216 protein-coding genes and 5 tRNA genes (2 of these 221 only partly in view) are annotated in these 223,746 nt (G+C 58.1%); 122 read left to right on the top strand and 99 right to left on the bottom strand.

The window, feature by feature from the left end; all coding sequences use genetic code 11:
- Together A8C75_RS23695 and A8C75_RS18625 are read left to right on the top strand one after the other, a co-directional pair.
- Nucleotides 1-202: the 3' portion of a hypothetical protein gene (locus A8C75_RS23695; protein WP_157890329.1), read on the top strand. 125 nt of this gene lie to the left of the window's left edge; 202 of the gene's 327 nt are visible here — the last part of the coding sequence; its start codon lies beyond the left edge, outside the window; its stop codon occupies nt 200-202.
- Nucleotides 203-655: 453 nt separating this feature from the next.
- Complete coding sequence (locus A8C75_RS18625) at nt 656-1,123, top strand: hypothetical protein (RefSeq protein ID WP_067385764.1); 468 nt, start codon at nt 656-658, stop codon at nt 1,121-1,123.
- Between the two features lie 33 nt (nt 1,124-1,156).
- Here the strand turns inward: A8C75_RS18625 and A8C75_RS18620 are convergent, their stop codons facing one another.
- The 3 genes from A8C75_RS18620 to A8C75_RS18610 all read right to left on the bottom strand — a co-directional run bounded on the left by A8C75_RS18620 (nt 1,157) and on the right by A8C75_RS18610 (nt 5,537).
- Complete coding sequence (locus A8C75_RS18620) at nt 1,157-2,191, bottom strand: IS630 family transposase (RefSeq protein WP_067378204.1); 1,035 nt, start codon at nt 2,189-2,191, stop codon at nt 1,157-1,159.
- Between the two features lie 106 nt (nt 2,192-2,297).
- Nucleotides 2,298-3,425, bottom strand: a complete 1,128-nt coding sequence (locus A8C75_RS18615; protein WP_067385762.1) for an ISAs1 family transposase — start codon at nt 3,423-3,425, stop codon at nt 2,298-2,300.
- An 804-nt stretch (nt 3,426-4,229) separates the two neighbouring features.
- On the bottom strand, nt 4,230-5,537 hold the full coding sequence (locus A8C75_RS18610) for a DEAD/DEAH box helicase (RefSeq protein ID WP_067385760.1): 1,308 nt from the start codon (nt 5,535-5,537) through the stop codon (nt 4,230-4,232).
- Nucleotides 5,538-5,808: 271 nt separating this feature from the next.
- Between A8C75_RS18610 and A8C75_RS18605 the strand changes: the two genes are divergently transcribed.
- From A8C75_RS18605 to A8C75_RS18585, 5 genes are all read left to right on the top strand, one after another.
- Complete coding sequence (locus A8C75_RS18605) at nt 5,809-6,114, top strand: hypothetical protein (RefSeq protein ID WP_067385758.1); 306 nt, start codon at nt 5,809-5,811, stop codon at nt 6,112-6,114.
- Nucleotides 6,115-6,182: 68 nt separating this feature from the next.
- On the top strand, nt 6,183-6,770 hold the full coding sequence (locus A8C75_RS18600; protein WP_067385756.1) for a CBS domain-containing protein: 588 nt from the start codon (nt 6,183-6,185) through the stop codon (nt 6,768-6,770).
- A 76-nt stretch (nt 6,771-6,846) separates the two neighbouring features.
- A complete protein-coding gene (locus tag A8C75_RS18595; protein WP_067385754.1) occupies nt 6,847-8,352 on the top strand; it encodes a glutamate-cysteine ligase family protein in 1,506 nt (501 codons plus the stop codon).
- A complete protein-coding gene (locus A8C75_RS18590; protein WP_067385752.1) occupies nt 8,352-9,422 on the top strand; it encodes a M14 family metallopeptidase in 1,071 nt (356 codons plus the stop codon). The genes A8C75_RS18595 and A8C75_RS18590 overlap by 1 nt, the downstream gene beginning before the upstream one ends.
- Nucleotides 9,423-9,512: 90 nt before the next feature.
- On the top strand, nt 9,513-9,968 hold the full coding sequence (locus tag A8C75_RS18585; protein ID WP_157890328.1) for a hypothetical protein: 456 nt from the start codon (nt 9,513-9,515) through the stop codon (nt 9,966-9,968).
- 24 nt (nt 9,969-9,992) lie between these two features.
- Here the strand turns inward: A8C75_RS18585 and A8C75_RS18580 are convergent, their stop codons facing one another.
- From A8C75_RS18580 to A8C75_RS18570, 3 genes are all read right to left on the bottom strand, one after another.
- Nucleotides 9,993-10,841 carry a metallophosphoesterase family protein gene (locus A8C75_RS18580; RefSeq protein ID WP_067385748.1) on the bottom strand — a complete coding sequence of 283 codons (849 nt, stop codon included), beginning with the start codon at nt 10,839-10,841 and terminating at the stop codon, nt 9,993-9,995.
- The gene (locus A8C75_RS18575) at nt 10,838-12,226 is read right to left on the bottom strand and encodes a sodium:solute symporter family transporter (RefSeq protein WP_067385746.1); all 1,389 of its coding nucleotides are present in this window, start codon (nt 12,224-12,226) and stop codon (nt 10,838-10,840) included. Before A8C75_RS18575 ends, A8C75_RS18580 begins: the two co-directional genes overlap by 4 nt.
- A gap of 137 nt (nt 12,227-12,363) precedes the next feature.
- Nucleotides 12,364-12,846 (bottom strand): MgtC/SapB family protein, encoded by a 483-nt coding sequence (locus tag A8C75_RS18570; RefSeq protein ID WP_227819964.1) that lies wholly within the window; start codon nt 12,844-12,846, stop codon nt 12,364-12,366.
- A 293-nt stretch (nt 12,847-13,139) separates the two neighbouring features.
- Here A8C75_RS18570 and A8C75_RS18565 point away from each other — a divergent pair, with 293 nt between their 5' ends.
- From A8C75_RS18565 to metA, 3 genes are all read left to right on the top strand, one after another.
- A complete protein-coding gene (locus A8C75_RS18565; protein ID WP_067385744.1) occupies nt 13,140-13,877 on the top strand; it encodes a glutathione peroxidase in 738 nt (245 codons plus the stop codon).
- Between the two features lie 192 nt (nt 13,878-14,069).
- Nucleotides 14,070-14,504, top strand: a complete 435-nt coding sequence (locus tag A8C75_RS18560) for a PACE efflux transporter (protein WP_067385742.1) — start codon at nt 14,070-14,072, stop codon at nt 14,502-14,504.
- A 599-nt stretch (nt 14,505-15,103) separates the two neighbouring features.
- On the top strand, nt 15,104-16,036 hold the full coding sequence (gene metA / locus A8C75_RS18555) for a homoserine O-acetyltransferase MetA (RefSeq protein ID WP_067385740.1): 933 nt from the start codon (nt 15,104-15,106) through the stop codon (nt 16,034-16,036).
- Nucleotides 16,037-16,131: 95 nt separating this feature from the next.
- Here metA and A8C75_RS18550 read toward each other — a convergent pair whose 3' ends face one another.
- The 5 genes from A8C75_RS18550 to A8C75_RS18530 form a co-directional block, all read right to left on the bottom strand.
- Nucleotides 16,132-16,971, bottom strand: a complete 840-nt coding sequence (locus A8C75_RS18550) for a CvfB family protein (RefSeq protein ID WP_067385738.1) — start codon at nt 16,969-16,971, stop codon at nt 16,132-16,134.
- 40 nt (nt 16,972-17,011) lie between these two features.
- A complete protein-coding gene (gene luxS, locus A8C75_RS18545; protein WP_067385736.1) occupies nt 17,012-17,524 on the bottom strand; it encodes an S-ribosylhomocysteine lyase in 513 nt (170 codons plus the stop codon).
- Between the two features lie 128 nt (nt 17,525-17,652).
- Nucleotides 17,653-18,468, bottom strand: coding sequence for a spermine/spermidine synthase domain-containing protein (locus tag A8C75_RS18540; protein ID WP_084784154.1), 816 nt, complete (start codon nt 18,466-18,468; stop codon nt 17,653-17,655).
- Between the two features lie 425 nt (nt 18,469-18,893).
- Nucleotides 18,894-20,249, bottom strand: coding sequence for a DUF1329 domain-containing protein (locus A8C75_RS18535; protein WP_067385734.1), 1,356 nt, complete (start codon nt 20,247-20,249; stop codon nt 18,894-18,896).
- Nucleotides 20,250-20,275: 26 nt separating this feature from the next.
- Nucleotides 20,276-22,084: a DUF1302 domain-containing protein gene (locus tag A8C75_RS18530; RefSeq protein ID WP_084784153.1), complete on the bottom strand. Its 1,809-nt coding sequence runs from the start codon at nt 22,082-22,084 to the stop codon at nt 20,276-20,278.
- Between the two features lie 272 nt (nt 22,085-22,356).
- On the opposite strand from A8C75_RS18530, the gene A8C75_RS18525 reads away from it, so the two are divergent.
- The 9 genes from A8C75_RS18525 to A8C75_RS23220 all read left to right on the top strand — a co-directional run bounded on the left by A8C75_RS18525 (nt 22,357) and on the right by A8C75_RS23220 (nt 26,265).
- On the top strand, nt 22,357-23,415 hold the full coding sequence (locus A8C75_RS18525) for an AraC family transcriptional regulator (RefSeq protein WP_067385730.1): 1,059 nt from the start codon (nt 22,357-22,359) through the stop codon (nt 23,413-23,415).
- Nucleotides 23,416-23,480: 65 nt separating this feature from the next.
- Complete coding sequence (bfr, locus tag A8C75_RS18520; protein ID WP_067385729.1) at nt 23,481-23,945, top strand: bacterioferritin; 465 nt, start codon at nt 23,481-23,483, stop codon at nt 23,943-23,945.
- Nucleotides 23,946-23,958: 13 nt separating this feature from the next.
- Nucleotides 23,959-24,426, top strand: coding sequence for a bacterioferritin (bfr, locus tag A8C75_RS18515; RefSeq protein WP_067385727.1), 468 nt, complete (start codon nt 23,959-23,961; stop codon nt 24,424-24,426).
- Nucleotides 24,427-24,574: 148 nt separating this feature from the next.
- Nucleotides 24,575-24,662, top strand: a tRNA-Ser gene (locus A8C75_RS18510).
- A gap of 21 nt (nt 24,663-24,683) precedes the next feature.
- Nucleotides 24,684-24,759, top strand: a tRNA-Asn gene (locus A8C75_RS18505).
- A gap of 5 nt (nt 24,760-24,764) precedes the next feature.
- Nucleotides 24,765-24,840 (top strand) — tRNA-Lys (locus A8C75_RS18500).
- A gap of 30 nt (nt 24,841-24,870) precedes the next feature.
- Nucleotides 24,871-24,946: transfer RNA gene (locus A8C75_RS18495), tRNA-Lys, on the top strand.
- Between the two features lie 14 nt (nt 24,947-24,960).
- A tRNA-Lys gene (locus A8C75_RS18490) sits at nt 24,961-25,036 on the top strand.
- 203 nt (nt 25,037-25,239) lie between these two features.
- Complete coding sequence (locus A8C75_RS23220) at nt 25,240-26,265, top strand: YbaY family lipoprotein (protein WP_162272106.1); 1,026 nt, start codon at nt 25,240-25,242, stop codon at nt 26,263-26,265.
- Between the two features lie 25 nt (nt 26,266-26,290).
- Here the strand turns inward: A8C75_RS23220 and greB are convergent, their stop codons facing one another.
- The 5 genes from greB to A8C75_RS18460 all read right to left on the bottom strand — a co-directional run bounded on the left by greB (nt 26,291) and on the right by A8C75_RS18460 (nt 30,104).
- Entirely contained in the window at nt 26,291-26,809 is a 519-nt protein-coding gene (gene greB / locus A8C75_RS18480) for a transcription elongation factor GreB (RefSeq protein ID WP_067385725.1), read from the bottom strand.
- Nucleotides 26,810-26,986: 177 nt separating this feature from the next.
- On the bottom strand, nt 26,987-27,301 hold the full coding sequence (sorU, locus tag A8C75_RS18475; RefSeq protein ID WP_067385724.1) for a SorU family sulfite dehydrogenase c-type cytochrome subunit: 315 nt from the start codon (nt 27,299-27,301) through the stop codon (nt 26,987-26,989).
- 68 nt (nt 27,302-27,369) lie between these two features.
- Nucleotides 27,370-28,596, bottom strand: a complete 1,227-nt coding sequence (gene sorT, locus A8C75_RS18470; RefSeq protein WP_067385722.1) for a SorT family sulfite dehydrogenase catalytic subunit — start codon at nt 28,594-28,596, stop codon at nt 27,370-27,372.
- Between the two features lie 103 nt (nt 28,597-28,699).
- Nucleotides 28,700-29,524, bottom strand: a complete 825-nt coding sequence (locus tag A8C75_RS18465; RefSeq protein ID WP_067385719.1) for an anti-sigma factor family protein — start codon at nt 29,522-29,524, stop codon at nt 28,700-28,702.
- Nucleotides 29,511-30,104, bottom strand: coding sequence for an RNA polymerase sigma factor (locus A8C75_RS18460; protein WP_067385717.1), 594 nt, complete (start codon nt 30,102-30,104; stop codon nt 29,511-29,513). The genes A8C75_RS18465 and A8C75_RS18460 overlap by 14 nt, the downstream gene beginning before the upstream one ends.
- Before the next feature lie 242 nt (nt 30,105-30,346).
- Here A8C75_RS18460 and A8C75_RS18455 point away from each other — a divergent pair, with 242 nt between their 5' ends.
- The 3 genes from A8C75_RS18455 (at nt 30,347) to A8C75_RS23830 (ending at nt 32,966) form a co-directional block, all read left to right on the top strand.
- A complete protein-coding gene (locus tag A8C75_RS18455) occupies nt 30,347-30,763 on the top strand; it encodes a hypothetical protein (RefSeq protein ID WP_067385716.1) in 417 nt (138 codons plus the stop codon).
- A 94-nt stretch (nt 30,764-30,857) separates the two neighbouring features.
- A complete protein-coding gene (locus A8C75_RS18450) occupies nt 30,858-31,739 on the top strand; it encodes a DMT family transporter (protein ID WP_067385715.1) in 882 nt (293 codons plus the stop codon).
- A 288-nt stretch (nt 31,740-32,027) separates the two neighbouring features.
- Entirely contained in the window at nt 32,028-32,966 is a 939-nt protein-coding gene (locus A8C75_RS23830; protein ID WP_067385714.1) for a hypothetical protein, read from the top strand.
- A gap of 133 nt (nt 32,967-33,099) precedes the next feature.
- Here A8C75_RS23830 and A8C75_RS18440 read toward each other — a convergent pair whose 3' ends face one another.
- Together A8C75_RS18440 and A8C75_RS18435 are read right to left on the bottom strand one after the other, a co-directional pair.
- Nucleotides 33,100-33,942 carry an SEL1-like repeat protein gene (locus A8C75_RS18440; protein WP_067385712.1) on the bottom strand — a complete coding sequence of 281 codons (843 nt, stop codon included), beginning with the start codon at nt 33,940-33,942 and terminating at the stop codon, nt 33,100-33,102.
- On the bottom strand, nt 33,927-34,313 hold the full coding sequence (locus A8C75_RS18435; RefSeq protein ID WP_067385710.1) for a hypothetical protein: 387 nt from the start codon (nt 34,311-34,313) through the stop codon (nt 33,927-33,929). Before A8C75_RS18435 ends, A8C75_RS18440 begins: the two co-directional genes overlap by 16 nt.
- On the opposite strand from A8C75_RS18435, the gene A8C75_RS23690 reads away from it, so the two are divergent.
- Nucleotides 34,312-34,515: a hypothetical protein gene (locus A8C75_RS23690; RefSeq protein WP_157890327.1), complete on the top strand. Its 204-nt coding sequence runs from the start codon at nt 34,312-34,314 to the stop codon at nt 34,513-34,515. The two genes, A8C75_RS18435 and A8C75_RS23690, sit on opposite strands and share 2 nt — an antisense overlap.
- Nucleotides 34,516-34,580: 65 nt before the next feature.
- Here the strand turns inward: A8C75_RS23690 and A8C75_RS18425 are convergent, their stop codons facing one another.
- From A8C75_RS18425 to A8C75_RS18400, 6 genes are all read right to left on the bottom strand, one after another.
- A complete protein-coding gene (locus A8C75_RS18425) occupies nt 34,581-35,417 on the bottom strand; it encodes a putative RNA methyltransferase (RefSeq protein ID WP_067385705.1) in 837 nt (278 codons plus the stop codon).
- A complete protein-coding gene (gene dapE / locus A8C75_RS18420; protein WP_067385703.1) occupies nt 35,414-36,553 on the bottom strand; it encodes a succinyl-diaminopimelate desuccinylase in 1,140 nt (379 codons plus the stop codon). The genes A8C75_RS18425 and dapE overlap by 4 nt, the downstream gene beginning before the upstream one ends.
- A 105-nt stretch (nt 36,554-36,658) precedes the next feature.
- Entirely contained in the window at nt 36,659-37,690 is a 1,032-nt protein-coding gene (gene dapD, locus A8C75_RS18415; RefSeq protein WP_067385702.1) for a 2,3,4,5-tetrahydropyridine-2,6-dicarboxylate N-succinyltransferase, read from the bottom strand.
- A 44-nt stretch (nt 37,691-37,734) separates the two neighbouring features.
- Nucleotides 37,735-38,082: an ArsC family reductase gene (locus A8C75_RS18410; RefSeq protein ID WP_067385699.1), complete on the bottom strand. Its 348-nt coding sequence runs from the start codon at nt 38,080-38,082 to the stop codon at nt 37,735-37,737.
- Nucleotides 38,083-38,107: 25 nt separating this feature from the next.
- Entirely contained in the window at nt 38,108-39,310 is a 1,203-nt protein-coding gene (gene dapC / locus A8C75_RS18405; RefSeq protein ID WP_067385697.1) for a succinyldiaminopimelate transaminase, read from the bottom strand.
- A 531-nt stretch (nt 39,311-39,841) separates the two neighbouring features.
- Nucleotides 39,842-41,230: a class II fumarate hydratase gene (locus A8C75_RS18400; RefSeq protein WP_067385695.1), complete on the bottom strand. Its 1,389-nt coding sequence runs from the start codon at nt 41,228-41,230 to the stop codon at nt 39,842-39,844.
- A 178-nt stretch (nt 41,231-41,408) separates the two neighbouring features.
- Between A8C75_RS18400 and A8C75_RS18395 the strand changes: the two genes are divergently transcribed.
- The 3 genes from A8C75_RS18395 to A8C75_RS18385 all read left to right on the top strand — a co-directional run bounded on the left by A8C75_RS18395 (nt 41,409) and on the right by A8C75_RS18385 (nt 43,795).
- Nucleotides 41,409-41,768: a PilZ domain-containing protein gene (locus A8C75_RS18395; protein WP_067385693.1), complete on the top strand. Its 360-nt coding sequence runs from the start codon at nt 41,409-41,411 to the stop codon at nt 41,766-41,768.
- Between the two features lie 117 nt (nt 41,769-41,885).
- Nucleotides 41,886-42,737 carry an alpha/beta fold hydrolase gene (locus A8C75_RS18390; RefSeq protein WP_067385691.1) on the top strand — a complete coding sequence of 284 codons (852 nt, stop codon included), beginning with the start codon at nt 41,886-41,888 and terminating at the stop codon, nt 42,735-42,737.
- A 50-nt stretch (nt 42,738-42,787) separates the two neighbouring features.
- Nucleotides 42,788-43,795, top strand: a complete 1,008-nt coding sequence (locus tag A8C75_RS18385) for a hypothetical protein (RefSeq protein WP_067385688.1) — start codon at nt 42,788-42,790, stop codon at nt 43,793-43,795.
- Nucleotides 43,796-43,844: 49 nt separating this feature from the next.
- Here the strand turns inward: A8C75_RS18385 and A8C75_RS18380 are convergent, their stop codons facing one another.
- Genes A8C75_RS18380 through A8C75_RS18370 form a run of 3 tightly spaced genes read right to left on the bottom strand, consistent with a single transcriptional unit; the run spans nt 43,845 to nt 48,652 of the window.
- A complete protein-coding gene (locus tag A8C75_RS18380; RefSeq protein WP_067385686.1) occupies nt 43,845-44,543 on the bottom strand; it encodes a hypothetical protein in 699 nt (232 codons plus the stop codon).
- Between the two features lie 7 nt (nt 44,544-44,550).
- Complete coding sequence (locus A8C75_RS18375; RefSeq protein ID WP_067385684.1) at nt 44,551-47,310, bottom strand: PqiB family protein; 2,760 nt, start codon at nt 47,308-47,310, stop codon at nt 44,551-44,553.
- Nucleotides 47,311-47,365: 55 nt separating this feature from the next.
- On the bottom strand, nt 47,366-48,652 hold the full coding sequence (locus tag A8C75_RS18370; protein ID WP_067385682.1) for a PqiA/YebS family transporter subunit: 1,287 nt from the start codon (nt 48,650-48,652) through the stop codon (nt 47,366-47,368).
- Nucleotides 48,653-48,932: 280 nt separating this feature from the next.
- Between A8C75_RS18370 and pdxH the strand changes: the two genes are divergently transcribed.
- From pdxH to A8C75_RS18350, 4 genes are read left to right on the top strand one after another with little or no spacing between them, the layout of a single operon-like run.
- Nucleotides 48,933-49,583, top strand: coding sequence for a pyridoxamine 5'-phosphate oxidase (pdxH, locus tag A8C75_RS18365; protein ID WP_067385680.1), 651 nt, complete (start codon nt 48,933-48,935; stop codon nt 49,581-49,583).
- Between the two features lie 9 nt (nt 49,584-49,592).
- Nucleotides 49,593-50,270 (top strand): alpha/beta hydrolase, encoded by a 678-nt coding sequence (locus A8C75_RS18360; RefSeq protein ID WP_067385678.1) that lies wholly within the window; start codon nt 49,593-49,595, stop codon nt 50,268-50,270.
- Nucleotides 50,271-50,274: 4 nt separating this feature from the next.
- Entirely contained in the window at nt 50,275-50,751 is a 477-nt protein-coding gene (locus A8C75_RS18355) for an FKBP-type peptidyl-prolyl cis-trans isomerase (RefSeq protein ID WP_067385676.1), read from the top strand.
- Nucleotides 50,748-51,404, top strand: coding sequence for a GDSL-type esterase/lipase family protein (locus tag A8C75_RS18350; protein ID WP_084784148.1), 657 nt, complete (start codon nt 50,748-50,750; stop codon nt 51,402-51,404). Before A8C75_RS18355 ends, A8C75_RS18350 begins: the two co-directional genes overlap by 4 nt.
- A 96-nt stretch (nt 51,405-51,500) precedes the next feature.
- On the opposite strand, the gene A8C75_RS18345 is transcribed toward A8C75_RS18350, so the two are convergent.
- From A8C75_RS18345 to A8C75_RS18335, 3 genes are all read right to left on the bottom strand, one after another.
- On the bottom strand, nt 51,501-51,758 hold the full coding sequence (locus A8C75_RS18345) for a hypothetical protein (protein WP_067298141.1): 258 nt from the start codon (nt 51,756-51,758) through the stop codon (nt 51,501-51,503).
- Between the two features lie 540 nt (nt 51,759-52,298).
- The gene (locus A8C75_RS18340; protein WP_067385674.1) at nt 52,299-52,913 is read right to left on the bottom strand and encodes a transglycosylase SLT domain-containing protein; all 615 of its coding nucleotides are present in this window, start codon (nt 52,911-52,913) and stop codon (nt 52,299-52,301) included.
- 69 nt (nt 52,914-52,982) lie between these two features.
- Nucleotides 52,983-53,312, bottom strand: a complete 330-nt coding sequence (locus tag A8C75_RS18335; RefSeq protein WP_067385671.1) for a DMT family transporter — start codon at nt 53,310-53,312, stop codon at nt 52,983-52,985.
- Between the two features lie 462 nt (nt 53,313-53,774).
- Here A8C75_RS18335 and A8C75_RS18330 point away from each other — a divergent pair, with 462 nt between their 5' ends.
- The 3 genes from A8C75_RS18330 (at nt 53,775) to A8C75_RS18320 (ending at nt 56,810) form a co-directional block, all read left to right on the top strand.
- A complete protein-coding gene (locus A8C75_RS18330; protein WP_067385669.1) occupies nt 53,775-54,812 on the top strand; it encodes a TRAP transporter substrate-binding protein in 1,038 nt (345 codons plus the stop codon).
- A gap of 82 nt (nt 54,813-54,894) precedes the next feature.
- Entirely contained in the window at nt 54,895-55,521 is a 627-nt protein-coding gene (locus tag A8C75_RS18325) for a TRAP transporter small permease subunit (RefSeq protein WP_067385666.1), read from the top strand.
- Entirely contained in the window at nt 55,518-56,810 is a 1,293-nt protein-coding gene (locus tag A8C75_RS18320; RefSeq protein ID WP_067385664.1) for a TRAP transporter large permease, read from the top strand. The genes A8C75_RS18325 and A8C75_RS18320 overlap by 4 nt, the downstream gene beginning before the upstream one ends.
- 12 nt (nt 56,811-56,822) lie before the next feature.
- Here the strand turns inward: A8C75_RS18320 and A8C75_RS18315 are convergent, their stop codons facing one another.
- Complete coding sequence (locus tag A8C75_RS18315) at nt 56,823-57,266, bottom strand: DUF1499 domain-containing protein (protein WP_067385662.1); 444 nt, start codon at nt 57,264-57,266, stop codon at nt 56,823-56,825.
- A gap of 125 nt (nt 57,267-57,391) precedes the next feature.
- On the opposite strand from A8C75_RS18315, the gene A8C75_RS18310 reads away from it, so the two are divergent.
- The 4 genes from A8C75_RS18310 (at nt 57,392) to A8C75_RS18295 (ending at nt 61,541) form a co-directional block, all read left to right on the top strand.
- Nucleotides 57,392-58,324, top strand: coding sequence for a pirin family protein (locus tag A8C75_RS18310; protein WP_084784147.1), 933 nt, complete (start codon nt 57,392-57,394; stop codon nt 58,322-58,324).
- Between the two features lie 62 nt (nt 58,325-58,386).
- The gene (locus A8C75_RS18305; protein WP_067385659.1) at nt 58,387-59,862 is read left to right on the top strand and encodes an AAA family ATPase; all 1,476 of its coding nucleotides are present in this window, start codon (nt 58,387-58,389) and stop codon (nt 59,860-59,862) included.
- 88 nt (nt 59,863-59,950) lie between these two features.
- Nucleotides 59,951-60,361: a GFA family protein gene (locus tag A8C75_RS18300; protein WP_067385657.1), complete on the top strand. Its 411-nt coding sequence runs from the start codon at nt 59,951-59,953 to the stop codon at nt 60,359-60,361.
- Between the two features lie 145 nt (nt 60,362-60,506).
- Entirely contained in the window at nt 60,507-61,541 is a 1,035-nt protein-coding gene (locus tag A8C75_RS18295; protein WP_067385655.1) for an acyltransferase family protein, read from the top strand.
- A gap of 24 nt (nt 61,542-61,565) precedes the next feature.
- On the opposite strand, the gene A8C75_RS18290 is transcribed toward A8C75_RS18295, so the two are convergent.
- Nucleotides 61,566-61,997: a DUF4399 domain-containing protein gene (locus A8C75_RS18290; RefSeq protein ID WP_067385653.1), complete on the bottom strand. Its 432-nt coding sequence runs from the start codon at nt 61,995-61,997 to the stop codon at nt 61,566-61,568.
- A 263-nt stretch (nt 61,998-62,260) separates the two neighbouring features.
- On the opposite strand from A8C75_RS18290, the gene A8C75_RS18285 reads away from it, so the two are divergent.
- Nucleotides 62,261-62,695: a hypothetical protein gene (locus tag A8C75_RS18285; RefSeq protein WP_067385651.1), complete on the top strand. Its 435-nt coding sequence runs from the start codon at nt 62,261-62,263 to the stop codon at nt 62,693-62,695.
- An 81-nt stretch (nt 62,696-62,776) separates the two neighbouring features.
- Here A8C75_RS18285 and dacB read toward each other — a convergent pair whose 3' ends face one another.
- The 3 genes from dacB to A8C75_RS18270 all read right to left on the bottom strand — a co-directional run bounded on the left by dacB (nt 62,777) and on the right by A8C75_RS18270 (nt 65,606).
- A complete protein-coding gene (gene dacB / locus A8C75_RS18280; protein WP_067385649.1) occupies nt 62,777-64,237 on the bottom strand; it encodes a D-alanyl-D-alanine carboxypeptidase/D-alanyl-D-alanine endopeptidase in 1,461 nt (486 codons plus the stop codon).
- Between the two features lie 188 nt (nt 64,238-64,425).
- Nucleotides 64,426-64,578, bottom strand: a complete 153-nt coding sequence (locus A8C75_RS18275; protein WP_227819963.1) for a hypothetical protein — start codon at nt 64,576-64,578, stop codon at nt 64,426-64,428.
- Complete coding sequence (locus A8C75_RS18270; RefSeq protein WP_084784144.1) at nt 64,575-65,606, bottom strand: EamA family transporter; 1,032 nt, start codon at nt 65,604-65,606, stop codon at nt 64,575-64,577. The genes A8C75_RS18275 and A8C75_RS18270 overlap by 4 nt, the downstream gene beginning before the upstream one ends.
- 211 nt (nt 65,607-65,817) lie before the next feature.
- Here A8C75_RS18270 and A8C75_RS18265 point away from each other — a divergent pair, with 211 nt between their 5' ends.
- On the top strand, nt 65,818-66,645 hold the full coding sequence (locus tag A8C75_RS18265; RefSeq protein WP_157890326.1) for a DUF2726 domain-containing protein: 828 nt from the start codon (nt 65,818-65,820) through the stop codon (nt 66,643-66,645).
- 331 nt (nt 66,646-66,976) lie between these two features.
- On the top strand, nt 66,977-68,434 hold the full coding sequence (locus A8C75_RS18260) for a two-component system sensor histidine kinase NtrB (protein WP_067385642.1): 1,458 nt from the start codon (nt 66,977-66,979) through the stop codon (nt 68,432-68,434).
- Between the two features lie 31 nt (nt 68,435-68,465).
- On the opposite strand, the gene A8C75_RS18255 is transcribed toward A8C75_RS18260, so the two are convergent.
- Nucleotides 68,466-69,215 (bottom strand): DeoR/GlpR family DNA-binding transcription regulator, encoded by a 750-nt coding sequence (locus tag A8C75_RS18255; RefSeq protein WP_067385640.1) that lies wholly within the window; start codon nt 69,213-69,215, stop codon nt 68,466-68,468.
- A 141-nt stretch (nt 69,216-69,356) separates the two neighbouring features.
- On the opposite strand from A8C75_RS18255, the gene A8C75_RS18250 reads away from it, so the two are divergent.
- From A8C75_RS18250 to A8C75_RS18225, 6 genes are read left to right on the top strand one after another with little or no spacing between them, the layout of a single operon-like run.
- Nucleotides 69,357-70,337, top strand: a complete 981-nt coding sequence (locus A8C75_RS18250) for an ABC transporter substrate-binding protein (RefSeq protein ID WP_067385638.1) — start codon at nt 69,357-69,359, stop codon at nt 70,335-70,337.
- A gap of 5 nt (nt 70,338-70,342) precedes the next feature.
- Nucleotides 70,343-72,040, top strand: a complete 1,698-nt coding sequence (locus tag A8C75_RS18245) for an ABC transporter permease (RefSeq protein ID WP_067385636.1) — start codon at nt 70,343-70,345, stop codon at nt 72,038-72,040.
- Nucleotides 72,028-73,083 carry an ABC transporter ATP-binding protein gene (locus A8C75_RS18240; RefSeq protein ID WP_067385634.1) on the top strand — a complete coding sequence of 352 codons (1,056 nt, stop codon included), beginning with the start codon at nt 72,028-72,030 and terminating at the stop codon, nt 73,081-73,083. Before A8C75_RS18245 ends, A8C75_RS18240 begins: the two co-directional genes overlap by 13 nt.
- Nucleotides 73,080-74,147 carry an MBL fold metallo-hydrolase gene (locus A8C75_RS18235; protein WP_067385633.1) on the top strand — a complete coding sequence of 356 codons (1,068 nt, stop codon included), beginning with the start codon at nt 73,080-73,082 and terminating at the stop codon, nt 74,145-74,147. Before A8C75_RS18240 ends, A8C75_RS18235 begins: the two co-directional genes overlap by 4 nt.
- A 13-nt stretch (nt 74,148-74,160) precedes the next feature.
- Nucleotides 74,161-74,718 carry a histidine phosphatase family protein gene (locus tag A8C75_RS18230; protein ID WP_067385631.1) on the top strand — a complete coding sequence of 186 codons (558 nt, stop codon included), beginning with the start codon at nt 74,161-74,163 and terminating at the stop codon, nt 74,716-74,718.
- Complete coding sequence (locus tag A8C75_RS18225) at nt 74,711-75,160, top strand: phosphatase domain-containing protein (RefSeq protein ID WP_067385629.1); 450 nt, start codon at nt 74,711-74,713, stop codon at nt 75,158-75,160. Before A8C75_RS18230 ends, A8C75_RS18225 begins: the two co-directional genes overlap by 8 nt.
- 55 nt (nt 75,161-75,215) lie before the next feature.
- On the opposite strand, the gene A8C75_RS18220 is transcribed toward A8C75_RS18225, so the two are convergent.
- Nucleotides 75,216-75,614, bottom strand: coding sequence for a TonB-dependent receptor (locus A8C75_RS18220; RefSeq protein WP_067385627.1), 399 nt, complete (start codon nt 75,612-75,614; stop codon nt 75,216-75,218).
- 111 nt (nt 75,615-75,725) lie between these two features.
- Nucleotides 75,726-76,178, bottom strand: coding sequence for an Hg(II)-responsive transcriptional regulator (merR, locus tag A8C75_RS18215; RefSeq protein WP_472387575.1), 453 nt, complete (start codon nt 76,176-76,178; stop codon nt 75,726-75,728).
- A gap of 136 nt (nt 76,179-76,314) precedes the next feature.
- Between merR and merF the strand changes: the two genes are divergently transcribed.
- Together merF and merA are read left to right on the top strand one after the other, a co-directional pair.
- The gene (gene merF, locus A8C75_RS18210; protein ID WP_067385624.1) at nt 76,315-76,557 is read left to right on the top strand and encodes a mercury resistance system transport protein MerF; all 243 of its coding nucleotides are present in this window, start codon (nt 76,315-76,317) and stop codon (nt 76,555-76,557) included.
- Between the two features lie 5 nt (nt 76,558-76,562).
- Nucleotides 76,563-77,990, top strand: a complete 1,428-nt coding sequence (merA, locus tag A8C75_RS18205; protein WP_084784143.1) for a mercury(II) reductase — start codon at nt 76,563-76,565, stop codon at nt 77,988-77,990.
- Between the two features lie 101 nt (nt 77,991-78,091).
- On the opposite strand, the gene ansA is transcribed toward merA, so the two are convergent.
- The 3 genes from ansA to A8C75_RS18190 form a co-directional block, all read right to left on the bottom strand.
- Nucleotides 78,092-79,108 (bottom strand): asparaginase, encoded by a 1,017-nt coding sequence (gene ansA / locus A8C75_RS18200; RefSeq protein ID WP_067385621.1) that lies wholly within the window; start codon nt 79,106-79,108, stop codon nt 78,092-78,094.
- The gene (gene aspA / locus A8C75_RS18195; protein ID WP_067385619.1) at nt 79,105-80,508 is read right to left on the bottom strand and encodes an aspartate ammonia-lyase; all 1,404 of its coding nucleotides are present in this window, start codon (nt 80,506-80,508) and stop codon (nt 79,105-79,107) included. Before aspA ends, ansA begins: the two co-directional genes overlap by 4 nt.
- 127 nt (nt 80,509-80,635) lie before the next feature.
- Nucleotides 80,636-82,111 carry an alanine/glycine:cation symporter family protein gene (locus tag A8C75_RS18190; RefSeq protein WP_067385617.1) on the bottom strand — a complete coding sequence of 492 codons (1,476 nt, stop codon included), beginning with the start codon at nt 82,109-82,111 and terminating at the stop codon, nt 80,636-80,638.
- Nucleotides 82,112-82,289: 178 nt separating this feature from the next.
- Here A8C75_RS18190 and A8C75_RS18185 point away from each other — a divergent pair, with 178 nt between their 5' ends.
- The gene (locus A8C75_RS18185) at nt 82,290-83,105 is read left to right on the top strand and encodes a helix-turn-helix domain-containing protein (protein ID WP_067385616.1); all 816 of its coding nucleotides are present in this window, start codon (nt 82,290-82,292) and stop codon (nt 83,103-83,105) included.
- Between the two features lie 46 nt (nt 83,106-83,151).
- On the opposite strand, the gene A8C75_RS18180 is transcribed toward A8C75_RS18185, so the two are convergent.
- Nucleotides 83,152-83,502, bottom strand: coding sequence for a ribbon-helix-helix domain-containing protein (locus tag A8C75_RS18180; protein ID WP_067385614.1), 351 nt, complete (start codon nt 83,500-83,502; stop codon nt 83,152-83,154).
- An 80-nt stretch (nt 83,503-83,582) separates the two neighbouring features.
- On the bottom strand, nt 83,583-84,152 hold the full coding sequence (locus A8C75_RS18175) for a DJ-1/PfpI family protein (RefSeq protein ID WP_067385612.1): 570 nt from the start codon (nt 84,150-84,152) through the stop codon (nt 83,583-83,585).
- A 624-nt stretch (nt 84,153-84,776) separates the two neighbouring features.
- On the opposite strand from A8C75_RS18175, the gene A8C75_RS18165 reads away from it, so the two are divergent.
- From A8C75_RS18165 to A8C75_RS18155, 3 genes are all read left to right on the top strand, one after another.
- Nucleotides 84,777-86,363, top strand: a complete 1,587-nt coding sequence (locus A8C75_RS18165; RefSeq protein WP_067385609.1) for an ABC-F family ATPase — start codon at nt 84,777-84,779, stop codon at nt 86,361-86,363.
- A 234-nt stretch (nt 86,364-86,597) separates the two neighbouring features.
- The gene (locus A8C75_RS18160) at nt 86,598-87,464 is read left to right on the top strand and encodes a bifunctional methionine sulfoxide reductase B/A protein (protein ID WP_067385607.1); all 867 of its coding nucleotides are present in this window, start codon (nt 86,598-86,600) and stop codon (nt 87,462-87,464) included.
- 306 nt (nt 87,465-87,770) lie between these two features.
- Complete coding sequence (locus tag A8C75_RS18155) at nt 87,771-87,977, top strand: cold-shock protein (protein ID WP_020683157.1); 207 nt, start codon at nt 87,771-87,773, stop codon at nt 87,975-87,977.
- Nucleotides 87,978-88,416: 439 nt separating this feature from the next.
- Here A8C75_RS18155 and A8C75_RS18150 read toward each other — a convergent pair whose 3' ends face one another.
- Nucleotides 88,417-89,790, bottom strand: coding sequence for a uracil-xanthine permease family protein (locus tag A8C75_RS18150; protein WP_067385604.1), 1,374 nt, complete (start codon nt 89,788-89,790; stop codon nt 88,417-88,419).
- Nucleotides 89,791-90,301: 511 nt separating this feature from the next.
- Between A8C75_RS18150 and A8C75_RS18145 the strand changes: the two genes are divergently transcribed.
- The 9 genes from A8C75_RS18145 to A8C75_RS18100 all read left to right on the top strand — a co-directional run bounded on the left by A8C75_RS18145 (nt 90,302) and on the right by A8C75_RS18100 (nt 98,440).
- Entirely contained in the window at nt 90,302-90,820 is a 519-nt protein-coding gene (locus tag A8C75_RS18145; protein WP_067387496.1) for an RNA methyltransferase, read from the top strand.
- A gap of 666 nt (nt 90,821-91,486) precedes the next feature.
- Nucleotides 91,487-93,091 carry an NAD(P)/FAD-dependent oxidoreductase gene (locus A8C75_RS18135; protein ID WP_067385600.1) on the top strand — a complete coding sequence of 535 codons (1,605 nt, stop codon included), beginning with the start codon at nt 91,487-91,489 and terminating at the stop codon, nt 93,089-93,091.
- A gap of 5 nt (nt 93,092-93,096) precedes the next feature.
- Entirely contained in the window at nt 93,097-93,825 is a 729-nt protein-coding gene (locus tag A8C75_RS18130; RefSeq protein WP_067385598.1) for a pseudouridine synthase, read from the top strand.
- A gap of 200 nt (nt 93,826-94,025) precedes the next feature.
- Entirely contained in the window at nt 94,026-94,988 is a 963-nt protein-coding gene (locus tag A8C75_RS18125; protein WP_067385596.1) for a hypothetical protein, read from the top strand.
- 118 nt (nt 94,989-95,106) lie between these two features.
- The gene (locus A8C75_RS18120) at nt 95,107-95,742 is read left to right on the top strand and encodes an esterase/lipase family protein (RefSeq protein ID WP_067385594.1); all 636 of its coding nucleotides are present in this window, start codon (nt 95,107-95,109) and stop codon (nt 95,740-95,742) included.
- Between the two features lie 100 nt (nt 95,743-95,842).
- Nucleotides 95,843-96,022 (top strand): hypothetical protein, encoded by a 180-nt coding sequence (locus A8C75_RS18115; protein WP_227819962.1) that lies wholly within the window; start codon nt 95,843-95,845, stop codon nt 96,020-96,022.
- A 275-nt stretch (nt 96,023-96,297) separates the two neighbouring features.
- Nucleotides 96,298-96,528 (top strand): GNAT family N-acetyltransferase, encoded by a 231-nt coding sequence (locus A8C75_RS18110; protein ID WP_227819961.1) that lies wholly within the window; start codon nt 96,298-96,300, stop codon nt 96,526-96,528.
- Nucleotides 96,529-97,215: 687 nt separating this feature from the next.
- Complete coding sequence (locus A8C75_RS18105; protein ID WP_067385592.1) at nt 97,216-97,803, top strand: DUF2726 domain-containing protein; 588 nt, start codon at nt 97,216-97,218, stop codon at nt 97,801-97,803.
- 94 nt (nt 97,804-97,897) lie between these two features.
- The gene (locus tag A8C75_RS18100) at nt 97,898-98,440 is read left to right on the top strand and encodes a DinB family protein (RefSeq protein WP_067385590.1); all 543 of its coding nucleotides are present in this window, start codon (nt 97,898-97,900) and stop codon (nt 98,438-98,440) included.
- A gap of 272 nt (nt 98,441-98,712) precedes the next feature.
- Here A8C75_RS18100 and A8C75_RS18095 read toward each other — a convergent pair whose 3' ends face one another.
- Nucleotides 98,713-99,753 (bottom strand): IS5 family transposase, encoded by a 1,041-nt coding sequence (locus A8C75_RS18095; RefSeq protein ID WP_067385588.1) that lies wholly within the window; start codon nt 99,751-99,753, stop codon nt 98,713-98,715.
- Between the two features lie 937 nt (nt 99,754-100,690).
- Here A8C75_RS18095 and A8C75_RS18085 point away from each other — a divergent pair.
- The 4 genes from A8C75_RS18085 to A8C75_RS23685 all read left to right on the top strand — a co-directional run bounded on the left by A8C75_RS18085 (nt 100,691) and on the right by A8C75_RS23685 (nt 104,633).
- Nucleotides 100,691-101,725 carry an IS630 family transposase gene (locus A8C75_RS18085; RefSeq protein ID WP_067378797.1) on the top strand — a complete coding sequence of 345 codons (1,035 nt, stop codon included), beginning with the start codon at nt 100,691-100,693 and terminating at the stop codon, nt 101,723-101,725.
- A gap of 129 nt (nt 101,726-101,854) precedes the next feature.
- Nucleotides 101,855-102,847, top strand: a complete 993-nt coding sequence (locus A8C75_RS23205; protein WP_084784141.1) for a PD-(D/E)XK nuclease domain-containing protein — start codon at nt 101,855-101,857, stop codon at nt 102,845-102,847.
- Nucleotides 102,844-103,935: a hypothetical protein gene (locus tag A8C75_RS18080; protein WP_067385584.1), complete on the top strand. Its 1,092-nt coding sequence runs from the start codon at nt 102,844-102,846 to the stop codon at nt 103,933-103,935. The genes A8C75_RS23205 and A8C75_RS18080 overlap by 4 nt, the downstream gene beginning before the upstream one ends.
- An 11-nt stretch (nt 103,936-103,946) precedes the next feature.
- Nucleotides 103,947-104,633, top strand: a complete 687-nt coding sequence (locus tag A8C75_RS23685) for a hypothetical protein (protein WP_157890325.1) — start codon at nt 103,947-103,949, stop codon at nt 104,631-104,633.
- 358 nt (nt 104,634-104,991) lie between these two features.
- On the opposite strand, the gene A8C75_RS18075 is transcribed toward A8C75_RS23685, so the two are convergent.
- On the bottom strand, nt 104,992-105,321 hold the full coding sequence (locus A8C75_RS18075; RefSeq protein ID WP_067385582.1) for a hypothetical protein: 330 nt from the start codon (nt 105,319-105,321) through the stop codon (nt 104,992-104,994).
- Between the two features lie 249 nt (nt 105,322-105,570).
- Between A8C75_RS18075 and A8C75_RS18070 the strand changes: the two genes are divergently transcribed.
- A complete protein-coding gene (locus tag A8C75_RS18070) occupies nt 105,571-107,184 on the top strand; it encodes a BCCT family transporter (protein WP_067385580.1) in 1,614 nt (537 codons plus the stop codon).
- 236 nt (nt 107,185-107,420) lie between these two features.
- Here the strand turns inward: A8C75_RS18070 and A8C75_RS18065 are convergent, their stop codons facing one another.
- Nucleotides 107,421-108,140 carry a TraX family protein gene (locus A8C75_RS18065; RefSeq protein ID WP_084784140.1) on the bottom strand — a complete coding sequence of 240 codons (720 nt, stop codon included), beginning with the start codon at nt 108,138-108,140 and terminating at the stop codon, nt 107,421-107,423.
- A gap of 311 nt (nt 108,141-108,451) precedes the next feature.
- On the opposite strand from A8C75_RS18065, the gene A8C75_RS23825 reads away from it, so the two are divergent.
- The gene (locus A8C75_RS23825; protein WP_067385578.1) at nt 108,452-108,649 is read left to right on the top strand and encodes a hypothetical protein; all 198 of its coding nucleotides are present in this window, start codon (nt 108,452-108,454) and stop codon (nt 108,647-108,649) included.
- Nucleotides 108,650-108,688: 39 nt separating this feature from the next.
- Entirely contained in the window at nt 108,689-109,411 is a 723-nt protein-coding gene (locus A8C75_RS18055; RefSeq protein WP_067385576.1) for an NAD(P)-dependent oxidoreductase, read from the top strand.
- A gap of 74 nt (nt 109,412-109,485) precedes the next feature.
- Here the strand turns inward: A8C75_RS18055 and A8C75_RS18050 are convergent, their stop codons facing one another.
- Entirely contained in the window at nt 109,486-109,845 is a 360-nt protein-coding gene (locus A8C75_RS18050) for a rhodanese-like domain-containing protein (RefSeq protein WP_227819960.1), read from the bottom strand.
- Between the two features lie 118 nt (nt 109,846-109,963).
- On the opposite strand from A8C75_RS18050, the gene A8C75_RS18045 reads away from it, so the two are divergent.
- From A8C75_RS18045 to rarD, 4 genes are all read left to right on the top strand, one after another.
- On the top strand, nt 109,964-110,398 hold the full coding sequence (locus A8C75_RS18045; protein ID WP_067385574.1) for a MarR family winged helix-turn-helix transcriptional regulator: 435 nt from the start codon (nt 109,964-109,966) through the stop codon (nt 110,396-110,398).
- Between the two features lie 142 nt (nt 110,399-110,540).
- Entirely contained in the window at nt 110,541-112,115 is a 1,575-nt protein-coding gene (locus A8C75_RS18040) for a C13 family peptidase (RefSeq protein WP_067385571.1), read from the top strand.
- A gap of 117 nt (nt 112,116-112,232) precedes the next feature.
- Nucleotides 112,233-113,759 carry an alkaline phosphatase D family protein gene (locus A8C75_RS18035; RefSeq protein WP_067385569.1) on the top strand — a complete coding sequence of 509 codons (1,527 nt, stop codon included), beginning with the start codon at nt 112,233-112,235 and terminating at the stop codon, nt 113,757-113,759.
- 228 nt (nt 113,760-113,987) lie between these two features.
- Complete coding sequence (gene rarD, locus A8C75_RS18030; protein WP_067385567.1) at nt 113,988-114,884, top strand: EamA family transporter RarD; 897 nt, start codon at nt 113,988-113,990, stop codon at nt 114,882-114,884.
- 183 nt (nt 114,885-115,067) lie between these two features.
- Here rarD and A8C75_RS18025 read toward each other — a convergent pair whose 3' ends face one another.
- Entirely contained in the window at nt 115,068-115,772 is a 705-nt protein-coding gene (locus tag A8C75_RS18025) for a winged helix-turn-helix transcriptional regulator (protein WP_067385565.1), read from the bottom strand.
- A 146-nt stretch (nt 115,773-115,918) separates the two neighbouring features.
- On the opposite strand from A8C75_RS18025, the gene A8C75_RS18020 reads away from it, so the two are divergent.
- From A8C75_RS18020 to A8C75_RS18000, 5 genes are all read left to right on the top strand, one after another.
- Nucleotides 115,919-116,278 (top strand): group I truncated hemoglobin, encoded by a 360-nt coding sequence (locus A8C75_RS18020; protein ID WP_067385563.1) that lies wholly within the window; start codon nt 115,919-115,921, stop codon nt 116,276-116,278.
- Between the two features lie 358 nt (nt 116,279-116,636).
- Nucleotides 116,637-117,980, top strand: coding sequence for a lyase family protein (locus A8C75_RS18015; RefSeq protein ID WP_067385561.1), 1,344 nt, complete (start codon nt 116,637-116,639; stop codon nt 117,978-117,980).
- Nucleotides 117,981-118,214: 234 nt separating this feature from the next.
- On the top strand, nt 118,215-119,720 hold the full coding sequence (locus A8C75_RS18010; protein ID WP_067385559.1) for an aldehyde dehydrogenase family protein: 1,506 nt from the start codon (nt 118,215-118,217) through the stop codon (nt 119,718-119,720).
- 294 nt (nt 119,721-120,014) lie between these two features.
- The gene (locus A8C75_RS18005; protein ID WP_067385557.1) at nt 120,015-121,607 is read left to right on the top strand and encodes a BCCT family transporter; all 1,593 of its coding nucleotides are present in this window, start codon (nt 120,015-120,017) and stop codon (nt 121,605-121,607) included.
- 110 nt (nt 121,608-121,717) lie between these two features.
- Nucleotides 121,718-122,737, top strand: coding sequence for an aldo/keto reductase (locus tag A8C75_RS18000; protein WP_067385555.1), 1,020 nt, complete (start codon nt 121,718-121,720; stop codon nt 122,735-122,737).
- A 135-nt stretch (nt 122,738-122,872) separates the two neighbouring features.
- Here the strand turns inward: A8C75_RS18000 and A8C75_RS17995 are convergent, their stop codons facing one another.
- The 8 genes from A8C75_RS17995 to A8C75_RS17955 form a co-directional block, all read right to left on the bottom strand.
- On the bottom strand, nt 122,873-123,763 hold the full coding sequence (locus A8C75_RS17995; RefSeq protein WP_067385553.1) for a LysR substrate-binding domain-containing protein: 891 nt from the start codon (nt 123,761-123,763) through the stop codon (nt 122,873-122,875).
- A gap of 249 nt (nt 123,764-124,012) precedes the next feature.
- Entirely contained in the window at nt 124,013-126,868 is a 2,856-nt protein-coding gene (locus tag A8C75_RS17990; RefSeq protein ID WP_067385551.1) for a valine--tRNA ligase, read from the bottom strand.
- Between the two features lie 162 nt (nt 126,869-127,030).
- Complete coding sequence (locus tag A8C75_RS17985) at nt 127,031-128,224, bottom strand: ABC transporter permease (protein ID WP_067385549.1); 1,194 nt, start codon at nt 128,222-128,224, stop codon at nt 127,031-127,033.
- On the bottom strand, nt 128,224-129,435 hold the full coding sequence (locus A8C75_RS17980; RefSeq protein ID WP_067385547.1) for an ABC transporter permease: 1,212 nt from the start codon (nt 129,433-129,435) through the stop codon (nt 128,224-128,226). Before A8C75_RS17980 ends, A8C75_RS17985 begins: the two co-directional genes overlap by 1 nt.
- Entirely contained in the window at nt 129,422-130,132 is a 711-nt protein-coding gene (locus tag A8C75_RS17975) for an ABC transporter ATP-binding protein (protein WP_067385545.1), read from the bottom strand. The genes A8C75_RS17980 and A8C75_RS17975 overlap by 14 nt, the downstream gene beginning before the upstream one ends.
- Before the next feature lie 109 nt (nt 130,133-130,241).
- A complete protein-coding gene (locus tag A8C75_RS17970; RefSeq protein WP_067385543.1) occupies nt 130,242-131,378 on the bottom strand; it encodes an efflux RND transporter periplasmic adaptor subunit in 1,137 nt (378 codons plus the stop codon).
- 193 nt (nt 131,379-131,571) lie between these two features.
- A complete protein-coding gene (locus A8C75_RS17960) occupies nt 131,572-132,006 on the bottom strand; it encodes a DNA polymerase III subunit chi (RefSeq protein ID WP_067385539.1) in 435 nt (144 codons plus the stop codon).
- Complete coding sequence (locus A8C75_RS17955) at nt 131,996-133,504, bottom strand: leucyl aminopeptidase (RefSeq protein WP_067385537.1); 1,509 nt, start codon at nt 133,502-133,504, stop codon at nt 131,996-131,998. The genes A8C75_RS17960 and A8C75_RS17955 overlap by 11 nt, the downstream gene beginning before the upstream one ends.
- A 241-nt stretch (nt 133,505-133,745) precedes the next feature.
- Here A8C75_RS17955 and lptF point away from each other — a divergent pair, with 241 nt between their 5' ends.
- Together lptF and lptG are read left to right on the top strand one after the other, a co-directional pair.
- Nucleotides 133,746-134,855: an LPS export ABC transporter permease LptF gene (gene lptF / locus A8C75_RS17950; protein ID WP_067385535.1), complete on the top strand. Its 1,110-nt coding sequence runs from the start codon at nt 133,746-133,748 to the stop codon at nt 134,853-134,855.
- Entirely contained in the window at nt 134,852-135,913 is a 1,062-nt protein-coding gene (gene lptG, locus A8C75_RS17945; protein WP_067385533.1) for an LPS export ABC transporter permease LptG, read from the top strand. The genes lptF and lptG overlap by 4 nt, the downstream gene beginning before the upstream one ends.
- Nucleotides 135,914-136,002: 89 nt before the next feature.
- Here lptG and A8C75_RS17940 read toward each other — a convergent pair whose 3' ends face one another.
- The 3 genes from A8C75_RS17940 to gloA form a co-directional block, all read right to left on the bottom strand.
- Nucleotides 136,003-136,452 (bottom strand): RDD family protein, encoded by a 450-nt coding sequence (locus tag A8C75_RS17940; RefSeq protein WP_067385531.1) that lies wholly within the window; start codon nt 136,450-136,452, stop codon nt 136,003-136,005.
- 86 nt (nt 136,453-136,538) lie between these two features.
- Nucleotides 136,539-137,345, bottom strand: a complete 807-nt coding sequence (locus A8C75_RS17935; protein ID WP_067385529.1) for a tetratricopeptide repeat protein — start codon at nt 137,343-137,345, stop codon at nt 136,539-136,541.
- A 206-nt stretch (nt 137,346-137,551) separates the two neighbouring features.
- A complete protein-coding gene (gene gloA / locus A8C75_RS17930; RefSeq protein WP_067385527.1) occupies nt 137,552-137,944 on the bottom strand; it encodes a lactoylglutathione lyase in 393 nt (130 codons plus the stop codon).
- Between the two features lie 174 nt (nt 137,945-138,118).
- Between gloA and A8C75_RS17925 the strand changes: the two genes are divergently transcribed.
- Both A8C75_RS17925 and A8C75_RS17920 read left to right on the top strand, forming a co-directional pair.
- Nucleotides 138,119-138,445, top strand: a complete 327-nt coding sequence (locus tag A8C75_RS17925; protein ID WP_067385525.1) for a phasin family protein — start codon at nt 138,119-138,121, stop codon at nt 138,443-138,445.
- Nucleotides 138,446-138,571: 126 nt separating this feature from the next.
- Entirely contained in the window at nt 138,572-139,099 is a 528-nt protein-coding gene (locus A8C75_RS17920; RefSeq protein WP_067385523.1) for a flavodoxin, read from the top strand.
- Here the strand turns inward: A8C75_RS17920 and A8C75_RS17915 are convergent.
- Nucleotides 139,066-140,298, bottom strand: a complete 1,233-nt coding sequence (locus A8C75_RS17915; RefSeq protein WP_067385521.1) for an MFS transporter — start codon at nt 140,296-140,298, stop codon at nt 139,066-139,068. The genes A8C75_RS17920 and A8C75_RS17915 overlap by 34 nt on opposite strands.
- Nucleotides 140,298-141,830, bottom strand: a complete 1,533-nt coding sequence (nhaD, locus tag A8C75_RS17910) for a sodium:proton antiporter NhaD (protein WP_418287455.1) — start codon at nt 141,828-141,830, stop codon at nt 140,298-140,300. The genes A8C75_RS17915 and nhaD overlap by 1 nt, the downstream gene beginning before the upstream one ends.
- Nucleotides 141,831-142,229: 399 nt before the next feature.
- Here nhaD and prfB point away from each other — a divergent pair, with 399 nt between their 5' ends.
- The 5 genes from prfB to A8C75_RS17885 all read left to right on the top strand — a co-directional run bounded on the left by prfB (nt 142,230) and on the right by A8C75_RS17885 (nt 147,017).
- Nucleotides 142,230-143,324: a peptide chain release factor 2 gene (prfB, locus tag A8C75_RS17905; protein ID WP_067385517.1), complete on the top strand. Its 1,095-nt coding sequence runs from the start codon at nt 142,230-142,232 to the stop codon at nt 143,322-143,324.
- Nucleotides 143,325-143,390: 66 nt separating this feature from the next.
- Nucleotides 143,391-144,908, top strand: coding sequence for a lysine--tRNA ligase (lysS, locus tag A8C75_RS17900; protein ID WP_067385515.1), 1,518 nt, complete (start codon nt 143,391-143,393; stop codon nt 144,906-144,908).
- Nucleotides 144,909-144,936: 28 nt separating this feature from the next.
- On the top strand, nt 144,937-145,398 hold the full coding sequence (locus tag A8C75_RS17895) for a hypothetical protein (RefSeq protein ID WP_067385513.1): 462 nt from the start codon (nt 144,937-144,939) through the stop codon (nt 145,396-145,398).
- Nucleotides 145,399-145,433: 35 nt separating this feature from the next.
- A complete protein-coding gene (gene ung / locus A8C75_RS17890; protein ID WP_067387490.1) occupies nt 145,434-146,144 on the top strand; it encodes a uracil-DNA glycosylase in 711 nt (236 codons plus the stop codon).
- Between the two features lie 159 nt (nt 146,145-146,303).
- Entirely contained in the window at nt 146,304-147,017 is a 714-nt protein-coding gene (locus A8C75_RS17885; RefSeq protein WP_067385511.1) for a GntR family transcriptional regulator, read from the top strand.
- Nucleotides 147,018-147,130: 113 nt separating this feature from the next.
- Here A8C75_RS17885 and A8C75_RS17880 read toward each other — a convergent pair whose 3' ends face one another.
- From A8C75_RS17880 to A8C75_RS17855, 6 genes are all read right to left on the bottom strand, one after another.
- Nucleotides 147,131-148,420, bottom strand: a complete 1,290-nt coding sequence (locus A8C75_RS17880; protein WP_067385509.1) for a TRAP transporter large permease — start codon at nt 148,418-148,420, stop codon at nt 147,131-147,133.
- Nucleotides 148,417-148,917, bottom strand: a complete 501-nt coding sequence (locus tag A8C75_RS17875; protein WP_067385508.1) for a TRAP transporter small permease — start codon at nt 148,915-148,917, stop codon at nt 148,417-148,419. The genes A8C75_RS17880 and A8C75_RS17875 overlap by 4 nt, the downstream gene beginning before the upstream one ends.
- A gap of 113 nt (nt 148,918-149,030) precedes the next feature.
- Nucleotides 149,031-150,053, bottom strand: a complete 1,023-nt coding sequence (locus A8C75_RS17870; protein ID WP_120785262.1) for a TRAP transporter substrate-binding protein — start codon at nt 150,051-150,053, stop codon at nt 149,031-149,033.
- A gap of 429 nt (nt 150,054-150,482) precedes the next feature.
- On the bottom strand, nt 150,483-151,787 hold the full coding sequence (locus tag A8C75_RS17865) for a TRAP transporter large permease (protein WP_067385504.1): 1,305 nt from the start codon (nt 151,785-151,787) through the stop codon (nt 150,483-150,485).
- A complete protein-coding gene (locus A8C75_RS17860) occupies nt 151,787-152,296 on the bottom strand; it encodes a TRAP transporter small permease subunit (RefSeq protein ID WP_067385502.1) in 510 nt (169 codons plus the stop codon). Before A8C75_RS17860 ends, A8C75_RS17865 begins: the two co-directional genes overlap by 1 nt.
- Nucleotides 152,293-153,288, bottom strand: a complete 996-nt coding sequence (locus A8C75_RS17855; protein ID WP_067387488.1) for a TRAP transporter substrate-binding protein — start codon at nt 153,286-153,288, stop codon at nt 152,293-152,295. Before A8C75_RS17855 ends, A8C75_RS17860 begins: the two co-directional genes overlap by 4 nt.
- Nucleotides 153,289-154,398: 1,110 nt before the next feature.
- Between A8C75_RS17855 and A8C75_RS17850 the strand changes: the two genes are divergently transcribed.
- The 5 genes from A8C75_RS17850 to A8C75_RS17830 all read left to right on the top strand — a co-directional run bounded on the left by A8C75_RS17850 (nt 154,399) and on the right by A8C75_RS17830 (nt 159,780).
- The gene (locus tag A8C75_RS17850; protein ID WP_067385500.1) at nt 154,399-155,145 is read left to right on the top strand and encodes an aspartate/glutamate racemase family protein; all 747 of its coding nucleotides are present in this window, start codon (nt 154,399-154,401) and stop codon (nt 155,143-155,145) included.
- Nucleotides 155,145-156,578 (top strand): amidase, encoded by a 1,434-nt coding sequence (locus tag A8C75_RS17845; protein WP_067385498.1) that lies wholly within the window; start codon nt 155,145-155,147, stop codon nt 156,576-156,578. The genes A8C75_RS17850 and A8C75_RS17845 overlap by 1 nt, the downstream gene beginning before the upstream one ends.
- Nucleotides 156,579-156,643: 65 nt before the next feature.
- On the top strand, nt 156,644-157,681 hold the full coding sequence (locus A8C75_RS17840; RefSeq protein ID WP_067385496.1) for a TRAP transporter substrate-binding protein: 1,038 nt from the start codon (nt 156,644-156,646) through the stop codon (nt 157,679-157,681).
- A 141-nt stretch (nt 157,682-157,822) separates the two neighbouring features.
- Entirely contained in the window at nt 157,823-158,335 is a 513-nt protein-coding gene (locus tag A8C75_RS17835; protein WP_084784137.1) for a TRAP transporter small permease, read from the top strand.
- 146 nt (nt 158,336-158,481) lie between these two features.
- Entirely contained in the window at nt 158,482-159,780 is a 1,299-nt protein-coding gene (locus A8C75_RS17830; RefSeq protein ID WP_067385494.1) for a TRAP transporter large permease, read from the top strand.
- 135 nt (nt 159,781-159,915) lie between these two features.
- On the opposite strand, the gene A8C75_RS17825 is transcribed toward A8C75_RS17830, so the two are convergent.
- Entirely contained in the window at nt 159,916-160,917 is a 1,002-nt protein-coding gene (locus tag A8C75_RS17825; protein WP_067385493.1) for a GntR family transcriptional regulator, read from the bottom strand.
- A 549-nt stretch (nt 160,918-161,466) separates the two neighbouring features.
- Here A8C75_RS17825 and A8C75_RS17820 point away from each other — a divergent pair.
- The 6 genes from A8C75_RS17820 (at nt 161,467) to A8C75_RS17795 (ending at nt 168,003) form a co-directional block, all read left to right on the top strand.
- The gene (locus A8C75_RS17820; protein WP_067385492.1) at nt 161,467-162,984 is read left to right on the top strand and encodes an NCS1 family transporter; all 1,518 of its coding nucleotides are present in this window, start codon (nt 161,467-161,469) and stop codon (nt 162,982-162,984) included.
- A 94-nt stretch (nt 162,985-163,078) separates the two neighbouring features.
- Entirely contained in the window at nt 163,079-164,470 is a 1,392-nt protein-coding gene (locus tag A8C75_RS17815) for an amidase family protein (RefSeq protein ID WP_067385490.1), read from the top strand.
- Nucleotide 164,471: 1 nt separating this feature from the next.
- Nucleotides 164,472-165,353 (top strand): polysaccharide deacetylase family protein, encoded by an 882-nt coding sequence (locus A8C75_RS17810; RefSeq protein WP_067385489.1) that lies wholly within the window; start codon nt 164,472-164,474, stop codon nt 165,351-165,353.
- Between the two features lie 84 nt (nt 165,354-165,437).
- Nucleotides 165,438-165,755: a hypothetical protein gene (locus A8C75_RS17805; protein ID WP_067385487.1), complete on the top strand. Its 318-nt coding sequence runs from the start codon at nt 165,438-165,440 to the stop codon at nt 165,753-165,755.
- Entirely contained in the window at nt 165,752-166,762 is a 1,011-nt protein-coding gene (locus tag A8C75_RS17800; protein WP_067385485.1) for a CobW family GTP-binding protein, read from the top strand. The genes A8C75_RS17805 and A8C75_RS17800 overlap by 4 nt, the downstream gene beginning before the upstream one ends.
- A gap of 11 nt (nt 166,763-166,773) precedes the next feature.
- The gene (locus A8C75_RS17795; RefSeq protein WP_227819959.1) at nt 166,774-168,003 is read left to right on the top strand and encodes an ABC transporter substrate-binding protein; all 1,230 of its coding nucleotides are present in this window, start codon (nt 166,774-166,776) and stop codon (nt 168,001-168,003) included.
- A gap of 20 nt (nt 168,004-168,023) precedes the next feature.
- Here the strand turns inward: A8C75_RS17795 and A8C75_RS17790 are convergent, their stop codons facing one another.
- Nucleotides 168,024-168,614, bottom strand: coding sequence for a substrate binding domain-containing protein (locus A8C75_RS17790; protein ID WP_157890324.1), 591 nt, complete (start codon nt 168,612-168,614; stop codon nt 168,024-168,026).
- Nucleotides 168,615-168,641: 27 nt separating this feature from the next.
- Here A8C75_RS17790 and A8C75_RS17785 point away from each other — a divergent pair, with 27 nt between their 5' ends.
- Entirely contained in the window at nt 168,642-169,493 is an 852-nt protein-coding gene (locus tag A8C75_RS17785; protein ID WP_067385479.1) for an oxidoreductase, read from the top strand.
- Nucleotides 169,494-169,780: 287 nt separating this feature from the next.
- On the opposite strand, the gene A8C75_RS17780 is transcribed toward A8C75_RS17785, so the two are convergent.
- The gene (locus A8C75_RS17780) at nt 169,781-170,470 is read right to left on the bottom strand and encodes a GntR family transcriptional regulator (RefSeq protein ID WP_067385477.1); all 690 of its coding nucleotides are present in this window, start codon (nt 170,468-170,470) and stop codon (nt 169,781-169,783) included.
- Nucleotides 170,471-171,507: 1,037 nt separating this feature from the next.
- Between A8C75_RS17780 and A8C75_RS17775 the strand changes: the two genes are divergently transcribed.
- The 13 genes from A8C75_RS17775 to A8C75_RS17715 all read left to right on the top strand — a co-directional run bounded on the left by A8C75_RS17775 (nt 171,508) and on the right by A8C75_RS17715 (nt 186,029).
- Nucleotides 171,508-172,542, top strand: coding sequence for a TRAP transporter substrate-binding protein (locus A8C75_RS17775; RefSeq protein ID WP_227819958.1), 1,035 nt, complete (start codon nt 171,508-171,510; stop codon nt 172,540-172,542).
- Nucleotides 172,542-173,087 carry a TRAP transporter small permease gene (locus A8C75_RS17770; RefSeq protein WP_067385475.1) on the top strand — a complete coding sequence of 182 codons (546 nt, stop codon included), beginning with the start codon at nt 172,542-172,544 and terminating at the stop codon, nt 173,085-173,087. Before A8C75_RS17775 ends, A8C75_RS17770 begins: the two co-directional genes overlap by 1 nt.
- Nucleotides 173,087-174,367, top strand: coding sequence for a TRAP transporter large permease (locus A8C75_RS17765; protein ID WP_067385473.1), 1,281 nt, complete (start codon nt 173,087-173,089; stop codon nt 174,365-174,367). The genes A8C75_RS17770 and A8C75_RS17765 overlap by 1 nt, the downstream gene beginning before the upstream one ends.
- Before the next feature lie 82 nt (nt 174,368-174,449).
- Nucleotides 174,450-175,181 (top strand): maleate cis-trans isomerase family protein, encoded by a 732-nt coding sequence (locus A8C75_RS17760; RefSeq protein ID WP_067385471.1) that lies wholly within the window; start codon nt 174,450-174,452, stop codon nt 175,179-175,181.
- Between the two features lie 376 nt (nt 175,182-175,557).
- Nucleotides 175,558-176,466 (top strand): bile acid:sodium symporter, encoded by a 909-nt coding sequence (locus A8C75_RS17755; RefSeq protein ID WP_067385469.1) that lies wholly within the window; start codon nt 175,558-175,560, stop codon nt 176,464-176,466.
- Between the two features lie 425 nt (nt 176,467-176,891).
- On the top strand, nt 176,892-178,352 hold the full coding sequence (gene hydA, locus A8C75_RS17750; protein ID WP_067385467.1) for a dihydropyrimidinase: 1,461 nt from the start codon (nt 176,892-176,894) through the stop codon (nt 178,350-178,352).
- A gap of 92 nt (nt 178,353-178,444) precedes the next feature.
- Complete coding sequence (locus tag A8C75_RS17745) at nt 178,445-179,650, top strand: pyridoxal-phosphate-dependent aminotransferase family protein (RefSeq protein ID WP_067385465.1); 1,206 nt, start codon at nt 178,445-178,447, stop codon at nt 179,648-179,650.
- Between the two features lie 133 nt (nt 179,651-179,783).
- Nucleotides 179,784-180,821: a TRAP transporter substrate-binding protein gene (locus A8C75_RS17740; protein ID WP_067385462.1), complete on the top strand. Its 1,038-nt coding sequence runs from the start codon at nt 179,784-179,786 to the stop codon at nt 180,819-180,821.
- A 121-nt stretch (nt 180,822-180,942) separates the two neighbouring features.
- Complete coding sequence (locus A8C75_RS17735) at nt 180,943-181,587, top strand: TRAP transporter small permease (RefSeq protein ID WP_084784134.1); 645 nt, start codon at nt 180,943-180,945, stop codon at nt 181,585-181,587.
- Complete coding sequence (locus A8C75_RS17730) at nt 181,584-182,885, top strand: TRAP transporter large permease (protein WP_067385461.1); 1,302 nt, start codon at nt 181,584-181,586, stop codon at nt 182,883-182,885. The genes A8C75_RS17735 and A8C75_RS17730 overlap by 4 nt, the downstream gene beginning before the upstream one ends.
- 178 nt (nt 182,886-183,063) lie before the next feature.
- Nucleotides 183,064-183,837, top strand: a complete 774-nt coding sequence (locus A8C75_RS17725) for a 2-keto-4-pentenoate hydratase (RefSeq protein WP_067385458.1) — start codon at nt 183,064-183,066, stop codon at nt 183,835-183,837.
- A gap of 209 nt (nt 183,838-184,046) precedes the next feature.
- Nucleotides 184,047-185,459 (top strand): amidase, encoded by a 1,413-nt coding sequence (locus tag A8C75_RS17720; protein ID WP_067385457.1) that lies wholly within the window; start codon nt 184,047-184,049, stop codon nt 185,457-185,459.
- A 174-nt stretch (nt 185,460-185,633) separates the two neighbouring features.
- The gene (locus tag A8C75_RS17715; RefSeq protein WP_157890323.1) at nt 185,634-186,029 is read left to right on the top strand and encodes a hypothetical protein; all 396 of its coding nucleotides are present in this window, start codon (nt 185,634-185,636) and stop codon (nt 186,027-186,029) included.
- Nucleotides 186,030-186,087: 58 nt separating this feature from the next.
- Here A8C75_RS17715 and A8C75_RS23200 read toward each other — a convergent pair.
- The 9 genes from A8C75_RS23200 to A8C75_RS17675 all read right to left on the bottom strand — a co-directional run bounded on the left by A8C75_RS23200 (nt 186,088) and on the right by A8C75_RS17675 (nt 194,487).
- Nucleotides 186,088-187,640 (bottom strand): IS3 family transposase gene (locus tag A8C75_RS23200; RefSeq protein WP_120785161.1). Its coding sequence is split into 2 segments (ribosomal slippage): nt 186,088-187,178 and nt 187,178-187,640, totalling 1,554 coding nucleotides; the frame shifts between segments, so codons are not numbered across the junction.
- A gap of 1,266 nt (nt 187,641-188,906) precedes the next feature.
- The gene (locus A8C75_RS23195) at nt 188,907-189,296 is read right to left on the bottom strand and encodes a GFA family protein (RefSeq protein ID WP_084784133.1); all 390 of its coding nucleotides are present in this window, start codon (nt 189,294-189,296) and stop codon (nt 188,907-188,909) included.
- 105 nt (nt 189,297-189,401) lie between these two features.
- Nucleotides 189,402-189,587 (bottom strand): hypothetical protein, encoded by a 186-nt coding sequence (locus A8C75_RS23680; protein WP_157890322.1) that lies wholly within the window; start codon nt 189,585-189,587, stop codon nt 189,402-189,404.
- A gap of 289 nt (nt 189,588-189,876) precedes the next feature.
- Nucleotides 189,877-190,734 carry a DUF2806 domain-containing protein gene (locus tag A8C75_RS17695; RefSeq protein ID WP_067385451.1) on the bottom strand — a complete coding sequence of 286 codons (858 nt, stop codon included), beginning with the start codon at nt 190,732-190,734 and terminating at the stop codon, nt 189,877-189,879.
- Between the two features lie 98 nt (nt 190,735-190,832).
- Nucleotides 190,833-192,314, bottom strand: a complete 1,482-nt coding sequence (locus tag A8C75_RS23190) for a P-loop ATPase, Sll1717 family (protein WP_162272092.1) — start codon at nt 192,312-192,314, stop codon at nt 190,833-190,835.
- A gap of 115 nt (nt 192,315-192,429) precedes the next feature.
- Nucleotides 192,430-192,780, bottom strand: coding sequence for a hypothetical protein (locus tag A8C75_RS17685; protein ID WP_067385447.1), 351 nt, complete (start codon nt 192,778-192,780; stop codon nt 192,430-192,432).
- Nucleotides 192,781-192,851: 71 nt separating this feature from the next.
- Nucleotides 192,852-193,535 carry a hypothetical protein gene (locus A8C75_RS17680; protein ID WP_067387484.1) on the bottom strand — a complete coding sequence of 228 codons (684 nt, stop codon included), beginning with the start codon at nt 193,533-193,535 and terminating at the stop codon, nt 192,852-192,854.
- 92 nt (nt 193,536-193,627) lie between these two features.
- Nucleotides 193,628-193,939 carry an Imm27 family immunity protein gene (locus A8C75_RS23185; RefSeq protein ID WP_084784131.1) on the bottom strand — a complete coding sequence of 104 codons (312 nt, stop codon included), beginning with the start codon at nt 193,937-193,939 and terminating at the stop codon, nt 193,628-193,630.
- A gap of 95 nt (nt 193,940-194,034) precedes the next feature.
- A complete protein-coding gene (locus A8C75_RS17675; RefSeq protein ID WP_157890321.1) occupies nt 194,035-194,487 on the bottom strand; it encodes a hypothetical protein in 453 nt (150 codons plus the stop codon).
- A gap of 2,293 nt (nt 194,488-196,780) precedes the next feature.
- Here A8C75_RS17675 and A8C75_RS17670 point away from each other — a divergent pair.
- Nucleotides 196,781-197,815: an IS630 family transposase gene (locus tag A8C75_RS17670; RefSeq protein WP_067378797.1), complete on the top strand. Its 1,035-nt coding sequence runs from the start codon at nt 196,781-196,783 to the stop codon at nt 197,813-197,815.
- A 90-nt stretch (nt 197,816-197,905) separates the two neighbouring features.
- On the opposite strand, the gene A8C75_RS17665 is transcribed toward A8C75_RS17670, so the two are convergent.
- Entirely contained in the window at nt 197,906-198,406 is a 501-nt protein-coding gene (locus A8C75_RS17665) for a lactoylglutathione lyase family protein (RefSeq protein ID WP_067385443.1), read from the bottom strand.
- Between the two features lie 92 nt (nt 198,407-198,498).
- On the opposite strand from A8C75_RS17665, the gene A8C75_RS17660 reads away from it, so the two are divergent.
- Nucleotides 198,499-199,368: a LysR family transcriptional regulator gene (locus A8C75_RS17660; RefSeq protein WP_067385441.1), complete on the top strand. Its 870-nt coding sequence runs from the start codon at nt 198,499-198,501 to the stop codon at nt 199,366-199,368.
- A 99-nt stretch (nt 199,369-199,467) separates the two neighbouring features.
- Here A8C75_RS17660 and A8C75_RS17655 read toward each other — a convergent pair whose 3' ends face one another.
- The 7 genes from A8C75_RS17655 to A8C75_RS17625 all read right to left on the bottom strand — a co-directional run bounded on the left by A8C75_RS17655 (nt 199,468) and on the right by A8C75_RS17625 (nt 204,105).
- The gene (locus tag A8C75_RS17655; protein ID WP_067385439.1) at nt 199,468-200,040 is read right to left on the bottom strand and encodes an elongation factor P; all 573 of its coding nucleotides are present in this window, start codon (nt 200,038-200,040) and stop codon (nt 199,468-199,470) included.
- A 46-nt stretch (nt 200,041-200,086) separates the two neighbouring features.
- Nucleotides 200,087-201,250, bottom strand: coding sequence for an elongation factor P maturation arginine rhamnosyltransferase EarP (gene earP / locus A8C75_RS17650; protein WP_067385437.1), 1,164 nt, complete (start codon nt 201,248-201,250; stop codon nt 200,087-200,089).
- A gap of 64 nt (nt 201,251-201,314) precedes the next feature.
- Nucleotides 201,315-202,181, bottom strand: a complete 867-nt coding sequence (locus A8C75_RS17645) for an MBL fold metallo-hydrolase (RefSeq protein WP_067385434.1) — start codon at nt 202,179-202,181, stop codon at nt 201,315-201,317.
- 70 nt (nt 202,182-202,251) lie between these two features.
- Nucleotides 202,252-202,662, bottom strand: coding sequence for a DUF6691 family protein (locus tag A8C75_RS17640; RefSeq protein ID WP_067385432.1), 411 nt, complete (start codon nt 202,660-202,662; stop codon nt 202,252-202,254).
- A 3-nt stretch (nt 202,663-202,665) separates the two neighbouring features.
- The gene (locus A8C75_RS17635) at nt 202,666-203,085 is read right to left on the bottom strand and encodes a YeeE/YedE family protein (RefSeq protein WP_067385430.1); all 420 of its coding nucleotides are present in this window, start codon (nt 203,083-203,085) and stop codon (nt 202,666-202,668) included.
- A gap of 3 nt (nt 203,086-203,088) precedes the next feature.
- Entirely contained in the window at nt 203,089-203,382 is a 294-nt protein-coding gene (locus A8C75_RS17630) for an ArsR/SmtB family transcription factor (RefSeq protein ID WP_067385428.1), read from the bottom strand.
- A 192-nt stretch (nt 203,383-203,574) separates the two neighbouring features.
- Nucleotides 203,575-204,105, bottom strand: a complete 531-nt coding sequence (locus A8C75_RS17625) for a hypothetical protein (protein ID WP_067385426.1) — start codon at nt 204,103-204,105, stop codon at nt 203,575-203,577.
- Between the two features lie 212 nt (nt 204,106-204,317).
- Between A8C75_RS17625 and A8C75_RS17620 the strand changes: the two genes are divergently transcribed.
- On the top strand, nt 204,318-204,554 hold the full coding sequence (locus tag A8C75_RS17620; RefSeq protein WP_067385424.1) for a DUF2986 domain-containing protein: 237 nt from the start codon (nt 204,318-204,320) through the stop codon (nt 204,552-204,554).
- A 98-nt stretch (nt 204,555-204,652) separates the two neighbouring features.
- On the opposite strand, the gene A8C75_RS17615 is transcribed toward A8C75_RS17620, so the two are convergent.
- The 4 genes from A8C75_RS17615 to A8C75_RS17600 form a co-directional block, all read right to left on the bottom strand.
- Nucleotides 204,653-205,342, bottom strand: coding sequence for a GntR family transcriptional regulator (locus A8C75_RS17615; protein ID WP_067385422.1), 690 nt, complete (start codon nt 205,340-205,342; stop codon nt 204,653-204,655).
- Between the two features lie 289 nt (nt 205,343-205,631).
- On the bottom strand, nt 205,632-205,811 hold the full coding sequence (locus tag A8C75_RS17610) for a hypothetical protein (RefSeq protein ID WP_067385419.1): 180 nt from the start codon (nt 205,809-205,811) through the stop codon (nt 205,632-205,634).
- 124 nt (nt 205,812-205,935) lie between these two features.
- The gene (gene cydB / locus A8C75_RS17605) at nt 205,936-206,931 is read right to left on the bottom strand and encodes a cytochrome d ubiquinol oxidase subunit II (RefSeq protein ID WP_067385417.1); all 996 of its coding nucleotides are present in this window, start codon (nt 206,929-206,931) and stop codon (nt 205,936-205,938) included.
- Nucleotides 206,931-208,337, bottom strand: coding sequence for a cytochrome ubiquinol oxidase subunit I (locus A8C75_RS17600; protein ID WP_067385416.1), 1,407 nt, complete (start codon nt 208,335-208,337; stop codon nt 206,931-206,933). The genes cydB and A8C75_RS17600 overlap by 1 nt, the downstream gene beginning before the upstream one ends.
- Before the next feature lie 295 nt (nt 208,338-208,632).
- Between A8C75_RS17600 and A8C75_RS17595 the strand changes: the two genes are divergently transcribed.
- The 7 genes from A8C75_RS17595 to A8C75_RS17565 all read left to right on the top strand — a co-directional run bounded on the left by A8C75_RS17595 (nt 208,633) and on the right by A8C75_RS17565 (nt 215,544).
- Entirely contained in the window at nt 208,633-210,522 is a 1,890-nt protein-coding gene (locus tag A8C75_RS17595) for a sensor histidine kinase (RefSeq protein ID WP_067385414.1), read from the top strand.
- Nucleotides 210,519-211,880 carry a sigma-54-dependent transcriptional regulator gene (locus tag A8C75_RS17590; protein ID WP_067385412.1) on the top strand — a complete coding sequence of 454 codons (1,362 nt, stop codon included), beginning with the start codon at nt 210,519-210,521 and terminating at the stop codon, nt 211,878-211,880. Before A8C75_RS17595 ends, A8C75_RS17590 begins: the two co-directional genes overlap by 4 nt.
- 155 nt (nt 211,881-212,035) lie before the next feature.
- Entirely contained in the window at nt 212,036-212,455 is a 420-nt protein-coding gene (locus A8C75_RS17585) for an NINE protein (RefSeq protein WP_257737050.1), read from the top strand.
- Nucleotides 212,456-212,731: 276 nt separating this feature from the next.
- The gene (locus tag A8C75_RS17580; RefSeq protein ID WP_067287168.1) at nt 212,732-213,106 is read left to right on the top strand and encodes a PH domain-containing protein; all 375 of its coding nucleotides are present in this window, start codon (nt 212,732-212,734) and stop codon (nt 213,104-213,106) included.
- 5 nt (nt 213,107-213,111) lie between these two features.
- The gene (locus tag A8C75_RS17575; RefSeq protein ID WP_067385410.1) at nt 213,112-213,426 is read left to right on the top strand and encodes a hypothetical protein; all 315 of its coding nucleotides are present in this window, start codon (nt 213,112-213,114) and stop codon (nt 213,424-213,426) included.
- A 243-nt stretch (nt 213,427-213,669) separates the two neighbouring features.
- Nucleotides 213,670-214,662, top strand: a complete 993-nt coding sequence (locus A8C75_RS17570; protein WP_067385408.1) for a squalene/phytoene synthase family protein — start codon at nt 213,670-213,672, stop codon at nt 214,660-214,662.
- 57 nt (nt 214,663-214,719) lie between these two features.
- Nucleotides 214,720-215,544, top strand: a complete 825-nt coding sequence (locus A8C75_RS17565) for an amidohydrolase family protein (RefSeq protein ID WP_067385406.1) — start codon at nt 214,720-214,722, stop codon at nt 215,542-215,544.
- Between the two features lie 72 nt (nt 215,545-215,616).
- On the opposite strand, the gene A8C75_RS17560 is transcribed toward A8C75_RS17565, so the two are convergent.
- The 6 genes from A8C75_RS17560 to rsgA all read right to left on the bottom strand — a co-directional run bounded on the left by A8C75_RS17560 (nt 215,617) and on the right by rsgA (nt 221,847).
- Complete coding sequence (locus A8C75_RS17560) at nt 215,617-215,829, bottom strand: hypothetical protein (RefSeq protein WP_067385404.1); 213 nt, start codon at nt 215,827-215,829, stop codon at nt 215,617-215,619.
- A gap of 437 nt (nt 215,830-216,266) precedes the next feature.
- Entirely contained in the window at nt 216,267-217,298 is a 1,032-nt protein-coding gene (gene ygfZ, locus A8C75_RS17555) for a CAF17-like 4Fe-4S cluster assembly/insertion protein YgfZ (protein WP_084784130.1), read from the bottom strand.
- Entirely contained in the window at nt 217,291-218,181 is an 891-nt protein-coding gene (gene asd, locus A8C75_RS17550) for an archaetidylserine decarboxylase (protein ID WP_067385402.1), read from the bottom strand. The genes ygfZ and asd overlap by 8 nt, the downstream gene beginning before the upstream one ends.
- A 29-nt stretch (nt 218,182-218,210) precedes the next feature.
- Nucleotides 218,211-219,026 (bottom strand): sulfurtransferase, encoded by an 816-nt coding sequence (locus A8C75_RS17545; RefSeq protein WP_067385400.1) that lies wholly within the window; start codon nt 219,024-219,026, stop codon nt 218,211-218,213.
- A gap of 112 nt (nt 219,027-219,138) precedes the next feature.
- On the bottom strand, nt 219,139-220,797 hold the full coding sequence (locus A8C75_RS17540) for an HDOD domain-containing protein (RefSeq protein ID WP_067385398.1): 1,659 nt from the start codon (nt 220,795-220,797) through the stop codon (nt 219,139-219,141).
- Nucleotides 220,798-220,812: 15 nt separating this feature from the next.
- Nucleotides 220,813-221,847 carry a small ribosomal subunit biogenesis GTPase RsgA gene (rsgA, locus tag A8C75_RS17535; protein ID WP_067385396.1) on the bottom strand — a complete coding sequence of 345 codons (1,035 nt, stop codon included), beginning with the start codon at nt 221,845-221,847 and terminating at the stop codon, nt 220,813-220,815.
- A gap of 139 nt (nt 221,848-221,986) precedes the next feature.
- Here rsgA and orn point away from each other — a divergent pair, with 139 nt between their 5' ends.
- Nucleotides 221,987-222,571: an oligoribonuclease gene (orn, locus tag A8C75_RS17530; protein WP_067385394.1), complete on the top strand. Its 585-nt coding sequence runs from the start codon at nt 221,987-221,989 to the stop codon at nt 222,569-222,571.
- Nucleotides 222,572-222,597: 26 nt separating this feature from the next.
- Here orn and queG read toward each other — a convergent pair whose 3' ends face one another.
- Nucleotides 222,598-223,746, bottom strand: partial view of a tRNA epoxyqueuosine(34) reductase QueG gene (gene queG / locus A8C75_RS17525; protein WP_067385392.1) — the 3' portion only. 12 nt of this gene lie beyond the right edge of the window; 1,149 of the gene's 1,161 nt are visible here — the last part of the coding sequence; its start codon lies beyond the right edge, outside the window; its stop codon occupies nt 222,598-222,600.

Here is a 223,746-nt window from a genome sequence, read left to right as displayed (position 1 = left end):
GTTGGCGTATGCTACTGGTGATGGATTCTTAGTAAGAAATATATTGTTAGCTAAAGGTTTTGTTTTTATTTTATGTGGCAGTTTATTTATGTCGGATGTTACAGAGGTATTTGATTTTTACGTTATGAATAGAAGTAATATTAATATTCACAAAGGGCGTGCGAAAAATGGTAATTCGAGATTCACTTTCTTTCTGAAATAATTAAAAATTATAAGCTCTTTTTTACGTGGGTTTTATTGTCGTTATTCTAATTGGTTTTTTTAGCTTAAAGGTGAAGTATAGATGGGGTAGTTCCAATTATATATTTTTTTTGTGCTTGGCTTATTTTATGTATTTTGTTTTGTTGGTTTATTATCTTTGGCTTTTGTTTAGATCTAATATTAATGTAGGTTGTGCCGAGGTCGCTCGCAAAATTTTAAAAATAAATATGTTTTTAGTGAATGTTGTTTTATTTGTTTTTATCGTTTCAAAAGAGACTATTATCGGCTACGGTTTTCTTATGTATATTGTGATAATGCTTTTTTCTATTGTTTTGTTTGTGTTCTTTTTTCAGAAAAAATTTATTATATTTAGTAGTGCTATACGCAATGGATACCGTAAATGAAAATCAAGTTTTGAGCCCTCGGGATTAATACAGGGCCCCGTTAGGATAGTATGGATATAGTCCAACTCTCTTTTGTGGTTAAAATTCAGGTCGATTATATGAGAATTATTTTTAAAGGCGCATGGTCACTTGGGTTTATGTTAATAGTTTTCTTTGTGGTTATCGGTGAATTTGCAATATATTTCCATGATTATGTTTATTATAGAATGGGATTTGATCGTGATTTAGTATTGACCATTTTATGGTTTTTACCCTTTCTTGCTTCATTCATAACTTCATATTTGGCTGTGTCTTATAAATTTTTATTAGGTATGTCGCATGCTATAATATTACCTTTCGTGGGTTCAATTGCGCATTTTATAAATGGTCAGCTTGGAGGTTTGATTGATTTTAATGGTATGCTTGGCGCGATCGTGGTCTTTAAAGTGTATTTTGTGGGAGGCGTTGTTTCAGCAATCGCAGGAGTAACGATAGGAATTCTTCTATCGAGAAAAATGGGTGATGGAGCCTGTGATTGAGCCGTATGGTATTAACCCGGCGGGCAAATACCTCTAGGAGGCGTAGTTGATCGCCGGATGCTCAAAGTATTTCGCAACTCGCTCTGGCATCTTTTGCAGCATCCGCATGTGACTCAGCACCTTACCCGCCAAATCCGCTTGATTTCTAGCGGGTGCCGCACTGCGGATCCCGGCTTTCAAGTCAGCATTCAAGTACTCATCCGGATTCAGGTCCGGCGAGTACGCAGGCAAATAGAAAACCTCTATTTCGTCTGCATGCCGAACCAGCCACGCCTTCACCAGCTTCGCATGATGAACTCGAAGATTGTCCAAAACGAGAAAGACCTTTCGCTCAGCGTCCTTAATCAGCCGTTTCATAAACCGAAGCAGCACTTTTGCGGTCATGTTCTCTCCATACATCATGAAGCGGACGGTGCCTCGGTTATTGACCGCTGAGATCATGTTCGTCGAAAACCGCTTGGCGTTGATTTCGACGACCGGGGTTTCCCCTTTCGGGGCGTACCCACGACTGTGTTGGCAGTCGTTACGGATACCTGTTTCATCGCCCCAATAGATCTCTGCACCTTCTACAGATGCGCGTTTTTTAATCCCCGGGTAGGTGCTATCCAACCAGTCTTTTACCGCCTTCGGATTACGCTCATAAGCCCGTTTTGCGGGCTTCTGGGGCGTGAACCCCCAGCGTTTTAGGTAGTCCCCGATGGTGCGGATTGCAATACGAACATTCCACATTTGCTTGACTACCGCCTGTATCGCTTTGCGATTCCAGAGCGCAAAAGGCAGTTTCATTTGGTCCGGGTTTTTGTCGCAAATCAGCTTCTTCAAAATAGACTCTTGAGCACCGGTTAGACGCCGCTGCTCTTCGGGCCTCCGGCCTCTTTGTCCAAGCTTTATCGCCTGCTCACCGCCCAGCTTCCAGGCCCTGATCCAGCTGCAGGCAACGGTATAGTGGACACCTATAATCTCCGCGATTTCTGCCCTTTTGTGACCTTGCTGAAACAGCCGGATAGCCAAGTCGCGGTTGTGTTGCTGAAGCTCAGAAGAGACTTTCCGTGTGTCTAATTTTTTCATGCACGGATTATACTCTATCTATGCCTATTTGTCCGCCGGGTTAATAGCCCCCGCAGGGGGGCTAAATTTAACAGGTAGGAGGCGCGCCAGGGCAAACGCATGAACACTATTTGATCAGCCCGAGAATGTGAAACAGGTAACGGTCACTCCAGCCGCACCCCTTGCGCTTGTTCTTGATCCCGACTTTGACAGTGGTGTCCTGCTTCAGCAGATTCAGTGCAATCTGTCGTAACGTGGCCAGATTCTCAGCGGCATAGCCCTGCCGCGCACGCGATTGATCCTCACCGAAGGCCACGTCCAGCACCCAGTGAAGGCCATTCTCCACTTGCCAGTGCTGACGCGTTGCCTGAAGTACATCATTGGCATCCATGGTCCTGCTGGAGACAAAATAGCGCACTAGGCTGGTCGATGTTCCGGCACTGCTACGATCCAGCTGGACGGCTGCGATCGTGCGGGCGTTCCAGGATGTGGCAACCGGACAGCTCTCCAGATCATGTAGCACCCAGCAGCGCCGCAGCTCCTGACGCCCATGCGTGTTACTGTGAACCTCTGCAAACGAGAGACCGGGCACATCATCCGGGTGCTCGGACCAGTAACGATCGAACCAGGTATCCGCCTCAGCATGGAGCTTGCGTTGATTGCGCTTGATCGCCAGCAGGTAGTCCGCTTCAGCCGAGAGAATCTTGTTGGCAATCTTCTTCTGGCATCCCATTGCATCCAACGTCACCAGGCAACCGCGCAGCATCAGAATATCCAGCAACTCGGGAATAGCTTTGATTTCATTAGACTTTTTATCAACCTTGTATTGCCCGAGCGAGACACCCAGCTCCGTCGACCAAGCGTTGACCATATGGATCGCACCCTGGTTGCCCGACCGGGATCCGCGCACGGTTTTACCGTCGATGGCAACCACGCCCGAGAGAGGCGTGTCGATCAGGACATCCTGCACCCAACGGGTGAACAGCTCTCGGAACTGAGCTGGATCAAGCAGTGAGAACAGGCGGTTGAAGGTATCATGTGAGGGTATGCCACCCGGCAGTTTCAGGTACTGCCTGAACCATTCCTCGCGTACTTCAGCGAAGAGTGCGATGGCGTTCCAGTCGTCGGCACCACAGAGCAACCCGCATGTTGCCATGAAGACGACCCCGCCGAGGTCGTGGGTGCATTTGGCGGCCTGACGGGGATCTTCCAGTGCCATCATACGGTCGAGCAGTGTTGGGCTGTTCTGAATCATGGTGAGAAATGGGCAAGTTTCATGGTGATCACATCAAAAATCAACCAGAAGTGATTCGTTTGTTCAAAAAACGTTCATGCCTTTGCCCTGCCTAAGGCCCCACCAGTACCTTCAGCGGAAGAGGTGTTGCTAACGGAGATACGCGATTTATTGAAGGCTAAATCGTAATAGAGCGCTCCGGGGCGGGGCTCCAGGGTCATCGATCATTTGCGCTTGTTTCTCAGCTGAGGGAAAAAGGCAAGACCTGGCCCCGTGAACGCAGAAATTCTTAGGTCCCCTGATCTGTCTAATGGATTATAGATCTGAACTCAACATCACCGCCCCGCCAATATAGCAGAACGGCCATTTTCCCCTTGTGAAGCCGGCGAGCACTGGGCCTATTTTTCGATCAGGCCCGGCAGGGGCAAGGCATGGACGCCGAGCCGCCGATGCGGCACAGGGACGTGACGTCAGCGATGCCCGGAAAATCGGACCAGCGCGCAGCGAAAAGACTTCATTGGGGCGTGCTTTCTTTTGCTTACTTTTATTTGCACGAGCAAAGAAAAGTGAGTCGCCGAGAGGCGAAATCGGGATTATCCGATAGCGATAACACTTACTGAATTTGGCAATCTTAGAGTAGTGCAGGTATTGGGTTTCGGTCCTTCAGGTGCTCACCTACCCGGTAATAAATATGCCGGTTACGGCAGGTGCTAAACCAATCCTGCAGTGTTCGCTTCGTGTCGTATACAACCCGTAAGCGACCATCATGGTCGCGACGGCCAGACGTCGAGTAGCCCGGCTGCTAGCTGATCAGGTTTCTCAGTATTACTTCTTGCGCTTTTTGGACGCTGACAGCAAGGACGGCCGCACCGCGCGGGTGTTGGTGTCGTCGACTTCGGGCATGGGTGCCGGGGCTGCTTTAACCGGTACCGGTTTCATCTTGGCGCGCAGGCGTGAGTTTTTCGAGGCGCGAAGGCTGTGGTTATCGTCGGCGGCATTGCTGCCCTGATAGGGCACAGGCTTGATCGACAGCGGGCGACCGATCAGGGCTTCGATGGCGACCAGGTAGCGCTTTTCATCCGGGGATACCAGAGATATCGCCTGGCCCTTGCCACCGGCACGTCCGGTGCGGCCGATACGATGAACATAGGCTTCGGGGACATTGGGCAGGTCGTAATTGACGACCCGTGGCAGTGAGTCGATATCCAGGCCGCGGGCGGCCACGTCTGTGGCGACCAGAATGCGGACCTTGCCCTGGCTGAAGTCGCGCAGTACGCCGACGCGCTCGCGCTGTGGCTTGTCGCCATGCAGTGCGCGGGCATCAATACCCTCGGCCTGCAGATAGTCGGCCACCATGTCGGCGCGCTTCTTGGTGCGGGTGAACACCAGTACCTGGGCCCATTTTCCACCCTGAATCAGATAGCTGAGCACGTCGCATTTGTCGGACTGATCCACCGCATAGGCGAACTGCAGCACGGTTTTGGCGGTGGAGTTGCGCTTGGTGACCCGCACCCAGGTAGGCTTTTGCAGAAATTCGGGCACCAGCTCTTCGATGGCCTCGGACAGGGTGGCCGAGAACAGCAGGGTCTGACAGTGGCGCGGCATTTTTTTGCGCAGCTGGCGAATATCTTCAATAAAGCCCAGATCCAGCATGCGGTCGGCTTCGTCCAGCACCAGCATCTGCAGCTGGCGCAGATCGAAGATGCCCTGGTGCATCAGATCCAGCAGGCGACCCGGCGTTGCCACCAGTATATCGGCGCCGCGCTTCAGCCGGTCGATCTGGCTTTCCACCCGGCTGCCGCCATAGAGTGCGATGGTGCGCAGGCTCAGGTAACGGCCGTAGGCGTCCATGCTTTCGGCAACCTGCAGCGCCAGTTCCCTGGTGGGGACCAGCACCAGGGCGCGTATCGGACGAATCTCATCAGAGGCGGGCTCGGCACTCAGGTGCTGCAGTATTGGCAGGGCGAAGGCGGCGGTTTTACCGGTACCGGTCTGGGCTTCGGCCACCAGGTCGGCACCGCTCAGAATGGCGGGAATTGCCTGGGTCTGCACGGCGGTGGGGCTGCGGTATTCGAGCTCCGCCAGTGCCTGCTGCAGGGGATCAATAAGGCCGAGGGCGTTAAACGTACTCATAGTTACCTGTGAGCCGCCAGCGCGACCCGGTTCGAATTGCAAAAAAGATGCGTAGCTTAACCGAATCGGCCGCTAACAGCGACTATCGTGCAGTCCAGGCAGGCGTGGTCGCCTGACCTCAGGTGACTGTTTTTGTTACCGCAAACATTGACCGGAACTCGTGGCAGGGATAGTGTCGAAGTCTGTACTTGTTGCCGTTTTGGATTCTGACTCACTGATGCACACCTGCTTGCCAGATCGACCGTCAACCGACAGTCGCCGCTGTACCACCTTGCTTCACCTGACTTTCCTGTTGCTGCTCGCAGGTTTTGTGGTGCTGTGGCCAAAATTGCCGGAACCAGAGGCGGTCTCGGTCGCCAGCTTGCAGACACTGGAAATCGCGGACAGCCGTGCAGACACCGACGGCTCCCGGCTGGACAGAGCCAATGATCTCAGTGGCGATGATCCGGGCCCTGCGGTATCCTCCTCAACGCAGGCGACAACCGCGTTACTGTATTCCCCCGTTGGCCCGATTCTGGGCTGGCAACCTGCTCCCTGTACCTTCAAGCATGCCCGAGCACCGCCTGCCGTAGCCTGATCCCTGAACCTGAGTATTTTTACTTTCCGTTTAATGATTATTCCTCGTATTTGAGGGAGGCTATTGCCATGCGTACTTACCGTGAACTTAAAACCCTGTCCCTGAGTGACTACAGCCGTTTGTCGACACCTGAGGGCGAAACGCTAAGCCTGGACAGCCCTGCGAGCAGTATTATGACCAGCTTTGAATTGACGCGCCCGCTGGCGCTGGAGCTGGATGTGGGGATCAACGACGCGCTGCTGATGATGAAAAAAGCCCACGTGCGCTCGGTCATAGTGATGGATGGCAGCGAGAAATTTCGCGGCATTATCAGTCTGATGGATCTGGAGAGCCGCAAGGTGCTGAGTATCGCCCAGAGCCAGGGGCTGCGGCGGGACGAGCTGAGTATTGCCGATGTAATGACGCCCAGTGCAAAGCTGGCCGGGTTGTCGATTCAGCAAATCAGCAACTGCTGCATTGGTGACGTGCTAAAGACTCTGCAGGATGTCGGGTCCCAGCACATGCTGGTCGTGCGGCCCGAAGATCAACAGATCTGCGGCATCATTTCGGCCAGCGATATTGCCCGCAAGCTGCATATACCCGTGGACATCACCGAGCGAGCTACCAGCTTTAGGGAAATCGTCGACGTCATCTATGGCAACCGCGGCGCGGCCTGAGGTACAGAGCGCCCAGACTGGAGTCTGAGCGCTTCGCTGTCTACGCTTTAGGGATGCCTTAAAGTGCAGGACGGTAATGGGACTCGAAATCGACAAGTCCAGTTTTACGCCGCAGGAGTTCAGCGGCTTCTACCAGCGCCTGGGGAGCAATCTGCAGGCGCTGAAGGCGTTGCTGCAAAGGCCCGGTTTTGGCGAAGGCCCAGGATCTCTGGGTGCGGAACTTGAACTCTGCATTGTCGATCGCAATGGACATCCCTTACTGGTTAACAGTGCGATTCAGGATGCCAGGGCAGATCCTCAGCTGACGCTGGAACTCAACCGCTATAACCTGGAATACAACCTCACACCGGTGCCCATTCAGGGCACCCCTTTTTCCCGCATCGAAGCCGAAATACGCGCCGCCGTGGCGGCACTGGAGCAGTCCGCGCTGGTCCACGGAGGCCATATTCTGGCGATCGGCATTCTGCCGACGCTGCGCCGTCGTGATTTCGGTCCCCATGTCATGACCGATCAGTGCCGCTATCAGGCTCTGACGGATGGGCTGAGTCGTATTCGCGGTGAACGCATCCAGGTGCGTATCAATGGTGACGAACCTATCTCGCTGCGGGCCCGCGATGTGACGCTCGAAGGCGCCAATACCTCGCTGCAGCTGCACTACCGCGTGCGGCCCGCTGACTTTGCCGATACCTACAATGCCATGCAGCTGGTAACGCCTGTCGTGCTGGCGCTCGCCGGAAACTCTCCCTTCCTGCTGGGGCATCGACTCTGGCATGAAACGCGGATTCCACTGTTCAAGCATGCCATCGATGGCGCCGGCAGCAATGGGCCCGGCGGTAACGGGCACAGCAGCCGCAGGGCCTCTCGGGTAAACCTGGGGACCGGTTGGGTGCGCGAGGGTGCCTACGAGCTGTTTGCCGAATCGGCGCTGCTGCATGACGCGCTCTTGCCGGTGTGTCAGGAGGGCGAGGATGATATGGAAATGGTGCAAAACGGTGGCCTGCCGAAACTGCATGAGTTACGTCTGCATCAGGGTACAATCTGGCCCTGGAACAGGGTTATTTATGACGATAGCTGCGGTGGCCATTTGCGGATCGAGATGCGTGCCTTGCCTGCAGGCCCCACGGCCTGCGACATGATGGCCAACGCCGCCTTTCTGATCGGGCTGGCAGAGGGGCTGCGGGGGGATATTGCCGAGCTGATGCCGGCGTTGCCCTTTGCCATGCTGGAGCACAATTTTTACCGTAGCGCAGAGGTAGGCATCAAGGCCCAGCTGTTGTGGCCGTCGTCCTGTAACCGCCGGCTGGAGGAAGTACCGCTTGCCAGGCTGGCGCATGAGCTTCTGCCGGTGGCGGCACAGGGGTTGAAACGCATCGGCATAGGCGCGGCGGAAAGCGGGCACTATCTTGGGATTATCGAACAGCGGCTTGAGCGCAGCTGTACGGGGGCGACCTGGCAGCTTGGCCAGGTGGGGCGCCTGAACCGCCGCCTCAGCCGGCACCGCGCGTTGAAGACCATGCTCGAAGGCTACCGTGTGCGTGCCGATCTTAACCAGCCTGTTGCAGAGTGGACGGATATGCACTGATGCCGGACGACAGTATTACAATTCTGCGCGATCCCGCCCCTGCGGACATTGCCCGTACGCCGCAGGAGTTTCTGCGCCAGCTGGACGGGCCTACCCTGATTATCGTGCAGGGGCGGGACCCGAGCCGCTGCCGGGCACTGAGTACGCTGCTGCACGGCAATGAGCTTTCGGGACTGAAGGCAGTTCACGGCTGGCTGCGCAATGGTGAGCAGCCCGCTATCACTTTGCTGTGCTTTATTCTGTCGGTTTCGGCGGCACTGGAGCCGCCGCTGTTTTCGTGGCGTCAGTTGCCCGGCGAGCGCGATCTGAACCGCTGTTTCCGCCCGCCCTTCGATGGCAAGCCAGGCCGGCTTGCCGAACAGACCCTGACGCTGCTGGATAAATACAGGCCCGAGTGCCTGATTGATATTCACAACACCTCTGGCATGAACCCGCCTTTTGGCGTGGTGACCCACGAGGATCCGGCCCATGAAGCCCTGGTGGCGCTATTTACCCGTCGTCTGATCATTACCGATATCCGCCTTGGCGCCCTGATGGAAATCAGCCGCCTCGATTTTCCGGTGGCAACCATCGAGTGCGGCGGTAATCGGGATCCGGCGGCGGACCGGCTGGCAGTGGAGGGTGTCTGGCGTTTTTTGCAGGCCGAGCAGGTGCTGCAGCTGCCGCCCGCAGGCCTGCATATGGATCTGTACCACCATCCGGTGCGGCTGGAGCTGGCGCCGGAAACCAAACTGACCTTTGCCGATGAACCAGATCCTGCGGCGGACATTACAGTGCCGCGCCACCTGGAGCGCTATAACTTCGGTCTGGTCGACAGTGGCACCTTCCTGTTCTGGCTCGGGCCGCGGGCGCGTAGCCGGATGTGTCTGCGCGATGCTGCGGGGGCAGATGTGCTGCCACAGTTTTTCGATGTACAGGGGCAGCGACTTTATGCCGCCCAGCCGCTGAAGCTGTTTATGGTGACCGACAATCCGCTGATTGCCTGCAGTGACTGCCTGCTCTACGCCGCGCCCGAAACGGGGCACAGTGTTATCAATGGTCCGGGACCCAGCGAGCTACCCGATAACTGAATCAGGCCTTAAGGTTGGCTGAAAATTGATCGCGCAACTCGCATTGCTGGCAGGGGTCTTAGAGGTAAGTGAGAATATGGGAGTTGTGTCATGAAGGTCAGATTATTAAGTGCAGGGGTGTTGGCATTGAGTCTGATCGCCAGTCCGTCCCAGGCGGATGTGGATGTCGGCATCTTCTTTAGTGGCGCCGCCATTCACGGTAACGGCTTTAGTCTGTACCTCGGCGGGCCCTACAGCTATGCGCCCTATGGCTACCTATCGGGTCGTTCGCGCCATTATCATTCCCGAGGCTATTCCGCGCCGCGCCGGCATTATTCTGCGCCAAGACACCACTACCGCCCACGCCACTACGACCGCTCGCCGAGTTACCGGCATGATTATTCGAGGCCCGGCTATAAAGGGCATAGTGACGGGCGGCGTCGGTTTGATGGCGATCGTTCATATCGCCGCAGCGGCGGGGGAGACTACCGTTATACCCGCTCAGGCAGTGGCAGGCACGACGGCCACCGGCAGTTTTTCCGCTCGGGCGACGGCCGTCGTCATTGAGTTCAGGGCGTTAAGCTTCTTGGGTTAAATCAGCAGTGGGGCCAGTTGCAAGGGCTGGCCCCGTTGGCTTTGTTCCGCCGCGGGCAGAATATCAATATTGGGCCAGAGTCCGCTGAGCAGTGCATCCTGATACCCCGTGGGCAGACCGGCAAAACGCATGGCGTCTACCGCCTCTGTCGCGGCATAGTTGAGCCGGTGCCAGCTCACCTTGAGACGTTCAGCGTCCGGTATCAGCAGCATGTACCAGCCGTTCCTGGTGCCATCATTCGCTGGCATACCAATCACACCCGCATTGAGCCAGGCTCCCGAGCCCCAGGCCTGACCGAAGGGCAGGCCACAGTGGCCGCCGATCAGCACGTCGGCCTGAGCAAGATCCAGCTGACGTTGTTTTTCGTCCTGGGGTGTGGATTCAAACACGAAGCGGTTGATCTGATCCGCAGCCCCATGCACCACCTGGATACGCCGCCCGTTAAGGCTAAAGCGTAGCTGCGCAGGCAGTGTACGCAGCCAGGCCCGGCTGTCATCACTGATGGTTCTGTCGGCGTAGCTATACCAGCTGTCGGACAGAATCGCGCAGCTGCTGCCCTCCTCAAAGCCACAGCCACAATCATCTATGCGATTGCCCAGCGACGCCTCACAATTGCCCTGAATCCAGTGGACGCCGGCATCGCGCAGCAGCCGGACGGTGGCCTCGGTATCGGCGCAATAGGCCACGGCATCGCCGGTACAGATGAGCTGGCTGGCAGAGAGTCCCAGTCTGTTGGCGGTCTGCAGCAGTGCCCGGGTGGCCTGCAGGTTGCTGTAGGGACCGCCAAAGATCATCACAGGTCCGGTCAGGACACCGAGGTCTTTTACGTCTGTCTGTGCGCTCATCCGACCTGTTCTGCCTGCTTGAACTTGGGAGTGCCGGCACTGAGGCAGCCAAGCCAGAACAGCAGCAGGCCGCTGGTCAGCAGGGTGGCCGAGATCCACAGCAACTTGGTGTATTTATGGACATCGCCCAGCAGGGCGCTGTAACCGGATGATTCGGTGAAATAGAGCACGGCACCGCTTATAGCGAGAACGAAACTGGCCAGATAGCTCCACAGCGGGACATCGGTGCGCCCGCCCCAGAGGGAAATCAGCACCACGGGCGCAAGGTACATGGAAGCGGTGCCGCTGACGGCGACCGCACTGAATAGATCCTTGTTGCCGAGGAAGACGCAGCACAGTCCCAGCAGCATAAAGACAACCATCACCAGGCGGCCGTTCTGCACCGTCGTTGGTACCGCTTTCATATCCAGCGCCACCAGCTTGGCGGAGCTCGACAGGGTGCTGTCCAGGGTGGACATGGCGGAGATCACCAGGGCGGCGTTAAACAGCAGTAGCGGGATCTCGCCCAGTATCCGCGCCAGCACTGTATTCATGGCCTCGCCAGCGGATGCCTGGGCGCCGGCGAGTACGCCCAGGCTACCAAAGGCGGTGATGCAGGCAATGCTGATCCAGCCGGCGTGGAAAAAGCTGCGGCGGGTGGTTTCACGGTCGGCCAGAAAGCCACGGTCCATCATGACCGGGTCATGCATGGGATAGCTCCACACCTGCAGCAATGCCACCAGCAGCAGGATGGGACCGGGCTGATCTAGCTCGAACGGCTTGAACAGCAGCATATCGAGATTCACGTCTGGGGCTCCGAACGCCACGAACACCAGCACCACCAGTACCAGCAGAAACAGCATCATCTGGAACAGGTCGGTGCGCAGGGATGCATGCAGACCGCCGAGCAGCGAATACGCCAGCGTAATGCCGGAAAACGCGATTATGGCCAGGGTATAGGCATTGCTGCCGGTGGTGCCGAACAAAATGCCGATGACCAGCAGGTTGGCAAAAACTTCACTGATCAGCCGGATGCCGATGACCAGGTTGTAACAGCGGGTGCCCCAGTTGCCAAAGCGGTTTTGCAGAAATGCCTGCACGCTGTCAAAACCCTGCTCAAAGCGCAACTTGTCGATGATGCGCCCACCAATCCAGAACGAAAGGTAATAGGCGGCGTAGGCAAGAGTCCCCCAGATTCCATAGAAAAAGCCGAGGATGGCCGCATTCATCAGGGAGCGGGCAAAAATCCAGGTCGTAACCTGGGAGAAGGTCAGCGTTAAGAGCCCGGGCGGTTCGGCGTTCTCGGACTGGCCGCGGAAAAAGGCATTGACCGAACGCGCAGGGCGGGACAGTCCCAGGGAGATCAGTGCCAGTGCGGCGACCAGAATCGAAAGGCTGTAGTCCATGGGGGCTCCGGATCTAACGGCTAATGGTAAGGGCGGGAAACAGGCTCCTGTTATTCGGGCGAGCCTACGCCAGGCAACTGAATCAAGACTGAAAGCAAGGCCTGCCGCGCTCTGGGCGGCGGGCCTGTCCGCCGCCGTTATTTGCGTCTCAGGCGCCCAAACTGGGCATGTACGCCGCGGCGCATGGCGGAGAAACTGTGTTCCAGCAGATCCACACCGACCAGCACGAGCACCACCAGCACCGCCAGTTTTACGCCCGTCAGGTGATGGCCCTCGCCAATGATGGCGCCGATGGCCGCCAGTGACCAGATGGCCGCCGCCGAGGTGACACCCAGAACGATACCGTCCTTGGCCAGAATCACGCCGGCCCCCAGAAAGCCGATCCCCGTGACTATCTGTCCCAGCACCCGGGAGCCATCGCCACCATCATAATGTGCTCCGGCGAGGGCGATAAACAGGTAGGTGCCCAGCACAATCAGGGAGCTGGTTCTTATACCGCAGGGTTTGCCCAGCAGCTGGCGTTCGGTGCCGACAATGCTGCCCGCCAGCACGCTGGCAAGAATGCCGGACCATTCAAAGGGAGCTATATCCAGTAGCAGTGTCAGGGTAGTGGTGTCCAAGGTGTTCAATAACCTGTGCAGGGGGCGCGATGGCCTCATCAAGACGAGGGATCTTTATCGCACTCTTTGGATATAAATAGAAACACTATTCAGTCGGCATGCTGACCTGGTACCGGTGTGTTCCTGGCCGAGCGAGTTCAGGCCTGGATAAGCGGCGAATGACTATATGCAAAATTTATCGAAGGTATTGTGTTAGTTAATTTCATTGTCAGTCAGTCCTTGAGTATTCTAGTTTCATTCCTCAAGCAGCCCAGGCTGCACGTCATCAGAATTCAGCAACAGGAGCTATATCAATGCAGCACAAAGAAGGACAGCGCGTACCTCAGGTTACCTTTCGTACTCGCGTGGGCAATGACTGGCAGGACCTGACCAGTGACGAGATCTTTGCCGGCAAGAATGTGATCCTGTTTGCCCTGCCAGGCGCTTTCACGCCAACCTGCTCCACTACTCACCTGCCGCGCTACAACGAGCTGGCGCCGGTGTTTCAGGCCAACGGTGTCGACAGCATTATCTGTCTGTCGGTTAACGATGCTTTTGTCATGAATGCCTGGGCGGAAGATCAGAAACTGGCGCACATTCAGGTATTGCCCGATGGCAATGGCGAGTTCAGCGACGGTATGGGCATGCTGGTGGACAAGGCGGACCTCGGCTTTGGCAAGCGCAGCTGGCGCTATTCCATGCTGGTGAAAGACGGTGTGATCGACAAGATGTTTATCGAACCTGACCTGCCGGGCGACCCGTTTGAAGTGTCCGATGCCGATACTATGCTGAACTACATTAACCCGCAGGCCCAGCAGCCCAAGCGCGTGACTATTATCACCAAGCCCGGCTGCCCGCACTGTACCCGTGCCAAGAAGGTCCTGAGTGAGCATGAGTTCCGCTATGAAGAGATCGTACTGGGGCAGGGAGGCGTCAGCTACTCCAGCCTGACGGCGATCTCCGGTCGCGGCACAACGCCACAGGTTTACATCGATGGCCTGCATGTGGGTACGGCAGACGAGCTGGAGCAGTGGTTGGCGGCCAACGCCTGATTGACCCGGTAAAGTCAGTTGCTTCAAGAACCCCCGGACGCCCTGCGTCGCGGGGGTTTTGTTTTTGGCCAGGTAGCTGCTGCATCTATCTTTTATCTATCGCTTTTATAGATAGTAACTGACTTACTTGTCTCGCTTTATGCCGATACTATGGCGCCATTGAGACAGATGACAGGCATGGAGCGGGGAACGATGAGAAACACGGCAGATCGGATTCGTCATACGGTGGGGTTTGAGCTGATTGGGTTGGTGTTGCTGACAGGCCTTGGCAGCTGGCTGCTGGATCTGGACATGCAGCATTTCGGCGCGCTGGCGGTGCTGTTCTCGTTACTGGCCATGCTGTGGAACTACTACTACAACCGCCTGTTTGACCAGTGGCTGTTGCGCCGCCGCGGTACCAGTATCAAGCGCCAGCGGGACAGGGTTGTGCATGCGCTGCTGTTCGAGGGCGGCCTGCTGCTGGTCACCCTGCCGGTTATTGCCTGGTGGCTGCAGGTCAGCCTGTGGCAGGCGCTGGCGATGGATGTCGGAATGGTGCTCTTCTACCTGGTGTTTGCTTACCTCTATAACCTGGCATATGACCGCGTCTTCCCCGTGGTCGAGGGGGCAGTACTGCCGCAGAGTTAAAGCGGCTGTTTAACGTGCCCATGATTGCCCTGATAAAAGCCCGCGCCTGCGGGCTTTTTCGTGTTTGGCGGTCTATTGAATCTGCTCTGTGCATAAGTGAACGCTGGCTGGGTTCCATTATTTGACATTTTTGTTGCAGCTGCGTGCTGTCAATATTGACAGCGCAGTTATTCCCAATCTTTTTCTGGCCCCTGATAGGGGTCAAGCCCACGTATTTCGGGCTCTTACCCTGTATGTCAAACACTATATTTTTTCTGTGCAGGCGGGCTGGACGAAGATTCACCAGTCAGGCACAGGCCCCGTCTTTACTGGGCTGAGAGCGGTGTATCGGAGGTTGTGTATATCTTTTCCATAGAGTTATCCACAGATTCCGTGGAAAAGAACGGGCTTGACGGCGTGCCACCCAGGCGTTCCGTTGAGGCTTTCATCGCGTTTCTGGCGAGAGGTCTGGATGGTGGCCATGGCAGTACCGCAGGCCGGGTATTGAAGAGAGTGTGCCAGCATCGTATTGCATTTGCGTAATCATTGTTTAGCGCCAGGCATCTCGCTATTCTGTTCCGGTAACAATTATTGTCGTGATACGAGGAGAGCCCCCAGCGATGCCCATCAAGATTCCTGACCAGTTGCCAGCCGCCGATTTGTTGCGAAGCGAGAATATCTTCGTGATGAGCGAAAGCCGTGCGATGCATCAGGATGTGCGCCCGCTCAAAGTGCTGATTCTCAATCTGATGCCCAAGAAGATCGAGACCGAAAATCAGCTGGTGCGGTTGCTGTCCAATACGCCCCTGCAGGTAGGGATCGAATTCCTGCGGGTGGATAACCGTGAAAGCCGGCATACGCCCGCCGAGCATCTGGACAGCTTTTACCGCAGTTTCGATGAAGTGCGTGGGAACAACTACGATGGTCTGATCATTACCGGTGCGCCCCTGGGGTTGGTGTCTTTCGAGGACGTGCTCTACTGGGATCAGGTGGAGGAAATCATTCACTGGTCGCGCCAGCATGTCAGCTCGACGCTGTTTCTGTGCTGGGCCGCGCAGGCGGGCCTGAAAGTGCTGTACGACCTGCCAAAGCGTACCCGCGATGAGAAGCTTTCAGGCGTCTATGAGCACCGTACACTGTTGGCCAGTGATCCGCTGGTACGCGGTTTCGATGACGCTTTCTGGGCGCCGCATTCGCGCAATGCCGACTTCCCGGTGGACTTTATAAGCGAACATACCGACCTGCGCATTCTGGCCAGCTCCGAGACGGCCGGCAGTTACCTGATGGCCAGCCCTGACCGGCGTCAGGTGTATCTGACCGGTCATCCGGAATACGACGCCCTGACGCTGGCCCAGGAGTATCAGCGTGATCTGTTGGCAGGGCTGAATCCGGCAGCGCCGCAGAACTATTTTCCCGGAGACGATGCCGAGCAGGCGCCACAGAACCGGTGGCGCAGCCACGGTAATCTGGTGTTTGCCAACTGGCTGAATTATTACGTCTACCAGATCACGCCATTCGATCTGAGCGTGATGGCGACCAAAATAGACGAGTAACAAGGTACAGGGTCGTGCGGCGTAAAGAGAGCATGCCTCTGGCCTGTGTTTCCAGGTCAGAGGCATGGCAAGGTGGGGCAGAGAGGCTGGTGTGATCAGTCGCCGTCGATCAGGCGTATGCCGTCCGGGCTGATGTCGATCAGGCGCTGCTTGTAGAGCGTGCCTATGGCCATCTTGAAGGCCTTTTTGCTGCTGCCGAACAGGCGGGTGATGACCTGCGGATCGGTCTTGTCGTTCACAGCCATATAGCCGCCTTCAGCCTTGAGGCGCTCCAGCACTTGGCCTGCCAGACCACTGACCTTGCCGTAGCCCGGTTTGTCGAGGCACAGATCGAGCTTACCGTCGGGGCGAATCTGCTTGATGTAACCCTGCAGGTTCTGCCCGAAATGCAGCCGGCGAAACAGGTCAGACTGGTGAATCAGACCCCAGTGGGTGCCGTTTACCACGGCTTTGATACCCAGGTCAGTGCGGTTGGCGATGGTCAGCTCGACGGCTTCGCCTTCCTTGTACTCGGCCGGGGTCCTGTCCAGAAAACGGTCCAGCTTGGTGGTGGCGACAATGCGGTTGGTGATGTTATCCAGGTAAATGTACACCAGATAGCTCTTGTCCTTCTGCATCCGCACGGGCTGCTCGGAGAAGGGTACCAGCAGCTGCTTGGGCAGCCCCCAGTCGAGGAAGGCACCGACGGGTGTTACATCGGCACAACGCAGCAGTACAAAGTCCCCCACCTGTGCCAGCGGCTTGTCGGTCGTGGCGATCAGGAAATCTTCTGAGTCCAGGTAGACGAAAACCTCCAGCGTATCGCCGACCTTGCAGTCGTCGGGCACATGGCGTGCCGGCAGCAGAATTTCGCCGAGGTTTTCGCCATCAAGGTAAACACCGAATTCTTTCTGCTTGATGACGCTGAGGGTGTTGTAACGGCCGATTGCGACCATGGGGCTGTCCTTTCATTGATGAGGCGGGGAGTGCGCTCGCTCAGGAGTGCTTGGCCAGAAACTCTTCGTCCAGCTTGAGCTGCTGGTTGCTGTTGACACCCACGCCGCGGCTGCGAATGTTTTCAGCGATCTGCTTGGCCTCATCCAGCGAGTGCATCGCGTAGGTACCGCACTGGTATACGTTCAGCTCGGGGATCTTGTTCTGATCCTGTACGGCGAGCACATCGTCCATGGCGGCAAGCCAGGCGGCGCCAACACGGGCTTCATCGGGCTGGCCGATCAGACTCATGTAGAAACCGGTGCGACAGCCCATGGGAGAGATATCGATGATCTCGACGCCCTGGCCATTGAGGTGATCACGCATGAAGCCTGCAAACAGATGCTCCAGGGTGTGAATGCCGCGTTCGCTGAGGATTTCCTCGTTGGGCACGCAAAAGCGCAGATCGAATACGGTAATGGTATCGCCGCCAGGCGTAGTCATGGTCTTGGCGACACGCACTGCCGGTGCTGCCATGCGGGTGTGGTCTACGGTAAAGCTGTCGAGCAGTGGCATCTTGTGTCCTCTGAAAACGTGTCGATGGAGTACCGAATACGCCTATTATCCCAGCCCTGCGCAGGCAATACCACCGCGGCGCAGCCTGTCTGCGGCATGTGCAGCGGGTAAGATGGGGAAGCTACAGCTTAGATTGGCTTCAATTGGTTGAGCAGGCGCTGCAGCGGGATACCCAGAGTCTTGCCCAGCTGCTTGGCCTGCTGCTGCAAGCGCCTTGGATTGTTCTGCGGCAGGCCGCCCTTGAAGGCGAGCACGATGAGGTTGCCACCATTGACCGGGCACAGCAGGCACTGGCCGTCGAACAGATCCTTCATGCGGGTCAGTGCCGAGCGGTTGCGGGCCTGGCCCTGATCCCACAGGTTCAGTACCAGCATGCCCTGATCGTTCAGCAGGCTGTAGCAGTCGGACTGAAAATCCTGCTCCAGTTGAATCAGCTGCATGCCATCATCCAGGTAAAGGTCGCTGAAGATGATATCGGTCTTGGTTGTACCACGGGCGGCGAAGGCTTCGGCATCGTCGATCAGCAGCTCAAAGCGGTCGGTTTCGGTCAGGGAAAGCCAGTTGCGGGCGATATCCACTACCTGCTGGCGCAGCTCTACAACGGTTAGCTGCATTTGTGTATCGTAGGCCTGCAGGCAGTTGCTGAGGTTGCCGCCGCCCAGGCCAAACAGCGATACATGGGCCGGATTCGGCATATAGAGCAGGGCCAGCAACATGGCCTGGACGTATTCAAACACCGGCAGGGCCGGGTCTGTCATGTCGATACAGCTCTGTTCGCCGCCATCGCCAAAGGACAGGTAGCGCCGCGGGCCGTCTTCCAGCACGCAGACCGGGCCCCACTCGTCGTAAGCACGGTACAGTTCCTGGCCCGGCAGGGAGTTGCGTATGGCCCGATGCGATTCGTCCGAATCGGTGGCGGCAAAGTATTCGAGCATCGAGGACATGGGTTTTCCTGACGAGGTGAAATTTTCAGCGGCCAATTGTACCTTGCCTGTGGTGACAGGGAAGCCTTGTCTGCACGCTGGGAATACAGCTGTGATTAAAAAATCCGAACAATTGTTTAATTTTTTCGCAATTGTCGGGAACCATCCGCCAGAACGCTGGGTCTTAACCCATGCAAGCGAGAAGTTCTCCAGCAGAGTTTCCAAGTTTCAGCGGCCCCAGTGGCCGCTTTTTTTGTCCCGATGAAAGTCCGCGGGCTGCAAGGCTCGGCAATGTCTGCCTTCTGTGCTGTTGGTGAGCGGGCAATTCTGGGTGGACAGCAAGGGCACAATAAAAAAGGGCATCGCGGCGCTTGTGGCGCCGCGATGCCCTGTGTTCCGCAGAACGTACGGTAGGGGGCTATTGAGTCGATCTGGCTAGCAGACTGCTAGCGTTTACCCATGCGACGTACCGCCTGGGGCGTAAAATCGCTGTGGCTAAAGCGCTGGCTGAAGTCGAAGCCAATGCCTTCCTCGTTGGTCAGGCTGCCCACCAGGTAGCGGCCGGACTGCAGGTCGTAGAGGGCTTCGGCCACCAGCCAGGGTACCTGTACGTCGCGGTACTGGAACTGGTGTGCTTCGGCGACGCGCCAGAGTTCGCCGCGACCGTCGTAGTGATCCACCACGCTGGCCTGCCAGCTGTCCTCATCTATATAAAACACCCGCTTGGCATAGATATGGCGCTCACCGCTTTTGAGAGTCGCCTCGACCTTCCATACGCGGTGCAGTTCGTAGCGGGTCAGGTCGGGGTTGATATGACCCGGCTGCAGGATTTGTTCGTATTTAAGGGCGCGGTCGGCCAGCTTGAAGCTGTTGTAGGGAATGTAGAGTTCCTGCTTGCCGATCAGCTTCCAGTCGTAACGATCCGGGGCGCCATTGAACAGGTCGAGGTTGTCGGTGGTGCGCTGTCCGTCGGTGGCGGTGCCCGGTGCGTCATAGGCCACTTCCGGGGCGCGGCGCACCCGGCGCTGGCCGGCGTTGTAGGTCCAGGCCTGGCGTGGCTGGCTGACCTGATCCAGAGTTTCATGCACCAGCAGGATGTTGCCGGTCAGGCGCGCCGGTGCCTGCACTTCCTGGACGAAATAGAACAGAATATTGTCATCCTTGGTCTTGTCGGCGCCGCCTTCCAGATAGGTCGGCCAGGTCATTTTCTCGTTGATTTTCACCGGCGTGAAGCTGCCATTGCTCTGTACTGGCACCTGCACGAAGGTGCGTTCCAGTGCACCGCCACGGTAGCGGGTCATGTGATTCCAGATCACTTGCAGACCATTTTCCGGCACCGGGAAGGCGCTGCCTTCCTGCAGGTTGCGCACACCGTAGCCGTTGTCCGTCAGGGTCGCCGAGGCTGCGTTCTGGCGGATCGCAGCATAGACCGAATCCGGGTAGGCCGCCGTGCGGTGAGTGGGGTACACGTTCATTTTGAAGCTGTCGGGATAGCGTTTGAACATCGCCAGTTGTCCCGGCGACAGCTGGTCGGCATAGCTGCCAACATTGGCTGCGCTGATGGTGAACAGCGGCGCCTCGCCGGCGTAGGGGTTGCTGTAGCGATCGCCACTGGAGGCGGGCAGGCCGCCGTCCCAGGCCGGAATGGTGCCGGCAGCATTACCGGCTTTCTCGGCGCCGACCGGGGTTAGCTCGGTGCCGAGGCGGGTCAACTGCTGCTCCGAGACGGCGGCGTAAACGCCGGCGCTCAGGAGGCTGCTCAGGGCCGTGGCCGCCAGAAGGGGAATCATTTTTATCGTCATGTCGTAGCTCCGCTTGCAGTCAGGATTCAGAACGCCACCGAGGCACTGAGCGATACAAAATCCCGGTCTTCCAGTTCGTTGTAGTCGCCGCCAAAGAAGTTGGTGTAGGCAAGCTGTACCGAGTACTGATTCAGGTATTCGCCGGTGAGGCTCAGGCTGAGTGCTTTCTGGTCCTCACTGAATGCGGCGCCAGGCTGAGGCCCGTAGCCTTTTACGCCGTGTTTGAAGCTGACTTCGGGTGTCAGGCTGATACCGGCGAAGGCGTTGGGGTATTCCAGCGAGCCCCGGGCCACATAGCCAAAGGAGTCGGCCGTTACAAAGCCGTCGTTGTCGCCCGGCGTATAGCCAAAGGCACCGTTGCGGCCATACTTGAGGGCGTCGGCGCTTTCGTCAAAGTTATGAATGTGCGTCCAGGCCAGTTCGCCCACCAGGGTAAGGCGGCTGGCTCCCAGTACACGGTCATACAGCTTTACGAAGGTTGTTTGCACCTGGGTCACATCAAATGCTGTGTAACCGTCGATTTCCGAGCCAAAGGGCACCGAGGCGCCGGTGTGCTGGTCGATGCCGCTGTTGCCGGTGCCACCGTTGGTGAGTATGCCGGCAACCAGCAGCGGGCCGTTGATCTGGATCGGCAGATCGCGTTTGTGGCTGATTTCGCCGGACCAGGCCAGGTCGCCCAGACTGGTATTGAAGCTCAGGCCCAGCAGGCGAATATCTTCCGGGTACTCGACGAAATACTCTGAGGCCAGGGTTGCTGGCAGGCCGAAGCCGGTGAGTGCGGGATTGAATTTCTTCACGCCGCTGCTGATCGGCAGACGGCTGTGGTACTGGGCTGCGTAGAGACCAAATTCGGTGCTGTTGAGCTCCTCGGCGAAGTAACGCAGGGCAAAACCGAACTGACCGTCATCGTCGGCGTCACGGTGGCCGTCGGCATTGCGTTTTACCACCAGCGGCAGAGCGGAATTGAAGTAGGCTTCGTCATCGAGGAAATTCAGCGCGCCGCTGTTGATCCGGATACCATCGCAACCTTCGGCACCAAAGTCGTTGGTGGAGAAGTAGGTGCCGCAGCCATCAATAGAGGTGGCTTCCCACTTGAACTGATAGAAGCCTTCAAGGCTGAGATTGTCGGTCAGGCCGATGGAGCCGAACGCCATATTGACCGGCAGCAGGCCTTCCTTCACTTCGGCACCGGCCCGGCGGAAGGCGCTAACGTCGAAGGGGTTGATGACATTGATGCCGCCCTGGATGAAACTGCTTTCGCCCCAGTTGACGACCTGACGGCCGAGCCTCAGGTCGACGGGCTTGCCGTCGATGTCATACTCACCGTACCAGTAGGCGTCGAGCAGCTCGATGCCGGAAAACTTGGCGAAGTCATTGAAGTTGGAGTCGTTTAGCCCGGCACCCGGTGCATAGCCGTTGGGGGCGTGGCCGTGGTCTCGGCTGCCGTTTTCCAGCTCCGCATCGAACCAGTACTTGCCCCTGGCAAAGAAACCCATATCACCGTAGCGCAGCTCCAGATCGTGTATGCCCTTGACGATCCTGGAGAAGGTTTCGCCCTGCTGGAAGTTTTGATTGCCATCATCGTAGCTGCCGGAGCCTTTGCTGGTACCACCGTTGGGCTCGGAGATCAGGCTCTGCTTGGCATCATTCAGACGCCAGCTGGCACCTACCGAAATCTGCGAATCAATGCGGCCTTCAATTTCACCAAGCTGAAATTCAACCGCAGCGGCCGGTGCCGCAGCGCCGGCCAGCAGTAGGGCACAGACGAGGGGGTGGAGCATGAATGCCGGGGCTTTCAAATTCACCACTGTACTAACCCCATTATTTATTGCCATTTCGTTCACCTTGGCTTCTTATTGTTGTTCGGTAACAGTGCTTGTCAAAGCCACAGTTTCTGTTCTTTCTATAAAAACGGTTACTTATAACCTGGCAGCTAAACTGTAGCTGTTGAATAGAGTACTTAGTTTTGACGAATTTGGTGTCGTTGAACAATGACATTAAACATCAGATTAACTGACAAATGAACGCGGCCTCTCGCTCCTTCGGGGCCTGTGCCGGCTGCATGCGACTGTAATTAATAAATAAGTTGCATTTTAGAGGTGTATTTATGGATCGCAAGGTCACCGTTCCCGCCGGCTACGCCCGTCATCTTTTGGCGCAGGCGCGGGCCCAGGGGCTGGATGTGGCGGGATTGCTGCAGCAGGTTGGCATTGGTGCGGAGGAAGTAGAGCAGGACGGGGGGCTTTCAGCCGTCAAATTCGGTGCTCTGTATCAGCACTTCATGTGGAGTGCCCAGGATGAGTTCTTTGGCATGCTCAGCTCCGGCAAGGTACCCAATGGCACCTTTCGTCTGATGTGTCATTGCATCATTCACTGTCGGTCGCTGGAGCGTGCCATCTGGCGCTGTGGCGACTTTCTGGATATTTGCCGTGGCACCCTGGCCAAGCCGGTGCTGGTGCGCAAGGGGCGCTATGCCAAGTTGTCGCTGTCGCCGGTTGATCATGTCGACCTGGAAAGTTTCAATGGCCTGCTGCAGGAGCAGCCGGCGGAGAAAGTGCGTACCTCGCTGTCGATGTGGCACCACTTTATCAGTTGGCTGATCGGCAACCGGCTGGAGCTGAAAGCCGCCTACTTCATGTTTGACGAGCCAGAGGGCGTGGATCACTACCGCACCCTGTTTCAGTCGGAGGTGAAGTTCAGTCAGCATGAGAACGCCATTATTTTTCCACAGCGCTTTCTGGATTACCCGGTGGTGCAGACGGAGGAAACCCTGCGGGGCTTTCTGAAAACGGCGCCCTATCAGCTGATTGTCATGGTGGATGATGACCAGAGTCTCAAAGCGCAAGTGGTGGCCATGATAGGCAAGGATTTCAGCCGCGAGCTGCCGGGGTCGGAGGAAGTCGCCAAGGCAGTGAACATGTCGGTGTCGACCCTGCGCCGGCGTCTGCTTGACGAAGGCACGTCCTATCAGAAGATAAAGGATGATTGTCGCAAGGCCGCTGCCATGAACTACATGAACTCGCCGCAGCTGGCCATCAACGATGTGGCGGCGCTGATGGGGTTTGACGAGCCGTCGGCCTTTTTTCGTTCTTTCAAGAAGTGGACCGGCATGACGCCGGGTGAATACCGCAAAAGCGACGCTTTTCGTGGCTTGTACGAGAAATAGTGACGGCCGCAAGGAGGGCCTGTTAGGCTACGTGGCCGTACGAAGCGGCACAGCTGGAGATTGCCATGAACGGCGACAAAAAGGTTATCAACTATCTCAATCAGGTTCTGACGACGGAGCTGACATCCATCAATCAGTACTTCCTTCACGCCAGGATCTGCAAAAACTGGGGATTCGGGGCGCTGAACGATGTTCTCTACCGCAAATCGATCCTGGATATGAAACAGGCCGACAAGCTGATCGAGCGGGTGCTTTTCCTTGAGGGACTGCCCAACCTGCAGAAGCTGGCTTCCCTGCGCATCGGGGAAAATGTCGAAGAAATCCTGCAATGCGATATGGCGCTGGAGTCCGAACAGCTGGAACTGCTGCGCCAGGCCATCGCTTGCTGCGAGCAACAGGCCGACTATGTCAGCCGGGAGTTGCTGGAAGATATCCTCGGACAGGAAGAAGACCACCTCGACTGGATCGAAACCCAGCAAACGCTTGTCAGCCAGACCGGCATCCAGAATTATCTGCAATCCATGATGTAAGGATATCCCGCGCATGAAAGGTGACGTCAAGGTCATTGAGAGTCTCAACCGTTTGCTGGCCAGTGAGCTGACGGCGATGGATCAGTATTTTATTCATTCGCGCATGTATCAGGACTGGGGCTTTAACAAGCTCTACGAGCGCATAGATCATGAGTTCGATGATGAGAAGGGGCATGCGGCCGCGCTGATCGAGCGGATCCTGTTCCTGGAGGGGAGGCCGGACATGTCCACGCGCGATGGGCTGCGCGTCGGCAAGGATGTTCCCGAGATGCTGGAAAACGACCTCAAGGTAGAATACGAAGTCGGTCAGTTGCTCAAGGATGCGATTGCACTCTGTGAGCAGAAACGGGACTACCAGACCCGGGAGATTCTTGAAAAGTTGCTGGCAGATACCGAAGAAGATCATGCCTACTGGCTTGAGCAGCAGTTGCGGCTGATCGGATTGCTGGGGCTGCAGAACTACCTGCAATCTCAGACCTGAGTCTGGGAGCAGGCGCTGGGCACTTGAATACATGCCGGCGTGGCCGGCAATTTCGCCTAATTTTAAGAAAAGCTAAATATTTATAAGAAACAGCCTCTTAGGCTGTTGACAGTGAAATTCATTCGGGTAATATACGCGCCACTCCTTCGGAGGGATGGCTGAGTGGCCGAAAGCACCGGTCTTGAAAACCGGCGAGTCGAGAGGCTCCCTGGGTTCGAATCCCAGTCCCTCCGCCATTGAAGGAGTATTGCTGTCGTTCCCTGATAGCTCAGTTGGTAGAGCAGTAGACTGTTAATCTATTGGTCGCTGGTTCGAGTCCAGCTCGGGGAGCCATAAGTGGGTCGTTAGCTCAGTTGGTAGAGCAGTTGGCTTTTAACCAATTGGTCATAGGTTCGAATCCTATACGACCCACCAGTTTTATCGTGTTATAGTTTTACCGCTTTTGGGTCGTTAGCTCAGTTGGTAGAGCAGTTGGCTTTTAACCAATTGGTCATAGGTTCGAATCCTATACGACCCACCAGTTTTGCCCTTTATGGGTCGTTAGCTCAGTTGGTAGAGCAGTTGACTCTTAATCAATTGGTCATAGGTTCGAGCCCTATACGACCCACCACTTTTCCTCTTTCTGAGGGAAGGTTCGCAGATTCTGTATTATCCTGTCTTGATGCTTTGTAGTGACGACTCTTAATTGAGTCTTTTCTGCGTTGTGTCCGTTTTTTATTTTTTGCTTACTGCTGCTTGTCTGGGCTGGAACCTGGCCGTCTGGCACGGGTCAGACTTTATCAAATCAGTGGATCATGGGTTAAGGAGATGACCTTGCGAAGGGGAAGCTTTGTGCGTGTTTTGGGGTTACTGCTGTTCACCTGGCTGCTGCAGGGCTGTGGTCAGTGGATTAAAGATGGGAGTGCGTCGCAGATCAGTGGTGAAGTGACCTATCGTGAGCGCATGGCGTTGCCGCCGGGCAGTCGGGCTCGGGTCTGGCTGGAGGATGTGAGCAAGGCCGATACGGCGGCGGTGTTGTTGGCCGAGCAAAGCATCGAGTCCGCCATGACCGTGCCTATCCCGTTCCGGCTGAGTTATGATCCTGCGGTCATTGAGCCCCGACATCGCTACGCGCTGCGGGCGGAGATCCGTGCTGCGGATGGGCGTCTGCTCTGGGTCACCACCGGCTTTCACGGCATTCTGGGCAGCAATCAGCCCAGGCAAGGGCTGACGCTGGTGTTGCAGTCGGCGGCGCGAGGGGCGGCAGAGCAAGCGCCGGTTGAGGCTAGGGTTGAGGCGGCGCGAACCTATGTCTATGAGTGTGGCGAGCTTGATGCTGTCGTGCATACCGAGCCTGGCAAGCTGACATTACTGGCTCAAGGGTTGGAAAGCGTACTTGAGCAGGTAGCCAGTGCCTCCGGTGTGCGTTATGAGGGCGAGGGGCGGCTGTTCTGGACCCGGGGCGAAACGGCGTTGCTGGAAATTGATGGGCAGCGGTATGAGGAGTGTCGCAGCAATGCGGCCAAGGCGCCCTGGGCGGATGCGGCTTATCGCGGGGTCGATTTTCGGGCGCTGGGCAATGAGCCCGGCTGGTTGCTGGAAGTGGACGAGGGCAGGGATATTCGCCTGGTGACTGATTACGGCGAGCGCAGTCTTTATCTGCCGGCGCCGGCGCCACGCTTTGAGGGCGGCATAGTGCGCTATTCGGTTACGACAAAGGCGCATGAGGTGCAGCTGGATATCGAGCCCAGGGTCTGCCGGGATAGCATGAGCGGTGCGGCATTCGAGGCCCGGGTGCGACTGCAGCTTGATGGGCAGGAATATCTTGGCTGTGGTCGCTATCTGTCGACTGCGCACTAGCAAGTGCCTCTTGCCAGGGACGGCCTCAGAGGCCGGTTTCGTAGGCCTGGTATTCCACTTTAATCACTTCGTACCAAACTTCACTGCCGTCCGGTTTCTGCAGTGATACTTCGTCACCGACAGATTTTTTCAGCAGCAGGCGCGCCAGCGGCGAGTCAACGCTGATGTAGCCCTGGGCGCCGTCAATCTCGTCGGCACCGACGATACGATAGCGATGGGGCTGGTCGTCTTCATCGGCCAGGGTCACCCAGGCACCGAAGAAAATGCAGTTCTGGTCCTCAGGAATGCGGTCGACCACGGTCATGTCATCCAGGCGCTTGGACAGATAACGCACGCGGCGGTCAATTTCGCGCAGCTGCTTCTTGCCGTAGATATATTCGGCGTTCTCGGAGCGGTCGCCCTGGGCGGCGGCTTCGCGTACCGATTCGGTAATGGCCGGTCGCTTGACGCGCCACAGGTATTTCAGCTCTTCGTTGAGCTTCTGGTAGCCTTCGGCGGTGATGTACGAGGCGCTGCGGGGCTGGGCGGGGCGCCATCGGCTCATGCTGGCGTTCCTGGTATTTTCACGACTGATCCTCAGGTGCAAGGTGGCGGATGAGTCACGAATTGTAGCCTGATGCGAGTCGAAAAGAGACTGTCTTGACTGACGTAGCCAGCAGGAGGCTCCGGCTGCCAAGCCTGAAAAACGGAGCCTGGCCGCCGGTGTAGCAGATTACAGCGGCTACTGGCGGCTGGCGGTGGAAACGTAGTGCGCGACGGCCTTGATTTGTTCGGCCGACAGCGTCTCTTCAAACGCAGGCATGATGCCCACGCCCCCGGTCACTGCATTGGCGACCTGCTCTGCTGTGGGTTTCAGGTCGTCCAGTTTGGGGCCGATCTCGCCGCTGGAGCCGGCATCATTCAGGGTGTGGCAAATGCTGCAGGATGGCTGCGCCAGCTGCTGAAAGACGTCCTTGCCCTGGTTGAACAGCTCATCCGCCAGGATGGGGCCGGACATCAGGCCTGCACAGGCCGCGAGGGTGAATATCATGCGCATGCTTGGGGTACTCGTGTTGCTGTTTGAAGGGGCCGCAGTGCTCCAGGGGAGCTCTGCGGCTGTGGTTTTCAGCTGACGGTCAGGCTTAGGCCATGATCGCTCCAGCTGGCATTGCCGTAGCCACGCTCGTTCTCGGTCCGCTCCTGTGGCTGGGCGTTGCCCTCAGAATCACTGGCGCGGCTGACGATGCGGTATTCACCCGGCGCCAGGTCAATGGCAAGCACGAAGGGGCGCCATGCGAAGCGGCCCATGTCCGGCCCGAGCAGGCGTGCTTCGAGCCAGTTGCTGCCACCATCAATGGATACTTCAACCTTGTCGAGCGGGTTGTTGCCGCCAAAGGCTACGCCGTGGATCATGTTGCGGCCGCTGCCTGCTTTTTCCAGCGGTGTGGTCACCCAGGATTTAACCGGCATTTCCCACATGGACGGCTGATCCGGTGCGCCTTTTACACCAACATCGCGGATACGGTAACCCGATGCCTGAATCTTGGCGTCTGTCTGGCTCTCGGTAAAGGCGACCTGCTTGACGTATTTGACGTTATTGACGCCGTAGTAACCCGGTATCACCAGGCGCAGCGGGCCGCCGTGGGTTAGGGGCAGAGCTTCGTCGTTGAGTTCCCAGGCCAGAATGGCCTGGTCCAGTGCACGGGTCGGAATGGAGCGCTCAACCATGATGGTCTTGGGATCAAGGCCTGCGGGCAGGGTTTCGCCGCCGGTACCGGTGATGTATTCCATGCCATCCTTGACGCCGCCGAGTTTCGCCACGACATCACGCAGCGGTACGCCGGTCCAGACCACGCAGCCAGCCGCGCCTACACCCCACTGGGTGCCGCCCGGGCCGTGGGTGAAGAACTGCCGACCGTTGCCGGAACACTGCAGTACTGCAGTCACGGACTCGATGCCGATTTTTTTCAGTTCGGCAAGCGTCAGGGTGGCCGGGGTGTTAACTCCTTCGATACGCAGTTCCCAGGCATCAGGGTCGGCTACGATCTCGTTGCCAGGCGCGGGCAGGTTGTTGCGCACATAAAGATGATTGCTGGGTGTTACCACGCCGCTGCCAATGGCGTCGCGGCGGGTTTCCAGGGTGTTTGCGCTGTGCACAATAACGGCGTTTTCGTCTTTCCAGCTGGCGTAATCCGGCAGCGCGGATTTGGGTTCTTCAGCGGCGATGGACAGCGGAGCAAGGCCCATCAGGCCCACCGAGGCGATGGCGCCGGTGCTGCCGACCAGCAGGTTACGGCGGCTCAGGCTGACGGCCGCTGCAGCGCTGTTGGCGTTTTTCTTGAATGTCGACATGGCATATTCCTTTGTTGTTGGTCTTACTGTCAAAACAGATATCACGGCGGATGTCCGTATCAAGCGTTGTATTCGATTAGCAGGTTAGCAGCCGGGAGCAGCTCTAGAGGATAAACTCGCGCCGGTGCGGCATGGCGCCGGCGGGTCCGACGACCAGCAGGCCGGCCCCCTTGAGCGGCAATGCCAGTACCTCCAGTTGCTGCTCGCGGATGCGGAAATCGCCGTAGTCCGTAATTGCCTGGCGTACATCCGGGTTGCGGTAGAAGACGTTTTCGGTGATGCGGTACTCGATAATCAGATGGTTACCCCGCTGCAGGGCGAAGGCTTCGGCGGGCTCGCCACCGACGCGGGTTTGCCAGCGGGCGACCAGTTTGCAGCCGGCGAGTCGGGCCGGCAGCTCTGTGCTGGCAGGGGGCGTTTCCTTGCGTGCCAGTTCGGTACGGGACAGGTTCTGGTACTCCTGCAGTACGTCACTCATCATGGGAATCTGGCCTGATGTCATGTTGGGGGGCAACAGCTGCACCACCATAAGCAGCAAGGCCACCGCCCAGCCAGCGGCGCCTATAAAGCCTCCCAGCGCTGCGGGTCGGCGCAGGTGTCTTGCCCAGGCGAGCCTGCGCAGCCAGGGGCGTGCGGCAGCATTTTGTACAGCGGAGTCTGGAGCTTCATCAAGCATCTTGTCGAGCCGCTGGTGTAATCCGGGTGACATGCGGTTGACGGATAGCTGTTGCAAGCGGCGGCTCAGGGTCTGCTGGCGCGCTATCTCGGCGCGGCACTCGCCACAGCCCGCCAGGTGTGCCTCGAACATGAGTGTTTGCTGGGCATCGAGTTCACCATCGACGTAGCCTGACAGCCAGTCCTGCAGCTGCAGATGCAGCTCGGACAGATGTGCGCTCATGTTATCGTGGCAACCGTCAGGCTTTTTCATCGCTACACTCCCGGCTTCCAGTGGCGCTTGTAGTTGGTGCCTCGGCGGCGCCAGTCTTTATCAGCAGGCCGGCAAGCAGGCGCCGGCCTCGGGACAATCGGCTCATTACAGTACCGCTTGGCAGGTCCAGTGCCAGACTCAGATCCTGATAGCTCAATCCTTCTATATCTCTGAGCATGATCACCTGGCGGAAATTTTCCGGCAGTGCCTGGATCGCGGCGATCACCTGCTCATCGCTGCGACTCTGCATAATCTGTTCGAAGGGCCCAGGGGCTGCGCAGGGATGATCGTGCAGAAAGTCGTCGCCGGTGATCATCAGCATGGGGGCCAGGCGATGCCGGCGCGCCTCGCGTCGGCTGTCATCGGTGATGACGCGGTTGAGAATGCGCAGCAGCCAGGCGTAGAGCGCCATGCTATCTGTGAGCTGCTCGAAGTCGCGCCAGGCGCGCAGCAGGGTTTCCTGGGTCCAGTCTTCGGCGATCTCCAGGCTGCGGGTCTGGCGACGGGCGACGCTGAACAGCCGATCGCGCCAGGGGCGCGTCAGGGACTGAAACTGCTGTTTTTGGCGGGCGTGATCCATGTGCTTTCCTGAGCCTGGCCATATATCTGTAACGCGTTCTGTCTTAGGGCGTCACCAGGCGCTGGTTTATTCCCGGTAAACCAAATTTTTCTATTTCGGAATTAGAAGTCTCACTTTGTACGTCAGCGCGCGGTTGGCTGGAAGGCCCAGCTGACTACTTTGCTTGGTGCCACTGTGACTTGCTGCTAAAGCATTCGGTGTTGTGGCCGATACAGGGGTTACCAGCAGCCGTTTGATGCCTCATGTATACCGACCCGATTCAGAGCCGTATTGAAACCTACACCTGCGGTCTTACGCCGGCGGTGCAGGCGGGTAATGGCGCCGAGTTCTCGTTGCTGCTGAGCCTGATTTCGGTCAATCAGCTGCAGTACCCTGCGTTACCGGCCCAGCCGCTGCTCGAGGCATCTGTGCCGGCGCGGCCAGGTTTCCCTGATCCCAATGATTTTTATACAGCTGAGCTCACCGGGCAGCTGAACCAGGCGGTCAGCGAGCACCAGACCGGCGAGTTTGCGATGTTGTGCAGTTATCTGGATACAGCCGCCCGCACGCCGGGCCAGGCACGCCAGGCGCAGGATCAGTTTGAGCAGGTGGCGCTGATGTCCAGTGGTCGCCTGATGCTGGATCAGATCGCCGGAGCCCGGGTGCAGTTATCCGCCTGAACCCTGTCCGGCGTCTGTTGAATTTGCTTCTGTGCTGATCCCGTTTAGACTGCCGGCCCTGGCGCAGAGTCTGAATCAAGGGAGTGAGGCACGCATGAGTACAAAGTCACAGGGACGGGCGCTGGTATTGGGGCTTGGCGCTGTCCTGTTGTGGTCCACGGTGGCCACGGCCTTTAAACTGGCGCTGGCGCACCTCACGCCTTTGCAGCTGCTGGCGGTCGCCTCGATGGTGTCGACCCTGGTGCTGATCGTCGCGGTCAGTATTCAGCGGCGCTGGAGCGAACTGGCACTTGCCTGGCGGAACAACCGCTGGCGTTATCTGGGCCTGGGGTTTCTGAATCCGTTCTTCTACTACCTGGTGTTGTTCAAGGCGTATGACCTTTTGCCTGCACAGCAGGCGCAACCGCTTAACTATACATGGGCGCTGACCCTGTCGCTGCTGGCGGTGCCACTGCTGGGGCAGCGTCTGTATGGACGTGATTTTCTAGCCATGCTGCTGGGCTATGTCGGGGTGCTGGTGATAGCCACCCGCGGGGATATTCTGTCGCTGCAGTTCGACAGTCCGCTGGGTGTGTCTCTGGCGCTGGGTAGCACCGTGCTCTGGGCGCTGTACTGGATCTATAACGCGCGCAGCGACGATGCGCCAGTGGTGGGCCTGCTGCTGTGCTTTCTGACGGGGCTGCCCTGGGTGCTGGTCACCGCCTGGTTTAACGATGGCGTGCCGGCAGGTTGGAGCGGTGTGGGAGCGGCGGTCTATGTGGGTCTGTTTGAGATGGGCATTACCTTTATGCTCTGGCTCTCGGCGCTAAAGACGGCAACCCATGCCAGTCGCATTGGTAATCTGATTTTCCTGTCGCCGTTTCTGTCACTGATATTTATTGCCCAGGTGCTGGGCGAGTCGATTCATCCATCGGTTTATCCCGGATTGGGGCTGATTATTGGTGGTGTGATCTTGCAGCAGTTCCGGCGCCGTTGAGGCGTCGTATTGGCTGGAGTTGTCGTAATATGGACACAGGGTCGTGCCCGTTTTGTTGAATATTTGCTAATTAAGGCTACAGTTTGGTGTGCAATGCAGGCTGCAGGCGTGGATGTTTTTTCGCTGTGGTCCACGGCTGGCAAGGACGTAGCAGTAGTCACCAGTTGTAGCTGGAGTAACTCGGGGCCCGAAAGGGCCACTGCGCGGCCTTTGCCGCTGATTTGAGACACTGGTTTAAGCCCGGAAAAGCTGTTTCACTGGGCCTCAGTGAAAAGGAGAAGCATAATAATGAAAATGAACAAGACTATTTTGAGCCTCAATGGCGTTGCACTGGCAGCGGCCCTGCTGGTTATGCCACCGATGCTGGATTCGGTGACAGGCCTTGGCAGCGGTTCCAGCGCCTTCGCCAAAAATGGTGAAGGTGGCGGTAATGGTGGCGGCAACGGCGGCGGTAACGGTGGTGGCAATGGCGGAGGCAATGGCGGAGGCAACGGCGGCGGTAACAGTAGCAGCGCCGACAGCAGTAGCTCCGGCAGCAGTGGCGGCAATAACGGTGGCAATAGCCAAGCTTCATCCCGCTCGGATAAATCCGACAAGGCTGACAGGAGCTCAAAAAATGAGCACAAGTCCCTGGGTAACAACCATGGTGCCATCGCCAGTGCCCTGGGTAGCCTGAATGCGGCCCACGCATCGGCCAATGCGCGTCTTAATGCCAACCCCAACTCCCGTGTCGGCCTGATCGCGCAGTATGAGCAGGCGGTACTGGCGGGGCGCGAGCTGAGCGCAGAAATTGCGGATCTAGATATCCAGCTGGCGGATTTGCAGGCCGAGCTGGATGGGCTGGAGCAAACCGATACTGCTGCTCTGGAAGCCGATATTGCGGCTTTGACCGCGGAGATCGAATCGCTGGATCCCGTCGCAGATGAGCAGGAAATAGCTGATAAAACGGTAACGCTGGGCGAATTGACCGCTGATCTGGAAGCGATCAATACCGCGAATGCCGAGGTCGAGGCTCAGGCCATGGCGCTTGAAGGTGAAATCGCGACACTGGACGCAGAGAAAATGGCTGCTGAGGCCGAGCTTGAAGCGGCGGCGGTGACCGAAGCTGAATCACTGGCGGCGGCGGCCAACAAGTATGACAGCGTGGAAGATATCCCCGATGAAGTTATCGCCGAGCTGCAATCACTGCTGGGCATCGCACAAGAGCAGGTTGCGGTACAGCCTTAGGCGGCTTGATTACCGGAACACAGCAGTCGGAAATAACGGCTGTAAAAAACAGTCGTAAAAACAGCGCCCTCGGGCGCTGTTTTTCGTTATGGAACACTATTGTCAGACCAGGTTAGTTGTCAGAAGCCGCCGCTCAGTTGGAAAGGGCGCGCAGGCGCAGCATATCGGCATTGTCGGGTACACCGCCTGCGGGCAGGGAGTGGGCATTGCGAAATGCATCCAGCGCCCGGCTGCTGGCGGGTCCCCAGAGGCCATCGGCCGGGCCCGGGTTATAGCCCTGCTGTTTCAGCTGCAACTGGGTGTAGGTTGTACCGGCCAGGCCCAGGGGGCGTTTTTGGGCGGAGGTCGCACGGGAGCTGGCGTTTTGGCGCTGGGCCGGGCTGCTGTCCCGATAGAGCCTTGCCGTAACGGTTTGTATCAGCGGGTTGCTGTCATTGCGCCCGGCCTGGTCGGCCCAGTACCAGGCAAGACCCGCATCCGCCGGCACACCAATGCCGGCGCGATAGCAGACGGCCAGCTCCAGCATGGCCTGGGAATGCCCGTTTACGGCGGCCAGCCCCAGTAGCAGGGCGCCCCAGGCTCTGTCCTGGTCGACCCCCTTGCCATTGAGATACAACTTGCCCAGCTGGAAGGTCGCCGGCGTGTGGCCGCCGCGGTTGGCAATTTCGAGCCAGCGGGCGGCGCTGGCATCATCCGCTGCCACACCTCTGCCGGTCAGGTAGCCCATGCCCGCCATATAGGCGGCATCGGCCGAACCCAGGCGTGCAGCCTGCTTGAAAGCCTGCATGCCGCGGGCGTAATCCTGACTGACGCCAACGCCCTGGGTGTAGCTCAGGCCTTCGCGGTACTGTTGCTCGGCCCGCACCGGGTCTGCCGGCAGGGTGCCGACAGGCAGGGGCAGGACGGAGCAGCCCGCCAGTGTCAGCAGGGCTGCACAGAGCAGGGTTCGGGTGCTGGGTGCTACTCGGTACGCCATTGAATTTTCTCGGGTTGACCGGTGGTTATTTCCCACCATTCATCGGGATCCTGACCATTACTCCAGCCGGCGGCGATGCAGCGAACCTCGGTTTCAAGCGCGGCGAATGCATCCAGTGCACAGTCCAGATCTTTGCTCCAGGGTGTGCGGTCGGACTTGAACCAGACGCTGGTCCAGGCCTTGCCGACCACCTTCTGGTGGATCATCACTTCAACCGGGGCGGAGTCCATGGTGCAGCCGTACTCATAGATCAGGCCCTGATTGAAGCGCCTTTCGAGGCCGGAACTGTGGGATTTAATCCAGTTTTCCAGTTGCTCGAGGGAGCAGTTTTTGACGTAGATCTCGATATCGGGGTGGCGTGGATCAGTCATGGTTTCGGTCGTCGTTGAGGAATCGGTAAAGGCGCAGCAGGCTCAGGCTGATATAGCCAATGGCTGCCAGTATGCTGCCCGCAACACTGAGGATCAACCCGAGCAGCGCCAGCAGTTCCTGTTGCCAGGATGCGGCGAGCAGGAATTCGGCCATTACAATCAGGCCAATGCCGGGGGCGAAAAGGCCGAACCCGAGCAGTAAAAGTAGCAGGTTTTGTTGCGGCCTGTCTGCGCGGCGCAGTAGCCAGCGTTTTATGGCAGAGGCTGTCACAGGCGCTTGAGTACCGCGAGATTGACATCCAGCGTCAGCTCCAACTGTGCCAGTGCTGCCAGATCCGCCCGCGCCTGCGCCGCCAGACGCTGGCTGTGGGGCGTCATGCCGAGCAGTGTCTGGATGCTGTCGCTGTCGCTCAGGGTGAAGCGATACTGCACTGCCTGTTGCTGCTCCAGACTGAAATACTCGCTCAGCTGGCTTAGCGGGTCGTAGTCCGAGGGGCGGATGTCGGCATAGATATGCCGGCGCAGCTCAATCAGGTGTTGCTCGCCGGGCCAGGCCAGAAACAGCAGGCCGCCGGGCTTGAGCGCCTTTGCCATGGGTTCGGGCATCAGGCGGCTGAACAGCAACGTGATGGCGTCCAGCGAGGCTGGCGGCAGCGGCATGTCGGCGCCGGATGCCACCAGCCAGCGTGCCGTGCGGCTGCGCTGACAGGCGGCACGTACCGCATGTTTGGAGATATCCAGCCCGGTCAGGGCGATATCAATCCCGGCGGATTGCAGTGCCTGCTCCATGCGGGCGCTGTAGTAGCCTTCGCCACAGCCCAGATCCAGCAGCTCGACAGCCGTGCTCTGCCCGGCAAGGGCCTGGCTCAGCAGGCCGTTAATCTGGTCGGACAGCGGCGCATAGTGGCCCTGGTCCAGAAAGGCGCGTCTGGCCTGCACCATGGCGGTATTGTCACCGGGGTCCAGCGAGCGCTTGCGCTGGACCAGCAGCAGGTTCCAGTAGCCCTGGCGGGCCTGGTCGTAGCTGTGGCCATTGCTGCAGCGCAGCTGAGGTGGCTGCTCGTCGAGCGGCTGGCGGCACAGCGGGCAGGCGAGTTGCATCATTGGGCCAGCAATCGTGCCAGGATGTTTTCGTACAGGTCCGACAGCGTATCCAGGTCCTTGGCGCTGACACGTTCGTTCAGCTTGTGGATGGTGGCGTTACAGGGGCCCAGTTCCACTACCTGAGCGCCTGTGGGGGCGATAAAGCGGCCATCGGAGGTGCCGCCGGATGTCGACAGCTCTGTTTCCAGCCCGGTGATGGCCTGGATGGCCTGCTGGCAGGCTTCCACCAGATCGCCGGCGGCGGTCAGAAAGGGATTGCCGGACAGAATCCAGTCGATATCCCACTCAAGCTGGTGCTTGTCGAGGATATCCCGCACCCGTGCCTTGAGCTCGTCGCTGGTGACTTCGGTGGAGAAGCGGAAATTGAAGGCCACGTCCATATGCCCGGGGACCACGTTGGTGGCACCGGTGCCGGCGTTGATATTGGAAATCTGAAAGCTGGTGGGCGGGAAAAATTCATTGCCCTGATCCCAGACTTCAGCCGCCAGCTCCGCCAGTGCAGGGGCTGCCAGGTGGATCGGATTTTTCACCAGGTGCGGGTAGGCCACATGGCCCTGCACGCCCTGAACTTTCAGGCTGCCGCTGAGGGAGCCGCGACGGCCATTCTTGATCACATCGCCGACCTTGTGGGTGCTGGAGGGTTCGCCAACGATGCACCAGGTAATTTTTTCATTACGGGCTTCCAGGTGGTCGATTACCCGGGTGGTGCCGTTAATGAAGGGGCCTTCCTCGTCGCTGGTGATCAGCAGGGCGATGGAGCCCTTGTGATCCGGGTGGTTGTGGACAAAGCGCTCCAGTGCGGTGACAAAGGCGGCCAGGCTGCCTTTCATGTCTGCCGCACCGCGTCCGCACAGCATGCCTTCACTGATCTGCGGCTCAAACGGCGGGAACTGCCACTGTTCCACCGGGCCTGTGGGTACCACATCGGTATGGCCGGCAAAGCAGAGCAGGGGGCCCGTGTCGCCACGGCGCGCCCAGAAATTCAGGGTATCTTCGAAATGCAGGCGCTCGATTTTGAACCCAATGGCTTCAAGACGGGCAATCATCAGCTCCTGACAGCCCGCGTCCTCGGGGGTCACGGAGGCGCGGCTGATCAGGTCGCTGGCGAGCTGGAGGGTCGGTGACAGTTGGGTCATGGCAGTCTGGGTCCGGAATCGAAGGAGGATTGCATCAGGTCTGGCGCCGATGCACAGCCCCGGTGGTTAGAGTCTGACCACCGGGGCTGGCGTGCAAGGCGGGCCTTAGTTGTGCTTGTGCAGCTCGGCGTTGAGTTCGATGGCGCTCTTGTTGGTCTTGGCTTCGATGCGGCCGGTCAGTGAGTTGCGACGGAACAGCATGTCCGGCTTGCCGGCCAGTTCCGAGGCCTTGAGTACGGCGACTTCGTTGTTCTGGTCGTCCAGCAGGGCAACCTTGGAGCTGCCGGTCAGGTACAGGCCCGCTTCGATGGTGCAGCGGTCGCCCAGCGGCAGGCCGAGGCCGGCATTGGCGCCCAGCAGGCAGTTTTCGCCCACGGAAATCACCACGTTGTTACCGCCGGAGAGTGTACCCATGGTGGAGCAGCCGCCCCCCAGATCCGAACCATTACCGACCACGACGCCAGCCGAAATGCGGCCTTCAACCATGGAGACACCCAGGGTGCCGGCGTTGAAATTGATGAAGCCTTCGTGCATCACGGTAGTGCCTTCGCCCACATGGGCACCCAGGCGGATGCGCGCGGCATCACCCACGCGGATACCGGCCGGCACCACGTAGTTGGTCATCTTGGGGAATTTGTCGACGCAGTGCACATCCAGCACACGACCCTGAGCGCGGGCGGCCAGCTGGCGCTTGGGCAGCTCATCCAGGGCAATGGCGCCTTCGGTGGTCCAGGCGACGTTGGGCAGCTTACCGAACATGCCGGCCAGGTTGAGACCGTGGGGCTTGACCAGACGGTGGGACAGCAGGCTGAGCTTGAGGTACACCTCGGCGGTGGTGGCGGGCTCTGCGTCGGTTTCCAGAATGCAGAGGACCAGCGGCTGGCGCGAGCCTTCGAGAACTTCGACAATCTCGGCCTGGTCTTCGGCGTCCACCGACAGGAAGGCCGCTTCCAGGGCCTTGAGCTGGGACTGCTCGACTTCCAGCGTCTGGTTGCCGCCGGTGTAGCCCACGGCGCTGGCAACGGCCTTGATCAGCTCGGCCGAGGCGTTAAGCAGCGGGGCGTTGTAGTACACCTCCAGCCATTCACCGCTGGCGGATTTGGTGCCAATACCCAGGCCGAATGCAAAATTTGTCATGCTGTTACTCCGTAATCGTTTAAAAAATAATTTGGGGTGCGGGATCAGCCCTGCAGCCAGGTCGCGTAATCGGCGTCTTTGAAACCCAGATGCCGTGCCGTGCCGGTATCCAGCAACGGCCGCTTGATCATGGCCGGCTGCTGCAGCATCAGGCTGATGGCGCTGGCTTCATCGATACTGTTCTTGACGCTGTCCGGCTGGGTACGCCAGGTGGTGCCGCGCTTGTTCAGCAGCGCCTCCCAGCCCAGCTCCGCGGCCCAGCTTTCCAGCTGGGCGCGCTCCAGGCCATCGCTGCGGTAGTCGTGAAAGCGGTAGTCGATGCCGTTGCTTTCAAGCCACTTGCGGGCCTTCTTGATGGTGTCGCAGTTCTTGATTCCGTACAGGCTGATCATGCGGGCTCCGGTTTTCTTCAGGCGTTCAGGCGTTCAGGCTTTGGACGTAGGCACGGATACGCTGCGCCGCTTCAACACATTCCTCAACCGTGGCGACCAGTGCCATGCGCACAAAACCTGCGCCCGGCAGGCGGCCATCGGCTTCGCGGGACAGGTAGCGTCCCGGCAGCACGGTAACGTTCTGCTGCTCGAACAGGCCCTGGGCGAAACGGTCGTCTTCGATGGGCGTAGGCGCCCAGAGGTAGAAGCCGGCATCCGGCATGCGCACGTCCATCACCGGGGCGAGGATTTCGATGACCTTGCTGAACTTTTCGCGGTACTTGTCGCGGTTTTCCAGCACATGGGCTTCGTCCTTCCAGGCGGCGATGGAGGCCAGCTGATGCTGCACCGGCATGGAGCTGCCGTGGTAAGTGCGGTAGCTGAGGAAGGGCATCATCAGGGCGACATCACCGGCAATAAAGCCCGAGCGCAGGCCCGGCAGGTTGGAGCGCTTGGACAGACTGTGGAACACCACGCAGTTGCGGTAGTCGTCCCGGCCAAGCTCGGCACAGACCTGCAGCAGACCCACCGGTGGCTCGGCTTCGTCGAAGTAGATCTCGGAGTAGCACTCGTCCGAGGCGATGATGAAGTCGTACTCGTCCGACAGCGCAATCAGCTTGGTCAGCACGTCGCGACCGATCACGGTGCCGGTGGGGTTGCCCGGCGAGCACAGGAACAGCAGCTGGCAGCGCTGCCAGACGTCGGCGGAGATGGCGTCGAAGTCCGGAATGAAGTTGCGCTCGGCATCGCAGTTAAGAAACAGCGGCTCGGCGCCGGCCAGGTAGGCTGCACCCTCGTAGATCTGGTAGAAGGGGTTGGGCGACAGCACCAGGGCATCGGCCTTGCGTTCAACGGCAGCCTGGGTAAAGGCGAAGATGGCTTCGCGGGTGCCGTTCACCGGGATCACATTGCGCTCGGCGCTCAGGCTGCCGGCGGCAAGCTTGAAGCGGCGGCTGCACCAGTCGGCAATGGTCTGGCGCAGTTCCGGCAACCCGGCGGTGGTCGGGTAATTCGCCAGGTAGCCGATGTTGTCGGTCAGCGCCTTGGCCACGAAGGCCGGCGACGGGTGCTTGGGCTCGCCGATGGACAGGGCGATATGGGCCTTGTCGGCGGGCGGCGTGACCTGCGCCTTCAGGGTGGCCAGCTTTTCGAACGGGTAGGGCTGAAGCTTGTCGAGATCCCGATTCATGGCAAATAATGTCCCTGCTGCTGTTGCGGCTTTGGAGTGGGCCGGGCAATGGATTAAAAAATGGTACGGGATTATAGCGAATCTGGCCCCGGCGATTAAGCCCTGTATCGCCGGAAGTGGATTTCATCCTACGAGCTCCCCACCATTACCACCTATATATCAGAACGGCTCCGATCCCCCTTATGAAGCCGGCGAGCACTGAGGTCATTCGGCGATCAGGTCTGAAGGGGCGCAACAGGGACTGATGCGCCTGCGATGAGGTACATGGATGTACCGTCAGCGCAGCCCGCCGAATGATCTCAGAGCACAGCGAATAGGCTTCATCGGGGCGTGCTTTCTTTGCATACTTTCTTTGCACGGGCAAAGAAAGTATGTCGCCGAAAGGCGAAATGCAGGCTCGAAAAAATCAGCAGAGCTTCCGCCTACAAGCGCGATCCAGGACGCAGGACTCTAGCTTTTTTTCACTATTGCGGATCCCTGCGAAGGATGCTCCTCCTGTCCCGATTTGCCCTTGAACATCAGCACGCAATTTTAGCTTGAGCCCTGAATGCCCCCCTGGGTCAGGCGTGCGGGATCCAGCAGCTGCGCCAATTCATCGTGGCTCATGCCGGTGACCTCTGCCGCCACATCAACCACGGGGCGGCCCTGGGCGTAGGCCTGCTTGGCGATGGCGGCGGCCTTCTGGTAGCCGATGATGGGGTTCAGGGCCGTTACCAGGATAGGGTTACGCGCCAGCGCTGCACTGATGTTGCTCTCGTTGACCCTGAAGGTCGCAATCGCCTTGTCGGCCAGCTGGCGGGCGGCACTGGCCAGCAGCGTCTCGCTTTGCAGCAGGTTGTGGGCAATGAGGGGCAGCATGACGTTGAGCTCGAAGTTGCCGTGTTGCCCCCCCACAGTGATGGCGGCATCGTTGCCGATAACCTGGGCGGCGACCATCATCACGGCTTCCGGAATCACCGGGTTGACCTTGCCGGGCATGATAGATGAACCGGGTTGTAGCGCCTGCAACTCAATCTCGCCCAGACCCGCCAGCGGGCCCGAGTTCATCCAGCGCAGGTCATTGGCGATTTTCAGCAGCGCACAGGCCAGCGCCTTGAGCTGGCCGGACACTTCCACCGCCGTGTCCTGGCAGGCAAGGGCGCAGAAGAGGTTGTCGGCCGGTTGCAGCGTCAGGCCGGAGAGCGCGCTGATATTTTGCGCAAAACGGGCGCTGAAGTCCGGGTGCACGTTAATGCCGGTGCCCACGGCCGAGCCGCCCTGGGCGAGCTGGTGCAGGCGTGGACGGCTGGCCTCCAGCCTTCGAATCGCCAGCTGTATCTGCCCCGACCAGCCCGACATCGACTGCGACAGTTGCACCGGCATGGCGTCCATCAGATGGGTGCGTCCGGTCTTGATCAGGCCTTCCAGGCTGTGCGCCTTGCTGTCGATGCTGACCTGCAGGTGGTGCAGGGCCGGCAGCAGGGATTCATCCAGCACCATAGCGGCGCTCAGGTGAATGGCGGTAGGAATCACGTCATTGGAGCTTTGCCCCATGTTGACATGATCGTTGGGGTCCACGGGCTGTGCGCAGTAGCCACTCGCAAGATGGGCGATGACTTCATTGGCATTCATGTTGGAGCTGGTGCCTGAGCCGGTCTGGAATACATCCACCGGGAACTGCTGCAGATGCTTGCCGGTGGCAATTTCCATGGCGGCCTGGCGTATGGCGGAGCCGATTTCGGCGTTCAGCAGCCTCAGCTCGACGTTGCTCTGGGCGGCGGCGGCCTTGATCAGCCCGAGGGCGCGAATAAAGGGCTCGGGCAGGGTCAGGCCGCTGATCGGAAAGTTATCCACAGCGCGCTGGGTCTGGGCGCCGTAGAGGGCGTCGGCCGGCACCTGCAGTGTGCCCATGCTGTCTTGCTCAGAACGGAACTGGCTCATGGAAGGTCTCCTTGCTGATGTACCGGATGCTGATGATACCGGGTGGGTCGATCATGTGCTGCGGCAGGCGCTGCTGCTATACCTAACTATAGTGCGCGCTCTGGTTCGCGTTATAGTTCGTGGGCCAAGCGTCCGCTGAGATGAGGGCGCGGGATTGAAGACCACAGAGGATAGCACCATGAATGTTGATATGCGGCTGCACCCCAGGGTGGAGGTGGATTTGCCAGCGGAGCTGGAACCTTTTCGCGGCGACTGTCTGGATGTGCGGGTGATTCACCTGAGTCTCAGCGGGGTGCTGGTCGAAGGCAATGCCGAACTGGAGGCCCTGCTGGGCGCCCGTCCAGGTGTAGCAGCCGGTGCACCGCTGGAGCTGAACCTGCATTTCGGACTGGAACAGGAGTCCGTGCACTGCCATTGCCGAATGATCCACAGCCGGCGCCTGGCGCAGGACAGGTTTCAGGTCGGCATGAAAATTCTCAGTATCCCTAACGCGAGTCAGGGCCTTCTGAGTCGCTACATCGCGGCGCAGATGAACTGAGATGTTGCTGTCATTGGGATCATGCTAACGTAATCCGACGTCGATCTTTGCGATCATGCACAGTGACCATGGAGGCCCTGTACGCACAGGCCCTGGTCGGCACGGGAGAAACAGGCAATGCGGACAGGATCAATCAAGGCGCTGAGTGGCACAGGTTTTCATCGGCTGGTGTATCACGAGTGGGGCAGTGCCGAAAACGACCGTGTGGTGGTCTGTGTTCATGGCCTGGCCCGCAACAGCCGTGATTTTGACGACCTGGCACAGGCGCTGGCGCGGGACTATCGCGTGGTGTGCCCCGATATCGCAGGACGAGGCCACAGTGACTGGCTGAATCCGCCGGCGGCCTATCAGATTCCACAGTACATGAACGACATGGTGACCCTGCTGGCACGGCTGGATGTCGACAAGGTCGACTGGGTCGGCACCTCCATGGGTGGCCTGATCGGTATCTGCCTGGCGGCATTGCCCAACAGCCCCATTCGCTCGCTGCTGCTGAATGACATAGGCCCCTTTGTCCCCAGCGCGGCCCTGCAGCGCATCGCCGCCTATCTGGAAGATCGCCGTTTCGACAGCATCGAAGCCTGTGAGGCCTGGCTGCGCCAAACCTATCCGGCGCTGGGTCACCTCAGTGCCAGCCAGTGGCGTCGCCTGGCACAGACCGGCAGCCGGGTACTGGCGGATGGCTCCCTGGCACTGCACTATGATCCTGCCATCGCCGAGAACCTGCGCCTGAACAGCGACGAGGATGTGGACTTGTGGGTGCTGTGGCAGCAGATCGCCTGTCCGCAGATGCTCATCTGGGGCGAGGAGTCGGATGTGCTGCTGGCCGATACGGTGGCGCGCATGGGGGCGGTGAATCCTGCCATGCAGCTGCTCAGTCTGCCGGGCATTGGTCATGCGCCGTCGCTGATGGACAGCCAGCAGATCGAGGCCGTGGTGGCCTGGCTGCGCACCCATCAGCATCTGTGAAGCCCAGGTTCAAGCCGTTACCCTGTCCCCCTGTTGCAAGTGGAGTCTGAATGAGTGTGCTCACCCGCTGGCCCGAGGATCAGCTGTGCCTGAGTGCGGTGCAGCGCCAGCATGCGGTGCAGGCGTTGCAACGTGCCTTTGCCGCCACCCTGGCATCGCTCAAGGTGGATATCGGCCTGGTGGAGATGTTTGAGGCCATCTATGTGCCGCTGGCCGCCTGGATTCTGTGTCATCACCGGCGCCAGGGCGCGCCGCTGGTGGTCGGGCTCAACGGTGCCCAGGGCGCGGGCAAGTCCACCCTCTCTACCTTGCTGGATATCACCTTGAGCGAAGGTTTTGGCCTGCGCGTGGCGAGTTTTTCCATTGACGACCTGTATAAAACCAGGGCTGAGCGCGAGCAGTTGGGCGCCGAGGTTCATCCCTTGCTGCAAACCCGGGGTGTGCCCGGCAGCCATGACGTGCAGCTGGGCATCGAGTTGCTGCAGGCACTCAAGCGCGGGGAGCACAATGCCGCGACCCGCATACCGGTGTTCGACAAATCCACCGATGACCGCTGTCCGGTGTCCGTCTGGCGCGAGTGGTCGGGCGGTGCCGATGTGGTGCTGCTGGAGGGCTGGTGCGTCGGCGCCCGGGCCCAGCACGATGCGGCCCTGCAGCAACCAATCAACGCGCTGGAACGGCTGGAAGATCCGCAGGGCACCTGGCGCCGTTACGTCAATGAGCAACTCAAGGGGCCCTACGCCGAGCTGTTTGCGCTGGTGGACGTACTGCTGATGCTCAAGGTGCCAAGCATGGAGGCGGTGTACGAATGGCGCTCGCTACAGGAGAAAAAACTGGCCGAACGCATGCAGTTTCTGCGCGAGGCCGGCGAGTCACAGGGGCATCTGCGGATTATGGGCGACGCCGAAATTCAGCGCTTTATCCAGCATTACGAGCGCCTCACAAGGGCCATGCTGGATGAGATGCCGGCGCGCGCCGATGTCACGCTACACCTGAACGACAACCACAAAATCTGCGATATCAGCATTAACCGCCCGTTGGTCGACTGCGGCGATTGAATCCGCCGGCGGCCTGCCATCTATCATGGCTGTCAAGGACGCCGCCGTGTCAGATGGGTAGCAGTACCGTAGACGTCATGCCGTGCAGCACCTTGTTGATGGTGCGGTTCTGGGTATCGGCGACGATGCGCGCCATCATGTCCTGTAAGGCAATCAGCTTGCCAAAGGTGCGGGCAAAGCTCAGGTTGCCCACACCCACCTCGCTTAAACCGTTGCTGTACAGAAAGGGCTCGCTATTGGCCTGGCGGGCGCTATTCAGTTGCCAGGCTATTTTCTCGAGGTTGCGGGCGCTGTTGTAGAGTTTCTGCTGGTCGATTTCATCCAGCAGGAAAAACTCGTCCTGGCCGTTATAGGCGCTGTGGATCATGCCGCTGATGCCCACCATCAGGGCCAGTACGCGGTCGCCCTCAAAGGCGGGATCAAAGGCCAGCGGCACGGCATGGATGCCGTAGCGGTTGTTCAGTTCGTTGAAACGGGTCTTGCGGGGAGATTCGAACAGCTGGTACATGCGCTGGGCGATCGTGGTGCCGGGGGGCGCCTTGGCGAGTTCGCGGGGATTGCGCCGGTAGAGTTTTAGCATCAGCTCGCGACTGAGGCGATTGACCTCGGCGATATGGGCATCGGTGACCATGTCGATATCCGACTTGGCCAGATTGCGCATCTGGAACGGGCGCTCCTGCTGTGGTGTGGCACAGGCACTGAGTAGCAGTGCCAGCAGCAGCGTCAGTAGAATGGGCGATCGCTTCATGGTGTCATTATCCGTTTTCCAGCTCGAGTTTAGTCAGATCGCCGGAGGCCGGCAAATGCGGCTGTGCCGCGGACGTCTCCGGCGCTGCTGCGTGGGGCGGCGCTGTCTCGTTGTCCCGGTGCTGTTTGGTTGCGTCGGGCTTTTGTTTCAGTAGCCTGTAACGGCTGCCGTTGAGGGCTCGCTCGCCCTCAGGCGGAGACTGGAAGGCGATACCCCCGCCCACCAGACTTTCCAGCGAGTCGCCGTCGATCTTGAATCCCCGGGTGAAACTGAATTCGGCGCTGAAGCCGCTGATATTCCAGAACTGGCTGCCCTGGCGCACCAGGTGAGCATGTTCGGCCTTGATATGGGCGAAGATATCCACCGACTGGCCATCGCCGGTGAGTCTGAAGCCGGTGACTTCCCCTACGGGTACCTGGCGGTAAAACACCCGACTGCCTTTTTCCAGGGTACCGAGCTGATCGGCATTAAGCACCAGGTTGAGACCGTAGCCCCGGGCGCCTTCGGGGGCGCTGGCGGAGGCGACAAAATACTGGCTCGGGTCTGCATCGGCGGGGCCGGCGCTGACTTCAACATGGTTGCCGAAGAGGATATCCGCCGGGTTGCTGATGGCGGAGAGCCGCACTTCGGGCTGCTCTATCCAGAAGCGACTGCCCTTGCGGGCCAGAAAGTGACCTTCGCTGAACAGCACGGCGGTGGCGTCTATGGTGCCCTGGGCATCGTACAGCCTGACCTGTTCGATGCGCCCCACAGTGAGGCCGCGGTAACGAATGAAGGCGCCGGCTGAAAGCGCGCGGTCGGGCGGGAACAGAATGCGTATCTCCAGCCCCTGCTCGACACTGCGCGCCTGGTCTGAATACAACTGAAAGCGCTGTGTGGCGCCGATGGCGACGCCGCCGTCGGGGGTATCAAAGGCAATGCCGCCGGTGACCAGGCTGGCGAGAGAGTCGGTTTTTACCTTCAGGCCCTGCTGCAGGTTAAAGTCCGCTGACACGCCGCTGGCGTTCCAGAAGCGCGAGGCGGTGGTAATCAGGTCGCGGTAGGGCTTGTCGATGAGCAGTTCAATTTCAACACTGTCTGCTGCAGGCAGCAGGCGATAGTGACTGACACGCCCGACGTTCAGCTGCCGGTACAACACTGGGGATCCCACGGCGATGGAGCCCAGGCTCTCGGCCTCCAGCTTTACCGTCAGCTTGTCGGCGCGCTGGGCATAGAGCAGCTTGCCCTGGCCGGAGGCCGTATCGAAATCGCTGTACAGCGTGAAGCGCTGGCCGGGCTTGGCGGCGCGGGCTTCACGCACATCGGGTGTGAAGAAGCTGATACCGCCATTGACCAGGGTATGCAGGGACTCGGTTTGCACTTTCACGCCCTCCAGACCCGCGGCAAAGCGAATGCCGCTGCTATTCCAGAAACGGCTGTGGCTCGCCACCAGGTCACGGTACTGCTCGCGGATCACGCCGTGGATCAGTACCTGCTGGCCCTTGTCGATCAGCTCATAGCCCACCACTTCCCCTACCGGCAGCTGGCGAAACAGTATGGGTGAGCCGCGGGAAATGGAGCCCAGCTGGTCGCTGGTCAACTCCACCGCCAGGCCTCCCTGCACCGTTGCCCGCAGAGGGGCTGAATCCAGCGCGGTAAAGCTGAATTGCTCGTTGCCGGTACCGGGCTCCAGATTGATATAGCTGCCTTTCACCAGTTTGCGCCAGTCGCCCAGGCTATCCAGTGTCAGTTCGGGGCGTTCGAGCCAGAAGCGGGTGCCGCTGCGCAGCAGGTTGCGGGCGCGGGGATCGATCAGCAACTGTACGCGCAGCTGGCTGAAATCGTCGCTCAGCTGCAGGCTGCGGATACGGCCGATGCGAATGCCCTGGCTCATGACGTCGGTGTTTTCGCTGATGGCCGTGGTGCCGGGAAACAGCAGTTCCACTTCTATGCCATTCTCCGCCGCCTCAAAGTCGGAATAGAGCTTGAACTGATCGCCGCTGCTGGCCTGGGGGGATTCGTAGTCGGCGTTGCTAAAGTGAATACCGCCGGCAATGATGGCTGCCAGCGAGCCGATGCGAATATCCACCTTGGGCAGATCCGCCTTCACCTGGATGCCGCTGGCGTTCCAGAAGCGGGAGTTCTTTTTCACCAGATAGGTGTAGCGCGGCTCTATATAGACATCGAGCTGGACGTCATCGGCCTCACCGGACAACCGGTAGTCCACCACCTCGCCGACATTGATGTGGCGGTAGTAGATGCGCGAGCCGCGGTTGATGGATTCGGCGCTGTCGGCGAACAGGGTGATATAGAGGCCATCGTCGTTCTTGTCCGGTGGCGGCAGATCGTTGCGGGCACGGAAAAAGCGCGCCGGTATGCCTTCGCCGGGCTTGATGCCGATGTAGTAACCCGACAGCAGGGTTTCGAGGCCGCGTACACCGGACAGCGACACCTGGGGTTTGACCAGCCAGAACTCGGTGCCCTCGCGCAGCAGCTGCTCAGCCTCGGGTGCGACCTCGATAATGGCGGTGACGGTCTTGAGGTCTTCGTTCAGACGCAGGGATTTCAGGGTGCCGCCGGGCAGGCCCTTGTACAGCAGCTTGGTCTTGTTGATTTCGAGCCCTTCGGCCGAGTCGAACACCACCTCGATCTGGATGCCGGCCTCGCGGTAGCTCTTGTATACCAGCCAGCCGGCGATCAGCGCCGCCAGCAATGGCAGTATCCACACGGCCGAGGGGCCGCGGTGGCGGCGAACGACGGCGGGCGTGGCGGGTGTAGCGTCGGTCATTGTACAGCCTCAATAGGGGTGTCGGTGCCAGGCTTAGTGTCGTGTCGGCTTTGTATCATGATCGCGGTGGCTCGCAAACGTCAGTTGTGGGCGGACTTTGGTCGCCGGTTGCATTTTCCAGGTGACGATCCCAGATCAGTCTTGTATCAAATTTCTGCGCCGCCATCATGGTGCAGATGACCACCGCGGCAAAGGCCGTGGCGCCGTGGTTGCCGATGATATGGGTCAGATTGCCCAGCTGCACCAGCGCCACCAGGATGCCGACGACAAAGATGTCCAGCATGGACCAGCGTCCGACCCACTCGACAAAACGGAACATGAGCATTTTCTGGCGCAGGTTGGTGGTCCAGCCAAGCTGCACGCTGAGTAGCAGAATGAGCATGCCGATCAATTTGCCGACGGGAATAACCACGCTGGCGACCAGTACCACCAGGGCGATCCAGAACAGGCCGTGCTGGGTCAGTTCGATCACGCCCTCGATAATGGTGCTCGGGTCGCCGCGGCCCAGGGTGCGAATGGTCATGATCGGCAGCAGGTTGGCCGGTAGCAGCAGAAACAGGGCAGAGGCCAGCAGCGCCCAGGTCCAGTTCAGGGAGTTGGGGGTGCGGGCATGCAGTTTGGCGTGGCAGCGCGGGCAGGGCGTGCCTTCCAGCGCCGGCGGACACAGCAGACTGCAGTCGTGACAGCAGATGGGGGCGGCAGCGGTTGCGTCATGCTGGCTGTAGTCGGGTTGCGGGTGCGACTGGCGTTCGCCAATCAGCTGCCAGAACAGATCCTTGTTGAGCAGGGTGGAGCTGAGCAGGGTCACCAGAATCAGCGCTACCAGGCTGTAGAGGCCAAGGCCGGGTTGAATGGCGGCAACATCAACCAGCTTGACCACCGACACCGCAATGCCGAGCAGATAGACTTCCAGCATGCCCCACTCGTCCAGGTGCTGGTAGCTGCGCAGCGCCAGCGCCGTACCGCGCCAGAATTGGCGCCCGTGCAGTGAGGCACTGACGTAGAGCAGCAGCAGCAGCTTGACCAGCGGCACCAGGATAACAAACAGCAGAATCAGCAGCGCCACCAGCCAGAGACCATCTTTGTACAGCGACATGGCGCTGGAAAACATCGTCTGGTTCTGGCGAATGCCGACGGCTTCCAGTGTCAGCAGCGGATACAGATTGGCTGGCACGAACAGAATCAGCCCGGCGATAGCCAGGGCCAGGGTGCGCTCGATGCTGTTAACGCTGCGAGCTATCAGGGTAGAGCCGCAGCGTGGGCACTGCGCCACGCTGCCAGGCGGCACCTCGGGCCGGGTCAGCAGCAGATCGCAGTCGTGACAGGCGATCATGTTTTCCATGGTATGAGTCTGTGTCTCCGTGAGATCGCTGTGTGTTGTCGCGCATCAGAGGCCCGGCAACAGCAAAGGTTCCAGTATGCCAGATTCCCTCCCGCTGCCCAGCGCCCGTTCTCTACAGGATGGCACTAAATTGTGGCAGCTATCATCTTTGCCTTGGCGCAAACCTTCGCCTATAGGCCCGTTTGAGCCCTTGTGCCTTGAGCCTGATCCGCTATAGTGCTGCGCTTGTGATTATCAGGCCTGCGCCTGCCGGCACGCGGGCGCGACACAGGGGATTTGCATGACCGACAATACAGGTGACTACAAGGCGCTGCGGCGGGAATATCAGGCCCAGGCGCTGGAGAGGGCGGATCTTGCGGCCGATCCGGTGGAGCAGTTTGGGCGCTGGCTGAGTGAAATCCGCGTGCTGATGCCCACGGATGCGACCTCCATGACCCTGGCGACGGCTGATGCCACCGGCATGCCGTCGGCGCGTATAGTGCTGCTAAAGCATTTCGATGCCGAGGGTTTCTGCTGGTACAGCGACTACCGCAGCCACAAGGGACAGGATCTGGTCGAGAACCCGCAGGCCGAGCTGATGTTCTACTGGCCGCTGCTGGAGCGTCAGGTGCGCATCTGTGGCGTGGTTGAGCGCCTGCCGGACGCCTCGGCCCAGAGTTATTTTGCCGCGCGCCCGCTGGGCAGTCGCCTCAGTGCCGCAGCGTCGCAGCAGAGTGCGGTGGTCGATAGCCGCGCGACGCTGGAGCAGCGGGTCGAGGCCTTGCGTGCTCAGCACCCCGATGGGCAGGTGCCCAAGCCCGCACAGTGGGGCGGTTATCGTCTTCAGCCCCTGGCCTTTGAGTTCTGGCAGGGCCGCGAAAGCCGGCTGCACGACCGCATGCGGTACCGCTTGCAGGACGCTGCCTGGATCATCGAACGACTTCAGCCCTGAGGATTGACCATGACGACCTATCTGCCCTGCCAAAGCCGCGAACCCGAAGGCCCGGTGCGTGCCAGCGTGATCTGGCTGCACGGCCTGGGTGCCGATGGCGGTGACTTTGTGCCCGTGGTGCCCTATCTCGAATTGCCCGCCGATGCCGGCGTACGCTTCGTGTTTCCCAATGCGCCGGTGCGTCCGGTGACGGTTAACGGTGGCATGCGCATGCCGGCCTGGTACGACATTCTGGAAATGAATATCGACCGCAAGATCGATCAGGCCTCGCTGGATGTTTCGGCGCAGCAGATCGGGGACCTGATCGAGCGGGAAATCGCCTGCGGTGTACCGAGTGAGCGCATCTTTCTGTTCGGCTTTTCCCAGGGCGGCGCCGTGGCCTACCACACAGCACTGCGCTATCCGAAAAAGCTCGGCGGTGTGGCGGCACTGTCGACCTACCTGGCCACGGCCGATCGCATGGCCGCCGAGATGGATGCCGTTAACGCCGAGCTGCCGATTCTGATCTGCCATGGCAGCCAGGACGACGTGGTGCCGCTGCAGCTCGGGCAGCGCGCCCGTGAAGCGTTGCAGGGCCTTGGTCTGGCACCGCAATGGCACGACTACCCCATGGCCCACGAAGTCTGCCTGCCCGAGCTGCAGCAGCTGGGCACCTGGTTGACACAGCATTTGTCTGAAGAGGAATAAACCCATGAAAGTGGCCGAAAATACCGTTGTCAGTTTTCATTACCGCCTGTTCGATGACGACGGCGTGCTGGAAGTGGATACCCGTGACGGCGATGCCCTGCCATACCTGCACGGGCACGCCAATATTATTGCCGGGCTGGAGCAGGCCATGGCGGGACATGAGGCCGGTGAGACCCTGCGGTTGAAAGTTGCGCCGCAGCTGGGCTACGGCCTCTATGACGATGACAAGGTGCGCACTCTGGAGCCTTCCTTCTTCGCGGGCCTGGAGGATTTTGGCATCGGCTTTAGCTGTCAGCTGGAAGATGACGAAGGCACGCTGGAGTTGGCCACAGTAGTGGATATCGATGATGAGGGCGTTACCGTCGATAGCAATCACCCCTATGCCGGCCGCACCCTGGATTTCGAAATCGAGATCGTCACAGTGCGCGCCGCGACTGAGGCGGAGATCGCCAGGGGACGGCTGGAAGAGACCGCCGCATGAGTCGGCTGCTGCGGGCTACATCGCTTGCAGCGCCCTGGCTGCGCCGACCGGCAGGGGGCGTCTTCTGGCTACTGTGTCTTGGCGTGCTGCTGGCGGGCTGCAGCCGGGAGCCGGAGTTGCCGTACTTTGCCCCCGGCACCCGGGTGCTGGCCTTTGGCGACAGCCTGACTTTTGGTACTGGCGCTACGTCCGATCAAAGCTATCCTGCGCGTGTGGCCGAGGCGACGGGCTGGGATCTGCTTAACGCAGGTGTGCCTGGAGAGCTTGCCGAAGACGGCTTGGTGCGCTTGCAGTCATTGCTGCAGCAAGATTCTGTTGCATTGGTGTTGCTGTGTCATGGCGGCAACAACCTGTTGCGCGGGCAGCCTGAGGAGCCTATCCGTAGCCAGCTGGCCGGCATGATCGAGCTGGCACAGGCGCAGGGCGCTCAGGTGGTCTTGCTGGGGGTGCCCAAACCGACACTGCTGGTGCGAACCGCGGGTTTCTACGCCGATCTGGCTGAAGAGTATGGCCTGGTGTATCTGCCCGACGCCATCGCTGAGGCTCTGTCTGATCCTGCGCTCAAGTCCGATCAGATCCATCCCAATGCAGCGGGCTACGCCGCTATCGCGGATCAGCTGGTGGCGCTGTTGCGCGACTCAGGCGCTCTGTAGGGCTCTCAGGCGTCGCTGAACCACCCTCGGTGCCAGGGCGACTCCACAGTATTTTCAGGCGTTAGGTGACAATAGTCGGCGGTGCAATGCCGCTGACTACATCTTTTCACGCCACTTTAAATCCCCAATCTGCACATTCAGCCATTCAAAGCCGATGCGCCGGGCTACGGCCGCCGCGCCATCCAGGCTCTTGAATTCACGTTCGGACTTGCTGCGCTGCAGATCCAGCGTCACCACCTCATTGTCCTTGGCGACAAATTTGAGCGTCCAGCCCCGGGCCATCGAGACCGGAATCGCCTGGCAGGAATCGAATACGCCCGCCTTGAAAAGAAGTTTTATCTCTCTTTCCTGCATTCTCTTAATTCCTATTTGATTAATCATTTATTGATTAGTGATAATTATATATACCTAAATGATTTATCGCAATTTTAAGGCGCTGTTAGGAAGCTTTTAAATTATTGTTTTTAAAAGGTTTTTAAATTATTTTCAGGGTTTGTTTGTCGTTGTCGAATGGGTCTTGTAAGTAATTGATTTATATAAATAAAATAAAAATAATAAAAACAGGCCTTTAGAACTTAAATGCATATATAGACTCATCAATTTAATATTTTTGATTAATCGTAATAATAATTTTGATTTATTGCCGTGTTGAAACAACGCAGCTACCCGCACAGGGGGGGGGGGCTCAAGGGACAGGCTGGGCGAAAGGACGGAAAACGCAGGCGCAATAGCAGGGGTATCAGGGGTATCAGGGGTATCAAGGGCAATAGAGGGAAAAGACGAAAAGGGGCCTGCACAGCCGGCCAGAAGGCGTTAGCCAGGTTCTGTATATGACGGGGTTGCCGCTAAGGCAGAAGGATAAGTATCGCTAGGGTACATACGGCCGGGTCTGGGCTACCAGAACCAGCCGCTAGTGCTGAGGTTGTCTTTGCACTGATTGTACTGGCTGGCATAGCGCTTGGAGCGCTGGTCGACCTTGTTGGCGACGCCGATCAGCCAGGCTTTGCGGTTGTAACTGCCACTGCGGTAACCGCCCCAGCCTTCGTGATAGGCCAGATACTGGTTGCGGGCATCCCACTTGGAAACACCGGTCTGTGACTGGGTTTTATGGGTATACCAGCCGACAAAGTCGATGGCATCGGCAAAATCATCCCGGGACGACCAGCCATTGTTGCTTTCCCGTTGATAATCGCTCCAGGTGCTGGTCTTGGCCTGGCTGTAGCCATAGGCGGAGCTGGCCCGGCCGTAGGGGACCAGACCGAGGAACCAGCGCATGGGCGGGCGGGCATCATGCCGAAAGCCGGATTCCTGGTACATGATGGCCATGGGTACATGCACCGGCGTGCCCCAGCGCTTGTTCATGTCTAGCGCGGCGGCGTACCAGTCAGTTTTTTCTTCGAAAATGGCGCACAGGTTATCGGGCTTGCGGGGCGGTGAGCTGCTGCAGCCGGCCAGAAGCGAGGCTGCGATCAGGCTGCACAGGGTGAGTTGTCTGGATGTCCGTGGCATTGGGCAGCCTTTGTCAGATGCTGATTGCTGCTAGAGATTACCAGATTATTCAGCGGCTTACCGGTTGCATCAGTGGCCGGACATGTTGGAAAACAGGTTCAGCACCATCACGCCTGACAGAATCAGGCCTATACCCAGTACTGCGGGCCAGTCGAGGCGTTGCTGATACAGGAACCAGGCGACAATGGTGACCAGCACCACCCCCACACCGGACCAAACCGCATAGGCAATGCCGACGGGCAGGGTACGCAGGGTTAGCGACAGGCACAGAAACGATATTCCATAGGCGATGACGACCAGCACCGAGGGGCCTGGGCGGGTGAAACCGTCGGCCGCCTTGAGCGCCGAAGTACCTATGACCTCGGCAATAATGGCAATTATCAGATAGAACCAGTGCATTGCGATCCTCGCCCACTGAAAAGGTTTTTATGGGTGTACGGCCCAGGCCGCCTGCAGGCTATTGAACCCGGCTGCCGGTAACAGGACAGGGGATACAGAAGCCAGTAAATAGAATCTGTCGGGCACTGTTAAGGCAGCTGTTTCCTGTGCGCGTGCGGCGCCGGACCTGCGACGCGGCCTGCATGCTACACCTGCACCTTTGTGTTCTGCAAATGCACAATCGTGGTGCAGCCCTAACAGGGCTGTAAGTCTTCGTCTGCTATCACACCAGTGTGTGAAGGTATTAAATTCATTTAAAACAATAAGTTATTATATCATGTAATTCATTATTCATAATTGGTATAGGCTTTGCTCTGTTCCCTGGCAGTCACGCAGACCGGCACAGGAGGTACAGCCGGGCTGCGTCAACAGAGTTGCTGTCGTACAGATGGCAGTACTTTTACGCATGCAGGGGACCGGACTATGAAAAAGACAGTTATCAGCGCCGCTCTGGCCGTTGGCCTCGCTACTACACCGGTGTGGGCGAGCGAAATCATTGAACTCAAGGTGCTGGGCCAGCCGGGGGCGACCGGGTTGATTCAGCAGGAAAAGGAAAAGCCGTTTTTTGAAAACCTCGCCCAAAGTACCGGGCTGCCACTGGAGGTGAATTTCAAGCCCCTCGATACCACCGGTATCAAGGATGTGGAGGAGTTGCGCACGCTCAAGTCCGGCTTGTTTGACATAGTTTCACTGCGATTTTCCCAGGTATCGCGGGACGAACCGACGATTCTCGGGCTTGATCTGGTCGGGCTGAACCCGACTTATGAAGCCGGACTTGCCACCACCAAGGCGTTTGGCCCTGTGGTGGATGCGCGCTTGCAGGAGCGCTTCAACACCAAATTGCTGGGCATCTGGCCCTTTGGCCCCCAGGTGCTGTTCTGCAATTCGCCTATCACTCAGCTGACTGATATCAAGGGATTGAAGGTGCGGGTCTATGACCAGAACCTGGCGGCGGTGATCGATTCGGTGGGCGGGATTCCGGTGCCGTTGAGTTTTGGCGAGGTACACCAGAGCCTGGCGCTGGGTGTGGTGGACTGCGCCATCACGGGCCCTAGCTCGGCCAACTCAGCCGGCTGGCCTGAAGTGACAACCCATGTCTTGCCGCTGGGTTTCCAGATGGCGATCAATGGCTATGGCGTCAACCTGAACAGCTGGAGCAAGCTCAACGCCGAACAGCAGGGCACGCTGGAGCAGGCGTTCAGCACTCTGACCGATGATATCTGGCAGTACTCCGAAGAGCTGTTTGAAGATGCCAAGCGCTGCAATGTCGGTCAGGAGCCTTGCCTGTACAACAACAAGTTCGATCTGGTCGAAGTGCCAGTAACGGCCGCGGACATTGCTTTGGTGAAGGATGCTGTGAAGGCCATTTCCTACCCAACCTGGGCCGAAATTTGTGATCAGTCCAACCCTGAATGCTCCAGCGACTGGCGTGCAGCGCTCGGTGCCAGAGTCGGGTTTTAGCCACAGGCGGTTTGCAGCCGAGGCGGCGTGGATGCATTAACGTCACCTCAGCTGCAGCCGGATTTCACTGGGAGAGTGAAGGATGAAAAACACGGAACGCATAGCCGCATTGCTGTTCGGCGCGATCTTTGTGGGGTTGTCGGTGATGATCACGCTGGAAACCCTGCTGCGAAAACTGTTCAGCACCTCGCTGCAAGGTGTCGATGAACTGGGCGGTTATGCCCTGGCGATCGGTTCGACCATCGCCTTTACCCTGGCGTTACTGGATCGCAATCATATTCGCATTGATCTGATTCACCGCCGCGTGCCCGCGGGTGGGCGGGCGGCGCTGAATCTGCTGTCGGCGCTGCTGCTGGCCGCACTGGCCGCGGTGTTGTGTTGGATGGCCTGGATCGTGATTTTCGAAACCCTGGATTATGGCAGCCGGGCCCAGACACCCTGGGCTACGCCGCTGATTTATCCGCAGTCGGCCTGGTTTGCAGGCTTGCTGCTGTTTGCCCTCTGTGCCCTGACGCTGGCGGGTCGGGCGCTGTGGCTGCTATTGGGAGGACGGGGGGCTGAATTCACCCGCGAGTTCAGTCCGCGGGGGCTGAATGAGGAACTGCAGCAGGAGCTGGCTGACCTGGCCCGGCGCAACGGCTCACAGGCCCTGGCCGTAGAACCCGCTTCGACAAAAACCGCGTCAAAAGTATCCGAGGTGGCTTCATGACCGTAATGCTGGTGTTCGTTGCCTTTGGTCTGATGCTGGGGCTGATTCTGCTAGGCATGCCCATTGCTGTAAGCATGGTGGCGGTGGGCGGTATATCCGGTGCCCTAGTGTTCGGCTGGCCCTTTATTCAGTCGGCCGGCGCTGTGATCTGGAGTGTGCAGAACGAAAATATTCTAACCGCCATTCCGCTGTTTATTCTGCTGGGTGAACTAATGTTGCGCAGCGGCATCGCCGATAGGATGTATCAGGCGATGGCCGCCTGGCTCGGGCGTCTGCCCGGTGGCCTGCTGCACACCAATATTGGTTGCTGTGCGCTGTTTTCGGCGACCTCAGGCTCATCCGTAGCGACCGCCGCCACTATTGGTACAGTGGCGTTGCCGCCGTTGCAGGCCCGTGGTTATCCCATGCGTCAGGCACTGGGGAGTCTGGCGGCAGGGGGTACCCTGGGGATTCTGATTCCGCCGAGCGTCAATCTGCTGGTGTACGGTTCCATGACCAACAATTCCATCGGCAAGCTGTTTATGGCGGGTTTGCTGCCTGGGTTGCTGCTGAGTCTGGCATTCATGGCCTATATCTTCTGGAGCAATCGCCAGCAGGGTGGCTTGCGCGAAGCCAGCCTGCCGCTGGCCCAAAAGCTCAGCGCCTCGGTGGACCTGGTGCCGCCACTGATTATCTTTGGCATTGTCATGGGCAGCATTTACTTTGGTATTGCCACGGCCACGGAGTCGGCAGCATTAGGTGTCGTGGCCGCGCTCCTGCTCACCTGGCGTGCAGGGCGCCTGAACGGTGCTTTTCTGGAAGCCTGCTTCATGCAGACGGCACGCATTACCGGCATGATTATGCTGATCATCACGGCGGCATTTTTGCTGAATCTGACGGTTAGCATTACCGGGGTGATTGACGACCTGACGCACTGGGTCAGTGGCTTCGGCTTGTCCCAGATCAGTTTGCTGTTGATTCTGATGTTGTTCTATTTGCTGCTGGGCATGTTTATGGATGTGCTGTCCATGCAAGTGGTAACCATCCCTGTGGTTTACCCGATCGTGGTGGCGCTGGGTATAGATCCGGTCTGGTTCGGTGTTTTCGTGGTGCTGATGTGCGAGCTGGGCATGATCACGCCGCCGGTGGGCATGAACCTGTTCGTGGTACAGAGCGTACGCAAGGACAATGGCCCCATCAAGGATGTGATGTGGGGCGCGCTGCCCTATGCCGGCATCATGCTGCTGTTTACGCTGCTGCTGATGGCCTTGCCGCAGATCGTTCTCTGGTTGCCGAACCTGATGTGGTGAGCCGTGCCTGGGCTATTCGGTGGCGAAGGTGCTGCGCAGGGCCTCGATACGTTCACGGTTGACGCCCAGATCGGAATAGCCCAGGCGCGAGGCCGAACGCAGCTGAATCCGCTGCTGTTCGGCATCCAGGCGGAACTCCACATCATCGATAAAGCGCAGCAGCTTACTGCGATAGGTCGCCCACATATAGATATCGCTGACGCTTTCAATCTGCCCGCCCTGGGCCTGAACGCGCGCTTGCAACCGCGCCCAGGCCTGGGGCGCCGGGTCTGAAAAGTTCAGCGGTGCAACCCACTCGGCACTATCGGGATATTCGCTGCCCACGCAGTTGGGTGTACCGGGGCAGGGCGCGAGGCGGCCGTCGTGCAATCCGAGATCGGAGGGCGCCTGTGAGCTGCAGCCCGCCAGGTACAAGAGCGCGGGGATCCACCAGGTTAGTCGGGAATTCTTTTTCATATTGGCCTTCTGTGGGCAGGGCGACCAAGGCGACCGGCTTCTATGCTTAGGGTTTGTTAAATCCTTATGAATCATAGCAGGCCGGCGGCTCTCGATGTCTGCCCTGGTTTGCGCAGGAGGTGAACATGGTGGTGGATGCCTACGGTGCGGTGGCGCCGGCGCAGATGACGCGATTGCTGGGGCGCAGCAGCGACCTGGGAGCCGGGCTGATAGTGAACCGGTTATTGCCGCAGCGGGCGCTGCGCATGGTGGGGCCCTGGTGTTTTCTGGATCTGGTGGGGCCGGTAACCTTTGCACCGGGCACGGGACTGAACGTGGGGCCCCATCCCCATATCGGCTTGCAGACGGTGACCTGGCTGGCAAGCGGCGCGGTGCTGCACAAGGACAGCCTGGGGTATGAACAGCGCATTGCGCCGGGCCAGCTGAACCTGATGACCGCCGGCGCCGGTATTGCCCATTCCGAGGAAACCCCGCCGGACAGCCAGGATCCCCTGTTCGGGGTACAGTTCTGGGTGGCGCTGCCGCAAAGCGCCGAGTGCTGCGAGCCTAGCTTTGAACATCTGAGTGACCTGCCAAGGTTTGAGCGCAATGGCGTGCAGGGCTGCGTGATTATGGGATCTCTGGATCATCTGATTTCACCGGCGCGCACCTATTCGCCGCTGCTGGCGGCCGAGTTTTTAAGCGATAGTGGCGGGGAACTGGCCCAGGAGCTGGATCCCGTGTTCGATCATGGACTCTGTGTGCTGACGGGTATGGTGACGCTGCAGGGGGAGGCCTGTTCACCGGAGCCGTTGGAGGCCGGAGAATTCTGCTTTCTCGGCGGCGGGCGCAGCACTTTGTCGCTGTCGCTCTCACCGGGTGCGCGCTGCGTTCTGCTGGGTGGCAAACCCTTTGCTGAGCCGGTTAAGCTGTGGTGGAACTTTGTCGGCCACAACGAAACAACCATTCGTGCCGCACTTGATGACTGGAATGCCGAACGGCGCTTCCTGCCGGTGCGGGCCTACCAGGGCCCGGCATTGAAAGCGCCGCCCTGGTCTGAAAATTCTCGTTTAAAATAATTCGGCTGAAATAGCCCCCACGACAATAGCCCGCCTGAACAAAACCGACGGAGCCGCTGCCCATGAATTCCCATTCCGAACTGCATGATATAGCCGCGCTGTTGCGCTCGCGCATAGCCCTTATTGTCATCAGCAGTCACGACGAAAAAGGGGTGCAGCAGCTGTTGTGCGATCTGGTACGTCACGAGCGCCGGCCGCTGTTCAAGTGGAGCCTGACGGAGGGGCTGGCGCGCCTGGATGTCGCAATGCCGGCACAGCGGCTGCATGCGCAGCCGGTGGATGCGCTGGGGCATATTCGCGCGGTGCGCGAGCCTGGCATCTATATGCTGGCCGACCTGCATCCCTTCCTTGATGACCCGCTGCATATACGCCTGCTGAAAGATATTGCCCTGGACGAGTGCCATACCCTGGTGCTGGTGAGCCATGAGGTCAGAGTTCCGGCGGAGCTGGAAAAGTTCACCGCCCGGGTGCAGCTGGCGCTGCCAGACGCCGCGGAGCTTGAAGATATAGTGCGTCAGGAAGCGCGTCTCTGGAGCCGGCAAAGCGGCACTCAGGTGAAAACCAGTCCCCAGGCGCTGGCGATGCTGGTACGTAACATGCGGGGATTGCCCCGTATCGATGTGCGCCGCCTGGCCCGCAATGCGATGGCGGATGACGGCGCTATCACCGCATCGGATCTGCCTCAGGTTACCGAGGCCAAATACCGCCTGCTGGGCAGCGACGGAGTATTGCAGTTTGAATACGACAGTGTGAGTCCGGCTCAGGTGGCGGGATTCACGCGCCTGAAACAGTGGCTCGCGACAAGGCGGCCGTTTTTTCTGGGCGAGGCCGGTGCGCCCGGCGGGCAGCGTCCGCGCGGGGTTTTGCTGTTGGGGGTGCAGGGGTGTGGCAAGAGCCTGGCAGCCCGCTCGGTCGCCGGCAGCTGGGGTGTGCCGCTGCTGCGCTTTGATGCCGGTGCGCTCTACGACAAATATATCGGTGAGTCGGAGCGCAATCTGCGCGAAGCCCTGGCGACCGCCGAGGTGATGGCGCCCTGCGTACTCTGGATCGATGAGATCGAAAAGGGCCTGGCTACGGGGGAGGGGGATCAGGGCACCTCGCGGCGTATTCTCGGCACGTTGCTGACCTGGATGTCGGAGCAGCGCGGTGCGGTCTTTCTGGTGGCCACGGCCAATGACATTCAGGTGCTGCCACCGGAGCTGGTGCGCAAGGGGCGTTTTGACGAGGTGTTCTTCGTCGACCTGCCCGGGGCCCAGGCGCGGGCTGAAACGCTGCGTATTCACCTGCGCCGCCACGGCGTGGAGCCTGCCGACGTCGATCTGGACGCGCTGGTGCAGCGCAGTGACGGCTTTTCCGGCGCCGAGATTGAACAGGCCGTGGTCTCGGCCTATTATGCCGCCCATGCCAAGGCCTGTGTGTTAGATACGCAAGTGTTGCTGCAGGAACTGGCGCAGACACGGCCGCTGTCGATATTGATGGCTGAACCTGTGGCGCAGTTGCGACACTGGGCGCAGAGCCGAACGGTGCCCTGCGACTAATTTACGCAGCTGAAACGTCTGTGATTTCTGCCACTGATGCGAGCGGATCTTTCAGGCCGTATTCAGGCGCACTTCGCGAGGATTCTTTATGAGCTCCGTCAAGCAGGGGCGCTGTCTGTGCGGCGCCGTGCGGTACCGTATCGATGGTCCCTTCAGGCGCTTTTTGATGTGCCACTGCAGCCGCTGTCGTCATGCCACAGGTTCATCCCATGCCAGCAATCTGTTCTGCAAACCGGATCAGCTGCAGTGGCTGGATGGAACCGAGCAGGTGCAGCACTTCAGGCTGAATGAGGCTGAGCGTTTTGCGCGCAGTTTCTGTCGCACCTGTGGCGCACCGGTGCCCCATGTGAGCGCCGACGGCCGCTACGTGCTGGTGCCGGCAGGTTCGCTGGATGATGAGCCGGGAATTATGCCCGAGGCGCATATCTTCTGCGCCAGCCGGGCCGCCTGGGATACATCGACAGAAACGCTGCCACAGTTTGACGATTATCCGAATTGAGTCTGGCCGGCAGCCCCTTTTCTGATGCTGTATTTTGCTGGTTGATAAACCCCACGGCAGAGTTTCATCTCTGGTATTTTAGCCGTGTCCGGATAGCCGGATTTTGACTCTGGGCGCCGCTATGGGCGCAAGGAAAGGTACAAGCTTGAAACAGCGCTATCTGGAGTTCGATTACCTGCGGGGTATCGCCATCCTGACCATTATGCTTGGGCATGCGGTGGTGAATGTCGACCGAACCCTGCCGCTGGCACTGCTGAATCTGATTGCCGGCGGTACGGCGGTGTTCGTGTTTATCTCGGGGTTTTTCTTTCACAACGTTTTCTATCGCCGTTTTGAATATGTCAGCTTTATGCGCAAGAAAGTGCAGAACGTATTTTATCCGTTTCTGGTGATCTCGCTGGTGGCACTGCTGCCGATGATGCTGGCGTGGCTCGCCAAGCCGGGCATGACGGTGGCGAAGTTTGTCGAGAATATCTACTGGCAGGTCAACGATGGCTATATTCTATACCCGCACTGGTATATCCCCTTTGTCATGACGCTGTTTGCGCTGTCGCCGCTGTACCTGTTCTTTATCCGGGCCAGCCTTGCAGCGCGCCTGCTGCTGCTGCTGGAGTTTGCGCTGATGGCGATGCTCGTGCACCGGCCTTTGGGCAATGCCAATGTGCTGCAGTCACTGGTCTATTTCACGCCCTATTACCTGGCCGGCATCCTGTATTCGATGCATTTCGCCGTGCTTAACAGGCATCATCGGCTGATTTTTGCCGTGTCTCTGCTGGGCGTCTCGCTGTTTGTGGTATTGCAGACGCTGGTCTTCCCGCACCTGGCCAATTATCACAAGGCGGCGCTGACCTTCAACGGTATTGACCTGATGTTCTGGCAGAAGCTGTTTTTGTGCATCGTGTTGCTGGAGTTTGCCAGTTGGCTGACGACGCGACCGGAAAAGCCCTGGCTGTTGCAGGTGTCCGCCGCCAGCTTCGCACTGTACTTTATTCACCCCATTGTGCTGACACAGGTCCATAGTCTGCTGGTGCCGGGCCTGAAAGCCTGGCACCCCGGCGCCTTGGTCAACCTGGCCGCGAGCCTGCTGTCACTGGTGCTGGCGACGGCGGGCAGCTACGCTGTGGCCTGGCTGGTGCGGCGCATCTGGCCGCGGCATAGCCGCATGCTGACCGGCTGGTGATGGCTCAGGTCTGCCAGTACTGAATCATTTCACCTGGATGGTGATTTTCTCCGACAGCACGGCAGGCTCGTGGGGGATGTGTTTCATGTCGCCGAGCAGCAGTTGCAGGCTGTGTTCACCGGGTTCCAGGCTGAGTTCAACTTCGGTCTGGCCGCCGCCAAAATGCTGCACAGTAGCATCCATCGGCATGCCGGCAGGCGGTGCTTCGGCTCGGTCAATCAGCAGGTGGTGGTGGCCGGTACCTGCCGTGTCGGTGCCGGCCGGCGCCACGCCCATGCCACTGAGGCCAAAGCGTACGGTAAAGGTCTGAGGCACAGTGTCGCCGTCGGCGGGCGAAATGATATAGACGCGGGCGCCTTCGTTTGAGGCGGTGGGGGTGTCGGCCTGCACCAGCGGTGCCAGCAGTGCGACACAAAAAAGTAGTGTTGATGTAACGAGCGTCGATTTAAATTGCATAGGATGCATCCATTTTTTTGGGGTTTGTCCGTTATCGGGGGGTGTCGGTCATTTGCTGCCAACCCGACTCAGTATGGATCACAATGCCTTGCTCAGGAGCGGTTAAGGCTCGGCGGTGCACATTGTGCGCACCTTTTGGGAACGGTGTCGGGGATTCGGGTTTATATTGAAGCTATCCGGGTTACCCGATATCGACTGCCCCCGATGCGGTGTCTGCTGCATTGCGGGCCACGATTATTCAACGACATGGAGTGACGATAGTTATGAAACTGCCCTATTTGCTTTGTTCTGCGGTACTGCTGACCAGCGTAGCCCTGACCGGTTGCGGCAACGATGAGGCTGACAAAAAGGCAGAAGCGCCCGCTGCCGCTCCGGCGGCAGAAGAAGCCCAGGTCGAGCCTGCGCCAAGCACCGTAGAGGTCGTTGAGGAAAAGGCTGAAACCATGCTGGAAGAAGGCAAGGACATGGCGACCAATGCCGCTGATGCCGTGACAGACACCGCCACCGATATGGTGGAAGGCGCCGAGAACATGGCCGCGGATGTGGCCTCAGAAGCTTCTGCCATGGCGAGTGCGACTTCCACTCAGATCGCCAGCGCCGCCGATGCCGCTATGGATATGGCCAAGGACGCGATGGGCACCGAGGAAGGCATGAAGGCCGAGGCTGAAGCTGAAGCTGAAGCAAAAGCCGCGCAATAAGCCGTCTTAACTGTAAGCCAGCCTTAAGCAAGCCCGAAGCGATGACCCCGGTGGTCAGCGCTTCGGGCTTTTTCGTTTTTGTCAGCCGCGCTGGTAAATCCATTCCAGCATGGCCTTCTCGAACGCCCGTACCGGATGCTGCAGCGGATCACGCCAGGACGCCCGTCGGTCGGCATCACTCAGACTGATTCCAGACACCATCAATACAAACAGATAGCGCTGGCCCGAGGCCCCGGTGATATAGCCGGCCAGGTTGCTGGTGCCATTGATGGTGCCGCTTTTGCCGCGCACGTTGCCCAGTAGCGGAGGCTTTCGCAGCGTGCTGCGATAACGCAGGGTGCCGGACTCGCCGGCCACCGCCAGCGCCTGATAACTGCTGGATGCCGGCGTGCGGGCTAGCTGGCGCAGCACGGCGGCGAGCTGGGAGGCCTGTAACAAATTATCCCGCGACAGGCCCGAACCGTCCGCCAGGGTGGCGGGTTCAAGGCGCTGTCCCAGTGTCTCTTCCAGCCGGTCTTTCATGACACGTACGCCATTACGGAAATTGCCAGGGCTGCCGGCCTGATTGCTCAGGGTTTTCAGCAGGCTGTCGGCAATCAGGTTATCCGAATCCTGCAGCATGGTGGTCAGCAGCTGCAACAGGGGTGCGGATTCGAGCTGCATCACGGCCTGCCAGTTGCTGCCGGCGTCATGGATACCGCGAATCTGCCCCTGCAGCTGAATACCGAGTTGCTGTAGCTGCTGGGCAATGACGTCGCGGGTGAAGGCAACGGGGTCATTGACGGCAAAATTCAGCGGTACGATCTTGCGGTTATTGGCCACGCAGCCGTGCAGGCGGTAATGGTTGCCGGGGCCTGTATCCATTTCCAGCTCGCACAGACTTTCCAGCTGTTGCTGCAGGGTGACGGTCACGACTTCATTGGTGACATCCAGCGGCTGGTGCGGCGGGACAAAGAAACGTGCTTCTGTGCCCGGTGCGTTGGGGGTCAGGCTTGCGGCCACGCAGTTGCCGTCCAGTATGATCGCCGCCGCCGGTGCGCTGTAGCAGACGCCGAGGTTGTTCCAGGGCCAGCCATTGCCGCGGTCGTAGCCATCGAAGGCGGAGTTGTCCAGCAGCAGATCGCCGCTGATCTGGGTAATGCCGCTTTGCTTGATCTGTTCCAGCAACTGGCTCAGCTGGGCCCGACTGAAGTCCGGTGCACCGCTGAATTCCAGTCGCCAGTCGCCCTGCCAGCGGTTGTTCTGCTGCTGGCCCCGGCGCCAGAGCCGCGTTTGATAGCGAAAGTCGGGCCCCAGCTGCAGCTCGGCGGCGTAGGCGGTCAGTAGCTTAAGTGTACTGGCCGGCGGCAACAGCAGATCAGACTGATAATCGATGCGCACATTGCCGCTGGCACCCAGCGGCTCGACGCGCAGTCCAATCTGGCTGCCGGTGGGTGCCAGCGCCAGCAGGGACTGCCAGCTCCCGGCGGGAGCTTCGGCACGGGCGCTGTTGTTGATCATTGCAAGGCTCACAAACAGCAGCAGGAAAAGTCGCAGTTTCATGGTAGTGGCAGAATCCTGGCCCAGAGGGCAGCGGTGTGGGTTGGTAATTCAAGAGCGTTGATGACTAAGGAGTGTTGGTCACTGATCAAGGATAACAGTTCAGGGGAATGTGACAGATGAGTGCGGTGGGATGCAGGTGGCTTGACGGTCGCAGGCGGGCCGAGCCCAGCCTGCGAGATGGAGGGGTGTCAGTCCTGGAGGCCGTCCAGGCGAATGCCCAGGGCAGCCTCCAGGGCATCGAGTTTGCTCTTCATGGCCTCAATGGTACTACTGCCATCACTGAGCTCGGGGGACAGGCGGATCATGTCCAGTGCTTCAACCAGAAAAGATTTCTCGTTCATCTTCGCCAGCTGTTCGGCTGTCCAGTATTTGGTTTTGTACATGGGGAAGCCTCGCAGAAACAGACACTACAGGTATGGTTTAGGTAGTTCACTTTTGCAAGAAGTTCCCCTGGCCTGGCCCGGGGATAAGGCCAGGCCAGGGCACGTTTGAACTGCTGCAGCCAGCGTTGACCGAAGCTGTTCACCAGCAGCCCCAGCATGACCAGTGCAATGCCGATCGCCTGCACCGCTGACAGACTTTCGTCCAGAATCAGCCAGGCGCAGAGCAGCCCGACTATAGGCACCAGCAATGTCAGTGGCGCTATGCGTGAAGCGGGGTGGTGCCGGAGCAGCCAGCCCCAGGTGCTATAGCCGAAAATAGTGGCGACCAGTGCCAGATAGGTCAGGGACACCAGTGACTTGATGCCCATTCCAGCAAGACTGGCGATGATCAGCTCCGGCCCTTCCATAAAATACGACATCAGCATAAAGGGCAGCGGCGGAATCAGGGCGCCCCAGATCACCAGGCTCACCAGATCGACGGAGCCGCGGCTGCCTATATGGCGATTGATGATATTGCCGGCACCCCAGCTGGCCGCGGCTGCCAGCGTCAGGCCGAAGCCCGCCAGGGTCATGGTGGCCGGGTCAGCCTGGCTGGCCAGAACGCCGAGCCCCAGCCCCGCGATCAGCAGTGCCCAGAGCTGCTGGGGCTGCCAGCGTTCGCCGAGGAACAGCATCGCGAACACCAGGGTGAATATGGCCTGGGCCTGGAGTACCAGCGAAGCCAGCCCCGCCGGCATGCCGACATGCATGGCACTGAACAGCAGGGCAAACTGGCCGAAACTGATGGTGATACCGTAGGCAAACAGCCAGCGAAACGGCAGGGCCGGCCGGCGCACAAACAGAATCGCCGGAAAGGCGACACAGATGAAGCGCAGTGCACCGAGCAGCATGGGCGGAAGTTCATCGAGTCCCCAGCGGATAAAAACGAAATTGCATCCCCAGGCCAGTATTACCAGCAGGGCGAGGGTCCAGGCTTTTCTGTTCATCGGTGAGGGTGTGTCCGGCAGGCGTAAAAACGCCATTCTAACGGCTTGTCCTAGCGTCAACGCCAGTTTTGGCGTCGACAGACAATTTTTGCAGCATATCGATCACAGGCCCCGCCGCGTTTGGCTGCTGTTCAGGCATCGACTGCTGTACTGCGACGGTGAAAATACGCCCTGCTGCCTGTGGCAGCAACGCTCGATTGCGGACGAGGATATGAATCAAATGCAGTGGTTTAACTGGCCAGTTCTGGTGGCTTTGGTGGTGTTGGCTCTGGTGGTACTGGTGCTGCGTCGTCGCAGGGCCCCAGCCGATGAAGAGATGGCGTCCTATGAGCTTGGCGAGCGGCTGCTGAACGATGAGCAATGCCGTTTTCTGGAGGTGCTGGAGCAGGCGGTGGGCACGGACCATCGCGTATTGGCGCGAATCGCACTGGCCGATGTGGTGACGGTGGACGAGACCCTGGAAGGGCAGGCTCTGGATGCGGCCATGGCGGGGCTGGACGGCCGGCAATTCAGCTTTCTGGTCTGTACCCGGGCGACGCTGGAGCCTGTCTGTGCGGTAGAGCTGGATGCGCCTACGCGGCGACACTCCAAAATGGCAGGCCGCGATCTGCAGCTGGATGCCATCTGTGAACAGGCCGGTTTACCCTTGCTGCGAGTGCCAGCCCAGGCCAGCTATCAGGTCGCGGATCTTGGCCTGCAGTTCGATGCGCTGTTTGAGCCGCTGGTGCTGGCGTTCACATCGGCACCGCAAAGAGCGGAACGTGAACCTCTGTTTGAATCGATAATCGAGGGCGGCCTGTCGCTGTCGGCGAGACAGGACAGAGGGTCGATGGACCCTTTTGCGACTGCCAGTGCCCAGAGTATGGAGTGTCCGCGCTGCGCGGCACCCATGCTGCTGCAGCGAGCACCCAAAGGCGCTGCGCCAGACAAGGCGTACTGGGCCTGCAGTCTGGCACCGAGCTGTCGTCAGCGCATGCCGTTGCAGGTAAAGCGCAGCGATGACGCCTTGAGTCAGCGACTCGAAGGGTTGGTACCCTGAGGGGCGATCCACAGGTTATTTACGGGCTCGACCAGCTGTCGGTGCCTTGCTACTCGACCGCAGCGTCATAGCCATTGGGAGGCGGGTACAGTACAATTTGGCGCAGTTTCAACTGTTAGCAAGGCCGGCTGTTTTTTTGCCTGAAAAGAGAAAAAGGCTTGTCATCGTGCATTGAGCGGGTTGGTGCTGTTGGGAATGTTGGTCGGGTGGTGTTTGTTTGAGTCGGCAGTGCAATAGCAGCGTTAGGGTTATTGGCAGGCTTGGGTTTATGGAGCATCCCCGACGAGCCCTGAAATGCCATTAATATTTTCTCTGATTATTGAATGTAGAGATGAAAAAATACTTATTCTTGACGCTGTTATTGCTGCAAAGCCCTATTACCCACGCTGACCTGATTTCGCTGTTCAAAGACGCTGATGGCAAAACCAATTGGCAGTACGTCGCCAACTGGTCGAGCGGTATCCTGATTATTCTGTTGTCTATCGCAGCAATCAATATGTTCGTTATCTGGCGCCGGGTGCAGAAGTCCAACCGCGCCCTCAAGGCCATTCGCAACAACCTCGAACAGCGGGTGCTGGAACGTACCGCCACGCTGGACGAGTCCAACCGGCTGCTCAGGGAATCCAATCAGCTGCTGGAGCAGGAAGTGCAGCAGCATGTAATTACCTCAGGCCTGCTGAAATCCTCGGAATCCTATATTCGCAATATCCTCAGCTCCATGCCGCTGATGCTGATTGGCCTGAACAGACAGGGTCAGATCACGCAGTGGAACAGCAAGGCCGAGAAAATCTCCGGTATTAGCGCCGCCGATGCGCTGGATAAAAACCTCTGGGATCTGTATCCGTCCATTACGGTATCACCGCGTCAGATCAGCCAGGCGATGGATAATAACGAAACCCTCACCTTCAAGCAGAGCCAGCCCGGCACCTACCATTTTGATATTACCGTTTACCCGCTGCAGGATCACAGCGAGAGCGGCGTGGTTATTCTGGTGGATGATGTCACCAAGCGGGTGTTGGCGGAAAACATGCTGATCCACCACGACAAGATGTCATCCATGGGCGAGCTTGCCTCCACCATGGCCCACGATATCAACAAGCCGTTGCAGGCTATTCTGTTCGACCTGAGCAGTTTTCAGAGCCTGCTGAATCAGGGCAAGGGAGCTGAAGAGGGAGTCGGGCGCGAGCTGGACAAGTTCGGCAGCCTGCTGGCGGATGCGTCGGAAAAAGGCCAGCACGTTGAATCCATTATCAATAACCTGCTGTCATTTGCCCGTGGCCGTACTGAAGTCAGCCAGTTGGCGCATCTGCCGGATATCATGGACCATACGCTGGAGCTTGCGAACGACGTGCTGAGTGCGCCGTCGCAGCTGCGTTTTCGGGATATCCGCATCGACCGGCAGTACGAGGACGATCTGCCGATGGTGTCCTGTTATGTGACCGAGTTGCAGCAGGTCTTTCTGAGCCTGTTCCGCCACGCCTGCAATGCTCTGGGTCAGGTGGAGACGGCAGACCATGAGCCCTGTATTCGCATTGAACTGAGCACCGAGTACGAGTCGTTCTGGATTCGCATTCATCACAACGGTGTAGCTCTGAGCAGTGATGAGCAGATGCACCTGTTCGAACCCTACTTCAGCGACTCTTCAGCAGATCAGGCCCTGGATGCCGGTAAACGACTGTCGTTCTCCTACTTTGTTATCACCGAACAGCATCAGGGCCATATGGCCGTGACCTCGGATGCCGACTCCGGCACGAGCTTTCATATCGAACTCAAGCTGCCCGAAGCCTGACGCAAAAAAGGCGGGTTTGTGCCTGGCAGGCTCAGCTCAGCAGCTGAATCTGCTGGGCTTTCAGGCGCGCACTCAAAGTCCCCGGCAGCGGCTGATCGCTGATCACCATATCAAAGTCACTCAGATGGCCGGCGACGCAGCTGGCCTGGCGGTCGAATTTGCTGCTGTCGATCAGCAGGATGCGCCGCCGGCACTGGCCGACCAGGGCCTCGCGCGCCATCATTTCGTCGTCGTTGTAGTCGTACAGGTTACCGTCACGATCCATGGCCCCCACGGACACCACCCCCGCATCGGCGCGGTAGCGCTGGAAGAAACGCAGCGCATCGCCGCCGATCACATCCTGGTCGCGCCGGCGCACGCGCCCACCCGCCATCAGCAGTTCGCAATCCGGATGATCACAGAGCGCCTGGGCGGCGTGCAGGTTATTGGTCATCACCTGTATTCCTTTGAGATCACGCAGCAACTGAGCAAGTCTTGCTACTGTTGAACCTGTACCGAGCATCAGGCGCTGGAAGTCGCAAAGCTGTTCGCGGCAGAGTTTGGCGATGCGCTGCTTGCCGGGGCTATTGAGTATCTGGCGCTGGTCGTAGCTGACATTGTCCCGGTGCGGAAAGGGCAGGGCTTCGCCGTGGCGGCGCAGTAGCAGACCCTGGTCGGCGAGGTGTCTGATATCGGTGCGAATGGTCTGGATCGAAACGCCGAAGCGGGCGCACAGAGTGTCCAGTGGCTGGCGTCCCTGGCTGTTGATCAGTTGCAGTATGGCCTGCTGTCGTTTGAACATGCCCGAGGTTCCTGTGGCGGTGAAAAAGTGATTTATGCGCGTAACGAAAGTCGCTGGCGTTAAAACGAAAGTATCCTGTCATCTTGTTGTAAATAGGTGACAGTAGAGTTGCAGCATCACCCACTGAGTTGGAGAAGCCCGATGCTGAAGCGAAATCTGAAACGCGGTGTTGCCGTCCTTGCCCTGTCACTGCCCCAGCTTGCGCTGGCGGCGGAAAAACTGGTGCTCTATACCAGCCAGCCGAATACCGATGCGCAACAGACGGTCGACGCCTTCAGCGCCGCCTATCCCGATATTGAGGTGGAGTGGGTACGCGATGGCACCACCAAACTGATGGCCAAGCTGCGGGCAGAGCTCAGTGCCGGTGTGGTCAAGCCGGATGTGCTGCTGATTGCTGACAGCGTCACCATGGAAGCGCTGGAGGCCGAAGGCCGGCTGCAGGCCTACCAGAGCCCGCAACGCAGCGCCTACGCCCCGGCACTGTATGACGCCGACGGCTATTACTACGGCACCAAGCAGATCACCACCGGCATTGTCTATAACACCGCGGCCGAGCTTAAACCCGGCAGCTGGTCGGATCTGGGCCTGCCGCAGTACAAGGGGCAGGTTGCGATGCCGAGCCCGCTTTACTCCGGGGCCGCGCTGATTCACCTGGCCATGATTACGGCGACGCCGGACCTTGGCTGGGATCACTATGCCAAGCTCAGTGCCAACCAGACCATGGCTCAGGGTGGCAACGGTGGGGTGCTTAAGGCAGTGGCGTCCGGTACCAAGCCCTATGGCGTGATCGTCGATTTCCTGGCTATTCGCGAGGCGGCCAAGGGATCACCGCTGAAATTTGTCTTCCCGGCCGAGGGTAGCAGTCTGGTGACTGAGCCTGTGGCCATTATGCAGGGCGCTCAAAATCCGCAGGCGGCGCAAAAGTTTGTTGATTTCGTGCTCTCCAGCGACGGTCAGCAGCTGGTGGCCAGCCAGGGTTACCTGCCGGCGCGCAACGGTATAGAGGCGCCTGCAGGCTTCCCGGCGCGGGATCAGATTCGTCTGCTGCCCTTCGATGCCGCTGCGGCACTGCAGGATGCCGAGGCCAACAAGCGTCGCTTCAGCGATCTGTTCGGCGGCTGAACTCGATGAATCCAGTGTCATTTGGCAGCCAGCCTCGCTGGCTGCTTATGCTGTTACTGCTGCTGATTACCCTGCTCAGCCTGCTGCCAAGCCTGCGCCTGTTGCTGGAGGCGTTTCGCCAGATTGAACTGGGCCTCGACTCGCCCTTTGCCGGTGTCATGCGGGCCTCCAGTACCTGGCGGGCGCTGGGGAACAGCCTGGTGACTGCGGGCCTGGGAACCCTGATCGCGGTGCTGCTGGGCAGTCTGTTTGCCTTCAGTATCAGCCTGACCAATATCCGCGCCCGCCAGTGGCTGGTGTTCTGCTTCATGCTGCCCATGATGATTCCGCCCCAGGTGACGGCGCTGAGCTGGCTGCAACTGTTCGGGCCGGCCAGTCCTTTGCTCAATACCCTGGGCCTGGCGCCACCACTGGGGTCGCCCCAGCCGCTCTATTCCGCCGCAGGCATTGCCCTGCTGCTGGGGATTCAGCATGCGCCGCTGGTGTATCTGGCGCTGCGTACCAGTCTGCTCAATATTCCGCGCGAACTGATCGAGGCGGGACGCATCAGCGGCGCCTCACAGTGGCGCCTGTGCCGTGACATGATCATTCCGCTGAGTCGTGGCGGACTGGTGGCGGGCACGTCTCTGGCGTTTGTTTCGGCGCTGGGAAATTTCGGTATCCCGGCGATGCTCGGTATTCCGGCCTCGTACTATGTACTGCCGACCCTTATCTACCAGCGCATGGCGGGCTTTGGCAGCCAGATGCTGACCGAGGTGGCGAGTCTGTCTGTGCTGATTGGTCTGCTGGCACTAGCGGGAGTCTGGCTGCAGCAACGTCTTTCCCGCGGTCGAGACTATGCGCTGATCGGCCACAGCGGCCAGGCGCAGAAGTTTCGCCTGGGGCCCTGGCGACCCTGGCTGGAGGCCATGCTGGTGCTGGTATTGCTGCTTATTCTGGTCGCGCCCCTGGTGGCGCTGCTGATCGGTTCAGTGGTGCCGGCGCTGGGTGTTGCGCTGAATGCAGACAGCTTCACGCTGGATGCCTATCTGCAGATGTTCAGTCGCCAGGGTGTGACGCTGCGGGCGATGGGCAATAGCCTGGTGCTGTCGATAGCGGCAGCATTGGTGCTGATGCTGCTAAGCCTGCCACTGGCCTGGTTTTTGCGCCAGTGTGCGCCGCGGCTGCAGACGCTGATCAGGAGCCTGATCGAAATCCCCTATGCGTTGCCGGGCGTAGTATTGGCGATCGCCTGCATCCTGCTGTTTGCGCGGCCCCTGCCACTGCTGGGCATCAGTATTTATGGCTCCCTGCTGGTCATTTTTGTTGCCTATCTGGCGCGCTTTCTCAGCGTGGCGTTCAAACCGGTGCAGGCGGTGGTGAGCCAGCTGGACCCTTCGCTGGATGAGGCGGCGCAGCTGGCCGGCGCCGGAGGCGTACGTCGGATGATCGATATAGTGCTGCCGCTGGTGGCGCCTGCGCTCTGTGCCGGTGGCCTGCTGGTGTTTCTGATCGCAGTGAATGAACTGACGGTCTCTGCACTTTTGTGGAGTACCGGCAACGAAACCCTGGGCGTACTGATTTTCAACCTTGATGAAAGCGGCGACACAGTGCTGGCCTCGGCGGTCTCGGTGGTGGTCGTGCTGATGGTGGCCGGACTCATGGCCCTGTTGAGTCTGTTGGGCAATCGTTTACCCAAAGGTGTTATCCCATGGCAGAGCTGATCCTTGATCAGGTGAGCAAACAATATGGCTGCGATACGGTTGTCGATCAGCTGTCGCTGACGATTCAGCAGGGAGCCTTTGTGGCGTTGCTGGGCCCCAGTGGCTGTGGCAAGAGCACCACCCTGCGCATGCTGGCGGGGTTTGAGTCCCTCAGTGGCGGCTCGATCAGCCTGAATGACCGTGTGCTGGCCGCTAACGGCATCCATCTGGCGCCGGAGCTGCGGGATATGGGCATGGTGTTCCAGTCCTATGCGCTTTGGCCCCATATGACGGTGGCTGAAAATGTCGGTTATGCGCTGCGCGTGCGCGGCATAAAGGGAGAAGCCCGGGCACGCAAGGTGCGCGAGGCGCTGGAGGTGGTGCGGCTGGAGCCCTATGCCGACAGTGCACCGCGGGATCTCAGTGGCGGTCAGCGCCAGCGCGTGGCCCTGGCCCGCTGTCTGGTGAGCGAGCCTGCGGTGGTGCTGCTGGATGAGCCTCTGGCCAACCTTGATCGCCACCTGCGAGCCTCGATGGAAGACAGCTTTCGTGAGTTTCACCGCCGTACCGGCGCCACTATGGTGTACGTCACCCATGATCAGTCCGAGGCTATGTCCCTGGCTGATCAGGTGGCGGTGATGCAGCACGGGCGTCTGGTGCAATGGGCCACACCGCAGCAGCTCTATGCCACACCGCGGACAGCCTGGCTGGCGGACTTTATCGGCGAAGGATGCATACTGGACGTGCCGGCGGTGACCGCAGGCCAGGCCGTGGACAGCGCAGCCCTGCATCAGGGCCTGATGCGCGCCGCGGCGCTGGAGGTGACGGCCCGGGCGCCGGTGCTGGTGCGGCCTCAGCATGTGCATATTTGTGGCCAGGGCGGTGGCGCTCAGGGCATAGCCGCGCGGGTGATCGACACCGCCTATAGAGGCGAGCGCTTCAGTGTGCGCCTGCGCCTGGCAGGAGAGCAGGAACTGCTGGCATACCATCCCCATGCGCTGGCGCTGGATCAGGAGGTACAAATAACACTGGAGCAGGGCTGGGCGCTGGAGCAGCACCCATGACATCCGCGGCCGATCACACCGCCTGCCGGGTCGAGGTCCTCAGCGGTCTGAATGCCAAGGCTCCGGCGGCGATTCTGGTTCACTGGTACGGGCGCTGCCTGTTGCTGGATGCAGGCGGTGCGCTGGAAGCCTGTGCCGACAGTGGCTGGGTGCTGCCGCAGATACCGGATGCGGTATTGCTGAGTCACGACCATGTTGATCACTGCGCGGCGCTGCACCAGGTGCCGGCGGATGTGCCTGTTTACGCCACGGCCCCAGTGGCCGCCGGGCTGCACGGCAGGCGGGATATTCGCCTGCTGCCGCTGCAGGGCTCGATCGACATTGCCGGCATTACCGTTACCACAGGCCAGGCCGGGCATTCGCTGGGCGGCGTCTGGCTGCATCTGGCCTTGGGGGATGGCGTTTTTTACAGCGGCGATTTCAGTCTGGAGTCGACGCTGTTTGCCTTAGATACGCCGCCGCCGGCCGCGCTGGCGTTGCTGGATGCCTCCTATGGACTCTATGACCGTGTCCAGCAGGTGTGTCGTGCAGAACTTGAGCCCTGGCTTGAGCGGCCCTTGCTGTTGCCGGTGCCGCCCTCGGGCCGGGCGCTGGAAATGGCACTCTGGCTGAACGACAGGCCCGAGTGTCCCTGGACTCTGGATGATCCCTGCCGCCGGCAGCTCGAACTGCTCCAACGCCTGGCGCCCGGGTTGCTGCAAGCCGGGGCCGCCGAGCGGCTGGCCCGGCTCAAGCCCCAGCCCTTCGGCGATGATGTGCCCATCATTCTTGCCGCCAACCCGGATGGGGTCGGTGGGGAAGCCGGACGCATTATTGCGCAGCAACCGCAGCGTGCCGTGCTCTACACCGGTTATATGCCTTCGGTGGCCCAGGCTCAGGTGGAGTCCGGGCGCGCCCACTGGCTGCGCTGGAATGTACATCCCAGGCTGACCGATGTGCTGCAGCTTGCCGGGGTGCTGGATGCCAGGCGCGTTGTACCGTTGTTCAGTCGTCTTGATCCCCTTGAAGCCTGGCAGCAGGCGCTGGGCAGCCGCTTGCTGATGCAAAACCTGATTGAGATATGAGCAGGAAGATAATATGCAACTGATTCGAAAACCCTTTGTGTTCATGCGCCATGGTGAAACGGCGCTGAACCGCGAGCAGCGCATCTGCGGCTCCACCGATATCCCGCTCAGCCCGCTGGGGGAAAAACAGGCACTGGCGGCGCGGGCGCTGCTGGCGCAGGACTGGAGCCTGGTGGCGACCAGTGGCTTGCTGCGGGCACAACAAACTGCGCGCCTGGCATTGCCCGACACCCGTTTGCTGATTGCGCCCGGGTTGAATGAGCGTCATTGGGGGGAGTTGGAAGGCGCACCCCTGAGCCAGTTGCTGCCCTATGGCAGTACGCCGGCGGGTGGCGAGAGCTGGTCCGAGTTCAGCCAGCGGGTGCTGCGGGTGCTGAATGCCTTGCTGGAGCAATATTCGCTGCCTTTGATAGTGGCGCACTCAGGCGTCTATCGCGTGATTCGCGATGCTATTACCGGCACGCCCGATGGGCCGCGGATTGAGAATGCGCGTCCCATGCGGATTGACCCGGTCGGTACTGGCACCGGCTGGGATCTGCAACTGTTTGAAAAGGAAGCTGTAAATGACTGATACGGTTATTGTGGATGTAGATGGAACCCTGGCTGAATTCGATCCTGCCAGTGTGGCGGATTGGGTGCTGGGGGATAGCAAACAGTGGACACCCTTTTTCCAGCATATGGCCAAGGCGCCGGCGATCGATGCGATACGCCGGCTGGTACGGATGCTGAAGGCCCAGGGGCAGATCATCGTCATCTGCAGCGGCAGGCCTGCCTCCCATAGCAGCGAAACCGAAGCCTGGCTGATACGCAACGAGGTGCCCTTCGACGCACTCTATCTGCGGGGGGAGGGGGATGATGCCGTGTCCGATGAGGATGTGAAAGCGCATTTGCTGGCGCAGATGCGGGCCGATGGCTTCAACCCCTGGCTGGTGCTGGATGACCGCTCAGCGGTGGTGGCGCGCTGGCGCGAACTGGGTTTGACCTGCCTGCAGTGCGCTCCGGGCGATTTCTAGCGCTTTGGCATCGCAAGAGCGGCCTGGGCGCCGTGCTTGCGATGCCACCTCTGTATCACCTGCCCATTTGCTGCGCTGATTGCGCGCTGCCGCTTTTCAAAAACATCACGACCATCAGTATCAGGCCGACCAGCACTGTGATGGACGACAGCGCCAGCACAGGCTCGAGCAGTTGCGGGTCCAGCACTTTGCCGTATACCAAAAACAGCGATACCAGCAGCACAATGGCACCCACCTGGTGCAGGCAGAACTGCAGAATGGCCAGTCCGCCGCGGCTATTGTGCAACCAGATCCGGTGCATGACCCCATAGATAAACGACAGCACAAAACCCAGCAGCATGATGTGGGCGTGGGTGACCAGCTGGCCGTGATCATGGGAGGCCGCCATGAAAATTCCCAGAAGCAGGCCGAGGACGGCGTAGGCCAGGGCGCAGCTTATGTATTGTCTGTCCATCGAAGTCTCCCAAAGTGTGAAGCCCCGCGGATCGCTCGGGGACGTCAGACAGTATAGGAGGCGCCAGAAAAATCGGATAAGTTACCGATCAGATAGTGCTTCAAGCGGCGATCATTCCCGCTCTCGAGCACCCTGGGCCCGAGAGGCGCCAGGCAGCATGCCCTGCTGCAGGGAGGCCACCAGTGGGCAGGCCATATCACCGCTGTGCTGGTGACAGGCGCCGACAAGGTCCGCCAAAGCCGCTTCAAGGCGCGTCAGATCCGCCAGTTTTTGCCGTACTTCCTGCAATTTTGCCTCGGCCAGCTCACTTGCCTCATCGCAATGGGTGCCGTCTTCGAGGCGCAACAGTTCGGCGACCTCATTCAGGCTGAAGCCCAGCCACTGGGCGGACTTGATAAACGCCAGCCGGGCCTGGTGTGCAGCGCCATAGCGGCGAATGCCGCCGTAGGGCTGGTGGGGCACCCTTAGCAGTCCCTTGCGCTGATAAAAGCGAATGGTTTCCACATTGACGCCGGCAGCCCTGGCCAGAGCGCCTATGGTCATGGAGGTCGCGTCTTTATTCACCGTCTTGACTCCGTACTTAACTACGGAAGTAACCTTAGCGCATCAACAGACCCCGCGAAAGGAGCTCACCCATGGTACAGCCCAGATCAATGGCGCGACTCGCTGGCCCGTTACCGTCACACTCAAAGGTGATGCCATGAATACGAAAACCCTGCTGTGTACCGGTGTTGTGGGCACGGTGCTGGTCATGCTGTGCTGCGTGACACCGATTCTGGTGATCCTGTTTGGCCTGGTAGGCCTGTCGGCGCTCACCGGCTACCTCGATTACGTGCTGCTGCCGGCGCTGGCGGTCTTTATCGCCCTGACGCTCTATGCGCTGTGGCGCAGGGGTAAGGGCTCGGGCTGCCGCTCGAAGTGCGCAACAGGAGACAAGCAGTGACTGGCATGAAGATGCAGGGGGTGGACGGCGACGGGGCCAGGCTGCATATCGCCGTTATCGGCAGCGGCGGGGCGGCGATGGCGGCGGCGCTCAAAGCGGTGGAGCGCGGCGCCAGGGTCAGCCTGATCGAGCGCGGCACCATTGGCGGCACCTGTGTGAATATTGGCTGTGTGCCGTCAAAAATCATGATTCGGGCGGCCCATATAGCGCATCTGCGCCGTCAGAGCCCATTCGATAATGGTATTGCGGCCAGCTCGCCGGCCATTCTGCGTGATCAGCTGCTGGCGCAGCAGCAGGGGCGTGTGGACGCGCTGCGTCACGCCAAGTACGAAGGCATTCTGCAAGGTACGCCCGCCATTAGTGTACTGCGGGGCGAGGCACGGTTCAGCGGTGAGCACAGTCTTAGGGTGAAGCTGCAGGACGGCGGTGAGCGGGGGTTAACGTTCGACCGCTGCCTGATCGCCACAGGCGCGAGCCCTGCCATCGCGGCCATACCGGGTCTTGCTGATACGCCTTACTGGACGTCCACGCAAGCCCTGGTCTGCGAACGCCTGCCGCAGCGGTTAGCGGTCATAGGCTCGTCCGTGGTCGCGGTGGAGCTGGCGCAGGCCTTTGCCCGCTTTGGCTGTCAGGTGACGATACTGGCGCGCAATCGCCTGCTGTTCAGTGAGGACCCTGCCATCGGTGAGGCGGTTACGGATGCCTTTCGTCAGGAAGGGATTCGGGTGCTGGAGCAGTGCCAGGCCCGGGAGGTGCGTTATGTCGAGGCTGAGTTCCTGCTCGATACCCCCGAGGGGGAGATCCGCTGTGATCAGCTGCTGGTCGCAACGGGGCGGGCACCCAATAGCGGAAATCTGGCGCTTGAGCGTGCCGGCGTCGGGGTTGATGCCCGCGGTGGCATTGTTATCGATGCACAGATGCGCACCCAGGCGGCCCATATCTATGCCGCCGGTGACTGTACCGATCAGCCGCAGTTCGTTTATGTGGCGGCGGCTGCCGGTACCCGCGCCGCCATTAACATGACAGGAGGCGATGCCCGCCTGGATCTCACCTGCATGCCGGCGGTGGTGTTCATCGATCCGCAGGTGGCTACTGTTGGCTACAGCGAAGCCCAGGCGCAGGGGCTTGGCATCAGGACGGACAGCCGTACGCTCAGCCTTGAGAGCGTGCCGCGCGCGCAGGCCAACTTTGACCTGCGCGGCTTTATCAAGCTGGTGGCAGACGCCGACACGGGCCGACTGATCGGAGTGCAGGCGGTGGCGCCCGAAGCCGGTGAGCTGATCCAGAGTGCGGCACTCGCCATCCGGGCACAGATGACGGTGCAGGATCTCGCCGACCAGTTATTCCCCTACCTGACCATGGTCGAGGGCCTGAAACTGGCTGCGCAGACCTTCAGCAAGGATGTCACCCAGCTGTCCTGCTGCGCAGGCTAGAGCTGGAGAGAGAGTAGAGCATCCAGAAGTCTCAGCCCTAAAACGAAAGAGGGCCCGCAATGGGCCCTCTGGGTGTCGCTATCATCAGCCCATCTGATCCATCAGTTCGCCGCACATTCGCCGCACAGCGACTCTTGCAGCGCGCTGCGCAGTGCATCTTGGCTCAGGCCGTTGGCGATCAGTACGTGCAGCTTGGCAAAGGCGGCTTCCAGCGTCAGGTCGCGGCCGGGAATCACGCCGATCCGGTTCAGGGCGGCGCCGGTGGCGTAGGCTCCCTGACTGACGCCCCCCCGGGCGCACTGGGTGATGTTGAGCAGCGTGATGCCGCGCTGGCTGGCATCTTCCAGTACCTGCATCAGGGCCTGGTTGGCGTCTGGTGGATTGCCGGCGCCGTAGGTCTGCAGCACCAGGGCGCGGATCGACGGGCCGGCCAGAATCGCTTCGGCGATGTGCGCGCTTATGCCGGGATAGAGCGGCAGCACCGCCACGGCATCGGCATCGAAGGGCGCCAGGCGGAATTCAGGCGTGCCCGCTGCCAGCAGTAGCTGTGGTTGCAATTCGAATTCGATACCGACGCGACCGAGCCAGGGAAAGCCGGGGGAGTCGAAGGCATCGAAGCCCGAGCTGCTGACCTTGACACTGCGGTTGCCCCGCAGCAGCCGGCCATTGAAGCAGATGCAGACTTCGCTGATGGCGGGGTTCGCCGCCAGCAGCAGCGCTGTGACCAGGTTATCCAGTGCATCGTTGCGCAGCTGCGCCAGCGGAATCTGCGAGCCGGTCAGGATCACCGGCTTGTTGATGCCCTTGAGCATGAACGACAGCGCCGCAGCACTGTAGGCCAGGGTATCGGTGCCGTGCAGCAGCACGAAACCGGCATAGTCGTCCCAGCGCTCGGCCAGCACCTGCGCCATCTGTTGCCAGTGGGCCGGCGTCAGGTTGGCGCTGTCGATCAGCTGCTCGAACTCGATCAGCTCGTAGGCCGGCAGCTGTCCGCTGGCGCGGTTGTCGAGCTGGCGCATGAGCTGATCGTGAAACCCGGGCATGGGCACATAGCCGTCGTGGGAGGGCATCATGCCGATGGTGCCACCGGTATAGATGATCAGAATCCGCTTGTTCATGAGACCTCTGCCTGGGGGGCGAGCATGGATTGCGGGCTCAGCAGCCGATCCAGCTGGGCTTCGTCCAGCAGGCCTTCTGCAATCACCAGTTCGCGCACTGTGGAGCCGGTATTGAGGGCGATGGAGGCAATGCGAGACGAATTGGAGTAACCGATATGAGGCACTAAGGCGGTAATGATGCCGATGCTGTTGTCCACATGACGCGCGCACTGTTCGCGGTTGGCTGTAATGCCGCTGATGCAGCGGGTTTCCAGCATGCGACAGGCCGAGCCCAGCATCTTCATGGAGTTCAACAGGTTGTAGACGATCAGCGGCTCCATGGCGTTGAGCTGCAGCTGGCCGGCTTCGGCTGCCAGGGTCACGGCCAGATCGCTGGCAATGACCTGATAGACGGTCTGGTTCACCGCTTCGGGAATCACCGGGTTGACCTTGCCGGGCATGATGGACGAACCCGGCTGCATCGCCGGCAGCTGGATTTCACCCAGCCCCGTGCGTGGGCCGCTGGACAGCAGACGCAGGTCGTTGCACATCTTGCCGAGCTTGACCGCAAAGCGCTTGAGGATGCCGGAGAAGAACACGAAGGCGCCCATGTCGGAGGTTGCTTCCACCAGGTGAGTGGCCGAGACCATGGGCAGACCGGAAATTTCGGCCAGGCGGCGTACGGCCAGGGCCCGGTAGCGCGGGTGGGCGTTGATGCCGGTTCCTATGGCAGTGCCGCCCAGATTGACTTCACACAAGAGGGTGCAGGCTTCGTTGATGCGGTCTATGTCCTCGCCCAGGTTTACCGAGAAGGCCTCGAATTCCTGCCCCAGGGTCATGGGCACGGCATCCTGTAACTGGGTGCGGCCCATCTTCACCACATCGGCGAATTCCAGTGCCTTGGCGGACAGCGCCCGGTTCAGGTTCTGGATGGCATCGATCAGGGGGCGGGCAGCAAACTGCACACCGACGCAAACCGCTGTCGGGTAGGCATCGTTGGTGGACTGGGAGCGGTTAACGTCGTCGTTGGGGTGCAGGTGCTGATACTGGCCCTTGTCGTGGCCGAGTTTTTCCAGCGCCAGGTTGGCGATGACTTCGTTGGCATTCATGTTGGTGGAGGTACCGGCACCGCCCTGGATCAGGTCCACCACAAACTGATCGTGCAGCTTGCCATCAATGATGTCGTTGCAGGCGGCGATGATGGCGTCGGCCTTGGCGACGGACAGCGCACCTATTTCGCGGTTGGCGGCCGCCGCCGCCGCTTTCACCATGGCCAGGGCATTGATGAGCTCGGGGAAATGGCTGATGGGCACGCCGGTAATATCGAAGTTGTCCAGCGCACGCTGGGTCTGGATGCCGTACCAGGCCTGGGCCTGAATTTCCATATCGCCAAGCAGGTCGTGTTCAGTACGTGTATTCATGGCAGTGCGTGACCTTCAGAAAAAGGACAGGGGGAGGCCCGCAGTCGGCATGGGCGCCTGCGGGCCGGAGGTAAGGTTGAAACCAGAGGTATAGCGCGGGGGCCGAAAAGCCCCCGTGGATCAGGTGTTAAATCAGGGTGTCTGCACGCTGGCGTTGCTGGCAGTTGGCAGCTGTCGGCTGGCGATCTTCAAGCTCGATTTCCCAGGCCGCCGGATCGACATTCATGTCGGCAAACTTGCTGGCATCGAAGACCGGCTGCTTGATACCGGCGCTGATCTGATCATCGAAGTCGCGCATGATGCGCAGGCCCGGCTTGATCAGCATGATCAGGGCGATCAGGTTGGCGACGGCCAGCAGTCCCATGGTCACATCGGCAAAAGCGAATACCGTGCCCAGGTCCGTGGTGGCACCCCAGCATACCAGGCCGATAATGGCGACACGGAAGCCGTTGAACAGATTCTGATTGTCGGTCTTGAAGAAGTTGATGCTGTTTTCGCCCAGGTAGTAGTTGTACAGAATGGTGCTGAAACCAAACAGCAGCAGTGCAACGCTGACGAAGCTGCGGCCCCATTCGCCGACATGATCGGCCAGGGAAGCCTGGGTCAGGGCAACACCGCCGATATCACCAATGCTGGCCGGGTCGTATACGCCGCTGAGCAGAATGATAAAGGCCGTGGCGGAGCAGATAATCAGAGTGTCGATAAAGACCGAAAATGACTGCACTATGCCCTGGTTGGCCGGGTGCGGTACATAGGCCACAGCCGCGACGTTAGGCGCACTGCCCAGGCCCGCTTCGTTGGAGAACAGACCACGCTTGACCCCCATCATGATGGCTGCACCAATACCGCCACCGATGGCAGGTTCAAGGCCAAAGGCGCTCTTGACGATCAGCATGAAGACATCGGGAATACGGTCCAGGTTCATGCCCAGTACCACCAGGGCGATAAGGATATAGCCCCCCGCCATCACTGGTACCAGAACCTCCGAGACTTTGGCGATACGCTTGACGCCACCGAAGATGATCAGGCCTACAACCATGGCAAGGCCAATGCCGGAATAGAACACAGACACACCAAAGGCATCCTCGATAGATGTGGCCACGGCGTAGGACTGCAGGGCGGTGAAGCCGAAGCCAAAGGTCAGCAGCAGCAGTATAGAGTACAGGCTGGCGAGCCACTTCCAGTTAGGGCCAAGACCCTTGGCGATGTAGTAAGCCGGGCCGCCGCGGTAGGTGCCATCGGGCTCGGCCTGCTTGTAGGCCTGGGCCAGGGTACATTCCAGATAGCTGGTGGCCATGCCCATCAGGCCGACCATCCACATCCAGAAGATAGCACCGGGGCCACCCAGGGTAATGGCGACGGCGACACCGGCGATATTGCCGCCACCGACACGGCCGGCGACAGACAGCAGCAGTGCCTGGAAGGAACTCAGGTGACCGTGCTTATCCTTCCTGAAGGCCTGGCTGGCGCTGAGGATACGGAACATGCGGCCGAAATAGCGGAATTGCACGAAGCGCGAGGCAAGAGTAAAACCGATACCGACGGCAATCAGCAGTGCAATCAGCACCTTGCCCCAGAGAAGGTCGTTGAGAAAATCCAGCATTGCGGGTCTCCGCTGTTTTGATTTTGTTATGGGTTATTTCACGGTGCCCATTTAAACAAGTGTCGAGGGCGCAGAAAATTTGACGCCCCTGTTAAATTTGGCGCACTATGGCGCGCCTTGGCGCAGTAAGTGCGTTAAAGTGCAACGTTAAATGCGGAATGACAGGCTGGGTGGGACCATGACGAATGACGATTTTCCCCGCAACCTGCGCCTGCTGTGCAGCTACTACAAGTCGATCGCCGAAGTCTGTCGGCGGCTGGAGATTAATCGCCCCCAGTTCAACCGTTACCTGAGTGGGCGTTACAAGCCCTCGGCCAGTACCCTGCGGCGCTTTTGCGATTTCTTTGGCGTGGAGGAGCACGAGATACTGCTGCCCCACGGCCAGTTCGAGCGGCTGATTCAGGTGCGGCCCCGCGGGCGGGCGGGCGAAACCCCGGCGCAACCTGAAACCGAGCACCTGGCGCGGCTGGCGAATCTGGGCACCGAGGGGCTGGAGCGCTATCTGGGGTATTACTTCGAGTATTACCTGTCCATGGCCAGCCCCGGCAAGCTGCTGCGCACCCTGGTGTGCCTGGAGCAGCGCGCTGAGCAGGTGTACTACCAGCGCACCGAGCGCATGGAGGCACACCCCGGCGCCAGACCGAGCCACAACTGCTACAGGGGCATGGCCTATTTCCTCGCCGGGCGCATCTTTATGGTGGATTACGAGTCACTGGGGTGCCATGAAGTAACCCAGACCATTCTGTTCCCGAGTTTCAAAAACCGCATTTCGCGCCTCACCGGCCTGAAACTGGGCGTTGCGGACAGCAGCGAGCGCATGCCCTGCTGCGCAAGGGTGCTGTACGAATATCTGGGGCCAGAGGTGAATGTGCACAAGGCGTTGGAGCTGTGCGGTGTTTACGAGCTGGAATCAGCGGAAATCGATGCCTCGATTCGTGAGGCCGTGCAAAACGATATGGCTGCAGACGAATGGCATTTCAGGGCGCGTTACTGAGGCGTCGCAGGTCTAGCGGTTATGCCTGACTCGCGATTCAATTCCCTCAGTGCAGCTCCTTGTGTTCGCGGGCCAGAATGCTGTCGGCATCAAGCTCGCGCAGCGGCACCCGGGGGCTGCGCGGAATGTCGCCGCTCATTTGCAGCCAGAGGTACCGGGTAGCGCAGACGCGCAGGAAGGAGGTGAAGTTGCCCAGGTCATGGCCGGCATCGATGGACTCGTGGTACAGGCGGGTGATCATCTGCGGCACGTTCATGTCATCGCGCCGGGCAACCTCTTCCAGGATGCCCCAGAAACAGTTTTCCAGCCGAACACTGGTGACCATGCCATCAATGCGCAGTGAGCGCGTGGAGCTGACCCAAAGCTGGGGATCAGCCTGGATAAAGAGTTTGCACATGGTGCTGTCCTCCGGTGTTCTCTTTCGCAAGAACGCCAGTGTAGCGCACCGGAGAACCTCCGGTGCGCGCTGTTCACGACTCAGGCGTTCAAGAGCGCCATGAACTGGGACAGCCAGGCGGGGTGCGCGGGCCAGGCGGGCGCCGTGACCAGGTTGCCGTCGGTGATGGCGGCATCGATGGCAATATCAGCATATTCGCCACCGGCTTGTTCCACTTCGGGGCGACAGGCGGGGTAGGCCGAGCAGGAGCGGCCTTTGAGCACGCCGGCGGCGCTGAGCAGCTGTGCACCGTGGCATACGGCGGCAACGGGTTTGTTGGCGCTGAAAAAGTGCCGCACCATGGCCAGTACTTCGGGGTTCAGGCGCAGGTATTCCGGCGCCCGGCCACCTGGGATCACCAAGGCATCGTAATCCGTAACAGCGATGGCATCGAAGCTGGCGTTGAGGCTGAAGTTGTGGCCGCGTTTTTCGGTGTAGGTCTGATCCCCCTCGAAGTCGTGAATCGCCGTGGCAACGGTGTCGCCGGCCTTTTTGCCTGGGCACACGGCATCCACCTGATGGCCGACCGCGAGCAGGGTCTGGAAGGGCACCATGGTTTCATAGTCTTCGGTGAAGTCGCCGGTAATCATGAGAATTTTCTTATTGTGCATGGCTGCGATCCTGCAATCTGTTTAATGGAGGCTCAGTTGTAACAGCGCCGCGGCCGCAGGTGGTATTAGCTGAGTACTACAGAGTTGCGAGACTGGCGTGGGGGACAACAAGCGGGGTTTTCACATTGGGCACAACAGGCGTATGTCTGGCTCTATTTCTGGCGCTGCCTTAAGGGGGGAAAAGCGCGCCGAATTTTTGCTCGCCTTTTGCGGATCCTTGCTCCAGGGCCCAATGCTGCTGAACGAAATTTGATCGACTATGCATTGGTCCGGGGAGTCTTCTATGGCACTGCTTGTGGTAAAAAGCGCGCCGAATTTTTGCTCGCCTTTTGCGGAACCTTGCTCCAGGGCCCAATGCTGCTGAACGAAATTTGATCGACCATGCATTGGTCCGGCGAGTCTTCTGTGGCACTGCTTGTGGTAAAAAGCGCGCCGAATTTTTGCTCGCCTTTTGCGGAACCTTGCTCCAGAGCCCAATGCTGCTGAACGAAATTTGATCGACCATGCATTGGTCCGGCGAGTCTTCTATGGCATAATATGCGCCGAATTTTTGCCATCTTTTGCAGATCCTGCCCCATGGGGCGGTAGCTGCGTTTCTATCAGCTCTCTACTCGGTACTAACCATTGCTGACAACTGCGAATATCACCATGCAGTTTGGCGCCAAGCCGCTGTTTGAAAATGTCTCCGTCAAATTCGGCGACGGCAACCGCTACGGCCTGATCGGCGCCAACGGCTGTGGCAAGTCCACCTTCATGAAAATCCTCGGTGGCGACCTGGATGCCTCCGGCGGTAACGTCTCCAAGGATGCCAACGAGCGCGTCGGCAAGCTGCGCCAGGATCAATTTGCCTACGAAGAGTTCAGCGTGGTGGATACCGTGATCATGGGTCACGACGATCTGTGGAAGATCAAGGCGGCGCGTGATGCGATCTACGCCAAGCCTGAAATGACCGAGGAAGACGGCATCATGGCCGGCCATCTGGAAGCGGATTTCGCCGAGATGGATGGCTACACGGCTGAGTCCCGCGCCGGCGAGCTGTTGCTGGGCGTCGGTATTCCGGTAGAACAGCATTTCGGCCCCATGAGCGAAATCGCGCCGGGCTGGAAACTGCGTGTGCTGCTGGCCCAGGTGCTGTTTTCAGACCCGGACATCATGCTGCTCGACGAGCCGACCAACAACCTGGATATCAACACTATCCGCTGGCTGGAAACGGTGCTCAACGAGCGTAACTGCACCATGATCATCATTTCCCATGACCGTCACTTCCTGAACAGCGTCTGCACCCATATGGCCGACCTGGATTACGGTGAGCTGCGTCTGTACCCCGGCACCTACGACGAGTACATGACCGCCGCAACGCAGTTGCGCGAGCGTCAGTACTCCGACAATGCCAAGAAAAAGGCCCAGATTGCGGATCTCAAGGCGTTCGTTAGCCGCTTTTCGGCCAACGCGTCTAAATCCAAGCAGGCGACATCCCGTGCCAAGCAGATCGACAAAATCACGCTGGACGAGATCAAGCCTTCAAGCCGCCAGAGTCCCTACATCATTTTTGATCAGGACAAGAAGCTGCACCGTACCGCGCTGGAAGTCGAAGGTCTGGCGAAGCGCTTTGACGAAGAGCTGTTTTCCGGCCTTAACCTGCGCGTCGGTGTGGGCGAGCGTATTGCCATCATAGGCCCCAACGGTATCGGCAAGTCCACCCTGCTGAAATGCATGATGGGTGAACTTGAGCCCAGTGCAGGCAAGATCAAGTGGTCTGAGAACAGCCAGCTGGGTTATTACGCCCAGGATCACGCGTCCGACTTCGAGAAAAAGGTCACGCTATTCGACTGGATGGCGCAGTGGGGCCAGAAAGGCGACGACGAGCAGTCGATTCGCAGCATTCTGGGGCGTCTGCTGTTTTCCCAGAACGACATTAACAAGACGGTGAAGGTCATCTCCGGTGGTGAGCAGGGTCGCATGCTGTTCGGCAAGCTGATGCTGCAGCGCCCCAATATCATGCTGATGGATGAGCCGACCAACCACTTGGACATGGAATCCATCGAGGCGCTCAACCTGGCGCTGGAAAACTACCCCGGTACGCTGCTGTTTGTCAGCCATGACCGTGAGTTCGTTTCCTCCCTGGCGACCCGCATCATCGAGCTGACACCCACAGGTATCGTCGACTTCCACGGCAGCTACGAAGACTACCTGCGCAGCCAGGGCATCTGATAGCACAGGCTCCAATGCCAGGGCTCGGACATTCCGCAGGGATGCCGGGCCCTGTTTCGTTCTGGCTCTGTTATTCTTGGCGCGGGAACGACGGGGGCCGGTCGCGGTCATCTGATGAGTGCCTGCTGTGTCTGTATCGCCAGGCAGGTGCTTGCGGGCTTACCCGGCAGCGGCCGGCAATACTATCGCAGGCTCCCCTGCAGCTCCCGTCTACACACATATGGAGGTAGCCTTATGACGTTCAACACACTGACACCCGAAGAACAGCGCGTTATTCAGGACAAGGGCACGGAACGTCCCTTTAGCGGTGCGTTCAACGAGCACTTCGAGAATGGTCTCTATCTATGCAAGCAGTGTGATGCGCCGCTGTACCGTTCGGAACACAAGTTTCCTTCTCACTGTGGCTGGCCGAGCTTTGATGATGAAATCGAAGGCGCCGTGGCGCGTCATGTCGATGCCGACGGGCGCCGCACCGAGATCGTCTGTGCTCACTGCGGCGGACACCTGGGCCATGTGTTTGAAGGCGAGATGCAGACCGCGAAAAACATTCGCCACTGCGTCAACTCCATCTCCATGAACTTCGTCAGCGCAGAAGAACTGGCGCTGGAAAGTGGCAGTGAACTGAAAAAGGCCTACTTTGCCGGCGGCTGCTTCTGGGGCGTAGAGCATCTGCTGCAGCAGGTACCGGGTGTTGAAGCTGTGGTGTCGGGCTATATGGGCGGCCCCTCGGAGAATCCGACCTATACCCAGGTGTGCAGCAAGACCAGCGGTCATCTGGAAGTGGTTGAGGTCAGCTATGATGCCGGCCAGGTGAGCTACGAAACCCTGGCCAAGCTGTTCTTCGAGATTCACGATCCGACCCAGTTGGGCGGGCAGGGGCCAGATCTGGGCCCGCAGTACGCCTCCGCGATCTTTGTTGAAAATGATCAGGAGCGCGAAACCATCGAGGGTCTGATCGATATCCTCAAGGGCAAGGGTCATGACGTTGTCACCAAGGTGCTACCCATGGCGCCTTTCTGGCGCGCTGAAGAGTATCACCAGGACTATTACGCCAAGACCGGCAAGACGCCTTACTGCCACAGTTACGAAAAGAAATTCTGAGATCCTGGCGCTTTTGATCCAGAGCCCCGGCCGCGCCGGAGCTCTGGTCTGGCGGGCAGGAACCTCTGCAACAATGAAGTGGGGTGGGTCATTAATATGAGGCTTCTGAAATAAGCAGTTGACGCCACCCTGTGGTCATGTATAATTCAGCCTTACCTGAAAGTACGACCTATATTTATGCACACATTTTCGATGTCCTGTTTTAGAACTTCGTCCTGTTTTTCATAAGTAAGCGCCACTTTTAGTCCAACGACCTTTTCTTATAAAGGTCATTAAATTACTCTTGAATTATCAGGAAATATTATTATGTCTACTACTACCGGCACCGTAAAATGGTTCAACGAAGCTAAAGGTTTTGGTTTCATCGAACAGGAATCTGGTCCTGACGTTTTCGCTCACTTCCGTGCGATCACTGGTTCTGGCTTCAAGACTCTGGTCGAAGGCCAGAAAGTTGAGTTCACAGTTACTCAGGGCCAGAAGGGTCCTCAGGCTGAGAACATCGTAATTCTGTAAATCAGAATCACGACTGACATCGTAGCGATATGATGTCACCCTCGACTCTCTGAGTTGAGCGATAAAAAAGGCGAAACCTTCGGGATTCGCCTTTTTTTGTGGGCGCTCGAAAATTTCCGGTAATTGGTAATTGGTAATTGGTAATTGGTAATTGGTAATTTGTCATTTGTAAGCCATGAGCTGTAAGCTGACAGCTTTAAGCTTACGGCTGGTATGAGGTGATTGGTAAATAGTGACTGGTCATTGGCAGGCGTAACCTGCACGCTGATCACGAATCACGAATCACGAATCACGAATCACGAATCACGAATCACGAATCACGAATCACGAATCACGAATCACGAATCACGAATCACGAATCACCTTTCCCTGCAGTATCTTGCCCCGTACCGGGCAGTAAAAAGCCCGCCGAAGCGGGCTTTGCCTGAGTGCGGATTCGTTAGCGACTGGCCTGACTCTCGCCATTCATTTTCATTTCGATCTGCAGCCGCTCCTGTTCTTCGTCCGCCAGGGTCTTCTTCGGCAGTATCAGGTTGAGCACTATGGCGACAAAGGCCGCGACCACTATGGGTGATCCGCCCACGACCAGCTTCAGCATCTCTGGAAATTGTGCAATGGCGTCCGGTACCGCGTAAATACCCATGCTCAGGGCCAGCGCCAGGCTGACGATGGTCACATTGCGCGACGACATTTCTTCCTTGGTGATCAGTTTGATGCCGGTCATGGTGATCATGCCGAAGACAATGATGGTGGCGCCACCCAGCACCGGGAACGGGATGGTGGTGATCAGGGCGCCGAACTTGGGAATAAAGCCCGCCACCAGCATAAAGCCCGCCGCCAGCGCCAGCACGAAACGGCTGATGACCTTGGTCATGGCGACGATGCCGACATTCTGACTGTAGGACGCCGTGGGCAGGGCACCGAAGAACGAACCCAGCAGGGTGCAGACACCATTGCCGAGCAGGCCGCCGGACAGCTCGCGGTCAGACAGCTCCCGATTCATGGCGCCCACGGTGGTGGCAGACAGATCGCCGATGGTCTGTACCGAATTGATCACGCAGATGATCACCATGGAGATAATGGCCGCGGTATGGAATTCCAGCTCGAACTGCATGGGGCTGGGTGCCGTAAACCAGGGAGCGGCGGCGATGGGGCTGAAATCCACCAGGCCGCAGAAGACAGACAGCACATAACCCACGGCGATGCCGCAGATAATGGAGGCCAGTTGCAGGAAGCCCCGGGCGAAGTGGGAAACACCCAGCACCACCAGTAGTGTAATGATGGCGATGCCCCAGTTCAGCAGTGAGCCGCGGCTGCTACTGGCCACGCCGCCGGCCATATAGTTGATGGCGATGTCATAGAGTGACAGGCCGATGACCAGCACCACAGTGCCGGCCACCACCGGTGTGAACAGGCCGCGAATGTGGCGAATAAAGACCGCCACCAGCATCATGGCAAGACCGCCTGCGACCTGGGCGCCAAGAATTCCGCTGATACCGTACTGGGCGCCAATGGCGGTAAGCGTCGGCACATAGGCAAAGCCCACACCAAAGATGGCGGGCAGGCGCGCGCCCATCCTGCCAATGCAATACAGCTGTAACAGGGTGGAGATGCCGGAGGCAATCAGGGCGATCTGAATCAGCGCCATTTTTTCGTCCAGGGATGCGTTTACCGCACCCACGACGATGATGGGCACCGTAACGGTCCCCATCATCATGGCCAGAATATGCTGCAGGGAGAGCGGCAGGGCCTTGAGAATCGGCGGCCGGCCGTAGAAATCGAACAGGGAGGTACTGCGGTTGCGCGTAGTCATGGCAAGAGCCCCAGGAAGGTCATTGTGATCGAGCGTCTAGTACGTCGGCGCGGATTGATTTCCTGCGCGGCGGGGCCGCTGCAAATCGCGAGTATCCACGGGGTCTGGGCGTCTGCTGACGTCTGTGCTGAGCGCTTTCATACTGTTCCTCTGGAGTCAGGCACGGCCTTGGCCGTGCCATTTTTATTGTTTGCGTCCCCGCATCTTCGGGACGCTTTGTCGTGCCCCGGGTTCAGGGCCTGGTTGCCTGAGTCTGGGGTGTCGAAATGCCTCGAGCCGTATTGTATACATTTTTGTCACAATATTTCCAAATTAAAAATTATGTTTTTGTAATTACATTCGCCTCTTGTTGGGTACATTTATACTTTTTGTCGTCACCACAGGCGGTCTGTTTCGGGGGCTGAGGCCCTGCGCTGCGGCGATTCTGACGGCCACTGCCGGCTCTGGTAAACTGGCGGGCCTGTTGCGCCCGGGGTCGGGTGCGTGGATCAACCGCTGCTGCGAACTGACGATGACATACCCGAAACTCTGTATTGGCCTGAACAATCCCAAGAGCCCCACCAACGTGGGAGCCGTTATGCGTGCGGCGGGCTGTTTCGGGGTTGATGCGGTGTTCTATACCGGCGAGCGCTATGCCAGGGCCCGAAAATTCAGTACCGATACCAAACAGGTGAGTCGGAGCATCCCACTTACCGGGGTGGACTCATTGCTGGAGGCGGTGCCAGAGGGGGCGGCCATCGTGTGTGTGGAACTGGTGGAGGGAGCCCAGCCGCTGAATGCGTTTCAGCACCCCGAAAATGCCTTTTACATCTTTGGGCCTGAAGACGGCACCCTGAGCCAGGGGCTGGTAGATCGTGCCCAGGCGGTGGTCTATATCCCTACGGTGGGTTGCCTGAATCTTGCGGCCACGGTCAACGTCGTGCTCTACGATCGGCTGGCAAAATCCGCCAATGCCACCCAGGGTGATGAGCTGATACGCAGCAGTCGTGACAAAAACAACAGGGTGAAGGTAAGGGGCGAGCCCTTGTAAATAGAGAGGTTTAAGGTGGGTCAGTGTAAATAAAGAGGTTAGAAACGCGGCCTCTTTATTCAGCCAGGTTAGTGCAGAAGGTCAGGCGTTCAATGTAATTGAAGCTGCCGGATCAGGAGCCAAAAACATTCTTGGAGTCTTTTTTCGACTGCTTGGCGGCCTTTTTCTCCTTGGGGGACATGGCGGGTTTCTTTTTCGATTCCTTGGACGTGCTTCTTTCTTTGGTCATGTTGTGTGCTCCGGCGATCGATTGTTATCAGGACAATGCGTTACGCATGTCCTGGCTGCTGTCGGGGTGCTGAAAGGTGACACCTTTCGACACCCTGCCATTGGGTGCACTGCAGAGCCTAGCCTCTGAAAAGTATGCGGGGCCGCTATTTGGGCTAAGTACACTCTAGCACGCAAGTATCACAAGACGGCGGATATAAAATCATCCTCCGCTAGGTCGGTACTTAGCCACCGCACCCATGCCTCTGCATGGGTGCGCGCCGGGTCGTGCAACGGGCGACATCAAGGCCTGCAATGCAGTAAAATGCCGCCTTTACTATAACCAGGTAACTCCGAAGCCGCCGCTACACCGATATGACCACAGCGCCTTGCCTTGCAGCTGGAGCGGGTCGCCGGTGGGTTCGATAGCGCGGTTTTTCTGCCGTTCGGGAAATGCACATGATTCGCCTGACCAATATCAAGCTGCCGCTGGATCACGACGACGCAGCCCTCACAAGTGCCATTCTGACGACGCTGGAAATCAGCGCAGATCAGCTGCAGAGCTTTGAGGTGCACCGCCGTGGCTACGATGCCCGCAAGAAATCCAGCATTGTGCTGATCTACACCCTGGATGTGCAGACCTGCCAGGATGCGGCCCTGCTGGAAAAGTTTGCCGGCCATCAGCTGATCAAGGCTACGCCAGACATGACATACCAGTATGTTGCCCAGGCACCGGCGGTGCTGGCCGAGCGCCCGGTGGTGATCGGCTTTGGCCCCTGCGGTCTGCTGGCAGGGCTGGTGCTGGCGCAGATGGGTTACAGGCCCATTATTCTTGAGCGTGGCAAGGAAGTGCGTGAGCGCACCAAGGATACCTTTGGCTTCTGGCGCAAGAAGGTGCTGAACACCGAATCCAACGTGCAGTTTGGCGAGGGCGGCGCCGGCACTTTTTCCGACGGCAAGCTCTATAGCCAGATCAAGGATCCGAAACACTACGGCCGCAAGGTACTGAGCGAGTTTGTGTCCGCCGGTGCGCCGGACGAGATCATGTATGTCAGCAAGCCCCATATAGGCACCTTCCGGCTGGTGACCATGGTGGAGAAAATGCGCGCCCGCATTATCGAACTCGGCGGCGAAATCCGTTTCAGTGCCCGGGTTGATGATCTGCAGATCGAGGATGGCCAGGTAACGGGCCTGACCCTGGCCGATGGCGAGCAGATCCGGTCAAAGCACATCGGCCTGGCGGTCGGGCACAGTGCCCGGGATACCTTCCAGATGCTGTACGACAAGAATGTGTACATGGAAGCCAAGCCGTTTTCGGTGGGCTTTCGTATCGAGCATCAGCAGTCCCTGATCGACGAAGCCCGTTTTGGCGACAACGCCGGCAACGAGATTCTCGGCGCCGCCGACTACAAGCTGGTGCATCACTGCAAGAATGGCCGTTCCGTCTACAGCTTCTGCATGTGCCCGGGCGGCACCGTGGTGGCGGCGACCTCCGAAGAAAACCGCGTGGTCACCAACGGCATGAGCCAGTATTCGCGCAACGAGCGCAATGCCAACAGCGCCGTGGTGGTAGGCATCGATCCCTCGGACTACCCGGGGCATCCCCTGGCGGGCGTCGAATTCCAGCGCCAGCTTGAAAGCCTGGCCTATGAGCTTGGCGGTGCCAACTACGATGCACCGGCGCAGAAGGTCGGGGACTTCCTCAAGGGCGTGTCATCTGAACAGCTCGGTAGCGTGGAACCCTCGTTCAAGCCCGGCATCAAGCTGACGGACCTGTCCCAGGCGCTGCCGGAATTCTGTATCGAGGCCCTGCGCGAGGCGATCCCGGCCTTTAACCGCAAGATCCGTGGCTTTGCGCTGGAAGATGCCATCCTCACCGGCATCGAAACCCGCACCTCGTCACCGGTGAACATCAAGCGCGGCGATGACCTGCAGAGCCTCAACACCCGCGGGCTTTTCCCGGCGGGCGAGGGTGCAGGTTACGCCGGCGGCATTATGTCGGCGGCGATCGATGGCATTCGCATCGCCGAAGCCATGGCGCTCAGCATTAATAACAGCCAGTAAGTAGGATGCAGTCCAGGTTTTCACGTCTCGATCGCTTTATCAGCGTGCAGACCGGCATCAAGCGCAAGGATGTGCGGCTGCTGCTGGCCCAGGGGCGGGTGCAGGTGGACGGCGTAGCGGCCACGGATATTCAGCTGTCGGTGGGCGAGTTCAGCCAGGTGCTGCTCGACGGCCAGGTACTGCAGGCCAATACACCGCGCTATGTGATGCTGCACAAGCCCGTGGGGGTGGTGAGCGCCACCCGGGATGACGAACACCGCACGGTGATCGATCTGCTGCAGGCCGACTACCGTCACAGCCTGCACATTGCCGGTCGGCTGGATCTGAACTCCTCGGGCCTGCTGCTGCTGACCAACGATGGTCGCTGGTCACGGGGCCTGAGCGCGCCTGATTCCGGCGTCTGCAAAAGGTACAGAGTTACCCTGGCCAACCCCATAGGCGAGGAATATATCCAGGCTTTCGCCGAGGGCATGTATTTCGATTACGAAGGCATCCGCACCCGGCCCGCGGGCCTGCGCATACTGGATACCAGGGTCGCTGAAGTGACCCTCACCGAAGGGCGTTATCATCAGATCAAGCGCATGTTCGGCCGCTTTCGCAACCCAGTGCTGGCCTTGCACCGCTGTGCGATCGGTAATCTGGTGCTGGATGCAGCGCTCGCGCCCGGGCAGAGCCGCGAACTGAGCGCGGCGGAAGTCGCCGATCTTAGAGGCCAGAGCAGCGGGCTAGCATAAGGGGCGAGGTGAACGAGGCGAGGTGAAAGGTTAAAAGGGGCAAGGGGCAATTCGCAGGCTCATTCCAGGTTACAACGGCACCGTAGGTTGGTAATGAGCGTAGCGAATTCCGACATCCGCAGCGAAGCTGTAGAGGCAAGGGTAAGGGCTTCGCGTCTGAATCTTGCCGTCATGCCGCGCATTTTTTTCTGGAGTCTTCTGTGAAGAGTTTCTCAACTTTTTTCCGTGAACTGGGCCGCGAGATCTACAGCGTTTCGATCACCCTGTTCAGACTCATGATCCCGGTGATTCTGGTGGTCAAACTGCTGGAAGAACTCGGCGGCGTCGAGCTGCTGGCCGCGGTGCTGGGACCGCTGATGGGCATGATAGGCCTGCCGGACAGCATGGGGCTGGTGTGGGCGGCGACCCTGTCGGCCAATATCTATGCCGGCATGCTGGTGTTCTTTACCCAGTCGCAGCAGGAAGCGCTCAGCGTCGCCCAGGTGACGGTGGTGGCGGGTCTGCTGCTGATGGCCCATGGCTTGCCGATTGAAGCGCGTATCGCCCAGAAAGCCGGCGTTCGCCTGGGAGCGACTTTGCTGCTGCGCATCGGCGGCGGTCTGCTGTTCGCCGCTGTGCTGAACCTGATTTACAGCCAGGGCGGCTGGCTGCAGAGCCCGAACGAACTCTACTGGCAACCAGACCCGGTGGACAGCAGCCTCGGCGGCTGGGCGCTGGCACAGGTCAAGAGTCTGCTGATGATTCAACTGGTAATAGTGCTGTTGCTCAGTGGTCTCAAGGTGCTGCGGCTGCTGGGTATCGAGCGGCTGATGACCTGGCTGCTGCAGCCGCTGTTGCGCCTGCTGGGCATAGGCCGGGAAGCGACCTCCATCACCATTATAGGTGTGACTCTGGGGTTGTCTTTTGGCGGCGCCTTGTTGATCCGCGAAGCTCAGGCGGGGCATGTATCAAAGCGGGATGTGTTTGCCTCAATGGCGTTTCTGGGGCTCTGCCACAGCCTGATCGAGGACACCCTGCTGGTGATGCTGCTGGGTGCGCATCTGTCCGGCGTACTCTGGCTGCGCCTGGCCTTCTCACTGATCAGCATCGCCCTTATGACCCGCTGGATGGACAGGCGCAGCGCCGCTTTTCATCAGCGCTACCTGGTGCATCCACCCGGTTGATACTGTGGCTTTTGGCTTCGCTGGCCTGATTTTGGCGCCCAGTTTTCGCATCCCGTTTTGTCATTGAAAGCCACGCAGTGATATAACCAGCTCTTATCCGCTGTTTGCGCAACTGCACATGAATGATGACATCACCATACTGGTGCACGGCTTTAACCGGGGTCGGCGGGATATGGCCTACCTTGAGGCAGGCCTGCGCCGCCAAGGCTGGCATACCCGCGCCCTGAATCTGCCGACCCTGTTTGGCGACATGGACGACTGCGTCGCCGCCATGTCCGCGCAGCTGAATGACATCCAGGGGCGCTACCGCCGTGTGCACTATGTCGCCCACAGCCTCGGTGGGCTTATCACCCTGAACTTTATCCGTGAGACCCAACCGCAGAATATCGGCCACTGTGTCTTTATCGCCACGCCCCACGGCGGCTCGCACCTGGCGCAGATCGCCAGCTGGATTCCAGGTTATGCCCGCATTTTCAAACCTGTCGCCGAGCTGCTGCCCACCGGAGCCTATGATAACTGCCATGCGGAGTCCGGCCTGAGCCTGGGTGTGATCGTCGGTTGTCGTAACAGCGGTCTGCTGGGCAAGCTGTTCCTGTCTGACCAGAGTGATGGCCGCGTGGAAGTGGCGTCGGCCTGTGCAGGCGCTGCCCGGGAAACCATACTGCTGCCCTTTGGCCATCAGGAGATTCATCACCGGCCTGAAACCTGTGCCCAGGTGCTGGCGTTTCTGGCCCAGGGCCGTTTCAGTCGCTAGGGTGGCTGTTGTTGAGCCTATGTTGAGAGCCCAGTTTTGAAACCATCTGAACAGGACGCAGCCAATTTACACTTATCCCAATCCGGGAACAGGAAGAGGCATGAACGCAGAAATCAGTTTTGATGACAGCCAGAACGGGCGTCTGGACGAGGCCGAGGTGCTGGAGCTGTACCGGGCGAATCAGTGGTCGGCGGCGGATAAGCCCGCGGCACTGGTGGCGGCGCTGCAGCACTCCCACAGTCTGGTCTGTGCCCGTATCGACGGCCGGCTGGTGGGGTAAGTGTACTGCTTTGCCCTAATGGGTGCTTATAGAGCCCGCCAATTCGTGTCCGGCAAGGCGCCGCTCGCCGGTAATAGTGGGGCTCTTGCCTAGAGCGGCAACGCAGCAGGGCGCGAATTGGCGAGCTCCCTGCGGGCGAGCCGCCAGGAGGCCGTCCGCGGTGTTGCATTCCCTCGAAATAGGCCCACTATGCCTTCGAAAATGCGCCTTGCGGCCAGCCTCCTGGCGACTCGCTAAAAGCGCCTCTAAGGGCGAAGCAGTGCACTAGCAATGCCTTGTCTGATGGCTATCTGGTGGTGTATTACCCGCACCTGCTGGTACATCCCGACTTTCAGGGGCGGGGTATTGGTCGCCAGTTGATGCAGGCAATGCAGGCTAGATACGCGGGTTTTCATCAGCAGATGCTAACGGCGGATGGCGGGGCCATCGAGTTTTACCGGGCGCTGGGGTTTGAGCGTGCCGGGAAAACGGAGCCTATGTGGATTTATGCGGGGACGGATCATTAGGGGCGCTAAAGTTCACCCACATGGGTAACAGTGCAGTTCAATTACATTGGTAACACTTGGGGCTTGTAAACAAGTCGTGATAGAAGGGCTGGGCTAGTTCGCCACGGTGCAGCCGGGTGTCTCGGCGCGGTTTGATGATTCGGGTTGCGCCTTGCTGGCGTGCACGCGCAAAGAAAGTATCCAAGGCTCTTTACCTTGAAGAATGCGCCCCCGAAGAAGCCTTTTGCTGCGCTCTGACATCATTGTACGGGCGCCGCAACGGCACATCCCTGTGCCGACGCGGCGGCTCGGCATCCATGCCTCGCCCCTGTCGGGCCTGATCGAAGAATAACCCCGATGCTCGTCGGCTTAGAGGGGGAGGAGGCCGTTCTGATCGTACTGCAGTGTGGTGATGTACGTTTTTGGCTTGAAGATATTTAAGCTCGGGGGATCAGAGTTCGCTGTTGGTGAGATCTGTTGAAAGCAGTGATGCGGTAGTCGTCGTAGAAGTCGCGCCCCGCGACGAAGCTTTTCGCTGCGCTCTGTTGTCCTGGTGGTCATGGTGTTGAGCACGGCGGCGCATGAAATGAACGCTGGAATTGCTGGGTCTGCGTTGCTTGTACGCCGTATGGATTGGGAGCAAACTGGGTGACTGTCGTGCCAGCCAAACGGCTGATGGGCTTGTCATTGATACGCAGGGATTGAGCTATGGAAGGTTTTGTTCTTGTTGGGCTGCTGGTTCTGGCAGTCGTGTTTTTTCTGAAGTTCCTCGCTCGCAATCGCACCAGTGCGGCGCCCGCTGATCAGCTGCGCTATCGCCGCCGGCCAGCGCTCTTTACGCCTGCTGAGCGTTCTTTCGCAGGTGTGCTGGATCAGGTACTGGATGCCCGCTACCGCGTTTATGGCAAGGTGCGTGTGGCCGATCTTATTGAGCCGCTGCCAGGCAAAGATCGCCGCATCTGGCAAAAAGCCTTCAACCGCATCAGCGCCAAACATTTCGATTTCGTTATCTGCAACAGCAGCGACCTGGTGCCCGTCGTGGTGATCGAGCTGGATGACAGCAGCCATCAGAAGGCCAAGCGTCAGCAGCGGGATGAGATGCTGCAGCAGATCTGCCAGCAGGTACAGCTGCCGCTGATTCGTGTGCCGGCACAGAAAGGCTACAAGCTGGTGGAGGTCGAAGACTATCTAAAACCGCTGCGGGATCTTGAAAGTACGGCTGACTCTGAAACAACGGGGCAGGCTATACCGCTGCGGGCAGTGCGGGATGATACTGGCTGGGCGGGCGGCGTCTGAGCGGGTTTTTCGCCGTGCAGTGCCTGAATCCAAAAGCGGTTGCCTCTGCAACTGGGCTTTCCAACCGCCTGCGAAAGCAGGAAAAGGAGTTTTAATGGAGTTCAAGCAACAGCTGGAATTACTGGCTTCCTACAACGCCTGGATGAACCTGAAGACCTACGAGGCTGCGGCGCGTCTTGATTCGCGGGAGCTTGCCAGGGATAGCGGCGCCTTTTTCGGCTCTGTGCTCGGGACCCTGAATCATATCGTTGTCGGGGATACTATCTGGCTGCAGCGGTTCGCGACACACCCCGCATGCGGTCTTTCACTGCGCCAGGTCGCCGATTTACCGCCGCCGGTGTCCCTGGATCAGCTGCAGTTCAAAGATTTGCCCGCTTTGACAAAGCACCGTGTCTGGCTGGATGAGCAGATCAGCCAATGGATAGCCGGGCTCACGGAAAACGATCTGGAACATGTGCTTCATTACCGCAATACCAAGGGCATTGCCGCCAACAAGCGCTATGCCAGCCTGATTCTGCACTTTTTCAATCATCAGACCCACCACCGGGGCCAGGTCTCGACCCTGTTGCACCAGGCGGGGGAGGACATAGGGGTGACGGATCTGCTGGCGTTGATTCCGGATGAGGTGGGGGTGTGACTTTGGGCTATGACTTTGCGATGGGGTCTGGACGGTGGCAGGCGTGCGCGTTGGGCTGCACCGAGTGAAAGGCAGAGTTGGCTGGTACAGTTTAACCACATAGGTAAGGGCACCTCGATTAACCGATGATTTTCGCTGAATTGAGCAACAGCTCTACGGCGACGACAAAAACAGGGTAATTGCCCCGGCAAATGAAGGTTTATTTCATCAGTTTGATGCCTATCCGTGGTTCGAATCACGCCTGCTGGGCGCCATTCGAGCCACGGCGGCCATCAGAAAGCCTCGATTCGGGCTCGGCGTAAATACACCAACCGCTTCAGGTTGTAGCAGGTCGCCATCATCGTCATTTTTACGTTCGCCCGTGCCTGACCGATGGTGCGTATCAGCATGCCTCCCATCTGCTCGATGGCCCCGAACACATGCTCTACCCGGGCGCGGATCTTGGCGATGCGGTGGTTGCGCCGTTTCTGGCAGTCGGACGGTGGACGGTTACGCGCCCCTTTGCGTTGAATTTCAGGGCGATTGCCACGCTGCCTGAGATCCGCCTCCCGCGCCTGGCTGGCATAGCCGCGATCGGCGTAGACATTCCGGCTGGTGTTATAGGGATCCAGTACTTGCTCGAAGTGACGGCTGTCATGCACCGAGGCGGTGCTGGTCTCAATTTCGCGGATCACCTTATAGCGCTTGTCTACATTGATCGACAGCTTATAGCCGAAGTGGCTCTTGCCATGTTTCTTGGTCCAGGTGGCATCCAGGTCCTTCTGACGGCGCTGGGCCGGCTTCCAGTCGGCGGGCGTGGCCTGCTGTTCGATGATGTCTTTTTCATGACGGCGGATATGTTGCTTGGGCGCAGGGACCAGGGTCGCATCGATGATCTGACCGCCACGTGCAATATAGCCCCTGCGCATCAGTTGATCCGCCACACCGTCAAACAGGGCTCTGGCGCCCGCTTCACCGATCCGGTTCTCAAACGCCCAGATCGTGGTGCGATCCGGAATGTTGCTGACCTGCGTGAGTCCGCAAAAGCGCTGGTAACTCATGCGGTCCAGCAGTTGGTATTCCATCTGCTCGTCGGACAGGTTGTATAGCCGCTTGAGCACCAGAATCCGCACCATCGTTTCCGTCGGGAAGGGAGGTCGGCCACCCTGCGAGCTGACTGGACGTGGCGCAACTTGATCAACGGCCGCCGCCAGGGCAGAAAAGTCGATGTGCAGATTGATCTCCGCCAGCGGATCGCCCAGGCGGTCGATCTTCTCCCGGTGCTGATCGGCGGCAAACAAATCGGTCTTGAGGGCGCTGCGTAGCTTCTTCATCGGTGTCAGTCCGTGGCTGTATCAGACGCTGTGAATTTTACCCAAGGGTACAGCTGGTCGGCGAGGTTTTTCGAGGCGCCCGTAACAGTGCAGTTCAATAACAGGGGTAACACTTGGCGGTGCTTGGAGCGTTTTGGTTCGACAACAGAGATTAGCGGAAAGGACCATATAGCTGCGGTGCAGCCGGGTGTATTGGGGTGGTTTGATTGTTTGTATTGCGCCTTGCTGGCGCGTTACTTTCTTTGCACGCGCAAAGAAAGTAACCAAAGAAAGGCGCCCCCAGAGAAGCCTTTTCGCTGCGCTCTGAAGCCATTGTGCGGGCGCCGCTAACGCACATCCTTGTGCTAATCGGCGTCGATACAGTCCCTGTATCGACCCTTTGGGCCTGATCGCACACTGACCACAGTGCTCGCCGGCTTCATAAGGGGGATTGGAGCCGTTCTGTTATTCCGGTAGTGGTGGTGTAGAGCGCAGTAGTGGCTGAGCTTACTGGGCCTGTCTAGGCTTGTACGCCGCCGAGATTCGTAGCAAACTGCATCAGTATAGTGTCAGCGAAGTGACTGATGCAGTCGTCATGGATACTCAGGGATTGAGCTATGGATTATCTTGTAATCGATGTATTGTTCTTTGTGGCAGTGCTGTGTTTCCTTCAGCTTCTCTCCCGAAACCGCAACGGTACGGCCCCTGTAGGCCTACTGAAATACTGCCGCCAACTCGCGGTTATTGTTCTTTTACCAGCATACTGGGCTAGGTCGTCTACGGCAAAATATGTGGCCGGCCTTATTGAGCCGCAACCTTCAAAGAGTCGATATCTCTGGCAGAAATTCTTAAATAGTATCAGCGTAAAAAAGTTCGATTTCGTCATTTTAACTGCAATATTTTAATAATCATCTTTGCTATTAACCCGGCGGCAATTTAGGTCTGATATAATGTGCGCATGAATACCGACGCACGCAAGCTCAGCACAGAGCAACAGGAACTTCTCAGGCAGCAAGCCATTCGACTCCGTTTGAAAGGCAAAACTTTCCGTGAAATCGGGCAGCTGCTCAATGTTCACCCCGATACTGTTGGACGCTGGTACCAGCGTTATGAAGCCGGCGGCAAGGCGGCCTTGACAGTACAAAAACGGGGCCCCAAGAACAAACCGCGTCGCCTGACCGAGGCGCAGGAGCAGCGTGTCATTGAGGCGGTTAAAGACCAGATGCCGGATCAGTACAAACTGGGTTTTGCGCTCTGGACGCGGCGTGCTATCGCTCAGCTAATCAAGCAATTCTGGGGGATCGACATTCCGGTTCGGACTCTGGGAGACTACCTCAAGCGCTGGGGCTTCTCGCCGCAGAAGCCGCTAAAGAAAGCCTGGGAACAGAACCCGGCCCGGGTCGATGCTTGGCTAAAAGAGGAGTATCCGCAAATCAAGGCGCGCGCCAAAGCAGAGAACGCGCAGATTTTCTGGGGTGATGAAACCGGGATCAAGAATACAACCCAGCATGGCCGTAGCTATGCTCCGATCGGCAAAACGCCCGTGCAGCCACTGCCGGCCAAGCGCGTATCACTGAATATGATCTCGGCGATCACCAACCAGGGGACCGTGCGTTTCATGCTGTACGAATCGATGATGAACGCCAAGGTTCTGATCAAATTTCTTCGGGCACTGATCGAATCTACGCCCGGCAAAGTGTTTCTGATTCTGGATAACCTGCGCGTCCACCATGCCAAGATAGTGAAGCGCTGGCTCGCAAAGAAGCCCGTGAAGCGCTATCTGGAAGTGTTCTTTTTGCCCGCGTACTCGCCTGAACTGAACCCGGATGAATACTTGAACTGCGATTTGAAGAACATGGTGCACAGCGGTCCGGCGGTTCGTTCGATTGACGACCTGAAGAAACGCACTCGATCGTGCATGCTCACATTGCAACGTCGGCCAGAACGGGTAAAAACCTATTTCCGGGCAGGACACATTCGGTATGCCGCATGATCGATGTATTTATCCGCCGGGTTAATATGTTGATGATCATGGTTTTTTTGGAGATGAAAATATTTTTATATAGTGTGACTTTATGGTGTTAGATATCATTATAAATAACTGGTAAAAGAAGAAATATATATGGCTGAAACAGTTAATGTTGGAGAAATAGCAAATAGATTGTCGTTGGATATCTTTCGACATTTTAAATGGAATACCCATCCAAGGAGGGACGAAAATTTCTCGTGTATTAATGAAAATCATAAAAGTTCTGGTGATAAACCTAAAATTTCTCATCCTGGTGATGTTGTGTTTTCGTATGATGATCCTTACTTAGGAAGTACTATTTATTTGCATACTGATTTGAAAAGCTATGGGAAGAGTTCTATAAAACCAAGTAGTATTAGAAGTGCAATTAAATCACTTTGCATGACTGTGGAGTGCGCTCAATATTCCGAAGAATGGCGAGAAATTTATTCTGTAGATCCTTCTGAGACATATGAAGTAAGAGGTTTTTTGTTTCTTCATAATCACGATAATGGATATGAGAAAGACTTCTATGAATCTATAGGAAAAGTTCGGTTGGATTCTCTTCCAATACCGATTAATACGTACTTTCACTATCTGGGTCCTAAAGATATTCAGCGGCTATATAGTATCGGAAATGATATTATCCGACTTAAAGATGCTGATGAACTCCCAAAAGATTATACGTTTTATTATCCGGATCTTGTAATGTCGAGGCGTCATGGTGATGTGTGGAATCAAGCTGCTACAATTGAGGTATTAACAAGTCCATATATGATAATCAAGCACAAGGGGGGTGATAATTCAAAACCTGGATATATTGTATATTACAATAGAACTGGTGAGTCAGTGCAAGAGTTTGAATATCTTATCGATATATTACTTCGTTTTCAAATGCTCGATTCTGATGAGCATTTAAGGATAAGAGTAACTTCGGAGATGTGCAGTGATAGTATAAGGAGTAACTTTGTTTCGGCAAAGAAAAAATATTCAAGAGCATGGGGATTTGATCCTGTCAGAGAGAAAACTTTAGAACGAATTAAAATTGAAGAAGTCACTGCTGTTACAAGTACATATAACCCTGGGAATATGGGGTGGAGAGAATGAGTAAGAAACCTTTTGGACCCTCTTTGTATTATGCGTCTGATAAAAACGTGTTTGAAGCTTTGACGCAGCGAAAAGTTGATGTGCAAACTATTTATAAACTTTTTGAAAGTAGAAACATACTAATTTCTAAGAAAACTTCAAGAGATGAATTAGCAAAATATTTTGCTAGACTTAATCATGATTATTATGATCATAGAGATATATCATCTAAATTGGGGGTGGTTCCTCGTAGAGAACGTATAACATCAATGGATATCATAGGAGATGTCTCGGTCGAAACAATTAAAATTTGCGCAGACGCTTTAAAAAAGGAAATGCAGCAGATGGGCGATGTTGTACAGATTAGTCGGAATGGAGATAATTTGGCAGTAAACATTCAATATTCGTCGTTCAATTATAAATTGTCGGAATTTAGCCAAGTTCAAGTCAGAGACGGTGTTATTGAGTTCATTAAAACTGATGCTGGTTATATAATTAGGAATACGCAGAACGACTTTATAAACTCAACGCGGGATTTGTTGGTAATTAAAGCGGAGAAGTCTAATGGAGTTGATTTTGAAAAAAATAAAGTATCTCTTTTTGATATAACATCACATAAATTGCGAAATAAGTTTTTCTATAATTTAATTAATACGATACCTGAACATCCTAAGGTAGACGTAACTGATGTGTATGTTTATAAAGCAAAGCCAGATATGGATGAGAATGAGACGAATGAACTTGATCAAGAGTTTAATGATGTCCATATAGAGAGAGTACTGCTTCGTGGGAGAGATGTTACTAGGTCAGAATTACTGAATGAACTTGTTGATGATGATACGTACTATATTATAAAGGCTGGTTGGAATATTGAAGATAAACTAGGTACTGGCAACGTTTATGCAGTTGAAGCAGTCTTTTCTGATCCTGTAAATTGCACAGGTTTTTCATTTTTGTTACGACGGGTTTATCCCAGTGAAAGTGGGAAGGTTAGCAGTCGTTTTCGAGCTCCAAGTAAAGGAGAAGTCGATCTGGTTTCACGGATTATAGAGAATAGGTCGCGCGATCTTGTTTTAGAGTTGCGTGAAGAATTCTTTGGTAAAAAATAATAGGTGTGATTATGATATCTCGCTTCCGCTGGTATAGAGTTAAATTTCCGAATGGCTACCATTTTTTTTCTGATAGTATAAGGGACGCGAATATTAGTGTTGATAGAGAAAATGGTTTCCATATAGTCAATGAAAGTAATGAGGAAATTGATTTTAAATTTTATTGGAGATCAAAATTAGTAGCTACCAATATTGATGTTGACGGCAATGCGGCTTATCACGAAATTTCTACTTTGAGTGATCAAGATGTCACCTTGACTAATTTTGAAAGTGGTTGCCTTTTGAGATTGAATAATCCTAATAGAAATTTTCGTGAACTATTTAATGCTATGGAAAAAATAGTTGGAATGGGTTTTTCTATCAAGCCGTTGAGTGTGTCCAGTAGTGAAGTGGATTCAATCCTATCTCGTATGGATGTGTCAAAATTAAATAGAATAAGACTTTCTGGATCTCTAAAAGAAAACGAAATTGTTGCTAGAATTGAATTGGCAGCAAAGGAAGGAATAGAGTTGTCGAAAGTTAAGCTATTAGATGATGTTAAATATAACTCTGAATCTGCAAGTTATGAGCTAATGTTTAAAGGGGTTAAAGGAAGCCTTTCATATAGTTCAACAGGACTGGTAAAGATAAGTGGTGAGCTGTCTTCTTATATATTACATCTTCTAGAGGATACGATTAAAATAAGATTTTTTTCCTGATGCTATTTTTACGGTCGCCGGGCTAGGTCTTGCCTTTTTCCCTCAGGTTATAAGTTAGAGTAAAGGCCTGATCCTGCAATTTCTGAGCCCGGTACACTTTAAGTCCCGCACAGTCGCTTGATCCCCTACCCACGATTGCTGGATATAATAATCACCAATCACCAATCACCAATCACCAATCACCAATCACCAATCACCCCAGCCACCCATCACACCACGAATCAACCAAATCAGACTCAGGTGTAGCGAGGGCGGGGTCAGGTCCTTGCCTTTTGCCTTTATATTGAGAGGCAGAAGCAAAAGACAAGAGCTGCCCCCCGGTGCCGCTAGCTCGTTCAATCCCGCACTGTAAGAGTTTTCAGAGCACTCTCATCGCATCTATATGCCAGCAGACGCGTTCGAACACGGTTAAATCCCCGGTACTGATCAGTTCCAGGGGAGACTTCCCTTCGTAATAGGGGTCGTCATGAGGGCTGGACATATAACCGGACCGGTCCTCGGGGGCGTCGAAGATTGTGCCAAGGTCTGAATGGATATTGAGCACGAAGGTCATGCGCTCACACTGTTCCTCACTGAGGACCTCGGGAAATGGCAGGTCAGGATCCAGCTGCAGGATAGCGAGCGCCTGATTTGGCGTGCTCTGCCATTGGACCAGAACACGCAACGCATCGGAGAGACCGGTGCTCATATGTTTAACCCCCGCATACAGTCTTTAGGGTGTCCCGCCGGCACGAAACCGGCCAACCGAAAAAATAGGAAAATCACAGTATAGATGCCGCCGCCGTATACTTCGCAAGGAACAGGTGTCGGGTGCAGGGCCTGCCCCGCTGTCTATAATTCCAGTCTTCAAGGGTGCATGTAAGGTTACATCACTATAAAAAAAGAAAGTCGGCCAGCCGTGCAACCGCTCGGCCGAGTCCCGCAAACAGGAAAAATCATGACAGACTCATCACCTGACAGTGGCGAAATCGAAACTGATTTCACGGTTGGACAGGACAATATAGACGGTAATCTTGGCCCGATCGGGTTCGATATTCATAATCCGGTATTCGTTATTTCCGGATTGACCGCCGTCGGTTTTGTTCTCCTGACATTGATTTTCCCGGACCAGGCCGGAGCCACCTTTGCGGCTGTGCGTGACTTTACGATCACCAAGCTCGACTGGTTCTTCATGATTATCGTGAATTTCTTCGTGATATTCTGTATCGCGTTGATTTTTATGCCGATATCGAAGGTGAGGCTGGGCGGGAAGGACGCCGTACCTGAATATTCCTACCTTGAATGGTTTGCCATGCTTTTCGCCGCGGGCATGGGTATTGGTCTCTTGTTCTTCGGTGTTCTTGAGCCCGTTTACCACATGAACGTTTCGGGGCCCTTGGGTGTTGCCTCACCCATCGCTGCAGATGGCAGCATTATCGGGGAGAACGTCGAGGCGGCGCGGGCAATGGGACTGGCGGCAACCTTTTATCACTGGGGCCTGCACGGCTGGGCGGTCTACGCCATTATGGCCCTGGCGCTTTCACTTTTCACTTACAACAAGGGTTTGCCATTTTCGATCCGTTCCTGCTTTTACCCAGTTCTGGGTGATCGCGTTTGGGGTTGGTGGGGGCACATCATTGATATCCTGGCGGTTTTTGCCACTCTTTTCGGTTTGGCAACGTCTTTGGGACTGGGAGCACAACAGGCCAATGCGGGTTTCAACTTTGCTTTCGGACTGGGAATCTCGACCAATGCTCAGGTGATTATCATCATTCTGGTGACGGCGGTTGCCCTGGTTTCGGTGTGGCGCGGTCTTGATGGCGGCGTAAAAATCCTCTCTGAAATCAACATGGGGATCGCGGTACTTTTCTTCCTCTTCGTTCTCTTGGCCGGACCGACACTGGTGGGTTTGAACGGCTTCTGGACAGGGCTTGTCGCCTATACCCGGGACATTATCCCGCTCTCAAACCCCTTTGGCCGCACGGATGACGCCTACCGCCAAGGCTGGACCGCATTCTACTGGGCGTGGTGGATATCATGGGCGCCTTTTGTAGGCATGTTCATCGCCCGCGTTTCGCGCGGTCGCACGGTGCGTGAATTCATCATCTGTGTATTGCTGATCCCGTCCCTGATCATCTTTGTCTGGATGGGTGTATTCGGCGGCATCGCGATTGATCAGATCCTCGTCAGCCCGGAAACCTCGCTGGTGAAAGCCAATGTGATCGACAGCTATTCACCCGAGCTTTCTCTTTTCGGCATGCTAAATGAATTGCCGTTCACCAGGACAGCATCGACGATAGCCATTTTTCTGGCGCTCGTGTTCTTCGTTACCTCGTCGGATTCCGGATCACTCGTCGTCGATACAATTACGGCTGGAGGCAAAATTGATGCACCGGTGCCCCAGCGCATTTTCTGGTGTGTTATCGAAGGCTTGATTGCGATTGTGCTCTTGATTGGTGGCGGTTTGTCGGCACTTCAAGCGGGTGTAACCGCAACCGGACTGCCATTCTCTGTGCTCATGCTGGTAATGTGCTACACGGTGTTCCAAGGCTTGCGTAGCGAACCACGCTAGGAGGCTGTCCGACAATACTCAGCCTACTGCGAGCCACCTGAGTTTGGCTGTTTTTTGTGGGCGCGGGGTCAGCTCTTGCCTTTTGCCCTTCGAGGTTAGCGACTGAAGCAAAACTGGGCCCTGCTATTCCAGTCCGGCAAGTTATAAGCGCAAGCGCCGCACAGTCGCTTAACTCCCTCCCACGATTGCCGGATAAAATTACCCTCAATCACCAATCACCAATCACCAATCACCAATTACCCCATGCCGCCTACCAGATCACGAACCAGCCAGATCAGGCCCAGATGCAGCGGGTAGTAGGCGTAGAAGAACCAGCGCAGGCGGGGTAGCTGCAGGTTGAGGCGTGTGGCGCCCAGGATCAGCGGGACAGCGGCCAGTGCCCAAAAGTTGCCATTGCTGAGCCAGAGGCCCGCGCAGGCGAGCAGGGTCACAGCTGCCGCGGGCACTGAGGGTCTTTTGCAGTAGATCCAGACGGCCACACCAAGGCTGAGCCCCAGCCAGCTGTATTCGATCAGGCTGCCGCCCACCATAAAGAGCACAGCGGCGGCTAGCCGGTCGTTGCGCTCGAGCAGGTACAGGATGGTGGTCAGTACCAGCAGTGAAAATAGAATGTTCAGCGGCCACCAGCCGGCGTGCTGCAGGTCCCCCAGGGCGATGAAGGGTACAGATGCAAGGGCACCGAATAGCGCCAGGCGCTGCATAGTGCGCGGGTAGCTGCCGCGCTCAAGCTGGCCCGGGCGAGCCAGGTTGCAGGCCAGTACAAACACGAAGATCGGCAGGGCAAGGCGGCCGAGTTCAAACAGAAACGGCACTGTGCCGTCGAACAGGAAGCGGTTGAGGTGATCCCCCGTCATCAACATTAGCGCGATCCATTTCAGCGCCTCGACGCTACCACTGGACAGGGCAAGGGAGGGCAGGGAAAAGTTGCGGCTATGCTGGGTGGCGCTGTCAGTCATTGTCTTTTCGGGGCCCTTAAGTTTTAACTCTGAGCTCATTGCAACCCTGGCTGCGGCGCCTGTGTCTGTGGGGTGAAACAGTAACAGTTTTGGTATTCGTGCGTCTGGCCTGTCCGCGACTCTTTGAGTCATTTCAGCACCTTCGACAATGTCTGGGCCCAGGGCGACTTTGCCGAGCGGATCAGACCCGCGCATTAGGGCTTCAGTCTGTGCAAAAGACCAGAGGGCTGTTACTTTCAGGCTGATGCTTGTTTGGGGCCTGGGCTATGCCTTGCCCGCGTCACCTGAACTTTAGAAGTAGAGGAGCCTGTATGGATATCGCGGTAACAGCGCTGGAACCCGGCGACAGGGGTCTGTTTGAAGGCCTCAATGATGCGGCCGCCGCACAGGGCTGGCCCTTTGTTCGCTGGGTCACCGCCGAGAATAATTACCGCGGGCGGGGCCTGTATGACCGGCTGGCCGAAAAAACGCACTGGGTAACCTATCAGAAGAACACGGCGACGGATTAGTGTAAGGCGTTGCTCGATCAGGGGATGGAGGGAGCAAGGATGAATGTTTTGGTGATTGGCGCCAGCGGTGCCACGGGGCGCTTGCTGGTGGCGCAGTTGTTGGATCAGGGAATAAGGGTCAGGGCGATTGTGCGCTCCGCCGGTGCGTTGCCTGAGGATATCCGGCAACAGGCACTCTGCAGCCTTATCGAGGCTAGCGTGCACGATATTGACGTCGCAGAGATGGCGCAGCACCTCCAGGGCTGCGATGTGGTGGCACTGTGCCTGGGACACAACCTGACCTTCAAGGGGGTCTTCGGCCACCCGCGCATGCTGGTGCGGGATACGGTACGCACCCTGTGCCAGGCGATCAGGCAGAATGGCGCTGCGGCGCCGGTGCGCCTGATTCTGATGAACACCAGCGGCAACTCGAATCGTGATCTGGCGGAGAAAACCTCCTTTGGCCAGAAGTCTGTTATCGCGCTGCTGCGGCTGTTGTTGCCGCCCCATCTGGATAACGAAAGGGCCGCGGACTATCTGCGTATCGAGGTGGGCCAGTCGGACCGCCATATCGAATGGGCGGCGGTCCGGCCCGACAGCCTGAGCGATGAAGATCAGGTCACTCCATATGACCTCCATGCCTCACCCATCCGGGATCCCATTTTTGATTCCGGCAACAGCAGTCGCATCAATGTGGCGCACCTGATGGCGGAGCTCGCCAGTAACGATAGCCTGTGGCGCCAATGGAAGGGGAAGATGCCGGTTATTTACAATGCCTGCTGAGTGCGCTCGCTCAGCTTTTGCCGTTTCCTTTCACCTTTCACCTCGCCCCTTTTTACCGGCTCCTGCCCGCAGTTTTAATCCGTTGAGGCCTCCATCGGATAACCGGCTTCCAGCCAGCCTTGTTTGCCTTCGACGAACTCCATCACGTTGCGATAGCCCGCAGCGGTCAGGGTGCGGGCGGCGATGCTGGAGTTCTGGCATTCGGTGCTGGCGCAGTACACCACTATGGTGGCGTCCTTGTCGGGCAGTGCGCTGGGGGCGAGCAGGCGGATTTCGTCATGGGGCAGATTGATGGCGCCGGGCAGGTGTTCGGCGTCGTAGTAGCGCGCAGGCAGGGCTTCGACGATCAGTGTCGGCTCGCCTGCATCCAGACGTGCCTTGAGGGCGTCACGCGTAATAGTGCTGTAGCTGAGTTCGTTCATGGGCTTGTTCATAGGTTAGTCCCCCGCTGGGTTATAAAGTGCTTTAGTCCGATTGGTTGCAGTTGCAACCTGATTTAATGCTAGGCATTAATAGTTGTAGATGCAACCGGATGTGACTAGACTTGTTTTCATGAAGCCACGACTGCGCGAACACACCGTCACGACCTGGGCCCGGCTGGTACGCACCGAAACGACGCTGATCGATCGGGTGCAAAAGGCGCTTAAGGCCGCAAAACTGCCGCCCCTGGGCTGGTACGATGTTTTGCTGGAACTAAAACGCGCGCCGGGGGGAGAGCTGCGCCAGTATGAAATTGGTGCACAGACGCTGCTGACGAAGTACAACCTGTCACGCCTGGTGGATCGTCTGCAGCGCGAAGGCCTGGTGGAGCGTCATGCCTGTGCCGAAGATGGCCGCGGCAATCTTGTGCGTATTACGGCGGCGGGTGTCGAGTTGCTGCAGCGCATGTGGCCGGTGTATGGCGCCGTGCTCGAACAGCAGTTTGAAAGCCGGCTCAGTGCCGATGAAATCCTCGCGCTGGACAATATCCTGCAAAAATTGGATTAGTGCCCCTTGCCCCTTGCCCCTTGCCCCTTGGGACGGGGCAGTGATCAGGTTCGGGGGATGGGACCTAGACTGTAAGTCGAACACTGACTTCATTGGGTCTCAGGCAGGCAACAGAATAGACAACAGGACAGGTAACAGGGCAATGACCGACTCACCACGCGACGCCTGGGATCAGCCCGTGCAGTCTGCGCCGGAACAGGCTCCTGTCGTTAATCCGCAGGATGACGACGGCGCCCTGCCCGATACCAGGGCGCTGAATTCCCCTGCGCAAACGCAGCCTGGGCTGTTTCATGCCTTGGGGCTGAATCTGCGCGCCGGTATCAAGCTGGCGCTGGGGCACACGCCTGCGCCGGCGGAGCTGCACAGCGGGCTGGAACAGTGTCTGTTACTGGGCACGTTGTTGCTCGGGCTGGAGCTGGGCGGCAGCTTCCTGAGTACTGAAGCGCCGGCGCTGTTCGATGCCTATGGGCTCAACTATCTGGGTGCCAGCTGGCTGCTGAGCCTGTTTATGCTGTTGCTGGTGACGCGCCTGGCGGGCGGTACGCGGGCGAGCTTTGCGCCGCTGCTGGTCGCCTTTCTCAGCGCCGCCCTGTGGATAACTCTGATCTCGCAACTGCTGTGGCAGGCCCAGCAGTATCTGGTGCTGTCGGAAACCCTGACCTGGGGGCTCTTTGTCGTCCTGCTGCTGTGGCAATGGCGGGTTCTGGTGCGGCTGCTGCATGGCTTTGCCGGGGCCAGGCCGCTGCGGGCCTTTGTGCTGGGCGGGTTTTACAGTCTGGTGCTGCTGGCGAGTCTTTGGATTCTGCCCCGCACCGAGCTCTGGTATACCGATGAAGCCACCGAGCAGGCGACACAGCCACCGGGGGCCAGGCTGGACGTCGAGACTGTTTTCTATGCTCAGCCCGGCCTGATGCAGCAGAGCCTGGCGGCGCTGCAGCCACAACGCCCCGGGGTGACAGATCTGTATCTGCTGGCGCTGGGGGGCTTTGGGCTGGAGGATGTGTTCCTTAAAGAGGTGGAGTTTGTGCGCGAGCAGTTCGATCGCCAGTACGACACCGCCGGTCGTTCCCTGATACTGGCCAACAATCCTGCCAGGGTGAGTCAGTACCCGCTGGCCAGCCGGCCCAACCTTGCCCAGGGGCTGCAGGGCGTGGCACAGAAGATGGACACAGCCGAGGATGTGCTCTTTCTGTTTATGACCTCCCACGGCAGCCGTGATCATCGCTTTTCGCTGGAATTCGGCGCCATCGAGCTGAATGACCTGACACCGCAGCAGGTACGCCAGGCGCTGGATGATGCCGGTATCCGCTGGCGCGTTATTCTGGTGTCGAGCTGCTTTTCCGGTGGCTTTATCGAGGCGTTGCAGAGTCCTGAAACCCTGGTGATTACCGCGGCGGCGGCGGACAGAACCTCCTTTGGCTGTGGTGTCGACAGCGACTTTACCTACTTCGGCACCGCCTATTTCAAGCAGGCGCTACCGCGGCAGCCGCGCTTTATCCAGGCGTTCGATCTGGCCAACAGCTGGGTGAGCGACAGGGAGCAGCAGGAGGACATCAGCGCCTCGCAGCCGCAGATCTTTGTCGGGGATGCCATCGCCAAGAAACTGGATAACCTCTATCGTGAACCCAAGCTGCAAACGGCCTTCAGCCTCGCCATGCCGGATGAATCGTCGGCCTGTGATGGTGATGACAGCCAAAGCGCTGCCTGTCAGCCCTGAGCTGATTGCGGTTAATATCATCGATTGACCGTTCGGTCAAAAAACTTTCATCTGCCTGTTGTCTGGCGTTCATTTAAGCGGCCTATCCTCATCGATTTGCACCCCAGGGGCAGATAGATGAAAAGACGTAATTTTCTGCAGGGTTCAGCCCTGTTTGGTTGTGGCTTGCTGATGAACGCGGCCCAGGCATCCGCGGCGGACGCCCGACCTTTGCTGGAACAGGGCATTCAGGTGGGTGATGTACTGAGCGACCGCGCCATCGTCTGGGGCCGCAGCGACCGCCCCGCACGCATGTGGGTTGAGTGGGCCCGCCGTGAAGATTTTTCCGATGCTGTGGCGGTGCGCGGCCCCTGGGCACTGCCGCAGGGGGACTTTACCAGCCAGGTCGAACTCGTTGGCCTGCCCGCAGGCGAGCGTATCTTTGTGCGCGTGGGCTACCGCGATGCTGAAGACGACACAATGTCTGACTGGGTCAACGGCAGTTTTATGACGGCACCGCTGCTGGCGGCACCCGTGCGTTTTCTCTGGTCCGGCGATACGGCGGGGCAGGGGTTTGGCATTAACCCCGAAATTGGCGGCATGAAAATCTACCGCACCATGGCGGACCAGGCGCCGGACTTCTTTGTTCACAGCGGCGATACCATCTATGCCGACGGCCCCATCCCCGAATCGATCGAGGTGGAAGACGGCAAGCTGTGGAAAAATCTGGTGACGCCGGAAGTCAGCAAGGTGGCCGAAACCCTGAACGAATTCCGTGGCCGCTATCGCTACAACCTGCTGGACGAGAACGTGCGCCACTTCAACAGTCAGGTGGCGCAGCTGTGGCAGTGGGATGATCACGAAGTCGTAAACAACTATTCGGCCTCCAAGGACCTGTCCGGCGATGAGCGCTATCAGGTCAAGAGTGTGGGCCTGCTGCAGGCACGGGCCAGCCGCGCTTTTTTTGATTACGCACCGCTGCGCCAGACAGGCCCCCAGGGCAGTGATCGCATCTACCGGGCGCTGCCTTTTGGCCCCTTGCTGGATCGTTTCATGCTGGATCTGCGCTCCTACCGCGGTCCCAACAGCGCCAACATGCAGGTGGCTGCGGGCGCCGATACGGTACTGCTGGGGCAGGATCAGCTGCAGTGGCTGCTGGGTGAACTCAAAGCCTCGAAGGCGACCTGGAAAGCAGTGTTCTGTGATATGCCCATCGGGCTGCATGTGGCGGACGGCGACAACTGGGAAGCCGTGGCCAACGGTGATAACGGTGAAGCCCGCGGCCGTGAGCTGGAGATCGCCTGGCTGCTGAAGGCGATCAAGGCCGCCGGTATCGAAAATGTGGTCTGGTTTACCGCCGATGTGCATTACACCGCCGCGCATTATTATGATCCTGCCAAGGCGCGTGAGAAAGATTTCTCGCCCTTCTGGGAATTCGTGTCCGGGCCGCTGAATGCCGGTTCTTTCGGGCCCAATGCCCAGGACGATACCTTCGGCCTGCAGGTGAAATACCAGAAGGCACCGGAACAACCCAATATGTCGCCCTTTGCCGGGCTGCAGTTTTTTGGTCAGGTCGATATAGATCCAAAAAGCCGTGCCATGACCGTGACCCTGAAGGATCTGGAGAACGCGTCCCTCTTTACCCAGGTACTGACACCGGCCTGAAGCCTGAAGCCTGAAGCTTTAAGCCTTAAGTGAAAGACGCGAAAGACGGCCCCGGTTCATCCCCGGGGCCGTTACTGTCTCGAGTGCGTCGCGCCCGGCTCCTGTCCGCGCACTGGCCCGTTATGTCTGCCGTGTCTTTCGATGTGCAAAATCCGCTTGTCCGTAGAGATATGCTGATACACTATCGCGTCATTCCGTGTACAAATTGTTACGCATATTGAGAGCCTTATGGACGAGAACACCCGCAAAGGTGTGATTTACGCACTCACGGCCTATACGATCTGGGGCATAGCGCCGGTCTATTTCAAGCAGATGCAGCATATAGCCGCGCCCGAGATATTGGCGCACCGCATTGTCTGGTCCTTTGTGCTTACGCTGGGGCTGATTGCGCTGTTTAACAAGCGCGAACTGCTGCTGACAACCCTGCGCAATGGCCGTGCCCGCTGGGCGCTGATGGCTTCCACCACCCTGATTGCGCTCAACTGGGGGGTGTTTATCTGGGCGGTGAACAACAATTACATGCTGGATGTGAGCCTGGGATATTACGTTAACCCGCTGATCAATATCCTGCTGGGCATGCTGTTCTTTCGTGAGCGGCTCGACAGGGTGCGCACTATCGCGGCGATTCTGTGCCTGCTGGCGGTGGTGTTTGAAGTGGTGCAATTTGGCCGTCTGCCCTGGATTGCGCTGGTGGTCGCCTTCAGCTTTGCGTTTTATGGCCTGGTGCGCAAGAAGCTTGGCGTCGACAGCTTTACCGGCATGGCGCTGGAAACCGGTCTGCTGCTGCCGGTGGCCATGGGGTATCTGCTGTTCACGACCAGCCCGACCAGCGATCTGCTGGTCAATCCCGCCTGGACCAATCTGCTGCTGTTTGCCGCCGGCCCCATCACCATGGTGCCGCTGATGTGCTTTGCTGCGGCGGCCAACCGCATCAGCCTCACGGCACTGGGATTCTTCCAGTACATAGGCCCCAGCGGCATGTTTCTGCTGGCGGTGTTTGTCTATGACGAACCCCTGAGCCCGGAAAAGCTGGTGACTTTCGGCCTGATCTGGCTGGCGCTGATCCTGCTGAGCGTCGACTCGCTCTACAAACTGCGCCGCAGGCGTGCCATCGCACAGGCCTGAAATCGCAGGTTCAGGATACCCGTTCAATATAAGCCCTAATCCTCCAGCAGGTGCCGGGCAGCCGCCGCTGCGCTCGCAGCGGCTCAATATCGGCAGGAATAGTGCGTTAGCCGGTTTGTGGTGAAATTAATAACGGGGCCTTAATCGTAACTATTAATTTCGAAGTGGCCTGTTGTTATGTTTTTATGAGTTCCAGTTCAGTTCCGGTAGTTTGTCGAGGGAACCGAGTGTTGCCAGAGGGCTGGATCTCAGCCAGTTCTGAAGTTTTGCGGCAATATCCGGATTCCCCATGACCTTGATATCACCTTTTTTGACCGCATCGCTAAAGCTGTATTCGCATGTCCACACAGCGGTCATGGTTTTCAGGGAGCATTTGATCAGGTTGTCAACGTCATAGCCGTTATCGGTCAGACAGAGATCAATTTCATGGTTTTCGCATACCAGCCACCAATGACGTGCACCTTCTGGTGCATCACTGTATTCAAACTCAATCACAATTCGATGCGCGGGAAAAACTGCGGAGTCTACGGTACGGCGCATATCCCACATGAGCAGGCCGGCATCCAGATCCCCTGCTTCCAGGCTGGAACGACCCCAGCGATGTCCCCAGACGCCGAGCAGTTCAACGATGGGGCGTAATTCCAATCCTGCCGGGGTAAGGCTGTAGTCATAGTCGCCTTTTTTCCCATCCACTTTTATTATTCCGGCTTTCAGCATGGTCTTGAGACGTGCCGAGAGCAATGTCGGTGACATAAGCGGAACACCTTTTTGCAACTCGCTGAAACGGGAGCTGCCGGCGAGTAATTCGCGGGCAATCAGCAAGGTCCAGCGTTCGCATAACAGCTGGGTGGCCTGCGCCAAAGGGCAAAACTGGCCGTATGACTTCATGCTTAATCTCCAGTTTTTCGGCCAGTGCAGGGTTAAATAACCGCTACAGATTCTGTAGTTCTCAATGTGTTTAACCACTGCTAGTTTGTAGGGGCTTAAGAAATATAGCATCTAACCCCAGCATCCGAGCAGAGCAGGGCACTAATATGAGCGATCTACTTTTTGACAGGCTAGGCGGCATTGAAGGGGCTACCCGGATAGCCCATGATCTGGTCGATAATCATTTGAAAAATAAGGCTATTTCTACAAGGTTTGCTGATTCTGATATTGCCGCACTTAAAAATGCGGCAGCCACCTTCCTGATTGCCGGTACCGGAGGCCCCGATGTCTATAAGGGCAAAGACATGCTGGCCGCCCACAAGGGGATGAATATATCCGCGCTTGAGTTTATGGCCGTGCTGGATGATGCACTGGTGGCACTCGGAAAAAACAATGTCGGCCAGCGCGAACAGGAGGAAGTACTGTTCGCGCTATACAGCATGCGCTCCCAGATTGTGCTCGTGTAGTTGTCCAGGCGTGGGCTTGGGTGACAGGTCAGGATAGCGCCGGCGCCGGCTAAAATTCAGGCTCAGGCCGCCTATGACCTTGCCATGCATGGATACCAAAAAGCCCGCTCTCCTTGTGGAGAGCGGGCTTTTTACAGCCTGCTGATCACGAATCACGAATCACGAATCACGAATCACGAATCATCATTCAGCATTCAGCATTCAGCATTCAGGTCGCTCCGATACTGGCGCATCTGCAAGGGCATATCGCCTGTGACTTTTTTGCATGGCTGACTGCAAAATTGTAGTTTGCCGCGATAGGCGTATTTGTTTCTGATAAGGCGAGGTTCTTTCGCTTTATTCAGGACAGTAAAACACTATGACGAGTCACAGCCTTCGTATCGAACATGACCTTATCGGCGAACTTGAGGTGCCTGCCAGTGCACTTTTTGGTGTGCAAACCCAGCGGGCCCTCAATCTCTACCCGCTAAATGGGGAGAAACCACTCTCTGCCTATCCTGAATTACTGCGGGGGCTGCTACAGGTTAAAAAGGTGGCCGCGCGAACCAATATGCTCACCGGTGAACTGGAGCCTGAGCTGGGTCAGGCGATCGTCGACGCCATAGACCTGCTGCTTGAACAGAGCCCGCCTGAGTACTTCCCGGTGCATGCCTTTCACGGCGGCGGGGGCATATCCAGCAACATGAATGTCAACGAGGTCATCGCCAACCTGGCCAACCTCAATGCCTTCGGCAAACCCCTGGGGACTTACGCTCCCATTCACCCCAATGGTCATGTGAACCTGAACAACTCCACCAGTGATACGCTGAGCACGGCCTGTCATCTGGCGGTGATGAGTCAATGGCAAGCGCTGGAAGCGGCGCTGGGTCACCTGGCCGAGACTCTGGATGCACAGGCGCTGCGGTGGCAGCAGGTGCTGAAAATATCCCGCACCTGTTTGCAGGATGCCGTTGAAATCAGTTTTGCAGATATGTTCGGCGGTTATTCATCCCTGGTGAAGCGCAACTGCAGGCGTCTGAAAGCGGATGTGGACGCGCTTTATGCGGTCAATCTGGGGGGCAATATTATTGGCCGGCGGGGTGACTGTTCGGAGGCATTTTTTGAGCGCTGTATCGCACAGCTGAATCGGCTGATGGCAAGCGAGCGCTTTGTGCACAGTGACAACCTGTTTGACAGTTCGCAGAATCACGACAAGCTGATACGCGTTTCAGCCGGGCTGGATCAGCTATCCCGGGCTTTGTTAAAGATCGCCAAGGATTTCAGGCTGATGGCCTCCGGGCCTCAGACCGGTTTCGGTGAAATCTCGTTGCCCGCGGTGCAGCCGGGCTCCTCGGCCATGCCTGGCAAGGTTAATCCGACCATCGCCGAGTACCTGGTGCAGTGCTGCATGCAGACCTGCGGCCGCTGCTATTCGGTGCAGATGACCCACGACCACGGGGAGCTGGATTACACGCCTTGGCAGTCCATCGTGATCAACAACCTGCTCGATAGCATGTCCTGCCTTGAAAGCGGTATTAGCGCCTTTACGCAGCACTGTCTGCACGGGGTCGAGCCCAATATTGAGCGCAACGCTGCGAATGTTAATAGCCTGATTCCCACCGTCATGCGCCTCAAGAAGGCCCGTGGCTATTCATATGCCTCCCGCATTTATAAGGAAACCGGCGGCGACCTGGAGCTGATTCGCCAGCACCTTGATGAATAAGGCAGTCGTGGGCCTGGGGTCGGCTGCAAGGATGAGTTTTTTGCAGCCTGGCATACCCTAATGTCAATTGTGCTTAATCCCCCTCACTTTTATGCTCCTTTGCAACGATAAGGGGTATCGACAGACACCGCAGGGCGGGTCCTGATGCCTCTGATTTTCGACTCTCCTGGCCACTCTGGCGGGAGCTGCTCGACCGAGCCTCTAAACGATCGATAGTGCTAAGCGGAGCATCAGATGGACACTACAAAAAGCATTCCCCTGTCCTGGGCCAATGACTGGCTGCAACAGGCTAAACATCAGTATATCGACGGACAATGGGTGGCCGGTGCGAGCCAGGACAGCTGGGTCGTCAGTAATCCTGCGAATCGCCAGACGCTGTGCGCCTTTGCCATGGCCGATGCCGAACAGATTGAGTACACCGCGCAAGTGGCCCATGAGCGTCACCTGGACGGTGTCTGGTCTAAGGTCAGCCGCACGCAGCGCGCCAACATGCTGCGTCAGATTGCCAGCCTGATTCGTGAAAATACCGAAAAGCTGGCGGTGCTGGAAACCCTGGCCAACGGCAAGCTGTTTACAGAGTCCATGGCGGATGACATTCCGACCTGTGCGGATATCTTCGATTACTACGCCGGCTGGACCGACAAGTATTACGGCGAAACCTCACCGGTTGATGATGGTTTCCTGAACTACACCCTGAAAGAGCCCGTGGGCGTATGCGGTCTGATCGCGCCGTGGAACTTCCCGCTGTACCAGGCGAGCCTGAAAATAGCGCCGGCGCTGGCCATGGGCAATACCGTTATTATCAAGCCTTCCGAATATACGCCGCTGACGGTGATTTATCTGATGGAGCTGATTGATCGTCACCTTAGCTTCCCCAAAGGCGTGATCAACATGCTGCTGACAGACGGCAAGATGGCGAATCAGCTGACCCTGAGCGATAACGTGCACAAGATCTCCTTTACCGGCAGCACCGGTGTGGGGCGCAAGATTGTACAGAACTCCGGCGGATCAAACCTGAAGGCCACAACGCTGGAACTGGGTGGCAAGTCCCCCTGCATCTTCTTTGAAGATACGCCTGATCTTGAAGGTGCCATCGACCGCGCTTTCACCGTGATGTTCTCCCACAAGGGCGAGAAGTGTTCTGAGCCGACCCGCTTCCTGATCCACGACAGCCTCTACGACCAGGTGCTCGCGGCACTGATTGAAAAAGCCAATGCGGTGAAATGTGGTAACCCGTTTGATGCCGGCGTTACGCAGGGCCCGCAGTGCAACGAAGCCCAGTTCAACAAGATCATGGACTACATCGAGATCGGCAAAACGGAAGCCGAGCTGGTGGCCGGCGGTTATGCGGATACCGAGGGTGATAACGCCAACGGCTACTTTATTCGCCCGACCATCTTTTCCAATGTGGATCAAAACGCGCGTATCGCCCAGGAAGAGATCTTTGGGCCGGTGCTCTGCTGTACAAGATTCCATACCACTGAAGAAGCGGTCGCCATGGCCAATGGCACGGCCTTTGGTCTGGCCGCAGGCATCTATACCGCCAATGTTGGCCGTGCCCATCGTGTGGCGGAACAGATTGACGCCGGCATGCTGTTTATTAACCGTTATGGCTGCTACGGGCTTAGCAGCCCCTTCGGTGGCTTCAAGCAGAGCGGCTGGGGCAAGGAAATGGCGATCCACTCGCTGTCGTCCTACACCAAGACCAAGTGCGTCTGGGTTTATTTCGGCGACGCCTGAAACCGGAGTTGAAAGGGCGCTTCGGCGCCCCATCAGGGCCCGACATTATAGTCCGGCAAACCGGCTGTAGGCATTCAACCGAGTGCGGCTGAGTCATGCGCGCTTTATCCGGCACGGTGATAGCAGCCGGGCCAAATGTACTGCAATGCCAGCGTGCTTTTGATGATTACATTTTGTCATGGTGACAGGCGTTTATGTCATTTTTGTTTCGGCAGCGGTTGCGCCAATATGGCCCCGATTCAAAAAGTACCGGACGTCAGCCTCTCTGACCTACAACAATAACTCGGGGGAGATATGAAAAATATCCGACCAATAACGTTCTGGCCCGCATTCATATGTCTGGCCCTGACGATCATCTATACGATTATGGATGAGAAGAATTTCATTGCCGCCACTTCGGCCCTCAATGATTTGATTATTACCAATCTGTCCTGGCTCTTTAACCTCAGCGCCCTGTCGATGGTTTTTGTGGCCGCCTATGCTTTTTTTGCACCGGTTGGCCGGGTGCGTATCGGCGGCGAAAGCGCCAGCCCGATGCTGAGCCCGTTCCGCTGGTTTGCCGTATCCCTGACCACCGTTATCGCCATGGGGATTCTGTTCTGGTCGGTGGCTGAGCCCATTTTGCATTACTACGAGCCGCCTCAGTCCCTGGGCATTAGTGCGCAAAGCCCGGAAGCGATGCGCTTTGCCATTTCCACCACCTTCGTGCACTGGACCATCACGCCCTACAGCATTTATACAGTCGCAGGGCTGGCCTTTGCGCTGGCGTTCCATAACCTGAAGCTGAGTTTCTCTATCGGTTCCATGCTGCGACCCTTGCTGGGGCGCTGGGTGGACAGTGTCGGCGGTCAGGTGATCGATGGCCTGGCGCTGTTCTCGGTGGTGCTGGGAATGGCGGCAACCCTGACGTCGGGTCTGCTGGTTATTGGCGATGGTCTGGAGTCGGTGCTGGGGATCGAAAAGAGTTCGCTGGTGTATGGCATCATCGCGATCAGCATTATCGGTTCTGCCATTATCTCCGCCGCTTCAGGCCTGCACCGTGGCATTCAGACGCTGGCGCGTATTAATACCTGGTTGTATTTCACCGGTGCCCTGTTTATTTTTATCGTCGGTCCTACCGCGTTTATTCTGTCGCTGGGCGTTGAGTCGCTTGGGGTATACCTGTCTGATTTCTTTGCCCGCAATCTGGTCACGGGTGCGTCTGGCAACGATCAATGGCCAGGCTGGTGGACGGTTGCATTTTTTGCCAGCTGGTTTGCCTGGGCGCCGCTGAGTTGCTTGTTCCTGGGCAAGATAGCCCGTGGCTATACGGTGCGACAGTTCATTATCGTTAACCTGCTGTTGCCCTCGGCGTTCGGCTTCCTCTGGTTCAGCATCTTCAGTGGCTCGTCCCTGTTCTTTGATACGACTCAGGGCGGGATCATGTACGCCGCGTATCAGGAAAGCGGCTTTGCGGCGGTGATCTATGTGCTGTTTGATCAGCTGCCCGGCAGCACGTTACTCAGCGGCCTGTTTATCTTTGCCTGCCTGATCACCTTCATTACCGCGGCGGACTCCAATACCGATGCCATCGGCGGTCTCTGTATCAAGGGTGTCGATGCGCAGAATCTGACTTCGCCTTTGTGGATCAAGGTGTGCTGGGGCAGCGCTATCGGTTTCGTGGCCTGGATCAGTGCCAGTTATATCGGCGTCGATGCCATCAAGATGCTGTTTAACCTCTCAGGGGTGCCCGGCATGCTGATTGTCATCGGAGCGGCCTTTGCACTGTTAAAACTGGCGGCCCGGGTTGAAATTAACGGCCGGACCGTGGAACTCAAGTCTGACGCCCTGGGCGTGGCGCACACCACCGCGCCGGCACGGCCACTGGCCAAGCCTGCCGCTGTCTGATCACTCTTATTCACTGCGGTTCGTTGCCCGAGGCGCCGGACCGTAACGCAATTTCGTTGCAAGGATGAGCCGGTGGCTGCCGGCTCTGATTTAATATTTGAGGGGTTCACATGCAATATGTACGTCTTGGCCAGTCTGGCCTGAAGGTATCCCGCCTTTGTCTGGGTACCATGAATATGGGCTCCAAAGAATGGAAGCCCTGGATCTTCGACGAGAAGGAGAGCGAACCCATTATTCGCCACGCGCTGGATAACGGCGTCAACTTTATCGACCTGGCAGATTTTTACTCTATCGGGGCCGGTGAAGAAGTGGTGTGCAATGTACTGCGTCGTATCGGTCGTCGCGACGACATGGTTATCACCACCAAGGTGGGCTATGCCATGAGCGATGATATCAATGCTCAGGGTCACTCGCGCAAGAACATATTCAACGCCATCGACAACTCGCTCCAGCGTATGGGCATGGATTATGTCGATATCTATATGCTGCACTATTTCGATACCGAGACTCCGCTGGAAGAGACCATGGGGGCGCTGAACGATATAGTGCTGGCAGGCAAGGCGCGTTATATAGGCGTGTCCACCATGTATACCTGGCAGCTGGCAAAAATCCTGCAGGTCTGCGACAAGAACGGCTGGGCGCGCCCGATCAATATGCAGCTGCAGCTTAACTGTGCCTACCGTGAAGAAGAGCGGGAAATGATTCCGTTCTGCATGGACCAGGGCATAGGCGTTTCTGTGTTCAGCCCGCTGGCCCGCGGTATCCTGACCAGTGATCTGCAATCGACCCGTAACAAGACGGATTTCTTTACGGCCGAGATGTATAACGATCAGGCCTCAAGGGATATCGCCCATTCGGTGGCCAAGGTGGCCGATGCCCGTGGTTGCCTGCCGGCGCAGGTCGCCCAGGCCTGGGTACTGAACAAGCGCGAGGTTTCGTCAATGCTGGTGGGTGCCGATACCACGGCGCAGTTTGACAGCGCGCTGGCGGCGCTGGAAATGCAACTCAGCGCCGAAGAACTCTATGAGCTGGAGCGCAACTACACCCCCTGTGATCTGATCAATGATTACACGTCCGGCAAGCGCATCGCCCGTACTGCGCGCCAGGCCATGGCGCCCTTTACCGGCTGATTGCAAAGCCTTGCTCAAGCATCCTGCTTAAGTGTTAAGTGTTGCACCCGCTGTCTATTTTGGCCCCGCTGTTGCGGGGCTTTTTTTTGAGCGGTGAAAGGGTGGCAGCTTTAGTCTTGTGGACGACGGCCGGGCTCAGTGAGCCTGGGTTGGCGACTCTGCGGTGACTTCGCGCAGCCATTCGCTAAAGCGAATCACCTTGGCCAGCCCCTGTCTTTCTGCGTTGATGTCCAGCCAGTAACCGCAGGGGCCGCTGACCTCTATGTCACTAAAGGCGACCAGAGTGCCGGATTTCAGTTCGCGGGTAATCATATGCCGGTCGATGATGGCAAAGCCGGCTCCGTTAATGGCGGCGTTGATAACCTGATCGAGGGTGCTGAACTCCATGCCGCGGCTTACATCGACCTGGTCGCTCATCCCGGCGGCCTGCAGCCAGTTTTCCCATACGGGAAGCCGCTCCCCCTGATCCAGGATATGCAGCAGGCTGGCGTTGGACTTGGCCAGCTGCTGCGCCTTATCCACCATATCGGGCGCGCAGACCGCGAGATGCTGCTCCAGCATAAGCAGTTCGCTGTAGTGACTGGGTTTGGCCGTGTGGCCAAAGCGGATGCTGCAGTCGAAGAGGCTGTGTTCGCTTGCGCTGTTGTGAATCGACAGCTCCAGCTCTGGAAAGCTGCTGTGAAAACTGGCCAGGCGAGGCGCGAGCCAGCGCGTGGCAAAGGTCGGGGGGACAAGCAGGTTCAGTTTCTGACGCTGGTTCGGGTCGCGTAATTCCTGTACCGCCACTTCCATCAGGTTAAAGGCCTGTTCCAGCTTGGCAAGCAGCTGTTGCCCGGCGTCGGTCAGCTCCAGTTTGTGGTGCAGGCGTACAAAGAGGGGTACACCCAGGTAGTCCTCCAGCTGCTTGACCTGCCGACTGACGGCGCTCTGGGTCACATGCAGCTGCCTGGCCGCATGAGTAAAGCTCAGATACTTCCCCGTGGTTTCAAAAACACGCAGTGCTGTCAGGGGAGGGAGTGAGCGCATAAGGATTCCGGGGGATAAGGGCGATGCGGGCTGCTGAGTCGCCAGTATAATTCATTGCTCTGGCAGCCAGTAGAGTGATCGCTCACCTATAGGGGCCTGGACGGTTCGGTAACGAAAGGCAGAAAAAAGCCCGCCTCCCTGATAGGAGGCGGGCTTTTTTACAGTCAGCTGATTGTTTTCTAGCAGTCAGTCATCAGCCTTAACCAATCACCAATCACCAATCACCAATCACCAATCACCAATCACCAATCAGAGCGCTTCGATCTTGGCGTACTGCTCGCTCAGCTTGTCGAAGGCGGACTGGGATTCGGCGATCTTTTCCCGTTCCTTGGCCACGACTTCGTCCGGCGCGTTGGCGACGAACTTGGCGTTGGACAGCTTGCCGACAACCCGCTTTATCTCGCCCTGCAGACGGTCGAGTTCCTTCTGCAGCCGGGCCAGTTCCGCATTCTTGTCGATCAGGCCGGCCATGGGCACCAGCACTTCCATGTCACCCACCAGTGCGGTGGCAGCCATGGGCACTTCGTCGCCGGGGTTGAGCCAGGTGATGGAACTGAGCTTGGCCAGCTTCTTCAGGAAGGAAGCGTTGTCGGCCAGGCGGCGCTGGTCTTCGCTGCTGCCGTTGGTGAAGAGCGCATCCAGATCCTTGGACGGCGGAATCTTCATTTCGCCGCGAATGTTGCGGATGCCGGTGATCACGCCCTGCAGCCATTCGATATCGGCTTCGGCCTGGGTATCGATCTTGCTGTCTTCAGCCGCGGGGTAGGGCTGCAGCATGATGGTGTCGCCGTCGCGGCCGGCCAGGGCCTTGATGGACTGCCAGATTTCCTCGGTGATGTAGGGCATCAGCGGGTGCGCCAGTCGCAGCACGGCTTCGAGTACGCGCACCAGGGTGCGGCGGGTACCGCGCAGGGCTTCGGGGGATGCATTTTCATCCCACAGAACCGGCTTGGACAGCTCCAGATACCAGTCACAGTACTGGTTCCAGATGAAGTCGTAGATGCTCTGGGCGGCCAGATCGAAACGGTAGTCGTCCAGCTGCTTTGTCACTGTGGCTTCGGTGCGTTGCAGCGAGCTGATAATCCAGCGATCTGCCAGGGACAGCTCGACAGGGTTACCGCTCTGGCCACAATCCTGATCTTCGGTGTTCATCAGCACGTAGCGTGCAGCGTTCCAGATCTTGTTGCAGAAGTTGCGGTAACCTTCGAGGCGCTTCATGTCCCAATTGATATCACGCCCGGTGGAAGCCAGGGCCGCCAGGGTGAAACGCAGGGCGTCGGTGCCGTGGGCGGAGATGCCTTCGGGGAACTGCTTTTCGGTGCGCTTGCCGATTTTCTCGGCCTGCTGAGGCTGCATCATGTTGCCGCAGCGTTTTTCCAGCAGCTCGGGCAGGCCTATGCCGTCGATCATGTCCAGCGGGTCCAGTACGTTGCCCTTGGACTTGGACATCTTGTCGCCGCTCTCGTCGCGGATCAGACCGGTCACGTAGACGGTCTTGAACGGTACCTGGGGCTTGCCGTCTTCATCCTTGATCAGGTGCATGGTCATCATGATCATGCGGGCGACCCAGAAGAAGATGATGTCAAAACCCGTCACCAGAGTGTCGGTGGGGTGGAAGGTTTTCAGGCGTTCGGTATTCTCGGGCCAGCCCAGGGTGCCGAAAGTCCAGAGCGCGGAGCTGAACCAGGTGTCCAGTACGTCGTTGTCCTGATGCAGTTCAAGGTCCAGGTCTAGGTTGTATTTTTCCCGGGCGCCGGCGGCGGAGTTGGATACGTAGACGTTGCCGGCATTGTCGTACCAGGCGGGAATACGGTGGCCCCACCACAGCTGGCGGGAAATGCACCAGTCCTGAATGTCGCGCATCCAGGAGAAATACATGTTTTCGTACTGCTTGGGCACAAACTTGATGTCGCCGTTTTCCACCGCTTCAATGGCGGGCTTGGCCAGGGTCTTGGCATCGCAGAACCACTGGTCGGTCAGCATGGGCTCGATAACAACGCCGCCGCGATCGCCGTAGGGCACGGTCATGGCGTTTTCTTCGATTTTTTCCAGCAGGCCGAGTTCTTCGAAATCAGCGATTATCTGCTTGCGTGCCGCAAAGCGTTCCATGCCCTGGTACTTGGCCGGCAGGGCAGTGTCGACGTCGGTGTTGACGCTGCCGTCGGCGTTGAACACCTGGGCCTGGTCGCGGACATCGGCGTTGAGGGTGAGGATATTGATCAGCGGCAGCTGCTGGCGCTTGCCGACTTCGTTGTCGTTGAAGTCGTGGGCCGGAGTGATCTTGACGCAGCCGGTGCCCTTTTCCATGTTGGCGTAGTCGTCGGCCACGATGGGGATGCGACGGCCCACCAGGGGCAGCTCAACGAACTTGCCGATCAGTGCCTGGTAACGCTTGTCCGCCGGGTTCACCGCCACGCCGCTGTCGCCGAGCATGGTTTCGGGGCGGGTAGTGCCGACAACGATGTAGTTCTTGCCATCCAGGGTGGTGGCGCCATCGGCCAGCGGGTAGCGCAGGTACCACATCTTGCCCTTGATCTCGCGGTTCTCGACTTCAAGATCAGAGATGGCGGTGTGCAGTTTGGGGTCCCAGTTGACCAGGCGCTTGCCGCGATAGATCAGCTTGTCGTCGTACAGGCGAATAAAGACTTGCTGCACGGCCTTGTAGAAGCCGTCATCCATGGTGAAGCGTTCGTTCGGCCAGTCGACGGAGTTGCCCAGGCGGCGCATCTGTTCGGTGATGGTGCCGCCGGACTCTTCTTTCCATTCCCACACTTTATCAATAAAGGCATCGCGACCCAGGTCATAACGGGTTTCGCCGGTCGTGGCCGCCAGCTTGCGCTCTACCACCATCTGGGTGGCGATGCCGGCGTGGTCGGTGCCTACCTGCCACAGGGTGTTGCGACCCTGCATGCGACGGTAACGTGTCAGCGCATCCATGATGGTGTGCTGGAAGGCGTGGCCCATGTGCAGGCTGCCGGTGACGTTGGGCGGCGGAATCATGATGCTGTAGGCATCGCCTTCACCCGAGGGCGCGAAGTAATTGCGTTCTTCCCAGGTCTTGTACCAGGATTTTTCGATGTCGTGGGGCTGGTAAGTCTTGTCCATTACGATTGGCGTCTCTGGAATTCTTGGGAGTCGCTGTATCCGGTTCGCAACCGGGTCAGGCTCGCTGGCATCTGAAAGAATCGGCCGATTATACCCGCTGCCCCCGGATCAAGGTAGGGCGTATCGGCGATCCCCGGCACAAGCGGTGATCGTGGCCTGCCGCTATTCCTGCTGCAGTGCATCAACCGGGTTCAGCCCGGCGGCGCGCCAGGCCGGGGATACGCCGGCCAGCAATCCGACGACGGCGGCGAGCAGCAGAGCCAGCAGCAGGTAAAAGGGACTCAGGCTGATTGGCAGGGCGGGAATGGCCAGCGCCAGCACGCCCAGCAGCAGGGCCATGAGCAACAGTCCGAACAGGCCTCCTGCCAGGGCCAGCAGCAGGGCTTCACCGAGGAACAGCAGCAGAATCTGCCGTCTTGTGGCTCCCAGCGCCCGCAGCAGCCCGATCTCGGCGCTGCGCTCCTGCACCGTGGTGACCATGATGGTGACGATGCCGATGGCGCCCACCAGCAGCGAGATGCCACCCAGTGCCCCGACCGCCACAGTCAGCAGACTCAGAATGCGGTTCAGGCTGCTGAGCATTTCATCCTGGGTGGTGAGGCTGAAATCCTCCACCCCGTGGCGCTGTATCAGGCGCTGGCGGATGCGCTCGGCTACCTGCTGGGCGCCGGTGCCGGCACGGTAGGTGATATCGATCTCCATCAGGCCGGGGCGATTGAACAGCGACAGGGCGCGGTCGATCGGGATATAGACGATATCGTCCAGGTCGAAACCAAGCATCTGGCCCTTGCTGGCCATGACGCCGACCACCCGATAGCGTTCGCCGCCGACCCGGATAAAGCGACCGAGCGCACGGGCATCGCCGAACAGTTCGCGCCTTACCTTGGATCCGAGCACGGCCAGCGGCTGGGAGTTGCCGCTGATGACCGGCAGGAACTGGCCCTGGGCGAGCTCAAAACGCCAGGCCGCGGCCATTTCGCCATTGCCGCCGATGATATCAGTGTGGCGCACGCGCCGGCCAAACTCGATCGCGCCGCTGCCCTGTACCACGGGTACGACCTGCTCGACGAACGCCAGCGAGCGCAGGCTGTCGGCATCGTCCAGCGACAGCGGCCTGGTGCTGTAGAGCAGGCCGCCGATACCGCCTGTCTGAGTTTTGCCCGGGTTGACGGCGACGATGCGACTGCCGAACTGGGAAAAATTATCCAGTACATAGAGCTGCAGGCCGGCGCCAAGGGTGGTCAGCAGGCTGACGGCGGCGATCCCCACGGCAATGCCCAGCATGGTTAAAAAACTGCGTAGCCGGGCGGTCAGCAGGGCTCGGCTGACCAGGCGCAGGGCATCAGCCAAGCGCATCAGCGGGCCTGCCCGTGTAACGCCAGCACCGGCGGCATGCGGGCAGCGCGGGATGCAGGCAGCCAGGCGAACACCAGGGCCGTTGCACCGGCGACCCCCAGGGCCGCGCCCAGGGCCCAGATCGACACCACAAAGGGCAACAGCGGAAAGAACCAGTGGCCCAGTGCCAGCAGACTATAGCCCGTGGCGGCGCCGAGCACCGAGCCGACCAGGGCCAGCTGCAGGGCCTCGCTGATAAACAGCAGCCGCACGGTGCGGGCGCTGGCGCCCAGCGCCTTGAGCAGGCCGATTTCGCGGGTACGCTGGCTGACGCTGATCAGGGTAATGTTCATGATCAGAATGCCGGCCACCAGCAGGCTGATGGCGGCGATGGCCCCGACGCCCAGCGTCAGCAGCTGCAGGATGTCATCGAAGGCGCCGAGCAGGGCATCCTGGGTAATAAGGGTGACATCCCGCTCGCCGCCGTGGCGCTGCTGCATCAGTGCCTGAATATCGTTGCGCGCCTTAGGCATTGGGCTGCCAGGACGGATCTGCAGAAAAACGCGGAACATGCCCTGGGTATTGAAAATCTGCTGCGCGGCGGCAACGGGAATCAGGATGCCATCGCTCAGGTCCAGTCCGAGGGATTGGCCGCGATCATCCAGAATACCGATCACCCGAAAGCGCCGGTCGCCGATACGCAACCAGGCGCCCAGGGCCTTTTGATGGCCAAAGAGTTCACGGCGTGCGCCGGAGCCGATAACGGCAACCGGTTCCGCCCGTTGCAGCGGTATCACCGGCAGCGCCTGGCCCTGCCTGACCGCCAGCTCGCGCAGGCTGAAAAAGACGGCGCTGGTGCCCACGGTCAGCAGCTCGCGGCTGCGTCCGCCGACATGGGTCTGGGCATTGCCGACGATCAGCGGCGCGACACGCTGCACCGAACTGAGCCGTTCCAAAGCCTGCGCATCCTCGAGGGTAATATCGCGGGTGCCTTCGCCGGTCAGTGGCGGGATGCCGCCGCTGGTCTCCTTGCGCCCGGGCAGCATGATCAGTACGTCGCTGCCCAGCAGTGAGAATTCGTTCAGCACGAACTGGCGCGCGCCCTCGCCAAGCCCTGTCAGCAGCAGCACGGCGGCAACCCCTACCGCCATGGCCAGCAGGCTCATCAGTGTTCGAAAACGCTGGCGCAGCAGCAGGCGCAGATTGAACTGCAACAGGTCAGAGGTGCGCATGGCGGCTATCCGCTGAAGGGGCAGGGGCACCGCTGTCGTCGGTAATTCGCCCGTCCTCCATGCGCAGGCGGCGTCCGGCACGTTGCCCAATGGCGGAGTCGTGGGTGACGACCAGCAGGGTGATGCCATGGCCGTTGAGCTCCTCGAGCAACGTTATGACCTCGGCGCCGGAGTGGCTGTCGAGGTTGCCGGTCGGCTCGTCGGCCAGCAGCAGCGCGGGTTTGCGGATCACGGCCCGGGCAATGGCGACGCGCTGGCGCTGGCCACCCGACAGCTGACGCGGCAGATGGCCGGCGCGACTGTCGAGATCCAGGCGTCTGATCAGCTGGTCGACCAGCGGGCGGCGTTCGGCGGGCGCCATGCCGGCGAGTACCAGCGGCAGTTCGATATTTTCCCGCGCGCTAAGGCGTTCAAGCAGGTGGTAGGCCTGGAAGACAAAGCCGATGCGGCGGTTACGCTCGGCGGCGCGGGCCTCTTCGTTGAGCGCGTTCATCTCCCGCCCGGCCAGGAAGTAGCGGCCGCTGTCGGGTGTGTCGAGCAGGCCGATCATGTTCAGCAGAGTCGATTTGCCGGAGCCGGACGGCCCCATCACCGACAGGTATTCGCCGGCCTCAATAGCCAGATCCACCTGATCCAGCGCTTTCACCGGCTGACCACCCAGCTCATAGGTCTTGCTCAGATCCTGGAGACGGATCATGCCGCGTTGATCTCTGTTTGGTTGCCAATATCAATTTGCTCCCGATCCAGTTGGACCTGCACCGGCTGATCCCCCAGCTGATAGGTCTTGCTCAGAGCGTCGAGGCGGATCATTCAGGGATGACCTTAGTGCCGTCGCCCACCCCCTCGCGATCGAGGCTCTGCAGGATACGCTGCCCGGGGTCGAGGCCATCCGTCACTTCGATCCAGTTCCAGTTGGACAGTCCCGGCGTTACCTTTTGCTCGACCAGGGTCCCGCTCTTGGGGTCATACCGCAGTACCCGGTTGCCATCAAGCAGGGTTTCGGTGGGGATGCGCGTTGCCAGGGCGCGCTGATCCAGGATGATTTCAACATCGGCGCTATAGCCCACCAGAAAGTTGGCGTTTTCGGGCAGGGGGGCAAAGAGCACGTCGATATCCACTGTGCGGGCCTGCTTCTCGACTTCTGTCACGAAGGCCGCGATGCGGCTTATCCGGCCCGGAAATACCTGGTCGCGAAAGGCATCCAGCGAGATGCGGGCAGGCTGGCCGACGGATAACCTCGCCGCCTCTATTTCATCGATGGGGGCCCGTACATAGAGACAGCTGTCGTCTATCAGATCCACGGCCGGCGGTGTCGGAATGCCGGGTGGGGAGGGGGTCACGAACTCGCCGGGCTCGCCATTGATCTGGGCGACGATGCCGGCGAAGGGCGCCCGCAGCCGTGATTCATCCAGCATGATCTGTTGCAGGCGCAGTTCGGCGCTGGCCTGGTCGGTGGTTGCGCCGGCCTGGTCACAGCTGAGTTTGCCAAGACGGGCGTCGGTCTCGCGCTGATCGAGCCGCTCGGCTGATGCCAGCTTGCGCTGGGCCAGAGGCTGGGTGCGCAGGTATTCCCGCTGTGCCAGGTCGGCGTTATCGCAGCTGCGCTGCTGCTCGATCTGCCGCACCCGCAGTGTGGCCCTGGCCTGTTCGACCCGAACATCGAGATCCTGGTGCCAGAGCTCCAGCAACACTTGGCCGGCTTTGACCCTGTCACCCTCGCTGACCAGCAGCCGTTCGACGCGTCCACCCTGGGGCATGGACAGGCGCGAGCGCTGACAGGCCCGAATGGTGCCTGCCCGGCTGTTGGCGGCGATCAGCTCCACCGTGCCGCGCTCGACATCAAACAGCGCCACGGGGACGGGATCTTCGCGCTGCAGCCAATAGATGCCTGCGGCAATGAGCAGCACCAGCGGTATCAGCAGCAAGCTTTTAGGTATTCCCATGTCGGCTTCCCTGTTTACTGCCTCTCAGTATAGGGAGGCTTTCTGTCAAAACAGGCTTTGGACGCAGTGCGTTGATCTAGGGCAGGGTTTGGGGCGCGATAGGCTAGAGAGGAAGCCTGAAATTGTGGGAGCCCGGTCTCAGGGCGAAACCAAGGGGGATTATTCGCCCACTAAAGTGGGCTCCCAGCGCTGATTACCTCCGCATGTCGCGACGGTGCAGTTCCAGACCCTGGTCCTTGCACAGACGGTAGTTGTTGCGGCTGGCCTCAAGGATGGCATCGTCCTGTACCACGATTTCAACGATGCGCTTGAACTGCAGCGCCTCGGGTGGAAGCGCCAGTCTGAGGTTAACGTAGACATCGCGGTGCGCGGGCAGCTCCAGGCCCCAGCCGATGGTGATCGGTGCCTCGGGCGTTGCGCCCTGCAGGGCATGGGGTACGAAGCTGTCGGGCCGCCAGGACCAGAGCTGTTCGTCGAGTCTGCCGGCGCGGATTTCATCCGGCACCTGCACAAACACCTGCAGCCCGAGGCCGAGAATTTTCTCGCTCAGGCGGCAGAAAAACTGCTGGCGGCTGTCCTCGTCGGACGCCGCCAGTATGTAGAAGTCAGCGCGGTTTTTAGTGCTCATGCTCGCTGTCTTCGATCTGGTCCAGCAGGTACTGGCTCAGGAGCGGTACGCAGCGCCCGGTGGCGCCCTTTTCCTTGCCCTTGCTGTTCCAGGCCACGCCCGCGATATCCAGGTGAGCCCAGCGCAGGTTTTTGGTGAAACGGGACAGGAAGCAGGCCGCGGTAATGGTGCCGCCCGCCGGGCCACCGATGTTGGCGATATCGGCGAAGTTGGAGTCCAGCTGTTCCTGGTACTCGTCCCAGAGCGGCAGGCGCCAGGCGCGGTCGGCGGCGAATTCGCCGGCTTCCAGCAGCTCGTTGGCCAGGGCATCATCGTTGGCCAGCAGGCCTGATGCCTGGTGACCGAGCGCCACTATGCAGGCGCCGGTGAGGGTGGCGATATCCACCACTGTCCTGGGCTTGAAACGCTCGGAGTAGGTCAGGGCGTCGCAGAGTACCAGACGGCCTTCGGCATCGGTGTTGAGGACTTCAACGGTCTGCCCCGACATGGTGGTGATAACGTCACCCGGCTTGGTGGCCCGGCCGCTGGGCATGTTCTCGGCGGCGGCGATGATGCCGACCACGTTGATCGGCAGCGCCATTTCGGCCACCGCGCTCATGGTACCGAGCACGCTGGCGGCACCGCACATGTCGAACTTCATTTCATCCATGCCGGCGCCGCCCTTGAGGCTGATGCCGCCGGTATCGAAGGTAATACCCTTGCCCACCAGGGCATAGGGCTGGGCGTCTGCGTCGGCGGCACCCTTGTATTCCATCACGATCAGCTTGGAGGGCTGGTCACTGCCGTGGCCGACCGACAGCAGCGAGTGCATGCCGAGCTTTTCCATCTCGGATTCGTCCAGCACCGTGGTGCTGATGCTGTCGTATTCGTCGCCCAGACGGATCGCCTGCTGAGCCAGGTAGGTAGGGGTGCAGATGTTGCCCGGCAGGTTGCCGACATCCCGCGCCACCGATACGCCGTTGGCAATGGCAACGCCGTCGACCAGGGCATGTTCGCCGGTTTCGACATCGTCGTCGGCCAGCAGAATGTGCAGGTGTGCCAGCTGCAGCGGTTCGGCCTTCTGGCTCTTGGTTTCGTCGTACTGATAGAGCTCGGCTGTGCCCCATTCCACCAGCTGACGGGTCTGGCGGTACAGATCGTTCTGCTGAGTGGCGGGCACGTCCAGCGCGAAAGTCACGCTGCTGGCACTGATGCTCTTGATGCTGCCAAAGGCGGCCTTGACCAGTTTGCGGTAGCTGCGTTCGCTGCGCTCATCGCTCTTGCCCAGACCCAGCAGCAGCACGCGCTTGGCGGCAACGCCCGGGACGCGCTGCAGCAGCAGGCTTTCGGCCAGTTTGCCCTGGATGTCGCCACCGCCAAGGATGTCGCTCAGGTAGCCGTTACTGGCACTGTCCAGACTGGCCGCCGCGGGGGTCAGGACGTTGTCGGCTTCGACGCCGACGATCAGCAGTTCCGTTTCCAGCGCCGCGATGGCGCCGCTTACAATCTCGAAATCCATGATGGCTCCAAACAAGACTTTAAAGTCGTATTTATGGATAATGCCGCAGCACTCCAAAGTGCATTGCACTATAAACTATTTAAAACTATTTGAATTCATTGAACTTAGGATGCGCTGACTTATTCACAGACGGTGTCCGCCATGCCATTGGGGTCTGCCGCGCCTGCGCGCGCGACCCACAGGCCTGTGCCGGAGCCTGTGAATAGCGCAGTGTGTCCTCTGACCAACAGGGTAAAACGTCTTGATCGTTTTCCGATACCTGACCCGCGAAGTACTGATCAGCACGGCTGCGGTAAGCACAATCCTGCTGATGATCATCGTAAGCGGGCGCTTTATCAAGTACCTCGGTGATGCGGCGGCGGGCAAGCTGGCGCCCGAGTTGCTGAGCCAGATGCTGCTCTATCGGCTGCCGGGTTTTCTGGAACTGATACTGCCGCTGGGGCTGTTTCTGGGCGTGCTGCTGGCCTTTGGACGCCTCTATCTGGAAAGCGAAATGGTGGTGCTGCGTGCCTGCGGCATAAGTCAGAAGCGGCTGGTGCTTTATGCGCTGGGGCCGGCCACAGTGGTGGCGCTGGTGGTGGGGTTGCTGAGCATGCAGCTGTCGCCGCTGGGGGCACAGCGCACGGCGGACCTGTACCTGCAGCAGGACAACATCAATGCCTTTGATACCCTGGTGCCGGGGCGTTTTCAGCAGCTGCCGGGCGGTAACCGCGTGACCTATACCGAATCGCTGGATGCGGCGGCGGGTGGGCTGGAGCGGCTGTTTATTTCCGACAGTAGCCAGGGTGGCGCGCCTGTTGTTGTGCTGGCAGAGCGCGGCTATCGCTACGATACCCAGGACAACGGCCGCTTCCTGGTGTTGCAGGATGGCGTGCGCTATGAAGGCGTGCCGGGGGATGCCAACTACCGCCGCATCCAGTATGGCGAGTACGGCGTGCGCCTGCCGGATGCCGCGGCAGAGCTGCAGAGCGCAGAACTTGAGGCGATGCCGACCCTGGCGCTGCTGGCCGATGGCAGCAACGCGGCTATGGCCCAGTTCCACTGGCGCCTCTCCCTGCCGGTGCTGGCGCTGGTGGTGACGCTGCTGGCGGTACCCATGAGTCGCACCAATCCGCGCCAGGGACGTTTTGCCAAGCTGATCCCCTCCATTGTGCTCTATCTGCTTTATTTGACGCTGCTGGGTGCGGCCCGCGGTGCGGTAGAGGATGGTAAGGCACCGGGGCTAAGTCTGTGGCTGGTGCATGCTGGCTTTTTGGCGCTGGCGCTGAATCTTATTTTTGCCGAACACTTCTGGGAGCGGCTGGGCCAGCGCTTGCCGAGTCTGTTGAGTCTTAAACGGGGACGCGCATGAGAAAGCTCGACTGGTATATTGCTCAGCACGTACTGGGCGCCATTATGGTGGTCATGCTGGTGGTGGTGGGGCTGGATCTGTTGTTCGCGCTGGTGGATGAGATGGACTCCTTCAACGAGCGCTACGACATACTGGAGGCGCTGCTCTATCTGGGCATGACGGTGCCGCGTCGCATCTATGAGTTTCTGCCGCTGAGCTGCCTGGTAGGCTGCCTCATCGGGCTTGGCATGCTGGCCTCCCACAGCGAACTGACCGTTATGCGCGCGTCTGGCGTGTCCACCGGACGCATAGTGGCTGCGGTGATGAAACCGGTGCTGGTGCTGGTGCTGGCGGCGCTGGTGCTGGGGGAGTACGTGGTACCCCAGACCGAGCAGATTGCCCAGAGCCGCAGGGCCCTGGTGCAGTCCGGTGGCGAGGCGCTGCAGTCGCGCTATGGTGTCTGGCATCGCGAAGGCGACAGCTTTATTCATATCAACGCCGTGCAGCCGGGTGGCGTCATCTTCGGCGTGACCCGTTATCAGCTCAATGGCGAACGGGATCTGGCCTCGGCGAGCTATGCGCGCCGCGGCGAATTCGTCGACAACGCCTGGCAGCTGGAAGACATCCGTGAAACCCGCTTTCTGGGGGACAGCACCGAGGTGCAGGAGCGCGCAAGCGAAGTCTGGAATTCGGGCCTGACGCCAACCCTGCTGTCGGTCATAGTGGTGGAACCGGTGGATCTGTCGATTACCGGCCTGAGCGCATTCTCGGCCTACCTGAGCGAGCAGGGGCTGAGCAGTGTGGATTACAAGCTGGCGTTCTGGGGCAAGCTGCTGCAGCCGCTGGCGATACTGGCGCTGGTACTGATCGGCATTTCGTTTATTTTCGGACCTCTGCGCAGCGTCACTGTGGGGCAGCGCCTGATTGTCGGTATCCTGGTGGGCCTGACCTTCAAGTTCGCCCAGGATCTGATGGGGCCGGCCAGCAGCGTTTACGGCTTCGCGCCCTGGCTGGCGGTACTGGCCCCCATTCTGCTGTGTCTGGCGCTGGGTGGCTGGATGCTGCAGCGGGCTAAATAACAGCGAAAAGGGGCAGGGTGAAAGGGGCAAAATGCACTTTCTACTTTCTACTTTCTACTTTCTACTTTCTACTTTTCCCTTTCACCTTTTTAAGTCTTCTTCAGTTTCTCGAGCTGCACCACGCGGGTATCCGAGAAACGGTCATTCCAGCTGAGCTTCTCGTCGCTTAGCAGCATCCACCAGTAACCGGCACCCAGCAGTAATACCGAGGGTATGGCGGCCATGAAGCGAATCAGCGCCTGCATCCAGCTGATGCGCCCGCCCGCCAGGGTTTCAACGCGCAGGTTCCAGGCGATCATCCCCAGCGTCTGGCCACTGCGGGTCCAGAAGTAGGCGAAGAACAGATAGCTGGCAATAAAGAGCACTGATTTGAACACTGGGCCTTCCACGGCCTCGCCGTGGTTGATGGCCACGCCGATACCCCCCAGCACCATCCAGAGCGCGAGAATCAGCAGGCCGTCGTACAGCATGGACAGCAGTCGGCGCACCAGGGTAGCGGAGCGTATGGCCTCGCGACTGTCGGAAAATGGGATATGCATAAGGTCTCCGGGAGCGGCCAGCCGGCATCAGGACGCAGCGAGAGTCGATGCGGCCTGATGTCAGACAGGAGCCTCCTAGGGGTTAATTACTTGAAGGGGCGCACGTACTGGTCGAGGTATTCTTCGGCCAGCGCCTTGGCAGCCTGGGTCTGGGGCTCGTCGAGCTTCATCAGCAGGCGCTTTTCGATGGCCGCCGCGGTGGCGTTGCCCAGCTGTGCCGAGTTGTGCATCCAGGCGTAGGCCATGACGTTGGTATCGATGCTCTGGTCCTGGCCGTGATTGTTGGAGTAGAGGGTGCCAAGGAAAAACATCGCATCCATGTGACCCTGTTTGGCGGCCTTGCGGTACCAGGTTTCGGCCTGGGCAAAGTCCTGGGCGACGCCGGTGCCAAAGTTGTAGCAGCGGCCGATGTTGTGCTCTGCCGCCACCAGTTGCTGTTCTGCGGCGCGCAGGTACCAGCTGTAGGCCAGGTTGGGATCACGCTCGATGCCGTAACCGAACTCGTACATCTCCCCCAGGCGGTTCTGGGCGCTGGCATCGCCGGCTTCGGCGCTCAGGCGCACGCTGTTCAGTTCCTGGCGGTACTCGATGTTCTTCAGCCGGCGCAGACCGTTAACGCTGCCCAGGTGGCCCTGGTTGGCACCGCGCTTGAACAGGGCGGCGGCCTTCTCGAGATCCTTGTCCACACCCCAGCCGTTTTCATACATCTGTCCGAGCATGCTCAGGGCCTCGGGATTGCCTTCCTTGCTCAGGGACTCCAGGGCGTCGAGTGCAGCGCTGTAGTCCTTGTTTTCAAAGTCGCGGCTGGCCTGGCCCAGGTCTGCCGCCAGCAGTGGGGTGCTGGACAGGGCCATTAACAGACCGGCGGCTGCAAGGAGTGTTCTTTTGCTCATTGGAAATGGTGCTCCATTGGATCGCGGAGGTACGTCAGAAGTCAGAATGGCGGCCATTATAACGGCGCACAGCCGTGGATAAAACGTGTGCAGACGCAGCTGGGTCAATGTCTGCCGACAAAGAGACCCGCAGAGGACGGGAATGTTCAGATAAAACGGGGTAGCTGTGCGGTGCTGGGCACCGCGTGGCGGGGTAGTGCGGCAGCTTAATCGAGGCGTTTTGGATCCAGCAGCTCGATCATGTAGCCGTCGGGATCTTTGACGAAGGCCAGAATGCTGGTGCCGCCTTTCATGGGGCCAGCCTCGCGCACGACCTGGCCACCGCGGGTCTTGATGCTGTCGCAGGCGGCGTAGACATCGTCTACTTCAATGGCGATATGACCGTAGGCGGTGCCCAGCTCGTAGCTGGAGGTGTCCCAGTTGTGGGTCAGTTCCAGTACTGTAGTGTCCTTCTCATCGCCGTAGCCGAGAAAGGCGAGGGTGAATTTGCCTGCCGGATAATCCTTGCGGCGCAGCAGGCGCATACCCATCAGCTCGGTGTAGAAGGAGATTGACTTCTGCAGGTCCGTAACCCGCAACATGGTGTGTAAAATGCGCATAACCACTCCTGATTGATCGGTTGGGCTCGGCGCTTAATGCCGCTCTGTGCTTGCCCAAATCCGGTTCGAGTGCTGTATTATAGAGACTTGTGAGGAATCATCGTATTACTTCCTTTTATGAGTTTCCTGCAGGCCTGTAGCGACTTTGTTCCCGCGTCAACAAGGGTGACCGCCATGTTTCAAGACTTTACCAAGCAGTTCGGCACATCAATGGAACCGTTCAAGGATCTTGTCAACATTCAGACCAAAATGCTCGAAGAGTTGACCCGCCAGCAGATGGAGTGCACCAAGTCCTGCGTCGAGGCGACGATTCAGCAGACCCGGGAAATGCAGAAATGTCAGAACGCCACCGATCTGATGGAGCTGCAGAAAGCCTACGCCAAGGAGCTTGAAGACACGCTGCGCAGCGTGGGCGAACAGAACCTCAGGGCGCTGCAGGATGCGCGCTCTGCCATCGACAAAATTACCCAGAGCAGCTTCGAATCTTTTAATCCCAAGTAATTTCCGCGTTGCCGGCTCTGCCGCAGTCCTTTGGGGGCGGCAGAGCCGGCTTGAATTGTCCCGCCTGGCTTTTCACTTCAGCGTTTTACTTCAAAGTTTCACCTCAGGGCTTCACTGCGGGTTTTCATGGCTGCACCTATCGGGCTTTTCTACGGCTCCACCACCGGCAATACGGCGCATGTCGCCGAGCGCCTCTTCCAGCTGGCGGGCCCGGGCCTGATTGATCTGCATGACATAGCCGACACCGCGCTCGCGGCTGTGGATGATTACAGCTGCCTGATTTTTGGCATCTCCACTTGGGACTTTGGCGAACAGCAGATCGATTGGCAGGATCTGTGGCCGGCGCTGGATGCGCTGGACCTGCAGGGACGTCGCTGCGCCTTCTTTGGGCTGGGGGACCAGCTGGGATATGGCGACTGGTACCTGGATGCCATGGGCCTGTTGCATGAGCGCCTGCAGGCCCGGGGCGCGCTTGTTGTCGGCGCCTGGCCCTGCACGGAGGACTATGACTTCAGGGCGTCGCTGGCGCTGAACGACGCCGGTGACTGCTTTGTTGGCCTGGTGCTGGATGAAGACAGCCAGCGCAGCGAGACCGATGCCAGGCTCGAGCGCTGGCTGCCTCAGGTGCTCGCGGCCTTCGACCTGTCGGATTGAGCCTTCCTGGCGCAAAACCCATACCAGAGCAGCCCGGCCGCCGGGATCAGGCTGGCGATGCCAAAGGCGACGCGGTAGGCCATGGCCGGATACTGGCCGGTTTCGCTGGCGGGCCACAGCTGAATAATGCCGCCCAGGCCCCACTGCATCACAAAGGCACCGACGAAGATCCCCAGGTTCAGGCTGGTACTGACCCGGCCGCTCTGGCTGGGCGGAAACTGCTGGGCCAGGCCTGCGAACATCAGCGTGCCCGAGGTGCCGAAAAAGCCCAGCAGCCCCCACAGCAGCAGGTTGGGGGCGCCTTCGTCCAGCTGCAGCAGAAGCAGCAGGCAGACAAAGGCACCGATGCCGCCCAGGCTCAGGTGACGCGGGGCCAGGCCCAGGTGTTGCAGCCGGTCGGCGATCAGCCCCATCAGCAGAAAGCCCGCCACCATGCCGGCGGCACAGATGAAGAGCACATCGGCGGCCTGGGCATCGGGCAAAAGCATCAGGTCCCGCAGCCAGGCGCCGACCCAGAGCGACTGCAGGGCGATAAAGCTGGCCTGGGACAGTACGCAGGCCGGCGCCACGCGGTAAAAGCGCGGGTCAAGCATGACCTGTATAACCGAGAGCTTGGCCGGGGCTTCGTCGCCCTGGGCTGCGACCGGTCTTTTGGGGACCAGCAGCCAGAGCAGCAGGGATACCAGCAGGCACAGCAGGGCCATGCCCAGAAAGAGGCTGCGCCAGTCGGTGATGCCCAGCAGCCATTCCACCGGTGAGGTCGCCGCCAGGGCACCGAGGCCACCGCAGGCCAGTTGCAGGCCGTTCACCAGCGGCAGGCGTGCCGGTGGCAGCCAGATGACATAGGCCTTGAAGGCCGCCATCAGGCAGGCCGACACGCCTATGCCGATCAGTCCCCGTCCAATAAGCAGCCCCAGGGCCGATTCTGCCTGGGCGAACACCAGGCTGCCGGCAGCGGCAAACAGCAGCAGCGCGGCGGCAAGCTTGCGCACCTCGATCCGGTCGAGCAGCGTGCCCAGGGGAATCTGGCAGGCGGCGAAAGTGAGAAAGTAGCTGCTGGAAATCAGCCCAAGGGTGGCGGCATCCAGTTGCAGGTCCGCCGTGAGCGCCGGCGCCACCACGGCGCTGATCACCCGGAACAGGTAGGACAGGAAGTAGCCCAGGGCGAAGGGCAGGAACAGGCGTAGCAAGGTACTCATCAGGTTGCGCTTATCCACAGGTGGCAGAACACGCTCAGGGCATAGCCCAGGGCAATGGCCCAGGTCCAGCGCAAATGGCTCATAAAGGTATAAACGCCGTGGGCCTGGCCCATCAGGGCGATACCTGCGGCCGAGCCGATGGACAGCAGCGAGCCACCGACACCGGCGGTGAGGGTCACCAGCAGCCACTGGGCCATATCCATGTCGGGCGCCATGCGCAGCACCGCCAGCATGACCGGAATATTATCGATCACCGCCGACAGCACACCGACGGCGATATTCGCCAGTGTCGGCCCCAGGGTGCCATAAACGTGCTCCGAGGCCAGGCTCAGGTAGCCCAGCTGGGCCAGGCCGCCCACCGCCAGTACCACGCCGTAAAAAAACATCAGCGTATCCCAGGAGGCACGCTCCACCACGTGGAAGATATCAAACCGGCGTACCACATCGGTGTGATCACCCTGGGTATACTCCATGCTGGCGATGTTTTCCGCCTGGTGCTGGCTCAGGTGGCCGGTATCGCGCAGCGCAGGTTCGCGCTTTGCCAGCCAGTAGCCATAGAGTTTCAGAATACCCAGGCCCGTCATCATGCCCAGCGCCGGGCTCAGGTGCAGGCTGCTGTTGATCAGCACCGAGAATACTATGGTGCCGAGGAAAATGCCGATTATCGCCAGGGCGCCACGGCGCATGCGGGTCTTCCCGTGCTGGTCGGCCGCAGGCGGTGCCTTTTCGACCACGCGGTACATCAGCAGGGCCGGCACCAGCCAGTTGACCAGGGAGGGCAGAAACAGGCGGCCAAACTCGGCGAAGGGCACCAGGCCTTCCTGCCAGACCATCAGAGTGGTGATATCGCCGAAGGGGCTGAAGGCGCCGCCGGCATTGGCCGCGATGACGATATTGATGCTGCCCACGGTGACGAACTGGCGATTGCCGTTGCCGACCGCCAGCACCACGGCCCCCATTAGCAGGGCGGTGGACAGGTTATCGGCCACCGGCGACAGCACAAAGGCCAGGGCGCCGGTAATCCAGTACACCTGACGCAGGGAGAACTGACGCACGATCAGCCAGGAGCGCAGAGCGCCAAACACCTGGCGCTCCTCCAGGGTGGTGACAAAGGTCATGGCCGCCAGCAGAAAGAGGAACATCTCGGCGTATTCCAGAATATTGTGCTGCAACGCCGGGCCCGCGGTCTCGGTATCGCCGTTCACGGCGTAGGCGAGGCCGGTGAGGAGCCAGATCAGGCCGGCGGCGACGATCATGGGCTTGGATTTGCGCAGCAGGAAAAATTCTTCGCCGATAACGAACACATAGGCCAGCACAAAGATGATTACGGCCAGCACGCCATACAGGCTGGTGGTGAGGTCGGGCATGACAACTGCTGCAGTGGGCGTAGCCGCGGCAGTGGCGGCGATCACAGGCGAGGCGCCGAATAAGCCGATCAGACTCAGCAGCAGGGCGGGGACCATTTTCAGTATAAGAGAGCCCCTGAGGCCACAAGCAGATGCTGTGCGTCTGTTGTCACTGCGTATTCCCATATGGCGTTCCCTCTGCGCTGGTACTGCTGTTAGGCCTTGGCTTGTCTGACCTTGTCCTGACTTTCTATCCTGGGTGACGCTGGCATTGTAATGCTTTGGTGGTGCCGCTCGATGGCGCAAGTATACTTCCAAATTAATACGTTAGCTGTGCTAACCCGCAACCGGGAAGGCTGTCTGGCCTGGTTTCGGGCGCCGCCTGAGGATGCCTGTTGTGTGTCTTGAGGCTGATCCGCGGTGATTTATTTGAGCGGTTTTGGCGTTGGATAACGGCGGTCCGGCGGCGCCTGGGAGCAGGATACTGCGGCCCATGCCACAGACAGCGGTAAAGATCATTTAAAGCCACCGGCGGATCAGTTAAAATACGCCCCTTTTCTAATCTGCGAGTATTGAACGCAAGCGATGGAAATTAACCCGATCATCAACGCCTTGAAGGATATCGGCGAGCGCGCCGGCTCCCTGCGTGTTTATCTCGACTATGACGTCAAGAAAGAGCGTCTGGAAGAGGTGTCGCGCGAACTTGAATCTCCCTCCGTGTGGGATGATCCTGCCAACGCCCAGAAACTGGGCCGCGAGCGCGCCCAGCTGGAAGACGTAGTGCAGACGCTGGATGCGCTGGCAAGCGGGTCTACCGATGCCCGCGAGCTGCTGGAGATGGCCGTCGAGGAAGATGACGAAGACACAGCGGCGGAAGTTGAGAAGGAAGTCGCAGCCCTGGTGGCGCGGCTGGAAACCCTCGAGTTCCGTCGCATGTTCTCCGGTGAAGCCGATATCAACAACGCCTTTCTGGATATCCAGTCGGGCTCCGGCGGTACCGAGGCGCAGGACTGGGCCAATATCATGCTGCGCATGTTCCTGCGCTGGGGTGAGGACAAAGGCTTCAAGACCGAACTGGTGGAAGTCTCAGACGGTGACGTTGCTGGCATCAAGAGTGCCACCATCCGCTTTGAAGGTGAGTACGCCTTTGGCTGGCTGCGCACCGAAACCGGCGTGCATCGCCTGGTGCGCAAGTCGCCGTTCGATTCCGGCGGCCGTCGCCATACCTCCTTTGCGTCCGTGTTCGTGTCGCCCGAGATTGACGATAACGTCGAGATCGACATCAACCCGGCGGATCTGCGGGTCGACGTCTACCGCGCCTCAGGTGCCGGTGGTCAGCACGTTAACCGAACCGAGTCGGCGGTGCGTATCACGCATATCCCGACCAATACGGTGGTGCAGTGCCAGAGTCAGCGTTCGCAGCACCAGAACAAGGACTTCTGTATGAAGCAGCTGCGCTCCAAGCTGTATGAGCTCGAAATGCTCAAGCGCTCGGAAGCCGCCCAGATTCTGGAAGACTCCAAGGCCGATATCGGCTGGGGCAGCCAGATCCGCTCCTACGTGCTGGATGACAGCCGCATCAAGGATCTGCGCACCGGTGTGCAGACCTCCAACTGCGACCGCGTACTGGATGGCGACCTGGACATGTTTATCGAAGCCAGCCTCAAGGCCGGCTTGTAAGTCTGGCCCGCTACGGCGGGCCGGATTGACCCGCATTCAACGTATTACAGATTAAGGTTCCCCCCGATGTCCGAGACTACCCCAGCCGTCGCGCAAGACGAAAACCGCCTTATTGCCGAGCGCCGCGACAAACTCAACGCGTTGCGCGAGCAGGGCAATGCCTTCCCCAACAGCTTTCGCCGTGACAGCTATGCGCAGGATCTGCAGCAGGCCTACGGCGACAAGACCAAGGAAGAACTGGAAGAACTGGGATATCGGGTATCAGTTGCCGGCCGCATCATGCTTAACCGTGGCGCCTTTCTGGTGCTGCAGGACATGACCGGCCGCATTCAGCTGTACGTCAACAAGCCGGCGCGCCCCTTCGCCAAATCGCTGGACCTGGGCGATATCGTTGCTATTAGCGGTGTGCTGCACAAGTCCGGCAAGGGCGACCTTTTTGTCGATATGGAAGACTGCCAGTTGCTCACCAAGAGCCTGCGTCCGCTGCCCGACAAGCACAAGGGTCTGCAGGACACCGAAATGCGCTACCGTCAGCGCTATGTCGATCTGATCACCAATGATCAGTCACGCCGCGTGTTTGAAGTGCGCTCCGGCATCGTCTCCGGCATTCGCCGCTTCCTGACCGAGCGTCGCTTCCTGGAAGTCGAAACGCCGATGCTGCAGGCGATCCCCGGTGGCGCTTCGGCCCGTCCGTTCGTAACGCATCACAATGCGCTGGATATCGGCATGTACCTGCGTATCGCGCCTGAGCTGTATCTCAAGCGTCTGGTGGTGGGCGGCTTCGAGCGCGTGTTCGAGATCAACCGCAATTTCCGCAACGAAGGGCTGTCCACGCGGCACAACCCCGAGTTCACCATGATCGAGTTCTACCAGGCCTATGCCGATTACAAGGACCTGATGGATCTGACCGAAGACATGCTGCGCACGGTCGCGCAGGAAGTCCTGGGCACCACCACCCTGGTCAACACCGTACGTAACGAAGAAGGCGAAGTACTGGAAAGCTTCGAATACGACCTGTCCAAGCCCTTTGCCCGGCTGTCGATATTCGACTCCATCCTGCACTACAATCCGGAGATCACCGCCGCGGCCCTGGCCGATGACCACGCCGCCCGCCAGATCGCGCAGCGTCTGGACATCAACGTCAAGGACAGCTGGGGCCTTGGCAAGGTACAGATCGAGATCTTCGAGAAGACCGTCGAGCACCGTCTGGATCAGCCGACCTTTATCACCGAGTACCCGACCGAAGTCAGCCCGCTGGCGCGTCGCAACGATGACAATCCCTTCGTCACCGATCGCTTCGAATTCTTTGTCGGCGGTCGCGAACTGGCCAACGGCTTCTCCGAGTTGAACGACGCCGAAGATCAGGCAGAACGTTTCCGCGCCCAGGTCGCGGAAAAGGATGCCGGCGACGACGAAGCCATGCACTACGATGCCGATTACATCAACGCGCTGGAATACGGCCTGCCGCCGACGGCGGGCGAGGGTATAGGTATTGACCGTCTGGTCATGCTGTTCACCGATTCGCCGTCTATCCGCGACGTTATCCTTTTCCCGGCCATGCGCCCGGTAAAACCGCAGGCATAAGCTTCGGTTTAGGCTGAGCGCGCCGACCATGGGAGTCACGGATAAGGCCAAGGGCAGCCTGCTGTTCCCGTCGCCCTCACGCAGGGTGCCGGGCAAGCGCTATCTCAACATAGCGCTGCGCAGCCTGCATCTGGTGGGGATCGCCGGGCTTGCCGGCCATTTCCTTTACCAGCTGCCCACGGCGCAATGGCTTGGCTTTCTGTGGCTGGGCCTTGGCGCAGGTCTGGCCATGGTGCTGATCGAACTCTACTGCGACGGTATCTGGCTGTTGCAGCTGCGCGGCCAGGCCATTCTGCTGAAGGTATTTCTGCTGGGGCTGGTCATACCCTGGCCGGTACTGATGGCGCCGGTGTTCGTGCTGGCCATTCTGATCTCGGGCTTTTTCGCCCATGCTCCCGGCCATCTGCGTTACTACTCGCTCTATCACGGCCGGGTGGTCAAGGCGCTGCGTGATGCCAGTGGAGCTATCAAGGACAGCGGACAACTCTGATGACCCTGCAATGGCTTTCCCTCGACAAAAAGCAGATGCAACTGTCGTTGCCGCCGGACTGGCAGGCACTGCTGGGGCCCGAGCTTGAGCAGCCTTACATGCTGCAACTGCAGCGTTTTCTGCAGGCCGAGCAGCAGGCGGGCAAACAGATTTATCCGGCCCCGGAGCACTGGCTGCATGCACTGCAGAGCACGGCGCTGGAGGATGTGAAGGTGGTGATTCTGGGGCAGGACCCCTACCATCAGCCGGGTCAGGCTCATGGCCTGAGCTTCTCGGTGCCCCCCGGCATCAAGGTGCCGCCATCCCTGCGTAACATCTACAAGGAATTGCAGGCGGATCTTGGCATCACGCCGGCACAGCATGGCTGCCTCGAAAGCTGGGCACGCCAGGGGGTGCTGTTGCTCAATGCGGTATTAACGGTGGAACAGAGCCAGGCGGCCTCCCACCAGAAACGGGGCTGGGAACACTTTACCGACAAGGTAATTCACGCCGTTAATGCCCACTGCCATGGCGTGGTGTTCATCCTCTGGGGCAGCTATGCCCAGAAGAAGGGCGCCTTTGTCGATACGCAGCGTCACCTTGTGCTGCACTCCCCCCATCCGTCGCCACTGGCGGCGCACCGGGGCTTCTTCGGCTGCCGCCACTTCAGCCAGGCCAATGCGTTTCTCAAGGCCCGGGGGCGCACGCCCATCAACTGGCAGTTGCCAGAGCTCGATACGGACTCAGATCCAGCTGAACACAGGTAGCAACGAAAGCTGTGCAATAATGTCCGCAGAGATTGTGCTACGGCAGGGGTCTCAGGCATTGTTAAACATGGTGTGCCACTGCTATCTCGCACTATTGTTACCGCTGTCGTGCAATGACTGCCGATGGCCTATTCGCATCAAGACATCTGATATACAAACATGACCAAAACCAGCATTCGTAAAAGTGACAGCAAGCCCGGCGCAGACGACGTATACGATCGTATCTGGTCTGCCATCATGGAGCGCAAGCTGCAGCCGGGTACTCGCCTCAAGGAAGAGGACCTGTGTGAGGTTTTCCAGACCAGCCGTGGCGGTATCCGCAAGGTGCTGTTGCGCCTGGCACACCATAATCTGGTGAACCTGGTGCCCAACAGTGGCGCCTATGTCGCCAAGGTCACGGTAAAGGAAGCGCGGGAGGTTTTTCAGGCCCGGCGTCTGATTGAAACCGAGCTGGTGCGCGAGCTTGCGCTGAATTTCTGCGCCGACAAGCAGCGCGCCCTGACCGAGCATGTGGAGCTGGAAGAACAGGCCCACCACGAGGGTGACCTCAATCGCCGCATCCGCCTGTCCGGTGAATTCCACCTCAAGATTGGCGAGCTGGCCGACAAGCCGGTACTGACCCAGTTTCTGCGCGAAATCATTTCCAGAACCTCACTGATCATCGCCCAGTACCAGCGCGCCAGTGCCCGCCATTCCGAGCAGACCGCCACGCACCCGTGCTGCGAGCACAGTGGCCTGATCGAGGCATTTGAACAGCACGACGCCGCCCGGGCCGTGGCGTTGATGATCGAACACCTCAATCACCTGGAAGAACAGCTCGACCTGACTTCAGGCAGCCACAGCGCCATCGACCTGCAAAGCATTTTCAGCTGAGGCTTATGCCGTGACGCTGCCACTTTGAGCAGTGGCTGCCTTTGTCTTTGAGCATGAAAAAAGAGCCTGCCAGCGGCAGGCTCTTTGTTTTGGAGCAGAATGCGCAGCGGTATTTATAGCAGAGTGTTGGGCAGCCAGAGCGCGATTGCGGGGAACAGCGTCAAGACGCCAACGGCAAACAGCAGAATCAACCAGTAGGGTAAGGATGCCTTCGCCGCCTGGGCGACATTGACTTCATTCTTGGTGATCGAGCTGAGTACAAAGAGGTTGAGGCCGACGGGGGGCGTGATCATCCCGACCTCCATCAGCAGGGTAACCACTATGCCAAACCAGACGGGGTCGAAGCCGAGGCTTGTGATCATCGGGAAGGTGATCGGCAATGTCATGAGCAGCAGCGAGATACCGTCGAAGAAACAGCCCAGCAGCAGGTAGACCAGTACAACCATCACAAGCACGCCGTAGCGGTTGAAACCCAGGTCGCTAATCATCTCGACCGCGGCGCGTGGCAATCCCAGCAGGCTGACAGCCTGAGCCAGAATAACGGTTCCGACCAGAATGAGTGCGATGGCGCTGAACATGAAAGATGCGCGCGTGAAGGCTTGCCATAGTTTTGTCGGTGTCAGATCGCCCCAGCTAAATCCGATCACAATGGCGGCGGTAACACCCAGAGCTGCGGCCTCTGTGGGTGTTGCGATACCCATGTAAATGGTGCCCAGCACGAAGAAAATAAGAATGGGCAGTGGCCATACCTGCATCAGGCCGAGGCCGACCTCTTTCCAGCTGAAGGGTTCATTCACGGGCGGTGCCACGGGGGTACCGAAGCGCGACCGGACATAGATCCAGGCTGAAAAGCCAAAGGCGATCAGGGCACCGGGAATGAGCCCCGCCATAAATAGCTTGCCAATGGATACGTTCTGAGTGGCGCCGTAGATAAGCAGGGCCAGGCTCGGCGGGATCAGCAACCCCAGAGTACCACCGGCTGCCAAAGTGCCTACCACCATGCTTGGGGAGTAACCGCGCTGGCGCAGTTCGGGGTAGCTTACCGAGCCGATGGCGGCTGCGGTTGAAGTGCTGGAGCCACTGACCGCGCCAAAGAGCGTACAGACGGCAATGTTTGTATGCAGTAATTGTCCGGGAATACGGCGAAACAGGGGGGTCAAACCGTTGTAGACGCGGGTGGAAACACCGCTGGCCAGCAGGATATCACCCAGAATGATAAACAGTGGCACTGCGCTCAGGGTGAACTCCGTCAGCAAATTCCAGGCGGAATTGATGGCCAGGGCGGAAGCTCCGTTGGCTTGAAAATGCAGCAGGATAAAGCCGGTCAGCCCCAGAGCGGCCCCCAGCAGAGCGCCTGTGCTTAGCAATACCGCAAGACTGGTACCCAGAATAAGCCAGCTCATGATGTGGTTTCTCCCGCAGTGTCACCGTCATTGGGGCCAAGCTGCTTTCTTATTTCAACCGCGATACACAGAATCATTGAGATGGGCATCAGGGCCATCCAGGGCCAAAGCAGAATGCCACTGACATCGGTACGGGAACTGATCAGTCTGGAAAACTCCATGAAATTCCATGCCTGGTAACTGAAGGTTATTGCAAACGCAATAAAGATTGCCCCGGCAAACAGGCTGCATAGTTTTCTCATGCCAAATGGCATTCTCTCGGTCAGAAGGTCCAGGCTGATATGGCCAGATTTATTCAGTACATGGGGGAAGGTGGTAAAAGCCATCGCCAGGAAAAGCAAGCCTGCCAGTTCGTCAGAAAAAGAAATAGGCTGGCCTGCAAGGTAGCGCAACAGGGTGCTAATAAAAATTATTAACGTCATAAATATACCGGATAACACACCGGCGTAGAAAAATGACTTTGCTATAAAGTCGATACTTTTAAATAATTTGTCCACTCTAGGTTTTCCTTGTGTGGATTATTAATTTCATCTGGAAACTTTAACTATTAACCTTCCGGGTTTTTGCCTATAAAAAAGCCCCCGGGAAGTATCCCGGGGGCTGAAGTTGGCTATTTAGTGAGTGAAGACACCGTTTTATAGTAGCCGAGGCCTTCTTCGCCGGATTGTTCGGCCATTTCGTGCCAGGCCTTGCCGGATGCTTCGACGAAGGTTTTTACGTCTTCAGCGCTGAACGCCGGCAGTACAGTGATGCCCAGTTCGGTGCGCTCTTGCCGTGCTTTGGTTTCCCGCTCATCATCAACGGCCAGCTTCTCGGTTTCGTTCCACACCTGGTTACCCGCCTCAGTCAGTGCAGCCTGCTGTTGTTCAGTAAGTGAACTCCAGGTCTTATTGCTGATGCCGAACATCCAGGGAGACGCCGCCCAGGGGTGGAGATAGGCTTCGTATTTCGTGACTTCCTGCAGGGAAACGGTCTTTGCGACTGTCGAGAGGTAGTAGGCGCAATCGACTACACCCGTCTGGAGGGCGAGGTACATATCATTTTGCGGTATGACCTGCGCGGATATATCCAGATTTTTAAAGGTGTCCACAAGGTGTCCAGACCATACCCGGACCTTTTTGTCCTTGAGTCCTTCCAGGCTATTTACCGGCTCCTTGCAGTGCAGCCCGACATCGAACACAGGTGCGACAACGCCACCGACGGTTTTGATATCCCACTTGGCATAGGCATCCTGATAGATGTTACGCAGGGTCGGCAGCACTTCAAGATGCTGGCTGCTTTGGGTGATGGCTCCCTGTGCATAAACGGATGCAAGCGCCGGTGCGTCGCGTTTGTAGTACTCGCCGTACATCAGGGCTGCATCAACCAGGCCCGCCTGGAGAATGCGCAGCATATCGGCTTCCTTGAGCCCCAGTGAGCCTGCGTGGTAAACATCGACATTCAGGCTGCCCCCCGACTTTTCCTTGACCAGTTCAGCGAAGTGCTCAATATGCGCAGCTTCAGGCCGGGATTGGGCCAGGCCACTGTGGAATTTTAAGGTTCTTGTTTCGTCTGCCGTTGCACTGGAAATAAACCCCAGGCTGCTGGCTGTAATCAGTGCGGATATAGCTGTTTTTTTCAATAGACCAGTCATCATTACCTCTGCGTATTGGCGGATTAGATAGTTATTATATTGGCTCAGCCTAGCTATCGAAGGTCTATTCCTGGTCCTGTGGTAGCTAGAGTCCTGCGATGATTGATGGACAATAATATTATTTTATCGATGTTCAAATCGTGTTGACGTCGATTTTGCGTGGGTCATGGTTGCTGGTCTCGGAATAGGCGGACCAATAAAAATTTGTGACGGCTTAAATATAACATTGAAGCCTTAGTATCATGTACTTTAGTCAAACTAAACCTGTCTGGTTGCGACCTCTATCTGCTAATGCGCGACATCGACGGAATAGTTTTTTGAACTGTTAACCCAGTGGGAAAATAGGTTAATAGTACTGGGGCATTCTTAGAGTGAATGGATGTAGGAAATGCAAGCAGGAGCAATGCACTGGCATTGCTCCTGCTTGGTTTAACCCGTCAGCTGTTGTGGCAGCCACAGGACAATATCCGGGAAAATGCTCACCATCAATGCCGCTATGCACATGAGTCCAAAGAATGGAATCGCGGCGTAGGCAATGCGACCAATCCGCTCGCCGGTTAATCCCTGCAGGACGAAAAGGTTAAATCCTACCGGTGGTGTTATTTGTCCGAGCTCCACCATTATTACCAGGAAAATGCCAAACCACAGAGGGTCAAACCCGCCCTGAATAACGATGGGCAATGTGATTGGCAGGCTCATGACCGTGATCGATATCCCATCAAGGAACAGGCCCAGCACAATGTAGAACAGCGCCAGTGCCAGCAGCAGCATGGCGGGCGACAGCTCCAGGCTGGCAATATAGGTTGCCAGCTCCCGCGGCAGGTGCAGATACCCCATTGCGGTTGATAGCAGGGCTGCCGCCACCAAAATACTGCACACCATGGTGGCACTGAGAACGGTGCCAGTCAGGGCTTCGCGAAACATGTCCCAGCTAAGTTGCCGTTCGACACCCAGCAGGATAATTGTCACGGCCACCCCTACTGCAGCAGCCTCAGACGGTGTTGCGACGCCGCTGTAGATGGATCCCATCACCAGTGCAATGAGCAAGAGTACCGGGGCAAGCAACCCCAGGCTTTGCAAAAAGGTCGTGGCTACGTCCTGGCTGCGCGGCGCCTTGTGAGGCTGTCGCAGAGTCACTGCGACTATATAGCCGGAGTAAAGCAGTGCGATCAAGATGCCAGGGATGACACCTGCCATAAAGAGCTGGCTGATAGACACCTCGGCCTGCACGCCATAAACGATCATTACGATAGAGGGCGGAATCAGCAGACCCAGGCTGCCTGCGCCTGCCAGCGAGCCAATGGACAGATTGCGGTCATAGCCGCGTCGGGCCAGCTCTGTTGTCGTAATCTTGCCAATGGTGGCGGTGGTGGCGGCGCTTGAGCCACTGACCGCCGCAAACAGGGCGCAACCGACAACGTTGGTGTGCAAAATGCCACCGGGAATCCGGTTCGTCCAGGGCTCCAAACCCCGGAACAGTCGTTCGGAAATATTGGAGCGGAAGATGAGTTCGCCCATAAATATAAACAGGGGAATGGCGGAGAGCTCCCAGGAGCTTCCCGCCCGGAATAGAATGCGGCTCAGAATAAGTCCTGCACGGTCCGAGCTGAAGTCTCCGAGCCAGACAAGCGAGCCCAGAGCGACGATTGCGAGACCGGCAAACACCCAGGTTCCAAGACCCAGCACGAGCAGAATCAGGCTTATGACCCCGACGGCAACAAATACTGTATCCATCAGCTCACTCTCGTATTGGGGGGTATGGCACGCTCGGACATCAGGCGTAATGCGCGGGACAGCAGTGTTAAGCACAGCAGCAGCATACCAACCAGTACCATGCCCTCCGGAATCCACAGCGGGGTTTCAGCCAGGGTTTCACTTAGGGTTCCGCGTTGGTAACTGCGCCACACACTCTGTCCCCAGAACCAGGCAAGCCAGGCGAAGGCGGCCAGAGCCGCCAGTGTTGATATCAGATCCGGCAGCCAGTGCCAGCGGGCCGGCAACCGATCCAGCAGCACATTGACACGTACCAGAGAGCCGCGTTCCAGCGCATAGCCCAGCCCCAGGAATGTCATGCTCGCCACGGCATAGCCAATGAACTCGTCCAGCACAAAGGTCGAGGTGCCGAACAGGCGCATAACGATTTCAAGCAGAATATGCCCGGTTATGTAAACAATCAGCAGCATCGCCAGCAGCCCTGCCAGCCGGTTGGCTGGGCTAATGCAGCGACAGATCAGTCGAATCATTGAGCGCTGCCGTTCTTCTCGAACTGGGACAGGATCGTTTGGCCGCGCTCACCCGCAGCCTCTAGCCACTGGCTGATTGCTGGTTTTGCGGCGCTTTTGAGCGATGCCGAAAACTCGGGGGACACCGGGTTCTGGATAGTGACGCCATGCTCATTCAGGTCCTGGTAGTTTTCGGCTACGCGGGAACGTACTTCCAGCCAGTTATGCTCATCGGTACGTTTGGCAGCCTCCAGGATGGCCTGCTGCTGCGCCTGATCGAGACCGTCAAACTCATCCTTGTTCATGTGCACCATATTGAGCGGGACTGCATACTGAATAGCGCTGTAGTGATCCAGGTGTTCCCAAAAGCTGCCATTGGCACCGGCTTCTGCTGAAGTGAGTACAGCTTCGATACCGCCTGTCGAGAGCTGCGGTACTACATCGGCCCACGAAAGCTTGACCGGTGATGCCCCGGCTTCACGCAGTGTGATGGTGCCATTTTTGTCATAGGTGCGAATCTTGAGTTGCTCCAGATCCGATGCTGAGGCGACCTGTTTTTTGGCCCAGATACCGCTGGCGGGCCAGGGGGATGCGTAAAGCAGAACCTGATTGTTATCGGCAAATACCTGCTCGTAATAGGGGCGCGCTATTTTGTAGAGTGCCTCAGCTTCATCTTCGTTTTCCGCCAGAAAGGGAAGCGAGGACAGCAGGAAAATGGGGTCTATACCGCTCAGCGTACCGGCCAGGGTATCTGCAATCTGAATGGCGTTGTCGGATACCGCATAAAAGTGATCGGCAGACTTGAAGCCCAGTGCTCCACCGGTGTGTAGCGTAATATCGACCTGGTCCTGCGTCAGTGTTTTGACCTGTTCAATAAAGTAAAGGTCGCCCTCCGCATGTATGGACGTGGTGTTGTATTCGTTGGAAAAGTCCATGCGGGTTTGGGCCTGTGCACTCAGGGACAGCAGACTTGTAACGGTTAAGAACGCGGCGGCAATAGGCTTTAAATTCATGATTTCCATCTTATTTTATTATGTAGATCAAACAGTATCCTCTCCCGACGAAGCCCCGTACTGTCTAGCTGCGACTTGAAAGTGCTGTGCAGCGACCCATTCAATGTCTCTAAAGGCTGCAAGATAAAATCCGTGCTGCTGTTCATGGCTGGTTTTATTGTTAACGAAAATTGGGATTTCCTGCGTATATCTTCCATCGTCAAGGCGGCTATACAGCCACTGCCAAGCAGCATCTACGAATGCTGCCTTTGATGGCTAGCCTTTGGTTTCTGCTTGATTTCGCTGAATTTGTATCAACCTGACGGTTTTTTGTCCGACTTTATGGGCTTTTCCTCCTTCTGCGAACTGTCCTGCCTGATCTCGGCTGTATGCGGTTCACTCAATTGAATGTCATGTATACATTAATGTGAACATTAATGTTTTATCGCTGCTCGATATATGTTCTATTGGCAGCGTTAGTCATCACGCTTTCAATCGCGTTGGGGCAGAACGGTCGGGGATGATGGCTCAAGTTCGCTACGTCGGTGCTGGATGGTCTGGGTGCGGTGCTGGCGCTACGGCTGGGTCATTGGGGCGCTGCTGGGTGGCGCTATTCACTGGCTGCTGATGCGCGGCGCCGCTGTTCCGGCCGCACAGCGGGCCTGATTCAAGACCGCATATATTGCAAATAACAAGTTCGCACCTCCTCGGCCCGCAGTAATGCGGGCCTTTTTTTATGTACAGGAAGTGCGGTACGCCGCGGGCGCATGGATGCGCGAGAGCGGCGATGTACAGGAAGTACGGTTCCTGAAAATTGCTCCTGCGTTTTCAGGATTTCCGCCATCCCTGGCGGTCCCCTGAAAAGTGCTCCTGCGTTTTCAGGATTTCCGCCATCCCTGGCGGTCATGCCGCGGGTGTGGCTGGGTCGGTTGGGCGCAGCACGGCAATGGGCAGAGTAATGAACTCATCGGGTGATGGACTTAGTTGCGCCGCATCCCGGGTGTGGCAGGAAATTTCGTTGGGTACTGGCAAAAAATGCATAGCCTTAGCTCTATAACTCATAACTAAAAATATTGAATTATGAATTATATGGTGGCAGTATCATGAAAAACACCCGCTAAAGGGGCGCCTATGAAAATCCTTTTGCTCAACCCCAATACCTCGGAAGTTCTCACCACTCAGCTTACTGAAGTGGCAACACGCTATGCCGCAGTGGGGACCGAGATCGTACCTGCCACCGGAGCCTTCGGTGTGCCCTATATCGCCAACCGGGCTGAAGCGGTGATTGGCGCCAGCGCTGCGCTGGAGATTCTGGCGCAGCAACATGATCAGGTGGACGGTGCCATTCTGGCGGCCTTCGGAGACCCTGGGCTGGGGGCGGCGCGGGAGCTGTTCGATATCCCCATCGTTGGTCTGGCGGAGGCCGGCATGCTGACCGCCTGCATGCTGGGTAAAAAGTTCGCCATAGTGACTTTTTCCACCGCCCTGGGCGCCTGGTACCAGGAATGTGTCGAGTGGAATCAGCTGCAGGATCGCTGCTGCGCCATCCGCATGCTGGATCAGCCGTTCAATTCCATAGGGGCGGTGCGGGATGAAAAGGAAGACCTGCTGGCGGAACTGGCGCTGGCGGCGGTGCGGGAAAACGGTGCTGATGTGATAGTACTGGCCGGTGCACCGCTGTCGGGGCTGGCGGATCGTATCCGCCACCGCGTTCCTGTGCCGATGATTGATTGCTGCGCGGCGGCCATCAAGCAGATTGAGGCACTGGTTAGCCTCAATCTCAAAGCGCCGGAAACCGGCACCTATTGCCGTCCCGGCGCCAAGGACACGACGGGGCTCAGTGCGGCCCTGGCCGCTCGCATCGAGCACCGCAGCTGATGAGTAACCTTGCCCAGAGTCTGCCAGCGCTGGATGCCGCGAGCCTTGCGGCGGTCATCGCCCGGGGGGAGCTCAGCCTGGCTGAGGTGGCCGAGGCCTTTATCGCAGCTGTGAACGAGCGTAACCCGCAGATAAATGCGCTGATTCGTTTCGATGCCCAGGCGGTCCTTAGCCAGTTGCCAGCGCTTGAAGCATTGCAGCGCTCGGGGCAGCCAGCACCCTTGCTCGGTGTGCCCTTTAGCGTCAAGGACACTATCTGGGTACAGGGGCAAAAGGCCACTCAGGGCTCCCGGTTGTTCGCCGGCTTTGTGGCGCCTGCCGATGCCGTGGCGGTTGAACGCCTGCGTCGGGCCGGCGCGCTGATCCTCGGTCACAGCAACAGCTCGGAATTTGCCTGCAAGGGCGTGACCACCAATAAACTCTACGGTCCGACCCGTAACCCCTGGAATCTCGATATGACGCCTGGGGGTTCTTCCGGCGGGGCGGCGGCGGCGGTGGCGGCGGGCCTCGGGCCTTTCGCGCTCTGTACCGATGGCGGTGGCTCCACGCGCCGCCCGGCCTCCCATACGGGCGTGGTGGGGTTCAAGCCTTCGGCAGGTCTGATTGCGCACCCGGTGGGTTTTCAGGAACCGCTGTTTGGCAATGGTGTCATCGGCCTGATGAGCCGCTCGGTGGCGGATCTGAACCTGCTGCTGCCGGTGCTGGCCGGCGCTGATGCCAGGGATTCTGATGCGCCTGCCGGTCTTCCTGCCTATAACGCGGCGGCGGCTCTGGTATCGGTAAAGGGGCTGCGCATCGCCCTGAGCCCGCGCTTTGGGCTCGATGTACCGGTAGAGCCGGAGGTTGCGGCGGCGATACAGCAGGTGGCGGTGCTGCTGCGTGATGCCGGCGCCATCGTGGAAGAACGCGATCCTGTCTGGCCGCCCGGTGCCGGCGAAGCGGCCTTTGCCACCTTGCAGTTTGCTGGACTCGCTGCGCTCTACGGTGAGCAGTGGCGCCAGAATCCCGATCAGTTCGATGCTGATATAGGTGCCCAGATAGAGCAGGGCATGGGGCTGTCGGGGGCTGCGGTGGCGGCGGCGTATTTTGACCGGGCGCAGCTGCAGCGCTCACTGGCCCAGCTGTTCGAGCACTGCGATGCGGTGCTTACGCCCACCACGCCCTGTACCGCCTGGCCCTTTACTGAGCTTGGCCCCAAAACCATTGACGGCCAGGCGGTATCGCCCCGCAGTCACGCGGTCTTTACGCCGATCATCAATCACAGTTTCCATGCCGCCCTTTCGGTGCCCTGTGGCCTGGCCAGCAACGGCCTGCCGATGGGGGCGCAGATTATCGTGCCACGTTTTCAGGATGCCAGAGCACTGGCGCTTGGCAGCCTAATAGAAGCGGCGCTGGGCCATGCCTTAGCCGCGCCCAAATGGCCTTTCGGCTGACGTAAGTGCTAACGAAGAACCCGATGGCCTGCGCCATCTACACTGAACGCAACAGGAGTAACACCATGAACGTAACTCTGAAACAGCCAGGTTTTAAACCGTCTCGTGTGAAAAGCCTGCTGGCGGCGGCGGTGATCACCGCCGGTGCTCTCTGTGCCGCGGGTTCCGCCAGCGCTGCGACCATTCGTCTGAGCACCACAGTGTCGGATTCGTCCAACTGGGTGAAGGCGGCCAACAAGTTCAAGGAGCTGGTTGAGGAGCGCAGCGGCGCCAAACACAAGGTTGAAGTCTATGCCAACGGTACCCTGGTCAGTGGCAACGACCGCGTGGAGCTGGAAATGGCCCAGGCCGGCGCCATCGATATCATCATGAAATCGACCCCCTGGCTGAGCCAGCTGAATCCGGACTTTGTGGTGGTATCCATGCCCTGGATTTTCCCCGATACGGATGCGGCCATGGCGGTGATGGATGGCCCGGTGGGCGACAAGCTCTCGGCAAAACTCGAATCCCAGGGGATTCGCACCCTGGCCTGGGGGTCCGGCAGCTTCTTTCAGCTCTATACCAACCCAGGCCCGATCGAGACCGTGGATGATATCAGCGGCGTGAAGATCCGCACGCCGGGATTGGAGCTGTACCTCGACTCCTGGTCTGCCATCGGCTCGGTGCCGGTGGCCATGAGCTTTGCCGAGGTGTTTACCGCGCTCCAGGCCGGCGCCATCGATGGCGGTATTTCTCCGATTCCGCTGATCTATTCATCGCGCTTCTATGAGGTCAGCAAGAACATTGCCATGGTGAATTATTCCTTCGAAGCCATCGGCATGCTGGCCAGCAATGTGTTCTGGAGCCGTCTGTCGGCCGAAGACCAGACGCTGGTGGGCCAGGCCGCCAAGGATGCGATGATCTATCAGCGTGAGGTGGCCGCCAGCGAAGAGGCGGATCTGGCCAAGGTGATGGAAGAGGCTGGCGTCAAGATCCATACCCCGTCCGCCGAGGCGCTGGCGGGCTTCAAGGCCAAGGTGGCGCCTGTCTATGCCACCTTCAAGGAGAAGGTTGGGGCTGAACTGGTTAGCGAAGTCGAGGCGCAGGTACAGGCGCTTAACTGAGGCGCCGTGCTGAGCCCGACAGGCGAGCAATGCCCGCCTATCAGGCTGCGTTCCTTCCGGTATGGCTAGCAGCCTGTCGGCTTTTCCGCAGTAGATTAGCGTTAAGTCCGACAGGCTGCTAGGCGCATCCACTGGAGACTGATGATGAAATATGTCGCTGCAAAAGCTACCAGCTGGCTCGACAGGCTGGAAAAATTTACGGTCGTCACGCTCTGCGGGTCTATTGTCGTGCTGATCTTCATGGGGGTGCTGTCGCGCTTCTTTTTCCACTACTCCATTGCCTGGTCGGAGGAGCTGGCCCGCTACATGTTCCTGTTGGGGGCCCTGTTTGGTGCCGCTGCGGCCTGCAAGACCGGCCAGCATGGCGGCATTCCGCTGCTGGTCGACAAGCTGCCACCGGCCTGGCAGCGCGTGACCGAGGTCATTGTCGGCATCTGCATGCTGGTGTTTATCGGTTTTCTGGCCTGGCTCAGTTACGGCACCACCCTGCGGGCCCTGGCCAGCGGCCAGTCCAGCATGACCACCGGCATCCCTGTCTGGGTAATCAACGGCGGCATGTTCATGGCGTTTTCGCTGGCCTTCCTGCGCACGATTCAAGGTCTTATTCTGGGCGCCTACCGAGTCGACAAACCGTTTGTGGATGAACATGAATGATGTGTTGTCTGCAGGGGCTGGCTCTTGAATCCTATCGGATCGACAAGCCGATCTGTTGTCTAGATGAGCGTCTGCACGGGCCGGTTCTTTAATCCTGTTGAAGGGACAATAGAGCCGACAAGCCGCAGCTTGCGAGTGATTGAATTATGCAGTTACTGACTAACCCGGCCATTATCGGCCTGATGGTGTTCTTCGGCTTTCTGGCCCTGAACGTCCCTGTTTTTGTATCCATCGGCCTTGCTGGCCTGATGGCCTTTGTGGTGTTTGAGATCGCGCCGCTGAGCGTGGTGCCCTATATCTTCTCCGGCTCGCTGGATTCCTTCCCGTTGCTGGCAACGCCGCTGTTCATTATTGCCGGCAACCTGATTACCCGTACCGGCATCGCCATCAAGCTGGTGCGCCTGGCCGAGATGATGCTTGGGCCCTTGCCGGGCGGTCTTGCACTCACGGTGCTGGTCACAGGCGCTATGCTGGGCTCAATGTCCGGCTCCAACATCGCTACAGTGGCGGCGCTGAGCTTTCTGGTCGGACCCATGGTGGAGCGCGGCTATGACCGTGGTTTTGCCGTGGCGGTGGTCGCCGCCGGCTGCACCTTTGGCGTGGTCATACCGCCGAGCATCGGCTTTATCATCTATGGCGTTATTACCGAAACCTCGATCCCCAAACTGTTCGCCGCCGGTGTCGGGCCGGGCCTGACCATGCTGCTGATCCTGGGCGGCTATGTACTCTTTATATCCAAGAAGCGGGGCTACAAGGGCGCGGATGTAGAGGAGCGTAACCTGGCGACATTTTTTGCCGCCTTCAAGGATGCCTTCTGGGGCCTGATGGCGCCGGTGATTATCCTGGGCGGTATCTATACCGGCATCTTCACCGCGACTGAAGCGGCGGCGGTGGCCGTGGTCTATCTGTTCCTGGTTGATCGTTTTGTGTACAAGCAGATTACCTTTGCCCAGCTGCCCGATGTGATCTTCGAGTCCGGCCGTACCATAGGCGTGATAGTGCTGCTGATTGCGACCTCGGCGGTCTATGGCTGGGTGATGCAGACCCAGGGCCTGGCTACCATGCTGAACGACTATATTCTGGATATCAGCGGCGGTAACGCCATTCTGATTCTGCTGTTCTTCAACCTGGTGCTGATCGTGTCCGGGGCCTTCCTTGAGCCCATTGCCGCCATGTACCTGCTGGTGCCGCTGTTCAAGCCCACTCTGCTGGCGATTGGCTTTGATCTGGTGCATTTCGGTGCGGTGCTGACGGTGAATCTGTCCATGGCGCATCTGACACCGCCTGTGGGTGTGGGGCTCTTCCTGGCCTCGCAGCTCGGCAAGGTGCCCTTCGCCACGGCGGCGCGCTTCGCGATACCCTTTGTTATCTGCGAGGTGATCGTGATACTGCTGGTGACCTACGTTAAACCCATCTCCATGTGGTTGCCGTCCCTGGTCGGTTAGCCGAGCGCAATCCAATCCATCGTTAAGGGCGCTTCACTCAACGCCCCCGGTTCTGGCCGGGGGCGTTCTTCGTTTGGCTGCAGCAAAGCTGGGCGATGGGCTTCAGTGTATCCGGCTTGTTGATGTTGTCGCCTGTCAGGCAATGCGGACCAGGTAACGCGGTAAATCCGGTTCGGGAAAGACCGACAGCACTTTTAGGCGGCGTTTGGTGCGCTCAGCAGCGGACCTGAGGTGGGCCTCCAGGCTTGCTGCTGCGGCGTCTATGGCATTGTGCAGCAGGTGATCCAGCACCAGTTTGTGTTCCATGAAGATGGGCTCCTGGCAGGTGGCACCCAGGGTATTGAAAAAAATTCGGTTCACCATTATGGGTAACTGGCTTTGGCGAATGATGGCAGCTGCCTTGCGATTTTTGGCGTGCTCAAGGCAGCGCTCATGCAGGTCTGCCTCGATTAGGGCGATGGCGCTGGTTGTGGGTGCTTGAGGGCCTGCCATCAGGCGTTCGAGTCTTTCACGCATGGCCAGGAGCGTGTCGTGATCCAGGTAGGGTGCTGATTCCTTCAGTGCCGCGGGCTCCAGCAGGGCGCGTATGGCGTAATCCTCTGCCACGGCTCTGGCGGTCAGCGGGCCTGCTACCCAGTTTGAATGCGGGTTTTTTTCTATCAATCCGCGGTCTCTGAGCCGGCTCAAAACTTCGCGGGCAATGGTGCGGCTGACACCAAAGTGTTCGCTAAGCTCGGTTTCATATATCCGGAAATGGCCGAAGGCGATACAGGTTGCGACGGCCTCTTCGACCTGGGCAAAAATACGATCTGCAGACGGGCGGGTATCGACGGCCGTTGTTGCCTGATCCAGCCCCAGGGATGTCTCCGACAGGGTGAGGCGCACAGGCTCCACAGGCGCGTCTTGCCGGGTCGCAAGATAGCCTCGGCCTTCAAACCGGCATATGAGTCCTTCGTCGTGCAGCAGCTCGAGCGCGCGCCTAACCGGTGCGCGGCTGGTGCCGAATACCTGGGCGATGGGCTCTTCAAGCAAGACCAGGCCAGGCGTAATGCGCCCCTGATTCAGGGACGTGCGCAGGCTGTCCCGGATTGTCATGTAGCGGGGGCGGGTGGAGCCGTCCTTGTCTGGCTTTTTCATATCGTCTTCTCGCCTGCTATGGGCCATTGGGTCCTGTCCCCGTCGCGCTGAATTTTATTTTTTACGGTCATTACATAAAAAAGACATTATTTGTGTCGGCTTTTAGCCGCTGACGGATGCGTCTAAGCCTGTTGCTTTCTCGCCGGCGAGGTCGGGGTTCTATGCCCCGGGGCCGCTAACCCGTGCAGTGTACAGGTCGGCGTTGCGGACTTCACGGCTTGGGCACCAGGATGGATGGATGAATGTTCTTCAACCCCAGCCAGCAAGGACTCTGTCTGGGGTCTGGCTGGCGGATGACCGGCTTATGGCGGATGCGGGCCGTACTTTGGGTGATTGACGGGTCTGACGGCGGTTGCTCACTTGAGGGCGGTGCCGGCTGGAAGCCTGATGTATTTTCATGATCATATAAACGTATGTTGAATTCAATGTACGTTTATATTAGGTTTGTTGGTATCTGCTTGTCTTGTCCCGCTGTGCGACGCCTGTTCCGGTCCCGGCAAGAGAGCTTGAGGGTAGAAGCAATAACAATTACAACGCGGAGAAAGTGTTATGACTGGCGTAACTAATGTAATCGGGCAAAGTCCGGACCTGGCGGCCGAAGGCAAAAGCCACCTGCTCGAGAAGTCGATACTTCCCGTCCGGTTTGACCAAAGAACCATAGGTTTCTTTGGGTTTATTGCGATGTGGGTTGGCATGGCGGTAATCATCGCCACCTTTCAGCTCGGGGCCGGCGGGGTCTCGGGCCTGCCGCTCAGTACCGTGATCATCACTATCCTGCTCGCCAATATGGCGCTGGGCATCGTAATGACCCTGACGGCAGATATTGGCACCGAACACGGGCTGTCGTTTGCTGTGTACCTGAGGGCGCCCTTTGGTGTTTTTGGCACCCATCTGCCGGCGGTGTCCCGCGGTATTGTTGCTGCGCTCTGGTTTGGTATTCAGACGTACCTGGGGGCCCTGGCGCTGAATGGCATCGTTGAGTACCTGACAGGCTTCAATAACTGGTTTGTCTGGTATGCCGCCTTCGCGATTGTGCAGGTCATCAATACGGCAATGGGTATCCGGGCTGTTGAGGTGCTGGCCAGTATTGCCGCGCCAGCCATTATCGGCATTTCGGTGTGGATGTATTTTATGCTGGATAACCTTGCTGTGGCCCAGGGGCTGAATATCTGGACCTTCCAGGGCACCGGGCAAGTCTCTGTGCTGGCACTCTTTATCGCCAATATGTCTTTCTGGTCGGCGCTGGCCGTTGATATTCCGAACCTGACCCGCTATCTGCGCACCCAAAGTGGCGCCCGCAGCTTTATGCGCCGTAACCGCAATGTGTTCGTGGCCCAGTTTATTGCACTGCCCTTTACACAGGCCTGGATTGCGCTCATTGGCGCCGCCTCCTTTATTGCGGCGGGTGACTGGAACCCGGTGACGGTTATTCAGCAGCAGGGCCAGGGGGCCAGCCTGATCGTACTGCTGGTCATGGTCATCCTGGCGCAGTGGTCGACCAACAACTCAGCCAACCTGATTCCGGCCGCGCTGACCTTTGTTAACGCAGCGGCTCCGCGCCTGTCCTATGCCTACGGCATTGTGCTGGCCGGCATCATCGGAACCCTGGCCATGCCCTGGCTGATTCTGGATAACCTGTTCACCTTCCTGGGTTACTACGGTGCGCTGCTGTCAGCGGTGGGCGGCATCATAGTTGCGGATTACTACGTTGTTCGCAGACGTCGACTGAATGTTCCCGCGCTGTATAGCGCGGACGGTCAATACCGCTTTATGGCGGGTGTGAACCCGGCGGCCATGATCGCCTGGATTCTGGGTGGCGGGCTGGCGCTCTACTTTCTGACCTATGCCTATGTTGTTGGATTCGGTGCTGCCTTTGTCATTTACCTGATTCTGATGAAAATCTGGATTCTGCCCAGGTACCCCCAGGCCGAGATCGACTCCGGTTTCAGCGACAACTACCTGGCCACCTCGGTGGGTCTGGACTGGGTGCATGAAGGCAATGGCGAGTTTGTACGCCGGCCCCCGGGTGAGACTGCGACAGCGACGGCCGGGAAAGCGGATGCTTGATCTTTCCTGACGCCATTAACCCGGGGCGGGATCTGCCTCCCCGGCTACCACTTTGTGCGGTTTACGCATTTCCACTTACCCAGGAGCCAGGACCATGACGCAACAATTGCCTGAATATCCTTCTGCCCTGGCGCTGGGGCTTTCCATTGCCGCGCTGCAGCTTGATCCGGTGGATCTGCTGGAGTGCTGTTTGCAGCGGGCGCGGGAGTCATCCGGTGTCTTTATATCGCTCACAGCCGACAGGGCCCGTGCCGAAGCTGAAGCTGCACGACTCAGGGCCCGCGCTGGATGCCGTCTGGGGCCTCTGGATGGTGTGCCCGTGGCCTGGAAAGACCTGTTCGATATACGCGGCTCCATCACCACCGCAGGGTCGCGGATTTTCGCCGAGGCAGAACCGGCCCCTGCCGACGCCACTGTGGTACGCCAAGCCGCGGGGGCGGGGGTTGTTTCAATGGGCAAAACCAACCTGACTGAGCTGGCCTATTCGGGGCTGGGGCTCAACCCCCACTTCGGTACGCCGCTCAACCCCCATGATGCCAGCGCCCCCCGCATACCGGGGGGCTCGTCTTCAGGTTCAGCCGTGGCCGTGGCGACCGGTTGCGCGGCCATTGGGGTGGCCACCGATACCGCAGGCTCGATACGGATCCCGGCCGCATTCAATGGGCTGGTGGGATTTAAAACCTCATCCGCCCGGCACAGTCGAGCGGGTGTCTTTGCGTTGTCCCAAACCCTGGACAGCCTGGGGCCTATCGCCAGAACGGTGCAGGACTGTGTGCTGTTTGAAGCCTGCATGTCCGGCCGGGCGGGTGATCTGCCTGAGCCGGCCTTGCCCGGCGCCTGCCGCATTGTTCTGGATGAGACGGTTCTGGACGAGACGGTTCTGGGTGAGCCTGGCGTGGCGCCTGCGGTGCGGGACAACCTGGAAAAAGCAGTGGCGCAGTTGCAGCAGCAGGGTTTCATTGTGCAGCGACGCCGGCTGCAGTCGGTGGCTATGGTGCGGGACCTGATCGCCAGTGCCGGCTGGCTGGGGGCCGCTGAAGCCTACACCGAGCATCGGCTACTGTTACAGAGCGACAAGGCCGCGTTGCTGGACCCCCGGGTTAGAGCCCGCCTGCTGGCGGCGGCTTCGATGCCGGTGGAGGCGGTGGTGTCACTTTATCAGCAGCGTATTCGGCTGCAGCAACAGCTGGCGGCGGAACTGGACGGGGCGGCGCTGCTGTTACCGACGGTGGCCCATACCGCGCCTTTGCTGGCGCCACTGCAAGCCAGCGCCGATGTATTTGCACGGGTCAATCTGGCGACATTGCGTCTGACCATGATTGGCAGCTATCTCGATCTGCCCACTTTTGCGCTGCCCACCGGTACTGATGCCGACGGCCAGCACAGCAGTATGCAGATATCTCTACCGACCGGTGAGGATGATCGGTTAATTCGCATGGCGCTGGGTGTTGAGCGCGCACTTAATAATGAATCTCGAGGAAAATAAAATGGCTAAGGAAATTCTCTGCGCTTTTGGGGTGGATGTTGATGCTGTCGCAGGCTGGCTCGGCTCCTACGGTGGTGAAGACTCCCCCGACGATATCTCCCGCGGTCTTTTCGCCGGCGAAGTGGGTAGCCCGCGACTGCTCAAGCTGTTCGAGCGCTATAACCTCAAGACGACCTGGTTTATCCCGGGTCACTCGATTGAGACCTTTCCCGAACAGATGAAGGCCGTGGCCGCCGCAGGTCATGAGATCGGCCTGCATGGCTACAGTCACGAAAACCCCATTGCCATGACGCGGGAACAGGAAGAAGCGATTCTGGATCGCAGCATTGAGCTGGTGACGGAATTGAGCGGCAAGCGCCCGACCGGTTATGTCGCGCCCTGGTGGGAGTTCAGCCCGGTGACCAATGAGCTGTTGCTGGAGCGGGGCATCAAATACGATCACAGCCTTATGCACAACGACTTCCATCCCTACTACGTACGGGTGGGCGACTCCTGGACCAAGATCGACTACTCCAAACATCCCCTCGAGTGGATGAAACCGCTGCAACGGGGTGAGGAAACAGACCTGATCGAGATCCCCGCCAACTGGTACCTCGATGATCTGCCGCCGATGATGTTCATCAAGAAAGCGCCCAACAGCCATGGCTTTGTCAATCCACGGGATGTTGAAAGCATGTGGCGCGACCAGTTCGACTGGGTATACCGGGAGAACGACTACGCGGCCTTCACCATGACGATACACCCGGATGTGTCGGGCCGGCCCCAGGTGCTGATGATGCTGGAACGCCTGATTGAATATATCCAGTCCCATGAGGGTGTGCGCTTTTGTACCTTCGATGAAATTGCGGATGACTTCAAAAAACGCCAGCCCCGCAATGTCTGAGCATTAGCCCGGCGGCTTACATTGCCGCAGGTGGAGGCGTGATGTGCTCGGCATCACGCCCTTTCATGATGAGTGGAGGTATCTATGTGCGGATTATGCGGCACTTTTGGCATTGAGGAACACTGGACGGTTGATAAGACGGCGGTAGCTCCGGATCCTGCGTATCGGCGGCGAGAACGGTTTCGCCGTATTGCCCAGGCCAACCGGATTCTGAGTTTCTCCCGCCTCAAGCTGGAAGACTTTCAGGGCGCGTCTTACGTCCTTTGCAGCGCGACGGGCAAGCAGGAAATGGTCTCGGATCTTGGAGCGCTGTGGCAACTGGCCGATACGCTGTCCAGTGTTCGTCTGGACCCGCTGGATCCGGCGTTGCTCAGGCATGTGCAGCAGGCTGCATCGGCATGACCGGGGTCACGGATTTTGATGTCATACCGGTGCATGTTGTCACCGGTTTTCTGGGCAGTGGCAAAACCACGCTGCTGACACGGCTGCTGGCCAGCGAGGAATTTGGTGACACCGCGGTACTGGTGAACGAGTTTGGCGAGGTGGGGCTGGATCATCTGCTGCTGGGTGAAATTGCGCCCAATACGGTGCTGCTCAAAAGTGGCTGTGTCTGCTGTACCGTGCGCGGCGAGCTGGTGGATGCCCTGCGTGATCTGTTCTCTCGCCGCCAGCGCGGTGAAATCCCTGCCTTCAAGCGTGTCGTGCTGGAGACAACGGGGCTGGCTGAACCGGCGCCCATTGTTGCGACCCTGGCGGCGGACCCCGTAATCCGGCATCACTTCAGGCTGGGCGGGATTGTCACGGTGATCGATGCCCTGAATGCACTGGCGACGCACAGCGCTGAGCCTGTGTGGATTGAGCAGCTCAGTGCTGCAGACCGTTTGATACTGACCAAAACAGATTTGCTGCCCGAGGGCGAGGTGCAGCAGGTACTGGCACAGCTGTCGGCGCTGAACCCGCTGGCGCCTGTCACTCTGGCGACTGAGCAGGCATTGCCGATAGACGAGATACTGCCGCTCACCCAGGCCACCGATGGCCCGATGTCTGTGCGCTTGGCGCCGGCGGTTAACGGGGCGGCCAAAGCTGTGGGCAGCCATCTGGGCCAGACGCAGTCATTCTGCCTGGAGTTTGGACAGCAGATCGACTGGACCGCCTTTGGTCTCTGGCTTTCGCTGTTGCTCAATAGGCACGGCCGAAATATCCTGCGGGTTAAAGGTCTGCTGAATATTGCGGGATTTGCGGCGCCTGTGGCCATTCAGGGCGTGCAGCATCTGGTGCATGCACCGGTTCACCTGCCCAAGTGGCCCGACGATAAGCGGCGTTCATGCCTGGTGTTTATTACCCGGGAGCTGGATGCGCGTACCATAGAGCAATCATTTTCGATTTTTGTGCAGGGCCTGCGGCTATAGGACGTTTTCCAATGACAACAACAGACTTAATGCCAGCGGCCTCTGAACCCAGAGCGCCTGCCATTAAGCGCAGTACTGTAACGCTACGCATTCTGGGGACATCGGTGACCCTGCTGGAGCAGATCCGGCAGCAGGCCCGACAGGACCTGGGCATCAAGATAGAATTCAAAATTCTGGATGGCGTCGCAGCCCAGCGCGTGGGCGTGATGTCGCCGGATTCCTTCGATGTCTATGACCAGTGGTTCCACAACATCGACTTTGTCTGGCCGGCCCGCGCCATCCAGCCGATCGACACCCGCCGTATCCTGTACTGGGACGAGATCAACAGCCTGCCCAAAACCGGTCGATTGCTTGCCGGCACCAACATGGGGCTTGGCGGGACGCCGGCGCAACGGTTGTTCGTGCAGCCGGACGGGAGCCTGGGGGCGCGCCCGAGCGAACGCATCAGCATGTTGCCGGTCACCCATAACGCCGACAGTTTCGGCTACCGGCTTGACCGTTTGCCCAGGGGCATGGCGCAGGAGGAGGAAAGCTGGGCATGGCTGCTGGATGAACGCTGGCGTGGCAAGGTGGGCTTGCAGAACGACAGTGCCATTGGCGCGATTGATGCGGCACTGGCGGTTCAGGCCGCCGGGCTGGCCGAGTTCAGCGATATCGGCAACCTCTCGGTCGAAGAGATCGATACCCTGATCGACATTCTTATCAAGCGCAAACGGCTGGGCCACTTCAAGGCCTTTTGGGGTAACTACGGCCAGGCGGCCGAGCAGATGGCGCTGGGGAATGTGGGTATCGAGAGCCTTTGGTCACCCGCCTTTGGCGAGCTGAGAAAGAAAGGCATAGACGTCAAGAGTGCGGCACCCAAAGAGGGCTATCGTGCCTGGTACGGCGGCATGGCGATATCCACCCATGCCCGTGGCCGGGTACTGGACGCCGCCTATGAGTACATGAACTGGTGGATGTCGGGCTGGGCCGGCGCCGTGATTGCCCGCCAGGGCTACTACATATCAAATCCTGACCGGGCCAGGCTACAGCTGACGGATGCCGAATGGGCCTACTGGTACCAGGGCCTGCCCGCATCTGAGGATCTGTGCGGGCCTGATGGCGAGCGCATGATTCGCCAGGGGGAAGTGCGCGATGGCGGCAGCTACGAAAATCGCATGAGTCGCGTGGCGGTCTGGAATTCGGTGATGGACGAGCACAATTATCTGGTACGCCGCTGGAACGATTTTATGTCCGCCTGAAGCCCGTAAAAATAGCTGCGTTAGCGAGGAGAGTGGCTGAGCTGCTGGCGCAGGAACTGGCGAAACAGCTGCAGCGGGTAAGGCCGGTGGGGCATTTTCACCATCAGCGCATAGAGATGCAGCGGTGGGCTCTGGTGCTCCCTCAATACCGGGACGAGCCGGCCGAGCTTTATGTCCTCGGTCACCAGAAATTCGGGAATCAGGGCAATGCCTTCACCGGCCACTAATGCCTCACGCAGCAGCAGGCTGTTGTTTGATTGCATGCGTATTGGCGGATAAACAACCTGGCCGCTGTTAAAGCGCCAGGGCGAGATCTGGGTCCCGCGGCAGAAGACCAGGCACCGGTGCCGGGCAATGTCTGTTGGTGTCGCGGGCTGGCCGTGGCGTTCGATATAGGCCGGCGCCGCGCAGGCAATATGCTGGTAAGTCGCCAGCCGCTGGCAGATAAGTGAGCTGTCGGCCAGTTCGCTGGCCAGGCGCAGCACCAGATCGTAGCGCTCCTCCTGCACACTGACGAACTCATCCCCCAGCTGGGCATCCAGCTCAATATCGGGATACTGCTGCATAAAGCGTGTCGCCATGCCGGTGAAATGGCTCAGTCCCCACGACATGGGCATGCTGATTCTGATCTTGCCCCCATGACCCGCGTTAGCGCCGGCGCCGATGGCCTGGTCACCCCCCAGATGATCGACTACTACCTTGGCTTTGCCGAAGGAGGTTTTGGTCTGATCATTACCGAGGGCCTTTATACGGACCGGGTCTACAGCCAGGGTTACCAGGGCCAGCCGGGGCTGACCTGCCAGGCACAGGCTGAAAGCTGGGCGCCGCTTAACCAGGCGCTGCATGCCGCTGGCGCCCGCAGCATTGCACAGCTGATGCATGCCGGTGCCCTGTCACAGTTCAATGGCTTTAATACCGACACGGCGGGCCCTTCGGCGGTTAAGCCCCGGGGACAGCAGATGGGCTTCTACGATGGCGAGGGTGGCTATGCAATCCCCAGGGCAATGACCCAGTCCGATATCGATGCTGCTATTGCGGGTTTTGCGGGCGCTGCACAGCGGGCGCAGGCTGCGGGCTTTGATGGTGTTGAGGTCCATGGCGCCAATGGCTACCTGCTGGATCAGTTTCTGTCGGCCGGCAGCAATGAGCGTACCGATGGCTATGGCGGCACCCCACAAAATCGTGTGCGCCTGATCCTTGAGGTTATCGCTGCGGTGCGCGCGGCGACAAGCGCAGACTTCGTGATTGGCGTACGTATTTCACAGAAGAAAGTAAACGACGATCAGCACCTCTGGCCAGAGGGGGAGGCAGCTGCTGCGGCGATCTTTGGCGCTATAGGCCAGGCGGCACTGGCCAACCCCGATTGGGTCCTGCGTGCACGCAGCGGCACCGCGCTGCGCGAGTTCGAGTTTGCCATGCTGGCACCGCGGGCAGATCTGGATAACGCCCAGCGCTACTTTGCCGAGCGCGCCTCTGTGGTCAGCGCCTGAACGCAGTCTCAGCAGCCGGCCTGGCGATATTTTCAGCCTTGAGCCTGTGTTGTGAACTGATAAACACGGCTGGTACTTCAGGCAATCCCTCCGACTCTGGATAGGCGGGATAGGCGGGATAGGCTGGATTTCTGGTCATAAACAGCAAAATGCCGCAGGCCTGTGCCTGCGGCATTTTTTTGCGTATCTGAACCCGAAGCGCTACGCGCTTAGCTTTCAGCTCTAAGCCTTCAGCTTTAAGCCTTCAGCTCTAAGCTTCCAGCTTCCGGCTGGCTCCTTGGCGACTGTCAGGCCCGGGCCGTTTCAGGGTGCTGCATCATGCTGCGGATGGTATCGCCGGTCTTGTTGACGTGGTCAAACAGAATGCGGCCGGCGCGCAGACCATCCCGGGCCAGCAGTGCCTCGACCAGCGCCCGGTGTTCCTGCACCGATTCATCCCAGTGGGCGTCCGACAGGGTGGAGAAGTAGCGCCCGCGGCGGGTACGGCCGCTAATCAGGCTGTGTACTCGCTGTAACTGGCGGTTGCCCGACAGGTCTATCACCTGCTGGTGTACCTGCAGGTTAAGGGCGAAGTAGGCGCGGGGGTCGCGGGCACGGTAGTGCGCTTCCATCTCCAGATTCAGCAGCCTGAAGGTGTCAAGTTCTGCATCGCTGGCACGCTGGGTGGTCAGCTCTGCGGCCAGGCGTTCCAGCCCGCTGAGAACATCAAACAGCTCGCTGAGTTCGGCTTCGCTTACTGCAGTAACGCGGGCACCCCGGTGGGGTTCGATGCTGATCAGGCCTTCGCTTTGCAGCACCTTGAGCGCTTCGCGCAGCGGCGTGCGGGAAATATCCAGCAGGGCACACAGCTCCACCTCATCCACCCGGCTGCCTTCGGCCAGGGTTTCCTCGGTGATCATGGTCCGCAGATGTTCGGCAACATCCTCGTGCAGCAGGCGCCGCCGGACGCTGTGTGTGAGCCGGACGCTTTGATTCATGCCTATCTTCCTCTGTTCTGTGACGCGCGGACCGGCCGCGGTCAAAGGCGGCAAAGCGCCTGAAAACGGGCTCTTTCGGTTCCTGTCAGCCTGCTCTGGGGCTTGCCAGCGGCGAAAATCTGTTGCTGCGCCGCCTCGAAACCATGACTGACAATATTTAATTCATAATTATGTTGATTCTAGTGATGCCTTAGGGGCAGGTCAATCTGTCTGTGCTTCAATGGGGTGCGCCCACCGCTTTTATGGTTTTTTATTGTTTAATAACAATAGCTTGAAAATAATATGGGAATTAAAAATATTGAATTATTAATATATTCTATTCTTTGTGCTTGCCTCTGTGCTCATTTCTGGTGCAGATCGTGAACGAGGGAAGAAGGGATCTGGCCCCGAAAAGTGGGCAGACAGGTTATAAGCTGAACCCTGTAGGTTGGTAATGAGCGTAGCGAATTCCGACATCCGCAGCGTCGCTGTGGAGCACAGTTCAAAGGTGCAAAGTCTGATGCTAGCTACGAATGACGAATGACGAATAACGAATGACGGCTTCTTTAACCTCCTGCTCAGCGGTTGATGTGACCCATAGACGTGGGCACAGCTGGATCGCCCGCTCGAACTCAGCTGGATCGCCCGCTCGAACTCAGCTGGACCTACTTGGTACCCGGGGGTTCGCAGGTTCCTTCCGACATCCGCAGCGCTCCGCTGTGGAGCACAGCTCAAAAGAACACTGATGCTCGCTACAAATTACAAATAACAAATAACAACAGCCAGCGCGCAGCCGCATTCGTTGAGGCACGGATGTTGCTGAAAAGTACCGCGAAGGAGGCCAGCCGCGCAGGCAAAAGAGAGGCGGCGCAAAAGCGCATGGCGGCTTGTCATCTCTAAATCTCTGGTGTATATATTGTTCATAATTAGAAATTCATAATTATATTTTTAAGAGTGGCTGCTGATTGATCCGGCCAGTGAGCCCCCTGAGCCCAGCAAGTGAAGGGGGATTCTGACCGGTAAGATCGGCGGCAATAGGCTGGAAACCAAGAGGAAACATGATGCGAAACAATAACAAGGCGCCATCCCGACTGGATAACCTGGCACGGGCCTGTGTCCGCACGACATTGGCGACCGGGCTGGTGGCGGCAACGCTGTTCTCGGCCAGCGCCATGGCGGAAAAAAACCTGCGTTTGGCGGGCAACTTTGCCAGCACCCATTCCAGCAGTGTGGCGATGGAGCAGTTCAAGGCGCGCCTGCCGGAAGTCTCCAAGGGGGCGCTGACCGTGGACGTCTTCCCGGCCATGCAGCTGGGCGGCGCCAAGGAGAATATCGATCAGGTGCGCTCCGGCGTGCTGGAAATGACCTGGGTGGGCGCCTCCTACCTGTCACGCATAGTGCCGGAACTGGAAGCGGTGAGCCTGCCCTTTGTCTACGCCAACCGTGACGAAGCCTTCAAGGTGGTGGATGGCCCTGTGGGGACCCTGCTGAACGAAAAACTGGCGGACAAGGGCTTTGTCGCCCTGGGCTTTATGGAACTGGGGTCGCGCCAGGTTACCAACAGCCAGCATCCGATCCGCACCCTGGCGGATTTCGAAGGTCTCAAGATTCGCCTGCAGCCCAACGAAACCCACCTCTCTACCTTCCGCGCTTTGGGCGCAAGCCCGGTTTCAATGGGCATCAACGAGGTCTACTCAGCGCTGCAGCAGGGCGTGATCGATGGCCAGGAAAACCCCTACAGCGTGATCGAGACCCAGAAGTTTAACGAGGTACAGACCTATCTGACCGATACCTCGCATTTCTTCGACTTTATCGTGGTAGTGGCCAACAAGCGCAAGTTTGACAAGCTCGATCCGGCGGAACAGCAGGCCCTGCGCGATACCATGGGCGAAGCCGTTGCCTGGCAGCGGGCCAAGGCAGCTGAAGAGGATAGCGCCGCGCGGGACAAACTGGTGGCGTCCAATATGGAGCTGGTTCAGGTTTCCCCCGAGCTGCGTCAGCAGATGCGTGAGCGTACTGCACCTGTGATCGAGGCGCTGAAGGAACGTATCGGCTCTGATGTGATTGATGCCGTACTGGCGGAAGTGCAGTAATGACGGACCGGGTTCTTGACGGAGCCCCGGTGGCGGAGGAGGCCGTAGCGGTCTCCCCGCTGGTCCGGCGCTATCAGCAGATGCTCAAGGCCGCCGACGGGCTGTCGTACGGGCTCATTGCCCTGACGATGACCCTGATGACGGGGCTGGTAACGGCCCAAGTGGTGCTGCGCTACTTCTTTGGTGACTCGCTGGACTGGGCCGATGAAATGTCGCGCCTGGCCTTTGTCTGGTCGATCTTTCTGGCCTTGCCCCACGGCATCAAGAAAGGCATTCACGTCGGTATCGATATCCTTATCAACCAGTTTGGTTCGCGCATCCGCGAAGGCCTGATGCGGCTGATGCTGGCGTTCAGCGGCGGCTTGATGCTGCTGGTGCTGTGGCAGGCGGTGCTGGTGGCCCGGGAAGCCTGGGGCGAGATGATGCCCACGGTGGAACTCAGCGTTTCGGCCTTCTATGTGGCGGTGATTATCTCCATGGCCCACGCCTTTTTGCATCTGGCGTTTCTGGTCTGGCAGGGCACCCATGTCTGGGGGGATGAATAATGGTTGTTGTATCCATTGGCATATTCTTCGTGCTGGCGCTGCTGGGCATGCCGCTGGCCTTTGCGCTGGGTTTCTCGGCGCTCGGCGCCTTTGTTTTCGGTGATATCGATCTGGCACTGATGCCGCAAAGCATGATGCACGCGGTCAATTCCTTCCCGCTGATGGCGATTCCGCTGTTTATGCTGGCGGGCGAATTTATGGTGGGCGGCCAGATCATGCAGCGCGTGATCGACTTCGCCAACGCCGTGGTGGGGCGGGTGCAGGGCGGGCTGGCCCATGTGACCATTCTGTCCGGGCTCGGTCTGGCCTCGGTCACGGGAGCTGCCGTGGCCGGTGCCAGTGCGCTGGGCACCACCATGATGCCGTCCCTGCGCAAGCACTACGACAATGGTTTCGGCTCCGCCGTGGTGGCCTCGGCATCGAACCTGGGGCCTATCATTCCGCCCAGTGCCGCCATGATCGTTTATGCCCTGATGGCCGGCTCCAGCGTTTCGGTGGGCGGGCTCTTTATGGCAGGTGTGGTGCCGGGCATTCTGCTGACCGTGGGCATGATGGGTCTGGCGACCTGGATGTCGTACCGCAGTGGCTATGAGCCCACCGGCGAGCCCTTCTGCTGGCGCAATGTGCTGCTACAGAGCCGCCGTGCCGGGGTTATTCTGCTGATGCCGGTGCTGGTGATCGGCGGTATCGTCGGCGGGGTTTTCACCGCCACCGAGGGTGCGGCCATCGCCGTGATCTACTCGCTTCTGGTGGGCCTGTTCGTGACCCGTAAGCTGAAAATCGCCGCCATTCCGGGCTGCATGTTCCGCGCCGCCCTGACATCTGCGGTGGTGGGCGCGCTGATTGCCTTCGCCAAGCCGGTAACCTTCGTCTTCACGCTGGATCTGCTGCCGCTGCATCTGTCGCAGTTTATTCAGGGCTTTACCGCCGATCCGATGGTATTCCTGGCGCTGGTCATGGGCATGCTGCTGGTGGTGGGGATGTTCCTGGAATCGAACGCGGCCTACATCATGCTGGCACCGCTCTTTGCCCCCATAGCACTGGCCTATGGCATAGATCCGCTCTACTTCGGCTTCCTGTTCGTGATGAATCTGGTGGTGGGCATGATGACACCGCCTGTGGGCGTGCTGCTGTTCGTGATGTGCGGTATTTCCAAGATCTCCATCGGTGAACTGCTGAAATCGGTCTGGCCCTTTATCGTGCTGCAGTATCTGGTGCTGGGGCTGTGCTGGATCTTCCCCGATATCGTTACCGCGCTGCCCAGGGCCCTCGGCTATTAACCCCACGGCTGCTTAATGACACTGATCCCGGAGCGCCCGCGGGCGTTCCAGGCTGACTATATAAAGAAGAAGGACAATAACGATGAACCAACGTACCTTGCTGGGTGTGCTGACGCCCTCGTCCAATACAGTGCTGGAACCCTTGACCGCCGAGATGCTGCACGGCGTGCCGGATGTCAGCGCCCATTTTGGCCGTCTCAAGGTCACTGAAATTTCCCTGCGCGATCAGGCCCTGAGCCAGTTCGACAACGAGCCTTTTCTGCGCTCGGCCCGCCTGCTGGCCGATGCGCGGGTGCAGTCCATTACCTGGAGCGGCACCTCGTCGGGCTGGCGCGGCTTTGGGGATGACGAAGCACTCTGTGAAGTGCTGCAGGCCGAAACCGGCATCCCCGCCTGTACTTCGGTGCTGGCGCTGAACGAGATCTTCCACAAGACCCGGGTGAAGAACTTCGCCCTGGTGACGCCCTATCTGGAGGATGTGCAGGAAAAAATCATCGCCAACTACCGCGAGGCGGGCTTCAACTGCATCGCCGAGCGTCATCTGGGGGACAAGGGCAATTTTTCCTTCTCCGAGTACAGCGAGGAAACCATTGCCGATATGGTGCGGGCCGTGGCGGCCGAACAGAAGCCTGATGCCATCACCATCTTCTGCACCAACCTGCGCGGCCCCCGCGTAGCGGCTGCGCTTGAAAAGGAGCTGCAGATTCCGATCTACGACAGTATTGCTACTGGCCTGTGGAAGGGCATGAAGCTGGCCGGTGCCGATACCCGTCGCATCAAGGGCTGGGGGTCACTCTTTAGCGAGGTTGATTGAGCCGCTTGCCATGATGGGTTTCACCGCATTAACAGATGGGTAGCATGGGTGCAGTGGCGTAACTTATCGGACATTAGACAGATACTGCGAGGCCGGTACGCCACCTAACCCATCATGGGTTTCGGGCGGCTGGTATTGTCTGATACTTCCTGATGGGTTGCACCGCCGCGCCACCTTGGCGCCGGCCGTTGATGGGTGCACCCCTGGCGAGCGGTTGCACCGCGTCCTACGCTTTGGCGCCCATCATCGGATTAGGGCGGCGCTTGCTGTCCGGTACTTCCCTGATGGGTGACACCGCCTTACACTCCGGCGCAGCTGATCAGGCAAGAATGCCTGTGCGGCTTCCCCCATCCTGCTGGTGCCAAGGAGCTTTGTCATGGTCTGGTTTTTGCCGCTGGGGTTATGCCTGGCCATAGTGGCGGCACTGTTGTTGCCGGGGCCTGGCGTTGCGCTCAATCAGCTGGGCCTGCCGGCGCTGCTGGTGGCGCTGATCTTCCTGATCAATGGCATGCAAACCAGGCTCTCGGGCCTGCGGCCCGAGCCGCGCTTTGGCGCTACTTTTGTCGCCGCAGCTCTGATCAGCCTGCTGCTGTCGCCGCTGCTGGGTTGGTTTATTGTGCGGGGCAGCGGGGTGGATGCAAGCCTTGGCCTGGGTCTGCTGGTGATGGCGCTGGTGCCGCCGACCCTGTCGTCCTGCATAGTGCTGACCCGGGTCGCCGGTGGCAAGGCGATCTGGGCGCTCTTCCTGACCCTGGGGCTGAACTTTCTTGGCATACTGACGATTCCACTGCTGCTCAGCACCCTGGTGGGCAGCTCCATCGAGCTGTCGCCCTGGCCGCTGCTGTTCAAGCTGCTGCAAATCGTGCTGCTGCCCTTTGTGCTGGGGCTGCTGCTGCGACCCCTGCTGGGCGCTCTGATACAGGCGCCCTGGCTCGGGGTGGTACCGACGGTCAGCGTAATAGCGACTGTCTGGATCACCCTGTCCGCCAGCGAGGCCTCGCTCTATCAATTATCCCTGCTGGCACTGGCCGGCATCGCGGTGCTGGCGTTTGTGCTGCATGGCCTGCTGTTGCTGCTGAGCATGCTGGCGGCACGGTTGCTGAGTCTTCAGGCCGCCGAGCGCAGCGCCCTGATGCTGACGGCCTCACAGAAGACATTGCCCGTGGCGGTGTCTGTGCTGGTGGGGCTGGGATCCTCCACTGGCGTGGCGGTGATCAGCTGTATTCTGTTTCACTTGCTGCAACTGCTGTTTGATTCCCTGTTGGCGCCACGGCTGCGGCGCTGATTTCGGGTCAGTTTCTGCTGACCCTTCTTTCTGGCTGTTTCCTGAGACTCTGTGCATTGCGGTGCTGCAGAGCGTTCTGCTGTCTTCTGATTCGTGATTCGTGATTCGTCATTGGTCATAGCATTGGTGATGCGTCATGTGCATTCGGCCCGGTCTTACCCTGAAAATAGCCGGAAGAGGGACATGTTTTTCCGTATTGATACGCCGAAAAACCACACTTAAATCGGTAAATATTCTTTTAAATCAGTCTGTTGGTTTGATTGTTACCGCTATCTTTATGCGGAATAAAATATATTGCATTCATAATTATATCGGAGGTAGGATAGTTTTAACGCTTAACGAACGGGAAGCGGGTCCGGCGCCAGAGCCTCTGGCTGTTGCTAGCAGAGGCGGGCCGGATAGCCGCCTTCGAGAGAGGAATCACCATGTCTGAGTTCCCTGCAACTGACGCTTCATCTTCACAGTCCCAGCCCCAGTTTGATCTGGTAATCCGCAACGGCCAGGTTGTGACCGCCGCCGATACTTCCTACTGCGACATCGGTATCCGGGATGGGCGCATTGTCGCCCTGGGTGAAAACCTGGCCGCCGGGCATGAAGAGATCGATGCCAGCGGCAAGCTGGTGCTGCCAGGCGGCGTGGATGCCCACTGTCACCTGGATCAGCCGATGCCGGAAGGCATGAAGATGGCGGACGACTTTACCAGCGGCACCCGCTCCGCCGCCTGTGGCGGCACCACCACCCTGATTCCCTTTGCGGCCCAGGAAAAAGGCCAGTCGCTGCGTGCCGCGGTGGAGGACTATCACCGCCGCGCCGAGGGCAAGGCACTGGTGGACTACGCCTTTCACCTGATCGTTACCGACCCCACCGAGAAGGTGCTCAAGGAAGAGCTGCCACAGCTGATCCGCGAGGGTTGCAGCTCGTTCAAGATCTACATGACCTACGACGACCTGAAACTCGATGACGGCCAGATCATCGATGTACTCAGCGTGGCGCGCAACGAAGGCGCCATGGCCATGATTCACGCCGAAAACTCCGACTGCATCAGCTGGCTGACCAAGCGCCTGCTGGCGGCCGGTCATACCGAGCCACGCTATCACGCCGCCGCCCGCCCCATGCTGGTGGAACGGGAAGCGGCGCACCGCGTTATCGCCTATGCGGAGCTGGTGGATGTGCCGATTCTGATCGTGCATGTCTCAGGTGCAGAAGCCGTGGAGCAGATCCGCTGGGCGCGGGGTCAGGGGCTGAGCGTCTTTGCCGAAACCTGCCCGCAGTACCTGTTTCTTACCGCCGAAGACCTGGGCATCGATGGCTATGAAGGCGCCAAGTGCGTCTGCAGCCCGCCGCCTCGGGACAAGGCCAACCAGCAGGTGATCTGGGACGGGCTTAGCGATGGTCTCTTCACGATATTTTCGTCCGACCACGCGCCCTTCAATTACGAGGATCCGCTGGGCAAGAAGCCGGGCGGCAAGGAAGTAGATTTCCACTATATCCCCAACGGTATTCCGGGGCTGGAAACGCGCCTGCCGCTGCTGTTTTCAGAAGGCGTGGGCAAGGGGCGCATCAGCATCAACCGCTTTGTCGAACTCACCTCCACCAACCCGGCCAAGCTCTACGGCCTCTATCCGCAAAAGGGCAGCATTGCCGTGGGGGCCGACGCCGACCTGGTGATCTGGGATGCGCAGCGTGAAGTGACCATCCGCAACGAGCAGCTGCACCACGACGTGGATTACACCCCCTACGAGGGCATGCAGATTACCGGCTGGCCCGAGACCACCCTGTCCCGGGGCGAAGTGGTCTGGGGTCAGGGCGTACCCAGCGATGCGGTGGGCCGGGGGCGCTTCCTGCACTGCGGTCGGCCTGAAATGGCCAAGCCGCGGGTGCGATAGCGCTGTTTCATCTATACCTGCTGGCCGGGCCTGTGCCCGCGCCTGTGCCAACTTGTCATCGAGCGTTTTAAATAACAACAAGGAGATCGCGAATGACTTACCGAAGTGGCCGCCACTTTTTGCAGATACCGGGCCCCAGCAATGTGCCGGATCGCATTCTGCGGGCGATGGACAAACCCACCATGGATCATCGCGGGCCGGAATTTGCCGAGCTCGGCAAAACGGTGCTGGCCGGGATGAAACAGATCTTCAAAACCGAGAACCCGGTGGTGATCTATCCGGCTTCAGGCACTGGAGCCTGGGAAGCGGCGCTGGTGAACACCCTCAGCGCCGGTGACCGGGTACTGATGTGCGAAACCGGCCAGTTCGCCACCCTGTGGCACGGCATGGCGGCGAAGCTGGGGCTGGATGCCGAGTTTATCGGCGGCGACTGGCGCCATGGGGTTGACCCCCAGGCGGTACAGCAGCGCCTGAGCGCCGACAGCGATCACCGCATCAAGGCGGTGTGCGTGGTACACCACGAAACCTCCACCGGCGTGACCAGCGATGTGGCGGCGGTGCGCCGTGCCATTGATGCCGCTGGCCATCCGGCGCTGCTGCTGGTGGATACCATTTCCGGGCTGGGCTCGGTGGATTTTCGTACCGATGAATGGGGCGTGGATGTCGCCATCACCTGTTCCCAGAAAGGCCTGATGATGCCGCCGGGGCTGAGCTTTAACACTATCAGCGCCAAGGCGCTGCAAGCCTCCAGAACGGCCGGTCTGCCGCGCTCCTACTGGGGCTGGGACGAAATGCTGCAGCACAACGCCCGAGGCTACTTCCCCTATTCGCCGGCCACCAACCTGCTGTACGGCCTGAAGGAAGCCATCGCCATGCTGCTGGAAGAGGGGCTGGATAACGTCTTTGCCCGTCATGCCCGCTACAGCGAAGCCACCCGCCGGGCAGTGCGCGCCTGGGGGCTGGAAGTCCTGAGCCTGGTGCCCTCCGAACACAGTAATGTGCTCACCGCCGTACTGATGCCCGAAGGCGAGAGTGCCGACCGGCTGCGGGCGGTGATTCTGGAACACTTCGACATGTCGCTCGGCACCGGTCTGAACAAGCTGCAGGACCGGGTGTTCCGCATTGGCCACCTGGGTGACTTCAACGATCTGACCCTGATCGGCACCCTGGCGGGCGTCGAGATGGGGCTGAGTACGGCCGGCATTGCCCATAACAAGGGTGGTGTACAGGCGGCGCTGGATTATCTGGCCGAGGTGGCCGCAAGCGGGCAGCGCAGCCAGCAGCAGCGGGTCGCCTGATGTATACGGACGTGGGCGCTGGCGCCCACGCCCACCCTTCGTCATTCAAGACGAAATGCTCGACCGCATTCCGCGGAGCAGCTTGCAGGCCCTTGTCCTGAGAGCTCGATTATAAAAATAAGGAGTCATTGTCATGAAAAAAACCTTACTGGCCGCAGTACTGGGTGCCTGTGTTATAAGCGCACCTGCGATGGCAGAAGAGACGGTGAAACTGAGGGTTGTGGGTCAGCCCCTGGCTACCGGTCTTATCCAGAAAAACGTGGAGCAGCCGTTCTTTGAAACCCTGCAGGAAAAAACCGGTCTGCCTCTCGAGGTGAACTACAAGCCGCTGGACACCACCGGCATCAAGGATGTGGAAGAACTGCGGGTACTGAAATCCGGCATGTTCGATCTGGTATCGCTGCGCCTGTCCCAGGTGTCCCGTGACGAGCCCACTATCCTGGGTCTCGATCTGGTAGGCCTGAGCCCGGACTACAAGTCCGGTCGCATTGTGGCCGACAAGTACAGCAAGGTAGTGGATGCGCGTCTGCAGGAACGCTTCAACACCAAGCTGCTGGGCGTATGGCCCTTCGGCCCTCAGGTTCTGTTCTGCAATCACCCCATTGCCAGCCTGAGTGATGTGAAGGGCTTGAAGGTGCGGGTCTATGACCAGAACCTGGCGCAGTTCGTCGAATCCGTGGGTGGCATTCCGGTGCCGCTCGGCTTTGGCGACGTGCACCAGAGCCTCGCGCTGGGCGTAGTGGACTGTGCCATCACTGGCCCGAGCTCCGCCAACTCCGCCGGCTGGCCGGAAGTGACCACCCATGTGCTGCCGCTGGCCTTCCAGATGGCGCTCAATGGCTACGGTGTCAACCTCGATACCTGGAACAAGTTCACGCCTGAGCAGCAGGTTACGCTGCAGGGCGCGTTCGATACCCTGGTGGATGATATCTGGACCTACTCCGAAGAGCTGTTCGACGATGCCGGACGCTGCAACGTGGGTGCTACTCCGTGTGACACTGGTACCAGCTACAAGTTGGTCGGTGTTCAGGTCAGTGACAGCGACAAGGCGCTGCTGAGCAACGGTGTGAAGGAAGTTTCCTTCCCAACCTGGTCGGAAGTTTGCGACAAGACCAATGCACAGTGCTCGGCTGACTGGAAAAAGGTACTTGGCGAGTCCGTAGGATTCTAACAGACCGACCGAACGGGCAGAGGTGGCAGCCGTCATCTCCTGCCCGTTTTTCCAACTTTAAAGCCTTAATGGCTTGAATACAGACATTGCACGCGCAATTTTCTGTGAATGAGGTGTCTTGATGAAACGTATAGAGACGATTGCCAGCATGCTGTTCGGGGCGGTGTTCCTGCTGCTGTCAGTGCTGGTTTCGGTCGAAACGGTTCTGCGTAAGTTTTTCAGCATGTCCTTGCAGGGCGCCGACGAGCTCGGTGGCTATGCTCTGGCCATCGGCGGAACTCTGGCGTTTTCCCTGGCGCTGCTGGGCCGTACCCATATTCGTATTGACCTGTTCCATGAGCTGCTGCCAATCAAGCTGCAGTCTTTTCTCAACTGGTTGTCGTCGGTCCTGATGGCCGTATTTTCTGCCGTCCTTTGCTGGACCACCTTCAAGGTGATCGGTGAAACCCAGTCGTATGGCAGCACGGCGGCCACGCCCTGGGCCACCCCCCTGATTTATCCGCAGGGTGTCTGGTTTGTAAGTATTTTCACCTTTGCACTGGTGTCCACCGGCTTTGCACTGCGGGCCAGCTGGCTGTACTTCAAGGGCGATGTCGATACTCTGAATATCGAGTTCCACCCCAAGGGTGTGTCCGAAGAAGTGAAGGAAGAGCTGGAAGACTTTGAGCATCGCTCCCATGCACAAGAGGAAGCGCAGGCACAGACAACCCACCCGGATGCCGAGTCGGTTGTTACCAAAAACGCCCACACGGGGGCTGTGAAATGAGTTTATCCATCGTATTTTTGACCTTTTTTGCCATGCTTGGCATGTTGTTAATGGGCCTGCCCATCGCCGTGACCATGGCGATGGTCGGCATGATCGGTGGCGGCATCGTGTTTGGCTGGCCTTTCCTGGAGTCCACCGGGGCTGTCATCTGGAGTGTGCACAACGAGAATATTCTTACCGCCATTCCGTTGTTTGTACTGCTGGGTGAGCTGATGCTTCGCAGTGGCATCGCCGATCGCATGTACGTGGCCATGGCGGCCTGGCTGGGGCGCCTGCCGGGCGGGCTGATCCACACCAATATTGGTTGCTGCGCGCTTTTTGCCGCCACCTCGGGCTCGTCGGTGGCCACAGCGGCCACCATCGGTACCGTGGCGCTCCCGACTCTGGGGGAGCGCAAGTATTCGATGAAACAGGCGCTGGGCAGTCTGGCCGCCGGCGGTACTCTGGGCATTCTGATTCCGCCCAGCGTTAACATGCTGATCTACGGCTCCCTGACCAACAACTCCATCGGCAAGCTGTTTATGGCAGGTCTGATACCGGGTATCACGCTGAGTCTGCTGTTCATGTGCTATATCGCCGTGACCAACTGGGGTCCGGAAGGCAAACGTGAGGAAAAGGTATCACTGCAGGACAAGATGCGCCTGTCGGTCAACCTGATTCCGCCCGCGGTGATCTTTGGCATCGTCATGGGCAGCATCTATTTAGGTATAGCCACGGCCACCGAGTCCGCAGCCCTGGGCGTGATGGCAGCACTCTTCTTTGGCTGGAAGTCCGGTCGGCTTAACCTGGAGTTTTTCCAGAACTGTTTCGTGCAGACGGCTCGAATCACCGGCATGATTCTGCTGATCATCACAGCAGCCTTTATTCTTAACCTCACCATCAGCCTGACGGGCGTGGTGGATGATCTTACCGCCTGGGTGGTGTCCTTCGGGTTGTCCACTACCGGGCTCCTGCTGGTGCTGATCCTGTTCTACCTGTGCCTGGGCATGTTTATGGATGTGCTCTCCATGCAGGTGGTGACCATTCCCATTACCTATCCCATCATGATGGCCATGGGCGTGGACCCGATCTGGTTCGGTGTCTTTATCGTGCTGATGTGCGAGCTGGGCATGATCACGCCACCGGTGGGCATGAACCTCTTCGTGGTCCAGAGCGTACGCAAGGATGGTGGCAATATTAATGAAGTTATGTGGGGCGTACTGCCGTATATGCTGATAATGGTTGGCTTTACTGTGGCGCTGATGATCTTCCCGCAGATCGCGCTCTGGTTGCCTAATCTGATGCTGTCGCCCTCCTAGAGTCAGACAGTGGACTGCCCATCGGCTTTCAGCGGGTGGGCAGGTATGGCCAGGGGCGGGCACTGCGCGATCTTGCGCGGCCGCCAACCCTATTGCCCGCGCTCAGCTGGCCGGCAGTGCCGGCAGCGGAGCGCGGGCAAACCGCTTTCTAAACCTCTCATCTAAAAAGGATGCCCTTATGTCGCTCACCCAGTCCCAAGTGGAACAGGCCGCCGATCTATTGTTGCAGGCGTACAGCAGCGGACAGCAGATCGAACAGCTGCCGGATGCACTGACGCCCCAGAGTAAGCAGGATGCCTATGCCATTCAGGCGATTGTGGCCAAGGCCCGCTGCAGTCAGCCGATCAGCACCTGGAAGGTTGGCGCTCCCAATCTGGACACCGAACCCTACGCTGCCCCCATCTTCCAGTCGGTGGTTAGCGATTCACCGACAAAGATCCCGGCCAGCAGCCTGCACATGATCGGTATCGAGGTGGAACTGGCGTATCGTTTCAACCAGGACCTGCCACAGCGGGAACAGCCCTACAGCGCTGACGAAGTCGCCGCCGCTATCGAAGGCGTCTACGTGGTGGTAGAGGTGGTGGATACCCGCCTGAAAACCTGGGAAACCTGCGCCGAAATGTGGAAACTGGCCGACAATCAGATCAATGCCGCGCTCATCGTTGGCAATGGCACCCAGGACTGGCGCACGCTGGATCCGGCGAAGCTTGCCGGTGAGCTGATCGTCGATGGAAAAGTGCTGGTGCGCGGTGAAGGCGCCCATTCGGTGGGTGATCCCATGCACCTGGTGAACTGGACGGCAAACCACCTGACCGGCCGCAATGGCGGCCTGAAACAGGGCGACCTGGTGACAACGGGTACCTGGACGGGGATGGTGTTTGTGGAGCCCGGCGCCGAGGTGGTAGGACGGTTTGAGGGAGTGGGGGAGGCGAGGGTGTCGTTTCCGGTTTGAGGTTTTCTGCCGGCTGCTAAGCTGCCCATATAACGCTTTAAAGACTAAAGCTATAAAAACTTTTCTGACAGGGCTGGTTGAAAAAGCGGTTTTTCCTGAATACTTCGGCAGCGTGCAGACAAGTCCACCGGCAGATCGAACCATTGCTCGAAAATGGCGCTGTATTTCTCCACCTACAGCCAATAAAAACCTTTATTGGAGATCAAATAATGACCAATAAATCTAAATTGTGGTCACTCACGGCACTCGAGTTGAGCAAACTTCTCACGTCCGGTGAGTTATCGCCTGTCGAACTGCTGGAGGCGACTCTTGAGCGCATTGAGCGAGTCAATCCCGCTATCAATGCCATTATCGAGATAGATTATGCCGGTGCGCGGGCCGCGGCACTGGATAGCGAACAACGCTTGCGTTCAGGTCAGGCGCGCAGCCAGCTGGAAGGTATTCCTCTGACCGTCAAGGACCATATCCTGGTCAAGGGTGTGAAGGCTTGCTGGGGCACCAGGCTGTTTAAAGATTTTGTACCTGAAAAGGATGAGTTACCCGTGGCGCGGTTAAGAGAGGCCGGCGCTATTATTCTCGGTAAAACCAATGTGCCTGAGTTTACCCTGGCCGAGTACACCGACAATCCGATTCACGGTGTTACCCGCAATCCATGGAACCTTGAATTAACGCCCGGAGGCTCAAGCGGCGGGGCCGTTGCCTCGGTGGCAGCCGGCTTGGTCCCGATTGCCATTGGTACCGATGGTGGCGGTTCCATACGACGTCCGGCTTCCCACACGGGCCTGGTGGGTTTCAAGCCTTCGATCGGCAGTGTGGCTCGCAGTGATGGCTTTCCGAAGATTCTGCTGGACATGGAAGTCTGTGGCCCGTTTGGCCGGACGGTAGCCGATGCCAAGCTGGTCTTCGACGCCATGGCAGGGCCGTCACGGCTCGACAGACGGTCCAGCAATGTGACTTCACGGAACGCGCCTAAAGAAAAACTGAACATACTCTATGTTGAGCGATTTGGCGATTCCCCACTGGATCCGGAAGTCGCTGCCAGCGTCAATGAGGCTGTCGAGATCCTGTCCGGTCTTGGGCATGAGGTCGTCCGCGGTGAGCTACCTTTTGATCTGACGGACGTCATGGCCGCGTGGCCCAAGGTGGGCGCGGTCGGTATTTCCTACATCTTTGACTTGCATCCGAATGCGCCTGAGCTGGTCTCTGAACGCTACCTGGAACTGGCCGCAGAAGGGGCAGCAACGACGTCCGCGCAGTTTGTCGATGTTATTGAAACTCTCGACAAGTTCCGTGCCCAGGTCGGGGTTGCCTTTGAAAATATCGATATCATCATGACGCCGACGGCCGCCGCGCTACCATGGCCGGCTAACATACCCTTCCCGGATGTCATCGATGGCCAGCCCGTCGGTCGCCGGGGCCATGCCGTCTATACCGGCTGGGTCAATGCCTGCGGTCACCCGTCGATCAACTTGCCGACAGCGCACTCGAAAAGCGGCCTGCCGATCGGCTTTCAGCTGGTGGGGGATTTCGGAGACGATCAAATGCTGTTTGAAGTCGCCGCACAGTTTGAGAAACAGAGCCCCTGGTTTAACAAATTTCCTGAATACGCAGAAAAATCGTAAATCTGCGGCCTCTTTCCCTGCCTGATGGGCCGGGAAAGAGGCATCACTACGCCCGTGTACTGATGTGCGATGGCAAGATCCGTTGTTCCGGTCAGGATACCGCCTTTTCCACACTCCCCCGACAGCCATCACCCGCGCGCAGTTAGCGACCTCGCCCGATAATCCCCGCTTTTAGTGACGTCATCATGCCAGACAACCCAGGGCCAGGCCTATAGCGTCGATGAGGTGGTCGCCGCCATTGAGGGCGTTTATGTCGCCATCGAGGTGGTGGATACGCGCATCAAACAGTGGCAGACCTGCGCCGAACTATGGAAGCTGGCGGATAACCAGATCAATGCGGCACTGATTATTGGCAGTAGCGTGCAGGACTGGCGCGGGCTGGACCCGGCCAAGCTTGCCGGTGAGCTGGTGGTGAATGGTGAAGTGCTGGTGCGCGGTGAAGGCGCCCATTCGGTGGGTGATCCGATGCACCTGGTGCACTGGACGGTGATGGTGTTTGTGGAGCCTGGGGCTGAGGTGGTGGGGCGGTTTGAGGGCGTGGGGGAGGCGAAGGTGAGTTTTCCAGTTTAATGGCGGTTGTTGGAAGCTTGCGGTGTTTGTCAACGTAGTTGTCGCGCAGACCATTCTGTTATGCAGCCTTATTCTGAGTCGTTTCCTGCTTCTCCGGGTTGAGCATCACCATCCCAACCGGCTGCCAGTTACGCGTGTTGCCTGACCAGCGTTCCGGTCGTTCAGAACGGGCTTGCTGGTACAGCGCATCTCGCCGAGCCAACACTTCATGATCCTGTCCACGATGCCGTTCGGCCGGCGTGACGAAGCGGATGCGACTATGACGATGTTCGTGGTTGTACCAGCGTATGAAGTCTCTCACCCAGGCCCGTGCCTCATCTAGGCTGGTGAAGCCATTATGTGGCCACTGCGGGCAGTATTTCAGCGTTCTGAACAACGACTCCGAGAAGGCGTTGTCATTGCTGACCCGCGGTCGCCCACGCGACGGTGTGATCCCCAGGTCGTACATTTTGCTTAGCAGTGTGACGGACTTCATCGGCGCGCCGTTATCCGAGTGCAGTACCAGCGGCTGATGCAGGCACTGCTCGCTGAGCACGCTGCGTTGCAGCAGAGCTGCGGCCTTATCGCCGCATTCCTGTTCATGCACCTCCCAACCCACGCCCTTGCGACTGTAAAGGTCCTCGATCAGATACAGATAGTAATACTGGCCCCGCACCGGCGAGGGTAAATACGTGATGTCCCAAGACCAAAGCTGGTTCGGCCCGTTCGCAGCGTGCGTCGTGGGTGCCGGATGCCTTTTCGGGCGCTGAACGCGGCCCCGGCGATGCTGCTGATCGGCGGCATGCAGCACCCGATAAAAGCTGCTTTCAGATGCGAGATAACGGCCCTGATCGGCCAGCCGGGGCACGATCTGGCTCGGTGGAAGATGCGCGTATTCCGTGCTGTTGCAGAGCTGCAAGATCGTCTCGCGTTCAGCATCAGTCAGGGCATTCGCCGGCGTGGGCCGCGGCGTGGTCGTGCGACCATCGGCTTTCGGCGCGCCTTCCTGTGTCCAGCGTTGCAGCGAGCGCAGACTAATCGCCAGTTCCTTGCAGGCGACTTGTTTTCGGGCGCCGGCGGCCATGGCTTCAGCAATCCAAGCGACATAGTCCTGCCGGACCGACAGCGCCGTTAGCTGTCCTCGCTGTCGTCCCCCCAGTAGGCATTGAGCTTTTTTCGCAGCACCAGGATCGCGGCCGCCTCGGCCAGTGCCTTGTCCTTGCGTCTGAGTTCACGCTCCAGTTCGCGGATACGTTTCTTGTCGGCCTTGGCCTGTTCGCGATCGAGCTGACGTTGGGCCTTGGCCGTCTGCTGACCCGACAGACAGGCGTCACGCCACGCTTTGACCTGTTGGGGATACAACCCTTTACTGCGGCAGTATTCGCTCAGCTCGATTTCAGACAGCGCGGCGGTCTCAATCACCACCGCCAGCTTGGATTCAGCTGACCAGTTATCCGTTAACTTTTGATCTCCGGGCACCGCAGCACCTCCCGCTTTGGCCTGTTTTCGCCAAGCATACAGGGTTACATCGGAGATGCCTTCCTGGCGGGCGAGCTCGGCCACAGACATATTGTGGGGCGGCAAAAGCTTCTTCAGCAGCGCTTCTTTACGCTCGGGTGAATAACGTCGCATCGCATGACTCTTTCCGTCCCCGGTGCTTTGATTTAGGTGAAACTGATCAGGCGACAACTACCCTGACACCGGGGGCTTGGGTGCTAAACGGGTCGGTTAGTGGTTTTGATTGAGTCTGTATTTCGCCTCTCGGCGACCTACTTTCCTTGTTACGCGACAAGGAAAGTAGGCAAAGGAAACGCGCCCCGATGAAGCCTTTTCGCTGCGCTCTGAGGCCATTTTTAGGGCGCAGCTAACGGAACATCCTGTTCCTAATCTGCGGCTCGACAGTCCCTGTCTCGCCCCTTCGGGCCAATTCGAAAAATGACCCCAGTGCTCGCCGGCTTCATAAGGGGTGGGAGCCGTTCTGAGGTTTCGGCGCCAGAACTACTTAATGAGTCAAAAGGCAAGACCTGCCCCCTGCGTCCCGTGTGCTTGCCGGCTTCCTGGCTTTTTTCTGGATATATATTAAAGCGAACTAAGCTTTACGAAGGCACTATTTGATAGGAAAGGGGCAAAAGGAAAGACCTGACCCCGCCTATGACCTTGCCTCAAAAATAACTTCATAAAATTTATAGCCACCAAATATAACCACTAAAAGGAAGAGACACTTATAGATTTGATTTAGCACCGAACCCTCCTTGTATGTTTAACGCTGAGCTTAGCGGCGCCCCTGTAATGGAGGCGAAGCCGCAATGAAAAGGGCGTCCGGCGGCCATCGGCCGCGCACTACAGCGACTTGTTAAAGCTTTTTCCCACACACGGATACAACCCCATAAAGTCGTCGATCTACAGAGCTTCCATTGGGGTTTGGCTGGGCCTTCATCATCGCGTCGTACTCCCGCATTCCAAACTCTGACTCCATTCCATTTGCAAGACACGTACAGTACGACCGTGCCATAGATCCTGGTAGTCCTTGAGACTGCATGCTTTGGGCGCACCGATCTATATATGATCTTTTGGAACCTTCGGGCCAAGAATCATTCGCCCAGAGACTGGCTGAAAACAAAAAAGTCATAACGAAAAGGAATAATTTCATGAAACCTACCTGTGGCTTTAACGCCTCAAGCAGGGGCGCAGCTTTGCTACGTCCCTTGGCTCGATTTGTTATGTTTTAGTTTCTCATTCATAGCCTTTAACCAATTTAGTGTACTGCTTCGTAATTATGCGAACTTAAATAACACCTTTCGGTCTGAGCTTATTCTGCCCAGCCAAGAGCACAAAAATGCGCGTAGCCCCGGGGCCAGAAAAACGAAGTTTTTCGACAACAGTGCCTTGTTATGAGTTTTATTCAAATTCTAGATACGCAGGTAAGTTATTCGTTATTGAATACCAACTTGCTTTCTGAGAAACCCATATATGATTCTTTTCACTAGACATTGGGTCATCATCTAGAGAGCCCAACCGCAATATTATATACTGAGCATTATCTCTCTTTGCATATATTTGGGTGCCACAGTTAGAGCAGAAGTAGCGCTTTTTACCTTTGGAAGACTCGAAAGATTTTAGGTTTTTACTTCCAATTAGCTTGAACTCAGCCTCATTTACAGCTGCGACACTAGAAAATGCTGAACCATGCGCTTTCCGGCAAGTAACACAATGACAGTGAACTATGTCACCTACCTTACCCGATATCTCGTATTTCACATTCCCGCAAAGACAGCTACCAGTGATCATTATTTCCTCGATACTTATTACTCATAACGCCGCCGTAACGGGCCGAAGCTGCGTAGCAGCGAAGGTCCGAGCCCAACGCAGTTGGGCTGAACGTTGACGGCTTTGTTAAGTGTTTTGCTTTGCATAAGATTTGATATGAGTTGCAGCCGCAGTTTCAGGTTTTAGGCCACCCGTAAGGAATGTGCTTCTCGTTGAACCATCTGGTAAATAGACCGTAAGTTCGTCACCGATTACAGAATACTCAGCAGTGTATATTTTTCCTTGATATTCGACGGAAATTTCCTCGTTCATTTAGGACTCTCCGTTCTGTATAAGTGTATACATATACATTCCTGTTTCCTTCCAAGAGCGCATTAGTTCGCCGCACTGGCAATGAAAACTATCTTTGTCTTTCAACGGTAACTCTTTGTATCGTACGGAATACAGAGCACCACAACTCGGGCACTCTTCTTCTTCAAGGTCATACTCATCCCAGGTTGCCATATCTATCTCCTTTAGTGATGTGGCTATTGACGCTTAACGCTTTGCTCACCGGAAAGTTGGGAGCGCAGCGAGTAACTTTTCCGCGTGCAGCAATTTGTTAGGTGCTTTTTTCACTCGGAGCATGCGATTTCCACTGTTCTTTTACGTAGTCATAGAAACCTTGAACACCGGGAACTTTAACGATTTGAGCGAGCTCCTGCCCTGCCTGGGTAAGCAGAATTTGTCCAATAGATATCTGGTTTTCTTGGCCTTCTTTTATTACCAATTGCAAAGGTTGTCCGCAATACGTCACCGCAAAACTTTTTGGTAACCCTGTCCTACTAAATCCCGCAAGTGAATTAAACTGAATGAGCCCTAAGCTATCCAAATGAGATAAGCTATTAAAATTAATCCCTAAGTTATTATAGATTGGGGCTTGGCTATCAAAGATTAAAGGGGTGAAATTTCCAACAGCCCAGCCGAACCTGCATAAAGTCTGAAAAAGCTCAGCATCTCTTTTATCAAGGTCACTGAGTAGGTTAACAGTCCTTCTAGAAAATGAGCCTGGCTTGTTTGCTTCGCCTGCAAGAACATTAGCCCATAAAGCCTGCATATCTTCATCAGAAACAATCCTAGACTTATCAAAGAAGTTTGTGACCCAATCGTCTTCCATTTTTGCAGGATCAGATTGTTCCTCAAGGAGAGGAATAGATTTTTTGGTGATTTCCTCCATATTTTCTTGGCGATTAGCTTCTTCTTCGACAAAGCGGTGCATAGCTCTGCGATGCAGGTCAGTAATTTGTATCTCTGATTCTGCTTTAATCAAATTTGCTTCTGCCTCTGCTTTTGCAATACGTTTTATTTGCCAAGGTTCAAATACACCACCAATTGCTGATGAGACCTTTTCAATTAATGTATTGGCAGGCTTAGAAAGCTCACCAAGGTTAACTAATGATGTGGAATTATCGTCTGACATTATTTACACCTAACGCCAGCAACAGGGGCGGCCAAATAAGCGCAGCGTTTTGGGCGTCCCGCGACCGAAGGGAGCATACTGGTTGCTCTTGTTATACATCAGCTACCTACTTCGATGCCATTTTCTTGTGCGTATTGGACTTTTGGGTCTTTAATCATATAAATCACGCCGCCTTGGCTAGATTTATCTCCAGTTTTCTTTATTAGCCCCATATTTTCCATGGCAACTACATAGTTGTTGGTAGAGCCGCCTGTCTTGGCCATCTCGTTCAACTTGTTTTTGGTAAATCTATCCGAGTCCAACTTCATAAGATGTTTTATATACGAGTACACATCCATAGAATCCGCGCGGGCTTTCGCTTTCCTTGGATAGTACTCGTAGTAATTAAATTGTTGAACGAAATCCCTAATACCGATGCTCACCGCTTGGCTAGATATTTTGCTTGAGTGATCTATTTCGTATTGGGATTTTATTGATTTGTCAATTAAGTGCCATAGATCGCGAGGGTTCTCATTGCTCATAGCAACAAGATCGTTAAGAACCTCAACTCCATCAGGTGAAAATAGTTCTTCGATATGATTCACTTTTTTATTAGAAAACGCAGAAAGCCTTTTCCCAGTCGCTTCTTTCAGCGCTTCTGGGGTCCATGAAAGCGGCTGAAATATTAACTTTTGTGTTCTTACATTTGACTTTATTGAATTAAATGGAGTTGACCAAACAAAAAGTACTACTTTGAATAAGTCATTAACCATAACCTTATTGTTGGAAGCAATACCTTCTAAGTAATTAGAAATTGATTCTGAATCATTTTTAAATCTAGGATCTTCATCAAGTTTATCAATTATTACTACAATTTCTGATATCTTGGACTTTCTTATCAGAGAGCACAGTTTGCTTAAATAAAAAAAGCTCCGTTCCTCATCTGTAAAACTCTCATCTACTTCTGATTCTAACTTCTTAAAATACTCTGAATCTCCTGAGTCGAACTCAGGCAATGCTGAAAAATGTTTAGTAAGTGCATCACTAGCAACTTTAGTTGCTGCTTTTAGCCCATAATTAAGTGCAACTCGTGTAGTGTTATACAGACCTATAGCCGTACGTTTAAGTAGCCCATTTTGTATTTTTTTAATCTGCTCAGTTAATTGTGCTTTTGTAGAGGATTTAACAAATCGATGAAGATACATCGACAGATCTATCCGCTCATCCTTATTATATTTCCAGAGGCTAGCTGGATTAAAGCTCATTGCGTGAAAGAATTCACCAGCAATAGATTCTATTAAAAATTCATATAATCGTTCAGGAGTATAGCTCTCTTCTAATTTTGAAAATTCTTCGATTTTTACTAGCAGGGTTCCTACAGTTTTCTTTCTCCGGCTTATATCTAGATTCAGTGCAGTTTTACCAGTTCCTCTCTCGCCGGAGATAATTATTGAGCTACTCTTAATTCCTTCATCAATTACAGAGTAGTTTTGAGGCTTTTTATAGATGCTATCACCTTTCTCCGTTTCCGATTCTGCTGTATAGACCGAAAAAGGGTAAGTCTCTAAACCTAGTGATTTGTAATATTCCTCAAATTCCAAAGAAACTCTCCTTATGATGTATAACGCCCGCATTTGGGGCCGTAGTGAAGCGCAGCGGAACGGAGGTCCCAGCCCCGCAGGGGCGAACAACATGCGCTTGTTAAGGTGCCCGGAGCTAGAACAGTGGCAGACATAGGATGAGCACCAATGAAAGCATGCCAAACAGCAATGTGATTGCCCCAAGCCATGAAAGCTGCTTGATACCAACACCTTTATTAATTTTTCTGAGAACGGTACCAGCAATTAGCCATAAACCGGAACCCAAATAAATTGTACTTAGCAACCTTGCCTCTAACCCCTGGAAAGTCACAAATGTTCCCATTGGTGGATTCCCGCGCCCCACAACAGTACAGCTCGCAAACATTAAAGCGTAAATGCCATAAGCAAGAAGCATTAATCCAAAAACAAAACCCAATATCATTTGGACTTTTTCATATCTCGGCATTGATGCCACTTCGATGCTCATTCGCTTTTGCACCTTAACGCCAAAAGCAGGCGCGCCGCTTTCTGGCGTCGCCCTGACTTTTCTTGTTAGAGCTATACCTGCTCAAAGATTTTTCTATCCCTGATAACATTACTTTCTAGAAAGAACTCGTAATCGGATATCCATTTATCAGCCGACGCCGATTCAATCTGATACTTCCTCAATACTGACCTTATTTGGTTTGGAGAAGGACACTCCCAACTTTCAAAATTCATCAGGTCATTTATTTCCTTTCCTGCCTTCTTTTGCTCATCAGATGCATTTACATTAATTTTGCTGGGCTCTGGCCTTTCTTCGACAGCATCTCGTATTGCACGCTGGTAGATTACCGATATACCTTTCTTCCAGTCTTTCTCTGCGAGCGCTAGTTGGGCCTCAGTTGCACCAATCTCCCTCAACGCCTCAATGATGTTGTCGTGAAGTTCCAGTCGCTTTTTTAGCGACATTCCACCCATAAAGCTGCCTGCCATGAGGTCAGTGAGAGTAGCTTCAGATGTAGTGGTGGCAACCTGTCTTAGTTGATCAATTGTTGCCGCCGCCCTTTCGATTTGCTCCTTCATTTTTGCTTTCACTGGTCCAAGCGAAAGCTCCGCCAAATCGCCGATCTTAGCCATAAAGGTTGCGAACGCTCCACATAGTGCCGCTACCCAGCTTGTCGATTGGTCATCGAAATGTATGCCAATTAAAAGTGGCGCAACTAAAGTGAATGCTATTCCGAGCCAAAATAAAACGTTCACTCTTTGCTCTCCCTGACTCACCGCTCTAACGACAAGGTAATGGGCAAAGTGCGCAGCACTTTGTCCAGCCGTAGGCGACATTGACCGCCTTGTTATGTGTTGCTACTTGCGCCATATTTTTCCTTTGCCAGTGCGCTCGAAAGTTTAGATAACTTTGGAGGGCCGCCACCATGCATATGACTAGAGGGATAACTCATTTCCCAGTACGCACCATCTTTTGGATTTTGATACAGAATCTCCCAGCTATCTCCGTTAACGGAGATTTCCTTTAGTGCATATTTTACAAGCCAATCTATACGCTCACACGAATGGTTCGCAACGACCTTACCAGCCGACTGCTCAATCCATTCCCCGACAATTTCGCTTTCAGTGCTATCTATATCCATATTCTCAAGAGTACACATAACGCTTTGCTAAGCGGCAATAAAATAGCTGGCTATAATTAGTGAGGAACGAACAAAAGCCAGCTGTTTTTTCCGTTTAAGCAACTTGTTAAATTTTATCGCGCCAAGCCTATTTTAAATAAGACTTCATCACCCGACATCTTTTCTTTATATTTAATACCAATCTGGTTTGCTATATCAGAATCAACATAACTCAAATTACCATCAATCATGCTAGAATCAATTTCTTTGATAGTATCTACCAAAGTTAAATCAATTATTTTATTACCTTTGGCTAGCCAACAATGAATATTGTACTTTTCCTTTTTCTCGCCTTTTATCCACGATTTAAGTGTCTTATCCGAAAAAAAGAAACGAGGTTGCCCCTGAAAGTGAAACCAACCTATGACCAACCTCACATCATTCCCTAAAAGCTTCCGAGCTTCACCTAACATCCCATAACTGATAGTTGTACAGTTTCCTGCTAGCTTTGATCCGATCTGAGGCGAGTGTATAGCCATTTCTTTTGCTCTGTTATATAGAGCTTCCATTTGCAGCTTAGTTGGCACAGTATTCCCTTATAAATTTAACATTTGTATCGTAGCCTCGGAGGCCGATTTGCCCGAGGGCAGTATTCCCTGATGGTTTTTCGTCAAAAACGGGCTCAAAGCTAGGCAACATGAGCCATTGAGGCCATCTGCTCAATCGACCTGAATCTTACAAAACGATCACCAAGCCTCATATCCACTTTTTTACTATGCCTTGTAACTTCATGATTTAAAATAAGTATCCGCAAATTTTTAGTCACACACCAGGATACTGGCCTCCAAGGCTGTTTATCCGAGGTGCAGGGTCTTGTCTTTTGCTTTTTACCACAACAGATCTCGATTCACGAATCACCATCAAGTCGAAAAACCACGCTACCGCCCGTCCTGTGACGGAATACGAGAGGCGCTGGGCGCGGGTCAGGGAGTGTAGAAGAGGGGGAGTGGGGTGAATGAGAATGATCACCCAGCCTGGCTTCCGTGCTCAGCTGACGATTGTGGTGGTGCTTTACCATGTATGCCGGGCGCGGGGTTCTTGTTGCGCGACGCGGCGGTGTTTTGTGGCAGGGCGCATCCGCTGCGATGCCTGCTGACCGTCTACTGGGTACTTACCAAATGGTGACGGACTCATTGAAGTTACAACAGGGGCTGCCGGCTGTACAGGCGTTAGTATCGCCTGGCGACCAAATATCAGAACGGCTCTCATCCCCCTCAGCAGCCGACGAGCACCGGGATTTTGCTCCGATCAGACCCAGAGGGGCGAGACAGGGACTGTCGAGCCGCAGATTGAGGACATGGATGTCCTCTTAGCTGCGTCCGGAGCAAAGTTCCGGCGCGCAGTGAAGCCGTAGGCCGGCTGATGGGTGGTGCGCTTCCTTTGCCTACTTTCCTTGTCGCATAACAAGGAAAGTAGGTCGCCGGGAGGCGAAATACGCACTTCACCAAAACCACATATCGACCTTTGTATCGATAATCATTCAGGTAGCCGCCAAATCACCATTTAACGTCATCCCCTTGAGCGCATCGAGCACAACGATGCTTGCCGACAATACGCCGGCAGCAAGGTGCCAGAGCGTAGCGAAAATGCTTCGTCGCGGGGCGCGACTTCTACGGCCATCGCGAAGCTTTCGCAGGGAATCAGGCTGCGCAAGTTTCATTAGATCACTCAAACTATCAGAACGGCTTTCATCCCCCTTATGAAGCCGGCGAGCACTGGCGTCATTGTACGATCAGGCCCGCAGGGGCGGAGACAGGGACTGTCGAGCCGCAGATTAGGCACAGGATGTGCCGTTAGCTGCGCCCGTACAATGATGTCAGAGCGCAGCGAAAAGGCTTCATCGGGGGCGCCTTTCTTTGGTTACTTTCTTTGCGCGTGCAAAGAAAGTAACGCGCCAGCAAGGCGCAATCCGGACAATCAAACCGCTTCGATACACCCGGCTGCACCGCTGCTATGCGGCCCTTCCCACCAGTCTTTGTTCACAGACCAACCGACCAAGCCCGCCAAGTGTTACCCATGTTGTTGAACTGAACTGTTACCTATGTGGGTGAACCGTACCCCACTCTTGACCCTGATAGAAGGTGCAACAGCGAACCGTCGGATGTGCCGGCGTTTGCGGGGCAGGGCGGCTAGCTGCAACGGAGAGATTTTAACTCCGGCAGGGGCCAGCTTTGCAGGCACCGGACCGACCGTTTTCGCCACTTCAGACCGCGTCGGTGGGCCTGACTGACGGGCGAAAATTACGCCTGGGAAGGGGCCAGAAGGGGTACGGAAATTGCTTCGAAAACGAGGGCAAAAAGAGGTTTTTTCCCTGGCTAGAATATTTTTGCGCTCTTTGCAACTATTTCTGTTTTTGGCTATTGACGCACTGCACAAAAACTCTATAATCGCGCGCCTCAAGTCGTGACACGCCTCGCTCCAGACGGCATATGCCGCCCCAGTTCGTAGCTCCGACCTTCTTAAATTTAACTCTAACCGACAGGACTAAAAGGCCTCATGGCACACATGCAGCACCCATTTCACCTGGATATCGAACTCGTGGAAAAGCTTATTTACGGTGCCACTCTTATTACGTTTGGCATGATGCTGGTTCGCTGAAAGGCGCTACCTCCGTGCAGCTGTACCTCTGAGTCTTCTTCGGTGTGCCTTCTTTGACGCTAGCTGCTAGCGTCATCGGCGCCGCTGTCTGTCCTGCCGCGGTTCGCGTTTGGCCTGTCTGTCGCCTGTTCGGCTGATGGATGTTGGTGCGGGTGATTGGTGAGTCGTTATTGGTAATGGGTTATTAACCCGGCGGCAATTTAGGTCTGATATAATGTGCGCATGAATACCGACGCACGCAAGCTCAGCACAGAGCAACAGGAACTTCTCAGGCAGCAAGCCATTCGACTCCGTTTGAAAGGCAAAACTTTCCGTGAAATCGGGCAGCTGCTCAATGTTCACCCCGATACTGTTGGACGCTGGTACCAGCGTTATGAAGCCGGCGGCAAGGCGGCCTTGACAGTACAAAAACGGGGCCCCAAGAACAAACCGCGTCGCCTGACCGAGGCGCAGGAGCAGCGTGTCATTGAGGCGGTTAAAGACCAGATGCCGGATCAGTACAAACTGGGTTTTGCGCTCTGGACGCGGCGTGCTATCGCTCAGCTAATCAAGCAATTCTGGGGGATCGACATTCCGGTTCGGACTCTGGGAGACTACCTCAAGCGCTGGGGCTTCTCGCCGCAGAAGCCGCTAAAGAAAGCCTGGGAACAGAACCCGGCCCGGGTCGATGCTTGGCTAAAAGAGGAGTATCCGCAAATCAAGGCGCGCGCCAAAGCAGAGAACGCGCAGATTTTCTGGGGTGATGAAACCGGGATCAAGAATACAACCCAGCATGGCCGTAGCTATGCTCCGATCGGCAAAACGCCCGTGCAGCCACTGCCGGCCAAGCGCGTATCACTGAATATGATCTCGGCGATCACCAACCAGGGGACCGTGCGTTTCATGCTGTACGAATCGATGATGAACGCCAAGGTTCTGATCAAATTTCTTCGGGCACTGATCGAATCTACGCCCGGCAAAGTGTTTCTGATTCTGGATAACCTGCGCGTCCACCATGCCAAGATAGTGAAGCGCTGGCTCGCAAAGAAGCCCGTGAAGCGCTATCTGGAAGTGTTCTTTTTGCCCGCGTACTCGCCTGAACTGAACCCGGATGAATACTTGAACTGCGATTTGAAGAACATGGTGCACAGCGGTCCGGCGGTTCGTTCGATTGACGACCTGAAGAAACGCACTCGATCGTGCATGCTCACATTGCAACGTCGGCCAGAACGGGTAAAAACCTATTTCCGGGCAGGACACATTCGGTATGCCGCATGATCGATGTATTTATCCGCCGGGTTAATAGCAGGCTTGCGTGCTGCATGCCTGCTTCATCTGGTCGATCGTCATAATCAACCCGCTATCTGATTAATAGGCGCCGGCGCCGTAAATCAGTTCATAGCTGTGGCTGTAGATTTCCAGAATGTTTCCAAACGGGTCTTCCATATAGATCATGCGGTAGGGCTTTTCGCCGGGGTAGTAGTAGCGCGGTTTTTCCATGCGCTTTTTGCCGCCGGCGGCGACGATGCGCTCGGCCAGTTCTTCGACGTTCGGGTCCTGCACGCAGAAGTGGAATATGCCGGTCTTCCAGTATTCAAAATTGTTTTCAGGGTTAACCTGACCCTTGAATTCGAACAGCTCCACGCCTATGCGATCACCGGTTGAAAGGTGGGCGATACGGAATCTGTCCCAGTTGCTGCCGAACACATCGGTACACATCTCACCGATGGGACTGTTGTCTTCAACGATTTCGGTGGGTTTCATAATCAGATACCAGCCCATCACCTGGGTATAAAACTCGACGGCTTTTTCGAGGTCCGGTACGGATATGCCTATATGGGAGAAATTGCGCGGGTAAACATTACTCATGGGGTGCTTCCTGTTTTGAGTTCCAGCACAGGTTACAAATACCGATTGATTATGTAAAATTATCAACTATTATAGTTTGAGTATTTTATGTAATGATTAATCCTGTCTGGCTTAACAGTTTCTGCCGGCTGGTTGAGGTCGGGCATTTCACCCGTACGGCCGATCAGCTGCACATGACGCAGTCGGGCGTGAGCCAGCATGTGCGCAAGCTCGAAGAGCAGCTGGGGCGCCCGCTGCTGCTGCGTCAGGGCAAGCAGTTCACCCTGACCGACGAAGGGGCGCGGCTCTATCATGAAGGCCGCAGCATTATTCGTTCGCTGTCCGATCTGGAAGAGCTGGTCTGTGCCGATTCCGCGCACGAGGGGCTGGTAAAGCTTATATCGCCGGGCAGTGTGGGGCTCAAGCTCTATCCCCATTTGCTTGAGTTGCAGCGCCGCCACCCTGGGCTATCCATCGATTATCGCTTCGGGCCCAATTCCGGCGTTGAAACGGCCATCGCCGGTTTTGAGGTGCATATCGGCTTTATGACGCGGCCATCCTCCCTGGGGGAAGTCAGCAGTACCGCCGTTGGGCGCGAAGCCCTGTTGCTGGTAACCCCCGCCGAGGTAGAGGTGCCCAGCTGGGATGCATTGCTGGCGCTGGGGTTTATTGACCATCCCGATGGCGCCCATCACGCCGCTTTGCTGCTGGGCGCCAACTACCCGGAATTTCAGCACACCGAGCAGTTCCGCCAGAGCGGTTTTTCAAATCAGATCAACCTGATCCTGGAGCCGGTATGCCTGGGGCTGGGCTTTACCGTGCTGCCAGCGCACGCGGTGGATGCTTTCCAAAAGCCCGAGCAGATTAGGGTGCACCCGCTCGTCAACCCGGTAAATGAAACCCTCTACCTGTGTTATCACCGTAAAAAGCCAATCCCCAACCGCGCCAAAACCGTGATAGCCGAAGCAGAGAAGTGGATTTAACGGCGGGTAGCGCAGCGGTTCCACCATTCCCGCCAAACCGCGATGCATAAAAAAGCCCGGCATCATGGCCGGGCTTGTGTGTATAAAACGTACTGTGTATCAGGCGGGTGCTTTGGCGCGGGACTTGTATTCGCCGGTACGGGTGTCGATTTCGATCCAGTCGTCGGTGTCGCAGAAGTCCGCGACCTTGATTTCGGTGCCGTTGGCGAGGCGGGCGACTTTCATCACTTTGCCTGAGGTGTCGCCACGGGCGGAGCCTTCGGTGTAGGTGAGCTGGCGCACTATGTTGGTGGGCAGGTCGACGGAAATGACCTTGCCTTCAAAGAAGACGGCGGCGCAGATGTCGGTCATGCCTTCAACGATAAAGGGCAGCACAGTTTCCAGGTCTTCGGCATTGAGTTCGTACTGGTTGTAGTCTTCGTCCATAAAGACATAAACCGAATCGCTGGAGTAGGAGTAGGTTACGTCGACGCGATCGAGTATTACCTGCTCCATTTTGTCGTCTGCCTTGTACACGGTCTCGGTGGACGAGCCGGTCAGCAGGTTTTTCAGCTTCATTTTTACAATGGCGCTGTTACGACCCGATTTTGTGAATTCGGCCTTTTGTATCAGCCAGGGCTGGCTGTCGATCAGAGCCACACTATTGGGTTTCATTTCTTGTGCGGTTTTCATGGGAATGTCCAGGACAATGGAGGTGGAGATAATTCAAGAAGCCGCATCATAGCCATTTTCGAAAAAACTGCACTAGGGCCGTGGAAATATTTATCTGGCTACTTAGCTGAGTACACCAGGCATCGCTATGGGCCTCCAGTTCCGGCCAGACTTGCCGTAATGCCTGTTCGCTTTGCGCCATGTTCTGGCCGCTGTTCCAGGCGTGCCACTGAGCCTGCAGCGCGCTGCCTGTGGCCTGGCTCAAGCCCTGGCAGTAAATTTTCAGGAAGGCATCAAGCTTTTCCATATGGGCGTTTTCCTGCTGTGGATAAATATGCCAGAGCAGCGGTTTTGCCGCCCACTGGGCGCGAATAAAGGAATCTTCGCCGCGCACTACATTTAAATCACAGCTCCAGAGCAGGCGGTCGTAATCCGGCTGGCTTAAAAAGGGCAGCAGCTGCACTTTTAAAGCCCCCCGTTGGTGTTGATCCTTTTCCGATAATTGTTTTACGCCGAGCCATTCTTGCAGTTCAGCAACAATTCGACCCTGGGGCACCAGCAGGTGGCTGGCTTGGGTCGCGGCAGCCAGAGTATCCAGCCAGCTGAACAGGCTTTTGTTTTCATAAGAGAAAAGCGACACCAGGCGGCTATTATTTTGCGGGAAGACACCCAGTGTATTTAAAAAGTGCTGGCGCGCGACCGGGCTCTGCTGAAAGCGCCGGCGCTGTTCAATCAGCCTGGCTTCACGCAGAAGCCCACCGGTACCCTGCGTGAAGCCTGGAAAGAAGAAGTATTTTTGCAGTCCGCGGGGCTGGAGTGAGGGCAGGCCATGACAGCCGGCGACCCAGTCTTCGGCGCTGAGGTATTCCAAATTCAGCCAGAGCGAGGGGCGGGTACGCTGCACCATGGCTTCTATATAGTCCTCGGGCAGCTGGCAGCCAAACGCCTCGATCACCACATCCGCAGCTTTTACCGGAGAAAGGCTCTGCGGTGCGCACCTCAATGGAGCAGAGCCATGCACCCAGTGCTGCACTACTACGCCCTGGTGAAGCTGCAGCGCATCCTGGTCGTTCGCCTCGGGACACAGGCGACAGAAGCTCTGCAGATCATCGATCCACAGACGCACGCTCTGGTCGTGCTCGGCCACCAGTTGCCGCGCCAGGCGCCAGGTAACACCGATATCACCGAAATTGTCGATAACGCTGCAAAAAATATCCCAGCTCGCGCGCATGCCGAATCCGCCGTTAAAGGCTCAATGAAGTGGCGTCATTATGCCCGATGCGCGGCTGCAGGGCTTAGAGCAGATTGACGGGGACCTTTATGTAACTGACACCGTTGTCCTCCGGCGCTGGAAAGGCCCCGGCGCGGATATTGATCTGTACCGAGGGGACCATAAGCTTTGGCGTGGGCAGCGTCTTGTCACGGGCATTACGCATCTGCACGAAGTCAGCTTCGCTGATGCCCTTATGAACGTGGATGTTGCTGCGCCTTTGCTCCGCGACGGTGCTTTCCCAGCAAATGCTGTTGCGCCCATCAGGCAGGTAATCGTGGTTCAGGAAGATGCGGGTGTCTGGCGGCAGCGCAAAGACTTTCTGGATGGAGCGGTACAGCGCCTGGGCGTCGCCGCCGGGGAAGTCTGCTCTGGCGGTGCCATAGTCGGGCATAAAGAGGGTGTCGCCGACGAAGGCTGCATCGGCGATAACATGGGTCATGCAGGCCGGTGTATGCCCAGGCGTATGCAGGGCCCTGGCCTCAAGTGAGCCGACCCTGTAGTTCTCGCCATCCCTGAAGAGGTGATCAAACTGGCTGCCGTCGGTACGAAAGGCGGCTTCAGCGTTAAACAGTTTGGCGAATATCTTCTGCACCTGGGTGATCTGCTCGCCAATACCGGTGCGCCCGCCCAGCTGGGTCTTCAGGTAATGGGCCGCAGACAGGTGGTCGGCGTGTACATGGGTGTCGATAATCCACTGGGTTGTCAGACCCTGGGCTTTCACATGTGCGATCAGCCTGTCGGCGGAGGCCGTCGAGGTACGGCCAGAGGCGGCGTCATAATCCAGCAACGAGTCAATAATCGCGCAGCTGCGGCTGTCCGGGTCCGTGACTATGTGGCTGACATTGTTGGTGGCTTCATCAAAAAAGGAAGTGATATCAGGCTTTTTCACGGGAACATCCTTTTGTAAATCGAGTGGGTTCCGCAGTAGCTAGCAGATCGCAGGCTTCAGGCCTTGGGTCTCAGGAGCGCTGCAGCATGCGGGTGGCAAGCATGCCGGCCAGCATGGCGACGACGAAAATTGCAGCCTGCCCGGGGGCTGCGCCAAGTGCCGCGATGGCAGGGCCTGGGCACAAGCCGACCAGTCCCCAGCCGATACCGAACAGGATGGCGCCGCCAACGAGCTTGCGGTCAATCACGGACCCCTTTGGCAGGGAGAAGCTGGCTTCGAACAGGGGTTTTGGGCGCTTAAGGACAAAGCGCAGGCCGATGGCATAAACAAGCACGGCGAAGGCCATAACAAAGGCCAGAGACGGATCCCAGTCGCCGAAAACATCCAGAAAGCCGATCACCTTGGCCGGGTTGATCATGCCGGAGATCATCAGGCCGGCGCTAAAGAGCGCTCCTGTGAGGAAGACCATTAATAGGCGCATGACTTAATTCCCCAGAAGCTGTGTGTTGATGGCGACGGTCACAATGGCGCTGGCCATAAAGAGTCCCGTTGCAACCAGTGAGCGTTTAGACAGGCGTGAAACCCCGCAGACGCCATGGCCGGAGGTACAGCCATTGCCCAGGGTCGTACCCAGGCCAACGATGGCGCCGGCGATGATCAGCATGGGGGTGCTGGCGCTGATCTCTATGGCCGGCATGGTGCCGGACGCTGCGCGCCAGGCCAGAGGCGCGGCGATAATGCCAGCGACAAAAGCTAGGCGCCATTGCCAGTCGATGGCCAGCGGAGGCAGCAAGCGGCTGACAATGCCACTGATGCCCATAATCTTGCCGTGGCTGGCCATCAGGAGCAGGGCGGCGGCGCCGATCAGGATGCCGCCTATAGAGGCGGCGATATAGTCATGCATGGGTCAGGCTCCTGTTTTATCCTGGCAAAAGGTGCTGTAGAGAAAGGCCATGATTTGCCTGACGTCTTCGTCGACGATGCTGTAGTAGATGGTTTGGCCATCCCTGCGTGCCGCAATGGCACCCTCGCGGCGCAGTATGGCCAGCTGTTGCGACATGGCCGGTGGCTTCATGCCCACGGCATCACAGAGCGCCCCCACGGACTTTTCGCCCTCCACCAGGTGACAGAGCGTCATGAGTCGCTGTCGCGTTGACAGCAATTTCAAAAGTCCGGCGACGCGGTCGGCGGTGTGTTCCATCTGAGTAATTTGCATATTTCATAATATATGCAAGTATTGAAGTGTATGGCAAGTGAAATAGTTGGCAGTTGAAATAAGTAACCAGTCTGCCGGCAGGCGTCTGCTGTGAGGGCAACAAGGGGGAGCAAGAAGACAAGGCCGGTGCCTGCCTTGTCTGCCTTGCAAAGGCTTAACTGCTTGTTAGCTGTCTGCTTAGTTGCCGGCTGCAACCTTGATCATGATGTGGGCGTAGGGGGTGCCTTTCCACATTACATAGACAGGGTCAGCCGGGTTTGTTGATATGCCCTCCAGCATGGCGGGATCGGGTACAGCTATCATCAGGTGCGGCCCTTCCTTTACCCAGTCGTCACTGCTGGCGGGATCCGTCGCATAGGGATCGCTGTTGCTTACGCCGGCGGCCGTTCCTTCGCCGGCCAGCATGTAGGACACGCTGAGGCTGTCGGGCTTGAAATCCTGTTTGCCCATCATGGCGCCCATCATGGAATCCCATACGGGTTCGTTGCACATGGGGCCGGTCATTTCCTGTTGCGGGTAGCAGGTATAGTTGTTGGAGCCTTGGCGCAATAGAGTGCCATCGGCTGCCTTGATGGTGGCGTTTGCGGTTACGGCGGGCGGGCCTGCGCTTTGGGCGCTGGCAATCATGTCGGCCTTTTCGTCTGCCAGCGCCAGGCTGCATCCGAGCAGGCCGAGGCAGGCACAGGTACGTGTGAGCTTGCTGTACATGGTAGTCACCTTTAGGGTTGTTTTTGTATACGTGGGTACAGCGAAAGCACCCGTTCAAAGTATAGGTGTGCGGGGGACCCTGGAAGGGGATCTGAGGTTGCAATACGAGGTTGCGAGACCGGGCCTGCGCAAAGTTTGCGTGACCTTTGCTTGTATATTGGGTCGCCAGCTCTTACATTGCCGTCTCTTTCTACTTACATTGCTGGCGCCCCATGAACCGACGCAAAAAAATCAACCAGATCCTCGGTAAAAAGGCCAAGAAGGCCAACCTGAGGGAGAACCCAAGCCATCACAGGCCGCGTTATATCTCCAAGGCCGAGCGTGAAAAGGCGCAGGCGGCGGAAGCTGCTGCACTGGCTGAAGTGTCGCAGGATACCGGTGCTGAAAACGGTGCTGAAGATGCGGGTACTGAAGAGGGTACTGCTAAAGGCGCAGGCGCTGAAGGTTAAAAGCCCGCGTTGTTTCAGCGCCAGAGCGGGCATAGGGCGGTGCCGGGGCTCTGGCTGGAAGAGCCCGCGACGCTTTAAACTTTGATACGACGGGACGGTTAGACAGCCTTTCTGAGTTTCAGTGCATTCACCGCGCAGTCGCCGGTGTGGCGCACGTGTTCCAGCATAATCTCGCCGGCTTGCACGCTGTCTTTTGCCTGCAATGCGTCAAGCAGTGCCTGGTGTTCCTGTACCGATTCCTCCCAGCGATCTTCAGTGCCTATCGCCATGTAACGGCCGCGGCTGGCGCGCATCAGCAGCTGTTCATGCAGGCTGGTAAGGGTGCTGTTGCGGGACATCGCAATGATCATGCGATGAATGTCTTGGTTGAGCTCGAAGTAGTTGTGGCGATCGCCTGCGCTGTACAGAGACTCCAGGCGGATCTGCATCTGTGCCAGCTTTTTCAGTTCGCTGTCGCTGGCGCGGCTTGCCGCCAGTTCCGCTGCCATGCGCTCAAGCCCGCCGATCAGCTCGAACAGCTCGGCAAATTCTTCAGGTGTCAGTACCGCCACGCGGGCGCCACGGTTGGGCTCAATCGAGACCAGGCCTTCGGAGTGCAATACCTTGAGGGCTTCGCGCAGCGGGGTGCGGGAGATTTCCAGCTGTTCACAAAGGGCGCTTTCGTCGATACGTTCGCCTTCGGGCAACTCGCCTTCGATAATCATCGAACGCAGATGATCGGAAATTTCCTCATGCAGCGAGCGTCGTTTCATCGACGTTTTCTTGCGGGGCAGGTTGCTCGTGGTCATGTCAGCCGTCTCTTGTTTTGGCCTGTGGCCTGCCAGGGGCCGCAGTATCGGGCAGCGCAGTTTACGCTGTCAGCCAGTATCAGGAATACATAATTATAACGACTTCGCTGCCGGAAAGCAGTGTGAACAGGGGATCTTGCCGCAGGAAGTTCAGGCGCAGGTGTGGCCAAACGGTGGCGAGAGAGCATGGGGCCTGGCTGCCTTCGGCTTTTGTGCACTATGGCATGGATGCAGGAGCTAGGGCGAAGCAGGATACCCGAGTAGATCAGTGTTAAGTCCGACCGGCTGCTTAGCCCAGAGTTGCGAAGGCAAACTTGAGGGCGCCGGTGGTCACCAGCAGCAGCGCCAGGCCTGCGCCGTAGCACAGGGCAAAACCACGCCAGCCTGACGCTGGCTGTTGGCCGTGGGTCGGCTGCGGATCCGGGGTATTGCTTGCAGTGTTCGTTGAGGTGTTAGCAGGGATGCTCATGGGTGATGGACCTTTTTTGCTGTCTATTCCAAAACTGTTTGTTTAAAAAAACCGTCAGCCCAGGCGTAATGGCGCTGACGGGTGCTTAACAAAGACAAGCCAGGGTGCAAACCGTGAATACGGCTTAATAGCCTTCCTCGAAATCCTCTACCTTGCCGCTGAAAATGCGGTAGCCCCAGAAGGTATAGGCGCAGATCAGGGGTACGAAGATCAGTACGCCCGGCAGCAGGAACTCGAGGCTGGATACCGGCGCCTGGGCCTGCATAAAGGTCAGCTGGCGTGGCACCAGGTAGGGGAATAGCCCCACCACAAGCCCGGCAAATCCCAGTACGAACAGGGCGACCGCGAGAAAGAAGGGTCGCTGCTCATGCTGCGTATCCCCCAGGTCATGGAACAGCAACCAGCCGGCACCCAGGCTCAGCAGTGACAGCGGGCTGAGCAGCAGCAGGTGGTAACCATCGAACCAGCGGGCGCGGATTTCAGGCGCTTCCACCAGGGTCCAGAGGCTGACCAGTGCCATGGCAACCAGTACGGCGACCACCAGACGACGGCCGAGGCGCGCTGCTCTGTCGCGTATCTCGCCGCGACTTTTCATCGCCAGGTAGCAGCTGGCCAGCAGGGCGTAGCCGGCCATGACCGAAAAGGCGGTGAGCACCGCGAAGGGAGACAGCCAGTTCAGGCTCGAGCTGTCGATGGCATTGGCATCCACGCCCTGTACCAGCGCGCCCAGCATCAGGCCCTGACAAAAGGCCGCCACGGTGGAGCCAATGGCAAACGCCTTGTCCCACCAGGGCTTGGAGCGGTGCGCCTTGAAACGGTACTCAAAGGCCACACCGCGAAAGATCAGCGCGATCAGCATGATCATGATGGGCACATAGAGGGTCGAGAGTATGGTGGCGTAGGCCAGCGGAAAGGCGGCGAACAGTATGACGCCGCCGAACACCAGCCAGGTTTCGTTACCGTCCCAGACGTGGGAGATGGAGCGCATCATGTGATCGCGCTGGGACTCGTCATCAAACCAGGGGTACAGGATACCCAACCCGAGGTCGAAGCCATCCAGCACCACGTACATGAGGATGGCAAAGCCCAGCAGCAGGAAGTAGAAAAAAGCCAGTTCCATCAGTGCACCTTCTCGTGAGCATCAAGCTGTTTGACCCAGGCCAGGGCATAGCCCGGGGCATGAGTGCCAATCAGCTGTTCCGGCAGGGAGGCGAAGTCCGGCGGCCCCTTGCGGATCAGCTTGCGCATGAAATACAGGTATACGCCCAGCAGCAGGGTATAGGTGATCACAAACAGGCTGAGGGAAAACAGTACCCGTTCCGCCGGCAGTGGCGACACTACCTCCATGGTGCGCACCAGGCCATGCACCAGCCAGGGCTGACGACCGACCTCCACCACATACCAGCCGGCGAGGGTTGCCAGCACACCGGCGGGTGTCAGCAGGATGCAGGTCCGCAGCAGCAGCGGCGAGCTGTAGAGACGATCCCCGCGACGCAGCCAGAGGCCGTAGAGTGCCACGGCGATCATCAGCACACCCAGGCCCACCATGATGCGGAAGCTGAAGAACACCACGGCCACGGGCGGGCGATCTTCCGGCGGCACGGATTTGAGTCCCTGCAATTCGCCGTCCAGTTCGTGGGTCAGGATCAGGCTGGCAAGCTTGGGTATGGCGATCTCAAAGTGGTTCTCTTCGTCTGTCTTGCTGGGCAGGGCAAACAGCAGCAAGGGTGCGCCGGTTTCGGTTGCGGGCCAGATACCTTCCATCGCCGCCAGCTTGATGGGCTGGTGCTCTTTCACATTCAGGCCGTGCATGTCGCCGACGAAGGCCTGCAGCGGGGTCAGTACCAGGGCGAACCAGAGCGCCATGGAAAAGCCCTTGCGGGCCATGGGCTGGTACTGGCGCTTCAGCAGATAGAAGGCGCTAACGCCGGCCACCACAAAGGTGCCGGTGATCAGGGCGGCCAGCAGCATATGGGTCAAACGGTAGGGCATGGAGGGGTTGAAGATCACCTCCGTCCAGTTGGCGGCATGAAAGACGCCATCGACGATTTCATAGCCCGCCGGGGTCTGCATCCAGGAGTTGGCGGCGATAATCCAGAAGGCCGAAATCCAGGTGCCCAGTGCCACCACGCAGGTGGCAAAGAAATGCAGCTTTTCGCTGACCCGCTGCCAGCCGAACAGCATGACGCCCAGAAAACCGGCTTCAAGGAAGAAGGCGGTCAGTACTTCGTAGGCCATCAGCGGGCCCAGCACCGGGCCGACAATACGGGAGAACTCGGAGAAGTTGGTACCGAACTCGTAGGACAGCACTATCCCCGAGACCACGCCCATGCCAAAGGTAATGGCAAAGGGCTTGATCCAGAACTTGGCCAGCTGCAGATACACCGGATTGCGGGTTTTCAGCCAGAGCCCTTCCCAGATGGCGATAAAGGTCGCCAGACCAATGGTCACGGACGGGAACAGGATGTGAAAGCTGATGGTGAACGCGAACTGCAGCCGCGACAGCAGGGCGGCATCAAGCTCCATGGCTGCGCCCCGCACGCGTGCGCAGATGCTGCATGACGGCCGGCGCACAGGCGATGCCGAGGACGGCGGCGAACATCAGAAACTCGGACATCAGGGCGGGCAGGTTCATGGGTGTATCTCCGTCAGTGAGGGGTGGTCGCTATTATTCCTATGGGTGTGTCTATGCAGGAGGCGTGCCAACACCTAAATGGCTGAAAATGCCTTGATTTCGGTCAATCGAGGGGCGAATATTGCCCGCAAGTGTAAACCTTGTAGACAGTATGTGTCCTTTACCTGTAAACGGTGTTGACGGTTGATGAGCTGGGTAATCGCGTTTGAACTGATGATGCTGGTCACCAGCGGCTGCGCCCTGGTGGTATCGGGCTGGCTGCTGCTGCAGGCCCGTAAAAGGCGCAGCCTGCAGGCGCTGGCGGGCTTTGGTCTGATGATGGCGCTCTGGTGCGGGGGTCATATCGCCATCCAGCAGGGCTGGCATGATGCCGGGGTGCTGCTGATCTTGGCCAACCCGCTGATGCCGACCTTCTTTCTGCACTTTGCGCTGCGTTTCGTGCGCCCGGAAAGGCCCCGGGTGCCGGCCTGGCTGCTCTGGCTGAGTCGCCATATAGTCGCTATTTATGCCACCAGTGTGGCGGTCATACTGCTCAGCTGGGATGGCCCCGGCGGCACAGTGGTGGCGCTCGGGCCTTTCGTCGATTTCTTCGTATTCCGCGGGCTGGGCTGGTTCAATATCGCCTATACGGTGGTGGTGGGGATACTGGCACATCTGGTGCTGGTGTGGGGCCTGAGCGTACACCAGGGCAACCTGCGCCGCTCCATAGTGGCGATGTTTGCCGCCGGCGCCTGGGGCCTGCTGCTGGCCACCAGTTTTATCTTTCCCTCCCTTGGGTTCGACTGGTACCCCTATCCCATGCTGCTGCTGCCCAGCTACGTGGTGCTGCTGGTCTATGGCGTGGTGCGCTATCAGATTCTGGAAGCCAATGACTTCGCCAAACGCACCTTGCTCTGGCTGGTGCTGATGGCGGTGCTGCTGGTACTGATGGCGCTGCTGGGTGTGCTGGCGCGGCACTTTGGTCTGGTGCAGCTTGCCGCCGTACCCCTGTGGCAGTTGTGGATCTGCGCCTTGCTGGCGGTGGCCGTGGCGCTCTTGCTGCGAGGCCCGTTGACAACCCTGTCGGGGCTGCTGATTTACCCCGGCATGCGGCTGGATGAAGCCCTGCTGGAGCGCTGGCTGAGCCGGCTCAAGGCCGAGGATAGCTGGCAGGGGCTGCAGGCCCGTGCCGCTGAGCTGATTTCGGCCCAGGTACGCCAGCCGGTGCATATCCAGCTACAGCACGAGGGGACAGGCGCACCGCTGCGCTGCGAAGGTGAGCTGAGTATTCTGTGTCAGCATCAGGCGCGGGGCTGGCGTTTTCGTCTGCAGGGCTGGGAGGATCTCAAGCCCGGCTTGCGCCTGACCGGCGAGGTATTCGGTTCTCTGTTGTCGACCAGCTGCGGCCTGCTGGAGCGCTCCTTGCAGCTGGCGGAGGCTGAGCGCCGCCGCCTGGCCAGCGAACACCTGGTGGAGCTGGGCAGTCTGTCGGCGGTCATGGCCCACGAACTGCGCAACCCCCTGAATGTGATCTCCATGGCCACGGCGGACTTGCCGGCGGAGCGGCGCAGTCTTATTCAGACTCAACTTGCGCGCGCCGATCGCCAGATCTCGGATCTGCTGCTCTATTCCGGCCGGCTGGAGCTGCACCGCCAACCGGTACAGTTGCAGGCGCTGCTGGACAGCCTGGCGCCGCTGTTCGACTGGCAGCAGACCCGCTTTGAAAGCGAGATACCGCCGGGGCTGATGCTGTCCGCCGACCCCCATCGCCTGCAGCAGGTCTTCACCAACCTGATCGAAAATGCCCTGAGCTTTGTGCGCAATCAGCCCGGCAGTCTTATCAGGGTCGAGTACGATGCCGATGGCGGTTATGTGCGTATTCACAACAATGGCCCGGCGATTGACGCTAGTCTTCATGCGACCCTGTTCCATCCCTTTGTCAGTCGGCGTGCCGGTGGCAGCGGTCTGGGGCTGGCCATAGTGCGCAGGATCATGGATACGCACGGCGGTCATGTGGCACTGCGGGATGACCTGGGCTGGCCGGTAACCTTTGAGCTGGCCTTTGAGCCGAACCCAATACAGGATCTGACATCATGAGCAAGCCCCGTATCCTGCTGATAGACGATGAGCCGGCTTTTCGCTCACTGTGCGAGCAGTGGCTGAGCAACAGCGGCTACGAGGTGCGCGGCGGCGCCAGCCTGGAGGATGCGCGGCTGCAGCTGCAGTCGTTTGATCCGGATCTGCTGCTGCTGGATCTGTCGCTGCCACCGCAGTTTGATCCGGCCCATACCCTGGCGGCCTTGCCGGAGTTTGCCGACCGGCCTGTGATCATCATGACCGGCCATGCCGACCGAACCCTGGCGCTGGAGGCCATTCAGCAGGGTGCCTGGGATTTTCTCGCCAAGCCGCTGGATCCGGACATGCTGGCGGTGGTGGTCAAACGAGCGGTGACCAAGCACCAGCTCAGCCGCGAACTGCAGCAGCTCAAGCAGGCGCCGCGCGAAGCCACGCCGCTGGCCCGGTTGATTGGCAGCTCGGCGTCCATGGCGGCGATACGGGTGCTGGTGGAACGCATCGCCCCCACCGATGCCAGGGTGCTGGTCACCGGGCCCTCAGGTACTGGCAAGGAGGTCATCTCCCGTGCGCTGCATGATCTGAGCCTGCGGGCGAGCGCTCCATTTATCTCGGTACACTGCGGTGCCATTCCGGCGGACCTGCTCGAAAGCGAACTGTTCGGCCATGTGCGCGGTGCCTTTACCGGGGCGGACCGGGATCGCGATGGCCTGCTGAAGCTGGCCGATGGCGGCACCCTGTTTCTGGATGAAATCGGCGAAATGCCGCTGCCCATGCAGGTGAAGCTGTTGCGGGTACTGCAGGAGGGGACCTTCTATCCGGTGGGCGGGCGCAGCCAGCAGCAGATTAATGTGCGGGTGATCTCGGCCACCAATGCCAACCTGCCCGAGCGGGTATTGAAGGGGGATTTTCGCGAGGATCTTTACTACCGCATCAAGGGCGTCACCATCGAAACGCGGCCTCTGGGGGAGCGCGCCGAGGATGTGCCCCTGCTGGTGCGTCATTTCCTGCAGCAGCAGGCCAGTGACTCAGGCGCCACGGCGCTGTTGCTTGATCCCGCCGTGCTCGACTGGCTTATCCACAGGCCCTGGCCCGGTAATGTGCGGGAACTGCGCAATACACTGGAGAGCATCTGTGCCCTGAGCCGTGGTGGGCGGGTTACGCTGGAGGATGTTGCCCTGCTGCACCCGGGCGTACAGCAAGTGGGAGCTGCGCAGCCGGCTTCGGATGCTCCGCTGGATGAACAGGTGAGGGCGCTGGAGATTCGCCTGATTCGTGCGGCTCTGCGTCGCCATGACGACAACCGTACCCATGCGGCGGTCACGCTGGGGTTGTCTCGCCAGGGCTTGCTGAAGAAAATAGAGCGCTATGGACTTCTTTAGCCTTGTGGACAAATAGGTTCCCTCCCTATTTGTCCGTCACGCCATAAAAACGGGCGCAGGTACGCGGACATGCTGGTTTTTCTGGCGTTCGCATTGGCCTGCGGCCAATGATGAAGCATCCCTGCTTCATATAACGAGCCAGCAGGAATAACAGAGTGAGTGCAATTTCAACCAATAGTCATAGCAAACTGATGGGTTACATACTCTGGATTTTGGGGTTTATGGGCGCGCATCGCTTCTATTTCGGGCGTCCGGTCAGCGGTACCCTGTATTTCTTTACCCTGGGGCTGTTCCTGATCGGCTGGATCGTGGACCTGTTTCTGATTCCCTCCATGGATCGCAGCGCCGATATTCGTTACCGCGAGGGCGATACCAACTACAACATCGCCTGGATTCTGCTGACCTTCCTCGGCATCTTCGGCGCGCACCGTTTTTACATGGGTAAATGGCTCAGCGGCCTGCTTTACCTGCTCACCGGCGGCCTGCTGCTCATTGGTGTGATCTACGATTTCTGGACCCTGAACGATCAGGTCAGTGAAAATAACGGCCAGGCACCGGCGACGGGTTTGCGTTAAGCCCCGTTTAGCATTGCCCTTGAACCTTGAACCTTGAACCTTGAACCTTGTTCCTGCTTTTCACCGTCGATTAATGGCAGGTTCATGGGGCAAAACGGACAATCGGCGCCTAGTATTCTGTCGTGCTTGGCCGGTCGTAGTAGATCAGTGTTAAGCCCGACAGGCTGCGAGCTCGGCGGGATCACTCGCCGAGCGTTGATTCGCGGCAATGCATCTGCGAAGCTGCGCATACGATTGGGCACAGGGCCTGATCGCTGTAACGGGGAAAGAGACCTGATGGACGTCAAGTATTCAGAACATCCGGCGATGTTCAAAAACAATCCGCTGGGCTTTCTGTTGTCGATACTGCTGATCCCGGTCGGGGTTGGCATCATTATTCTGCTGGCCTGGTACCTCAAGTGCAAATCCACCCAGCTCGAACTGGTGGGTGATGATCTGGTGCTGGAACGTGGTCTGTTGAGCAAGGATCGCACCGAGCTTTCGCTGAGCAGTGTGCGTACGGTGAATGTTTATCAATCTTTCTTCAACCGTATCTTCGGTGTTGGCAAGATCGCTATCTACACCGCCGGCGACGAAGCCGAAATGGAAGTGGCCGGCCTGCCGGATCCGCACCGTTTGCGTGAACTGATCAAAGAACGCCAGGACGCCTGATATCTATGGCAGGGGATACGGATTCAAAGGACAAACGCGAGGCCCGCACGCTCGCTATCGCGATTGTCGTGCTGTTGGTCCTGTTGCTGGGGGCGGCAGTATTGCTGCTGCCCCAACTGGCGGAGATCAGCCGCGTCAGCCTGGAGCCGGGTCTGGGCCTCAAGGATGCGGCGGTTATTTCCTTCTTTGTCACCATCGCCCTGATGGTGGTATTTGCCATTGCCGCCGGTGATGGTTTTATCGGTGAAATTCAGTTTATGCTGGCGGGCTTTGCCAGCTTCTTTGTGATCATCTGGCTTATGCTGGCCTGGATCTTCTAGGCCAGCAGAAATTTCCTCTAAGTACATGATAAACAACTGTGTTTTTTGCCAGCCTGTGGGCCTTTGCGCGCCCCATCAGCGTGGCTGTGCTTGGACAGTAATAGTTGAAGCAGGTAGACTCGGACGGCCTGTATGGATGTATTTGAGTGCCAAACAGCAGCCTGGGCTTAGTGCCGATACAGGCTGATCAGGCACCCAAATCCGCCGCAGCCATCGCCGACCAGTAGGTAACCCTGTTTTTATATGACAAATAATAATTTGCCGGCGCAAGACTTTTGCTACGAGTCCCTGCGCAAGGTTTCGCGCAGCTTTTACGTCAATACGGTGGCGCTGCGCAACCCCATCCGGGATTACGTCTGCGTGGCCTATCTGCTGTGCCGCATCGCCGATACCATCGAAGATGATCCGGGTTTGTCGGTGGATGCGAAGGCGCAGGGTTTTGTACTGTTCAAGGATGGTCTGAGCCAGGGCGCACCTGTGGCGGCTTGGTGCGATTTTGTTGCAACACTCGATAGCAGCGATGACGAGCAGGAGCTCGCGCTCAATTTTCACACCGTACTGGCACAGTTTTCGGTCTTCCCGCAAAAAATTCGCGACATTATCAGCAAGCATGTGGTCATCATGGCCGATGGCATGCTGCTGTACTGTAACAAGCTGGAAGGGCGACGGGAGTCGATCGAGGACTTCAGTCAGCTGGATGATTACTGCTATTACGTCGCCGGTGTTGTGGGTGAACTGCTGACGGCGGTTTTTTCCGAAGAGATGGATATTCCCCCGGCTGCGCTGGTACAGCTGCAGAAAAATGCCGTGGCCTTCGGCCTGGCGCTGCAGTACGTCAATATCATTAACGACTACTCCACCGACAATGAGCGCGGCATCGTTTTCTGGCCCGATTCCTGTGTACATGATGGCGCTGATGCCCAGAAGCCGCTGCGGGAAATGTCCCGGCGCTGCCTGGGTTACATCGTCGATTCATTCGAATACGTGCGCTACATCCCGCGGAAGGAGCGCTCGGTGCGGGGTTTTTGCCTGTTGCCGCTGTTCTTCGCAGTGGCGACCCTGAAGCAGATCAACCAGGACCGCAGCAGCCAGGGGCATCGACAGAAGGTAAAAATTTCACGCAAGCGCGTGCGCTTTATCTTTTTCTTCGTGATGGCGTTTTCACGTTTTGACTTCATTCTGGACGCTTATTTCAGACGTAACGTCGCCTTCCTGCGCAAGTATCTGGGTGCCTAGTGCCTGGCAGCGCAATTGGACGTACTTCACTTTCCCCTTTGTCCTGAGGTGCTGCCCATGAGTATTTTCGACCAGCCCAAGATCGACTGCCATAACCATATTCTGGATCCGGCGGGCTTTGCCTATGGCACCGATACCCCCTATAGCCCCAGCGGCCACGAGATTGGCACCGCCGCGCAGTTTGCTGCTGTACGCGAGGTCTATGGTGTCAGGCATGCGCTGATTGTGGGGCCCAATTCCGGCTACAACGAAGATAACCGCTGTCTGCTGGATGCGATTGCACGCAGCAATGGGGGTTGCCGTGGTATTGCGGTGGTGCCTAATCAGGTGAGTCGGGCAGAGCTTGAAAGGCTAAAGGCGGCGGGGATCGCAGGGGTGGCGTTTAATGCTACCTATCACAGTGTCGCGCATTATCTCGATACCACAGCACTGCTGCAGATGCTCGCAGAACTCGATCTGTTTGTGCAGGTACAGGTGGAGGGAGATCAGCTGTTGGAGCTGGCGCCATTGTTGCTTGCGTCCCGCGTACGCATCCTGATCGATCATTGTGGACGACCGGTGCCGGAATTGGGGCTGAATCAGCCAGGGTTTCAGGCGTTACTTTCGCTGACAGATACGGGGCGCTGTTTCGTTAAGCTGTCGGGGCAGGCCAAGTTTTCGCGTCAGAGCTATCCCTGGGATGACACCAGGCCTTTTGTACAGGCGTTGCTGCAGGCCTTTACGCCGGATGCCTGTATCTGGGGCTCGGACTGGCCCTTCCTGCGTGCGCCTGAGCGCATGGACTACGGGCTGTTACTGAAACTGCTTGAAGAGCTGATTCCGGATACCGACGATCGGCATCGTGTGCTGTGGCAGACGCCACGGCAGCTGCTGGGCTTTTAAGCGAGTGCTGAAAAGCAGCTTGTTCTGTGTTTTGGCGTAGTAAAGTACGCCAGGGGGCTAGCCAGCGCCTGATTAAGCGTGGCTAACGTCCGCAGTGGTAGTAGTGGTTTTGCAGGCGCAAAACAGTGATTTGACCTTGCCGAACAGCTTGTGCAGAGCTTCGGAGATGTATTCGGCGCGGGCGGCTTCGGCACGCATGCGAATGACTTCGGTTTCGCTCATGCTGGACAGGTCAAGGCGATCCAGCAGTTCAACCAGGCTTGGGTTTTCGATATCGCGGCTCATGGTGTCTCTCCGGTAATAGTGCGTCTGTGTATGGAGCCATAATAGGTGTTATGCCGCACTGCAACAAACGACAACTATTAACTAGAAGGATGAATTTAATTCACTTATGTTTGCCTGATTTAAGCTATGTCGATGTTTTGTAATAAGAAAGGTGTGAATTAGTCATCAAGTGAGAGGGTAATGCCTTCCCTGTCATGACGGGATTGCCGCACGGCGGTAAGCGGGCTTTGCTTGAGCGGCGTGCTTTGCAGGCCTGGGTGTTGGCGTTACTGCCGGGGTATTACTGAAGTTGATGCCAGGAGTGTGAGGCCGCAGAAAGAGCAACGGGAGCTTGGTCGGGTGATCGGTATTCGAGATGCAGAAAGAGAGAGCGGGGATGGGTCAGGTAGCAGCAACCGGATCAGGGCGCTCTGTGGCGTCCTGATCCGGCAGGAGCTTTAACGCTTGCTTTGAAACAGCTCGGGGTCGAGCTCATAGGGCAGATCCTGCAGCGTCAGGGCAGGGCCGCTCTGACTGCCGAGCAGAATGGGCGTGCTCTCGGCCAGATCCTTCACGATCACGGCCAGCAGTTCGAACTCACCCTCAGCGGCGGGCGCTGCCAGCACGACCTTGCCGACATTGTCCTTGTCGGCGCTGTACAGCATTGTGCCTGGCACAGGGCGGCTGTCGCACTGCACGCAGGCTCTGTACATTGGGCGCTTGAGCTGGCCGCGGTGCTGCAGGCGGGTAACGATTTCCTGCCCGGTATAGCAGCCCTTGGTAAAGCTGACACCGTGCAGGGCCTGCAGGTTGGTCATCTGGGGGATAAAGCCTTCAACGGTTTCGGCGCGCAGATCCGGAATGGCGGCGCGAATTTCGTCCAGCTCCCAGCGATCGGTAGTGCCCAGCGGGGCGAATTCAATCAGCTCCGGCAGCAGCGCCAGTGCCTTGTCTTTTGGCAGCCAGATTTCAAAGCGCTTGCCGGGCACGCGCACCGCCAGGATGCCTTCACTGGCATAGACGCCATCGACTTCGCTCGGCACCTGGCCCAGTACCTTCTCTACCAGCACGGCGGCGCCCGGGCCGCTGCAGCCAAGCCCGACCAGGTCATCACTCAGATCAGTGGCCTGGGCCTTGGAAAACACCATGTATTTCTTCAGCAGCGTCTGGGTGTTTGGCAGCAGCTCACGCTGACCGCGCAGCCAGAAGCCGTCCGGTGCACGCATCACGCGCACCAGACTGTGCATATGGCCCTTGATGTTGCAGTGGGCACCCAGACGGCTGCCCAGGGTGCTGACATCCTTCAGGTCGCAGCTGAGCTGGCCCTGCAGGAATTTTTCGGCATCGGGGCCCAGCACGCTGAATACGCCCTGGTGTACCAGGGGAGTGAGTCTTGTATCTGATTCCCGGTCGGCGACATGCAGGATACGATCACCGCTGTCGTTGAGGGTTGCGCCCAGGGCGCGAATTTTATCCAGCCATTCACTCATCGGTTTCGGTCTCTTGTTGTTCAGGCGCGCTCTGGCTGCCGATCTGCTGGCCAAGACGCAGCGCGTGCTCGGCGGCAAGCCCCTGGCTCCACTGCATGGCCTCTGGGCCAAACAGCAGTATCACCGTGGAGCCCAGTTTGAAACGGCCCATCTCGGCACCCTGCTCAAGGTGGATATTGGCCGCAGGCTGAGCATTGAAGCGGGTATGCAGCGGCGTCTTCAGTACCGGTGCCACCTGACCTGCCCAGACGGTCTCGATGCCGGCGACGACCATGGCGCCCACCAGAATCATGGCCATGGGGCCTGCCTCGGTATCAAAAATCGCCACCAGACGTTCGTTGCGGGCAAACAGCTGGTCAACATTGGCCGCCGTGGTCTGGTTCACCGAGTACAGATCCCCCGGGATATACAGGGTTTCACGCAGGGTGCCGGCGATGGGCATATGAACCCGGTGATAATCCTTGGGTGCTAAATAGATGGTGGCGAACTGGCCATTTTTAAAGGGCTCGGCCATCGCCAAGTCGCCGCCAAGCAGGGTGCTGAGGCCATAGCCGCGTCCCTTTGCCTGGAAAATTCGGCCATGGTCAATGGAGCCCAGCTGGCTGACAGCACCGTCGGCCGGGCTGATGATGCCGCCGGGGCTTGTGTCCAGCACGCGGGCGTCGGGCTTGAGTGCGCGGGTGAAGAAGGCGTTGAAATTGGGGTAGGCGCGCAGGTCTTCAATCTGTGCTTCCTGCATGTTGACGCCGTAGCGCTTGGCGAACCAGCCGATAAAGGTGTTCTTGATCCAGGGTGTGCGGCATTCCGCCAGGGCGCCGGTGAGGCGTGACAGCAGATGCTGGGGCAACAGGTGTTGCAGCAGGATAAACAGCTTGTCTTTCAACGTTGAAACGTCCTTATAGGGATGAAATCTCAGGATTCTGTGGGTGTGTCGTCGCGGTTGCCCCACTCGAACCAGGAACCGTCGTAGCAGCGCACCTGCTCAAACCCCAGGTGCCTGGCCACCAGATAGGTGAGGCCGGAACGGCGGTGAGTCTGGCAGTGGGTGATCACCTGATGGTCGGGGGTGATACCCCGGGCGCGCAGGGTTGCCAGCAGCTCGGCATCGGGCCTCAGGCGGGTGTCGTTCGGGCTGATCAGGCTGTCGGTCCATTCGAACCAGCGTGCACCGGGAATATGGCCGCCTTTTTTGGCGTTGACGATTTTTTCGCCGCGGTATTCCGCTTCGGTGCGGGCGTCCCAGATGCGCAGATCCGCATCGCCCAGGTGCGCCAGTATGTGCTCCACATCGGCGACGAGGGAGCGATCGATCGCCGCCTCGAACTGGCTGGCGCTGGCCGTGTTTACACCGCTTTCAAGCGCCTGGCCGGCCTGTGTCCAGGCCTGCAGCTGACCGTTGAGAAAGGATACACGGTTGTGGCCGACGCAGTGCAGCGTCCAGACCATGCGCCCGGCCAGTGCGCCCATCTGGTCGTCGTACACCACCACATGGCGTTCGGGTGTGAGGCCCAGGCTCGAAAACAGTGCGCTGAGCTGCTCGCGGCTCGGCAGCTTGTTGGGCACGGGCGCCGTGCCGCACAGCAGCAGGGCTGGGTCCACATGCAGGGCATGGGGTATATGCCCTTGCTGGTAAGTCGCGACTTTGGACAGGTCGAGAATCAGCAGTGACGGGTCGTCCAGGTTTGACGCCAGTTGGGATGCATCGATCACGAGTGGGAGCGGGGTCATCTGTGCCTCCGTAAACTCTGGGGATTGGCGATCATATAGGTTTCACGGGGATTTTACATGCCGTGGCCCCAAATTGGGATTAGGCGCCGCAGGGCTGCCGCCGCAGTGGCGTTTAGGCCTGGCCTAGCATGCGATCCAGCGCGCCGCTGGCGGCGGTGCACAGGGCGCGGAACTGGTCGCGGTGAAAGCTTTCCAGCGTCGAGGTTGCGTTGCCAAGATCGCCGTAGAGCAATGCCACCGGCTTGCCGTGGGCAAAGATGCACATCATCAGGCCATCCTGTTCGCCCAGTGCCGCGCGGTAGGATGTCGGCAGCATGGGCAGCAGGCGCGGGCGGGTGCTGGCACTGAGCCAGATGCAGCCGGGGCGGGTGCAGAGCTGTTTGAGTAGCAGTGAACGGTCGAGCTCGGCTTCCAGTCGGGTGATGGGGTCATCATCATCGATACCCATAACCTGGGCGGTCTTGAGCTGCTGTTTCGAGCGTACGACCTGCAGTGCCAGCCGGTTAAGCCCCAGGCCCTGGGAGAGCCCGAGCAGCAATCCCTGCAGGATATGCCCCGGGCGCGTGTAGAGGTTGTAGCCGTGCAGCAGGCGCTGATTGATCTGCTGATAGGCCTGGGCATCGGCAAAGGTCGCCGCTGGCGTCTGGCTGGCAAGGCTGGGGTCGGGCAAAGGCGCCGGTTCCGGATATCGGCCGCTGTAACGCTGCAGCTCGCGCTCGCCCAGGGTCTGGTCGAGCTGGCTGTCCGATGTAATGAAAAGCATCTCGGCAGCCGGCGCCAGGGTGCCGGGTACATGGTATTGCTGAGCGGCCAGGGCACAGTTCTGATGGATTAGCGCTGTGGTTTGTTGCAGCTCCTTGCCCAGATAGTCGTTGACGATGTCGTACATGCCCAGCGCCCGGGTGGTACTCCAGCCCAGCTGAGTGGTCTGAACCAGCCAGTTGGCCAGCTTGACCGGGAAAAAGTGCTGCTGCAGCAGATGGCTGAGGCTGCGCAGGTCATCCTTGTTGAGGCGCGGGTCACTCAGGCTGCGCTGGTGCAGTTTGTCCAGAGTGCGGCGCGAGGGTGAGGTTTCATTGTCCAGCGCAGCGATAATCAGCGGGGGCAACTGCCAGGCCTGGGCCAGCCCCAGTGATATCTGCTGGACGCTGCAGCCCAGGGTTTCGATCTGCGCATCAATGGGGTCCAGCCCTGCGTCACGGATACGGCAGTGGATGCGGTGCATGTGCAGCGGCGCGTGGCGCCACAGGGACCAGAAACCCACGCCATAGCACAGGGCCGCGACCCAGCCTTTTTCGGCGTAGGTGGCATGGCGTGCCCGCAGCCACTGGACACACTGGGTGGCGGCGTGATGGCTGTTGGCGATGGCGCGAAAATACTGCAGTTCGGCGCTGCAGCTGGCATGCAGGCGCAAGGCTTCGCACTCCTTGGCCAGCTGCCCGAGGCGCTCCATGCCCAGTGAGCCGATGGCGTGGTCGATACCGGTGACGTCCGAGCCTTTGCGGGCATGCAGCGCCTGGGCCAGGCGTACCACCTGCAGGCAGAGCACGGGGTCGGCCTTGATGATGGCGGTAATGCTCATCAGGGTGCCGCGATCGGATGCCGTTTCGCGCTTCAGACGCTGCAGGCTGGAGAGCCGGGTAGGCAGTGGGCGGTCGGCCAGGTATGTGGTCCAGGCGGTGGCACTGAACAGAGGCTGCTCCAGTGCTTCAGTGCCGTCTGCGCTGTCGTTGGCGTTGTCGTCTGCTGCGTCGCTGGACGGATCATGCATCGAGAGGCCCTGTTGTCAGTGACTGCTATTCGGTGCCAGCAAGGTCTGGCGGATATGCTGAAAGCTGCGTACCCGGGTGGCGCTGATTTCGTTCTGCTCGATCGCACCCTTGATGGCGCAGCCCGGTTCCTGTTCGTGGCGGCAATCCCGAAAACGGCACAGGCCCAGGTAGGGGTGAAACTCGCGAAAGCCTTCGATCAGGCGTTCCGGTTCCAGATGCCAGAGGCCAAATTCGCGGATGCCGGGGGAGTCGATCAGGTCGCCGCCATCGGGGAAGTGAAACAGGCGCGCCGTGGTGGTGGTGTGGCGGCCCTTGCGGGTCTGGGCGGAGAGCTCGCCGACACGGATATCGACACCCGGCAACAGGCTGTTGATCAGGGATGACTTGCCCACGCCCGACTGGCCGACAAAGACGCTGACGCGGCCGTCTAGCATTGCCTTGAGCTCGGTCAGGGCGTCGTCGCCATTGGCCGAGGTGGTCAGTATCTTGTATCCGATGCGCTGGTAGGTATCGAGCATGGCCAGGAGTTCGTCGCGATTGCCGTCGTGCAGCAGGTCGGACTTGTTGAGCAGAATCACCGGTTCGATACCGCTGAGCTCAGATGCCACCAGGTAACGGTCAACCAGGTTGGCAAAGGGGGTGGGTTCCACCGCGATAGTGACGACGATAAAGTCGATATTGGCCGCCACCGGGCGCAGTTCGCCCTGGGGGTTGGGGCGTACCAGCTCTGTCTGGCGTGGCAGTTGTGCCACCACGACGCCGCCTTCGGTGCCGGCGCGCCAGATGATGCGATCGCCGGTGACCAGCTGGCCGAGGTTGGTGCGCATATGGCAGCGGGTAATGATGCCGGCCTGTTCACCGTCCAGGCCTTCGACATCCACCTGACGGCCGAAATGGGAAATGATCAGGCCGTGCTGTTCCTGTCCCAGCTCGCCACCTTCCAGCTGCTCGTCCACGACATCGTCGCGTTTGCTGGCGCGGGCGGTACGCTCCTGCTGGATCTTTTCTACCCGCCAGGACTGGCGGCGGGTCAGTTTGCGCTTAGACATCAATCTCCCGGCTGCGCCCTGTGGCACGGACAAGGATTCGTGGCCTGCGGTGCAGCGCTTTCGTAGGTATTCGGATAGGGCGTAAGGTATTCTATTCCGGATCAAATTAGTAGTGGCCAGCGCAGGAGAGCGGCGTCCCATGAGCAATAGTAATCAGTCCGACAGTACCCCTAACGACAGTAATTCACGCAGCACCAATCTTATCTGGATCGACCTGGAAATGACCGGCCTCGAGCCTGAGTACGACACCATTATCGAGATCGCTACCATAGTGACGGACGCAAACCTCAATCTGATTGCCGAGGGCCCGAGCCTTGCGGTGCATCAGAGCGATGCAGCGCTCGAGGCCATGGATGAGTGGTGCACACGCCAGCATGGCCAGTCGGGTCTTACCCAGCGGGTGCGCGAAAGTGTGTTTGGCGAGCGCGACGCCGAGCTGCAGACGCTGGAATTCCTGCAAAAGCATGTGGACCAGGGAGCCTCCCCCATGTGCGGTAACAGCATCGGCCAGGACCGGCGTTTCCTGGACAAGTACATGCCGGAACTCGAGGCCTTCTTTCATTACCGCAATCTGGATGTCAGTACTCTTAAAGAGCTGGCCAGACGCTGGAAACCCGAGGTACTGGAGGGCGTTAAAAAGAAGGGTTCGCACCTGGCGCTGGATGATATCCGCGATTCCATCAGTGAGCTCAGCCATTACCGGCAGCACTTTATCAAGCTCTGAGTGCTGCTTGCATTGGCAAAACGGGATCAGTCCGCCAGCTTGCGGGCACGGGGGTGATCCAGGATGGGGTGTGCAGGGTGCATCCCAACAGCGCGCGCCACCTCTGTGGTGTGGGTGGCTGCGCGCTCTTGCAACTGCGCCAGCGCCCACTGCACATGCTCCTGCACCAGGGGCGAGGGGTCGGATAGCCTGGCCTGGAGCGCGGCTATCACCTCTGCGCCACCGTTGCTGTTGCCCAGCGCTATGGCAATATTTCGCAGCCAGCCCTGGTAACCGGTGCGCCGAATGGCCGAGCCTTCGGTCTTGTGCAGAAACTGGGCTTCATCCCAGCCAAATAGCTCGGTCAGGTCTATATCGTCCAGCTGGTGGCGGGGCTTGAAGTCCGTTTCAGTGCTGTGGCTGGCAAAGCGGTTCCAGGGGCAGATCAGCTGGCAGTCGTCGCAGCCAAAGATGCGATTACCCATCAGCGGGCGCAGCTCGGGGTCGATGCTGCCCTTGTACTCGATGGTCAGGTAGGAGATGCAGCGCCTGGCATCCAGTACATGGGGTGCCGGAAATGCCTGGGTCGGGCAGACGTCCATGCAGGCGCTGCAGCGGCCACAGTGATCCTCGGTGTAGGGCGCATCCACCGGCAGCGGCAGGTCGATGAACAGCTCGCCCAGCAGAAACCAGGAGCCGGCTTCGCGGTTGAGGATCAGGCTGTGCTTGCCCTGCCAGCCGATACCGGCTTCGCGGGCCAGCGGGCGTTCCAGCACAGGGGCGCTGTCGACAAAGGCGCGATATCCCAGGGTTTCGCAGGCCTCCTCGATGCGCTGGCCCAGGCGGGTCAGGCGCTTGCGCAGGGTCTTGTGGTAATCACGCCCAAGGGTGTAGCGGGCTATATAGGCCTTGTCGGGCTGCTTTAGGATTTTCAGTGTCTGGGTGTCGGGGGGCAGGTAGTCCATGCGTACCGAGATAATGCGCTGCGTGCCCGGCACCAGCAGTGACGGGTCCAGCCGTTTTTCGAAGTGGTTTTCCAGATAGCCCATGTCGCCCTGATAGCCCTGATCGAGCCAGGCCTGCAACTTGGGGCCTTCGGCTGAAAGGTCGGTGCCGGTAATGCCACACTGCTGAAAACCGAGTTCCTGCGCCCAGTTTTTAATCTGCGCGGCCAGTTGGCTGAGCTGTTCAGGTGA

The organism is Marinobacterium aestuarii, from assembly GCF_001651805.1.
Taxonomy (GTDB): domain Bacteria; phylum Pseudomonadota; class Gammaproteobacteria; order Pseudomonadales; family Balneatricaceae; genus Marinobacterium_A; species Marinobacterium_A aestuarii.
Note: the sequence above shows the minus strand (reverse complement) of the source record. Positions and strands in the feature narration are given on the sequence as shown.

What these genes read in the sequence shown, in the direction of transcription:
- A8C75_RS18625 (WP_067385764.1), top strand. Translation starts at nt 656, where the DNA reads ATGGATATAGTCCAACTCTCTTTTGTGGTTAAAATTCAGGTCGATTAT.
- A8C75_RS18620 (WP_067378204.1), bottom strand. Translation starts at nt 2,191, where the DNA reads ATGAAAAAATTAGACACACGGAAAGTCTCTTCTGAGCTTCAGCAACAC.
- A8C75_RS18615 (WP_067385762.1), bottom strand. Translation starts at nt 3,425, where the DNA reads ATGATTCAGAACAGCCCAACACTGCTCGACCGTATGATGGCACTGGAA.
- A8C75_RS18610 (WP_067385760.1), bottom strand. Translation starts at nt 5,537, where the DNA reads ATGAGTACGTTTAACGCCCTCGGCCTTATTGATCCCCTGCAGCAGGCA.
- A8C75_RS18600 (WP_067385756.1), top strand. Translation starts at nt 6,183, where the DNA reads ATGCGTACTTACCGTGAACTTAAAACCCTGTCCCTGAGTGACTACAGC.
- A8C75_RS18595 (WP_067385754.1), top strand. Translation starts at nt 6,847, where the DNA reads ATGGGACTCGAAATCGACAAGTCCAGTTTTACGCCGCAGGAGTTCAGC.
- A8C75_RS18590 (WP_067385752.1), top strand. Translation starts at nt 8,352, where the DNA reads ATGCCGGACGACAGTATTACAATTCTGCGCGATCCCGCCCCTGCGGAC.
- A8C75_RS18585 (WP_157890328.1), top strand. Translation starts at nt 9,513, where the DNA reads ATGAAGGTCAGATTATTAAGTGCAGGGGTGTTGGCATTGAGTCTGATC.
- A8C75_RS18580 (WP_067385748.1), bottom strand. Translation starts at nt 10,841, where the DNA reads ATGAGCGCACAGACAGACGTAAAAGACCTCGGTGTCCTGACCGGACCT.
- A8C75_RS18575 (WP_067385746.1), bottom strand. Translation starts at nt 12,226, where the DNA reads ATGGACTACAGCCTTTCGATTCTGGTCGCCGCACTGGCACTGATCTCC.
- A8C75_RS18565 (WP_067385744.1), top strand. Translation starts at nt 13,140, where the DNA reads ATGCAGCACAAAGAAGGACAGCGCGTACCTCAGGTTACCTTTCGTACT.
- A8C75_RS18560 (WP_067385742.1), top strand. Translation starts at nt 14,070, where the DNA reads ATGAGAAACACGGCAGATCGGATTCGTCATACGGTGGGGTTTGAGCTG.
- metA (WP_067385740.1), top strand. Translation starts at nt 15,104, where the DNA reads ATGCCCATCAAGATTCCTGACCAGTTGCCAGCCGCCGATTTGTTGCGA.
- A8C75_RS18550 (WP_067385738.1), bottom strand. Translation starts at nt 16,971, where the DNA reads ATGGTCGCAATCGGCCGTTACAACACCCTCAGCGTCATCAAGCAGAAA.
- luxS (WP_067385736.1), bottom strand. Translation starts at nt 17,524, where the DNA reads ATGCCACTGCTCGACAGCTTTACCGTAGACCACACCCGCATGGCAGCA.
- A8C75_RS18540 (WP_084784154.1), bottom strand. Translation starts at nt 18,468, where the DNA reads ATGTCCTCGATGCTCGAATACTTTGCCGCCACCGATTCGGACGAATCG.
- A8C75_RS18535 (WP_067385734.1), bottom strand. Translation starts at nt 20,249, where the DNA reads ATGACGATAAAAATGATTCCCCTTCTGGCGGCCACGGCCCTGAGCAGC.
- A8C75_RS18530 (WP_084784153.1), bottom strand. Translation starts at nt 22,084, where the DNA reads ATGGCAATAAATAATGGGGTTAGTACAGTGGTGAATTTGAAAGCCCCG.
- A8C75_RS18525 (WP_067385730.1), top strand. Translation starts at nt 22,357, where the DNA reads ATGGATCGCAAGGTCACCGTTCCCGCCGGCTACGCCCGTCATCTTTTG.
- bfr (WP_067385729.1), top strand. Translation starts at nt 23,481, where the DNA reads ATGAACGGCGACAAAAAGGTTATCAACTATCTCAATCAGGTTCTGACG.
- bfr (WP_067385727.1), top strand. Translation starts at nt 23,959, where the DNA reads ATGAAAGGTGACGTCAAGGTCATTGAGAGTCTCAACCGTTTGCTGGCC.
- greB (WP_067385725.1), bottom strand. Translation starts at nt 26,809, where the DNA reads ATGAGCCGATGGCGCCCCGCCCAGCCCCGCAGCGCCTCGTACATCACC.
- sorU (WP_067385724.1), bottom strand. Translation starts at nt 27,301, where the DNA reads ATGCGCATGATATTCACCCTCGCGGCCTGTGCAGGCCTGATGTCCGGC.
- sorT (WP_067385722.1), bottom strand. Translation starts at nt 28,596, where the DNA reads ATGTCGACATTCAAGAAAAACGCCAACAGCGCTGCAGCGGCCGTCAGC.
- A8C75_RS18465 (WP_067385719.1), bottom strand. Translation starts at nt 29,524, where the DNA reads ATGAAAAAGCCTGACGGTTGCCACGATAACATGAGCGCACATCTGTCC.
- A8C75_RS18460 (WP_067385717.1), bottom strand. Translation starts at nt 30,104, where the DNA reads ATGGATCACGCCCGCCAAAAACAGCAGTTTCAGTCCCTGACGCGCCCC.
- A8C75_RS18455 (WP_067385716.1), top strand. Translation starts at nt 30,347, where the DNA reads ATGTATACCGACCCGATTCAGAGCCGTATTGAAACCTACACCTGCGGT.
- A8C75_RS18450 (WP_067385715.1), top strand. Translation starts at nt 30,858, where the DNA reads ATGAGTACAAAGTCACAGGGACGGGCGCTGGTATTGGGGCTTGGCGCT.
- A8C75_RS23830 (WP_067385714.1), top strand. Translation starts at nt 32,028, where the DNA reads ATGAAAATGAACAAGACTATTTTGAGCCTCAATGGCGTTGCACTGGCA.
- A8C75_RS18440 (WP_067385712.1), bottom strand. Translation starts at nt 33,942, where the DNA reads ATGGCGTACCGAGTAGCACCCAGCACCCGAACCCTGCTCTGTGCAGCC.
- A8C75_RS23690 (WP_157890327.1), top strand. Translation starts at nt 34,312, where the DNA reads ATGGTTTCGGTCGTCGTTGAGGAATCGGTAAAGGCGCAGCAGGCTCAG.
- A8C75_RS18435 (WP_067385710.1), bottom strand. Translation starts at nt 34,313, where the DNA reads ATGACTGATCCACGCCACCCCGATATCGAGATCTACGTCAAAAACTGC.
- A8C75_RS18425 (WP_067385705.1), bottom strand. Translation starts at nt 35,417, where the DNA reads ATGATGCAACTCGCCTGCCCGCTGTGCCGCCAGCCGCTCGACGAGCAG.
- dapE (WP_067385703.1), bottom strand. Translation starts at nt 36,553, where the DNA reads ATGACCCAACTGTCACCGACCCTCCAGCTCGCCAGCGACCTGATCAGC.
- dapD (WP_067385702.1), bottom strand. Translation starts at nt 37,690, where the DNA reads ATGACAAATTTTGCATTCGGCCTGGGTATTGGCACCAAATCCGCCAGC.
- A8C75_RS18410 (WP_067385699.1), bottom strand. Translation starts at nt 38,082, where the DNA reads ATGATCAGCCTGTACGGAATCAAGAACTGCGACACCATCAAGAAGGCC.
- dapC (WP_067385697.1), bottom strand. Translation starts at nt 39,310, where the DNA reads ATGAATCGGGATCTCGACAAGCTTCAGCCCTACCCGTTCGAAAAGCTG.
- A8C75_RS18400 (WP_067385695.1), bottom strand. Translation starts at nt 41,230, where the DNA reads ATGAGCCAGTTCCGTTCTGAGCAAGACAGCATGGGCACACTGCAGGTG.
- A8C75_RS18395 (WP_067385693.1), top strand. Translation starts at nt 41,409, where the DNA reads ATGAATGTTGATATGCGGCTGCACCCCAGGGTGGAGGTGGATTTGCCA.
- A8C75_RS18390 (WP_067385691.1), top strand. Translation starts at nt 41,886, where the DNA reads ATGCGGACAGGATCAATCAAGGCGCTGAGTGGCACAGGTTTTCATCGG.
- A8C75_RS18385 (WP_067385688.1), top strand. Translation starts at nt 42,788, where the DNA reads ATGAGTGTGCTCACCCGCTGGCCCGAGGATCAGCTGTGCCTGAGTGCG.
- A8C75_RS18380 (WP_067385686.1), bottom strand. Translation starts at nt 44,543, where the DNA reads ATGAAGCGATCGCCCATTCTACTGACGCTGCTGCTGGCACTGCTACTC.
- A8C75_RS18375 (WP_067385684.1), bottom strand. Translation starts at nt 47,310, where the DNA reads ATGACCGACGCTACACCCGCCACGCCCGCCGTCGTTCGCCGCCACCGC.
- A8C75_RS18370 (WP_067385682.1), bottom strand. Translation starts at nt 48,652, where the DNA reads ATGGAAAACATGATCGCCTGTCACGACTGCGATCTGCTGCTGACCCGG.
- pdxH (WP_067385680.1), top strand. Translation starts at nt 48,933, where the DNA reads ATGACCGACAATACAGGTGACTACAAGGCGCTGCGGCGGGAATATCAG.
- A8C75_RS18360 (WP_067385678.1), top strand. Translation starts at nt 49,593, where the DNA reads ATGACGACCTATCTGCCCTGCCAAAGCCGCGAACCCGAAGGCCCGGTG.
- A8C75_RS18355 (WP_067385676.1), top strand. Translation starts at nt 50,275, where the DNA reads ATGAAAGTGGCCGAAAATACCGTTGTCAGTTTTCATTACCGCCTGTTC.
- A8C75_RS18350 (WP_084784148.1), top strand. Translation starts at nt 50,748, where the DNA reads ATGAGTCGGCTGCTGCGGGCTACATCGCTTGCAGCGCCCTGGCTGCGC.
- A8C75_RS18345 (WP_067298141.1), bottom strand. Translation starts at nt 51,758, where the DNA reads ATGCAGGAAAGAGAGATAAAACTTCTTTTCAAGGCGGGCGTATTCGAT.
- A8C75_RS18340 (WP_067385674.1), bottom strand. Translation starts at nt 52,913, where the DNA reads ATGCCACGGACATCCAGACAACTCACCCTGTGCAGCCTGATCGCAGCC.
- A8C75_RS18335 (WP_067385671.1), bottom strand. Translation starts at nt 53,312, where the DNA reads ATGCACTGGTTCTATCTGATAATTGCCATTATTGCCGAGGTCATAGGT.
- A8C75_RS18330 (WP_067385669.1), top strand. Translation starts at nt 53,775, where the DNA reads ATGAAAAAGACAGTTATCAGCGCCGCTCTGGCCGTTGGCCTCGCTACT.
- A8C75_RS18325 (WP_067385666.1), top strand. Translation starts at nt 54,895, where the DNA reads ATGAAAAACACGGAACGCATAGCCGCATTGCTGTTCGGCGCGATCTTT.
- A8C75_RS18320 (WP_067385664.1), top strand. Translation starts at nt 55,518, where the DNA reads ATGACCGTAATGCTGGTGTTCGTTGCCTTTGGTCTGATGCTGGGGCTG.
- A8C75_RS18315 (WP_067385662.1), bottom strand. Translation starts at nt 57,266, where the DNA reads ATGAAAAAGAATTCCCGACTAACCTGGTGGATCCCCGCGCTCTTGTAC.
- A8C75_RS18310 (WP_084784147.1), top strand. Translation starts at nt 57,392, where the DNA reads ATGGTGGTGGATGCCTACGGTGCGGTGGCGCCGGCGCAGATGACGCGA.
- A8C75_RS18305 (WP_067385659.1), top strand. Translation starts at nt 58,387, where the DNA reads ATGAATTCCCATTCCGAACTGCATGATATAGCCGCGCTGTTGCGCTCG.
- A8C75_RS18300 (WP_067385657.1), top strand. Translation starts at nt 59,951, where the DNA reads ATGAGCTCCGTCAAGCAGGGGCGCTGTCTGTGCGGCGCCGTGCGGTAC.
- A8C75_RS18290 (WP_067385653.1), bottom strand. Translation starts at nt 61,997, where the DNA reads ATGCAATTTAAATCGACGCTCGTTACATCAACACTACTTTTTTGTGTC.
- A8C75_RS18285 (WP_067385651.1), top strand. Translation starts at nt 62,261, where the DNA reads ATGAAACTGCCCTATTTGCTTTGTTCTGCGGTACTGCTGACCAGCGTA.
- dacB (WP_067385649.1), bottom strand. Translation starts at nt 64,237, where the DNA reads ATGAAACTGCGACTTTTCCTGCTGCTGTTTGTGAGCCTTGCAATGATC.
- A8C75_RS18275 (WP_227819963.1), bottom strand. Translation starts at nt 64,578, where the DNA reads ATGAACGAGAAATCTTTTCTGGTTGAAGCACTGGACATGATCCGCCTG.
- A8C75_RS18270 (WP_084784144.1), bottom strand. Translation starts at nt 65,606, where the DNA reads ATGAACAGAAAAGCCTGGACCCTCGCCCTGCTGGTAATACTGGCCTGG.
- A8C75_RS18265 (WP_157890326.1), top strand. Translation starts at nt 65,818, where the DNA reads ATGAATCAAATGCAGTGGTTTAACTGGCCAGTTCTGGTGGCTTTGGTG.
- A8C75_RS18260 (WP_067385642.1), top strand. Translation starts at nt 66,977, where the DNA reads ATGAAAAAATACTTATTCTTGACGCTGTTATTGCTGCAAAGCCCTATT.
- A8C75_RS18255 (WP_067385640.1), bottom strand. Translation starts at nt 69,215, where the DNA reads ATGTTCAAACGACAGCAGGCCATACTGCAACTGATCAACAGCCAGGGA.
- A8C75_RS18250 (WP_067385638.1), top strand. Translation starts at nt 69,357, where the DNA reads ATGCTGAAGCGAAATCTGAAACGCGGTGTTGCCGTCCTTGCCCTGTCA.
- A8C75_RS18245 (WP_067385636.1), top strand. Translation starts at nt 70,343, where the DNA reads ATGAATCCAGTGTCATTTGGCAGCCAGCCTCGCTGGCTGCTTATGCTG.
- A8C75_RS18240 (WP_067385634.1), top strand. Translation starts at nt 72,028, where the DNA reads ATGGCAGAGCTGATCCTTGATCAGGTGAGCAAACAATATGGCTGCGAT.
- A8C75_RS18235 (WP_067385633.1), top strand. Translation starts at nt 73,080, where the DNA reads ATGACATCCGCGGCCGATCACACCGCCTGCCGGGTCGAGGTCCTCAGC.
- A8C75_RS18230 (WP_067385631.1), top strand. Translation starts at nt 74,161, where the DNA reads ATGCAACTGATTCGAAAACCCTTTGTGTTCATGCGCCATGGTGAAACG.
- A8C75_RS18225 (WP_067385629.1), top strand. Translation starts at nt 74,711, where the DNA reads ATGACTGATACGGTTATTGTGGATGTAGATGGAACCCTGGCTGAATTC.
- A8C75_RS18220 (WP_067385627.1), bottom strand. Translation starts at nt 75,614, where the DNA reads ATGGACAGACAATACATAAGCTGCGCCCTGGCCTACGCCGTCCTCGGC.
- merF (WP_067385624.1), top strand. Translation starts at nt 76,315, where the DNA reads ATGAATACGAAAACCCTGCTGTGTACCGGTGTTGTGGGCACGGTGCTG.
- merA (WP_084784143.1), top strand. Translation starts at nt 76,563, where the DNA reads ATGAAGATGCAGGGGGTGGACGGCGACGGGGCCAGGCTGCATATCGCC.
- ansA (WP_067385621.1), bottom strand. Translation starts at nt 79,108, where the DNA reads ATGAACAAGCGGATTCTGATCATCTATACCGGTGGCACCATCGGCATG.
- aspA (WP_067385619.1), bottom strand. Translation starts at nt 80,508, where the DNA reads ATGAATACACGTACTGAACACGACCTGCTTGGCGATATGGAAATTCAG.
- A8C75_RS18190 (WP_067385617.1), bottom strand. Translation starts at nt 82,111, where the DNA reads ATGCTGGATTTTCTCAACGACCTTCTCTGGGGCAAGGTGCTGATTGCA.
- A8C75_RS18185 (WP_067385616.1), top strand. Translation starts at nt 82,290, where the DNA reads ATGACGAATGACGATTTTCCCCGCAACCTGCGCCTGCTGTGCAGCTAC.
- A8C75_RS18180 (WP_067385614.1), bottom strand. Translation starts at nt 83,502, where the DNA reads ATGTGCAAACTCTTTATCCAGGCTGATCCCCAGCTTTGGGTCAGCTCC.
- A8C75_RS18175 (WP_067385612.1), bottom strand. Translation starts at nt 84,152, where the DNA reads ATGCACAATAAGAAAATTCTCATGATTACCGGCGACTTCACCGAAGAC.
- A8C75_RS18160 (WP_067385607.1), top strand. Translation starts at nt 86,598, where the DNA reads ATGACGTTCAACACACTGACACCCGAAGAACAGCGCGTTATTCAGGAC.
- A8C75_RS18155 (WP_020683157.1), top strand. Translation starts at nt 87,771, where the DNA reads ATGTCTACTACTACCGGCACCGTAAAATGGTTCAACGAAGCTAAAGGT.
- A8C75_RS18150 (WP_067385604.1), bottom strand. Translation starts at nt 89,790, where the DNA reads ATGACTACGCGCAACCGCAGTACCTCCCTGTTCGATTTCTACGGCCGG.
- A8C75_RS18145 (WP_067387496.1), top strand. Translation starts at nt 90,302, where the DNA reads ATGACATACCCGAAACTCTGTATTGGCCTGAACAATCCCAAGAGCCCC.
- A8C75_RS18135 (WP_067385600.1), top strand. Translation starts at nt 91,487, where the DNA reads ATGATTCGCCTGACCAATATCAAGCTGCCGCTGGATCACGACGACGCA.
- A8C75_RS18130 (WP_067385598.1), top strand. Translation starts at nt 93,097, where the DNA reads ATGCAGTCCAGGTTTTCACGTCTCGATCGCTTTATCAGCGTGCAGACC.
- A8C75_RS18120 (WP_067385594.1), top strand. Translation starts at nt 95,107, where the DNA reads ATGAATGATGACATCACCATACTGGTGCACGGCTTTAACCGGGGTCGG.
- A8C75_RS18115 (WP_227819962.1), top strand. Translation starts at nt 95,843, where the DNA reads ATGAACGCAGAAATCAGTTTTGATGACAGCCAGAACGGGCGTCTGGAC.
- A8C75_RS18105 (WP_067385592.1), top strand. Translation starts at nt 97,216, where the DNA reads ATGGAAGGTTTTGTTCTTGTTGGGCTGCTGGTTCTGGCAGTCGTGTTT.
- A8C75_RS18100 (WP_067385590.1), top strand. Translation starts at nt 97,898, where the DNA reads ATGGAGTTCAAGCAACAGCTGGAATTACTGGCTTCCTACAACGCCTGG.
- A8C75_RS18095 (WP_067385588.1), bottom strand. Translation starts at nt 99,753, where the DNA reads ATGAAGAAGCTACGCAGCGCCCTCAAGACCGATTTGTTTGCCGCCGAT.
- A8C75_RS18085 (WP_067378797.1), top strand. Translation starts at nt 100,691, where the DNA reads ATGAATACCGACGCACGCAAGCTCAGCACAGAGCAACAGGAACTTCTC.
- A8C75_RS23205 (WP_084784141.1), top strand. Translation starts at nt 101,855, where the DNA reads ATGGCTGAAACAGTTAATGTTGGAGAAATAGCAAATAGATTGTCGTTG.
- A8C75_RS18080 (WP_067385584.1), top strand. Translation starts at nt 102,844, where the DNA reads ATGAGTAAGAAACCTTTTGGACCCTCTTTGTATTATGCGTCTGATAAA.
- A8C75_RS23685 (WP_157890325.1), top strand. Translation starts at nt 103,947, where the DNA reads ATGATATCTCGCTTCCGCTGGTATAGAGTTAAATTTCCGAATGGCTAC.
- A8C75_RS18075 (WP_067385582.1), bottom strand. Translation starts at nt 105,321, where the DNA reads ATGAGCACCGGTCTCTCCGATGCGTTGCGTGTTCTGGTCCAATGGCAG.
- A8C75_RS18070 (WP_067385580.1), top strand. Translation starts at nt 105,571, where the DNA reads ATGACAGACTCATCACCTGACAGTGGCGAAATCGAAACTGATTTCACG.
- A8C75_RS18065 (WP_084784140.1), bottom strand. Translation starts at nt 108,140, where the DNA reads ATGACTGACAGCGCCACCCAGCATAGCCGCAACTTTTCCCTGCCCTCC.
- A8C75_RS23825 (WP_067385578.1), top strand. Translation starts at nt 108,452, where the DNA reads ATGGATATCGCGGTAACAGCGCTGGAACCCGGCGACAGGGGTCTGTTT.
- A8C75_RS18055 (WP_067385576.1), top strand. Translation starts at nt 108,689, where the DNA reads ATGAATGTTTTGGTGATTGGCGCCAGCGGTGCCACGGGGCGCTTGCTG.
- A8C75_RS18050 (WP_227819960.1), bottom strand. Translation starts at nt 109,845, where the DNA reads ATGAACAAGCCCATGAACGAACTCAGCTACAGCACTATTACGCGTGAC.
- A8C75_RS18045 (WP_067385574.1), top strand. Translation starts at nt 109,964, where the DNA reads ATGAAGCCACGACTGCGCGAACACACCGTCACGACCTGGGCCCGGCTG.
- A8C75_RS18040 (WP_067385571.1), top strand. Translation starts at nt 110,541, where the DNA reads ATGACCGACTCACCACGCGACGCCTGGGATCAGCCCGTGCAGTCTGCG.
- A8C75_RS18035 (WP_067385569.1), top strand. Translation starts at nt 112,233, where the DNA reads ATGAAAAGACGTAATTTTCTGCAGGGTTCAGCCCTGTTTGGTTGTGGC.
- rarD (WP_067385567.1), top strand. Translation starts at nt 113,988, where the DNA reads ATGGACGAGAACACCCGCAAAGGTGTGATTTACGCACTCACGGCCTAT.
- A8C75_RS18025 (WP_067385565.1), bottom strand. Translation starts at nt 115,772, where the DNA reads ATGAAGTCATACGGCCAGTTTTGCCCTTTGGCGCAGGCCACCCAGCTG.
- A8C75_RS18020 (WP_067385563.1), top strand. Translation starts at nt 115,919, where the DNA reads ATGAGCGATCTACTTTTTGACAGGCTAGGCGGCATTGAAGGGGCTACC.
- A8C75_RS18015 (WP_067385561.1), top strand. Translation starts at nt 116,637, where the DNA reads ATGACGAGTCACAGCCTTCGTATCGAACATGACCTTATCGGCGAACTT.
- A8C75_RS18010 (WP_067385559.1), top strand. Translation starts at nt 118,215, where the DNA reads ATGGACACTACAAAAAGCATTCCCCTGTCCTGGGCCAATGACTGGCTG.
- A8C75_RS18005 (WP_067385557.1), top strand. Translation starts at nt 120,015, where the DNA reads ATGAAAAATATCCGACCAATAACGTTCTGGCCCGCATTCATATGTCTG.
- A8C75_RS18000 (WP_067385555.1), top strand. Translation starts at nt 121,718, where the DNA reads ATGCAATATGTACGTCTTGGCCAGTCTGGCCTGAAGGTATCCCGCCTT.
- A8C75_RS17995 (WP_067385553.1), bottom strand. Translation starts at nt 123,763, where the DNA reads ATGCGCTCACTCCCTCCCCTGACAGCACTGCGTGTTTTTGAAACCACG.
- A8C75_RS17990 (WP_067385551.1), bottom strand. Translation starts at nt 126,868, where the DNA reads ATGGACAAGACTTACCAGCCCCACGACATCGAAAAATCCTGGTACAAG.
- A8C75_RS17985 (WP_067385549.1), bottom strand. Translation starts at nt 128,224, where the DNA reads ATGCGCTTGGCTGATGCCCTGCGCCTGGTCAGCCGAGCCCTGCTGACC.
- A8C75_RS17980 (WP_067385547.1), bottom strand. Translation starts at nt 129,435, where the DNA reads ATGCGCACCTCTGACCTGTTGCAGTTCAATCTGCGCCTGCTGCTGCGC.
- A8C75_RS17975 (WP_067385545.1), bottom strand. Translation starts at nt 130,132, where the DNA reads ATGATCCGTCTCCAGGATCTGAGCAAGACCTATGAGCTGGGTGGTCAG.
- A8C75_RS17970 (WP_067385543.1), bottom strand. Translation starts at nt 131,378, where the DNA reads ATGGGAATACCTAAAAGCTTGCTGCTGATACCGCTGGTGCTGCTCATT.
- A8C75_RS17960 (WP_067385539.1), bottom strand. Translation starts at nt 132,006, where the DNA reads ATGAGCACTAAAAACCGCGCTGACTTCTACATACTGGCGGCGTCCGAC.
- A8C75_RS17955 (WP_067385537.1), bottom strand. Translation starts at nt 133,504, where the DNA reads ATGGATTTCGAGATTGTAAGCGGCGCCATCGCGGCGCTGGAAACGGAA.
- lptG (WP_067385533.1), top strand. Translation starts at nt 134,852, where the DNA reads ATGAGAAAGCTCGACTGGTATATTGCTCAGCACGTACTGGGCGCCATT.
- A8C75_RS17940 (WP_067385531.1), bottom strand. Translation starts at nt 136,452, where the DNA reads ATGCATATCCCATTTTCCGACAGTCGCGAGGCCATACGCTCCGCTACC.
- A8C75_RS17935 (WP_067385529.1), bottom strand. Translation starts at nt 137,345, where the DNA reads ATGAGCAAAAGAACACTCCTTGCAGCCGCCGGTCTGTTAATGGCCCTG.
- gloA (WP_067385527.1), bottom strand. Translation starts at nt 137,944, where the DNA reads ATGCGCATTTTACACACCATGTTGCGGGTTACGGACCTGCAGAAGTCA.
- A8C75_RS17925 (WP_067385525.1), top strand. Translation starts at nt 138,119, where the DNA reads ATGTTTCAAGACTTTACCAAGCAGTTCGGCACATCAATGGAACCGTTC.
- A8C75_RS17920 (WP_067385523.1), top strand. Translation starts at nt 138,572, where the DNA reads ATGGCTGCACCTATCGGGCTTTTCTACGGCTCCACCACCGGCAATACG.
- A8C75_RS17915 (WP_067385521.1), bottom strand. Translation starts at nt 140,298, where the DNA reads ATGAGTACCTTGCTACGCCTGTTCCTGCCCTTCGCCCTGGGCTACTTC.
- nhaD (WP_418287455.1), bottom strand. Translation starts at nt 141,830, where the DNA reads ATGGGAATACGCAGTGACAACAGACGCACAGCATCTGCTTGTGGCCTC.
- prfB (WP_067385517.1), top strand. Translation starts at nt 142,230, where the DNA reads ATGGAAATTAACCCGATCATCAACGCCTTGAAGGATATCGGCGAGCGC.
- lysS (WP_067385515.1), top strand. Translation starts at nt 143,391, where the DNA reads ATGTCCGAGACTACCCCAGCCGTCGCGCAAGACGAAAACCGCCTTATT.
- A8C75_RS17895 (WP_067385513.1), top strand. Translation starts at nt 144,937, where the DNA reads ATGGGAGTCACGGATAAGGCCAAGGGCAGCCTGCTGTTCCCGTCGCCC.
- ung (WP_067387490.1), top strand. Translation starts at nt 145,434, where the DNA reads ATGCAACTGTCGTTGCCGCCGGACTGGCAGGCACTGCTGGGGCCCGAG.
- A8C75_RS17885 (WP_067385511.1), top strand. Translation starts at nt 146,304, where the DNA reads ATGACCAAAACCAGCATTCGTAAAAGTGACAGCAAGCCCGGCGCAGAC.
- A8C75_RS17880 (WP_067385509.1), bottom strand. Translation starts at nt 148,420, where the DNA reads ATGAGCTGGCTTATTCTGGGTACCAGTCTTGCGGTATTGCTAAGCACA.
- A8C75_RS17870 (WP_120785262.1), bottom strand. Translation starts at nt 150,053, where the DNA reads ATGACTGGTCTATTGAAAAAAACAGCTATATCCGCACTGATTACAGCC.
- A8C75_RS17865 (WP_067385504.1), bottom strand. Translation starts at nt 151,787, where the DNA reads ATGGATACAGTATTTGTTGCCGTCGGGGTCATAAGCCTGATTCTGCTC.
- A8C75_RS17860 (WP_067385502.1), bottom strand. Translation starts at nt 152,296, where the DNA reads ATGATTCGACTGATCTGTCGCTGCATTAGCCCAGCCAACCGGCTGGCA.
- A8C75_RS17855 (WP_067387488.1), bottom strand. Translation starts at nt 153,288, where the DNA reads ATGAATTTAAAGCCTATTGCCGCCGCGTTCTTAACCGTTACAAGTCTG.
- A8C75_RS17850 (WP_067385500.1), top strand. Translation starts at nt 154,399, where the DNA reads ATGAAAATCCTTTTGCTCAACCCCAATACCTCGGAAGTTCTCACCACT.
- A8C75_RS17845 (WP_067385498.1), top strand. Translation starts at nt 155,145, where the DNA reads ATGAGTAACCTTGCCCAGAGTCTGCCAGCGCTGGATGCCGCGAGCCTT.
- A8C75_RS17840 (WP_067385496.1), top strand. Translation starts at nt 156,644, where the DNA reads ATGAACGTAACTCTGAAACAGCCAGGTTTTAAACCGTCTCGTGTGAAA.
- A8C75_RS17835 (WP_084784137.1), top strand. Translation starts at nt 157,823, where the DNA reads ATGATGAAATATGTCGCTGCAAAAGCTACCAGCTGGCTCGACAGGCTG.
- A8C75_RS17830 (WP_067385494.1), top strand. Translation starts at nt 158,482, where the DNA reads ATGCAGTTACTGACTAACCCGGCCATTATCGGCCTGATGGTGTTCTTC.
- A8C75_RS17825 (WP_067385493.1), bottom strand. Translation starts at nt 160,917, where the DNA reads ATGAAAAAGCCAGACAAGGACGGCTCCACCCGCCCCCGCTACATGACA.
- A8C75_RS17820 (WP_067385492.1), top strand. Translation starts at nt 161,467, where the DNA reads ATGACTGGCGTAACTAATGTAATCGGGCAAAGTCCGGACCTGGCGGCC.
- A8C75_RS17815 (WP_067385490.1), top strand. Translation starts at nt 163,079, where the DNA reads ATGACGCAACAATTGCCTGAATATCCTTCTGCCCTGGCGCTGGGGCTT.
- A8C75_RS17810 (WP_067385489.1), top strand. Translation starts at nt 164,472, where the DNA reads ATGGCTAAGGAAATTCTCTGCGCTTTTGGGGTGGATGTTGATGCTGTC.
- A8C75_RS17805 (WP_067385487.1), top strand. Translation starts at nt 165,438, where the DNA reads ATGTGCGGATTATGCGGCACTTTTGGCATTGAGGAACACTGGACGGTT.
- A8C75_RS17800 (WP_067385485.1), top strand. Translation starts at nt 165,752, where the DNA reads ATGACCGGGGTCACGGATTTTGATGTCATACCGGTGCATGTTGTCACC.
- A8C75_RS17795 (WP_227819959.1), top strand. Translation starts at nt 166,774, where the DNA reads ATGACAACAACAGACTTAATGCCAGCGGCCTCTGAACCCAGAGCGCCT.
- A8C75_RS17790 (WP_157890324.1), bottom strand. Translation starts at nt 168,614, where the DNA reads ATGTCGTGGGGACTGAGCCATTTCACCGGCATGGCGACACGCTTTATG.
- A8C75_RS17785 (WP_067385479.1), top strand. Translation starts at nt 168,642, where the DNA reads ATGACCCGCGTTAGCGCCGGCGCCGATGGCCTGGTCACCCCCCAGATG.
- A8C75_RS17780 (WP_067385477.1), bottom strand. Translation starts at nt 170,470, where the DNA reads ATGAATCAAAGCGTCCGGCTCACACACAGCGTCCGGCGGCGCCTGCTG.
- A8C75_RS17775 (WP_227819958.1), top strand. Translation starts at nt 171,508, where the DNA reads ATGATGCGAAACAATAACAAGGCGCCATCCCGACTGGATAACCTGGCA.
- A8C75_RS17770 (WP_067385475.1), top strand. Translation starts at nt 172,542, where the DNA reads ATGACGGACCGGGTTCTTGACGGAGCCCCGGTGGCGGAGGAGGCCGTA.
- A8C75_RS17765 (WP_067385473.1), top strand. Translation starts at nt 173,087, where the DNA reads ATGGTTGTTGTATCCATTGGCATATTCTTCGTGCTGGCGCTGCTGGGC.
- A8C75_RS17760 (WP_067385471.1), top strand. Translation starts at nt 174,450, where the DNA reads ATGAACCAACGTACCTTGCTGGGTGTGCTGACGCCCTCGTCCAATACA.
- A8C75_RS17755 (WP_067385469.1), top strand. Translation starts at nt 175,558, where the DNA reads ATGGTCTGGTTTTTGCCGCTGGGGTTATGCCTGGCCATAGTGGCGGCA.
- hydA (WP_067385467.1), top strand. Translation starts at nt 176,892, where the DNA reads ATGTCTGAGTTCCCTGCAACTGACGCTTCATCTTCACAGTCCCAGCCC.
- A8C75_RS17745 (WP_067385465.1), top strand. Translation starts at nt 178,445, where the DNA reads ATGACTTACCGAAGTGGCCGCCACTTTTTGCAGATACCGGGCCCCAGC.
- A8C75_RS17740 (WP_067385462.1), top strand. Translation starts at nt 179,784, where the DNA reads ATGAAAAAAACCTTACTGGCCGCAGTACTGGGTGCCTGTGTTATAAGC.
- A8C75_RS17735 (WP_084784134.1), top strand. Translation starts at nt 180,943, where the DNA reads ATGAAACGTATAGAGACGATTGCCAGCATGCTGTTCGGGGCGGTGTTC.
- A8C75_RS17730 (WP_067385461.1), top strand. Translation starts at nt 181,584, where the DNA reads ATGAGTTTATCCATCGTATTTTTGACCTTTTTTGCCATGCTTGGCATG.
- A8C75_RS17725 (WP_067385458.1), top strand. Translation starts at nt 183,064, where the DNA reads ATGTCGCTCACCCAGTCCCAAGTGGAACAGGCCGCCGATCTATTGTTG.
- A8C75_RS17720 (WP_067385457.1), top strand. Translation starts at nt 184,047, where the DNA reads ATGACCAATAAATCTAAATTGTGGTCACTCACGGCACTCGAGTTGAGC.
- A8C75_RS23195 (WP_084784133.1), bottom strand. Translation starts at nt 189,296, where the DNA reads ATGATCACTGGTAGCTGTCTTTGCGGGAATGTGAAATACGAGATATCG.
- A8C75_RS23680 (WP_157890322.1), bottom strand. Translation starts at nt 189,587, where the DNA reads ATGAACGAGGAAATTTCCGTCGAATATCAAGGAAAAATATACACTGCT.
- A8C75_RS17695 (WP_067385451.1), bottom strand. Translation starts at nt 190,734, where the DNA reads ATGTCAGACGATAATTCCACATCATTAGTTAACCTTGGTGAGCTTTCT.
- A8C75_RS17685 (WP_067385447.1), bottom strand. Translation starts at nt 192,780, where the DNA reads ATGAGCATCGAAGTGGCATCAATGCCGAGATATGAAAAAGTCCAAATG.
- A8C75_RS23185 (WP_084784131.1), bottom strand. Translation starts at nt 193,939, where the DNA reads ATGTGTACTCTTGAGAATATGGATATAGATAGCACTGAAAGCGAAATT.
- A8C75_RS17670 (WP_067378797.1), top strand. Translation starts at nt 196,781, where the DNA reads ATGAATACCGACGCACGCAAGCTCAGCACAGAGCAACAGGAACTTCTC.
- A8C75_RS17665 (WP_067385443.1), bottom strand. Translation starts at nt 198,406, where the DNA reads ATGAGTAATGTTTACCCGCGCAATTTCTCCCATATAGGCATATCCGTA.
- A8C75_RS17660 (WP_067385441.1), top strand. Translation starts at nt 198,499, where the DNA reads ATGATTAATCCTGTCTGGCTTAACAGTTTCTGCCGGCTGGTTGAGGTC.
- A8C75_RS17655 (WP_067385439.1), bottom strand. Translation starts at nt 200,040, where the DNA reads ATGAAAACCGCACAAGAAATGAAACCCAATAGTGTGGCTCTGATCGAC.
- earP (WP_067385437.1), bottom strand. Translation starts at nt 201,250, where the DNA reads ATGCGCGCGAGCTGGGATATTTTTTGCAGCGTTATCGACAATTTCGGT.
- A8C75_RS17640 (WP_067385432.1), bottom strand. Translation starts at nt 202,662, where the DNA reads ATGCGCCTATTAATGGTCTTCCTCACAGGAGCGCTCTTTAGCGCCGGC.
- A8C75_RS17635 (WP_067385430.1), bottom strand. Translation starts at nt 203,085, where the DNA reads ATGCATGACTATATCGCCGCCTCTATAGGCGGCATCCTGATCGGCGCC.
- A8C75_RS17630 (WP_067385428.1), bottom strand. Translation starts at nt 203,382, where the DNA reads ATGGAACACACCGCCGACCGCGTCGCCGGACTTTTGAAATTGCTGTCA.
- A8C75_RS17625 (WP_067385426.1), bottom strand. Translation starts at nt 204,105, where the DNA reads ATGTACAGCAAGCTCACACGTACCTGTGCCTGCCTCGGCCTGCTCGGA.
- A8C75_RS17620 (WP_067385424.1), top strand. Translation starts at nt 204,318, where the DNA reads ATGAACCGACGCAAAAAAATCAACCAGATCCTCGGTAAAAAGGCCAAG.
- A8C75_RS17615 (WP_067385422.1), bottom strand. Translation starts at nt 205,342, where the DNA reads ATGACCACGAGCAACCTGCCCCGCAAGAAAACGTCGATGAAACGACGC.
- A8C75_RS17610 (WP_067385419.1), bottom strand. Translation starts at nt 205,811, where the DNA reads ATGAGCATCCCTGCTAACACCTCAACGAACACTGCAAGCAATACCCCG.
- cydB (WP_067385417.1), bottom strand. Translation starts at nt 206,931, where the DNA reads ATGGAACTGGCTTTTTTCTACTTCCTGCTGCTGGGCTTTGCCATCCTC.
- A8C75_RS17600 (WP_067385416.1), bottom strand. Translation starts at nt 208,337, where the DNA reads ATGGAGCTTGATGCCGCCCTGCTGTCGCGGCTGCAGTTCGCGTTCACC.
- A8C75_RS17595 (WP_067385414.1), top strand. Translation starts at nt 208,633, where the DNA reads ATGAGCTGGGTAATCGCGTTTGAACTGATGATGCTGGTCACCAGCGGC.
- A8C75_RS17590 (WP_067385412.1), top strand. Translation starts at nt 210,519, where the DNA reads ATGAGCAAGCCCCGTATCCTGCTGATAGACGATGAGCCGGCTTTTCGC.
- A8C75_RS17580 (WP_067287168.1), top strand. Translation starts at nt 212,732, where the DNA reads ATGGACGTCAAGTATTCAGAACATCCGGCGATGTTCAAAAACAATCCG.
- A8C75_RS17575 (WP_067385410.1), top strand. Translation starts at nt 213,112, where the DNA reads ATGGCAGGGGATACGGATTCAAAGGACAAACGCGAGGCCCGCACGCTC.
- A8C75_RS17570 (WP_067385408.1), top strand. Translation starts at nt 213,670, where the DNA reads ATGACAAATAATAATTTGCCGGCGCAAGACTTTTGCTACGAGTCCCTG.
- A8C75_RS17565 (WP_067385406.1), top strand. Translation starts at nt 214,720, where the DNA reads ATGAGTATTTTCGACCAGCCCAAGATCGACTGCCATAACCATATTCTG.
- A8C75_RS17560 (WP_067385404.1), bottom strand. Translation starts at nt 215,829, where the DNA reads ATGAGCCGCGATATCGAAAACCCAAGCCTGGTTGAACTGCTGGATCGC.
- ygfZ (WP_084784130.1), bottom strand. Translation starts at nt 217,298, where the DNA reads ATGAGTGAATGGCTGGATAAAATTCGCGCCCTGGGCGCAACCCTCAAC.
- A8C75_RS17545 (WP_067385400.1), bottom strand. Translation starts at nt 219,026, where the DNA reads ATGACCCCGCTCCCACTCGTGATCGATGCATCCCAACTGGCGTCAAAC.
- A8C75_RS17540 (WP_067385398.1), bottom strand. Translation starts at nt 220,797, where the DNA reads ATGCATGATCCGTCCAGCGACGCAGCAGACGACAACGCCAACGACAGC.
- rsgA (WP_067385396.1), bottom strand. Translation starts at nt 221,847, where the DNA reads ATGTCTAAGCGCAAACTGACCCGCCGCCAGTCCTGGCGGGTAGAAAAG.
- orn (WP_067385394.1), top strand. Translation starts at nt 221,987, where the DNA reads ATGAGCAATAGTAATCAGTCCGACAGTACCCCTAACGACAGTAATTCA.